Source organism: Kitasatospora sp. NPDC092948, assembly GCF_044754805.1.
Taxonomy (GTDB): Bacteria; Actinomycetota; Actinomycetes; order Streptomycetales; family Streptomycetaceae; genus Kitasatospora.
In genome coordinates, this window is record NZ_JBIVPU010000008.1 from 104,744 (window position 1) to 303,006 (window position 198,263).

At 73.3% G+C, this 198,263-nt stretch carries 162 protein-coding genes, 2 pseudogenes and 3 riboswitches (1 of these 167 cut by a window edge); of the genes and pseudogenes, 97 read left to right on the forward strand and 67 right to left on the reverse strand.

Going from position 1 to position 198,263, the window contains the following annotated elements:
• The 4 genes from ACIQF6_RS23420 to ACIQF6_RS23435 all read right to left on the reverse strand — a co-directional run.
• Positions 1–2,157, reverse strand: partial view of an MMPL family transporter gene (locus tag ACIQF6_RS23420; RefSeq protein ID WP_400898028.1) — the 5' portion only. It extends 45 nt beyond the left edge of the window; 2,157 of the gene's 2,202 nt are visible here — the first part of the coding sequence; the start codon lies at positions 2,155–2,157; the stop codon falls past the left edge of the window.
• 197 nt (positions 2,158–2,354) lie between these two features.
• Entirely contained in the window at positions 2,355–3,545 is a 1,191-nt protein-coding gene (locus ACIQF6_RS23425; protein ID WP_400898030.1) for an alpha/beta hydrolase family protein, read from the reverse strand.
• 32 nt (positions 3,546–3,577) lie between these two features.
• Positions 3,578–4,399 carry an ABC transporter permease subunit gene (locus ACIQF6_RS23430; RefSeq protein WP_400898032.1) on the reverse strand — a complete coding sequence of 274 codons (822 nt, stop codon included), beginning with the start codon at positions 4,397–4,399 and terminating at the stop codon, positions 3,578–3,580.
• Entirely contained in the window at positions 4,396–5,307 is a 912-nt protein-coding gene (locus ACIQF6_RS23435; RefSeq protein WP_400898034.1) for an ABC transporter ATP-binding protein, read from the reverse strand. Before ACIQF6_RS23435 ends, ACIQF6_RS23430 begins: the two co-directional genes overlap by 4 nt.
• A 135-nt stretch (positions 5,308–5,442) precedes the next feature.
• Here ACIQF6_RS23435 and ACIQF6_RS23440 point away from each other — a divergent pair, with 135 nt between their 5' ends.
• The 11 genes from ACIQF6_RS23440 to ACIQF6_RS23490 all read left to right on the forward strand — a co-directional run bounded on the left by ACIQF6_RS23440 (position 5,443) and on the right by ACIQF6_RS23490 (position 24,083).
• Positions 5,443–6,648: a sensor histidine kinase gene (locus ACIQF6_RS23440; protein ID WP_400898036.1), complete on the forward strand. Its 1,206-nt coding sequence runs from the start codon at positions 5,443–5,445 to the stop codon at positions 6,646–6,648.
• The gene (locus ACIQF6_RS23445) at positions 6,645–7,292 is read left to right on the forward strand and encodes a response regulator (protein WP_400898038.1); all 648 of its coding nucleotides are present in this window, start codon (positions 6,645–6,647) and stop codon (positions 7,290–7,292) included. The genes ACIQF6_RS23440 and ACIQF6_RS23445 overlap by 4 nt, the downstream gene beginning before the upstream one ends.
• A gap of 472 nt (positions 7,293–7,764) precedes the next feature.
• Positions 7,765–8,448: a DUF4232 domain-containing protein gene (locus tag ACIQF6_RS23450; RefSeq protein ID WP_400898040.1), complete on the forward strand. Its 684-nt coding sequence runs from the start codon at positions 7,765–7,767 to the stop codon at positions 8,446–8,448.
• A 209-nt stretch (positions 8,449–8,657) separates the two neighbouring features.
• Entirely contained in the window at positions 8,658–10,145 is a 1,488-nt protein-coding gene (locus tag ACIQF6_RS23455) for an alpha/beta hydrolase (protein ID WP_400898042.1), read from the forward strand.
• A gap of 158 nt (positions 10,146–10,303) precedes the next feature.
• Entirely contained in the window at positions 10,304–10,984 is a 681-nt protein-coding gene (locus tag ACIQF6_RS23460) for a DUF4232 domain-containing protein (RefSeq protein WP_400898044.1), read from the forward strand.
• A gap of 180 nt (positions 10,985–11,164) precedes the next feature.
• The gene (locus tag ACIQF6_RS23465) at positions 11,165–12,019 is read left to right on the forward strand and encodes a DUF4132 domain-containing protein (RefSeq protein ID WP_400898046.1); all 855 of its coding nucleotides are present in this window, start codon (positions 11,165–11,167) and stop codon (positions 12,017–12,019) included.
• Positions 12,016–17,052: a hypothetical protein gene (locus tag ACIQF6_RS23470; protein WP_400898048.1), complete on the forward strand. Its 5,037-nt coding sequence runs from the start codon at positions 12,016–12,018 to the stop codon at positions 17,050–17,052. Before ACIQF6_RS23465 ends, ACIQF6_RS23470 begins: the two co-directional genes overlap by 4 nt.
• Positions 17,049–18,221, forward strand: a complete 1,173-nt coding sequence (locus ACIQF6_RS23475; RefSeq protein WP_400898050.1) for an AAA family ATPase — start codon at positions 17,049–17,051, stop codon at positions 18,219–18,221. Before ACIQF6_RS23470 ends, ACIQF6_RS23475 begins: the two co-directional genes overlap by 4 nt.
• Before the next feature lie 191 nt (positions 18,222–18,412).
• A complete protein-coding gene (locus ACIQF6_RS23480) occupies positions 18,413–21,973 on the forward strand; it encodes a DUF5682 family protein (protein ID WP_400898052.1) in 3,561 nt (1,186 codons plus the stop codon).
• Positions 21,970–22,299: a hypothetical protein gene (locus ACIQF6_RS23485; protein WP_400898054.1), complete on the forward strand. Its 330-nt coding sequence runs from the start codon at positions 21,970–21,972 to the stop codon at positions 22,297–22,299. Before ACIQF6_RS23480 ends, ACIQF6_RS23485 begins: the two co-directional genes overlap by 4 nt.
• On the forward strand, positions 22,296–24,083 hold the full coding sequence (locus ACIQF6_RS23490; RefSeq protein WP_400898056.1) for a hypothetical protein: 1,788 nt from the start codon (positions 22,296–22,298) through the stop codon (positions 24,081–24,083). The genes ACIQF6_RS23485 and ACIQF6_RS23490 overlap by 4 nt, the downstream gene beginning before the upstream one ends.
• A gap of 209 nt (positions 24,084–24,292) precedes the next feature.
• Here ACIQF6_RS23490 and ACIQF6_RS23495 read toward each other — a convergent pair whose 3' ends face one another.
• The 6 genes from ACIQF6_RS23495 to ACIQF6_RS23520 all read right to left on the reverse strand — a co-directional run bounded on the left by ACIQF6_RS23495 (position 24,293) and on the right by ACIQF6_RS23520 (position 31,666).
• Positions 24,293–25,144, reverse strand: a complete 852-nt coding sequence (locus ACIQF6_RS23495) for a PaaX family transcriptional regulator C-terminal domain-containing protein (protein ID WP_400898058.1) — start codon at positions 25,142–25,144, stop codon at positions 24,293–24,295.
• A gap of 142 nt (positions 25,145–25,286) precedes the next feature.
• Positions 25,287–27,650: a bifunctional salicylyl-CoA 5-hydroxylase/oxidoreductase gene (locus ACIQF6_RS23500; RefSeq protein ID WP_400898060.1), complete on the reverse strand. Its 2,364-nt coding sequence runs from the start codon at positions 27,648–27,650 to the stop codon at positions 25,287–25,289.
• The gene (locus ACIQF6_RS23505) at positions 27,647–29,257 is read right to left on the reverse strand and encodes an AMP-binding protein (protein WP_400898062.1); all 1,611 of its coding nucleotides are present in this window, start codon (positions 29,255–29,257) and stop codon (positions 27,647–27,649) included. Before ACIQF6_RS23505 ends, ACIQF6_RS23500 begins: the two co-directional genes overlap by 4 nt.
• Positions 29,254–30,174, reverse strand: coding sequence for an acyl-CoA thioesterase (locus tag ACIQF6_RS23510; RefSeq protein ID WP_400898064.1), 921 nt, complete (start codon positions 30,172–30,174; stop codon positions 29,254–29,256). Before ACIQF6_RS23510 ends, ACIQF6_RS23505 begins: the two co-directional genes overlap by 4 nt.
• On the reverse strand, positions 30,174–30,677 hold the full coding sequence (locus ACIQF6_RS23515; RefSeq protein ID WP_400898066.1) for a cupin domain-containing protein: 504 nt from the start codon (positions 30,675–30,677) through the stop codon (positions 30,174–30,176). Before ACIQF6_RS23515 ends, ACIQF6_RS23510 begins: the two co-directional genes overlap by 1 nt.
• 143 nt (positions 30,678–30,820) lie before the next feature.
• Positions 30,821–31,666, reverse strand: a complete 846-nt coding sequence (locus ACIQF6_RS23520) for a fumarylacetoacetate hydrolase family protein (protein ID WP_400898068.1) — start codon at positions 31,664–31,666, stop codon at positions 30,821–30,823.
• Positions 31,667–31,816: 150 nt separating this feature from the next.
• Between ACIQF6_RS23520 and ACIQF6_RS23525 the strand changes: the two genes are divergently transcribed.
• Positions 31,817–32,245, forward strand: coding sequence for a RidA family protein (locus ACIQF6_RS23525; protein ID WP_400898070.1), 429 nt, complete (start codon positions 31,817–31,819; stop codon positions 32,243–32,245).
• Positions 32,246–32,368: 123 nt separating this feature from the next.
• Here the strand turns inward: ACIQF6_RS23525 and ACIQF6_RS23530 are convergent, their stop codons facing one another.
• On the reverse strand, positions 32,369–33,607 hold the full coding sequence (locus tag ACIQF6_RS23530; protein ID WP_400898072.1) for a peptidase S8: 1,239 nt from the start codon (positions 33,605–33,607) through the stop codon (positions 32,369–32,371).
• Between the two features lie 450 nt (positions 33,608–34,057).
• On the opposite strand from ACIQF6_RS23530, the gene ACIQF6_RS23535 reads away from it, so the two are divergent.
• On the forward strand, positions 34,058–38,017 hold the full coding sequence (locus tag ACIQF6_RS23535; protein WP_400898074.1) for a hypothetical protein: 3,960 nt from the start codon (positions 34,058–34,060) through the stop codon (positions 38,015–38,017).
• Positions 38,018–38,122: 105 nt separating this feature from the next.
• Here ACIQF6_RS23535 and ACIQF6_RS23540 read toward each other — a convergent pair whose 3' ends face one another.
• The 5 genes from ACIQF6_RS23540 to ACIQF6_RS23560 form a co-directional block, all read right to left on the reverse strand.
• Entirely contained in the window at positions 38,123–38,404 is a 282-nt protein-coding gene (locus ACIQF6_RS23540) for a hypothetical protein (RefSeq protein ID WP_400898076.1), read from the reverse strand.
• 68 nt (positions 38,405–38,472) lie between these two features.
• The gene (locus ACIQF6_RS23545; protein ID WP_400898078.1) at positions 38,473–39,438 is read right to left on the reverse strand and encodes a serine hydrolase domain-containing protein; all 966 of its coding nucleotides are present in this window, start codon (positions 39,436–39,438) and stop codon (positions 38,473–38,475) included.
• Complete coding sequence (locus ACIQF6_RS23550) at positions 39,435–40,346, reverse strand: DUF6895 family protein (protein WP_400898080.1); 912 nt, start codon at positions 40,344–40,346, stop codon at positions 39,435–39,437. The genes ACIQF6_RS23545 and ACIQF6_RS23550 overlap by 4 nt, the downstream gene beginning before the upstream one ends.
• Positions 40,343–41,017, reverse strand: a complete 675-nt coding sequence (locus ACIQF6_RS23555; RefSeq protein ID WP_400898082.1) for a hypothetical protein — start codon at positions 41,015–41,017, stop codon at positions 40,343–40,345. The genes ACIQF6_RS23550 and ACIQF6_RS23555 overlap by 4 nt, the downstream gene beginning before the upstream one ends.
• Positions 41,018–41,065: 48 nt before the next feature.
• On the reverse strand, positions 41,066–41,248 hold the full coding sequence (locus ACIQF6_RS23560) for a hypothetical protein (RefSeq protein WP_400898084.1): 183 nt from the start codon (positions 41,246–41,248) through the stop codon (positions 41,066–41,068).
• 545 nt (positions 41,249–41,793) lie between these two features.
• On the opposite strand from ACIQF6_RS23560, the gene ACIQF6_RS23565 reads away from it, so the two are divergent.
• A complete protein-coding gene (locus tag ACIQF6_RS23565; RefSeq protein ID WP_400898086.1) occupies positions 41,794–43,293 on the forward strand; it encodes an MFS transporter in 1,500 nt (499 codons plus the stop codon).
• A gap of 182 nt (positions 43,294–43,475) precedes the next feature.
• Here ACIQF6_RS23565 and ACIQF6_RS23570 read toward each other — a convergent pair whose 3' ends face one another.
• Positions 43,476–44,498: a zinc-binding alcohol dehydrogenase family protein gene (locus tag ACIQF6_RS23570; RefSeq protein WP_400898088.1), complete on the reverse strand. Its 1,023-nt coding sequence runs from the start codon at positions 44,496–44,498 to the stop codon at positions 43,476–43,478.
• 239 nt (positions 44,499–44,737) lie between these two features.
• Here ACIQF6_RS23570 and ACIQF6_RS23575 point away from each other — a divergent pair, with 239 nt between their 5' ends.
• From ACIQF6_RS23575 to ACIQF6_RS23585, 3 genes and pseudogenes are all read left to right on the forward strand, one after another.
• Positions 44,738–45,238, forward strand: coding sequence for a hypothetical protein (locus ACIQF6_RS23575; protein WP_400898090.1), 501 nt, complete (start codon positions 44,738–44,740; stop codon positions 45,236–45,238).
• Between the two features lie 193 nt (positions 45,239–45,431).
• Positions 45,432–45,497: pseudogene (locus ACIQF6_RS23580) on the forward strand (hypothetical protein); the annotation flags it as partial.
• Between the two features lie 197 nt (positions 45,498–45,694).
• Positions 45,695–46,495, forward strand: a complete 801-nt coding sequence (locus tag ACIQF6_RS23585; RefSeq protein ID WP_400898093.1) for an MBL fold metallo-hydrolase RNA specificity domain-containing protein — start codon at positions 45,695–45,697, stop codon at positions 46,493–46,495.
• A 3-nt stretch (positions 46,496–46,498) separates the two neighbouring features.
• Here ACIQF6_RS23585 and ACIQF6_RS23590 read toward each other — a convergent pair whose 3' ends face one another.
• A complete protein-coding gene (locus tag ACIQF6_RS23590) occupies positions 46,499–47,176 on the reverse strand; it encodes a helix-turn-helix domain-containing protein (protein WP_400898095.1) in 678 nt (225 codons plus the stop codon).
• 20 nt (positions 47,177–47,196) lie between these two features.
• Complete coding sequence (locus ACIQF6_RS23595; protein WP_400898097.1) at positions 47,197–48,240, reverse strand: zinc-dependent alcohol dehydrogenase family protein; 1,044 nt, start codon at positions 48,238–48,240, stop codon at positions 47,197–47,199.
• A 253-nt stretch (positions 48,241–48,493) separates the two neighbouring features.
• Here ACIQF6_RS23595 and ACIQF6_RS23600 point away from each other — a divergent pair, with 253 nt between their 5' ends.
• The 9 genes from ACIQF6_RS23600 to ACIQF6_RS23640 all read left to right on the forward strand — a co-directional run bounded on the left by ACIQF6_RS23600 (position 48,494) and on the right by ACIQF6_RS23640 (position 59,106).
• Positions 48,494–50,980, forward strand: a complete 2,487-nt coding sequence (locus tag ACIQF6_RS23600; protein ID WP_400898099.1) for a glycoside hydrolase family 65 protein — start codon at positions 48,494–48,496, stop codon at positions 50,978–50,980.
• Between the two features lie 178 nt (positions 50,981–51,158).
• Positions 51,159–52,427: a cytochrome P450 gene (locus tag ACIQF6_RS23605; RefSeq protein ID WP_400898101.1), complete on the forward strand. Its 1,269-nt coding sequence runs from the start codon at positions 51,159–51,161 to the stop codon at positions 52,425–52,427.
• A gap of 48 nt (positions 52,428–52,475) precedes the next feature.
• Positions 52,476–53,606 (forward strand): acyl-CoA dehydrogenase, encoded by a 1,131-nt coding sequence (locus tag ACIQF6_RS23610; protein WP_400898103.1) that lies wholly within the window; start codon positions 52,476–52,478, stop codon positions 53,604–53,606.
• A gap of 4 nt (positions 53,607–53,610) precedes the next feature.
• Positions 53,611–54,789, forward strand: coding sequence for a GNAT family N-acetyltransferase (locus ACIQF6_RS23615; RefSeq protein ID WP_400898105.1), 1,179 nt, complete (start codon positions 53,611–53,613; stop codon positions 54,787–54,789).
• Positions 54,776–55,231 (forward strand): type II toxin-antitoxin system RatA family toxin, encoded by a 456-nt coding sequence (locus tag ACIQF6_RS23620; RefSeq protein WP_400898107.1) that lies wholly within the window; start codon positions 54,776–54,778, stop codon positions 55,229–55,231. Before ACIQF6_RS23615 ends, ACIQF6_RS23620 begins: the two co-directional genes overlap by 14 nt.
• The gene (locus ACIQF6_RS23625) at positions 55,228–56,487 is read left to right on the forward strand and encodes an aspartate aminotransferase family protein (RefSeq protein WP_400898109.1); all 1,260 of its coding nucleotides are present in this window, start codon (positions 55,228–55,230) and stop codon (positions 56,485–56,487) included. The genes ACIQF6_RS23620 and ACIQF6_RS23625 overlap by 4 nt, the downstream gene beginning before the upstream one ends.
• Positions 56,488–56,535: 48 nt before the next feature.
• Positions 56,536–56,790 (forward strand): acyl carrier protein, encoded by a 255-nt coding sequence (locus ACIQF6_RS23630; RefSeq protein ID WP_400898111.1) that lies wholly within the window; start codon positions 56,536–56,538, stop codon positions 56,788–56,790.
• Positions 56,787–58,034: a beta-ketoacyl-[acyl-carrier-protein] synthase family protein gene (locus tag ACIQF6_RS23635; RefSeq protein WP_400898114.1), complete on the forward strand. Its 1,248-nt coding sequence runs from the start codon at positions 56,787–56,789 to the stop codon at positions 58,032–58,034. The genes ACIQF6_RS23630 and ACIQF6_RS23635 overlap by 4 nt, the downstream gene beginning before the upstream one ends.
• Positions 58,035–58,065: 31 nt before the next feature.
• Positions 58,066–59,106: an SDR family oxidoreductase gene (locus ACIQF6_RS23640; protein WP_400898116.1), complete on the forward strand. Its 1,041-nt coding sequence runs from the start codon at positions 58,066–58,068 to the stop codon at positions 59,104–59,106.
• A 7-nt stretch (positions 59,107–59,113) separates the two neighbouring features.
• Here the strand turns inward: ACIQF6_RS23640 and ACIQF6_RS23645 are convergent, their stop codons facing one another.
• Both ACIQF6_RS23645 and ACIQF6_RS23650 read right to left on the reverse strand, forming a co-directional pair.
• Complete coding sequence (locus tag ACIQF6_RS23645) at positions 59,114–60,046, reverse strand: NAD(P)H-binding protein (RefSeq protein ID WP_400898118.1); 933 nt, start codon at positions 60,044–60,046, stop codon at positions 59,114–59,116.
• A gap of 185 nt (positions 60,047–60,231) precedes the next feature.
• Positions 60,232–61,401: an epoxide hydrolase family protein gene (locus tag ACIQF6_RS23650; RefSeq protein ID WP_400898120.1), complete on the reverse strand. Its 1,170-nt coding sequence runs from the start codon at positions 61,399–61,401 to the stop codon at positions 60,232–60,234.
• Between the two features lie 209 nt (positions 61,402–61,610).
• Between ACIQF6_RS23650 and ACIQF6_RS23655 the strand changes: the two genes are divergently transcribed.
• Complete coding sequence (locus ACIQF6_RS23655; RefSeq protein WP_400898122.1) at positions 61,611–62,909, forward strand: FAD-dependent oxidoreductase; 1,299 nt, start codon at positions 61,611–61,613, stop codon at positions 62,907–62,909.
• 547 nt (positions 62,910–63,456) lie between these two features.
• On the opposite strand, the gene ACIQF6_RS23660 is transcribed toward ACIQF6_RS23655, so the two are convergent.
• Positions 63,457–64,101 (reverse strand): TetR/AcrR family transcriptional regulator, encoded by a 645-nt coding sequence (locus tag ACIQF6_RS23660; RefSeq protein WP_400898124.1) that lies wholly within the window; start codon positions 64,099–64,101, stop codon positions 63,457–63,459.
• A gap of 268 nt (positions 64,102–64,369) precedes the next feature.
• On the opposite strand from ACIQF6_RS23660, the gene ACIQF6_RS23665 reads away from it, so the two are divergent.
• Entirely contained in the window at positions 64,370–69,631 is a 5,262-nt protein-coding gene (locus tag ACIQF6_RS23665; RefSeq protein ID WP_400898126.1) for an acyltransferase domain-containing protein, read from the forward strand.
• Between the two features lie 142 nt (positions 69,632–69,773).
• Here ACIQF6_RS23665 and ACIQF6_RS23670 read toward each other — a convergent pair whose 3' ends face one another.
• Both ACIQF6_RS23670 and ACIQF6_RS23675 read right to left on the reverse strand, forming a co-directional pair.
• On the reverse strand, positions 69,774–70,175 hold the full coding sequence (locus ACIQF6_RS23670) for an SgcJ/EcaC family oxidoreductase (protein ID WP_400898128.1): 402 nt from the start codon (positions 70,173–70,175) through the stop codon (positions 69,774–69,776).
• 85 nt (positions 70,176–70,260) lie between these two features.
• On the reverse strand, positions 70,261–71,283 hold the full coding sequence (locus ACIQF6_RS23675) for a methyltransferase (RefSeq protein ID WP_400898130.1): 1,023 nt from the start codon (positions 71,281–71,283) through the stop codon (positions 70,261–70,263).
• 355 nt (positions 71,284–71,638) lie between these two features.
• Here ACIQF6_RS23675 and ACIQF6_RS23680 point away from each other — a divergent pair, with 355 nt between their 5' ends.
• A complete protein-coding gene (locus ACIQF6_RS23680) occupies positions 71,639–73,573 on the forward strand; it encodes a CRTAC1 family protein (RefSeq protein ID WP_400898356.1) in 1,935 nt (644 codons plus the stop codon).
• Positions 73,570–74,601, forward strand: a complete 1,032-nt coding sequence (locus ACIQF6_RS23685; RefSeq protein WP_400898132.1) for an enediyne biosynthesis protein — start codon at positions 73,570–73,572, stop codon at positions 74,599–74,601. Before ACIQF6_RS23680 ends, ACIQF6_RS23685 begins: the two co-directional genes overlap by 4 nt.
• A gap of 61 nt (positions 74,602–74,662) precedes the next feature.
• On the opposite strand, the gene ACIQF6_RS23690 is transcribed toward ACIQF6_RS23685, so the two are convergent.
• Complete coding sequence (locus ACIQF6_RS23690; RefSeq protein ID WP_400898134.1) at positions 74,663–75,385, reverse strand: maleylpyruvate isomerase family mycothiol-dependent enzyme; 723 nt, start codon at positions 75,383–75,385, stop codon at positions 74,663–74,665.
• A 228-nt stretch (positions 75,386–75,613) separates the two neighbouring features.
• Here ACIQF6_RS23690 and ACIQF6_RS23695 point away from each other — a divergent pair, with 228 nt between their 5' ends.
• From ACIQF6_RS23695 to ACIQF6_RS23705, 3 genes are read left to right on the forward strand one after another with little or no spacing between them, the layout of a single operon-like run.
• Positions 75,614–76,585 carry a DUF1702 family protein gene (locus tag ACIQF6_RS23695; RefSeq protein WP_400898136.1) on the forward strand — a complete coding sequence of 324 codons (972 nt, stop codon included), beginning with the start codon at positions 75,614–75,616 and terminating at the stop codon, positions 76,583–76,585.
• Positions 76,586–76,614: 29 nt separating this feature from the next.
• Complete coding sequence (locus ACIQF6_RS23700) at positions 76,615–77,592, forward strand: DUF1702 family protein (protein WP_400898138.1); 978 nt, start codon at positions 76,615–76,617, stop codon at positions 77,590–77,592.
• Positions 77,593–77,594: 2 nt separating this feature from the next.
• Positions 77,595–78,956 carry a cytochrome P450 gene (locus tag ACIQF6_RS23705; protein WP_400898140.1) on the forward strand — a complete coding sequence of 454 codons (1,362 nt, stop codon included), beginning with the start codon at positions 77,595–77,597 and terminating at the stop codon, positions 78,954–78,956.
• 250 nt (positions 78,957–79,206) lie between these two features.
• Here the strand turns inward: ACIQF6_RS23705 and ACIQF6_RS23710 are convergent, their stop codons facing one another.
• Entirely contained in the window at positions 79,207–79,998 is a 792-nt protein-coding gene (locus ACIQF6_RS23710; RefSeq protein ID WP_400898142.1) for a helix-turn-helix domain-containing protein, read from the reverse strand.
• A 434-nt stretch (positions 79,999–80,432) separates the two neighbouring features.
• Between ACIQF6_RS23710 and ACIQF6_RS23715 the strand changes: the two genes are divergently transcribed.
• The 8 genes from ACIQF6_RS23715 (at position 80,433) to ACIQF6_RS23750 (ending at position 94,814) form a co-directional block, all read left to right on the forward strand.
• Positions 80,433–80,963 (forward strand): DUF5987 family protein, encoded by a 531-nt coding sequence (locus ACIQF6_RS23715; RefSeq protein ID WP_400898358.1) that lies wholly within the window; start codon positions 80,433–80,435, stop codon positions 80,961–80,963.
• Complete coding sequence (locus ACIQF6_RS23720) at positions 80,960–82,615, forward strand: FAD-dependent oxidoreductase (RefSeq protein ID WP_400898144.1); 1,656 nt, start codon at positions 80,960–80,962, stop codon at positions 82,613–82,615. The genes ACIQF6_RS23715 and ACIQF6_RS23720 overlap by 4 nt, the downstream gene beginning before the upstream one ends.
• Positions 82,616–82,993: 378 nt before the next feature.
• On the forward strand, positions 82,994–84,004 hold the full coding sequence (locus tag ACIQF6_RS23725) for a carboxymuconolactone decarboxylase family protein (RefSeq protein ID WP_400898146.1): 1,011 nt from the start codon (positions 82,994–82,996) through the stop codon (positions 84,002–84,004).
• A gap of 1,195 nt (positions 84,005–85,199) precedes the next feature.
• Positions 85,200–90,980 carry a type I polyketide synthase gene (locus ACIQF6_RS23730; protein WP_400898148.1) on the forward strand — a complete coding sequence of 1,927 codons (5,781 nt, stop codon included), beginning with the start codon at positions 85,200–85,202 and terminating at the stop codon, positions 90,978–90,980.
• On the forward strand, positions 90,980–91,462 hold the full coding sequence (locus ACIQF6_RS23735) for an acyl-CoA thioesterase (RefSeq protein WP_400898150.1): 483 nt from the start codon (positions 90,980–90,982) through the stop codon (positions 91,460–91,462). The genes ACIQF6_RS23730 and ACIQF6_RS23735 overlap by 1 nt, the downstream gene beginning before the upstream one ends.
• Positions 91,462–92,028 (forward strand): flavin reductase family protein, encoded by a 567-nt coding sequence (locus ACIQF6_RS23740; RefSeq protein ID WP_400898152.1) that lies wholly within the window; start codon positions 91,462–91,464, stop codon positions 92,026–92,028. Before ACIQF6_RS23735 ends, ACIQF6_RS23740 begins: the two co-directional genes overlap by 1 nt.
• Before the next feature lie 93 nt (positions 92,029–92,121).
• Positions 92,122–93,153, forward strand: a complete 1,032-nt coding sequence (locus ACIQF6_RS23745; protein ID WP_400898154.1) for an NAD-dependent epimerase/dehydratase family protein — start codon at positions 92,122–92,124, stop codon at positions 93,151–93,153.
• 119 nt (positions 93,154–93,272) lie between these two features.
• Positions 93,273–94,814 (forward strand): acyl-CoA carboxylase subunit beta, encoded by a 1,542-nt coding sequence (locus ACIQF6_RS23750; RefSeq protein ID WP_400898360.1) that lies wholly within the window; start codon positions 93,273–93,275, stop codon positions 94,812–94,814.
• A 19-nt stretch (positions 94,815–94,833) separates the two neighbouring features.
• On the opposite strand, the gene ACIQF6_RS23755 is transcribed toward ACIQF6_RS23750, so the two are convergent.
• Positions 94,834–95,496 carry a TetR/AcrR family transcriptional regulator gene (locus ACIQF6_RS23755; RefSeq protein ID WP_400898156.1) on the reverse strand — a complete coding sequence of 221 codons (663 nt, stop codon included), beginning with the start codon at positions 95,494–95,496 and terminating at the stop codon, positions 94,834–94,836.
• A 193-nt stretch (positions 95,497–95,689) separates the two neighbouring features.
• On the opposite strand from ACIQF6_RS23755, the gene ACIQF6_RS23760 reads away from it, so the two are divergent.
• Positions 95,690–97,216 carry an MFS transporter gene (locus tag ACIQF6_RS23760; protein WP_400898158.1) on the forward strand — a complete coding sequence of 509 codons (1,527 nt, stop codon included), beginning with the start codon at positions 95,690–95,692 and terminating at the stop codon, positions 97,214–97,216.
• A gap of 118 nt (positions 97,217–97,334) precedes the next feature.
• Here ACIQF6_RS23760 and ACIQF6_RS23765 read toward each other — a convergent pair whose 3' ends face one another.
• The gene (locus ACIQF6_RS23765) at positions 97,335–98,129 is read right to left on the reverse strand and encodes a TIGR03084 family metal-binding protein (protein WP_400898160.1); all 795 of its coding nucleotides are present in this window, start codon (positions 98,127–98,129) and stop codon (positions 97,335–97,337) included.
• Between the two features lie 245 nt (positions 98,130–98,374).
• Here ACIQF6_RS23765 and ACIQF6_RS23770 point away from each other — a divergent pair, with 245 nt between their 5' ends.
• A complete protein-coding gene (locus ACIQF6_RS23770) occupies positions 98,375–100,051 on the forward strand; it encodes a (2,3-dihydroxybenzoyl)adenylate synthase (protein ID WP_400898162.1) in 1,677 nt (558 codons plus the stop codon).
• A gap of 43 nt (positions 100,052–100,094) precedes the next feature.
• Here the strand turns inward: ACIQF6_RS23770 and ACIQF6_RS23775 are convergent, their stop codons facing one another.
• Positions 100,095–101,288 carry an FAD-dependent oxidoreductase gene (locus tag ACIQF6_RS23775; RefSeq protein ID WP_400898164.1) on the reverse strand — a complete coding sequence of 398 codons (1,194 nt, stop codon included), beginning with the start codon at positions 101,286–101,288 and terminating at the stop codon, positions 100,095–100,097.
• A 19-nt stretch (positions 101,289–101,307) separates the two neighbouring features.
• A complete protein-coding gene (locus tag ACIQF6_RS23780; protein WP_400898166.1) occupies positions 101,308–101,757 on the reverse strand; it encodes a hypothetical protein in 450 nt (149 codons plus the stop codon).
• Between the two features lie 104 nt (positions 101,758–101,861).
• Between ACIQF6_RS23780 and ACIQF6_RS23785 the strand changes: the two genes are divergently transcribed.
• Positions 101,862–102,482: a PadR family transcriptional regulator gene (locus ACIQF6_RS23785; RefSeq protein ID WP_400898168.1), complete on the forward strand. Its 621-nt coding sequence runs from the start codon at positions 101,862–101,864 to the stop codon at positions 102,480–102,482.
• Positions 102,483–102,602: 120 nt separating this feature from the next.
• On the opposite strand, the gene ACIQF6_RS23790 is transcribed toward ACIQF6_RS23785, so the two are convergent.
• On the reverse strand, positions 102,603–103,304 hold the full coding sequence (locus ACIQF6_RS23790; protein WP_400898170.1) for a class I SAM-dependent methyltransferase: 702 nt from the start codon (positions 103,302–103,304) through the stop codon (positions 102,603–102,605).
• 557 nt (positions 103,305–103,861) lie between these two features.
• Here ACIQF6_RS23790 and ACIQF6_RS23795 point away from each other — a divergent pair.
• The 11 genes from ACIQF6_RS23795 to ACIQF6_RS23845 all read left to right on the forward strand — a co-directional run bounded on the left by ACIQF6_RS23795 (position 103,862) and on the right by ACIQF6_RS23845 (position 114,434).
• Positions 103,862–105,100, forward strand: a complete 1,239-nt coding sequence (locus ACIQF6_RS23795) for a cytochrome P450 (RefSeq protein ID WP_400898172.1) — start codon at positions 103,862–103,864, stop codon at positions 105,098–105,100.
• Positions 105,101–105,190: 90 nt separating this feature from the next.
• A complete protein-coding gene (locus tag ACIQF6_RS23800) occupies positions 105,191–106,054 on the forward strand; it encodes an alpha/beta fold hydrolase (RefSeq protein WP_400898174.1) in 864 nt (287 codons plus the stop codon).
• 103 nt (positions 106,055–106,157) lie between these two features.
• A complete protein-coding gene (locus ACIQF6_RS23805; protein ID WP_400898176.1) occupies positions 106,158–107,420 on the forward strand; it encodes a cytochrome P450 in 1,263 nt (420 codons plus the stop codon).
• 107 nt (positions 107,421–107,527) lie between these two features.
• Positions 107,528–108,685: an epoxide hydrolase family protein gene (locus tag ACIQF6_RS23810; RefSeq protein WP_400898178.1), complete on the forward strand. Its 1,158-nt coding sequence runs from the start codon at positions 107,528–107,530 to the stop codon at positions 108,683–108,685.
• A gap of 121 nt (positions 108,686–108,806) precedes the next feature.
• A complete protein-coding gene (locus ACIQF6_RS23815; RefSeq protein ID WP_400898180.1) occupies positions 108,807–109,190 on the forward strand; it encodes a VOC family protein in 384 nt (127 codons plus the stop codon).
• A gap of 350 nt (positions 109,191–109,540) precedes the next feature.
• Positions 109,541–111,052, forward strand: a complete 1,512-nt coding sequence (locus ACIQF6_RS23820; protein ID WP_400898182.1) for an MFS transporter — start codon at positions 109,541–109,543, stop codon at positions 111,050–111,052.
• 46 nt (positions 111,053–111,098) lie between these two features.
• Positions 111,099–111,389, forward strand: a complete 291-nt coding sequence (locus tag ACIQF6_RS23825; protein WP_400898184.1) for a DUF1905 domain-containing protein — start codon at positions 111,099–111,101, stop codon at positions 111,387–111,389.
• A gap of 197 nt (positions 111,390–111,586) precedes the next feature.
• Positions 111,587–111,889 (forward strand): hypothetical protein, encoded by a 303-nt coding sequence (locus ACIQF6_RS23830; RefSeq protein ID WP_400898186.1) that lies wholly within the window; start codon positions 111,587–111,589, stop codon positions 111,887–111,889.
• The gene (locus ACIQF6_RS23835; RefSeq protein WP_400898188.1) at positions 111,886–113,196 is read left to right on the forward strand and encodes an FAD-binding protein; all 1,311 of its coding nucleotides are present in this window, start codon (positions 111,886–111,888) and stop codon (positions 113,194–113,196) included. The genes ACIQF6_RS23830 and ACIQF6_RS23835 overlap by 4 nt, the downstream gene beginning before the upstream one ends.
• A 127-nt stretch (positions 113,197–113,323) precedes the next feature.
• Complete coding sequence (locus tag ACIQF6_RS23840; RefSeq protein ID WP_400898190.1) at positions 113,324–113,833, forward strand: hypothetical protein; 510 nt, start codon at positions 113,324–113,326, stop codon at positions 113,831–113,833.
• Positions 113,834–113,936: 103 nt separating this feature from the next.
• A complete protein-coding gene (locus ACIQF6_RS23845; protein WP_400898192.1) occupies positions 113,937–114,434 on the forward strand; it encodes a hypothetical protein in 498 nt (165 codons plus the stop codon).
• Positions 114,435–114,571: 137 nt separating this feature from the next.
• Here the strand turns inward: ACIQF6_RS23845 and ACIQF6_RS23850 are convergent, their stop codons facing one another.
• The gene (locus tag ACIQF6_RS23850; protein WP_400898194.1) at positions 114,572–114,904 is read right to left on the reverse strand and encodes a hypothetical protein; all 333 of its coding nucleotides are present in this window, start codon (positions 114,902–114,904) and stop codon (positions 114,572–114,574) included.
• A 305-nt stretch (positions 114,905–115,209) separates the two neighbouring features.
• Here ACIQF6_RS23850 and ACIQF6_RS23855 point away from each other — a divergent pair, with 305 nt between their 5' ends.
• Positions 115,210–116,718 (forward strand): M1 family metallopeptidase, encoded by a 1,509-nt coding sequence (locus tag ACIQF6_RS23855; protein ID WP_400898196.1) that lies wholly within the window; start codon positions 115,210–115,212, stop codon positions 116,716–116,718.
• 67 nt (positions 116,719–116,785) lie between these two features.
• Here ACIQF6_RS23855 and ACIQF6_RS23860 read toward each other — a convergent pair whose 3' ends face one another.
• Together ACIQF6_RS23860 and ACIQF6_RS23865 are read right to left on the reverse strand one after the other, a co-directional pair.
• On the reverse strand, positions 116,786–117,604 hold the full coding sequence (locus tag ACIQF6_RS23860; RefSeq protein WP_400898198.1) for a methyltransferase domain-containing protein: 819 nt from the start codon (positions 117,602–117,604) through the stop codon (positions 116,786–116,788).
• 119 nt (positions 117,605–117,723) lie between these two features.
• Positions 117,724–118,764, reverse strand: coding sequence for an NAD(P)-dependent alcohol dehydrogenase (locus ACIQF6_RS23865; protein WP_400898200.1), 1,041 nt, complete (start codon positions 118,762–118,764; stop codon positions 117,724–117,726).
• Between the two features lie 215 nt (positions 118,765–118,979).
• Positions 118,980–119,171, forward strand: a riboswitch (cobalamin riboswitch).
• 213 nt (positions 119,172–119,384) lie between these two features.
• Here ACIQF6_RS23865 and ACIQF6_RS23870 point away from each other — a divergent pair.
• The 7 genes from ACIQF6_RS23870 to ACIQF6_RS23900 all read left to right on the forward strand — a co-directional run bounded on the left by ACIQF6_RS23870 (position 119,385) and on the right by ACIQF6_RS23900 (position 127,888).
• Positions 119,385–120,884: a CoA-acylating methylmalonate-semialdehyde dehydrogenase gene (locus tag ACIQF6_RS23870; protein ID WP_400898202.1), complete on the forward strand. Its 1,500-nt coding sequence runs from the start codon at positions 119,385–119,387 to the stop codon at positions 120,882–120,884.
• On the forward strand, positions 120,881–122,029 hold the full coding sequence (locus tag ACIQF6_RS23875) for an acyl-CoA dehydrogenase family protein (protein ID WP_400898204.1): 1,149 nt from the start codon (positions 120,881–120,883) through the stop codon (positions 122,027–122,029). Before ACIQF6_RS23870 ends, ACIQF6_RS23875 begins: the two co-directional genes overlap by 4 nt.
• Positions 122,029–123,102 (forward strand): enoyl-CoA hydratase/isomerase family protein, encoded by a 1,074-nt coding sequence (locus ACIQF6_RS23880; RefSeq protein ID WP_400898206.1) that lies wholly within the window; start codon positions 122,029–122,031, stop codon positions 123,100–123,102. Before ACIQF6_RS23875 ends, ACIQF6_RS23880 begins: the two co-directional genes overlap by 1 nt.
• Entirely contained in the window at positions 123,099–123,986 is an 888-nt protein-coding gene (gene mmsB, locus ACIQF6_RS23885) for a 3-hydroxyisobutyrate dehydrogenase (protein ID WP_400898208.1), read from the forward strand. The genes ACIQF6_RS23880 and mmsB overlap by 4 nt, the downstream gene beginning before the upstream one ends.
• Positions 123,983–124,756 (forward strand): enoyl-CoA hydratase, encoded by a 774-nt coding sequence (locus tag ACIQF6_RS23890; RefSeq protein WP_400898210.1) that lies wholly within the window; start codon positions 123,983–123,985, stop codon positions 124,754–124,756. The genes mmsB and ACIQF6_RS23890 overlap by 4 nt, the downstream gene beginning before the upstream one ends.
• 124 nt (positions 124,757–124,880) lie before the next feature.
• A riboswitch (cobalamin riboswitch) is annotated at positions 124,881–125,104 on the forward strand.
• Between the two features lie 147 nt (positions 125,105–125,251).
• Positions 125,252–127,558 (forward strand): 5-methyltetrahydropteroyltriglutamate--homocysteine S-methyltransferase, encoded by a 2,307-nt coding sequence (metE, locus tag ACIQF6_RS23895; protein WP_400898212.1) that lies wholly within the window; start codon positions 125,252–125,254, stop codon positions 127,556–127,558.
• A 117-nt stretch (positions 127,559–127,675) separates the two neighbouring features.
• Positions 127,676–127,888 (forward strand): hypothetical protein, encoded by a 213-nt coding sequence (locus tag ACIQF6_RS23900; protein ID WP_400898214.1) that lies wholly within the window; start codon positions 127,676–127,678, stop codon positions 127,886–127,888.
• A 43-nt stretch (positions 127,889–127,931) separates the two neighbouring features.
• Here the strand turns inward: ACIQF6_RS23900 and metF are convergent, their stop codons facing one another.
• Positions 127,932–128,849: a methylenetetrahydrofolate reductase [NAD(P)H] gene (gene metF, locus ACIQF6_RS23905; RefSeq protein WP_400898216.1), complete on the reverse strand. Its 918-nt coding sequence runs from the start codon at positions 128,847–128,849 to the stop codon at positions 127,932–127,934.
• A gap of 169 nt (positions 128,850–129,018) precedes the next feature.
• On the opposite strand from metF, the gene folP reads away from it, so the two are divergent.
• Complete coding sequence (folP, locus tag ACIQF6_RS23910) at positions 129,019–129,888, forward strand: dihydropteroate synthase (RefSeq protein WP_400898218.1); 870 nt, start codon at positions 129,019–129,021, stop codon at positions 129,886–129,888.
• Between the two features lie 12 nt (positions 129,889–129,900).
• On the forward strand, positions 129,901–131,358 hold the full coding sequence (locus ACIQF6_RS23915; RefSeq protein WP_400898220.1) for a short-chain fatty acyl-CoA regulator family protein: 1,458 nt from the start codon (positions 129,901–129,903) through the stop codon (positions 131,356–131,358).
• 6 nt (positions 131,359–131,364) lie between these two features.
• Here ACIQF6_RS23915 and ACIQF6_RS23920 read toward each other — a convergent pair whose 3' ends face one another.
• From ACIQF6_RS23920 to ACIQF6_RS23930, 3 genes are read right to left on the reverse strand one after another with little or no spacing between them, the layout of a single operon-like run.
• The gene (locus ACIQF6_RS23920; protein WP_400898222.1) at positions 131,365–132,501 is read right to left on the reverse strand and encodes a bifunctional 2-methylcitrate synthase/citrate synthase; all 1,137 of its coding nucleotides are present in this window, start codon (positions 132,499–132,501) and stop codon (positions 131,365–131,367) included.
• A gap of 18 nt (positions 132,502–132,519) precedes the next feature.
• A complete protein-coding gene (gene prpB / locus ACIQF6_RS23925) occupies positions 132,520–133,425 on the reverse strand; it encodes a methylisocitrate lyase (protein WP_400898224.1) in 906 nt (301 codons plus the stop codon).
• Positions 133,425–134,933 (reverse strand): MmgE/PrpD family protein, encoded by a 1,509-nt coding sequence (locus ACIQF6_RS23930; protein ID WP_400898226.1) that lies wholly within the window; start codon positions 134,931–134,933, stop codon positions 133,425–133,427. The genes prpB and ACIQF6_RS23930 overlap by 1 nt, the downstream gene beginning before the upstream one ends.
• A 253-nt stretch (positions 134,934–135,186) precedes the next feature.
• Positions 135,187–135,328, forward strand: a riboswitch (cobalamin riboswitch).
• A gap of 97 nt (positions 135,329–135,425) precedes the next feature.
• Between ACIQF6_RS23930 and ACIQF6_RS23935 the strand changes: the two genes are divergently transcribed.
• From ACIQF6_RS23935 to ACIQF6_RS23965, 7 genes are all read left to right on the forward strand, one after another.
• A complete protein-coding gene (locus ACIQF6_RS23935; protein ID WP_400898228.1) occupies positions 135,426–136,508 on the forward strand; it encodes a prenyltransferase/squalene oxidase repeat-containing protein in 1,083 nt (360 codons plus the stop codon).
• 22 nt (positions 136,509–136,530) lie between these two features.
• Positions 136,531–137,010: a flagellar hook-length control protein FliK gene (locus tag ACIQF6_RS23940; RefSeq protein ID WP_400898230.1), complete on the forward strand. Its 480-nt coding sequence runs from the start codon at positions 136,531–136,533 to the stop codon at positions 137,008–137,010.
• A 256-nt stretch (positions 137,011–137,266) separates the two neighbouring features.
• Entirely contained in the window at positions 137,267–138,997 is a 1,731-nt protein-coding gene (locus tag ACIQF6_RS23945; protein WP_400898232.1) for a trypsin-like peptidase domain-containing protein, read from the forward strand.
• Positions 138,994–141,291, forward strand: coding sequence for a tetratricopeptide repeat protein (locus ACIQF6_RS23950; RefSeq protein ID WP_400898234.1), 2,298 nt, complete (start codon positions 138,994–138,996; stop codon positions 141,289–141,291). Before ACIQF6_RS23945 ends, ACIQF6_RS23950 begins: the two co-directional genes overlap by 4 nt.
• Before the next feature lie 54 nt (positions 141,292–141,345).
• Complete coding sequence (locus tag ACIQF6_RS23955) at positions 141,346–142,839, forward strand: VWA domain-containing protein (protein ID WP_400898236.1); 1,494 nt, start codon at positions 141,346–141,348, stop codon at positions 142,837–142,839.
• Positions 142,836–143,978, forward strand: coding sequence for a hypothetical protein (locus ACIQF6_RS23960; RefSeq protein ID WP_400898238.1), 1,143 nt, complete (start codon positions 142,836–142,838; stop codon positions 143,976–143,978). The genes ACIQF6_RS23955 and ACIQF6_RS23960 overlap by 4 nt, the downstream gene beginning before the upstream one ends.
• The gene (locus ACIQF6_RS23965) at positions 143,978–145,411 is read left to right on the forward strand and encodes an ABC transporter substrate-binding protein (RefSeq protein WP_400898240.1); all 1,434 of its coding nucleotides are present in this window, start codon (positions 143,978–143,980) and stop codon (positions 145,409–145,411) included. The genes ACIQF6_RS23960 and ACIQF6_RS23965 overlap by 1 nt, the downstream gene beginning before the upstream one ends.
• Before the next feature lie 123 nt (positions 145,412–145,534).
• Here ACIQF6_RS23965 and ACIQF6_RS23970 read toward each other — a convergent pair whose 3' ends face one another.
• On the reverse strand, positions 145,535–146,935 hold the full coding sequence (locus ACIQF6_RS23970; RefSeq protein WP_400898242.1) for an APC family permease: 1,401 nt from the start codon (positions 146,933–146,935) through the stop codon (positions 145,535–145,537).
• A 19-nt stretch (positions 146,936–146,954) separates the two neighbouring features.
• Positions 146,955–147,818, reverse strand: coding sequence for a proline iminopeptidase-family hydrolase (locus tag ACIQF6_RS23975; protein WP_400898362.1), 864 nt, complete (start codon positions 147,816–147,818; stop codon positions 146,955–146,957).
• A gap of 111 nt (positions 147,819–147,929) precedes the next feature.
• Between ACIQF6_RS23975 and ACIQF6_RS23980 the strand changes: the two genes are divergently transcribed.
• Complete coding sequence (locus tag ACIQF6_RS23980) at positions 147,930–148,709, forward strand: FadR/GntR family transcriptional regulator (protein ID WP_400898244.1); 780 nt, start codon at positions 147,930–147,932, stop codon at positions 148,707–148,709.
• A gap of 61 nt (positions 148,710–148,770) precedes the next feature.
• On the opposite strand, the gene ACIQF6_RS23985 is transcribed toward ACIQF6_RS23980, so the two are convergent.
• The 13 genes from ACIQF6_RS23985 to ACIQF6_RS24045 form a co-directional block, all read right to left on the reverse strand.
• Positions 148,771–149,505 carry a hypothetical protein gene (locus ACIQF6_RS23985; RefSeq protein WP_400898246.1) on the reverse strand — a complete coding sequence of 245 codons (735 nt, stop codon included), beginning with the start codon at positions 149,503–149,505 and terminating at the stop codon, positions 148,771–148,773.
• A gap of 220 nt (positions 149,506–149,725) precedes the next feature.
• Positions 149,726–150,976, reverse strand: coding sequence for an MFS transporter (locus ACIQF6_RS23990; protein WP_400898248.1), 1,251 nt, complete (start codon positions 150,974–150,976; stop codon positions 149,726–149,728).
• A gap of 135 nt (positions 150,977–151,111) precedes the next feature.
• Entirely contained in the window at positions 151,112–152,305 is a 1,194-nt protein-coding gene (locus ACIQF6_RS23995; protein WP_400898251.1) for an Nramp family divalent metal transporter, read from the reverse strand.
• A gap of 117 nt (positions 152,306–152,422) precedes the next feature.
• Positions 152,423–153,667, reverse strand: a complete 1,245-nt coding sequence (gene lhgO / locus ACIQF6_RS24000; protein ID WP_400898252.1) for an L-2-hydroxyglutarate oxidase — start codon at positions 153,665–153,667, stop codon at positions 152,423–152,425.
• Positions 153,668–153,826: 159 nt separating this feature from the next.
• Positions 153,827–154,222 (reverse strand): VOC family protein, encoded by a 396-nt coding sequence (locus tag ACIQF6_RS24005; RefSeq protein WP_400898254.1) that lies wholly within the window; start codon positions 154,220–154,222, stop codon positions 153,827–153,829.
• 41 nt (positions 154,223–154,263) lie between these two features.
• Positions 154,264–155,376 (reverse strand): Ldh family oxidoreductase, encoded by a 1,113-nt coding sequence (locus ACIQF6_RS24010; RefSeq protein WP_400898256.1) that lies wholly within the window; start codon positions 155,374–155,376, stop codon positions 154,264–154,266.
• Positions 155,377–155,436: 60 nt separating this feature from the next.
• Positions 155,437–156,780, reverse strand: coding sequence for an acetyl-CoA carboxylase biotin carboxylase subunit family protein (locus ACIQF6_RS24015; protein WP_400898258.1), 1,344 nt, complete (start codon positions 156,778–156,780; stop codon positions 155,437–155,439).
• A 50-nt stretch (positions 156,781–156,830) separates the two neighbouring features.
• Positions 156,831–158,183, reverse strand: a complete 1,353-nt coding sequence (locus ACIQF6_RS24020) for an aminotransferase class III-fold pyridoxal phosphate-dependent enzyme (protein ID WP_400898260.1) — start codon at positions 158,181–158,183, stop codon at positions 156,831–156,833.
• Position 158,184: 1 nt separating this feature from the next.
• A complete protein-coding gene (locus tag ACIQF6_RS24025) occupies positions 158,185–158,616 on the reverse strand; it encodes a cupin domain-containing protein (protein WP_400898262.1) in 432 nt (143 codons plus the stop codon).
• 89 nt (positions 158,617–158,705) lie between these two features.
• Entirely contained in the window at positions 158,706–159,161 is a 456-nt protein-coding gene (locus ACIQF6_RS24030) for a hypothetical protein (protein WP_400898264.1), read from the reverse strand.
• Positions 159,162–159,193: 32 nt separating this feature from the next.
• On the reverse strand, positions 159,194–159,892 hold the full coding sequence (locus tag ACIQF6_RS24035; protein ID WP_400898266.1) for an HAD family hydrolase: 699 nt from the start codon (positions 159,890–159,892) through the stop codon (positions 159,194–159,196).
• Between the two features lie 62 nt (positions 159,893–159,954).
• Entirely contained in the window at positions 159,955–161,184 is a 1,230-nt protein-coding gene (locus ACIQF6_RS24040; protein WP_400898268.1) for a hypothetical protein, read from the reverse strand.
• Positions 161,185–161,370: 186 nt separating this feature from the next.
• A complete protein-coding gene (locus ACIQF6_RS24045) occupies positions 161,371–161,637 on the reverse strand; it encodes a hypothetical protein (protein WP_400898270.1) in 267 nt (88 codons plus the stop codon).
• Positions 161,638–162,169: 532 nt separating this feature from the next.
• On the opposite strand from ACIQF6_RS24045, the gene ACIQF6_RS24050 reads away from it, so the two are divergent.
• The 12 genes from ACIQF6_RS24050 to ACIQF6_RS24105 all read left to right on the forward strand — a co-directional run bounded on the left by ACIQF6_RS24050 (position 162,170) and on the right by ACIQF6_RS24105 (position 173,609).
• Positions 162,170–163,201 carry a helix-turn-helix transcriptional regulator gene (locus ACIQF6_RS24050; protein WP_400898272.1) on the forward strand — a complete coding sequence of 344 codons (1,032 nt, stop codon included), beginning with the start codon at positions 162,170–162,172 and terminating at the stop codon, positions 163,199–163,201.
• Between the two features lie 582 nt (positions 163,202–163,783).
• Positions 163,784–164,917 (forward strand): zinc-binding dehydrogenase, encoded by a 1,134-nt coding sequence (locus ACIQF6_RS24055; protein WP_400898274.1) that lies wholly within the window; start codon positions 163,784–163,786, stop codon positions 164,915–164,917.
• Complete coding sequence (locus ACIQF6_RS24060; RefSeq protein WP_400898276.1) at positions 164,914–165,831, forward strand: ROK family protein; 918 nt, start codon at positions 164,914–164,916, stop codon at positions 165,829–165,831. Before ACIQF6_RS24055 ends, ACIQF6_RS24060 begins: the two co-directional genes overlap by 4 nt.
• A gap of 130 nt (positions 165,832–165,961) precedes the next feature.
• Positions 165,962–166,981 (forward strand): phosphotransferase family protein, encoded by a 1,020-nt coding sequence (locus ACIQF6_RS24065; RefSeq protein ID WP_400898278.1) that lies wholly within the window; start codon positions 165,962–165,964, stop codon positions 166,979–166,981.
• 172 nt (positions 166,982–167,153) lie between these two features.
• Positions 167,154–167,678, forward strand: coding sequence for a hypothetical protein (locus ACIQF6_RS24070; RefSeq protein ID WP_400898280.1), 525 nt, complete (start codon positions 167,154–167,156; stop codon positions 167,676–167,678).
• 83 nt (positions 167,679–167,761) lie between these two features.
• Positions 167,762–169,030: an aspartate aminotransferase family protein gene (locus ACIQF6_RS24075; RefSeq protein ID WP_400898282.1), complete on the forward strand. Its 1,269-nt coding sequence runs from the start codon at positions 167,762–167,764 to the stop codon at positions 169,028–169,030.
• Positions 169,030–169,968, forward strand: a complete 939-nt coding sequence (locus ACIQF6_RS24080; RefSeq protein WP_400898284.1) for an inositol monophosphatase family protein — start codon at positions 169,030–169,032, stop codon at positions 169,966–169,968. Before ACIQF6_RS24075 ends, ACIQF6_RS24080 begins: the two co-directional genes overlap by 1 nt.
• Complete coding sequence (locus ACIQF6_RS24085) at positions 169,965–170,828, forward strand: diiron oxygenase (protein ID WP_400898286.1); 864 nt, start codon at positions 169,965–169,967, stop codon at positions 170,826–170,828. The genes ACIQF6_RS24080 and ACIQF6_RS24085 overlap by 4 nt, the downstream gene beginning before the upstream one ends.
• 56 nt (positions 170,829–170,884) lie before the next feature.
• Entirely contained in the window at positions 170,885–171,763 is an 879-nt protein-coding gene (locus ACIQF6_RS24090; RefSeq protein WP_400898288.1) for a hypothetical protein, read from the forward strand.
• Entirely contained in the window at positions 171,760–172,830 is a 1,071-nt protein-coding gene (locus ACIQF6_RS24095) for an NAD(P)H-dependent flavin oxidoreductase (protein ID WP_400898290.1), read from the forward strand. The genes ACIQF6_RS24090 and ACIQF6_RS24095 overlap by 4 nt, the downstream gene beginning before the upstream one ends.
• On the forward strand, positions 172,827–173,072 hold the full coding sequence (locus tag ACIQF6_RS24100; RefSeq protein WP_400898292.1) for an acyl carrier protein: 246 nt from the start codon (positions 172,827–172,829) through the stop codon (positions 173,070–173,072). Before ACIQF6_RS24095 ends, ACIQF6_RS24100 begins: the two co-directional genes overlap by 4 nt.
• Positions 173,073–173,609, forward strand: coding sequence for an MOSC domain-containing protein (locus ACIQF6_RS24105; RefSeq protein ID WP_400898294.1), 537 nt, complete (start codon positions 173,073–173,075; stop codon positions 173,607–173,609).
• Between the two features lie 254 nt (positions 173,610–173,863).
• Here ACIQF6_RS24105 and ACIQF6_RS24110 read toward each other — a convergent pair whose 3' ends face one another.
• The gene (locus tag ACIQF6_RS24110; protein WP_400898296.1) at positions 173,864–175,402 is read right to left on the reverse strand and encodes an NAD(P)-binding domain-containing protein; all 1,539 of its coding nucleotides are present in this window, start codon (positions 175,400–175,402) and stop codon (positions 173,864–173,866) included.
• 170 nt (positions 175,403–175,572) lie between these two features.
• On the opposite strand from ACIQF6_RS24110, the gene ACIQF6_RS24115 reads away from it, so the two are divergent.
• Both ACIQF6_RS24115 and ACIQF6_RS24120 read left to right on the forward strand, forming a co-directional pair.
• Positions 175,573–175,932 (forward strand): ArsR/SmtB family transcription factor, encoded by a 360-nt coding sequence (locus tag ACIQF6_RS24115; RefSeq protein ID WP_400898298.1) that lies wholly within the window; start codon positions 175,573–175,575, stop codon positions 175,930–175,932.
• Between the two features lie 22 nt (positions 175,933–175,954).
• The gene (locus ACIQF6_RS24120; protein WP_400898300.1) at positions 175,955–176,461 is read left to right on the forward strand and encodes a GNAT family N-acetyltransferase; all 507 of its coding nucleotides are present in this window, start codon (positions 175,955–175,957) and stop codon (positions 176,459–176,461) included.
• 321 nt (positions 176,462–176,782) lie between these two features.
• On the opposite strand, the gene ACIQF6_RS24125 is transcribed toward ACIQF6_RS24120, so the two are convergent.
• The 3 genes from ACIQF6_RS24125 to ACIQF6_RS24135 all read right to left on the reverse strand — a co-directional run bounded on the left by ACIQF6_RS24125 (position 176,783) and on the right by ACIQF6_RS24135 (position 179,395).
• Positions 176,783–177,841: an ArsO family NAD(P)H-dependent flavin-containing monooxygenase gene (locus tag ACIQF6_RS24125; protein WP_400898302.1), complete on the reverse strand. Its 1,059-nt coding sequence runs from the start codon at positions 177,839–177,841 to the stop codon at positions 176,783–176,785.
• Between the two features lie 121 nt (positions 177,842–177,962).
• Positions 177,963–179,072 (reverse strand): ACR3 family arsenite efflux transporter, encoded by a 1,110-nt coding sequence (gene arsB, locus ACIQF6_RS24130; RefSeq protein WP_400898364.1) that lies wholly within the window; start codon positions 179,070–179,072, stop codon positions 177,963–177,965.
• Positions 179,063–179,395 carry an ArsR/SmtB family transcription factor gene (locus tag ACIQF6_RS24135; protein WP_400898304.1) on the reverse strand — a complete coding sequence of 111 codons (333 nt, stop codon included), beginning with the start codon at positions 179,393–179,395 and terminating at the stop codon, positions 179,063–179,065. Before ACIQF6_RS24135 ends, arsB begins: the two co-directional genes overlap by 10 nt.
• A 312-nt stretch (positions 179,396–179,707) precedes the next feature.
• On the opposite strand from ACIQF6_RS24135, the gene ACIQF6_RS24140 reads away from it, so the two are divergent.
• Positions 179,708–180,130: an arsenate reductase ArsC gene (locus ACIQF6_RS24140; protein WP_400898306.1), complete on the forward strand. Its 423-nt coding sequence runs from the start codon at positions 179,708–179,710 to the stop codon at positions 180,128–180,130.
• A gap of 10 nt (positions 180,131–180,140) precedes the next feature.
• Positions 180,141–180,298: pseudogene (locus tag ACIQF6_RS24145) on the forward strand (thioredoxin-disulfide reductase); the annotation flags it as partial.
• A 68-nt stretch (positions 180,299–180,366) separates the two neighbouring features.
• Here ACIQF6_RS24145 and ACIQF6_RS24150 read toward each other — a convergent pair.
• Complete coding sequence (locus tag ACIQF6_RS24150; RefSeq protein ID WP_400898308.1) at positions 180,367–181,551, reverse strand: agmatine/peptidylarginine deiminase; 1,185 nt, start codon at positions 181,549–181,551, stop codon at positions 180,367–180,369.
• Positions 181,552–181,691: 140 nt separating this feature from the next.
• Between ACIQF6_RS24150 and ACIQF6_RS24155 the strand changes: the two genes are divergently transcribed.
• On the forward strand, positions 181,692–182,315 hold the full coding sequence (locus ACIQF6_RS24155) for a TetR/AcrR family transcriptional regulator (protein ID WP_400898310.1): 624 nt from the start codon (positions 181,692–181,694) through the stop codon (positions 182,313–182,315).
• A gap of 230 nt (positions 182,316–182,545) precedes the next feature.
• Here ACIQF6_RS24155 and ACIQF6_RS24160 read toward each other — a convergent pair whose 3' ends face one another.
• The 7 genes from ACIQF6_RS24160 to ACIQF6_RS24190 all read right to left on the reverse strand — a co-directional run bounded on the left by ACIQF6_RS24160 (position 182,546) and on the right by ACIQF6_RS24190 (position 190,523).
• Positions 182,546–183,700 (reverse strand): agmatine deiminase family protein, encoded by a 1,155-nt coding sequence (locus tag ACIQF6_RS24160; protein ID WP_400898312.1) that lies wholly within the window; start codon positions 183,698–183,700, stop codon positions 182,546–182,548.
• Positions 183,701–183,834: 134 nt separating this feature from the next.
• Positions 183,835–184,647 (reverse strand): ABC transporter ATP-binding protein, encoded by an 813-nt coding sequence (locus ACIQF6_RS24165; protein ID WP_400898314.1) that lies wholly within the window; start codon positions 184,645–184,647, stop codon positions 183,835–183,837.
• A gap of 230 nt (positions 184,648–184,877) precedes the next feature.
• A complete protein-coding gene (locus tag ACIQF6_RS24170) occupies positions 184,878–185,858 on the reverse strand; it encodes an ABC transporter ATP-binding protein (protein WP_400898316.1) in 981 nt (326 codons plus the stop codon).
• Positions 185,855–186,709, reverse strand: coding sequence for an ABC transporter permease (locus tag ACIQF6_RS24175; RefSeq protein WP_400898318.1), 855 nt, complete (start codon positions 186,707–186,709; stop codon positions 185,855–185,857). The genes ACIQF6_RS24170 and ACIQF6_RS24175 overlap by 4 nt, the downstream gene beginning before the upstream one ends.
• Positions 186,706–187,665, reverse strand: a complete 960-nt coding sequence (locus ACIQF6_RS24180; RefSeq protein WP_400898366.1) for an ABC transporter permease — start codon at positions 187,663–187,665, stop codon at positions 186,706–186,708. The genes ACIQF6_RS24175 and ACIQF6_RS24180 overlap by 4 nt, the downstream gene beginning before the upstream one ends.
• Positions 187,666–187,715: 50 nt before the next feature.
• Positions 187,716–189,431, reverse strand: coding sequence for an ABC transporter substrate-binding protein (locus ACIQF6_RS24185; RefSeq protein ID WP_400898320.1), 1,716 nt, complete (start codon positions 189,429–189,431; stop codon positions 187,716–187,718).
• A 39-nt stretch (positions 189,432–189,470) separates the two neighbouring features.
• Entirely contained in the window at positions 189,471–190,523 is a 1,053-nt protein-coding gene (locus ACIQF6_RS24190; RefSeq protein WP_400898322.1) for an agmatine/peptidylarginine deiminase, read from the reverse strand.
• A 194-nt stretch (positions 190,524–190,717) separates the two neighbouring features.
• On the opposite strand from ACIQF6_RS24190, the gene ACIQF6_RS24195 reads away from it, so the two are divergent.
• Complete coding sequence (locus ACIQF6_RS24195; protein ID WP_400898324.1) at positions 190,718–191,305, forward strand: TetR/AcrR family transcriptional regulator; 588 nt, start codon at positions 190,718–190,720, stop codon at positions 191,303–191,305.
• Positions 191,306–191,518: 213 nt separating this feature from the next.
• Here ACIQF6_RS24195 and ACIQF6_RS24200 read toward each other — a convergent pair whose 3' ends face one another.
• On the reverse strand, positions 191,519–192,097 hold the full coding sequence (locus ACIQF6_RS24200; protein ID WP_400898326.1) for a TetR/AcrR family transcriptional regulator: 579 nt from the start codon (positions 192,095–192,097) through the stop codon (positions 191,519–191,521).
• A 974-nt stretch (positions 192,098–193,071) separates the two neighbouring features.
• On the opposite strand from ACIQF6_RS24200, the gene ACIQF6_RS24205 reads away from it, so the two are divergent.
• Entirely contained in the window at positions 193,072–193,320 is a 249-nt protein-coding gene (locus ACIQF6_RS24205) for a hypothetical protein (RefSeq protein ID WP_400898328.1), read from the forward strand.
• A gap of 84 nt (positions 193,321–193,404) precedes the next feature.
• Here the strand turns inward: ACIQF6_RS24205 and ACIQF6_RS24210 are convergent, their stop codons facing one another.
• The gene (locus tag ACIQF6_RS24210; protein WP_400898330.1) at positions 193,405–193,890 is read right to left on the reverse strand and encodes a MarR family winged helix-turn-helix transcriptional regulator; all 486 of its coding nucleotides are present in this window, start codon (positions 193,888–193,890) and stop codon (positions 193,405–193,407) included.
• A gap of 255 nt (positions 193,891–194,145) precedes the next feature.
• Here ACIQF6_RS24210 and ACIQF6_RS24215 point away from each other — a divergent pair, with 255 nt between their 5' ends.
• From ACIQF6_RS24215 to ACIQF6_RS24235, 5 genes are all read left to right on the forward strand, one after another.
• Positions 194,146–195,339 carry an MFS transporter gene (locus ACIQF6_RS24215; RefSeq protein WP_400898332.1) on the forward strand — a complete coding sequence of 398 codons (1,194 nt, stop codon included), beginning with the start codon at positions 194,146–194,148 and terminating at the stop codon, positions 195,337–195,339.
• A gap of 38 nt (positions 195,340–195,377) precedes the next feature.
• On the forward strand, positions 195,378–195,797 hold the full coding sequence (locus tag ACIQF6_RS24220; RefSeq protein WP_400898334.1) for a heme-binding protein: 420 nt from the start codon (positions 195,378–195,380) through the stop codon (positions 195,795–195,797).
• Positions 195,794–196,153 (forward strand): nuclear transport factor 2 family protein, encoded by a 360-nt coding sequence (locus tag ACIQF6_RS24225; RefSeq protein WP_400898336.1) that lies wholly within the window; start codon positions 195,794–195,796, stop codon positions 196,151–196,153. The genes ACIQF6_RS24220 and ACIQF6_RS24225 overlap by 4 nt, the downstream gene beginning before the upstream one ends.
• Positions 196,154–196,158: 5 nt before the next feature.
• Positions 196,159–196,986 (forward strand): aldo/keto reductase, encoded by an 828-nt coding sequence (locus ACIQF6_RS24230; protein ID WP_400898338.1) that lies wholly within the window; start codon positions 196,159–196,161, stop codon positions 196,984–196,986.
• A 93-nt stretch (positions 196,987–197,079) separates the two neighbouring features.
• Positions 197,080–198,066 carry a TIGR03571 family LLM class oxidoreductase gene (locus ACIQF6_RS24235; RefSeq protein WP_400898340.1) on the forward strand — a complete coding sequence of 329 codons (987 nt, stop codon included), beginning with the start codon at positions 197,080–197,082 and terminating at the stop codon, positions 198,064–198,066.
• Positions 198,067–198,263: the final 197 nt, after the last annotated feature.

Consider the following 198,263-nt stretch of genomic DNA (forward strand, 5'->3'; position numbering starts at 1 on the left):
GGCGTGCAGCTTGGCGCCCTCGACGTCGACGTCCGGCAGGATCCGGTCGAGGCCGCGCGGCAGCCACCAGGCGCGGCGGCCGAGCAGCGCGAGGACGGCCGGGACCAGCGCCATCCGGACCACGAAGGCGTCGAACGCGACGGCCGCGGCCAGGCCCAGGCCCATCATCTTGATCATCGACTCGTTCATGCCGATGAAGCCTGCGAACACCGAGATCATGATCAGGGCGGCGGCGGTGACCACCCGGGCGTTGTGCCGGAAGCCGGTGACGATCGCCTCGGAGGGGCTCTCGCCGTGCACGAAGCCCTCGCGGATCCGGGTGACCAGGAACACCTCGTAGTCCATCGCCAGGCCGAACACCACGCCGACCATGAAGATCGGCATCATGCTCATCACCGGACCGGTCTGGTCGACGCCGATCAGGCTCGCCAGCCAGCCCCACTGGAAGACCGCGACGACCGCGCCGAGCGCGGCGGCCACCGAGAACAGGAAGCCGACCGCGGCCTTCACCGGCACCAGCACCGAGCGGAACACCAGCAACAGCAGGACGATCGCCAGGCCGACCACCACCGCGAGGTACGGCACCAGCGCGTCGGACATCTTCTGCGACACGTCGATGTTCATCGCCGTGCTGCCGGTGACCAGCACGGTCGCGCCGGTGTCGGCCTTCAGGCCGGCCGCGTCGTCGCGGATCGCCTGCACCAGGTCCTTGGTCTGCACCTCGGCCGGGCCGGTCGCGGGGATCGCGTTGACCAGGGCGGTGTTCCCGTCCGGGTTGAAGATCGGCGGGGCGACGGCGACCACACCGGGCAGGCCGGAGACGGTTTTGGCGACCTTGTCGACGGCGGCCTTCGGGTCGGGCGTGCCCTTGGCGTCCACCACGACGGTCAGCGGGCCGTTGAAGCCCGGGCCGAAGCCCTGGGACAGCAGGTCGTAGGCGCGGCGCTCGGTGGTCGAGGTCGACTTCGCCTCGTCGCCGGGCAGGCCCAGCCGCAGGTCCATGGCCGGGGCGGCGATCACGCCGAGGCCGACCACACCGCCGATCAGCACCAGCAGCGGACGGCGCAGCACGAACTTGGCCCAGCGGGCGCCGCCGTTGTCGCCGGCCGCCTTCCGGTCGCCGCCCGCGGCGGCCTTGCGCTCCTTGCGGGGCAGCACCTTGCGGCCGATGAAGCCGAGCAGCGCGGGCACCAGGGTCAGCGCCACCAGCACGGCGATGACGACCGTTCCGGCGGCGGCCAGACCCATCTTCGACAGGATCGGGATGCCGACCACCGACAGGCCGGCCAGCGCGATCACCACGGTCAGACCGGCGAACACGACGGCCGAACCGGCCGTGCCGACGGCCCGCCCGGCGGCCTCGCGCGGGGCGCGGCCCTCGGCGAGTTCCGCGCGGTAGCGGGAGACGATGAACACCGCGTAGTCGATGCCGACCGCGAGGCCCAGCATCATCGCCAGCGTGCCGGTGGTGGAGGACAGGCCGAGGGTGCTGCCCAGCGCGGTGATCAGCGCCATGCCGAGGCCGACGCCCACCACGGCCGTCAGCAGCGGCAGGCCCGCCGCGACCAGCGACCCGAAGGTGATCACCAGTACGACGGCGGACAGCGCCATGCCGATCGCCTCGCTGCTGCCGCCCGCCTCGCCGTGGCTGGCCAGCGCGGTGCCGCCCATCTCGACCTTCAGCCCGGCGTCCCGGCCGTGCTGCGCGGCCTGCTCCAGGGCGGCGGTCGCCTCCTTGGACAGCTCGCCGGCCTTGGCCGAGAAGGTGACGGTGGCGTACGCGGTGGTGCCGTTCTGGGAGACGGCGTGGGCCTGGAACGGGTCGACCGCGCCGGTGACCTCGGGTGCGTGCGCCAGCTCGCCGACCGTCTTCTCGACGATCTGCTGGTTCGACTCCGCGGTGATCTTCTGACCGTCCGGGGCGACGAACACGATCCGGGCCTGCGCGCCGTCCGCGTGGCCGCCGGGGAAGCGCTGGTTCATCAGGTCGAAGGCCTTCTGCGCCTCCGTCCCGGGTATCGAGAAGGCGTCGGCGGGCGGCGAGGGCGCCTTGGCCGCGAGCACTCCGCCGACGGCGAGCACGGCGACCCACAGCAGGGTCACCAGCTTGCGCCGGTCGAAGGCCCAGCGGCCCAGGCGGTACAGGAACGTGGCCACGGGGGAGCGGCCTCCTTCGGATTCGGTGCACGGTCGCAGAACACACCGCAGGTGGCACCGCGCTCTCTCCCGGCGCGGACCACCCGCAGCGTGTTCCATCCTTCGTCACCGCCCCCACCTGCGGCGTCGTCCCTGCGCAGGCTTCTGCGTACTGCGTCCGCAGTAGCGTTCACCCGATCGGCGTCGTTCGCCGGGCATCAGGGCAGGTAGGCGACCTCCGGGAAGCGCGGCGACGGCCCGTCGAGCAGCGGCGCGGCGCGGTGGCGCAGGTGCTGGTCGAAGAACGCGAGCGGGTAGGCCTGCTGGATCAGCAGGGCGCGGGCCGGGTCGATGGTGCCGACCATCTGCCGGATCTGCTCCTCCGACAGGCCGAGCAGCCGGCCGGCCTGCGGGATCAGCGTGACGTTGTCGCCGTACGACACGTGGACGGCGCCCGCCGCGCGGACCTCCAGGCGCGGGCCGCGCAGGTGCGACCAGAACGCGGCGACGTTCGGGTCCGTCGCGCGCGGGAACGCGGCGGTCATCAGCAGGAACGGCCGGTCCAGGTCGGCGGTGACGGTGGGCTGCCCCGGCCCGGGCTGCATCGGGCCGTCCACGGCCAGCCCCGCCCGCACCCGGCGGTCGGCCAGCATGGTGCAGGCGGTGGCGGTGCCGCCCTTCGACCAGCCGAACATGCCGATCCGCGAGGTGTCGAGGGCCGCGCCCAGCCCGTCCGGCAGCGGGCGGCCCTCGGCGTCCGGGTTGTGCCCGGCGGCGAGCTGCTCGACGCAGTCCAGGACGAAGCGCGCGTCGGCGGCGTAGTCCAGCGCGTACATCGGGCCGGCGGCGTCGGCGGGCGTCAGGACGCGGCCGTCCGGCAGTTCGCTGAAGCAGTTGCCGAGATGGTCGATCGCCACCACCACGTAGCCGTGGCTGGCGAGCTCCTGGACCATCACGGTGTGGTCGCCGCGGTGGCTGCCCGAGCCGTGCGAGTGGACGACGACGGGCAGCCGGCGGCCGGTCCGGTGGACCGGCGCGCCGAGGCGGGCGGAGGTCAGCGGGGCCAGCGCAGGGTCGAGCGGGAAGCCGACGTCCGCCAGGAACGCCCGCATCGCGCCGTCGGACAGCCAGGGCGCGAGCGGCAGGTCGGCGGTCGCCGGGGCAGCCGGGTACCAGACGCCCGCCATCAGTTCGCGGTGCGGGCCGAGGCCGGGCACGGGGCTCGGGCGGGAGGTGTCGATCAGGTGCAGGGGCGTCGTGCCGACCGGGAACGGGCCGGTCGGGGCGGGCAGGGCGAGCCTCGGCGCGGTGCTCGCGGAGGCCCGGGCGGGCAGGGCGGTGGCCAGCGGGGCGGCGGCGCCGAGGGCGAGGGCGGCGCCCAGCAGACGGCGGCGGGTCAGTGCGGTCATCGGATCTCCTGAAGGCAGGTGACGGGCGGGGTTCACTGGTCGCGGTTCGGCACGGCGGTCATCACCAGCAGCACGGCGACCGCCGCCCACACCGGGTAGACCGTCCACGCCCCGCCGAGCGAGGACGGGAAGCGCACGCCGGTGATCTCGCCGACCAGCCCCAGCCGGGCCCAGGCCTCGAACGGCTGCGTGTGGGCGACGACCGCGCCGAGGTGGGTGTCGTCGTGGACGAACATCGGGATCAGGAAGAGCACCGCGAACATCGCGACCATCGCCGTGACGCTGTGCCGGATCACCGCGCCCAGCGCCAGCCCGACCAGCGCGCCCAGCGGCGCGAGCAGCGCGGAGGCGGCCAGCAGCCGCAGCGCGCCCGGATCGCCGATCGACACGCCGCCGTACCGGCCCGCCAGGATCGCCTCGTCCAGCCAGAACGACACCGACGCCGTCAGCACGCCGAACCCGCCGCTCACCGCGGCGACCACCACCACCTTCGCGGCCAGCAGCTCCCGGCGGGCCGGGACGGCGGCGAGGCTGGTCCGCAGCAGTCCGGTGGTCTGCTCGCTGAGGATGGCGATCGCGCCCAGCGCGCCCATCATCAGCAGCACCAGCGTGGCGCACGGCCGGGTGAACGCGTCGTGCAGCGCCCCGAACTTCGCGTAGTACGCCTGCTGTTGGAGCGTCCAGGAGCCGAACTCGGCGCGCGAGGTGCGCGCGCCGTTGGCGTTCATGCCGACGATCGTCAGCGTGGCGGCCAGCAGGAACCAGGGGATCGACCGCAGGGAGCGCAGCTTGATCCACTCGGCGGCCAGCAGGTCGGTGAACCGGGCCCCGGGCCCGGCCGTTGCGGTGCTCATGCGTGTGCTCCTGTCGCGTACTCGACGCTGCTGCCGGTCAGTTCCATGAAGGCCTGCTCCAACGAGCCCGTCCGGGTGGTCAGTTCGTGGATCAGCAGCCGGCGGTCGAGGGCGGTCCGGGCGATCGCCGCCGCGTCCAGGCCGGTCACCGTCAGCAGGCCGTCCGGCGCCTGCGCGACCCGGGCGCCCTCGGCGGTCAGCGCGGCCAGCAGCTCCGCCGGGTCGGCCGTGCGGACCTGCACGGTGTGCTGCGAGCCGCGGGCCGCGAAGTCCGCCACCGTCTCGTCCGCGAGCAACTCGCCGCGCCCGACCACGATCAGCCGGTCCGCGGTGTGCTCCATCTCCGTCATCAGATGGCTGCTGACGAACACCGTGCGGCCCTCGGCGGCCAGCCGCCGGAACAGGCCCCGGACGAACAGCACGCCCTCCGGGTCCAGCCCGTTCAACGGCTCGTCGAAGATCAGCACCGGCGGGTCGCCCAGCAGCGCCCCCGCGATGCCCAGCCGCTGCCGCATGCCCAGCGAGAACCCGCCGATCCGCCGGTCCGCGGCCGCCGACAGGCCCACCTCGCCCAGCACTTCGTCCACCCGGCCGGCCGGGATCGCATTGCTTCGGGCGAGGAACCGCAACTGGTCGCGGGCCGTCCGGCCGCCGTGCACGTCGCCGGCGTCGAGCAGCGCCCCCACCTGCCGCAGCGCCCGCCGCAGCCCGCGGCAGTCGCGGCCGGACACCGTCGCCGAACCGGAGGTCGGCGCGTGCAGCCCGAGGATCATCCGCAAGGTGGTGCTCTTGCCCGCACCGTTCGGGCCGAGAAATCCGGTGACGTGGCCCGAACGGACCGTGAAGGAAAGGTCGTTGACGGCGGTGACGCGGCCGTAGCGCTTGGTGAGACGGGTAACTTCGATCACGGGACCAGACTCTGCCCGGCGCCGCCGCCCGGGCGCAGTCGGCGGCGGACGACAATCGCGGTGACGGACGATCAACTCCGGGATGTCATCCGTGGACGACTGCGCCGCCGCGATCATGATCGCTACCCTCGGGGCATGAATCTCACCCGGGTGCCGCCCAAGGTCCTCTCCCGCGTGGCGCCCGGCACCTGGATGGTGCTGCTCTGGTTCGCCGTCACCGCGTACACCGTCTTCGAGCAGATGCACACCCGGGACGGCATCTCCCCGCTCAACCTGCACCTCGGCACCGAATCGGTCGCCGCGCTGGCCGTGCTCGCCGCAGGCCGCCGCCGACTCCGCCCGCTCACCGCGCTCTGCCTGCTGCTGTTCGGCACCATCGCGTCGGTGATGGCGATGGCCGTCGCCGACATCCCCCTGCTCCAGTACCTCGTCGTCGACGTGGCGATCTGCTACCTCGCGGCCACCCGGCCCACCCGCACCTCCGTCATCGCCGGTGCGCTCGCGCTCGGCACCCTACTCGGCTACTCCGGCCTGCGGGCCCTGGCCGGGATGGACGACTACGGCAGCACCACCGTCACCGGCGCGCTCGCCACCGCCATCGCCTGGCTGATCGGACACGCCGTCCACCAGAGCCACACCCACGCCGAGACGCTGCGCGCACAGGCCACCGAACAGGCCATCGCCTCCGAACGGCTGCGCATCGCCCGCGAGTTGCACGACATGGTGGCGCACAACATCGGCATCGTCGCGATGCAGGCCGGCGCCGCCCGCCGGGTCTTCGACACCCAGCCCGAACGGGCCCGCGCCGCACTCGGCGAGGTCGAGAACGCCGGCCGCGAAACCCTGGCAGGGCTGCGCCGCCTGCTCGGCGCCCTGCGCGACGCCGAACCCGAATCCGCCGACGAACAGTCCTCCCCCGCACCGGGGTTGGACGACCTGCCCCGGCTGGCCGCCGCCACCACGGCGGCCGGCGTCCGGGTCGACCTGCGCTGGTCCGGCGAACGGCGCCCGCTGCCGCCCGAGATCGAACTCTCCGCCTACCGGATCGTCCAGGAAGCCGTGACCAACGTGGTCCGGCACGCCAGGGCGCGCGCCTGCGAGGTCACGATCGGCCTCCACCCGGCCGAACTCGCCGTCAGCATCGTCAACTCCGGCCCCGGGCCCCGCCATTCGGACGGCACCGGGTACGGCCTGGTGGGCATGCGGGAGCGCGCCGCCCTGCTGCACGGCGAGTTCACCGCCGGTCCGCAGCCGGACGGCGGCTTCCGGGTGGCCGCGACACTGCCCCTCCCGATCCCCGCCCGCACCGACCTCCTCGCACCCCTGGAGCCCGCCCGATGATCCGCGTCCTGCTCGTCGACGACCAGCCGCTGGTCCGCGCCTCCCTCGACATGATCATCACCGACGCGCCGGATCTGACGGTGGTCGGCGAGGCCGGCACCGGCGCCGAAGCCGTCCGGCTCGCCGCCGAACTCCGGCCCGACATCGTCGTGATGGACATCCGGATGCCCGGCATGGACGGCATCGAAGCCACCCGGCACATCACCGGCCGCGCGGACGCTCCGCAGGTGCTCGTGCTCACCACCTTCGACCAGGACGAACACGTCTACGGCGCGCTCCAGGCCGGCGCCTCCGGCTTCCTCGTCAAGGACATGGAACTCGACGACATCCTCGCCGCCGTCCGCGTCGTCGCCGCCGGCAACGCCCTGATCGCCCCGACCGTCACCCGCCGCCTGATCGCCCACTTCGCCCGCCGGCCGGCCCCAGCCGCCCCGGCCACCCTCGACGGCCTCACCACCCGCGAACGCGAGATCCTCACCCTGGTCGGCCTCGGCCGCTCCAACACCGAGATCGCCACCGAACTCCACCTCACCACCGCCACCGCCAAGACCTACATCTCCCGGCTGCTCACCAAGCTCGACGCGAGGGACCGGGTCCAACTCGTCATCACGGCCTACGAGTCGGGGCTGGTCGGCCGGTCGTGAACAGCCGGCCCGCCGGCCTGCGGGCGCGCTCGGCGAGTTCGGGCGGGCGACGGAAGAGGTCAGGGACCGGGAGGGGCGCCGAGGACGGTGGCGACGCCGCCGCCCGAGCACCCGTCGCCGGCCGGAGGCGCACCCGGGGCCGGACCTCGGCTGGGAAGCCGGTGGGGGCGGTCCCGCCGCCGGCCGGAGGCGATCCGCACCGCACCTGCCGACGCCGTCGGTGCAGGAGGTCCGGCTCGCCTGCGGGTACGACCGGGATCCCCGGCGGGGGTTTGTCCGCTGCCCGGGGCGGGAAGACCGCACACCGTTCGCCGAACTCCGCGCCCGGCTGACGGGCCGTCGGCGCCGGCGCCGGGCGTGTTCATCGAACGTCCATCGGCGTCGATCACGATGCGGCGCGGCCGGGGGGCACCCGGTCGCACGAACCGCCCCGGTCCCGTTCGCGGGCCGTAGAACGTGAGCGAGAACGATCATGCGTACCCGTCAACTGTCTGCCGCTGTCGGTCTGGTGGCCGCGCTGGGTCTCACCGTGACCGCGTGCGGCAGCGATGCCGCCGACAGCGGCGCGGCCAAGACGTCCGCCGCGCCGGCCGCCTCCGCGTCGACCGGCCAGCCGGCCACCCCGGCCGACGCGACGCCGGCGGCCGGCGCGGCGAGCACCCCGGCGAGCACCCCGGCGAACGCCACGCCGGCCGCCAAGGAGACCGTCCAGGCGGGTGCCGCGGCCGGGTCCGGCCCCCGCAAGTGCACGGCCGCCGACCTGAACGCCGAGCCCGCCAACATGAACGGCGCGCAGGTGCCCGACTCGCAGGGCGAGGAGGCCATCGAGCTGACCAACAAGTCCGGCGCGACCTGCACCATGAAGGGCTACCCGGGCGTGGACCTGGTCGGACCGCGGGGCACCTGGAGTCTGGTGCGCGCCCAGGGCAGCCCCCAACTGGTCACCCTCCAGCCCGGCGGCAAGGCGTACGTGAGCATCACCTACCTGCCCTACGGGGGCGACGGCGAGGTCGAGTTCAAGGTCGACCGGATCGTCATCACCCCGCCGGACGACACCCACCAGCTGACCGTCCAGTGGCTCGACGTCATGCCGCAGGACCAGACCGGCGCCACCCACCCCGTCACCTACATCAACCCGATCATCGCCCACCGCTGACGCGCCCCTCGCCGGCGGGCGACTGTCGAGCGCGCCGTGCTGCTCCCCCGTTCGAGGGAGAGCCACTTCCCTCCTTCTCGCGATGTGTGACCGGACCCCCGGGAGCCATGATCGTGTCCGGCCCGAAGCGGGCGGAGACGGTCACGGTGACCGCGGTGCCGGGCGTCACCGGCCCGGTCGCCTCCACAACTCGAAGGAACAGTACGGCGATGCGAAACACACACATACCCTCTCTCGCGGCCGTCGGCGCCGCGGTGGTCCTGGCCGCGACGCTGACACCGGCGACGGCCTTCGCCGCGTCCGGCGCCGCCGCCAAGGACCCGATGCGGCCGTACACGCAGCAGACGCTCCGCTGGGGTCCTTGCGACGAGCAGACGCCCGCCGCTTACCAGTGCGCGACTGTCAAGGTGCCCCTGGACTACGGCAACCCCGGCGGCGAGCAACTCGACGTCGTGGTGAACCGGTTGCGGGCGAGCAGTGCGCAACAGCGCCGCGGCGTACTGCTGTTCAACCCCGGCGGCCCCGGCGCGCCGGGCCTCGGGCTGCCGGCGGCCATGGAGTCGGTCCTCCCGCAGGAGGTGAAGGACCGGTACGACCTGGTCGGCTTCGACCCGAGGGGCATCGGGCAGAGCTCGCCCATCAGCTGCGGCCTGACCCCCGACGAGCTGAACATCGACCGCCCCTACCACGCCGAGACGTTCGCGAAGGACGTGCAGTGGGCGCGAACGGTCGCCGACAAGTGCGCCGCCGCGGAGGGGGACAGGCTGCGGCACATCACCACGCGCAACACCGCCCGCGACATGGACCTCATCCGCACCGCCATGGGAGAGAAGAAGATCTCCTACTACGGGGGCTCGTACGGCACCTACCTCGGCGCCGTCTACCTGCAGATGTTCCCCCAGCGGGCCGACCGGTTCGTGCTGGACAGCGCGGTCGACCCCACCCAGTACGGGCGGGGCACCTTCCAGCAGATGGCGCAGGCGACCGAGCCCGCCTTCACGCGGTGGAGCGAGTGGACCGCGGGGCAGGACGCCACCTACCACCTGGGCCGGACGCCGGCCGAAGTCCGCAGCACCTTCTGGGACATCGTCGCCCACGCGGACCGCACGCCCGTCGACACCGGCGACGGCCCCCTCACCGGCGACGACATCCGCGCCGTGCGCGACATCTTCTTCACGGAGAAGAAGGCCGCCGACTGGGTCGCCGAACTGAAGAAGGCCGCCCAGGACGACAAGCCCGCCGCGCCGGCGGCCGACCCCGAACTCCCCCCGGAGAACCAGCTCGCGGCCCTCTGGACCGTCATGTGCGGCGACACCGCCGCATCCTGGCCCCGCGACCCCGAGCAGTACCGGCGCGACGTCATCCGCGACAAGGCCCGGTACCCGCTGTACGGCGACTTCGCCTCCGGCATCAAGCCGTGCGCCTTCTGGCAGCCCGGCGACGAGGCCCCGACCACGGTGGACAACAACGCCCCGGCGCTGATCCTGCAGAACGAGTGGGACTCCCAGACGCCGCTGGCCGCCGCCCGGAGCATGCACCGGTCCCTGCACGGCTCCCGGATGGTCACCGTCCTGGGCGGAGAGGGGCACGGTGTCTACGGCAACGGGTCCTGCGCGGACACCGCCGCCACGCGCTACCTGACCACGGGCCAACTCCCGGTCGGCGACCTCTCCTGCCCCGCACCGAGCACCCGGTGAACGACCGGCACTGACGCTCACCGGTGAACACCGGCGCCCGGACGTGTGCATCGAACGTCCATCGGCGTCGGTCAGGATGCGGTGCGGCCGGGGCGACCCGGCCGCACGAACCGCACCGGCCCCGTCCACGGGCCGCAGAACCATGAGCGAGAACCATCATGCGTACCCGTCAACTCTCCGCTGCCGCCGGCCTGGTGGCCGCGCTGGGTCTCACCCTGACCGCGTGCGGCAGCGATGCCGCCGACGGCGGCGCGGCCAAGTCGTCGGCCGCCCCGGCGGCCTCCGCGTCGACCGGTCAGTCGGCCTCCGCGCCCGCAGGCCAGCCGGCCGCCCCGGCGAGCGCGACGCCGGACGCCACCGCGGGGAGCGCCCCGGCCGCCAAGGCGACGAACACCCAGGCCGGGGGCGCCGCCGGCGGCAGCCGCAAGTGCACCGCCGCGGACCTGAAGGCCGCGCCCGCGGACGGCACCGGCGCGCAGACGCCGGACGACCAGGGCGCGGAGGAGATCGAGCTGACCAACACCTCGGGCGCGACCTGCACCATGAAGGGCTACCCGGGCGTGGACCTGGTCGGACCCCGGGGCACCTGGAACCTGGTGCGCGCCCAGGGCGCCATCCAGACGGTCACCCTCCAGCCCGGCGGCAGGGCGTACATCATCATCAACTACCTGCCGTTCGCGGGCGGGGGCGGGGCCGAGTTCAAGGTGCAGAAGGTCGTCCTGACCCCGCCGGACGACACCTCGCAGCTGACGGTCCAGTGGAGCGGCGTCAACCCGGCGGACCAGAGCGGCGCCACCCACCCGGTCACCTACGTCCGGCCGGTCAGCGCCACCCGCTGACACCGGATCGGCCGGCCCTTCGGCCGGCCCCTCAGTCGGCCCCGATCTCCCCGAGTGCGGCGGGAGACCGGGGCCGACGCCGTTCCCGGACCGGTGACCGCGAGGGCCGGACGATCACTTGTCGGTGTGGCCGGATACGTTTCCTCCCAGCTCAGGAACGGCGGCCGGGAGGGCTCTGACGTGGCATGGCTGACAGCGGGTGACTATCAGGTCACCCTGGAGGCGGACGGGAAGGTCGCGTGCCGGAACGCGGCCGGCCGGCGGTTGAAGACGGTGCCGGCGAAGCTCAAGGACGACCCGGCGGTCGTCCAGCTGCGCCGCCTCGCCGAGTGGCTCGACGCGCACCAGCGGCAGTGCCTGGCGACGGCGGAGCGGTGGATGGTCCGCTCGCTCCCGGTGCCCGCCGCCGTGATCGGCGCCGTCTGGGCCGACGAGACCTGGCGGTCGGTGCTGCGCGACCTGGTCGTCACCGGCGCCGACGGCTCGGTGGCCGGCTTCCTGCGCGACGCCGACCCGCAGCGCGGCCTCGGCGTGGTCGACCTGGACGGCGACACCGTCCGTCTGACCGACGCCGAGATCCGGATCCCGCACCCCGTCCTGCTCGAAGACCTCGACGAGCTGCGCGAGTTCGCCCTCGAACTGGACGTCGCCCAGCAGCTCCAGCAGCTGCACCGCGAGGTCTGGCAGCGGCCCGCCGACCTCGACCCGACGGCCACCCAGGTCGACACCTACGCCGGCGGCCGCTACCGGGAGCTGCGCGAACTGGTCGGCCGCTGCACCCGGCTCGGCCACCGCGTCCGCGGCGGGTACGCGATCGTCCCGCTGGTCGACGCCGGCCGCGCCCTGGAGGCCCGCCTGTGGGTGGGCGACTACTACGAGTACGACGAGTGCGAGACCGGCGCGCTGCACTGGACGGGCGCCGACGGCCGGCCCGTGCCGCTCGCCGAAGTGGGCCCGGTGGCCTGGTCCGAAGGCATGCGCATGGCCGCCGCGCTGTACGCCGGCCGTACCGTCGAAGGGGAGGAGTCGGCATGACGGACCACACCCGCACCGACGCGCAGTACCAGCAGGACCTGCTCGACGCGGGCGCCGTTCTGACGCCCGGCCAGGTCGCCGCCGCCGCTGACGCCGACAGCACGGTCGACACGCTCACCGCCCGCAGCTACCGGCACCCCGGGCTGGACGGGCGCACCGTGGTCCGCCTGGTGCCCGGCGCCCTCGGCCCCGCCGAGGACCTCGCCGTCGAATTCCTCGGCCTGGAGCCCGCCGCCGAACCCGTCGAGGTCGGCCAGGTCCGGCAGGAAGCACTCGGCTTCCCCGCCTGGGCGCTGGTCCACGACCCCGCCAACGGCCACCACGCGCTGGCCGTCGTCAAGGAGATGGAACGCCTCGCCCGCCAGGTCAAGTCCAAGCCCGGCAACGCCAAGGAAGGCTTCGACGAACTCGCCGTCCGCCTCGGCCGCGCCGTCCCGCACTTCCTGCCCACCTACTGCGAACAGGTCGGCCGGATCTTCCTCGACCAGGGCAACCAGAACTACGCCGCGACGTACTTCGGCAAGGCCCGCGAAGCCGAACGCACCCACAGCCTGGCCATCGACGAGGAACGGCTGCGCGCCGTCTTCCTGGAGTTCGCCCTCGGCGGCGCACTGACCGTCAAGGCGCTGCGCCAGTACGTCAAGGACCTCGCCGGGCGACTCGACGCGCCCACCGCCTGGCAGCGCTTCCGCCAGCTGTGCGCGGAACGCTCCGCCGCCGGCATGGCCCCGTACGCGGGCATCGCCGAGGACGCCCGGCAGCTGATCCGGGCCGCCGGGCTCGACCGGCGGGAACAGGAACAGCTGCTGATCGGCGAACTGCTGACGTCCTCCGCCATCGGCCGGGCGCCCGCCGCCGTGTGGAAGTCCTGGCGCGGCGCCCTGGTCGAACTGGCCGGGCGCGACGACACGGTACCGGCCCGGCTGCTGGAGATCCTGCCCACCCCGAGCGGCTCCAGGGACGACGCCGCGACCGACGCCGACTGGCTGACGCTGCTCCGGGAGACCGGCGCCGAAGACCTCCTGACGGACCCGAAGGCCACCGGCGCCGAACCCGCCGCCCGCTGGCTCCAGCGCTGGACCGCCCACCTCGACCGCGGCTGGCGCTCCCGCCCCGCCTGCGGAGCCACCGTCGAACTCGCCGGGCGGATGGCCGAACGGCTGCGCACCGAAGCCGTCCCCGTCGAGCTGCTCCCCAAGCACCCGACCGCGCTCAACCTCCTCGACCTGCTGCTCGCCGAACAGGTCCCGGTCGCCGACCCGGCCGACACCCCGACCGTCCACCTCGGCCCCTGGCTGGAGGACAGCGGCGACGGCCGCCGCGACCTGGCGGCCGTCGCCGCCGACCCGCGCTTCCGCACCGCCCTGAAGAACGCCGTCCCGGCGGTCTGGGAGCGGCACGGCGGCGGCCGGCTCGGCCCGATCGCCGTCCAGTACCCGGTGCTGCGCGCCCTGTTCGTCGAATGGGCCGACGAGCGGGCCGACGAACTCTGCTCCGCGACCGGCCTGTCCGGGGCGCTGAGCCTGCTGACCGCACTCGGCCGCGTCCGCAACTGCGTCATCGAGGTCAACCCGGCCGCCGCCGCCCGGATCGCCGGACTCGACGTCGCCGCGCTGCTCGGCCACACCCTGCGGGCCGGCATCCTCGACGAACTCGGCTGGCCCGCCCTGGAAGAGGCGCTGCGGCGCATCGGCCACGACGACGACCAGGCCGGCCGCGTCCCCGGCCGGATCAACCGCAACGGCCTGCAGATCGAGGACGCCTGGCCGGCCCTGATCCTGGCGCGCAAGGGCAAGGCCGTCGTGGTCGGCCCCGACGGCATCCTGCTCGAACACGACCTGCGCTGCCCCGCCGACCTGCCCCGCTGGCACAGCCCCCGGCTGCGCTACGTCGACGGCGAACTGCTGGTCGCCTGGCGCGAGTCGGACGGCCCGCGCGCCTACTGGTCCGGCCGGCCCGACCAGGTCTTCACGCCGACCGGCGAACCCCTGGACATCGGCTACTACGGCCCCCACAACATCGGCCGGACCTCGATACCGCTGCCCGGCGGCGGCCGCGCCACCGGCGGCCGGGTCCTGCACGCCGGCGACACCGCGCTGCCCGCCGAACGCCTCGTGCTGAGCGACGGCGTCGGCCACTGGACGCACCGCCGCGGCACCCTGGTCGAGTACGACCCCGGCACCGGCGCCCACGGCCGGGCCTCCGCGCCGCCGCTGTTCGCCACCGACGGCGACCCGGCCGGCACCCTCCGGCCGCTCCAGTCCCGGCTGCTGCCGCTCCAACCCGGACTGGAGCACACCCCGCTCGGCACCGACGGCGCCCTGCTCGGCGGCTGGCTGCGCACCGGCCCCGACCGGGCGACCTTCCACGGCGTCGACGGCCGCGCCGTCACCCTGCCGACGTCCGGCCACTGGCCGGTCGGCCGACTCCAACTGCCCGGCGGCGCCGCCCTCGCGCTGGCCGCCACCGACCGCAGCGTCGTGCTCGGCCCCGTCGACGGCACCGGCCGCGCCACCGAGCAGCTCGCCGACCTCACCACCTCCCACCCCGGCCACCTGCACGCCGCCGGAACGGCCCTGGTGCCGCCGCTCGACCACTGGCACGCGCTGCGCCCCCGCGACGAGGCCGGCTCGCAGCTGCTGCGCACCGTCACCGACCAGCAGGCCGCCGAACTCCTCGACGCCGCCTGGCCGGTGGACGCCGCGGACGCCGAACCGCCGCTGCGCGCCGAACTGCTGCTGATCCGCGGGACCGTCCGGCAGGTCGCGGGCGCCTGGGCCGTCCAGGCCGTCCCCGTCGCGGCCGTCACCGAACTGCTGCCGGGCCTCACCGACCCGCTGCTGGCCGCGGGCGTCGCCGGCCTCGCCCGGACCGCCACCGACACCGCGACCCGCGCCGCCCGGTTCGCACCCCTGCCGCAGCCCGAGGCCGAGACCCCGGCCGCCCCGGCCGCGCCCGCCGGGTACCAGCCGGAACACGGCGACGACGGGGCGCTGGCGGAGGCGCTGGAGGGCGTCTTCGGCCGCCTGGACGGCTTCGGGCAGAGCTGGAACCGCGGGTCGAAGCAGTGGCACGTGCTCGGCAACCTGCGCACCGTCACCGACCTGCTGGCCGCGCCGCCGCAGGACCGGCCCGCCGAGTGGACCGCCGACCCGCGCCGCCTCCCCCTGCGGGGCGGCTGCCACGGCTGGACCCAACTGCTCGGCCGCACCGCCCCCATCGCGCTGGCCGCCGCCGGCCCCGCCACCGAGCAGCCCGCCCGGTCCGCGCTGGCCCTGCTGCTGGCCGAGCTGACCCGCGGCCCGCTCGCCGACGGCGGTCCGACGCTCCGTCAGGTGACGCTCAGCGAGCAGAAGGACACCGGCGGAGGGACGAACACCGCCACGTCCGGGACGTACCCGACCCGGCTGGGTCAGGTGCTGCGCCACGGCAGGCGCACCGTGGTCGTGCTGGAGAGCCACAGCCACCGGGACGCCCTGCACTGGGACGCGATCGAACACGACCCGTCCGGCGAGTTCGGGCCCGTCGCCGACTTCACCATCACCGACGAACGGCGGGTCCGCGACGAGCTGACCGCCGACTGGACCGCCCGCTTCACCTCCCTGCTCGCCCAGCACGGCCCGGCCGCCTGGAAGCCCGAGCAGGCCGAGCAGTTCGACGCCGCCACCGGCATCGGCCGGACCCGCTCGACCCTGCTGCTCGCCATGCCCCCCGGGCTGTTCTACTGGTCCAGCGACTTCCCCACGGCCGAACACCTCGCCCGGTTCGAGCTGAAGGCCACTCAGGTGAAGGCCGCCAAGGAGTGGCTGAACACCGTCGACCGCCCCGACCTGGACGCCGTCCTGGCCGCCCTGCTCCCCGCCGACCCGGCCCTGCTCTGGTCCGACGGCCGGGCCTCCGATGCCGCCGCAGCGCGCTGGATCGAACGCCGCGGACGCCTGCGGACCCTCCCCGAGGAGGACCAGGCCGCCGTCAGCGGGACGAGCATCTCCGCGCTCGAACAGGTCCTCAACCCGGAGACCACCGGCTGGATCGCCCGCACCACCACCCAGCGCATCCGCCCCACCGAGAACGGCGTCGACCTGCTCCCCGACGACCCCGGCGCGATCCCCGGCACCTGGACCCTCGCCCGGGCGCTCGACGCACTCCGCTGGCTGGCCCACCGCCTGCCGTACGGCTCCGACCTGCGCCCGGCACTGCCCCGGGCGCTGGCCGCGATCCGCACCCGGCTCGCCGACCCGGGCCTGCTGCTGGACCTCGGCCGGTACTCCACCGTCCGCGACCGGCCGCTCGCGGCCGTGCTGCGCGGCCACTTCGGCCTGCCGGAGAAGGACGGCACCACCGGCGAGGAACCGGTGGCCTGCGGCGAGGCGATCGTGCTGGCCCCCAGCCCCTACGGCGAAACCGCCCACCTGCGGCCGGCCGCCCTCGCCGGCCCGGACGACCCGCTGCTCGTCCTGCTCGCCGACCTGACCGGCGCCCGCCGCGCCCGGGACGGGCTGGGCGCCCTGCGGGAGCTGCTCGGCGACGACCTGACCCGGCTGACCGCACACGGCTCCGCCGCCGACGAACCGGTCGGCTGGCCGCAGGACCCGCAGCGCAGCGCCCCCGCCCTGGTCGCCGAGACCGCCCGGGCCCTCGGCCTCGGCGAGGACGCCGCCGCCCTCTACCTGCAACTGCTCGCCCTCCCCGACCCGACCGACCGCAACACCGCCCGGTGGACCGGCTGGAAGCCCGCCCGGCTCAAGCGCGCCCGCGCCGAACTCGCCGCCACCGACCTGGTGTTGGAGGCCAAGCGGTCCCGGGCCGGCCGCAGCCTGTTCCTGCCCGGCGGCTGGCAGGAGGCCAAGTCGCCCAGCCTGCCCGTCGAGGTCTGGAAGGCCGGCCTGTACGACATCCCGTCCGACGTGGCGATCCTGCCGCACCTCCCCGCGCCCGAACTGTTCGCCCTCGCCCGGCAGCGGATCGCCGACGGCGACCGGCCCGGCTACGAGCAGCTCACCACCAACACCCGTCGGCGAGGCCGCCGATGAGCCCGCAGGCCCACCTCAGTGAGGACACCACCGTGAGCACCGCGCCCGACCGGCAGACCGTCCAGATCGTCCTGCCGGAGGACAAGTACGCCGCCGAACTGGAGTTCCTCGCCGCCCACGACACCGGCCCGCGCCCGCCCGGCTGGCGGCTCACCCCGCGCGCCGTGGTCACCTTCGTCCTCGGCAGCGGCGGCGAGAAGCTCAAGCACGGGCGCCGGAGCACGGTCGTCGAACCGAAGTTCGTCGGCGACCGCGCCCTGGTCGAACGCTGCGTCGTCACGCTGGCCGGCGAACGCGGCCTGCTGCTGGTCGGCGAGCCCGGCACCGCCAAGTCGATGCTCTCCGAACTGCTCGCCGCCGCCGTCTGCGGCACCAGCGCGCTCACCGTCCAGGGCACCGCCGGCACCACCGAGGACCAGCTCAAGTACGGCTGGAACTACGCCCTGCTGCTCGCCAAGGGCCCCAGCCGGGAAGCCCTGGTCCCCTCGCCGGTGCTCACCGCGATGACCACCGGCGCGGTCGCCCGGGTCGAAGAGGTCACCCGCTGCCTGCCCGAGGTGCAGGACGCCCTGGTCTCACTGCTCTCCGAACGCCGCATCGCCGTCCCCGAGTTGGCGGGCAGCGCGGACGCCCAACTGCACGCCGCGCCCGGCTTCACGCTGATCGCCACCGCCAACCTGCGCGACAAGGGCGTCTCCGAGATGTCCGCCGCGCTGAAGCGCCGCTTCAACTTCGAGACGGTCGGCCCGATCGGCGACCTCGCCGCCGAGATCGACCTGGTCCGCCGTCAGTCCACCGCCGCCGTCGCCCGGGCCGGCGCGCCCTACGCCGTCGACGACGCCGTGCTGGAAGCCCTGGTCACCGCCTTCCGCGACCTGCGCACCGGCCGCTCCGTCGAAGGCTGGGACGTCGAACGCCCCTCCACCGTCATGAGCACCGCCGAAGCCGTCTCGGTCGCCACCGCGCTCGGCGTCACCGCCGCCTACCTCGACGGCGCCGACACCCTCGCCCGCCTCCCCGGCCAACTCGTCGGCGTCGTCCGCAAGGACGACCCCGCCGACACGGCCCGCCTGCTCGGCTACTGGGACGGCCCGGTCCGCCGCCGCGCCGAACAGGGCTCCACCACCTGGCGCACCCTGTGGGACCTGCGCCCCACCCTGGGGGACTGACCACCGTGACCGCTCACGCGACGACGACGCCTGCCGGTTCGGGCGTGGACGACACCGGGCCGGCACCGTCCGGGGCCCGCCACGAGGCGGCTTCGGCCGGGACCGGGGCTGCGGTCGCGGCTGCTGGTGTGCACGCGTCCGCGGTTGCTCCTCCGCCGGGGCCCGCTCGATCCGGGCCGTCGGCGGAGGCCGTGGTCCGGCTCGCGGGTTCGGGTGCGGGCGGCGGTGTCGAGGACTCCCCGGCGGAGGCCGTGGCCCGGCTCGCCGGTTCGGGTGCGGACCGGCCCGGGCCGTACCTGATCGGCGTCCGGCATCACGCCCCGTCGATCGCCGCCGTGCTCCCCGCGCTGCTCGACGCGGCGCGCCCGGACGTGCTGCTCGTCGAACTGCCCGAGGAGTTCCAGCCCTGGCTCGGCCTCCTCGCCGACGAACGCACCGAGGCGCCCGTCGCCCTGGCCGCCGCCACCGCCGGGGACGGCCCCGGACCGGCGTTCTACCCGTTCGCGGACTTCTCCCCGGAACTCGCCGCCCTCCGCTGGGCGGCCCGCCACGGCATCCCCGTCCTGACCTGCGACCTGCCACTGGCCCACCGCACCGCCGGGGCCCGCGACACCGACCCCGTCCCGCAGGGCCTCGCCGACGCCCTCCGCCAACGTCTGACCGGCCGCCCCGACGAAGACCTCTGGGACCGCCTCGTCGAAGCCCCCGCCCCCGGCTCCACCCCGGAACAGATCCGCCGCGCCGCCCTCCTGGTCGGCTGGGCCCTCCGCAAGGACGCCGGGGCAGTGGACCCGCTCGACCTCCACCGCGAGTCGTGGATGCGCCGACGCATCCACGCAGCGGGGGCGGACGGTCGCCGGGTCGCTGCGGTCATCGGGGCCTTCCACGCACCGGCGCTGCTCGACGGTCTCCCGAGGGACGGCGACCCGACGGACGGCGAATTGGCGCAGGTGCCCGAAGCCGGCTCCACGTCGCCCGGCGCGGCGCCCGCCGCACCCGAGGCGTACGTCGTCTCCCTCGTCCCCTACACCTACCCCCTGCTCGACGCCCGCTCCGGCTACCCGGCCGGGATCCGCGACCCCGAGTGGCAGCACACCGTGCTCACTGCCGCCGGGGACGCGGATCGGCTCGCGGCGGAACTCGTCCGGGTCGCCGTGCGGATCTGCGAGGCGCTGCGCGGGCACGGGCACCCCGCCGGGCCCGCGGATGCGCGGGAGATCGTGCGGGTGGCGGGGGACCTGGGCCGACTTCGGGGGCTCCCGGCGGCCGGGCGCGGGGAGTTGATCGAGGCGGTGCAGAGCGTGCTGGCGCAGGGCGAGCCGCTCGGGCGGGGGCGGGCCGTGGCACGGGCACTCGAAGAGGTACTGGTCGGGCGGCGGACCGGAAGGCCCACGCCGGCCGCGCCCCGGAGCGGGCTCGGGCCCGCCGTCGAAGCGCTGCTCGCCGAACTCGGCCTGCCCGTCACGGCCGAACCGTCGCCGCGCGACCTCCGGCTCGACCCGCACCGCTCGCCCCTCGACGCCCGGCGCGAACTGCTGCTGCGCCGCCTGGAGGTGTGCGGCGTCCCCTACGGCGAGCCGGTCGCCGTCAGCGGCGCCGGCGGCGCCGATGCCGTCGGGTCGCGCTGGCGGGTGCAGTGGACGCCCGCCGTCGCCGCGATGCTCACCGTCGCGGGGATGCGCGGAGTGACGCCCGCCCAGGCCGCCGACGGGACGTTGCGCGAACGGCTGCGCCGCGAGCGCGAGGAGGGCGGGTCGACCGCCCGGCAGGCCATCGACGGCCTGGCCGCCGCCGCGGCGTGCGCCCTGCCCGGCCCGACCGCCGTCCGACTGGGCCAACTCGCCGACGAGGTACCGGCGGTGGCGTCCCTGTCGGAACTCCTCGACGGCCTCGCCCTGCTCGACCGGTTCGCCGCCGGACACCTGGCCGGCCGCGAGGCCGCCGCACCGCTGCTCGGACCGGCCGCCGAAGCCGCCGGACTGCTCGGCGCCGCGGCCGTCCGCGGGATCGAGGGCCTGCTGGGCTCCGACGACGTCGACGACGCCCGCGCCCTGGTCGAGTTCGCCCGCCGGGCCGACGCCGACGGCGGCCTCCGGCTCGGCCACACGCTGCGTCAACTCGCCGACTACGGCTCGCCGTTGATCCGAGGCGCGGCCGGGGCGACCCGGGTGCTGCTCGGCCACCAGGAGGGCGCCGAGTTCGGCGGCCGGGTCGCCTCCTGGGTGGACGCCGCATCCGCGCCCGACGGCCGGGCCGCACTGCGCCGCTCCCTCAGCGGCCTGCTCACAGCCGCCGAAGGGCTGCTCGACTCCGCCCCGCACGCGCTCGAACCCCTGCTGGCACGCGTCGCCGAACTCCCCGACGAGGCGTTCCTCGACCGACTGCCCGCGCTGCGCGGCGGATTCGACACGCTCAGCCCGGCCGCCCGCGACCGGCTGCTCGCCGTCGTCGAGGAACGCCTCGGCGTCCAGGTCGACCCCCTGCCCGCCGAACTCGACCCGGCCACCCTCGCCACCTGGGCCCGAGCCGACCTGACGGCGCGTCAAATACTCGAAGTCATCGGCCTGTTGCCCGCCGGGACGGACATCCGGCCGCCCGCCCCCCGTACCGAAGAGCCCGAGCCGCCCGTCCCCGGCTCCACCGCCCTCCCGCCCGCCGACCGCTGGCGGCTGGTGCTCGGACGCCCGGGCAGCGGCCGGGGCCCTGGCGGCCGGTCCGCACGGCTCGCCGCCGCACTCGACGAGCTCTACGGCACCGGTCGCGGCGAGGGCTCCGCACCCGGCCCGACCGGCGACCCGCGCGGCGGCCGCGAGGCGCCGTACCCGGGCGTGCGGGAGTGGTCGGAGGAACTGGTCGCCCTGTTCGGGCCGGGCATCCGCGAAGAGGTCCTCGCCGCCGCAGCGGCCCACGGCCGCACCGACGTCCTGGAAACACTGGCCCCGGAGGCCGTCCGCCCCTCGATCGACCTGCTGCGCACGGTACTTCAGCACGCCGGCGGCCTGCCCGAGTCGCGCCTCGCCGCGCTGCGCCCGCTCGTCCGGCGGCTGGTCGACGAACTGTCGCGCGAACTCGCCACCACGCTGCGCCCGGCCCTGACCGGCCTCACCCTGCCCCGGCCCAGCCGCAGGCGCGGTGGCCCGCTCGACCTCGACCGCACGATCCGCGCCAACCTCGCCACCGCCCGGCCCGGCGCGGACGGCACCACCGTGATCGTCCCCGAACGGCCGGTCTTCCGGACCAGAGCCGCCCAGGCCAACGACTGGCGCCTGATCCTGGTGGTCGACGTCTCCGGATCCATGGAGGCCTCCACCGTCTGGGCCGCCCTCACCGCGTCGATCCTGGCCGGAGTCCCGTCCCTGACCGCACACTTCGTCGCCTTCTCCACCGACGTCGTCGACCTCAGCGGACACGTGAACGACCCGCTCGGCCTGCTCCTGGAAGTCCAGGTCGGCGGCGGCACCCACATCGCGGCCGGCCTGCGGTACGCCCGTGGCCTGGTCACCGTCCCGTCCCGCACCCTGATCGCCGTAGTCAGCGACTTCGAGGAGGGCCACCCCCTCGGCGGCCTGCTCACCGAGACCCGAACCCTGGTGGACATGGGCTGCCACCTGCTCGGCTGCGCCGCCCTCGACGACACCGGAAAACCCCGCTACTCCGTCGCAGTCGCCGAACAACTCGTCGCCGCAGGCATGCCGGTGGCAGCGCTCAGCCCCCTGGAGCTGGCCCGCTGGGTGGGGGAGAAGACCCGATGACCGACACGTTGCGGTGGCCCGCCGTCGCCCCGGAGCCGGTGTCACCGCGTCGGCAACTGCGGCTCGATGGTGCGGCGACGAGGCCCGCGGACCGCCCGGTTTCGCGGGCTGGCGATGACACCGGGGAGCTTTGGTACTCGGCATCTGTCGCCGGACAGATCGTCGCTGCGGGCATGTCGTTGTCGGCACCGTCGTTGTGGCTCGACGGTGCTGGCAAGCCCCGGTGCGTGGCTCCCGTCGCTGAACAACTCGTTGCCGTGGGCGCGCCGGTGGCGGCGCTCAGCCCGTTCGAACTGGCCTGCTGGGTGGGGGAGAAGATCCGATGACCGACATGCCATGGCCCGCCGTCGCCCCCGAGGTCGTCGCCGAGGTGGTCTCGGCCCTGTCCCCGCGCCTGCAGAAGCGACTCGACGGCGCGGCCGCCAAGCTCGCCGACCGCCCGATCGAGCGGACGGGCGACGACTGGTGTCTGCGGATCGACGACGAGACGGTGCTGGTCCTGCACGCCCCGGGCGGCACCGTCCGTACGGCCGACGATGTCCGCTGCGGCTGCCTGCTCGCACCCGGGTGTCTGCATCGCGCCGCCGCCGTCACCGCTGCCCCGCTGGCCGCGCCCGTCGCCGACGAGCCGCCAACATCCGCCACCACGACCGAAGTTGACGAAGCGCCGGCAGAGGAGGAGGCCCCCCTCGCCCCCGCCGAGGCCGAGGCCGTCGCCCGCCTGCGCCGCGTCGCCGCCGACACCCTGGCGGCCGGCATCAGTGGCGCGGGCAGCGTCCAGCAGGCCGAACTGCTGCGCACCGCCCACCAGGCCCGGCTGCTCGGGCTGCACCGGCCGGCCGCGCTGGCCGCCACCGTGGTCACCCGGCTGCGGGCCGCCCGGGCCGCCGAGCCCGACCACCGGCTCGCCGACCTGGCCGCCGCCCATCGCGAACTGCTGGGCGCCACCACGGTGTTCACCCCCGGCGAGGTGCGGGCGGCGGCCCGGCAGACCTACCGGGAGGCCGGATCGCTGCGCCTGTACGGGCTGTTCGCCGAGCCGGTGGTCTCGGCCACCCATGCCGGCGTCACGGTCTGGGTGGTGGACGGCGACGGGCGGCTCGCCACCGTCTCCGACGTCACCCCGCACGCCGATCCGACCGAGGCCGCGCAACTCGCGGGCGCGGCGGCCGGCCGGCCGGTCCGGCTCGGCGACGCCAGCCTGTCGCACCGCGATCTCGCCCGGGCCGGACTGGCCGTGCAGAACGCCACCCGCAGCGAGTCGGGGCGGCTCGGCGCGGGCGCAAAGGTCCGGGCCGTGCGCGCCGCCGGGGCCGACTGGTTCGAGGAGCCCGTCGCCGGGCTCTGGGCGCAGCCGGTGCCCGCCCAGATCGAACGCGCCCTGGCGGCTCGGCGCATCCCCCAGGAACATCGCCCTGCCGGTTCGGACCTGCTGTTCCTCGACGTCACCGTGCTCGGGCCGGGTGCCGTCCCCGGTTCGCCCGTCCCCCAACTGCTCGCCGCCTGCGCGGGGTTGACGGTGGCGCTGCTCCCCGCCCAGGACCATCCGAGGCTCGCGTTCGCTGCCAATGTCGCGGCGCTCGCGTCCGTCCCGGGCCTGCCGCTGCGGGTGATCGGCCGCCTGGAACGGGCCGGCCACCCACGGCTGCGCCTCCTGGCCGCCGCGCCTGCACCGGGACGGCCGGGCCTGTCGCTTCCGCCCGAGTACCGCAACCGCGTCAGCCTGGGCCTGGAACGCCTCCAGCGGGCCGACCTGCCGGCCGGGAGCCCCGGGACACCGCCACCGGCCGCCGCGTTCACCCCACAGCCGCCCCTCCACCTGCTGACCCGCCCCCTCGAACAGGCCGTCACCGGCGGCCGCCGCGCCCTGACCGGCCGACCTCCCGCCGAAGGCCACCACCTGCGCGCGGCCGGCCTCGGCACCGCCCACCACCTGCTCACCGCCCTCCGCACGGCCGCAGCAGACCGGCAACGCGACGTCTTCGGCCGCCTCCGCACCACCGACCACCTGGCCTTCGCCACAGCCTGGCTCGCCGCCGCCCGCTACCAGGAGGAACTGTCCACCGCCCTCTGCACGGCCGGCTGGGCACCCTGGCAGCCCGATCAGTAGCAGTGGCGCCGGACTCGTTCCGCGACGATGCGGGAAGGGGCCCGCGCGTCGACCTCGATCAACTTCAGCAGCTCGGCGTGCGCGTGTGCGACATGACGGCGACTCAGCCGGGACGACCGGCTCCCGAGCGAGAATGCCCGGGCGGTCGTGCTTCGCCGGCGCGCCACGGGCTACGCCGGCCGGCAGCGACGCCCGGTACGGCGGGCGGCCTACCGGCCTCTGGCCGACCAGTAGGGCGCGGCGTGGGCGAGGGCGCGGCCCTCCAGCGTGGTGACGAGGCGTTCGAAGAGGTGGACCGCGGCGGGGCCGGACCAGTCCGGGGGGAGGACCTGTGGGGGGAGGCCCGGGTCGCGGAAGGGGAGTTTGCGCCAGTCGTCGACGACCGAGAGGTAGCCGACGAAGGCGTCCCGGCCGTCGATGAACGCGGCGGCGGCGAGGTGGTCGGCCTCGGTGGTGCGGGAGGCGAGGAACTCCCGGTAGCGGCGGTCGAGTTCGGCGAGGTCCCAGCCCTTGCGGACCATCGCGGCGAGGTCCTGCCCGCCGACGTGGTCGCCGGTGAAGATCGCGCACTGGTCGGTCAGGTCGAGTTCGGCGATCGCCCGGACGGCGGCGGGCAGCATCCGGGCGGGCGCGATCCACACCGCCGCGCCGATGTTGCCGAAGCCGAGGGCGGCCAGATGCGCCGTCAGCTGGTGGCGCTTGGCCCGGGCGGACTCCGGCACCGAGAAGTTGACGAGGCACCAGCCGTCCGCCAGGTCGGCGGGCTGCCGGGCGTGCCAGATCACCTCGTCGCCGGTGGCCAGCGCCTCCAGCGCGGCGGGCGTCAGCGCGTAGCCGCGCACCCCGGAGCGGGTCTGCGCCTCCAGCCAGCCGCGCTGCTTGAGCCGGAAGACGGCGGTGCGGACGCTGGAGGCGTCCAGCCCGGCCTGGGTGAGCAGGTCGACGGTGCCGGCGATCGGCATCCAGTTGCCCAGCTTGCGGACGACGGCGCCGAGGAAGGTCACCAGCACGGTCCGGGAACGGCGCGCCGCGGCGGGCCGGGCCTCCATCGTCTCGCTCATCCCACCGAGTATGGCGGACGCCGAGCACATGATCGGACCGCACCCCTGCTGCTCGGACGGGCAACACGGCTGCCCGGGCAGGCGGCACCGCTGCCCGGACGGGCAACACCGGCACCGGCACCGGCGTCCCGCCCCCCGTCGCTCACGCGGTCACCCCGATCCGGCGGTCCGGCGTCCAGCGCACGTGCACCGTGCCGGGAACGCCGTCGCGCAGCAGCGCCAGCCGCGGCGGGACGCGGTCGGTGCGCGAGGTGGGCGGCCGGCGGCGGCCGGCCCGCCACTGGAGCGGCCACTCGGCGCCCTCGCCCCGGTAGTCCTGTTCGGCGGCGGCGTGCAGCGTCCACTGCGGGTCGTACAGGTGGGGGCGGCCCAGTGCGCACAGGTCGGCGCGGCCGGCCAGCAGGATCGAGTTGACGTCGTCCCAGGAGGAGATCGCGCCCACGGCGATCACCGGCACCCCGGCGGGGGCGGCCACCCGGTGGCGGACCCGGTCGGCGAACGGCGTCTGGTAGGAGCGCCCGTAGGCCGGGCGTTCGTCCGCCGCGACCTGGCCGGTGGAGACGTCGATGGCCGCCGCGCCGTGCTCGACGAAGGCCCGGGCGATGCCCTCCGCGTCCTGCTCGGTGGTGCCGTCCGGCAGCCAGTCGGTCGCCGAGACGCGCACCGTCACCGGAATCCGTGAGGGCACCGCCCGCCGGACCGCGTCGAACACCTCCAGCGGGAAGCGCAGCCGCCGCTCCAGGGTGCCGCCGTACGCGTCGGTGCGGCGGTTGGCGACGGGGGAGAGGAACGAGGAGAGCAGGTAGCCGTGCGCGGCGTGCACCTCGATCAGGTCGAAGCCCGCGTCCACCCCGCGCCGCGCCGCCGCCTCGAAGTCGGCGACCACCCGGTCCAGATCGGCCCGGGTCGCCTCGCGCGGCAGGTGGCAGCCCGGCCCGTAGGGCAGCGCGGACGGGCCGATCACCTCCCAGTTGCCGTCCGGCAGCGGCCGGTCGATGCCGTCCCACATCAGCCGGGTCGAGCCCTTGCGGCCGGAGTGCCCGAGCTGGAGGCCGATCTTCGCCGAACTGCGCTCGTGGACGAAGGAGGTGACGCGCCGCCAGGCCTCGCGCTGTCCGTCGGTCCACAGGCCCGCGCAGCCGGGCGTGATCCGGCCCTCGGGGGAGACGCAGACCATCTCGGTCATCACCAGGCCCGCGCCGCCGAGCGCCTTGGAGCCCAGGTGCACCAGGTGGAAGTCGCCCGGCAGGCCGTCCGTCGCGGAGTACATGTCCATCGGCGAGACGATGATCCGATTGTTCAGCTCCAGCGGGCCGATCCGCACCGGCTGGAACATCGCCGGGCCGGGCCGGGCGCCGAACTCGCCCTCCACCAGGGCCGCGAACTCCGCGTCCCGCTCCTTCAGGTTCTCGAAGGTGATCCGGCGCGAGCGGGTCAGCAGGTTGAAGACGAACCGGGTCGGCTCCTGGCCGGCGTACATGCCGATGTTCTCGAACCACTCCAACGAGGCCTGCGCGGCCCGCTGCGTCGACTCCACCACCGGCCTGCGCTCGTCCTCGTACGCCGCCAACGCGGCGTCCAGGGACGGCTGTTCGTGCAGACAGGCGGCCAGCGCGAGGGCGTCCTCCATGGCGAGCTTGGTGCCGGAGCCGATCGAGAAGTGCGCGGTGTGCGCCGCGTCGCCGAGCAGCACCACGTTGCCGTCGAACCAGCGCTCGTTGCGGACGGTGGTGAAGTTCAGCCAGCGCGAGCGGTTGGTGCGGATCCGATGGCCCTTCAGCTCCTCGGCGAAGATCTCGGCGATCCGGGCGACCGCGTACGCGTCCGACTCGCCCGGCCCGAACTCCCGCCCGTCGGCGCGGTCGAAACCGGCCCGCCGCCACACCTCCTCGTGCATCTCCACGATGAACGTCGAGCCCGTCTCCGAGTACGGGTAGCCGTGGATCTGCATGGTGCCCCACTGCGTCTGCTTGACGAAGAACTGGAACGCCTCGAAGACCAGGTCGGTGCCGAGCCAGATGTACTTGTTGTGCCGCCGGTCCAGCGACGGCCGGAAGGCCTCCGCCAGCTCGGCCCGGACGGCGGAGTGCACGCCGTCCGCCGCCAGCACCAGGTCGTGCCCCGCCCGCAGCTCGGCGACGCCCGGCGCGGGCGTGCGGTAGTGGACGCGCACGCCCAGCTCGGCGGCGCGCCGCTGGAGGATCCGCAGCAGTTCCTGACGGCCCATCGCGGCGAAACCCTGCCCGCCGACGGTGAACCGGTGGCCGTGGAAGTCGACGTCGATGTCGGTCCACCGGGCGAAGCCGCGCTCCATCTCGGCGAGCACCGCCCGGTCCGCGCCCGCGATGCCCGTCAGCGTCTCGTCGGAGAACACCACGCCGAAACCGAAGGTGTCCTCGGGGGCGTTGCGCTCCCACACCGTCACCTCGTGCGCCGGGTCCAACTGCTTCATCAGCGAGGCGAAGTACAGCCCTCCCGGCCCGCCGCCGACCACCGCGATCCTCATGCCGTCTCCTCTGCCACGATCCGGCGGAGCCGGAAATGCTGGAGCTTGCCGCTCGGATTGCGCGGCAGCGCCGCCACGAACCGCACCTCGCGCGGGTACTTGTACGGTGCGAGCTGCTGCTTCACGTGGTCCTGGATGCTGCGGGCCGTCGCCGCGTCCGCCGCCGCGCCCGGCCGCAGCACCACGAACGCGCAGACCACCGAACCGCGTTCGGCGTCCGGTGCGGCCACCACCGCCGACTCCACCACGTCCGGGTGGGTGTCCACGGCGGCCTCCACCTCCGGGCCCGCGATGTTGTAGCCGGACGAGACGATCATGTTGTCGCTGCGCGCCCGGTACCAGAAGTAGCCGTCCTCGTCGCGGACGAAGGTGTCACCGGTGACGTTCCAGCCGTTGACGACATAGTCCGCCTGCCGCTCGTCGTCCAGGTAGCGGCAGCCGACCGGGCCGATCACCGCCAGCCGTCCCGCCACCCCCGGACCGAGCTCCTCGCCGTCCGGCCCGAGCACCGTCGCCCGGAAACCCGGCACCGGCCGGCCCGTCGCGCCCGGGCGGATCTCGTCACCCGCCGCCGAGATGAAGATGTGCAGCATCTCGGTCGCCCCGATGCCGTCCACCACCCGCAGCCCGGTCAACGCCCGCAGCCGCTCCCACACCTCCAGCGGAATGTGCTCGCCCGCGCTCACCGCGCACCGCAGCCCCGAAAGCCGCTGCGCCAGACCGGACTTGACGATCTGCCGGTACGCGGTCGGCGCCGTCGCCAGCACCGTCACCCCGTGCTCCGCGACCAGCGAGGCCAGCTCCGCCGGCGTCGCCGACTCGGTCAGGAACGCGCACGCCCCCGCCCGCAGCGGGAACACCACCAGCATGCCCAGCCCGAAGGTGAACGCCAGCGGCGCCGTACACGCCACCAGGTCGTCCGGGCGCAGCCGCAGCGTGCACCGGCCGAAGGTGTCGTCGATCGACAGCAGGTCCCGGTGGAAGTGCACGGTGACCTTCGGGACGCCGGTGGTGCCCGAGGTCGGCCCGAACAGCGCGACGTCGTCCGCCGCCGTGTCCACCGCCGCGAACCGCCCCGACTTCGCCTCGGCCCGCCGCACCAGGTCGTCGTCCGCCCCGCCGCCGACCGCCACCACCGCGAGGCCGGCCGGCACCTCGTCCACACAGCGGTGGTCGACCAGCGCCACCGCCGGCCGGGTCTTCGCCACGATCGGCCCCAACTCCCGGGCTCGCAGCGCCGCCATGGTCGCCACCGCGATCCCGCCGGCCCGCAGCACCCCCAGCCAGGCCGCCACCGCCCACGGAGTGTTCGGCGACCGCAGCAGCACCCGGTTGCCCGGCACCAGCCCCAGATCCTCCGCCAGCACCTGCGCGACCTGCGCCGACCGCAGCTGCAATTCCCCGTACGTCCACACCTCCCCGCCGGGCGTGCGCAGCGCCGGCCGGTCCGGGCCCAGCGCGGCGACCTGACGGTCCAGCAACTCCACTGCGGCGTTCAGCCGTTCGGGATGGCGCAGCGCCTCGGTGGTGAACTCCAGCACCGGCCACTGCCCGACCGGCGGCAGGTGGTCGCGCGCGAACGTGTCACGGAAACCGGACTCCGTCATCGGCCGTCCCCCGCCCGGATCATGCCCTCCTGGAGCACCGTCGCCAGATGCACCCCGTCCGGGGTGAAGAACCGCCCCTCGCCGAGCCCCCGGCCCGACTCCGCCGCCACCGCCCGCTGCGCGTACAGCAGCCAGCCGTCCAACACGCCCGGCCGCGGCGGGCGGTGGAACCACATCGCATGGTCCAGGCTCGCCGTCACCAGCCCCGGCTGCGCCCACGCCAGGCCCAGCGCCCGCAGCACCGGTTCGAGAATCGTGTAGTCGCAGACGTACGCCAGCGCCGCCGCGTCCCGCTGCGCGTCGCTCAGCCCCTCCACCGGCCGCAGCGCGTCGAACGGCCGCACCCAGACCGCCTGGTGCGGCGCCCGCCCGCCCTCCACGGACAGGTACACCGGGCCCGGCACGTGCCGCAGGTCGAAGCTGCGGCCCGTCGACCAGTACTCCTTCGACTCCGCCGTCATCGTCCCGCCCGCACGGTCCGCCAAGTACGTCGCAGAGCTGGGCAGTTCCTCCGGCCCGGGCAGGTCGTCCGGCTGCGGCGGCGCGGCGGCGAAGCTGCCGCCGGGCTCGCCCGCCGCGAAGTTGGCCAGGCACACGTACAGCGCCTTGCCCCGCTGGTAGGCCCGCACCTGCCGGGTCGCGTAGCCGCGGCCGTCGCGCAGCAACTCGACCTCGTGGCGCACCGGTTCGCCGATCTCGGCGGGCCGCATGAAGTACGAGTGCACCGAGTGCAGCACCTTGCCGTCGTCGACCGACCGCATGGCCGCGGCCGCCGCCTGCGCGACCAGGTCGCCGCCGTACGCCTTCGGCCACGGGCAGGGCTGGGTGACGGCCGTGAACGCGAGGTCGAAGTGCTCGGGGGCGACGGGCTCCAGGGCGACGGCGGCGGCGAAGAACTCCGAGGTGGTGTCGGCCATCAGGGCCGTTCCAACCAGTCGGGCAGCTCCGCGTCCGGCACCTCGGGCAGGTTGACCACGATGTTCTCCGGGGTGCGGGTGGTCATCCAGGTCAGCGGGCGGTTGCGGTCGAGGTTGCACTCCACGTGCGGCATGAACGGCGGGACGAACACCCAGTCGCCCTCCGACAGGTCGACGTAGTCCGCGAACTTCGCGCCGAAGTAGATCCGGCCCCGGCCGGACAGCACGTAGCCGCCGGTCTCCGCCTCGCCGTGGTGGTGCGGCACCGACCGGTAGCCCGGCTCGTTGCCGACCTTCCCGAACCACAGCCGGGTGGCCGGGGTGTGCTGGATGCTGACGCCGGAGATCCGGGTGGCGCCGGCCGACTGCCCGGTGTCGGCGGGTTCGCTGCCCGCCCTGGTCACCACCGGGACCACCAGGCCGCTTGCGGTGGCGTACGCCGAGTTGTCGCCTTCGAGCAGGTACGAGCGGTAGTCGGGGGAGTTGCCGGGGGTGGGGTCCATGGGAAGCTCCTCGTCCTGGCTGGGGGTGGGTTCGAGAGGATGCGCTCGTGATGGATCGTCGGCCCTGTCGCGCCCGGCGGCGGTGCGGCTCGCCGGTGGCGGCAGGTCAAGCGGCTGGTCGGGCGGAAGGTCGGGGCGGCAGGTCAGGGGGTGAAGCGGACCGTGTTGCGCAGCGTGCCGATGCCTTCGATCGACGTCTCCAGCACGTCGCCGTCGGCCAGGAAGCGCTGCGGGTCGCGGGCCGCGCCGACGCCGCCGGGCGTGCCGGTGAGCACCAGGTCGCCCGGGCGCAGCAGGGTGAAGGTGGAGACGTAGGCCAGCAGGTCGGCGGCGTCGAAGACCAGCGTCCTGGTGCTGGCGCGCTGCACCTCCTCGCCGTTGACGCGGCAGACCACCTCGAGGCCGGCCGCCGGGTCGACCTCGTCCGGGGTGACCAGCTCCGGGCCGACCGGGCAGGACCTGTCCCAGGCCTTGCCCTGGAGCCACTGCGTCGTCCGGTTCTGCCAGTCCCGCACCGACACGTCGTTCGCCACCGTGTACCCGGCGATCCCGGCCAGCGCCGTCGCCCGGTCGGCGCGGCGCAGCGGCGCGCCGACCACCACCGCGAGCTCCGCCTCCCAGTCGACCTGGAGCCCGCGGGGCAGCACCAGGTCGTCCCGCGGGCCGGCCAGGGTGTCCGCGAACTTGGCGAACAGCGTGGGGTGGGACGGGAGTTCGCGTCCCATCTCGTGGATGTGCTCGGCGTAGTTCAGCCCGCAGCAGAGCACCTTGGCGGGCGCGGGCAGCGGCAGGACCGGGACGGCGCCGACGATCTCCTCCCCGGCCCGGGTCTGCGCCTGTGCCTGTGTCCGGGCCTGCGCCAGGGCGTCGGCGCCGCCGGTGCGCAGGAGGGCCGACAGGTCGGGGGCCGGGAGGGCGTGCCAGGCGTCGCCGCGCTTCACGGCGGCGCCGGTGCCGCCGCCGGGGCGGGAGACCGTTGCGAGACGCATGGGAGAGACCTCCACTTCGGCACCGCTGTCCGCCACCCGGTGCCGGGAGCGTTGTCCCAATGTTTCTGCGACCGTCACAATACTGTCAATACCTGCTACGGTGACGCACCGACGGCCCCCGACGGCACATCAGACCCGCAGGAGTCCTCCATGGCGAGCTACTCGGCCCCCGTTCCGGTCAACCCCGCGTCGCTTCCCGCGCCCCGCGGCTACTCGCACGGCACGCTCTGCGGCAACACCCTGCACCTCGGCGGCCAGACCGCCCTCGACCGGGACATGCGGATCGTGCCCGGCGGCATCGTCGAGCAGTTCCGGCAGGCCTTCGGCAACGTCCTCGCCACTCTCGCCGAGGCGGGCGGCCGGCCGCAGGACCTGGTCAGCATCACCCTCTACCTCACCGACATCCCCGACTACCAGGCGCACGGGAAGGAGATCGGCGAGGTCTGGCGCGAGCTCGCGGGCCCGGTCTACCCGGCGATGGCCGGCATCGGCACCACCGCGCTGTGGCAGCCCGAGGCGATGATCGAGATCCTCGGCGTGGCGGTCGTCCCGGACGAGCGGCTGATCCGCCCCGCCTGACCCGTGCTCGTCTCGTCGCGATCACTGACGGCCGTCCGGCGAAACGGAACGAGGGAGGTGGCGCGCAGGGGAGGGGGTCCCTGCGCGTCACCTCCCTCGGGGGTGGCGCGGGTGCGGCGTTCGTCAGCCGGCGAAGGCCGCCGTGCCGTTCGGGGTGCCGAGGCCGGTCGGGCCGTCGTAGCCGGTGCCGGCGGTGCACAGGTAGCTCGGCGAGCAGCTGCCGTTGGAGCCGGTGGTCACGTCGTTCAGGCTGCCGGTGTGGGCGTACGGGAACGAGGACGGGTAGGAGCCGGTGGACGGCGTCCCGGCCAGCGCGTACACGCTGGCGATGATCGGCGAGGAGGCGCTGGTGCCGCCGTACACCGCCCAGCCGCTGCCGCCGTAGGTCTGGTAGACCGCGACACCGGTGGCCGGGTCGGCGACCGCCGAGACGTCGGCTATGGTGCGCTTGCTGCAGCCGGTGTCCGTCTGCCAGGTCGGCTTGGCGTCGTAGGCGGAGCAGCCGGAGCCGGTGCCCTCGGTGGAGTTGGTGTACCAGACCGACTCGCCCCAGCCGCGGCTGCTGGAGTTGCGGGTCAGTGCGGTGCCGCCGACCGCGGTGACGTACTTCGAGGCGGCCGGGTACTGGGCGCCGTACGCGCTGTCGCCGGAGGAGACCGTGATGGCCACGCCCGGGTGGTTGAAGTACGAGGTGTCGTAGCTGGTGTCGGACGAGGACTCGCTGCCGCCGTAGCTGTTGGACACGTACTTCGCGCCCAGGGTGACGGCCTCGTTGACCGACTTGCCGAGGTTGGCCATGGTCGCGCTGGTGGCCTCGACCAGGATGATCTTCGCGTTCGGGGCGATCGCCGAGACCATGTCCAGGTCGAGCGAAATCTCGCCCGCCCAGCCGGAGTTGGCGCTCGGCAGGGTGGAGGTGCCGGTCTGGCCGACCTTCTTGAAGCAGCCGTTGGCGGTGGTGCAGGCCGGCAGGCCGTACTGCGTGCGGTAGACCGCCATGTCGGCCTCGGCGTTCGGGTCGTCGTACGCGTCGACGATCGCGATGGTGGCGCCCGCGCCGCCGTTGGCCGGGAGGTTGTACGCGCTCTGCAGGTCCGACGGGCCGTAGCCGGACGGGGTCGCGTTCGGCGTGATGCCGAGCGCGTGGACGTGCTGGGTCGCGTTGGTGACCTTCAGCGCGTCACAGCTCATGGTGTCGCCCTTGGCGAGCGTGTCGCACGCCCGCACCCAGGTCACGCCGCCCTTGCTGTAGGTGGTGGGCGTGGACTGGGCGTCGGCCGGCGCGGCGGCGGCCAGGCCGGTGAACGCGGTGAGGGCGAGTGCGGCGGCACTGATGAGGGTGGGCGCGGTGGGGGTACGCAAGGAACTGCCTCCTGGGGTCGGAGCACAACGGGGGAGCCGCCTGTGGCGGACGGGCCGAACACGCGGCGGGGCAGGCAGGGGCAGCGGCATGACTGGGGAGGCCGCGGCCCCTGCACCGGGGGAAATCGCACGGTTGAGCCGTCACCGACGCTAGTGATGGTGTCCCGTCAACTGCAATGAGCGGTAGGGAGATTGGACCGGGCCTTTACCGGTGGGGGACCGCAGGTGACGGTTCCTCCATACACAGAACTGCGGAGGTAAAGGACGCCTGTGTTTCTCAGCCAAGTCACAGCCGAATACGGGCAAACCGGTGGTGATCGGACCGAACGTCGTCGAACGACCGGGCCGAAAATCGCATAGCGGTGGTGTGGGTGCCCCTCGCTAGACTCCGCCTGCCCGAACGCCGGTGATCAGCACCGGTGTCGGGTGGACGAACCTTGGGGGGTTCCGATGAGATCGCTGCCGTCCTCCGGCAGACCGAAACACTTCGTCGGCGTGTTCGCGGCGGGGGCGCTCCTGCTCACCTCGCTGCTCGCCCAGTCCGGCACCGCCTTCGCGGCGGCCGCCGGGCCGTCGGCCGGCCCGGCCCAGCCGACGGCCGGCGCGTCGCAGACGCCCGACGCCTCCGCCCCGCGGGCGGCGAAGGCCGTCCCGCAAGCCGCCCCGCAGGCCGAGCCGAAGGCCGACCCGCAGGCCGAGCACCAGGCCGCCGCGAAGGCGCTTCAGCAGTCCGACCCGACGGGGGACTGCCCGGCGGTGCTCGACCCGCAGGCGCCCGTCACCTGCACCATGGACGGCTCGGGCACCGTCAGTTCGACGCTGAACCTGACGCAGGATCACGACCTGGTCGTGTTCCAGGTGCTGGCGACCCAGCAGTACAACCTGACCAGGGCGCTCACCGCGCCCGACGGCTCGAACGTCGCCTGCGAGAACGTGATCTCCTACGCCCCCGGCGCGTTCCGCTGCGCGACCGGGCAGGCCGGCACGTACACCCTGAAGCTGACCAACTCCTACGGCGCCAACTCGCTCTCCGTCGCCTACCTGCCGCTGCTGTCCACCGGCGCGTGCAAGGCGGTGGCCGGCGACGACGGCAAGCTGGGCACCGCCAAGCTGTTCAGCGGCTCGCTGAGCACCGGCGCGGTCGGCGACTGCTACCGCACCGACCTTGCCGCGGGCGACGTCCTGCGGACCTACGGGCCGAACTACGAAGCCACCTGGACCGTCTACGACGGCACCGGAACGCGGGTCTGCGACTCCTACACCAAGAACGCGGACAGCAGCGGCATGGACTGCGCGCTGACCGGCACCGCGCCCTACCGGGTGACGGTCCAGCAGGCCTCCGGCCGGGCGCTGGCCTACTCCTTCGCCGCGGCCCGACTGTCCCGGCCCGAGGGCTGCGCGACGGTGCAGCCGCAGGCCTACGGGGAGGCCCCCGACCTGACCTCGACCGCCCGTTGCCGCACCCTGCGGGTGCCCGCCGACGGTCGATACCTCTACGGCAAGGTGAACAGCTCCGGGGCGTACCTGCCCGGCCGGCTGTTCCGGACCGACGGCACCTTGGAGACCTGCCAGATCGGCGACTGCACGCTGACCGCCGGCGACCACACCTGGGCACTGGACGGCAACTCCGGTGACGCGGGCGCCTTCGGGATGTCGCTGCGCTCGGCGACCGAGACCCGCGGCTGCACCGCCGGCGCCGACGACGGCTTCGCCTCCGGCGACGTCACCGGCACCTTCGACACGGTCGGGCAGGCCCGCTGCCTGACCCTGCCGACCGCCTCCGGCAAGGGCCTGTACCTGGTCAACCGGCCGCCCACCAGCGACGGCACGGCCGGCGTCGAGATCGACGACGTCAACGGCGTCAAGCAGTGCGACAACGGCAGCTACACGTACCAGTCCTGCTCGCTGACCGGCACCGCCCCGTTCCGGGCCGTGCTCACCGCCAACCCCGGCCAGCCGTACGCGGTGGTGGTCCAGCGGACCGACAGCGACGCGGGCTGCACCGCCTGGCCGCAGTCCGGCTACGGCGGCTCCTGGGGCGTCGAGGTCTCGCTGAGCCCGGCCGACCCGGTGCGCTGCCTGAGCATCCCGGCCGGCCAGCACGCGCCCGCCGAAATGCTGGACTACGCGAACAACCTGAACCAGGTGAACGCGGCCGTCTACCTCGCCGACGGCGCCGGCGCCGGCGTCTGCTCGACCGTCGGCAGTTCCACCACCACCTGCCGGCTGACCCCGGGCACGGCGTACACCGCGATGCTGGTCGGCGGTCGGACGGACACCTACAAGCTGGTGCGGCGCGACATCTCGCCGAGCGCGCCCTGCACCACCCGCACCTCCACCGCGGTCGGCAGCCCGTCCACCCAGTTCGACTTCACCTCGGAACTGGACGCCCGCTGCGTGCGGGTCACCGGCGAGGCCGGCGACAAGTTCTGGCTGAGCAGCCGCACCACCGGCAACCGCTACGAAGCGGGCACCCTGCTGATGGCGGTGGACGCCGACGGCAGAACCCGGTGCACGCAGTTGGGCCTGTCCTGCAAGCTGACCGGCTCGACCTCGTACGTGGCCGTCGTGGTCGCGTCCGGCTACCAGGGCAAGGCGGTTCACGCCAACGTCGACGCCTGGAAGGTCGGCGGGGCGGACGGCTGGGCCCCCGAGTGCAACGGCAACGTGCTGTCGGCGAACGGCTTCCCGCAGCACAGCGGCGTGCTCACCGAGTCCGAGACGGCGTACTGCGCCGTGGTCGACATGAACCCGAACCAGCGCTTCACCATCGGCGGAACCACCAGCGCCGTCGGCCCCGAGACGCCGTGGATCGCGATCTCCGGCCCGGAGTGGACCGACTACAGCCCGTCGTACCAGTGCATGCTGAGCTACGGTCAGTTCGGCGGCAGCTGCGCCAACTTCGGCTCCACCGCCGGCCGGGCGCTGCTGATGATCACGGCGAACAAGACCCTCACCCCCGTCGAGTACACCTGGCAGGGCCTGCCCGGGGGCACGTACCCCGACTACGGCACGCCGCAGTCGGTCGCCCCGGCGACCGGCCGGGCCGGCACCCTGCTGCCGGCCGTGATCCGGGGCACCGGCCTGACGGTGGGCAGCAGGATCAAGCTGGCGCAGAGCTCCACGAACAGCGCGCAGTTGGTCTTCCCGCAGTCGGTGAACGCCGACGGCACCGCACTGAACGTGCTCGTCGACACCAGGGTCCTGGCGCCCGGCCACTACGACCTGGTGTGCGACGGCATCGGCTACACCCCGGGCCAGGCAACGCCGGGCTACGTCCCGAACGCCTTCGAGGTCACCGCGGCCGACAACCCCGGCCACTCCCGGTACGTGCCGCTCACCCCGTCCCGGCTCCTGGACACCCGCGACGGCACCGGCGCTCCCAAGGCCCGGGTCGGCGCGGGCGGCACGGTCGGCCTCCAGGTCACGGGCGTCCCCGCCACCGGCGTCACCTCGGTCGTGCTGAACGTCACCGCCGTCGACCCGAGCGAGGACGGCCACCTGACGGCGGGTCGGTCCGACCTGCCCGGGCTGACCTTCGCCGCGCACCGCACCACCGCCAACCAGCTGACGGTGCCGGTCGTGGACGGCAAGGTCGACCTGCGCAACGACACCGGAACGGTCGACCTGGTCGCCGACCTCGCCGGCTACTACACCGACGCCGCCGACCAGGGCTCGGCCCTCACCCCGATCACCCCCGCCCGCTTCCTGGACACCCGCGACGGCACCGGCGCCCCCAAGGCCCGGGTCGGCGCAGGCGGCACCGTCGCCCTCCAGGTGGCAGGCGTCAAGGGCATCCCCGCCGACGGCGTCACCGCCGTGGTGATGAACGTGACGGCCGCGTCCCCGACCGCCACCGGCTGGGTCACCGCCTACCCCGACGGGCAGCCCCTGCCCGCCACGTCGAACCTCAACTTCACCGCGGGCCGGACCGTCGCCAACCTGGTGACCGTCCCCGTGGTGAACGGCAAGGTCGACCTCCGCAACAGCACCGGCACCGTCGACCTGATCGCCGACGTCGCCGGCTACTACTCGGCGACCGGCACCAGCACCTTCAGCCCCGCCGCCCCGCTGCGCCTGCTCGACACCCGCGACGGCACCGGCGCCCGCCAGGGCGCCCTCGGCGCGGGCGGCATCGTCAGCACCCAGGTCGCCGGAGTCGGCGGCGTCCCGGACGGCGCCACCGCCGTCCTGCTGAACGTGACGGCCACCGACCCCACCGACACCGGCTGGCTGACCGCCTACCCGCACGGCACCGACCGACCCGGCACCTCCAGCCTCAACTGGACGGCCGGCCAGGCGGTTTCGCACCAGGTCCTGGTCCCGGTCGTCGACGGCCGCGTGACGTTCTACAACTCCACCGGGAGCGTGAACGTCACCGCCGACCTGACCGGCTGGTTCAGCTCCTGACGCAGTGACAGCACAACGACGGGCCGCCGACGCGCACTTCGCGTCGGCGGCCCGTCCTGTCGGTGCCGCCCTGCCGGGGCTCCGGTGAGCGCGTCGGCCCGGCGATCACAGGCCGTCGTAGTCGCCGAGCACGACGGCGACGGCGACCAGGCCCGCCAGGGCGGCCAGCGAGCACAGCAGGAAGCCCAGCCGGGCCGTCCACCGACTGCTGCCGGTGCGTCGGGCGTTCACCAGGCCGGCGACGGAGAGCGGCAGCCCCAGGACGGCGAGCGGCAGGGTCGGCAGCCGGAGCCACGCCCGGGCGAATCCGGCGAGGAGCAGCCCCGCGCCAAGTGCCGCCGCCGGCAAGGCCCATGGGTTCGGCTCGTGAAGGCCGTCGTCGTCCATGCGCACATTCAACCGGCCAGATGGTGCGTACCGCAACCATTTTCGGGTCGTCCGGCGGCGGTGCGAGGTCAGAGCGCGCGGAAGATCCGGTACCCGGTCTGGATGAAGCGGCCGTCCAGCCGGGGGCCCGCGTTGGTCAACGCGGCCAGGGCGGTGCCGCGTTGCGGGCAGAAGGCGACGAACGCGGTGCAGCCGCGGGTGCCGCCGGAGTGGAAGAGGACGTCGCCGTCGGACGTCGGCCGCAGGTTCCAGACCAGGCAGATGCGGTCCGTGGAGCGGGGTTTGACCAGGCGCGGCCGCTGCACGTCGCGCAGGGCGGCGGTCAGGGCGGGGCCCGGGGCGGTGGTCGGGTCGAGCAGGGCGGTGAGGTAGCGCAGCAGGTCGCGGGCGGTGGAGCGGACGGCGCCGGCGCCCGGGAGGGCGGGGATCCGCCAGGGCGGCAGCGGCCGGCCGTGGAAGTGCCCGACGGCGGAGCCGGGTTCGCAGTCGGTGCCGGTGAGGCCGAGCGGCGCACTGATCCGGGAGGCGAGCAGCGCCGGGTAGGAGCTGCCGGTCCGCTCGGCGAGTGTGCGGCCGAGCAGGCCCACGCCGTAGTTGGAGTAGTGCACCCGGTCACCGGGCGGATTCCGCAGGCGAGTTCGGTCCATGGCGCGGTCCAGGTCGGCGACCGAGTAGGCCGCGTACGGGTTGGTGAACCAGGCGGGCAGGGCCGAGCGTCGCAGGCCCGGTGGGAGGCGGGGGAGGCCCGAGGTGTGGGTGGCCAGGTGGAGGAAGGTGAGCGGAACGTCCGCGACGGTGACGGTGTCCTGGTGGCGGACCTCGCCCCGGGCGGCCAGCTCGGCGAGCAGCAGGGCGGTGAACGTCTTGCTCACCGAGCCGAGCTCGAAACCGGTGTCCGGGGTGACGGGCTCGCCGGAGCGGTCGTCGGTCCGGCCGTGGCAGTGCAGTTGACCGCCGTCGGGGGTGGCGAGGGCGAGCGCGACGGCCGCACCGCGCGGCGCGGTGCGGGTCAGGGCCGCGAGGTGCGGGTTCACCGGAGTGCGCGGGCGAGGGTGAGGGTGCCGGCCAGCACGCCGACCACGGCGGTGTGCTCGTGGTCCTTGAACGCCCGCGCCGGGTCCTCGTCGACCGGGTCCAGGTCGCGCGGCAGCAGGCCGTCCTCGCGCTGGACGGCGGCCAGTTGCTCCCAGCTCTGCGGGTCGCAGACCGGCTCGGGCAGACACGCGTCCACGATCAGCAGTTCGCCGAGCAGGTCCCACTGTCCGGTCTCCTGCCAGATGTCGGCCCACACCGGCAGCCAGGCGGCCAGGTACGCGCGCAGCGGCGCGGGCAGGCGCTCGGGCAGCGCGCCCCAGTCGGTGAGGTGGAAGACGGTGTGCGTGACGCTGTAGCCGGTCATCCAGTCGATCGCCCACGGCTCGGGGCGGGCGCCCAGCCAGGTCGCCGCGGCGAGGGTGTCCCAGTCGGGCCGGCTCTCCAGGCCGATGACGTGCCGGGCGTTGGCGATGGCCAGACGGCGGTTCGGCATCACCTCCATCGCGTGCGTCGAGCGCAGGCCGTCCAGGCCGCGCAGCAGCTCGTCCAGTGCCGGATGCCGGTAGCCGGCGCGGTGGAAGTGCAGGTACGTCTCCAGCGGGTCGCTGAGCAGCATGTGCCGGAACTGCCGCTCGTACAGCAGCTCGCCCTGGCGCAGCTGCTGCCAGCCGAAGTCCAGCAGCACCCGGGCGCGTTCCCGCTCGGTCGGGCCGGAGACGGTCTCGCGCAGCACCAGGGAAGCGGCCAGCGCGCACTCGCCGATCGGCTTGTACGCGTTGTCGGGGTCGGAGAGGTCGGCCCCCTCGTCGGGCGGCAGGACGCCGAAGCCCTGCTCGTGGGCGGCGTGCAGCCACTCCAACGAGCGGGTGGCCAGTCGGTGGGCGTGGCCGAGCACGGTCGGGTTCATTCGGCGGCCAGGTGTTCGGCGACGGCGAGATCCAGGGCGCTGCGTGCGGAGCCGTCGCCGGTGAGCGCCAACTGTCGCAGCAGCGGCGGGAGTTCCAGCTCGGCCGGGCTGCCGGTGTGGTGCAGCCAGGCCAGCCAGCGGACCAGGCGGACCGAGGTGCGGTGGTCGCGTCGCAGCGTGGCGCGGGCGGCGCCCCGGGCGAGTGCGAGCGGGTGGTCGCGGGCCACCCGGTGCACCGGGCCGTCCAGGTGCGGCAGGGCCAGGCAGGACAGCTGGGCCATCTGCACCGACCAGCGCTGCCAGCCGTCCTTGCCGGGGTCCGGCGGCGGGGGTGCAGACGGGACCGGTGCGGGGTAGCCGGCCAGAGCGAGGAGTTCGGCGGTGGCGCGGTCGCGCCAGGCGTGGATCCCGGACTCGTCGGAGGGGAACACGCGGTACGCCTCGGCGACGATCTCGACGGTCTCGGGCGGGGTCGGAGCCCCGGTGAGCAGGGCCGGGACGAAGACGTCGGGCCCCAGCACGCGGACGCCGGCCAGCAGGGCCTGCGGCTCCGGAGCGGCAGGGGCAGGGAGAGCCGCACCCTCGGCGCCGGTGAGGGCGTCGAGGGTGCGGCCTGCCGCCCACTCGGTCGCGGCAGCGAACTCCCGCTGGGGCGATTCGGCGAACGGCATAGGTGTACTACTTTCTTCCGATTGTTCCGATCTGATGCCGGGGCGGTGCTACTTCTTCTCCTTGGGGCCCTTCGGGGAGAGCAGCAGGGCGAGCAGCAGCAAGCCGACGGCCTCGGGGCGGTACAGCGGCGCGTCGCTGACCGGCGACTCGTCCTCGCTCAGCAGCGCCTTCACGGCGCCGAGCTCGGGTGTCGTCACCGTGTGGGGAGTAAGCACGGTCTGGGCAAGCATCGGATACGCCTCCTTGGGGAAGGACGGACGTCATCGTCGGATCGACGATGTCCTCTATCCACGCTAGGTGGGGCCCCGGATCGATGCATGTGGAGTGCCGGGCGGGCCGCCTTGACTGACAGGTTCATGATGTCAAGTCATGGTTGCCTCGGCCGGCGGGGGCCGTCGGGGGCTCGCGCGGCCGGGGGTGCCGCTGCCCGTGCCGCCCGGACGCCGCGACGGCTTCCGCCGGGCCGATCGGCGCCTGCGTGAGGATCAATTTGCCGGAATCCAGCAGCACTTGAAGGGGCCGGCCGTGCCCGACCCTTGTCGCCCGCCGCCTGTCGTATCCCGCACCGCCGGGCCGGCGCGCGGGCCGAGCGGGAGCTTCCTCGCGCACCCCTCGTCGTTCGCGGGCCTCGGCGGGGGCCCTCGGCCCGGTGGTCGGAGCCGCCTGCGCCGCCCCGACGTCCCCGCCGGGAATCTTCGGCCGTGGCGATGTCGAGAAACCGCCCGGCCGCTCCGACCGGACGACGGGACAACCGAGCGAGAAGGAGCAAGCGGAGATGCGAATCGACCGGCCGAGGTGGGGGCTGGCCCTGCTCATGCTGCCGACACTGATCGTCGCGATGGACGTGACGGCGCTGCTGCTCGCGCTCCCGCAGCTCAGCGCCGACCTGGGGGCGGACAACGTCGAGCAACTGTGGATCAGCGACAGCTACGGACTCGTGGTGGCCGCACTGGTCATCACGATGGGCACCCTCGGCGACCGGATCGGCCGTCGACGGCTGCTGCTCACCGGCGCCGCCGCCTTCGCGGTGCTCTCGGTGGTGGCCGCGTTCGCCGTCGACCCGCTGATGCTGATCGTCGTCCGGGCCCTGCTGGGCGTCGCCGGCGCGACCCTGGCGCCGTCCACCCTCTCGCTGATCACCACCATGTTCCGCGAGGAACGCGAACGCGGCCGGGCCGTCGCGGTCTGGGCGACCGGCCAGTTCGCCGGCGGGGCGCTCGGGCCGGTGCTGGCCGGCGTGCTGCTCCAGCACTTCTGGTGGGGCTCGGTGTTCCTGATCGCCGTACCGCCGATGGCGCTGCTGCTGCTCGCCGGACCGGCGCTGCTCCCCGAGTTCCGCAGCGAACGCGCGGGCCGGCTGGACCCGGTCGGCGTCGGGCTGTCGCTGGGGGCGATGCTGCTGGTGGTGTACGGCGTCAAGCAGCTGGCCGTGGACGGCATCGCGGGCGGGTCGGCGGTCGGACCGGCGGTCGCGCTGGTCGTCGGCGCGGTGCTCGGACTGCTCTTCGTCCGGCGTCAACTACGGGTCGACGAACCGCTGTTGGACCTGCGACTGCTGCGCAGCCGGCCGTTCGCGGCGGTGCTGGTCGGGCTGGTGCTGGCCGGCGTCGCGATGGCCGGCACCGGGCTGCTGGTCACCCAGTACCTGCAGAACGTGCTCGGCCACTCGCCGGCCGTCTCGGCCGTCCTGTTCGCCCCGATGGGCCTCGGCGTCGCCGTCGGCACCATGGCCTCGCCCGCGCTGGCCCGCCGGACGGGCACGCACGCGGCGATCGCCGGCGGCCTGGTCTGCTCCGCGCTCGGCGGCCTGCTGCTCGCGGCCGTCGACGGCTCCCTGGTGCTGGTGATGACCGGCATCACCGTGCTGGCCGTCGGCACCGGCCCGCTGTTCGCCCTCGGCACCGTACTCGTGCTCGGCTCCGTCCCCCCGCAGCGGGCCGGTTCGGCGGCCTCGATGTCGGAGACCGGCAACTACCTCGGCGGCTCGCTGGGCTTCGCCCTGCTCGGCGTGCTGGCCGCCGTCGTCTACCGGCGCCGCATGGGCGGCGCCTCCGACTCGCTGGCCGGCGCGGTGGCGGCGGTCCGTCAACTCCCCGCCGAGCAGGCCGCGGTGTTCCTGCAACGCGCCCGCGAGGCCTTCACCGGCGCGCTGCACGTCACGGGCCTCGCTGCCGCCGCCATCTTCGCGGTGCTGGCGGTGCTGATGCTGACGATGCGTCAATCATCATTGGAGGCAGGGGCGGTGGAGGACGTGCCGGAGGTGAGCCGCGCCTAGCCGGCCGGGGCGGAGGGCGGTGGTCCAACTCCCGGCGGTGGGCCCGGGTCCGGCGTGGGCGTGGACCGCCAGGGGGCAAGGGGCTGTGCCGCATCGCGGCGGTCGGTGGAGCTCGACCAGGGTCCGCGACCGACCGCGGGGTTCGCGAGTCGGAGACCAGAACCCCTTCCCGGCAAGGGTGTTCAGTCCGCCAGCAGGACCGCGACGCCCGTGACCCGGTCCGCGGCCAGGTCGGCGAGGGCGGTGTCGGCGCGGTGCATGGGGTAGCGGTTGACGCGGATCGTCGGGCGGACGCGGGCGGCCTCGGCCAGGAACGCGCGGCCGTCGGCGCGGGTGTTGGCGGTGACGCTGCGCAGGGTGCGTTCCTGGAACAGGTGGCGCTGGTAGTTCAGGGCGGGGATGTCGGTCAGGTGGATGCCGGCGACCGAGAGCGTGCCGCCGCGGTCCAGGGCCGCCAGGGCGACCGGGACCAGCTCGCCGACCGGGGCGAACAGGATCGCCGCGTCCAGCGGCTCGGGCGGCGGGTCGTAGGAGTCGCCGGCGAAGCCCGCGCCGAGCTCCCGGGCCAGGTCGCGGGCCGCCGCGCCGCGGGTGAACACCGCGAGCCGGGCGCCCCGGGCCAGTGCCATCTGGGCCGTCAGATGGGCGGACGCGCCGAAACCGTAGAGGCCGAGCAGACCGCCCGGCGGCAACTCGGCGCGGGCCAGGGCGCGGTGGCCGATGATGCCCGCGCACAGCAGCGGCGCGAGCTCCTCCGCGGGCGGGCCGTCGGGCAGCGGATAGGCGAAGCGGGCGTCGGTCGTGACGAAACCGGCGTAGCCGCCGTGCCGGTCCCAGCCGGTGTAGGTCGACTCCGGGCAGAGGTTCTCCCGCCCGCCGCGGCAGTACCGGCAGCGCCCGCACACCCCCGCCAGCCACGCCACCCCGGCCCGGTCGCCGACCGCGAACTCCGTCACGTCCGGGCCGGTCGCCGTCACCCGGCCCACCACCTCGTGGCCGGGCGTGCACCGCGGCACCCGCGGCGGCAGGTCGCCCTCGGCGAGGTGCAGATCCGTCCGGCACACCCCGCACGCCTCCACCTCGACCAGGATCTCGCCCGCACCGGGGACGGGCGGCGGCCGCCGCTCCCACTCCAGCGGCCCGACCTCGGCGTCCACCGGCCCCGGCCGGGCCACCACCCAGGCTCCGTCCCGCACCGTACGCATACGACCTCCCTGGTTCTCGGCCTCCCCTTCAGCGTGCTCGCGGCGCGGCGGAGGGACGAGTCGGCCCGGCGACCCGGGCCGGTTGTCGGCCGGAATAGGGCCGTACGGACCATGCCGGGCCGCCGCCGTCCCCGAAAAACTGGGGGTCGAACAAGGCCAGGTCGTGCGGCAAGGAGGCGGGCGGCGTGCATGCGCATCCGCAGCAACGGAAGAACCCCCTGAGGCGGAGCAGCGACCGCGTGCAGTGGTGGGCGGGGCGGCTGCTGGCGGCGGTGGCGATCGGTGCGATCCCGGCCGCGCTCGCCGTCGGCCTGGCGGTCCACCAGGACCAGGCCCGGGTGGTCCGGGAGGAGGCCACCGACCGGCACTCGGTGACGGCACAGCTCGTCGCCGACGTCCCGGCCGGCGTCGGCATCACCACCACCCGCGCCGCCGTCGCCTGGAACTCCGACGGCACCGACCACCTGGCGAGTGCCGTCGTCCCGTCCGGCCAGCGGGCCGGCACCCCCGTGCAGATCTGGGTGGACGACCGCAGCAGGGTCGTCACCCAACCGGCCGGCGCCGGCGAGGCGGTGGCGGTCGCCCTGACCGCCGCACTGCTCACCGTCACCGCCCTCCCCCTCCTCTGCACCCTCGCCTGGAAGGGCACCCTCCGCCTCCTGGACCGCCGCCGCTACGCGGGCTGGGACGAGGAGTGGCAGCAGATCGAACCGCAGTGGACACGCCGCCAACCGAGCTGACCGCCCGGCGGGACGGCGGCCCTCCCGATGGGTGTCCGGCCGGAGTGGGCGGATGCGGGGAGGCGGAGGACGGGAGGTCGTCATGGGGAGAGAGCCCGCTCCGACGCCGCGGCCGGGGTTGCTGACGTTTCTGGGCGGGGTCGGGACCGTCACCGGGAGCAAGGTCATGGTGGAGACCGACCACGCCCGGGTGATGATCGACTGCGGGCTGTTCCAGGGGCTGGCCGAGTTGCGGCGGCGCAACCGGCGGCCGCTGCCGCTCGATCCGGCGGACGTGCACTGCGTGGTGCTGACGCATGCGCACCTGGACCACTGCGGGTATCTGCCGAGGCCGGTCGCGGACGGGTTCCGGGGGCCGGTGTTCACCACCCCGTACACCGCGCGGATCGCCGAGCCGATCCTGCGGGACAGCGCCCACCTGCTGCGGGAGGACGCCGACCACGCCAACCGGCACGGGTGGTCCAAGCACCGGCCCGCGCTGCCGCTGTACCGGAGTCCACGTACGGCAACCGCCGGCACGAGGAGACCGCCGCCCGGGAGCAGTTCGCGAACGCCCTCGACCGGACGCTGGCCCGCGGCGGCACCGTCGTCGTCCCGTCGTTCGCCGTCGACCGCACCGAGGTGGTGCTGCACCAGCTCGCCGAGCTGCGCCGGGCCGGGCGGCTGCCGAGCAGTGTCCCCGTCCACGTGGACAGCCCGATGGCGCTCGCCACGCTGCGGATCCACCAGGACGCGTTCGCCGAGCGGGCGCCCGAGCTGCGGCCCGAGGTGCTCGCCCGCGGCGAGGCCGCGATCAGCCCCGAGCCGTTCCGGCCGGTCCGCTCGCTGGCGGAGTCGATGCGGCTGGAGGAATCCCGGCTGCCGTCGATCCTGGTGTCCGCGTCCGGGATGGCCACCGGCGGGCGGGTCGTGCACCACCTGCACCGGCTGCTGCCCGACCCGCGCAACACCGTGGTCGTGGTCGGGTACGCCGCCGCGGGCACCCGCGCCCGGGACCTGGTCGACGGGGCCCGGGTGCTGAAGATGTACGGCGGGTACGTGCCCGTCCGGGCGGAGATCGTCAACGTCCCGGCGTTCTCGGCGCACGCGGACGCCGCCGAGATCGTCGACTGGCTGCGCCCGGCGCCCGCGCCGTCCGCGACCTACCTGGTGCACGGCGAACCCGAGGGCTCGCAGGCGCTGCGCGACCGGATCGACCGGGAACTCGGCTGGACGGCCGTGGTGCCGCGCTCCGGCGAACGGGTGCTGGTGCGCTGAGCGTCAGCTCGCGGCGGGCACGGTGCAGATCCGCCGCCCGGACACCGCGCCCGGCCGGACCCGGATCCAGCAGGGGCGGGTGCCGCCCGCCCAGGGCTGGACGGCCGGGTCGTGCGCCAGCTGTTCGAGGGTCGGCGGGTCGTCGATCCGCTCGGCGGTGCCGGTGACCAGCACGCTCCAGCCGTTGGCGCGGAGCTCGTCGATCCGGTCGACCTCGAAGGAGACGCCGGTGCCGGGCGGCGCGTCGGCCGCGCCGTGGTCGCGGGTGCGGTAGACGACGGTGTGCCGGTCCACGGCGTAGTTCACCGGGAACACCGCCGGGCCGCGCTCGCCGGGCAGGGCGATCCGGCCGACGCCCCGCTCGCCCAGGTCGTCCCAGCACTCCGTCTCGGTCAGCCGGACCAGCACCGGCCGCGGCGCGGGCGGCGCCTGGCCGGGCGGGCGGTCGGGGCGGCCGGCCAGCAGCTCCTGGTAGGTCAGGCCGAGCGCGGCGGCGATCCGCAGGAAGCCGTTCGGGTCGAAGGACGGGCCGGCGGACGCCAGGAACTCCAGGTACGGGAGGGACATGCCCGCCGCCTCGGCCAGCGCGTCCGGCTCCAGGCCGAGCTGCGCGCTGCGCTCGGCGATCCGGTGCGCGACCGCGTCGGCGGCCAACCGGTCCTCCCGGGGGTTCAGGGGCATCGGGACTCACCCGCTCCGGGTCAGGTCCGGAACAGGGCGACCTTGAGCGCCCCGCTGCCGGCCGCGTCGGCGAACACGTCGTAGGCCTCCGGCATCTCGTCCAGCCCGAAGCGGTGGGTGACCAGCCCGCGCGCCTCCAGCCGGCCGGCCGCGAGCAGGTCGAGCAGCAGCGGCGTGGTGGCGGTGTCGACCAGGCCGGTGGTGACGGTGATGTTCTTGATCCACAGCTCCTCCAGGTGCAGCACGGCGGGCCTGCCGTGCACCCCGACGTTGGCCACCCGGCCGCCCGGACGCACCAGCCGGGTGCACAGCTCGAAGGTGTCGGGGACGCCGACCGCCTCGATCGCCACGTCGACGCCCAGCCCGTCGGGGGACAGTGCGCGCACCGCCTCCTCGACGCCGTCGCCGCTGCGCAGCACCTCGTCCGCGCCGAACCGCTCCGCCGCGGCCAGCCGGCTCGCCGCGAGATCGACGGCGACGATCCGGCGCGGCGTGTACAGCCGGGCGGTGGCGATCGCGGCCAGCCCGATCGGGCCCGCGCCGACGATCGCGACGGTGTCGCCGGGGCCCACCCGGCCGCTGCGCACCCCGACCTCGTACGCCGTCGGCAGGATGTCGGCGAACATCAGCGCCGTCTCGTCGTCGACGCCCTCCGGCAGCCGGTGCAGCGAATTGTCGGCGAACGGGGTGCGCACCAGCTCGGCCTGGGTGCCGTCGACCAGGTGCCCGAGGATCCACCCGCCGCCGCCCGTGCACTGGCTGTACATGGCGCGCCGGCAGTACCCGCAGCGCCCGCAGGCGGAGATGCACGAGACCAGCACCCGGTCGCCGACCGCGACGGTGCGCACCGCGCTGCCGGTCTCGACGACCGTGCCGACCGCCTCGTGGCCGAGCACCCGGCCCTCGGCGACCTCCGGGACGTCGCCCTTGAGGATGTGCAGGTCGGTGCCGCAGATGGTGACGGCGTCCACCCGGACGATCGCGTCCTCGGGATCGCGGACCGCCGGGTCGGGGACCTCGCCCCAGGTGCGGCGGCCGGGCCCGTGGTAGGTCAGCGCCTTCATCGCTCTCACTCCCTGTCCGGAACGGCTGCGGGACGGCTGCGGGACGGCTGCGGGGACGGCCGTCGATCGGCTGCGGATCGGCCGCAGATCGGCCGGCGATCTCTGCCGAACGGCCGCGGACCGGCCCCCGCGCGGATCGGCCCCGTCCACCAGCCTCCCCGCTGCCCGGTCGTTCCGCCGCCCGGCGCGGCAGCGGCAGTCGGTCGGTGGGCACACTGGAGAACGGGCCCCGGCGTCCGAACGGAGGTGAGCCGTGGAACCCGACCCTCCCCACCGGCCGTCCGGCCCTGCCCACGGCGGTCCGAACCCGTCCGGCGCCGCCCATGACAGCCCGAACCCGTCCGGCGGTGCCCGCGGCAACCTGATGCCCGACCCGTGGCGGCTGCGCTACACCGGGTACGCGCCCGCCGAGGAGGGGCTGCGGGAGGCGCTGTGCGCCGTCGGCAACGGCTACCTGGTCACCCGCGGCGCGGCGCCCGAGGCGGCGGCGGGCGGCGAGCACTACCCCGGCACCTACCTGGCGGGCTGCTACGACCGGGCCGACTCCGTCCTCGGCGGACGGGTGTTCACCCACGAGGACCTGGTGAACTGCCCGAACTGGCTGCCCGTCACGTTCCGCTGCGCCGGCGCCGAGTGGTTCACCGGCCCGCCCGTCGAGCAGGAACTCGAACTGGACCTGAAACGCGGGGTGTTGACCCGCCGGGCGGTGTGCGTGGACGGCGTCGGGCGGCGCACCCGGTTGGTCCAGCGGCGGATCGCCAGCCAGGCCCGGCCGCACCTCGTCGCACTGGAGACGCAGCTCACCGCCGAGAACTGGTCCGGCCGGCTCGAAGTGCGCTCCGCGCTCGACGGCACCGTCACCAACGCGGGCGTGCCCCGGTACGCCGGACTGGCCAGCCGTCACCTCACCCCGTTGCGTCAGGAGGCGGGCCCGGAAGGGGAGTTGTGGCTGGAGGTGCTGACCGGGCCGGGCCGGCGCATCGCCCTCGCCGCCCGGCACCGGGTGCGCGCCGCCGGGCGGCCGGTGCAGGCCGAGTTCCGCGGCGAGGCCCGGCCGGGGCGGGTGGCGCAGACGCTGGCGCTGGACGTCGCCCCGGGCCTGACCGTCACCGTCGACAAGGCCGTCGCCGTCCACACCTCGCACGACCCGGCGACCGGCGACCCGCTCGAGTCGGCCCGTCAACTCGCCGCCGAGGCAGGCGACTTCGACCAGCTGCTGACCGAGCACGCGCAGCGCTGGGAGCAGCTGTGGCGGCGCTGCCGGATCGACGCCGACTTCCACGGTCTCGGGCCGCTGCACCTGAACCTGTTCCACCTGCTGCAGTCGTACTCCGAGCACTCCGCGGACCTCGACGTCGGCATCCCCGCCCGCGGGCTGCACGGCGAGGCGTACCGCGGCCACATCTTCTGGGACGAACTGTTCGTGCTGCGGGTGCTGGACCTGTGCTTCCCCGAACTCGCCCGGGCGGCGCTGCGCTACCGCCACCGCCGGCTCGACGCCGCCCGGCGCGCCGCCCGCGCCGAGGGCCGCCGCGGCGCGAGCTACCCGTGGCAGAGCGGCAGCGACGGGCAGGAGCAGTCGTCCCGGGTGCACCTCAACCCGCGCTCCGGCCGCTGGCTGCCCGACCACACCCACCTGCAACGGCACGTCGGCTCCGCGGTCGCCTACAACATCTGGGAGTACTACCGGGCCACCGGAGACGTCGACTTCCTCGCCGAGACCGGCGCCGAACCGCTGCTGGAGATCGCCCGCTACTGGGCCTCGGCCGCCGTCTACGACCCGGGCCGCGGGCGCTGGTCGATCCGCGGCGTCCTCGGGCCGGACGAGTACCACGACGCCTACCCGTGGGCGGACGGGCCCGGGCTGGACGACAACGCGTACACCAACGTGCTCGCCTCCTGGGTGCTGGCCCGCGCCCAGGACGCGCTGCGCGCCCTCCCGGAGCGGCGGCGCGACGAACTGACCGAGCGCCTCGCCCTGGACGCCGCGGAGACCGACCGCTGGCAGGAGGTCGGCCGCCGGCTGTACGTGCCCTTCCACAGCCGGGTGATCAGCCAGTTCGACGGCTACGAGCGGCTCGCCGAACTCGACTGGGAGACCTACCGCCGGCGCTACCCGGACCTGCGCCGCCTCGACCGGATCCTGGAGGCCGAGGGCGACACCGTCAACCGCTACCGGGCGTCCAAGCAGGCCGACGTGCTGATGCTCTGGTACCTGTTCACCGGCCGCGAGGTGCGCGACCTGCTGCGCCGCCTGGGGCACCCCGCCGGGTGCGACCTGATGCAGCGCACCGTCTCCTACTACCTCGACCGCACCGTGCACGGCTCCACGCTCAGCTCCGTGGTGCACGCCTGGGTGCTGACCCGCTGCGACCGCCGGGCCTCCTGGCGGCACTTCCGGGACGCGCTCACCGCGGACCTGGTGGACACCCAGGGCGGCACCACCCGGGAGGGCGTCCACCTCGGGGCGATGGCCGGCGCCGCCGACCTGCTGCAACGCTGCTACACCGGGCTGGAGTTGCGCGACGACGCGCTCTGGCTGGACCCGCAGCTGCCATCTGCGCTCGGCAGCCTCGACCTGGACCTGCGCTACCGGGGCCACCGCGACGTGCGGATCACCGTCGACCGGCGGTCCGTCAGCGCGGCGCTGGACGCCGGCGCCGAGCGGCCCGTCCGGATCGGGGTGCGCGGCACCGTCGCCGTGCTGCGGCCGGGGGAGAGCCACAAATTCGCGCTGTGAACCGAACTCCCGGTGAATGATCTGACGGGTAGTAATTCCTATCGCAGGATGGCCACTTCAATTCGGAAACGGTTTTGCACGACTTCCTTTCCGGTACTCTCTACCCGAACCGCATGGATTCCATGAATCGATTCGACAGGCCTGCGCGCGTACCGGCGGGCGAAGGTGGGCGAGCGCAGTGAACGCTTCCGCGGCTGACCAGGCGCAGGCGGGCGACCGGACCGAGGCGGACCGGATCCTCCTGTCGGTCTTCGCGCCCGAGGCCCGGGAGAACCCGTACGCCCCGCTCGCCGAACTGCGCCGGATCGCGCCCGTGCACCACCACGAGGAGCTGGACACCCGCTTCCTGACCGGGTTCGCCGAGTGCCAGGCCGCGCTGTCGGGCCCGGCCTTCGTGGTGCCCGACCGGGACTGGCTGGAGCGGGAGCGCCCCGACTGGTCGGCCCACCCGGCCGCGGACTTCTTCTACACCTCGCTGCTCGGCACCAACGGCGCCGCCCACCAGCGGCTGCGCGGCCCCCTGGTGCGCGCCTTCGGGCCCCGGCGGATGCCCGGGCTGACGGAGACCGTGGAAAAGACCGCCGACGAGCTGCTCGACCGCTTCGCCGACGCCACCTCGGACGGCAGCCCGGCCGACTTCCAGGACATCGTCGGATACCCGCTGCCGGTCGCGGTGGTAGGCGAACTGATCGGCGTGCCACCCGCCGACCAGGAGCACTTCCACCGGCTCGGACGCGACGCCGCGCGCCTGCTGGAACCGGTGCGCTCCGCCGAGGACTGGCGGCTGGCCGACGCGGCGGTCACCGCACTGCGCGCGTACTTCGCCGGCCTGCTCGCCGAGCGGCGGGCCCGGCCGACCGAGGACCTCACCTCCGCGCTGCTCGCCCGCGCCGCCGTCGAGAACGTCGAACAGCCGCTCACCGACCAGGAGGTGACGGACCTTCTGATGCTGGTCTTCGTCGCCGGGTTCGAGACCACCGCCGGGCTGCTCGGCCTCTCCGTGCACGCCCTGCTCACCCACCCCGACCAGGCCGCGCTGCTCCGGGACGACCCGGGCCTGCTGCCCGCCGCGGTCGAGGAGTCGCTGCGCTGGGACGGGCCGGTGCTGATGACCGAACGGCTCGCCACCCGGCCCGCCGAGATCGGCGGCGTCACCGTCCCCGCCGGAGGCAGCGTCACCGCCGTGCTCGGCGCCGCCGGCCGGGACCCTCGGCGCTACCGGGACCCGGACGCGTTCCTGGTCGGCCGACCGGACGGGCACGTGCTGAGCTTCAGCGCCGGGCCGCACTACTGCTTCGGCGCGGGCCTGGCCCGGCTCGAAGGGGCCGCGCTGCTCGGCCGGCTGCTCACCCGCTTCCCCCGGCTCGCCCAGGCCGGGCCGCCGGTGCGGCGCGCCTCGGCCTGCCTGCGCTCCTTCGACGCCCTGCCACTGGCGGCCGCCGGCTGACGCCGCGCGCCGACCCCGTCGTCCCGACCCTCCCCGAAGGACCTGCCCGTGAACTTCCTGCACCGCGAACGCGCCGAACTCGAGGCGCTCATGCCCGGGTTGGACGAGGCGCTCGCCCGCCATCCGCTGGCCGCGCTGGAGAAGACGCCCAGCCCGGCGATCGAGGCGTTCAAGAACGCCGGCGGCCCCGGCCTGCTGGTGCCCGCCGCCAACTCCGGCGCGGGCGCCAGCGCCCTGCAGGCCGTCCGGGTGCAGCGCGCCGTCGGCGCCCGCTGCCCCTCGCTCGCGGTCGCCACCACCATGCACCACTTCTCCATCGCGGGCCTGGTCGAGGCCGCCAAGTACGGCAACGGCCTGGAAGGGCTGCTGCTGGAGGCCATCGCCAAGGAGCGGATGCTGGTCGCCTCCGGCTTCGCCGAGGGCCGCCCCGGCCAGAACATCCTCACCCCGCACATCACCGCCGAACGGCGCGGCGACCGGATCGTGCTGAACGGCAGCAAGATGCCGTGCAGCCTGTCCCGCTCGATGGACCTGCTGACCGCCTCCGTCGGGCTTACCGGCGTCGACGGCGTCGAACGGCTGGCCGTCGCGCTGATCCCCGCCAGCGCCCCGGGCGTCAGCGTCCGCCCGTTCTGGGGCACGCCCATCCTGGCCGGCGCGGAGAGCGACGAAGTCCGGCTCACCGACGTCGAGTTGGACCCGAGCATGGTGGTGGCCACCGACGTCACCGCCGACGCCGTGCCGGACGCGCTCAACGTGGCCGGCTTCCTCTGGTTCGAACTGCTGCTGACCGCCGGCTACCTCGGCATGGCCAGCGCCCTGGTCGAACGCACCCTGCACCGCAGGGGCGGCGGCGACGACGACCCGACGCCCTACCTCGTCCCCGTCGAGGCCGCGATGCTCGCCGTCGAGGCCGTCGCCCGCGCCATGGCCGACGAGGACTGGAACGAGGCCCTGCTGGTCCAGGCGCTCACCGCCCGGTACGCCGCCCAGGACGCCATCGCCCGCACCACCCGGGCCTGCCTCGCCGCCCTCGGCGGCATGGCCTTCATCGGCTCGCCCGACGGCTCCTACCTCGCCTCCGCCGCCGTCGGCCTGACCTTCCACCCCCCGGCCCGCAACAGGATGGCCCGCCCGCTGCGGGAGTTCCTCGACGGCCGCGCGCTGCGGATCGGCTGAGCCGGTGGAGGCGGGCTACCAGGTCGAAGTGCTGCGCAGCATCGAGGAGTTGCCGCCCGGCGACTGGGAACGGCTGGCCCCCGCGGACGACCCGATGTGGTCCCGCGGCGTGTTCACCGCGCTCGAAAGCAGCCGGGTCGGGCCGGCCGGCTACGCCTACCTGACGATCCGCCGGGCGGGCGAGGTGACGGCCGTCCTCCCGCTGTGCCTGTTCCGCGACCTGATGCTCGACCGGATCGTCGGCCCGGACGAACGCCGCCTGCTCACCCCGCTGCGCCGCCTCGCGCCCCGGCTGCTGCGGGTGCCGATGCTGTTCTGCGGCAACCTGCTCGGCCAGGGCCACCTGCTGACGGACCGGCCGCTCGACGCCCCGGCCGGGCGGCAACTCGTCACGGCGGTCCTCGACTTCGCACGCCGCGAACACCTGGGCACGGTGGTCTTCAAGGACTTCGCCGCCCCCGACCTCGGCCCGCTGCGGGCGCCGCTCACCGCCGCCGGCTTCTTTCTCGCCCCCGGCCTGCCCGACACCGAACTCGCCCTGACCGCCGCCACCTTCGACGACTACGTGGCCGCCCTCCCGGCCAAGCCGCGGCGCAACGCCCGGGCCAAGATCCGCCGGTTCCGGGCCCACCCCGAGCTGCGCATCGAGGTGCTCGCCGAGTACACCCACCTGCTGCCCCAACTGCTCGCCCTCTACCGGCAGGTGATGGACCGCGCCGACCAGACCCTCGACGTCCTCGACCACGCCTTCCTGGCCGCCCTGGCCGGCGCGGACGACCCGAGCAGCCGCCTGGTGGTCTGCCTCGACGGCGAACGGGCGGTCGGCTTCCTGCTCTGCCTGTTCGCCGGCAACGGCGCGACCGGCGCCCGGATCGGCCTCGACTACCGCGTCAACCACGACGCCGCGATCTACCACAACCTGCACTACGCGGCCGTCCGGCTGGCCATGGACAGCGGCTGCCGACACATCCGCTTCGCCCAGACCGCCTACGAACCCAAGGTCGAGATGGGCTGCGCGCTGGTCGAGCAGTGGCACGCCATGACCCACCTCCGCCCGCTGCCCCGCGCCGTGCTCCGCCGCCTCCTCCCGGCGGCCCTCGGCGCCGCCCGCGCCGACGCGCTCGGCCCGCACCGACCCGAACCCACCCCCAGTCAAGAGAGGCCGTCACATGCCGCGCGTTGAAGTGGAGTTGCCGATCGCCGTGGCGCCCGAGCACGCCTGGCCGGTGGTCGTCGACGTGCTCGGCTACCCCGCCTGCATGGACAGCGTCGACTCGGTCGAGATCGTCGACCAGCCCGACGACCGGCACCGCACCACCGCCTGGTCGGTGCGGCTCAAGGGCTCCGTGCTGCGCTGGACCGAGGCCGAGGTCATCGACCACGCCGCCCGCCGCTTCGACTTCGAGCAACTCGACGGCGACCTCGGCGCGTTCGTCGGCCACTGGGCGGTGACGGCCGCACCCGGCGGCGGCAGCACCGTCGCCCTGCACGTCGACTTCGACATCGGCATCCCGCTGCTCGCCGACATGCTCAACCCCGTCGCGGCGGACGCCCTGCGCGACAGCGCCGCCCAGATGCTCGCCGCCCTCGAACAGCGACTGCTGCTCCAGGGAGCCGCACAGTGACGACCACCGCACCCGCCGGCGCCGACGTCTTCGACCGGCTGCGCCGCCACTTCTCCCCGAAACTCGCCCTGTCCGGCGGCTTCGCGGGGCGCGGCGCCGTCGAGACCGCCGCCGAAGGCTGCCGGGTGACCCTCTCCGACGGCCGCACCGCGCTCGACTTCGGCTCCTACGCCGTCACCCTGCTCGGCCACCGCCACCCCGCCGTGACCGCCGCCGTCCGCGCCCAGCTCGACGCCATGCCGACCGCCACCCGAAGCCTCGCCAACCCCGTCGCCGCCGAAGCCGCCGCCGCCCTCAGCGGCTACCTCGACGACGCCCTCCCGAAGGTCTACTTCGGACTGAACGGCGCGGACGTGGTCGAAGTCGCCGTCAAACTGGCCCGGTTGGCCACCCGCAGGACCAGGGTGCTCGCCGTCCGCGGCGGCTTCCACGGCAAGTCGCTCGGCGCCCTCGCCCTCACCCACAGCCCGCTGTACCGCACCGGCCTGCTCGGCTGCGCGGTCGACGTCGTCCACGTCGACCCCGACGACCCGCACGCCGTCGCCCGCGAGGTCGCCGGCCGCGAGGTCGCCGCGCTCGTCCTCGAACCCGTGCAGGGCGAGAACGGCGCACTGCCGCTGCCCACCGACGTCCTGCGGCAGTGGTGCGCGGACGCCGCCCGGCACGGCACCCTGGTCGTCGCCGACGAGATCCAGTGCGGGCTGCGCCGCTGCGGCGCCCGCTCGGTCGCGCTCGCCGACCGGCTGCCCGTCGACGCCGTCCTGCTCGGCAAACCGCTCGGCGGCGGCGTCGTCCCGCTCTCCGCGCTGCTGTGCACCGAACGGATGTACGCGCCGCTGGCCGCCGACCCGTTCCTGCACTCGGCGACCTTCGGCGGCCACCCGCTGAGCTGCGCCGCCGTCCCCGCCGCGCTCGCCGCGATCGAACAACTCGCCGACCACGGACAGGAGTTGTCCGCACAACTGGACGGCATGCTGGACGACCTGCGCACCCGGCACCCCGACGTGGTGCGGGCCGTGCGCGGCCGCGGGCTGTTGCGCGGCATCGACTGCGCCTCGCCGCACGCCGCCGGCGCCGTTCTGGTCGAACTGGCCGGCACCGGACTGCTGGTGTCCCCGTGCCTCAGCCGCCCCACCACCGTCCGGCTGCTGCCGCCACTGGTCAGCACCGCCGCCGACCTCGCCGAGGCCGCCGGCCTCCTCGACGCCGCGCTCGCCGCCACCGGACGGACCCTGCGCACCGCAGCCGCCGGCTGACCGGGCCGGCACCGACGCCGCACCCGCGGCGGAAGGAGTGAAGAGCAGTTGCCCACCCGCGAAGAACTGGCCGTCACGGTCAGGACGGTCATCTCCGACGTCCTCGGCACCGACCCGGCCGAACTGCAGGACCGCACCAGCCTGTTGGAGGACTACGGCATCGACAGCCTGGAACTCATGGAGATCGGCGCCCGACTGGAACGCGCCCTCCAACTGCGCATCGACCCCGACGACCTGCTCGCCGCCCGCGACGTCGGCCACGCCATCGACCTGCTGCGCACCCGGATGGACAGCCCCGTATGAGCACCCGCCACCCCTCCGGCGGACACCGGGTCGCCGTCACCGGAATCGGCGTCAAGTCCCCCGCCGGCAACACCGTCGAGGACGTGTACGCCGCGCTGCTGGCCGGCCGCAGTGCCGCCGTCCGGCTGGACCGCCTGATCGAGGCCGACCTGCCCGTCCACTTCGCCTGCCCCGTACCGGAGTTCGACGTCTCGCCGTACCTCAGCCCGCGCGAGGCCCGGCAGATCGACCGCCCCGCGCAACTGCTGCTGTGCGCCGCCGCCGACGCGCTCGGCGAGGCCAAGCTGCCCGAGGACCTCCCGTCCGACCGGATCGGCGTGCAGATCGGCACCGGCATCGGCGGCCTCACCAGCATGGAGGACGCCACCACCGGCTGGGCCCACCGGCCCCGCGACCTGCCCGTGCACACCGTCCCCCGGACCATGAGCAACTCGCCCGCCTGCCGGGTCGCGCTGCGCCACGGCTTCCAGGGCGTCTGCACCACCTACTCCAGCGCCTGCGCCAGCGGCAGCACCGCGCTCGCCGAGGCCGCCCGCCGGATCCGGCACGGCGAACTGGACGTCGCGGTGGCCGGCGGCGTCGACGCCGCGATCAGCACCGTCGTGATGGGCGCCTTCGCCAGGATGCGGGCGCTGTCCACCCGCAACGACGCCCCCGCGCTGGCCAGCCGCCCGTTCGACGCCGACCGGGACGGCTTCGTGATGGGGGAGGGCGCCGCCGTCCTGGTGCTCGAACGCCTGGAGTCGGCCCTCGCCCGCGGCGCCGTCATCCACGGCGAGATCGCCGGCTGGGCCGAGACCTGCGACGCCTTCCACATCGCCGCCCCGCACGAGGACGGCTGGATGGCCGGCCGGTGCATGCGGCAGGCCGTCGCCGACGCCGGACTGTCCGTCGCCGACATCGGCCACATCAGCGCCCACGGGACGTCGACGGTGCCCGGCGACCGCGCCGAGGCCCGGGCGATCGACCGCTGCTTCGACGGCCAGCCACCCCCCGTCACCGCCGTCAAGGGCGTCACCGGACACCTGATCGGCGCGGCCGGCGCACTCGAGGCCGCACTCGCGCTGATCTGCGCGGCCCGCGGCACGGTGCCGCCGGTCGCCAACCTGCGCAGCAGCCCCGAGGCGCACTGGGTCGACCTGGTCGCCGGCGCGCCGCGCACCGTCCCGACCGCCCCCGTGCTCTCCAACTCCTTCGGGTTCGGCGGCCAGAACGCCTGCCTGGTGCTCGCACCACCGCCCTGACCCCCCATCGGACCGAACAGCGGAGCCAAACATGCGAGTCCTTCTCACCGGGGCGACCGGAGTGGTCGGCACCGAGTTCGCCCAGCAGCTGCGCGCCGCCGCCGACGCGCACGGCCGGCCCCTCGACCTGGTCCCGGTGGCACGGCGCGACGAGACGGCGGTGCGCTGGCGGATGGGCAGCGAACCGCCGCCCGCCCAGCTCGCCGGACACTGGGACGTCATCGTGCACGCGGCGGCCAGCACCCGCTGGACCCTCCGGCGGGACGAGGCCGTCGCCGCCAACCTCGACCCGCTGCGCGCCGTCCTCGCGCTCGCCGACCGCGACACCCACCTCGTCCAGGTCTCCACCGCGTACGTCGGCGGCGTCCGCAACCCCGAGGACCTGCGCGGCACCGAGTTCGAGGGCTACCGCAACGGCTACGAATGGTCCAAGGCCACCTGCGAGGCGATCGCCCGGCAGGCCCACCCCGGCCCGCTGACCCTGATCCGCCCGCCGCTGGTGGTCGGCCGCCGCGGCACCGGCGAGATCGCCCGCTTCTCCGGCCCCTACACCCTGCTGCAGGCGCTGGTCTCCGGCACCGCCGCCGTGGTCGTCGGCGACCCGGCCGGCCACGCCGAGATCAGCCCCGTCGACGAGGTCGCGGCCGCGATGGTCGCCGCCGTCCTCGCCCCACCGCCCGACCGCCCCCGCACCGAGGTGATCGCCGCCGGCCCCGACAGCCTCGACCTCGACCGGCTCCTCGACATCGTCTGCGGAACGCTCAACCGCTTCCGGACCGCGCACGGCGTCGCCCCGATCGAACGGCCGCCGATGGTCTCCGTCGACAGCTGGAACCGGTTCTTCCTGCCGCTCGCCGACCAGTGGCTCTCGCCCATCCAGAGCCAGGCCGTCAAACTGCTCGCGATGTTCCAGAGCTACACCAGCATGCGCCGCCCCTTCGACCCCACCTGGAAGGTCGCCGACCCGGGCGACGCCATGGCCGCCTCCGTCCTCCACTGGGCCGAACGCCGCCCCCGGCTGGCCCTGGCCCGCCCCGAACCCTGGACGCTGCTCCGCCCCGGGGCGAGCTGACGAGCCGTCAACCCCGGTCGCGCCGCCCGGGGCCGGTCCCGGACAGGAGGGCGGCGTTCCGGCGGACGTACTCGCCGATGCCGGTGGCGGGACGGCCGGTGACCTGCCGGACGCCGTCGGCCAGACGGTCGTAGCGGTTCTCGGCGTGCAGGCGCGACATGGTGGCGATGTGCTCGAAGGTGTGCTCCGGCAGGCCCAGCGGCTTCAGGTCGCGCTCGATCCACTCGTCCACCGGCACGTCGGTGAAGCCCACCGGCCGGCCGAGCGCGGCGGAGACCTCCGCGGCGATGGCCGGGCCGTCCAGCGCGCGCGGGCCGGTCAGCTCATAGCTGCGGCCGAGGTGCGGGCGCGGCTCCGCCAGGACCTCCGCGACGACCGCGGCGACGTCGGCCGCCGCCACCGGGGAGGTCCGGGCGCCGTCGAGCGGCAGCCGGACGGTGCCGTCCACGGCGACCGAGGACAGGCCGGCCCGGAACAGCGGGTTCTCCAGGAACACCGTCGGCCTGATCTCCACCACCGGCAGGCCCGACCAGGCGAGCACCTGCTCCACCAGCCACTGCTGCCGGTGCTGGTGCGACTCGCCCGCACCGGCCGGGCCCAACTCGGCGACGGTCAGCTGAGACATGTTCACCAGCACCTCGACCTCCCCGACCTGCCGGGCCACCGTCGCCGTCGTCAGCGCCGCCTCCAGGTACTGGGCCGAGACGCCCATGCCGAAGTACACCCGGGCGCAGCCCGCCAGCGCCCCCGCCACGTCGTCGACGTCGGTCAGATCACCGACCACGACCTCGGCCCCGGTCGCCCGCAGCGCCTCGGCCCGCTCGTCGTCCCGCCGCACCAGCGCACGCACCGGGAGCCCGCGCCCGCGCAGATCCTCCACCACGGACCGGCCGACCGCGCCCACCCGGCCCGCGGCGCCCGTCACCAGAATCGGTTCCACCGTCTCCTCCAGACGCGCGGCGGCACGCCTCGCCGTCCCGCAACTGTGAACGATTCAGGCACGGACGGCGTCGCTCCGCAGCTCGGACGCCGGGCGCTGCGCGGTGCTCGCCCCCGGCCACGGGCGCTGCCCGGCGTCCGCCCCGGGTGCGGGGGAGCGCCGGGCAGGGCCGGTGTGCCGGTGTGTCAGCCGGCGTTGCGCAGGGCGCGGCGGAAGGCCTGGAGGTCGGCGACGAAGAGGTCGGGCTCCTCCATGGCGGGGAAGTGGCCGCCGCGGTCGTACTCGGCCCAGTGGACGATGTTCGGGAAGCCGCGGTCGGCGAACGCGCGGATGGGCAGCGCCGGGTCGGCCGGGTAGACGGCGACGCCGAAGGGGACGTCCAGTGGCGGCGGGGCGGTCGGCGGAACAGGCGCGGTGGGCAGGATGTCGGCGATCTCGGCGTAGAAGGTGTTGCTGGACGACGCGGTGTTGGTCAGCCAGTAGAGCATCACGTCGGTGAGCAGCGCATCGCGGTCGACGGCGTCCTCGGGCGCCTTCTCGGTGTCCGCCCACTCCATGAACTTCTCGACGATCCAGGCGAGTTGGCCGACCGGGGAGTCCGCGAGGGCGTACGAGAGAGTCTGCGGGCGGGTGGACTGGATCTTCATGTAGCCGGACAGCTCGGTGGCGAAGCGGCCGAGCAGGCCGAGGCGGGCGAAGTCCGCCTCGGTGAGGCCGGCCATCGCCGCCGGGTCGTCGGCCGGCGGCGGCGTGATCAGGAAGTTGACGTGCGCGCCGGCCACGTGCGGGCGGTCGATCGCGGCCAGCACCAGGCTGGTCCAGGCGCCGAGGTCACTGCCCTGGATCACGTACCGGTCGTAGCCGAGCCGGGCCATCAGCTGCGCCCAGGCGCCGGCCACCCGGGGCAGGTTCCAACCGGTCTCCGGGAACGGGCCGGAGAAGCCGAAGCCCGGCAGCGTCGGGATGACCAGGTGGTAGGCGTCGGCCGGGTCGCCGCCGTGCGCACGGGGGTCGGTCAGCGGGCCGATCACGTCCAGGTACTCCACGAACGAGCCCGGCCAGCCGTGGGTGACGATCATCGGGGTGGCGTCCGGCTCGGGGGAGCGGACGTGCAGGAAGTGCACCCGGGTGCCGTCGATCTCGTCGGTGAACTGCGGGAAGGAGTTCAGCCGGGTCTCCTGCGCGCGCCAGTCGTACTCGTCGCGCCAGTACGCCACCAGCTCCTTGAGATAGGACAGCGGGACACCCCGGCTCCAGCCCTGGCCCGGCAGCTCGCCCGGCCAGCGGACCGCGTCCAGGCGCCGGTGCAGGTCGTCCAGCTCGGCCTGCGGGATGTCGATGCGGAACGGCTCCACGGAAAGCTCCTTACAAATGTCGGCACGCCTCCGGAAAAGGCGTTTCCACGGTATGGACCGGCCTGACGGAGTGACAAGAGCGGGCCGTCAACTGCGCATTCTGGAAGAATTGCGCCCGCCTCGCGGCCGGTACCTTGTGAGTCCGCAAGGAGCGTTTCGAGGCGAATGGGGAGGGCCGAGCAGTGGGCAATTTTGTTGGCGATCACGCAGTGGTTCTGGGAGGAAGCATCGGGGGGTCGCTGGCGGCCCGGATGCTCGCCGACGCCTACCGCCGGGTCACGGTGGTGGACCGCGACGAGCTGTTCGGGCCGACCGCCCCGCGCCGTGCGATCCCGCAGGGCCACCACATCCACGCGCTGCTCGCCCGGGGGAAGCAGATACTCGACGAGGTCTTCCCCGGGTTCACCGAGGAGCTGGTCTCGCTCGGCGTCCCGATCGGCGACTTCGGCACCAGCCTGAGCTGGTACTTCAACGGGCGGATGATGAAGAAGGCGGAGACCGGGCTGGTCTGCGTGGCGGCCGGCCGGCCGCTGCTGGAGGCCCGGATCCGCGGCCGGGTGAACGCCCTCGACCACGTGACCTACCTTCAGCACACCGACGTGCTGGGCCTGATCGCCACCCCGGACGGCGGCCGGGTCACCGGCGTGCGCATCCAGGCCCGCGAACAGGGCTCCACCGAGCAGCGGCTGGACGCCGACCTGGTGGTCGACTGCACCGGGCGCGGCACCCGCACCCCGCGCTGGCTGACCGAACTCGGCTACCCGCAGGTGCAGGAGGAGCAGGTCAAGATGGACCTGACCTACACCACGATGTGGTTCAAGGGTCCGCTGCCCTACGACCCGATCGGCGACGACATCGCCCTCATTCCGGTCGCCACCCCGGCGATCCGGCGCGGCGCGATCTTCGCCCGGATGCCCGACGGCTACGCGGTCTCGCTGACCGGCATCCTCGGCGACAAGCCGCCCACCGACCACGCGGGCTTTATGGCGTACGTGGAGTCGCTGCCCGTCCCCGAGATCCACAAGGCGGTGCGGGACGCGGAGCCGCTCGGCGAGGCGATGACGTTCCACTTCCCGGCCAGCATCCGCCGCCGCTACGAGCGCCAACCCCGGCACCCCGAAGGCCTGTTGGTGATGGGCGACGCGGCCGCCGTGTTCAACCCGGTGTACGGGCAGGGCATGACGGTCGCCTCGATCGAGTCGCTGGTGCTGCGCAAGCACCTGGCGGCGGGCGTGCCCCGGCCGGCCGCGTTCTTCGCGGACCTCGCCAAGGTGATCAACGGACCGTGGGACATGGCCACCGGCGCCGACCTCGGCTTCGACGGCGTCCAGGGCCGCCGCACCCTCAAGGTCCGCCTCGGCAACCTGTACATCCCGCGCCTCCAGGCCGCCGCAGTCGGCGACGGCTCCCTCTCCACAGCGTTCCTGCGAGCCGCCGGCCTGGTCGACCCGCCGCAGGCCCTGATGAAGCCCCAGGTGATGTCCCGGGTACTGCGCCCCAACCGCTGACGCCTCCCCGGCGAGGGGTTGCTGCCAGTGCGGCCGCCCCCCGGGCCGGCGGTCAGAGGCAGTTGCGGTCGGCCGGGCGGTTGGTGCGGAGTGGGTGCCTTCGGTCGGCGGGTCGTCGGGCGGGTGTTCGTCGTGCCCGGCGGGCTGTCCGGCCGGCTGTCGGTCTGCCCGACGTGTCCGAGGGGCCGCAGGCCGGACGGTGCGGTGTTCGATGGCTCGTCAGTCGGGGAGCGCCGCGTTCGAGGGGCCGCCGGCCGACCCGCTGCCGGTCTGTGGTCGTCGCGGCCGGGGTGTCGGCTCGTTGGCTTGCTTGAGCGGCGTTCGACAGTCCGTCGGCCGGACGCCGGCGCGCCCGACGGCCGGCAGGTCTGGCTGTCGTTCCCGCCATGCTGCCGACCGGCAGGCTGTTGCCGTTCGGTTGTCGGGCTGTCTGTGGTTCCTGTTCGGTTTCCGGCCGGCGGCCTGCTCCCGGCCGGCGGCCGGCCGCCGTTGTTGTGTGCGGCGGGCCGGTGGCCGGGGCGGGTGGTGGGGGTGCGTCGGGGGTTCGTCAGGTTGCCGCAGGCGCGTGGCGGATGCCGTCGATGATGGTTTCCACGGTGTGGGTGGCCAGGGCGTCGATGGTGGCGCGGTCCTGGTGGCGCAGGGGGCCGCGGGTGGCGAGGTCGGCGAAGCCGTGGACGGCGGACCAGCAGGCCCATTCGGCGTGGTCGCGGCGTTCGGGGGTGAGCACGCCGGCGGCGACCGTCTCGTCCAGGGCGTCCAGGAGGAGTTGGAACGGCGGGGGGACGTGCTCGCCGACCGCGGACGGGTCTTCGTCGCCGGGCACCTCCTGGGTGAGGATGGCGAGCGAGAACCAGCCGGGTTCGGACAGCGCGAAGGCGATGTAGCCGAGGCCGACTCCGCGCAGGTGGCGCAGGGCCTGTTCGGCCGGGTCGGCGGATCGCGGGTCGGCGTTCATCCGTTCCAACATGGCCCTGGCCAGGCGCTCGTGGGCCTCTGCGGCGACCGCCAGTACCAGCGAGCGCCGGTCTGCGAAGTGCCGGTAGGCGGCGTTCGGGGTGACCCCGACGGAGCGGGTGACCTCGCGCAGGCCGAGGGCGGCCTCGCCGCCCTGCCGGGCCAGGCGCAGGCCGGCCTCCACCAGAGCAGCGCGCAGATTGCCGTGATGGTACGAGCGCGTATCGCCGGGCATGGTCGCTTGGCCCCTCCCTCTCGGTTTACAGTGTAAACATCATTGATGTGGACAGTGCATACTTTACGCCTGGCAGCCACCAGTATGCTCCCACCCCCCGCCCGGTCCGACCCCCCGCCCCGCACCCCGTCCGGCCCGCACGCCGGAAGTTGTCAGCGCGGGCACGCCGGGCAGAACCTGTCAATCAGCGGGGGGCCGAGCGCCGAACGGCGATCCCCGATTCAGATTCGCGTCGTTTCCGTTCGGTGAGCTGAAGAGGAGCGAGGACTTGGCGGAGAAAGCAGAATTCGAGGAAGCGATCGCCATCATCGGCATGAGTTGCAGGTATGCGCCGGACCTCGACTCGCCGGAGAAGTTCTGGGAATTTCTCGTCGACGGCCGCAGTACGGTCGGCGAGATGCCGGACAAGCGCTGGAAGCCGTACGCCGCCGGCAGCCCGCAGGCGACCGCGATCATCCGGGAGACCGTCAAGCGGGGCTCGTTCCTCGACGACATCGAAGGCTTCGACGCGGACTTCTTCGGGATCTCCCCCCGGGAGGCCGACTTCCTGGACCCGCAGCAGCGGTTCATGCTGGAGCTGGCCTGGGAGGCGCTCGCCGACGGCGGCGTGGCCCCGCACTCGCTGCGCGGCACCGAGGCCGGCGTGTACGTTGCCGCGAACACCAACGACTACGGCCGCCGGCTGCTGGAGGACATCCCGCTCACCGGGGCCTACGCCGTCAACGGCACCACCTTCTACGGCATCGCCAACCGGGTCTCGTACTTCCTCGACCTGCGCGGCCCCAGCATGGCCGTGGACACCGCCTGCGCCGGCTCGTTGACCGCGCTGCACATCGCCGCGCAGAGCCTGATGTCCGGCGAGACCCCGATCTCCATCGTCGGCGGCCTCAACATCATGGCCACCCCCGCGCTGAACGTCGCCCTCTACGCGGCCGGCGCGATGTCGCCCGACGGCCGCAGCAAGGCCTTCGACGCCGACGCCGACGGTTACGGCCGCGGCGAGGGCGCCGGCGTGGTGGTGCTGAAGCGGCTGTCCGACGCGCTGCGCGACGGCAACCCCGTCAAGGCGGTCATCCGCGGCAGCGGCGTGTTCCAGGACGGCCGCTCCGACGGCATGATGGCGCCCAACGGCAGCGCCCAGGAGCACATGCTGCGGCAGATCTACTCCCGGGCCGGCGTCGACCCGGCCACCGTCGACTACATCGAGGCGCACGGCACCGGCACGCCCACCGGCGACCGCGAGGAACTCGTCGCGCTGGCCGCCGTGTTCGGCGCCGACCGGGCCGCCGAGGACCCGTGCCTGATCGGCTCGGTCAAGCCCAACGTCGGCCATGTCGAAGGCGCGTCCGGGATCACCGGCGTGATCAAGACCGTGCTGGCCATGCAGCACGAGCAGCTGCCGCCAAGCCTGCACAACACGCCCCGCCCGGACGTCGACTGGCAGGGCGTCGGACTGCGGCTGGTCGACGGCCTGCTGCCCTGGCAGGGCGGTGGGCGGACCCGGCGCGCCGGCGTCTCCAGCTACGGCGTCGGCGGCTCGATCGCCCACCTGGTGCTGGAGGAGAGCCCGGCCGCCGAGCCCGAGCGCCCCGCCGACGCCGCGCGCACCCCCGCCGTGTACCCGCTGTCCGCCGCCTCCGAGGCCGGCCTGCGCGACCTCGCGGGCGCGCTCGCCGACTGGCTGACGGACCATCAGGACATCGAACTGCCGTCCGTCGGACACACGTTGGCGGTCCGCCGCTCGCACCTCGCGCAGCGGGCCGCGATCACCGCCGCCGACGCCGGGCAGCTCACCGAGCGGCTGCGCACTCTCGCCGCCGGCCAGACCGGCCCGGGCATCGCCACCGCCCGGATCGTCGGCGCCGCCGCCGGGAAGAGCGTCTGGGTGTTCTCCGGGCACGGCGCGCAGTGGTCCGGCATGGGCCGTCAACTGCTCGCCGACGAACCGGTGTTCGCCTCCGCGATCGACGCGCTCGGGACGGTCTTCGAGGAGGAGCTCGGCTGGACGCCGCGCAGCGCCCTGGAGACCGGCGGCCCGTGGACCGCCGCGCACATCCAGGCCCTCACCTTCGCCGTGCAGATCGGCCTGGCCGAGGTGTGGCGCTCGCGCGGCGCCCGCCCCGCCGCCGTGATCGGCCACTCGGTCGGCGAGATCGCCGCCGCCGTCACCGCCGGAGCGCTCGACCTGGCCGACGCGGCCCGGTTCGCCTGTCGCCGCGCCGCCGCCCTGCAACGCCTGGACGGGCGCGGCGGGATGGCCATGGTCGGCCTGCCCTTCGCGGACGCCGCCGAGCGCCTCGCCGACGTCGCGGACGTCGAAGCGGCGATCGCCGCGTCCCCCGCCTCCACCGTGGTCTCCGGCGGGCGCGCCGCCGTCCGGCAGCTGATCGCCGACTGGGCCGGGGACGGGATCTGGGTGCGCCCCGTCGACTCCGACATCGCCTTCCACAGCAGCCAGGTGGACGAGGTGCTGGACGAAGTCGAGTCCGCCGCACGGCAGTTGACGCCACGCCGGCCGGAGATCACGCTGTACTCCACCGCGCTCGACGACCCGCGCGCCGACGACCTCCGCGACGGCGCCTACTGGGCCGCCAACCTGCGCCGCCCGGTCCGCTTCGCCGAGGCCGTGCGGGCCGCCGCCGAGGACGGCCACCGGCTGTTCGCCGAGATCTCCTCGCACCCCGTGGTCTCGCACTCCGTCACCGAGACCCTGCAGCACCACGGCATCGACGACGCCGCCGTGGTCGGCACCCTGCGCCGCGGCGCCGACGAGGTCGACACGCTGCTCGGCAACCTCGCCCGACTGCACTGCCACGGCGCGGACCTCGACTGGACCGCCGACCACGGAAGCGGCCGCCCGCTGGAACTGCCCGCCGCCGTCTGGCAGCACCGCCCGTACTGGATCTTCCCCGAGGAGACCGCCTCCGCCGGGCTCGGCGCCGGCCACGACCCGCTCACCCACAGCCTGCTCGGCGGCCGGATGACCGTCAGCGGCGCACCGGCCCGGCAGGTCTGGCAGACCCGCCTCGACATGGACACCCGGCCCTACCCGCAGAGCCACGGCCTGGTCGGCGTGGAGGTCACCCCCGCCGCGTCCATCCTCAACACCTTCGCCGAGGCCGCCCAGCAGGACGACGCCCCGGCCCTCACCGACATCGTGCTGCGCACCCCGCTCGCCGTGCAGCCGCCCCGGGTGGTCCAGGTGGTCCGCGAGGGCCGCTCGCTGTCGCTGGCCACCCGCCTCGCCGACGCCGCCGACGCCGACGGCGACGAGTGGATCACCCACACCACCGCCACCCTCGACCTGACCGCGGCGCAGCCCGCCGGCCGGATCGACTTCGCGGACATCCGCAGCCGGCTGCCGCACGGCACCCTCACCAAGGCCGACGAGATGTTCGCCCGGATGGGCGTCGAGGGCTACGCCTTCCCCTGGGACTTCCAGGAGTTGCGCTACGACGAGCGCGAGCAGTTCTCGGTGCTCACCATCGAGCCCGCGCCCGCCACCCGCGCCACCAGCTGGGCGCACGTCATCGACGGCGCGCTCACCATCAGCGCCATGGTGGTCTCGCCCGGCGACGCCACCACGCTGTGGATGTCCCGCTCGATCGAGAAGGTGGTCTGGCGGGGCGAGCCGCCGGCCACCGTCACCGTCCACTCGATCCGCTCCGAGCGGTCCCCGGTCGACACCGTCGACGTGTACGTCGGCGACGAGAACGGCGAGATCGTGCTGGAGGTGCTCGGCCTCAAGTTCGCCGCCGTCGAACACCTCGGCACCGCCGTGCTGCCGCGCGACCTGGTGCACGAGGTGGTCTGGCACCGGCTCGCCGAGGCCCGGCCGGCCGACGCCGTCGCCGTCGAGCAGGCCGTGCTGATCGGCGACCCCGACGTCACCGCGCAGCTCGCCAAGCAGCTGGAGATCGCCGGCGTGCCCAGCGTCGAACTCGGCCCCGACGCCGAAGTCGAGCTGCGGGCCGAGCAGTTCGCCCGGCCCGGCGCGATCCTGGTCGCCCCCTCCCTCGCGGAGGACGGCGAGAGCCTGGAGCAGGCCACCGAGCGCTCCACCTGGACGCTGATCCGCACCGTCCAGCGCCTGGCCGGCCTGCACGCGGACGCCCCGCTCGCCGCCCAGCGGGTCTGGGCGGTCACCAACGGCGTGCGCGACGCCCGGGTCGAGGCCGCCGTCGCCCACGGCCCGCTCTGGGGCGTCGGCCGGATCGTGGCCGGCGAGCACCCCGAATTCTGGGGCGGCACCGTCGACCTGACCGACCTCGGCGAGGACACCGGCGCCCAGCTGCTCACCGTGCTGCGGACCGCCGCCGGCCGCGAGGACGTGGTCTCGCTCACCGCCGACGGCATCGACGTCGCCCGGCTCGGCCGGATCGAGCGCAGCGCGGACGGCACCCCGCTGCAGTGCGACCCGGCCGGCACCGTCATGATCACCGGCGGTCTGGGAGCCCTCGGCCTGGAGGTCGCCCGCTGGCTGGTCGAACGCGGCGCCCGCCGCCTGCTGCTGGTCGGCCGGCGGGGACTGCCGCCGCGCGCCGACTGGCCGACCGTCACCGACCCGGAGGTGCGCCGCCAGATCGACGCCGTGCTCGCCCTGGAGGCGCTCGGCGTCACCGTCCGGGCCCTGGGCCTGGACATCACCGACGCGGACGCCGTCGCCGCGGCGCTCGCCCCCGGCGCGCTCGGCCTGCCGCCGGTGCGCGGCATCGTGCACGCGGCCGGCGTCGTCAACAACGCGCTGGTCGACAAGGCCGACCTGGCCGGCCTGCGCGACATCCTCGCCCCCAAGGTCGACGGCACGCTGGTGCTGCACCGGATGTTCCCGGCCGGGTCGCTCGACTTCTTCGTGCTGTTCTCGTCCTGCGGCCAGTTCGCGCACCTCGCCGGACAGGCCGGCTACGCCGCCGCCAACTCCTTCCTCGACGCCCTGGCCGCCCACCGCAACGCCGACGGGCACACCGACACGATCAGCCTCGGCTGGACGGCCTGGCGGGGCGTCGGCCTCTCCGCCGACATCGCCACCACCATGCTGGAGGCCAACTCCCGCGGCCTGGACGCGGTGTCGACGTCCGAGGCGCTGCGGGCCTGGGCCTTCGGCGACCGCTTCCAGGCCGCCTACCAGGCGGTGCTGCGGGTCGTCCCGACCCCGCCGCACGCCACCCGGCTGCCGATGTTCCGCGAGCTGACGGTCTCCGACGAGGCCGCCGACGCGGTCGGCAGCCAGCTGTTCAGCGTCGAGGGCCTGAGCGAGGAGGAGGCGCTCGAACAGGCCACCTCCGAGGTGCGGCAGCAGGTCGCCGCCGAGCTCAACCTCGACCCCGCGGACGTCGAACTCAAGCGCCCGCTGGTCGAACTGGGCGTCGACTCGGTCATGACGGTCGCCCTCCGGGTCCGCCTCCAGCGCCGCTTCGGCCTCGACCTCCCGCCGACCATCCTGTGGGCCAAGCCCACCGTCTCCGCCCTGTCCACCCACGTCCTGGAAACCCTCCGCCCGCAGCCCACCGAGGAGGCGCTCACCGTCTGACCCGAACCGCGCCGGCCGGTCCTCCCCTCCGGGGGAGGGCCGGCCTTCGTCGTGCATCGGGCGGGCGCGGGCACGGCAGAGATCCGCCCCGGGACGAGGCGCCGTCCCGGGGCGGATCCGTGCCGTGCGGGGTGACCGCGGGTCAGGAGGCCCGCACCGGGCTGTTGTGGTAGGCGGTGATGAGCCACTCCTCGGACTGCTTGGCCAGCACCCAGGTGGCGCGGATCTCGCGCTCCGGGGCGACCTCGGTCTCACCGGGGGCGATGACGCCGCCCTGGGTGATCAGGATGGCGGTGTCGGGGGTGGGGAAGCGGACGTCGAGCGGGGCGCCGAAGACGGTGGTGCCCTTGTACGGGCCGGCGTAGGCGGCGGTCATGAACTGCTCGATCCGGCCGCGGCCCTTCTGGAAGATGTCACCGGGCAGGATCATCGTGCCGTCGTCGGCGAAGAGCGCGGCGAAGGCGGCGGCGTCGTTCCCGGCCCAGGCGGCGATCATGCGCTGCGGCACCGCGCCCACGGCCTGCTGGTCCTTGACGTTCGTCATGCGGAGGGCCTCCAAAACGGGTGTGTGACAGGGCACTTGCATCGTGGTCCGGCACGGGGCGGCCGGTCATCTCCCGCGTTGCGCTTCAGGGTCCGTCCGGCCGTCGGGCGGCGACGAACTCGACCACCGACATGTAGCCGTACGGGTGCACGGCGCGCAGCGCCAGCCCGGCCCGGGCGGCCACCGCGCACAGTTCGTCGAGGCCGCGCTCGCGGCCGCCGCAGTAGGCGAGCATCCGCAGGTCCATCGCGGTGCTCGGGGACTCCCCGTCCGTGCCGACCGCCTCGATCAGCAGCACGGAGCCCTTCTCGCCGGCGGCCTCGGCGCAGCGGCGCAGGATCGCGACGGCGGGCTCGTCGGCCCAGTCGTGGACGATCGCGGACAGCACGTAGCCGCCCGCGCCGGGCGGCAGCGGCTCGAAGAAGCTGCCCTCGACGGCCTCGGCGCGGCCGGACAGGCCGAGCGCGGCGAAGCGCGAGCGGGCGGCGGCGACCGGGCCGGCCAGGTCGACCAGGGTGCCGCGCAGCGCGGGATGGGCGGCGAGCAGGGCGGCCAGCAGGGCGCCGCTGCCGCCGCCGACATCGACCACGTGGCCGAGCGTCGACCAGTCGAACACCCGGGTCAACGCGCCGTTGTCCAGCTCCTGGTGATGGCCCATCAGGTGGTCGAACGACGCGGACAGCGCCGGGTCGGCCGCCAGGTCGTCCCAGAAGCCGAGGCCGTAGCGGACCGGGTACGCGGGCTCCCCGGTGCGGACGGTGTGCAGCAGGTCGACGAAGCTCAGGTCGCCCTTGCCGACCGCGCCGTCGATGTCGAGCCACTTGCGTCGGCCCGCGGGGTGGTCCTCCCGCAACTGCTGGCCGGAGTCGGTCAGTTCGTAGCGGCCGGCGGTGTCCCGGGTCATCAGCTCGATGCCGACCAGGTGCCGCAGCAGCCGGTCCAGGGCGTCCCGGTCGGCGTCGATCGCGGCGGCGAGCTCCGCGGCGGTGCGCGGACCCTCCGTCAGGTGGTCGGCGACCCGGACGGTGGCGGCCACCCGGACCGCCATCGGGGTCGCCAGGTCGGCCAGTGCCCGCAGTCCGGGCCGGGGCGTTGCGTGCTGCGCCATGATGCGCGCCCTCCCTTCGTCTGTGGCGAGCCTAGGCGCGCGAGGGGGTCGCGGATTTATTCCCGCATGCTGAAGATCCGTCGGAGTGCGCTGCTGGGCGTCCGGTGAGCAATTCGGGAGAAGCCGCCGGGACGGGCCGCAGGCATCCTCAACCGTGAGCCTGGCGAGCGGAGTCGAGGTTCTCCATCGTCACGGTCATTGCATCTGCGGATTCCCGGCGCACGGCGTTTTCGACGGCCGGAGAGATGCACCGCGCCTGTGCGCCCGGCGCGAGCCATGGACCACGTTGACCAGTGGAGAGGGGAACTCGGTGGCCAGTCGTGAGCGATTCCGAAAACTGATTCCGGGCCTGGCGGTGATTCTGATCGCCGCCGCATTGTTTTTCACCGTCCGTACCTCGGTCGCGGCCGCCGACGGCGAGCAGGTCGCCAAGAAGTACAGTTTCCAGGAAATGCCCATCGCAATGCCGCCGGGGTACGAGAACCGGCCGATGGCGACCGTCCGAGAGGTCAATCCGGCCTACCAGAAGATCCGTTCGTGGATCTCGTCGGTCGGCGCCGGCATCGCGATCAACGACATCACGGGGCACGGCCTGGCCGACGGCATGTGCATCGTCGACACCCGCACCAACTCCGTGGTGGTGACGTACACCCCGACGGCCCGCGAGGCCGACCGGTTCACGCCGTTCGTGCTGGACGCCTCGCCGCTGCCGATCGACACCACCATGGCGCCGACCGGCTGCACGCCCGGCGACTTCAACGGCGACGGCCGCACCGACCTGCTGGTCACCTACTGGGGCCGCACCCCGATCCTGTTCCTGGCGAAGGCCGACGCCACCACGCCGAGCCCGAGCGCCTACCAGCCGCGCGAACTGGTGCCCAGCGAGTCGCTGGACGGCAAGTACCACGGCCCGCGCTGGAACACCGACGCCGCGTACGTCGGCGACCTGGACGGCACCGGGCACCCGGCGATCGTGATCGGCAACTACTTCCCCGACTCGGACGTCCTCGACCCGCACGGGCTGAACAACGTGGTGATGAACACCTCGCTGTCCAGCGCCAAGAACGCCGGCGGCGACCACGTGCTGCGCTGGTTCGACGCGACCACGGGCAACGCGCCCACCGCCTCGTACATCGAGGAGAAGGACGCCATCCCGTACGACGCCTCCACCGGCTGGACGCTGGCCATCTCCGGCGCCGACCTGACGGGCGAGGGCTTGCCGGAGCTGTACATCGCCAACGACTTCGGCCACGGCCACCTGCTGTACAACCGCTCCACGCCCGGGAAGATCCGGTTCACCGAGGCCAAGGGCGAACGCAGCCCGAACACCCCGAAGTCCTTCGTGCTCGGCAACGGCTCGTTCAAGGGCATGGGCGTCGACTTCGCCGACATCGGCCACAACGGCAACTTCGACATGATGGTCAGCAACATCACCGTCGCCTGGGGCCTGGAGGAGTCCAACTTCCTCTGGATCAACAAGGCGAAGGACGAGCAGGACATGAAGCGGCAACTGGAGCGCGGCGTCGCCCCGTTCAAGCAGGAGGCACAGGAACACGGAGTGGCCTGGACCGGCTGGGGCTGGGACGTCAAGATGGCCGACTTCAACAACAGCGGCGACCTGTCGATCGTGCAGACCGACGGCTTCGTCAAGGGCAACATCGACCGCTGGCCGTGGCTGCAGGAGATGGCCATGATGAACGACGACCTGCTGTCCAACCCGGCGACCTGGCCCAACGTGCAGCCCGGTGACGACATCGCCGGCGACGAGTCGCTGGCCTTCTACGCCAAGACCGACAGCGGCAAGTACGCCAACATCGGCGAGCAGCTCGGCCTGGGCGTGAAGATCCCCACCCGCGCCCTCGCCACCGGCGACACCACCGGCCGGGGCGTGCTGGACTTCGCCGTCGCCCGCCAGTGGGGACCGCCCGCCTTCTACGCCAACAAGTCGCCGAACATGGGCAGTTACCTCGACCTGAAGCTGTACCGGCCGGCCGACGGCAGCGCCGCCGCGGGCCAGGGCCTGACCGGCGTCGGGGTTCCCGCGTACGGCGCCACCGTGAAGATCACCACCCCCACCGGCACCCAGATCTCCCAGCTGGACGGCGGCGGCGGCCACTCCGGCTTCCGCAGCTTCGGGGTGCACTTCGGCCTCGCCGACTACCGCGGCCCGGTCTCCGCCCAGGTGTGCTGGCGCGACGCCGCCGGCATGCACGAGAAGACCCTGCAGCTCGACCCCGGCACGCACACCCTGATGCTCACCGGCGACGCCCAGGAGGTTACGAGCCGATGACCGCGACCGCCCAACCCGCCACCGCCGCACCGGCGCAGGCCCTGCCGGCCCCCGGCAAACCCGACCCGCGCTACCTGGCGCTGCGCAACTTCGCCATCTCCATCAGCGTGTTCAACATCTTCGGCTACACCCTGCTCGGCTTCGAGCAGCCCTGGCTGTGGCCCTTCGTCGCGGTGATCACCGCCTACAGCGCCGAACTGGTCTTCGAGATGATCAGCGCCTGGGCCTACCGGCGCGCCCCGCGCTTCACCGGACGCGGCGTCCGCGGCCTGTACGAGTTCCTGCTGCCGGCCCACATCACCGCACTGGCCGTCAACATGCTCACCTACGGCAACAACCAGCTGCTGCCGATCATCTTCGGCGTGATCATCGGCGTCGGCGGCAAGCACGCCCTCCAGGCGCCGGTCAACGGCCGGATGCGGCACTTCATGAACCCGTCCAACTTCGGCATCACCGTGCTGCTGCTCTGCTTCGGCTCCTGGTTCTCCATCGCCCCGCCGTACCAGTTCACCGAGAACGCCAACACCTTCTTCCGCGTGATGATCCCGCTGATCATCGCCACCGCCGGCACCGTGATCAACGCGCTGCTCACCAAGCGCACCCCGCTGATCGTCGGCTGGCTCGGCGCGTTCGCCATCCAGGCGTTCCTGCGGCACTGGATCTGGGACGTCTCGCTGTTCTCCGCACTCGGCCCGATGACCGGCGTCGCCTTCGTGCTGTTCACCAACTACATGATCAGCGACCCGGGCACCACGCCCAGCAAGGGCTGGCCGCAGTTCATGTTCGGCTCCTCGGTGGCCTTCGTCTACGCCATCCTGATGGTCTTCAACGTGGTCTACACGCTGTTCTTCGCCACCAGCCTGGTCTGCCTGCTGCGCGGCCTCGGCTGGTGGGCCGCCCACCTGATCGCCAAGCGCCGCACCGCCGGCGCCTGGGCCCCGGCCGAACAGGCCCCCCGGCCGGCGGCCGTGCCCGGCGCCGTCCCCGGCACCAGCACCGGCAGCCCGACCGGCAGCATCGCGGCCTGACCCCCCGTCGGCAGCCGGCGCCGGCCGCCACCGCAGCCCGCGGTGGCGGCCCGCGCCGCGTTCAGCCGCCGACCGGCCGCTCGGTGGCCGTGCGCGGCACCGTGAACGGCCCCCAGCCGAACACCGGCAGCCAGCGCCCCGGCGGCGCGCTCCACTCCAGCGCGGCGATCTGCTCCGCGGTCCGCCGCCCCGTCAGCGAACGCAGCAGATCGTGCCGGTGCGCGGACACCGTGACCGCCGGCTCGCCGTCCCCGGCCACCCACTCGGCGCCCGGCGCGACCAGCCGCAGCGCCGGAACCCCGTGCGCGCGCACCGAGTTGGCCAGCCCCCGGACCACCAGGTCGATCGAACCCGGATAGCTCGGATGGTCCTCCGGCACCGGCTCGCCCAGCGCGACCCGCACATCCAGCTCATGGGTGAACACGTCCATGGTGAGCATCGCGTGCCGCAGCTCGAACGGGCCGCCCAGCACCCCCGCGATCGGGCCCTCCAACTGCGCCCACTCCGCCAGCGGCCCGGCCAGGCCCTCCGCTCTTCGGTGCGGCACCAGCCACAGATCGACGCCCTCCCGGTCGGCGAACGAGCGGCCCACCTCCACCAGGTGCCCCACCACGTCCGCCACCGTCCAGCCCGGACAGGCCGGCACCGGCAGCCCGGCCGCCTCCGGATGCGCCAGCAGCAGGGCGGTCAGGTTCTCCCGTGCCCTGCGGTACGCGGCCGCCCCCGGCGCCCGCTCCCAGTGCCCCGCGGCCGACGCATCGGCCACCTCCTCGTCCGTCGTCATCCCTGTCCGTCCTCCGGTCTCCCGCCGCAGCACTGACCGAACGTCAGAAACGGTCCGCGGCCCAGTCATTGGACCGTGCACCGGCCCGCCGCACAATGCGGCCCGGACCGCCCGGCAACCGGAGAGACGCGACCGCCCGTGCGGCGCAACCGCGGAGATGCGCGCCCCACGGCCGCACCGGAACCATGGAGGCGCCGCCACTCCGGGCGGACGGGCAGGGAGGGCAATGTGCCGACCACCATCGGATCGCTGCGCCGGCTGCTGCTGGCGCCGTCACTCGCCTCGGTGACGTTCGCCGGGCGCGGCTTCCCCGTAACGGCGTCACCGGCCACCGAACGGCTGGAAGCGGTGCCGCAGGCCGTGGTCTGCGGCTTCGAATGGGGCATCGACGCGCGCGACCAGTGGGAGGTCGAACGCCGCCTCGACCTGATCGACCCCGAGCAGCGCGGCTTCGCCTACGAGGGCGCCACCATGGCCTTCACCATCCTGGACGCGGCCGGCCCCGGCCGCGGGCGGCGCACCCGCGACCTGCTGGACGGACCGGGCAAGGCGCACATCTTCCTCGCGTACATCGGCATCGGCTTCGCCATGGCCCGACTGCCCAGGCCGCTGTGGAAGAAGGTCCTGCCGGACCTCACCGGCACCCCCTACCACCCGGTGATGAGCTGGCTCGCCGTCGACGGCTACGGCTTCGACCTCGCCTACTTCCACCCCCGGCGCTGGGTCGACGAGCAGCGCCGCCCCGCGCCCTACCCGTGGCAGGGCGCGCCCGGCTACTTCCAGCGGGCCGCCGACCAGGGCATCGGCCGGGCCCTGTGGTTCATCCACGGCGGAAACCCCGGCCAAGTCGGCTCCGCCGTGCGGAAGTTCGGCCTCGACCGGCAGGCCGACCTGTGGAGCGGCGTCGGCCTTGCCGCCACCTTCGCCGGCGGCTGCCGGGCCGCCGGGCTCACCGAACTGCGCGCCGAGGCCGGGCTGCACCGCGCCGAGCTCGCCCAGGGCTCGGTGTTCGCCGCCAAGGCCCGGTGGCACGCCGGCCACGTCCCCGAGCACAGCGCGCTCGCCACCGAGGCGCTCACCGGCCTCGACGTGCCCGCCGCCGCCGACCTCGCCGACGCCTGCGCCGTCCAGCACGGCGAGGACGGCCTTCCCGCGTACGAGCTGTGGCGCAGCGCGCTGCGCGCCCGGCTGGCGAACTGACACCCGATCAGACGACAACCCGAGGGGAGATGGCTGTGGCCAGTGCACTGCGGACCCTGCGCCGCCGCGTCCTGACGCCGAGCACCACCGAGACGCTGATCGCCAAGCGGGGCTTCCACGAGAAGAACCGCGAGGCCAAGGACCTGCTCGAAACCGTCGGACGGCGATTCCTCCAGGGCTACGGCTACGCGATGGAGTCCCGCGACAGCGCCGAGGCCGAGGCGAGCCTGGAACGGATCCCGACCCGGTTCCGCGGCTTCGCCTACGAGGGCGCCGGCATGGGCTTCGCCATGCTCGACGGCCTGCCCACCCAGGGCCGCGGCCACGTCGACCGCTTCCTGGCCGGCCGCGGCGCCGACCACATCTACATGGTGTACGTCGGCATCGGCTGGGCGATGGCCCGGCTGCCGCGGTTCTGCTGGCCCGACATCGACGCCCTCGACCCGCTGCTGCGCTGGCTGGTGCTGGACGGCTACGGCTTCCACCAGGCGTACTTCCGCACCCCCCGGTACGTCCACGAGCAGTACCGGGAGAGCGAGTTCCCGTGGCCCGCGCACGACACCCCCGGCTACACCGGCAACGCCATCGACCAGGGCGTCGGCCGGGCCCTGTGGTTCGTCGGCGGCACCGACCCCGACCTGGTCGCCACCATGATCGAGAAGTACCCCGCCGCCCGGCACGCCGACCTGTGGGCCGGCGCCGGACTCGCCGCCACCTACGCCGGCGGCGTCGACGAACGCGAACTGCACGCCTTCAAGGACCGCGCCGGCGAACACCGCGCCATGGTCGCCCAGGGCAGCGCCTTCGCCGCCGAGGCCCGGATCAAGGGCGGCACCCTGATGCCGCACACCGAACTCGCCACCCGGGTGCTGTGCGGCATGGACGCCGCCGACGCCGCCCGGGTCACCCAGGAGACCATCACCCTGGACACCGCCCCCGGCCTGCCCGCCTACGAGGTCTGGCGGCGCGCCATCGCCACCGCCATCGCCGACCGCGGGGGGTGCTAGCCGTGGCCGCCACCGCCGCGCACCGCGTCCCGCCCGGGCCGCCGCGCCGGGCCGCGCCCGGCCTGCTGCGCAAACTCGCCGGCGACCGGCTGGCCCTGATGCGCTCCGCCGCCGTCGAGTACGGCGACGCGGTGCGGATCGCCATCGGCCCCAAGACGCTGTACTTCTTCAACCACCCCGACCACGCCAAGCACGTGCTCGCCGACAACGCCGCCAACTACCACAAGGGCATCGGCCTGATCCAGGCCCGCCGCGCCCTCGGCAACGGCCTGCTCACCAGCGAGGGCGAACTGTGGCGCAAACAGCGCCGGCTCATCCAGCCCGCCTTCCAGCACAAGCGGATCGTCCAGCAGGCCGGGGTGGTCGCCGAGGAGGCCGGCAAACTGGTGGCCCGGCTGCGCACCCACGAGGGCGGCGAACCCGTCGACCTGACGACCGAGTTGACCGGCCTCACGCTCGGCGTGCTGGGCCGCACCCTGCTGGACGTCGACCTCGACGCGTTCGGCTCGATCGGCCACGACTTCGAGGCCGTCCAGGACCAGGCGATGTTCGACATGGTCACCATGGGCATGGTCCCGGAGTGGGTGCCGCTGGCCAAGCAGCGCCGCTTCCAGCAGGCCCGGCGCAGCCTCCAGCAGGTGGTCGACCGGCTGGTCGCCGACCGCACCGCGCGCCACGGCGCCGACCTGGGCGACGACGCGCTGAGCCGGCTGATCGTCTCCACCCGCGAGGAGGCCGACCCCGCCGTCGGCCGGCAGCGGATGCGCGACGAACTGGTCACCCTGCTGCTGGCCGGCCACGAGACCACCGCCTCCACCCTCGGCTGGACGCTGTACCTGATCGACCGTCACCCCGAGGTCGCGCAGCGGCTGCACGAGGAGGCCGTCGAGGTGCTCGGCGACCGGCCGCCCGAGTTCGAGGACCTGACCCGGCTGACGTACACCGGCATGGTGCTCAGCGAAGTGATGCGGCTCTACCCGCCGGTGTGGATCCTGCCCCGGCAGGCGCAGGCCGAGGACGAGGTCGGCGGCTACCGGGTGCCGGCCGGCGCGGACGTGCTGATCTGTCCGTACACCCTGCACCGGCACCCCGAATTCTGGGACGCCCCCGATCAGTTCGAACCGGAGCGGTTCGACCCGGCGCGCTCGAACGACCGGCCGCGCTACGCCTACATCCCGTTCGGGGCCGGCCCGCGGTTCTGCGTGGGCAACCACCTCGGGCTGATGGAGGCCACCTTCACGCTCGCCATGATCGCCCGCGAACTGCGGCTCGCCAAGGTCCCCGGACACCGGGTGGTCGCCGAGCCGATGCTCTCGCTCCGGGTGCAGGGCGGGCTCCCGATGAGGGTGCAGGCCGCCCGCTGATCCTCAAGTGACGAGCCCCCGGCGGCAGCGGGTAAGCGGTGAGCCCCCTGCGGCAGCCGGTGAGTGGCGAGCCCCCTGCGGCAGCCGGTGAGTGGCGAGCCCCTGTGGCAGCCGGTAAGTGGTGAGCCCCCTGCGGCAGTCGATGCCGTAGGGGGCCTTCGCGCGAAACGCTTCGACAACAGTGGTCGGGGGAGTGTCGGAAAAGTGTCCGACGGTGCGGCGGAGGGGGCCGCCGTCCGTCGACGCAAGGTCAGCCGGCGTCGGCGACCGGGCGCTCGTCGAAGGCGTCGTCCTGCTCGAACGCCGCGGAGCGAATGTCCAGCAGGGCCAGCAGCACCGGCGGGTCGAGGGCGCCGATCGGGCGCAGCCGCAGCTCGATGGGCAGCAGCGGGACCTTCGGGCGGGCCTCGATCGGGCCGACCGAGCCGACGAAGACCTCACGGTCGGCGGTCAGCGACTCCTCGCAGGACGCGGGCACGGAGTGCGCGAGCAGGTACCAGGTGCCCGGTGGCACCCGGTCGAGCGTGAAGGCTCCGGGGCGGGGCAGGACGGTACACGCGGCCGGCCTCCCCTGCGGTATTCGGCTGGGGAACAGCCCCACGAAGACCTGGCCGAGCTCCTCGGTGGCCTCGCTGCGGATCTCGCCGCGGACGGTGGAGTGCCCGGAGGCGGCCGAGCGGCGGCGGGAGTCGACCACGATCTCCTCGGTGTAGCCGCCGAGCTGACGGTACATCGTCGGGGAGACCCCGACGCTGGCGGCGAACCGCGAGCTGAAGGTGCCCACGCTGTTGTAGCCGACCCGATGGCTGATCTCGGTGACGGTGGCGGTGGTCTCCAGCAGCAGCCGCTTCGCCGCCTCTATCCGAATGGCCGACAGGAAACGCCGGGGCGACACTCCGGTAACGCGCTGGAATTCTCTGGAGAAGTGGAATTTGCTGTACATCGCGGCCTGCGCCATATCGTCTATGGTGAGCAGTTCTCCGAGGTTCTCGTGCATGGTGTCTATGGCTCGGATCACGGCTTGCTCGATGGCAATCTTCATGTTCGCCTCCAAGATCTCCACTGCACCAACAGGTTTGTTGACGTGCGACTCCGGCGCCGGGTGAGGTCACGGCGCAGCCAGGCATTACGGCCATTTTCGGAGATGCCAGAGTGGGCGACTGAAAGTCCTCTCTGGTGAAAGGGGTGCCCAACATATCACGGCGATAACGATTGTTGACCGTAGCAGGGCCCCCGTCCGAAGTGCAACGCTCAATGGCATATTCTCCGGACTTGCTCCAAAACCGGTCATCCCCACCCTGCTGTGTTTGAACCCCCTCAGCAATGACGAAGGTGCCCGCGCTCCGGCGGGATGAGCATGATGCTCGAGTCGCGCATGCGAACGGGGCCGCTGTGGAGCCGCGACCCGCTTTCCCGACGATCGCTGAGGAGGCGCCCGTGCGCTCGGGTACCCCAGATGACCAAGTTGACCGGATCATGACGCTGGAGGCGTTCGCGGACACCATCGTGCCCGGCGAGAAACGATTCCCCGAGGACCGCGCCGTGGCCGGCGCCGCCCCCGGCGGCGGCGCGGTGGCAGCGGGCGCGATCGAGCTCCTGCAGACCCCGGCCACCGGAGTGTCGGACGCCCTCGACAACTACGCACAGGCGCTCAACGGCCACGCCGCCGGATACGCCGCCGAGCACGGCCTGACGCTCGACCAGCAGCTGCCGCCGTTCGTCGCACTGGACTTCGCCCAGCGCACCGAACTGGTCCGGTCGCTGGTCGGGCCGGGCCACCCGGAGAAGGAACTCTGGGTCCTGCTGGCCCTGTTCAGCAACATGGCCTTCGACACCGCAGCCCACGTGCACACCACCGAGGCACTCGAGGCCGGGCACCCCGGCCTGCTCGGGATGGGCTTCACCAAGCCGGACGCCGACGGCCTGTGGCGCTTCCCCGCCTTCTCCTACGGGCGGCAACTGGCAGAACTCCACCCGGACACCACACCCACAGGGAGCCCCGCATGACCCGAGGAGACAGCACCGACGTCCTCATCGTGGGCAGCGGCTTCGGCGGCGCCATCGCGGCGTACCACCTGGCCGCCGGCGGCGCCAAGGTCACCGTGCTGGAACGCGGCCCCTGGCTGGAGGCCGACGACTTCGAGCACGACTTCCTGCTCGGCTCGTCCTACACCCGGATCTTCGACTTCGTGGTCGGCGACGGGATGAGCCTGCTCGGCGGCAACTGCGTCGGCGGCGGCAGCGTGGTCTACTTCGCCGCCATGCCCCGCGCCCCGCGCTTCGTGTTCGACCGCACCGGCAGCATCGGCCGCCGGATGTGGCCCGGCGCGATCGACCGGGACTCCCTCGACCCCTGGTACGAGCGGGTGGAGGAGGCGCTGCCGATCACCCAGCAGAACTGGGACGACGTCACCTACGCCGGCGGCCTGTTCGCCGCGGCCTGCGCCCACGCCGGCCACAGCGCCAACCCCGTCCCGGCCGCCGTCGACCGCGCCCGGTGCACCAACTGCAACTGGATGATGGCCGGCTGCAAGTTCGACGCCAAGCGCTCGCTGCTGCTCAACTACCTGCCCGCGGCGCTCGCCAACGGCGCGGAGATCCGGCCGCTGCACGAGGTCCAGCACCTGAGCCGGACCGACGACGGCGGCTACCGGGTGCACTACAACGTGGTCGACGACTCCGACTACCGGGTGCACGTCGGCAGCGGAACCATCGACGCCAAGATCGTCGTGCTGGCGGCCGGCGCCGGCGCCACCCCCGTCATCCTGCAACGCTCCGAGCAGACCCTCGGCACCATGCCGCACGCCGTGGGCCGCTACTTCTCCGGCAACGGCGAGCGGCTCAACACCGCCGTCGTCGACGAGGACAAGGCCCGCGACCTGCTCGGACTCGACCGCGGCGACGGCCGGGCGTACCAGGCCAACCAGATCGGCAAGGGCCCGGTCGTCGCCAGCTGGGCCCACCTCGACGGCTCGAAGCCCGAGCACTCCCGCTTCTCGCTGGAGCAGCTGTACTTCCCGCCCGGCTTCGGCACCATCCTGGCGCAGGTGCCGGACGCCTCCGGACCCAGCTGGTTCGGCGTGGAGAAGAAGGAACTCGTCAAGCAGTGGCAGTCCTGGCTGACCGTCTTCACCATGGTCGAGGACGACAACGAGGGCGTGTTCGGACCGCCGCCGCCCACCGGGAACGCGGTGCGGATCTCCCAGCAGATGCTGGGGCGCGGGACGATCTCCTACACGCCCACCGAGAACACCCTGCGCGGGTGGGCGGAGTCGGACGCCGTGGTCAAGGACATCCTGGAACGCGACGGCCTCGCCAGGGTGATGCCCTGGACCAACGACGTGGTCGGCGCCTACACCGTCCACCCGCTGGCCTCCTGCCGGATCGGCGACGACCCCGCCACCTCCGCCCTCGACGACCGCCACGAACTCCGCGGCCACCCCGGCATCTTCGTCACCGACGGCTCCGCCGTCCCCGGCGCCCTCACCGTCAACCCCGCCCTCACCATCTCGGCCCTCGCCGAACGGGCCGTCCCGGCCATCGTCAAGGCCGCCCAGGAACGCGGCGTCAAGGTCACCTACGGCGCCCCGTCCCCCGACGGCTCGACCTCCGGCCGACGCGGCATCAAGTCCCAACTCCCGCTGCTGATGCGGGACTAGAGAGAAACCCCGGCGGTGCCGGCCTCCCCCGCTGCCGATGGGGGAGACCGGCACCGCGGCACATCCGCAAGGTGCTCCGCACACGGCGCCGCGCCGGCAGCGGGCGGAGGGGGCGCAGCCGGCCGGCCGGGCGAGGAGCGTGGGCGTCTTTGGTGCTTCGGCACCCTTCCGCCGTGACGCGGTGCTTCGCTGCGCGGGGAGCGCGGTCGTCGCAGGTAGTGCGTGCGTGGGCTCGGCGGGTTCGGTGTGCTTTCGCCCTGCGCGGTGTTCCGCCGGGCGGGGCGCGTTCGGGCGCGGGCTGCCGGGCATGGCGCGTGCGAGGGGTGCGGCACGTTCAGTCGTTCGCCGGCGCGGCCGGCACTCGTTGGAGGAGGCGTCATGTCATCACCGTTGCTGCGGCCCGTGCTGCGCGGGGCGTTGCGGCAGGTCCGACAGGTGGATCCGGTGCGGCCACGGCGGGCCCCGGGCGAGGTGCGGGCCGTGTACACGGAGGTGGAGCGGGAGTTCGGGATGCTGGCGCCGCCGATCGCGCTGCATGCGGCCGCGCCGGCGGTGATGGCCGCGGCGTGGGTGATGCTGCGCGAGACGCTGATCGCCGGCGGGCTGGTGGAGCGGGCGGCGAAGGAAGCGGTGGCGGCGGCGGTCTCGGCGGAGAACTCCTGCCCGTACTGCGTGGACGTGCACGGGGCGGCACTGGACGCCCTGCTGCCCGGGGCGGACGCCACGAAGGCGCTCGACGGGCCGTCGGAGTGGCTGCGGCGCGATGGCGGGGCCCCGCCGTTCCCGGCCGCGCACGCGCCCGAACTGGTCGGCACCGCCGTGGTGTTCCACTACCTGAACCGGATGGTCAACCTGTTCCTGGCCGACGGGCCGGTCCCCGAGAACGCGCCGCCGGCCGTGCGGCGGATGGTCCACGCCATGCTCGGCCGGCTGATGCGGGCCGGAGCGCGACAGGCCCCGGTCGCGGGCGGCTCGCTCGACCTGCTGCCCTCCGCACCACTGCCCGCCGACCTCCGGTGGGCGGCCGGCACCCCGTCCGTCGCGGGGGCGTTCGCCCGGGCCGCCGCGGTCGCCGAAGACTCCGCCGCCCGCGTCGCCCCCGCGACCGTGCGGGCGCTGCTGGACGCCCGGCTGGCCACCTGGGACGGCCGCCCACCGGGCCTCGGCCGCGGCTGGGTCGACCCCGCAGTGGCCGAACTGCCCCCCGAGGACCGCCCGGCGGGCCGACTCGCCCTGCTCACCGCGATGGCCTCCTACCAGGTGGACGAGGCCCTGGTCGCCGAGTTCCGCCACCGGCACCCGGGCGACGCGCCGCTGATCGAACTGACCTCCTGGGCAGCCTTCACAGCCGCCCGCCGACTCGGCACCCGCCTGGCGGACGCTGATTGACGGTCCGTCAATGAACGTGGAACGGAGCCTCCGCAGACCTGGCGGGGGCTCCGCTGCTAACGCGGCGGGCAGGCGGGCGCTGTTGGCGGTTCAGTTGCATCTCCGGCGGCCGACCGAGACGGCTCCCTACCGGATGGACGAGGGCCTGGCGGCCGAGTTCCGCCGTCGGCGCGCACGTTCACTGGCGAACCATCAACCAGGCGCGCGGGCTTGAAGGACGCCCAGGAAGCCAGCTCGACCAGCGGCGCGCCCCCTGGTCCGCAAACCGCAGGTGGGGCTGTCGGCGGCCTTGCGCAGCGGCCGGGACGGAGAGGCCCGGCGGCGGTTCGGCCGCACATCCGCAGTGGCCGACCTGCCGCCCGGTGGGCCGGCTCGCGTTGCTGGCCGCGTTGGCCTCCTGCCGGGTGGACGGGGCCCGGTTCGCCGAGTTCCGCCGTCGGCGCCCGGGTGGCGCGTCGCTGATCGAGCCGGCTTTCTGGGCGGCCTTCACGGCCCCGCCGGCCCGGCGCCGCGCCTGGTTGATGGTTCGGCAGTGAACGTGGAGCGAGGCCTCCGTGGGCCGGGCGGGGGCTTCGTTGCTTCCGGGGTGGGCAGGTGGGCGTTGTCGGCGGCTCTGGGCAGCGGGCGGGACGGAGGGGCCTCGCCGGGGGTTCGGCCGCGCATCCGCGGTGGCCGACCTGCCGCCCGGGGGGCCGGCTCGCGTTGCTGGCCGCGTTGGCTTCTTTCCGGATGGACGGGGTCCTGGTCGCCGAGGTCCGCCGTCGATCGAGGTGCGGCCTCCGCCGTCGCCCGGCTGGTCGCCGCCCCGCTGGCCCGCTGTCACCTCCTGCTGTCCCGAGCCCCCGTGGTTCCTTGCGCGGGGGCTCCGGGGTGTGTCGGGGACTGTTCGTGAATGACGGCGTTATGGAATTCGGGAACTGCGCGAAGGCACTTATGAGACACGCTGTCAGTACTGTCGTGGCGTTCTGCAAGTGCCCGACGGGCAAATCACGGTGTTATGGAATCGCGGTTGTCGAATCACGGCGTTATGGAATCCGGGCAGTTGAATCACGGCGTTATGGAATGCCGTCCCGCGCCTGCCGAGGGGGAAAGCAAACCGGAAGATGGCAACCGGAGCGTGCGGGGCGCACGCTTGATCGGTATAAGGGGAGAACTGAGACCCGCCAGTAATTCAACTCCAGGGGGCGGTGAATATATGAGCAGTCAGCGGATAGCTATCGTCGGAATGGGCCTCCGCTACCCGGATGCGAATTCTCCGGGAGAACTGTGGGAGAACGTACTGAGCGGCCGAAGGGCTTTCCGGAGGCTCCCGGACGAACGGATGAACCACGCGGAATACTGGTCGCCGGACCGCAGTGCGCCCGACCGCTTCTACGCATCGAAGGCGGCAGTGCTCCGGGATTACGAATTCGACCGGATCAAATACAGCGTCGCCGGAAGTACGTACCGCTCGACCGACCTGACGCACTGGCTGGCGCTGGACGTGGCCGCCCAGGCGCTCGCCGACGCCGGATTCCCGGACGGTGAGGGGCTGCCCCGGCAGGCCACCGGCGTGGTGGTCGGCAACAGTCTCACGGGTGAGTTCTCCCGGGCCAACATCATGCGGCTGCGCTGGCCGTACGTGCGGCGCACGGTCGCGGCGGCGCTCGGCGGCAAGGGCTGGAGCGACGCGGACACCGCGGCGTTCCTGAAGGACCTGGAGGTGCAGTACAAGTCGCCGTTCCCGCCGATCGACGAGGACTCGCTGGCGGGCGGCCTGGCCAACACCATCGCCGGGCGGATCTGCAACCACTTCGACCTGCGCGGCGGCGGCTACACCGTCGACGGCGCCTGCTCCTCCTCGCTGCTGTCGGTGGTCACCGCCGCGAAGGCGCTGGACGACGGCGACCTGGACGTGGCCGTGGCCGGCGGCGTCGACCTGTCCATCGACCCGTTCGAGGTGATCGGCTTCGCCAAGACCGGCGCTCTCGCCACCGGGGAGATGAAGGTCTATGACCGGGACTCCAACGGCTTCTGGCCCGGCGAGGGCTCCGGCATGCTGGTGCTGATGCGCGAACAGGACGCGCTCGACCAGGGCAAGCGGATCTACGCGACCATCGCCGGCTGGGGAGTCTCCTCCGACGGCAAGGGCGGCATCACCCGGCCCGAGGCCGGCGGCCACCGCCTGGCCATCTCCCGCGCCTACGGCCGGGCCGGCTACGGCGTGGAGACGGTCTCCTACTTCGAGGGCCACGGCACCGGCACCGCACTCGGCGACGCCACCGAGATCGAGGCGCTGTCCTCGGCGCGCCGCGCCGCCGACCCCACCGCCCGCCCGGCCGCCCTCGGCACCGTCAAGGGCAACTTCGGGCACACCAAGGCCGCGGCCGGCGTGGCCGGCCTGATCAAGGCCGCCCTCGCCGTGCACCACCAGGTGATCCCGCCGGCCACCGGGCACTTCGACGCCCACCCGAAGCTGCGCGGCGACGACGCCGCCATGTACGTGCCGCGCCGGGCCGAACTGTGGCCCGCCGACCGGCCGGTGCGGGCCGGCGTGTCCGCGATGGGCTTCGGCGGCATCAACACCCACATCGCCGTCACCCAGGCCCCCGGCGCCGAACGCCGCGCGCAGCTCGACACCGGCACCGAACAGCTGGTGGCCGGCCGGCAGGACGCCGAACTGCTGCTGCTGGACGCCGACGACCCGGCCGCGCTGCGCGCCGAGGCGGAGCGCCTGCTGGCCGTGGTGCCCAAGCTCGCCATGGCCGAACTCGCCGACCTCGCCGCCCAGTTGACGGAGAAGCAGAAGGGCGCCCCGGTGCGCGCCGCGCTGGTGGCGACCTCCCCGGACGACGCCGTCCGCGCCCTGGAGCGGCTGCTCACCCTGCTGGACTCCGGCGCCCGCGAGGCGTTCTCCGCCGGCGAGGGCGTGTTCCTCGGCCGGGCCCGCCGCGCCCCCAGGATCGCCTACCTGTTCCCCGGCCAGGGCTCCGGCCGCGGCACCACCGGCGCGCTGCGCGCCCGCTTCGCCGCCGCCGACGAACTGTTCGCCGCACTGCCCGCCGGGACGGACCAGGTCGCCACCGAGGTCGCCCAGCCGCGCATCGTCACCGGCTCGCTCGCCGCGCTGCGAGTGCTCGACCGGCTCGGCATCCACGCCGACACCGCCGTCGGCCACAGCCTCGGCGAACTCACCGCCCTGCACTGGGCCGGCGCGCTCACCGAACAGCAGGTGCTCGAACTCGCCGCCGTCCGCGGCCGGTTGATGGCGAGCGCCAGCCGCGGCGGCGGCGCGATGGCCGGGCTCGCGGCCACCCCCGAACAGGCCGCGCGCCTCGCCGAGGGCCAGGACGTCGTGCTGGCCGGCTACAACGGGCCCCGACAGACCGTGGTCTCCGGCCCCGCCGAGGCCGTCGACGAGGTGTGCCGCCGGGCCACCGCCGAAGGCACCACCGCGACCAGGCTGAACGTCTCGCACGCCTTCCACTCCCCGCTGGTCGAACAGGCCGCGACCGCGATGGGCGAACACCTCGCCCAGGTCGACCTGCGCACCCCCGAGCGCCCGGTCGCCTCCACCGTCACCGGCACCCGGCTGGCCGCCGACGCCGACCTGCGCACCCTGCTGCGCGACCAGGTGCTGCTGCCGGTCCGCTTCCACGAGGCCGCCGCCGAAGCCGTCGCCGACGCCGACCTGGCCGTCGAGGTCGGCCCCGGCCGGGTGCTGACCGGCCTGCTCGCCGAGATCGCCCCGAGCTGCCCGGTGCTCGCCGTCGACACCGACAGCACCTCGCTCGGCGCGCTGCTCCGGGTGGCCGGCGCCGCCTGGGTGCTCGGCGCACCCGTCGAGGCGGACGCGCTGTTCGCCGACCGGCTGACCAGGCCGCTGCCCGACGACGGCACGATGACCTTCCTCGCCAGCCCCTGCGAGACCGCCCCGGCCCTCACCCTCGACCTCGCCGCCTTCGACGACGCCGAACCGGCCGCCGCACAGACCGAACAGGACCGGGCGGGCGGCGAATCCACCCTGGAACTGCTGCGCCGGCTCACCGCCGAGCGGGTCGAACTGCCGCTGGAGTCCGTCACCGCCGACACCCACCCGATGGACGACCTGCACCTGTCCTCGATCACCGTCGGCCAGCTGGTCAACGACATCACCCGCGCACTCGGCCGGCCCGTGCTCGCCTCCACGCCCAACTTCGCCACCGTCCGCCTCGGCGAACTCGCCGACCTGATCGACACCCTGGCCGACACCGAACAGGACGGCGCGACCCCCGAGGCGGAAGTCCCCGGCGTCGCCCCGTGGGTGCGCCCGTTCGCCCTCGAGTACACCGAGGCCGAACTCGCCGCCGTCCGTATCGAGGCCGCGCCGCCCGCCGACTGGACGGCCCTCGCCCCCGACGGCCACGCCCTGGCCGAGCCGCTGCGCGCCGCGCTCGCCACCGCAGGACTCGGCGACGGCGTCCTGCTCTGCCTCCCCGCCGAAGGCGGCAGCGCACACGTCGAACTGTTCGTCGAGGCCGGCCGGGCCGTACTGGCCGCCCGCAGCCGACTGGTGGTGGTGCAGGGCCGGCTCGGCGCCTCCGGATTCGCCAAGACCCTGCACCTGGAACACCCCGACATCCCCGTCACCCTGGTCGGACTCGACGACCCGACGGCCGACGGGACGACGATCGAGAAGGTCGTCGCCGAGACCGCCGCCACCGACGGCTTCGCCGAAGTCCGCTACGACGCGCACGGCCGTCGCACCGTCCCGGTGCTGCGCCCCGTCACCCCCCGCCCCGCAGCCGAGGGCACCGCCCCGCTCGGCGCCGAGGACGTGCTGCTGGTCACCGGCGGCGGCAAGGGCATCACCGCGGAGTGCGCACTGGCGATCGCCCAGGACACCGGCGCCGCACTCGCCCTGCTCGGTCGCGCCGACCCCGCCGCCGACACCGAACTCGCCGCCAACCTGGCCCGGATGGAGGCCTCCGGACTGCGCTTCCGCTACGACCGCGCCGACGTCACCGACCCCGCGCAGATGGCCGCCGCGATCGGCCGGCTGACCGCCGCACTCGGCCCCGTCACCGCCGTCCTGCACGGCGCCGGCCGCAACGAGCCCGCCGCGCTCGGCAGCCTCACCGCCGACGACTTCCACCGCACCCTCGCCCCGAAGATCGACGGGCTGCGGGCCGTGCTCGCCGCCGTCGACCCCGAGCGGATCAGACTGCTCATCACCTTCGGCTCGATCATCGGCCGGGCCGGCCTGCGCGGCGAGGCGCACTACGCCACCGCCAACGACTGGATGAGCGAACTCACCGCCGACTTCGGGCAGCAGTACCCCAACGCCCGGGCACTCGCCCTGGAATGGTCGGTGTGGTCCGGCGCCGGCATGGGCGAGCGGCTCGGCGTGGTCGAGGCGCTGGTCCGCGAAGGCATCACCCCGATCTCCACCGAGAACGGCATCCAGGTGCTGCGCGACATCCTCGCCGACCCCGCCGCCGGCCCCGTCCTGGTGGTCTCCGGCCGCGCCGCCGGCCTGCCCACCCTCGCCCTGGAACGCCGCGAACTGCCGCTGTCCCGCTTCGTCGAACGGGTCGTCGCGCACTACCCGGGCATCGAACTGATCACCGAGGCGGAGCTCACCGAAGGCAGCGACCCGTACCTGAGCGACCATCAGCTCCAGGGCGACCTGCTCTTCCCCGCGGTGCTCGGCATGGAGGCGATGGCCCAGGTCGCCGCCGCCGTCGGCGGACAGCCGGGGTCGCCGCTGCTGGAGGACGTCGAGTTCCAGCGGCCCGTGGTGGTCCGCCCCGGCGGCTCCACCACCCTGCGGATCGCCGCCCTGGTCCAGGCGCCCGGCGTCGTCGACGTGGTGCTGCGCACCTCCGACACCGGCTACGCCGCCGACCACTTCCGGGCCCGGCTGCGCTACCCGAGGCCCGAACTCGCCGACACCCCCGTGCCGGAGGAGTTCGCACTGCCGCCCGTCCCCGTCGACCCGGTCACCGAGCTGTACGGCAGCGTGCTGTTCCAGGGCAAGCGCTTCCAACGGGTGCTGGCCTACCGCCGGGCCGCCGCCCGGCACGCCCTCGCGGAGATCTCCACCGCCGCGCCCGCCCCCTGGTTCGGCGCCTTCCTGCCCCAGCACCTGCGGCTCGCCGACCCCGGCACCCGGGACGCCATGATGCACGCCATCCAGTGCTGCGTCCCCGACGCCACCCTGCTGCCGCAGCGCATCGAACGGCTCTGGCTGGCCGAACGCGCCGCCCAGGACACCGAGTACGTGCTGCTGGACGCCCGCGAACGCTCCCAGGACGGCGACTCCTACGTCTACGACCTGGACGTGCGCACCCCCGACGGCACCGTGGTGGAACGCTGGCAGGGCCTCACCCTGGTCGCCGTCGGCAAGCGCGACGGCGCCGGGCCCTGGGTGCCCTCGATGCTCGGCTCGTACCTGGAACGCGCCCTGGAACGCGTGCTCGGCGGCAGCCGCGCCGTCGTCCTGGAACCGCGCACCGCCCCCGTCGGCACCGTCGAGGACCGCCGGGCCGGCACCCGCACCGCCGTCGGCCGGGCCCTCGGCCGGCCCGCCGAGCTGCGCCACCGCCCCGACGGCCGGCCCGAGACCGACGGCTGCACGGTCTCCGCCTCGCACGCCCAGGAACTCACCCTCGCGGTGGTCGGCCAGGGTCGGCTGTCCTGCGACGTCGAAGCGGTGCTGCCGCGCACCGCCGAGGACTGGACCGGGCTGCTCGGCGCCGCCCAACTCCCGGTCCGCGACCTGCTGGCCGCCGAGACCGGCGAGGACCCGGCGATCTCCGCCACCCGGGTGTGGAGCGCCCTGGAGTGCCTGCGCAAGGCCGGCGCCACCAGCCAGGCCCTCACCGTCGACCGCGTCCACCCGGACGGCTGGGCACTGCTGTCCGCCGGGGACGCGCACATCGCCACCTGGGCGACCACCGTCAACGACCGCGGCGAGCCGACGGTCTTCGCGGTGCTCGCCGGAAGGGACGCCTGATGACCGGCTACTACGAGATCCGACACACCGTCGGCTTCGAGGAGACCAACCTCGTCGGCAACGTCTACTACGTCAACTACCTCCGCTGGCAGGGCCGTTGCCGGGAGATGTTCCTCAAGGAACAGGCCCCTGCGGTGCTCGCCGACCTCCAGGACGACCTGAAGCTGTTCACCCTCAAGGTCGAGTGCGACTTCTTCGCCGAGATCACCGCCTTCGACGAACTGTCGATCCGGATGCGGCTGGAGGAACTGACCCAGACCCAGATCCAGTTCAGCTTCGAGTACCTGCGCCTCGCGGACGACCACGAGAACCTGGTCGCCCGCGGCCGGCAGCGGATCGCCTGCATGCGCGGGCCGAACACCGCCACCGTCCCCGCCCGGGTCCCCGAGGACCTGCGCCGCGCCCTGGTGCCCTACGCGGAGAACGCCGCCGCGGCCCGGGCCCTGGCCGCGGCCGCCGCCCCCGCCCCGGGGCGGATCTGATGAGCGCCCCCCACGTGCGGGGCGGCGCCACCCTGCCGCCGCCCCGGGCGCCGCGCCCGCCCGCCGCCGGGCCGGCCCTGCGGGAGACCATGGCCCGCTTCGCCACCGGCATCACCGTGCTCACAACCGGCGGCGAACAGGTGCACGGGATGACCGCCAACGCGTTCAGCTCGGTCTCGCTGGACCCGCCGCTGGTGCTGTGCTGCGTGGCCCGCACCGCCACCATGCACCGGGCGATCACCGTCACCGGCAGCTTCGCGGTCTCCGTGCTCGGCGCCGAACAGGAACAGCTGGCCCGGTACTTCGCCGACCGCGACCGCCCGCGCGGCGCCGAACAGTTCGACCGCGTCGACTGGCAGCCCGGCCCGCTCACCGGCGCCCCGCTGCTCGGCGGCGCGCTGGCCCGGCTGGAGTGCCGGCTCGCCGAGGTGTACGAGGGCGGCGACCACTCGATCTTCCTCGGCGAGGTGCTCGCCACCGAGTGGGCGGCCGGCGACGGCGCCCTGCTGTTCTACCGCGGCGGCTACCACCGGGTCGGCTGCGAACCGGCCGACCGGACCGCCTGACGACAGGCGCCACCCGGCGACGAGAGCGACAGGAACGACGAGAGCGACAAGAGCGAAGAGAACGACGAGAACGACAAGGAGGAGAACACCCCGATGTTGGTGAGCGTCACCGGCGGCACCGGATTCCTCGGCATCCACTCGGTCGCGGCGATCGTCGCCCACGGCCACCGCGTCCGCCTGCTGGCCCGCGACCCGGACGCCGCCGGGCGCACCCTGGCCCGGCTGGACGTCGACCCCGGCGCGGTCGACCTGGCCGCCGGCGACGTCACCGACCCGCCGTCCGTGGAACGCGCGCTGCGCGGCGCCGACGCCGTACTGCACGCCGCGTCCGTCTACTCCTTCGACAGCCGCCGGCACCCGGAGATGCGGCGCACCAACGAACGCGGCACCGAAGTCGTGCTGGCCGCCGCCCGCCGGATCGGCGCCGACCCGGTCGTGCACGTCTCCAGCGTGGTCGCGCTGCTGCCCGCCGGCGGGCGGACGATCGGGGCGCACACCCCGGTCGGCCGCCCCCGGGAGACCTACGCGGCCTCCAAGGCCGCCGCCGACCGGATCGCCCGCCGCCACCAACGGGACGGCGCACCCGTGCTGATCAGCTATCCGCCCGCCCTGCTCGGCCCCGAGGACCCGAAGATCGGCGACCAGACCGGCCGGCTGCGCGACACCCTGCGCGGCCTGATGCCGATCTGGCCCACCGGTGGCTTCCCGGTCGGCGACGTCCGCGACACCGCGGGGCTCCACGCCCGACTGCTGACCGCGCCGCGCGACGGCGCCGACCGGCACTTCGGGCCGGGCCGGCACCTGAGCACCCGGCAGTACCTGCACACCCTGCGCGAGGTCACCGGCCGCGCGCTGCCCGCGCTGCACCTGCCCGCCCGCGCCATGCTGCCGGTCGGCGCGGCCGCCGACCTGCTGCAGCGCGCCTGGCCCTGGCACCTGCCCGCGGAGTACGGCGCGGTGTGGACCTGCGCCCACGCCGTGCCGGTCGAGGCGGGCGCGAGCACCGGCGGGCTGCGGCCGCGGCCCGCCGCCGAGACCATGGCCGACACCGTGCGCTGGCTGCACGGCCGGGGACTGCTGACCGACCGTCAGGCCGGCGCGATCGCAGGGGAGAAGAACCGATGACCACCGCCGAACAGCAGGCCGCCCCGATCGTCCTGCCGGGGCTCCGTCCCCGCACCGCCCCCGAGCCGGCCGGCGGCCGCAAGCTGCGCACCGTCCCGCCGCCGAAGCCCGAACGCACCATGGGCAGCGCCCGCGAACAGCGCGAGCAGCTGCGGAGGCGGATCGTGGAGGGCGAGCCCGACGCCGTCCGCCGGCAGCACAAGAACGGCAAGCGCACCGCCCGCGAGCGCCTCGAACTGCTGCTGGACGAGGGCTCGTTCACCGAGATCGAGATGTATCGGCGGCACCAGGCGGACGGCCCCAAGCTGTCCGAGAACCGCCCGCACACGGACGGCGTGGTGGCCGGCTCCGGCACCGTCGACGGCCGCCGGGTGTTCGTCTACGCGCAGGACTTCACCGTCTTCGGCGGCTCGCTCGGCCAGGCCCACGCCGCGAAGATCCACAAGGTGATGGACCTGGCGATCGCCACCGGCGCCCCGCTGATCGGCCTCAACGACAGCGGCGGCGCCCGGATCCAGGAGGGCGTCACCGCGCTGGACGGCTACGGCGGCATCTTCCGCCGCAACGTCGAGGCGTCCGGGGTGATCCCGCAGATCAGCGTGGTGCTCGGCCCGTGCGCGGGCGGCGCGGCCTACTCGCCGGCGCTCGCCGACTTCACCTTCATGGTCCGCGACACTGCGCAGATGTACCTGACCGGCCCGGACGTGGTCGCCACCGTCACCGGCGAGCAGGTGACGCACGACGAGCTCGGCGGCGCCGACGTGCACGGCCGCCGCTCCGGCGTCGCCTCCTTCGTCCACGACGACGAGGAGTCCTGCCTGGCGGACGTCCGCTTCCTGCTGTCCATGCTGCCCGCCAACAACCTGGAGACCCCGCCGAACGACCCGCCGGGCGGGGCCCGCGACGAGGAGCGGCCCCGGCTCGCCGAGATCGTCCCCGTCGAACCCAACAAGCCCTACGACATGCGCGAGGTGGTCGCCGAGATCGTCGACGACGGCGAGTACATGGAGGTCCACCAGGACTGGGCGGGCAACGTGCTGTGCGCCTTCGCCCGGATCGACGGCCAGGTGGTCGGCCTGGTCGGCAACCAGCCGCTGGTGCTGGCCGGCGTGCTGGACATCCCCGCCTCCGAGAAGGCCGCCCGGTTCGTCCGGTTCTGCGACGCCTTCGGCATCCCGCTGGTCACCCTGGTCGACGTCCCCGGCTTCCTGCCCGGCACCGACCAGGAGTACGGCGGCATCATCCGGCACGGCGCCAAACTGCTGTACGCCTACTGCGAGGCCACCGTGCCGCGGATCCAGGTGATCCTGCGCAAGGCGTACGGCGGGGCGTACATCGTGATGGACTCCCGCTCCATCGGCACCGACGTCTCGCTCGCCTGGCCGACCAACGAGATCGCCGTGATGGGCGCCGACGGCGCCGTCAACGTGCTGTTCCGCCGCGAACTCGCCGCCGCGGCCGACCCGGAGCTGCTGCGCGCCGAGCTGGTCGCCGACTACACCGACCGCCTGGTGCACCCGTACCACACCGCCGAGCGCGGCCTGGTGGACGATGTCATCGACCCGGCGCACACCCGCGCCGCGATCGCCCGCTCGCTCGCCATGCTGAGCGGCAAGCGCGCCCCGATGCCCCAGCGCAAGCACGGCAACATCCCGCTCTGACAAGCTTTTCGACGATTCGTCAATCGGGTGCCACCACCTCCGGCCCGAGCCGGCGGGCCGAGGCCGCCACCGACGCGGTGGCGGCCTCCCGGCTGTCCCCGACGCCCACCATCAGCGAGATCAGCTGGGAGTCCAGCAGCCGGTCCGCCGGGTACGGCTCGATCAGGTAGCCGCCGAGCTCCAGCGTCACCATGCCGTGCACCGCCGACCACATCTGATGCGCCACCAGATGCGCGTCGCCGCCGGCCCGGAACCGCCCCGAGTCGATGCACCGGCCGGCGCACTCCACCACGTCGCCCAGCGTGTAGCGGCCGTGCAGCCGGTCCTCGCCGTCGATCGAGAAGCCCGCCAGCGACGACCCGCCGAACATCACCGTGTACAGGTGCGGATTGGCCAGCGCGTTGCACCGGTACGCCCGTCCCAGCAGCGCCAGGTCCGCCACCGGGTCCTCGCTGGGCTGCACCCGGGTGAAGTACTGCTGGAGCCGCGCGAAGCCCTCGTGCACCATGGTCCGCACCAGCCCGCCCATCCCGTTGAAGTGGGTGTACAGCGCCATCGTCGAACTGCCCACCTCGGAGGCGATCCGGCGGGCGGACAGCGCCTGCGGGCCCTCCTCGGACAGCAGTCGGGCGGCGACGTCCACCAGGGCGGGGCGGGCTTTGGGATCCGGGCGTCGACTCATAACTCCAGTGTGACAAAACGCTGTTATATCCGGACAGGGCCACGGAGCAGAAGGGGTCCGTTACCGCACGTTGCGAGAAGCGGGCGATCCCGCGCGCCGCGTAGCTTCACAAGTTGCGCGAAGCACCACGATCCGTCAACTTCCGCCCTGCGCAAGACGACTGACGAGAGGTCCCGCCTTGCCCACCAGACCCATGAGTCGAGCGACCGGCACCACCCTGGTGCTGGCCCTCGGCACCGCGACCGTCCTGATCTCCGCCGCCGTCGCCTTCACCCACTCCTTCACCATGGACCCGTCGATGCCGATGGACTCCATGCACACGATGACCTCGACGGCCAAGCACTCCACCGCCAGCCGGCCACTCCAGGGCATGCCGCTCTCCGAGATGCCGGAGATGTTCACGGCCGCCCTCGGACTGCTGCTGGTAGTGATCGGCGCCGCCCTGCGCGGCCGGCCCGAGACCGCCGCCGACGCGCCGTCACCCGGCCGCGGCCGGGGCCGCGTCCTGATCGGGGTGATCGGCACCGCCGCGCTCACCATCGACATCAGCAAGACCTCGACCCTCGGGTTCGTCATCCCCGGCATGCGCACCGAGTACGGGCTCACCCCCCAGGAAGCCTCCCTGCTGGCCGTCGCCGGACTCACCGGGACCGCGATCGGCGCCGTGCTGTTCGGCGCGCTCTCCGACCGGATCGGGCGGCGCGGCTCCTACCTGATCGCCACCCTCGGCTTCACCGCCACCAGCATGTGCGGCTCGATGCCCGACTTCCAGGGCAACCTGGTGATGTGCGGGCTGATGGGCATCGCGGTCGGCGGCCTCGCCCCGCTGCTGATCACCCTGCTCACCGAGACCGTCGGCGGCACCGTCCGCGGCTCCGTGGTGGTCGCCCTGTCGGTGGTCGCCACCGCCGTCGGCTACCTGGTCGCGGCCGGCTCCGCGCTGTGGCTGGAGCCGATCTTCGGCTGGCGGGTGCTCTGGCTGATCGGCGCGCCCACCGGCGCCGTGCTGGTCGCCCTCGCCCCGTTCGTCCCGCACTTCGCCGCCGCGCCGGCCGCCGCCCGGGTCCAGCAGGAGCCCCGACAGCCGCGCTCCGCACGGGCGTTCGGCGTCGGCCTGCAACGCGCCTTCGCCACCCTGATCGGCCTGCTCACCTTCGGCCTCACCACCTGGGTCCCCAGCCTCGCCCGGGTCGGCGGGGTGCCGGTGCGCACCGCCAACCTGATGCTCACCGTCGCCGCGGTCGCCATGGTGCCCTGCGCCGTCCTGCTGATGCTCGGCTACCGCCGCTTCGGCCCGACCTTCATGGCGTCGGGGCTGGCCACCGTCACCGCCGTCCTGCTGCTCGCGCTGACCGCCAGCGGCGCCGTCGCCACCGTCAGCTGGGTCGCCGCCGGCGCTCTGGTGGCCGCGCTGTTCTCGGTCAACTCGATGTCCGCGATCTTCCTGCCGATCGCCGCCGACCTCGCCGACCCCGGCCGCCGCGGGCGCACCACCGGCACCGTCTCGCTGTTCAACCGCCTCGGCGGCCTGTGCGGCCCGCTCCTGCTGGCCGGCCTGGTCTCCTCCACCTCCGACGTCCTGACGGCCGTCTCCGCACTCGCCCTGCTCTGCGCGGGCGCCGCCTGGTACCTCGGCCGCCGGCACCGGCAGCACACCCTGGCGGAGGCCCGGGCCGCGGCGAACGGCTCCCTGACGGAGGCTCGGGCCGCCAACAGCTGACACCGGCCCGCCAACGGCTGACACCGGCCCGCCCTCCGTCCCCGGCCGTGCACGGGGGCGGAGGGCGAGCCGGCGCGCCGGGCCGGGTGCCAGGCGAGGTGCGCGAACTGGCCGGGCGTCAGGCGAGGTGCGCGAACTGGCCGGGCCGGCGGCCCGGGCCGGCGGGGCCGCGGTAGGCCTGGGCGATGTCGAGCCAGTGGTCGGCGTCCGCGCCGGTCGCGGTGACGGCGAGGTCGTCGCGGTGGCGGCGGCGGGTGACCAGCAGGCAGAAGTCGACGGCGGGGCCGGTGATGCGCTGCTCCGCGTCCTCGGGGCCGAAGTCCCACCGCACGCCGGACGGGCCGGTCAGCTCGAAGCGGAACTCCACGTCCGGGGTGGCCTCCTTGCGGGCCTGGTAGCCGAAGTCCCAGGTGCGGACGGCGAACCAGGCCAGGTGGCCGACCCGGTCGGTGTACTCGCGCCGGACGCCGAGCGCGTCCGCGACGTCCTGGCCGTGGCCGAACAGCTCCATCAGCCCGGCCGCCGCCAGCACCGGCGCGGGCAGCGGACGGACCAGCCACGGCACCACCTGGCCGGCCGGGACGACGGCGAGCGCCTGCTCGGCGGCGGCCCGCTCCTCGCGCCAGGCGGTCAGCAGCTTCTCGGTGCCCAGCGCCAGGTACGGCTGGAGGATCTGCTGCACCGAGCCGTTGAAGTCGCCCGCCAGCGGCGTCACGTACTCCACGAAGCCCTGCGGGTCGGAGGCGGACAGCGCGGCCATCTTGAAGATCGTGGTCAGGTGGGCGATCTGGTGGGCGACCGTCCAGCCCTCCGCGGGAGTGGGCAGCGCCCAGCCCGACTCGTCCAGATCGGCCACCAGACGGTCGATGTCCTGGCCTTCGGCGATCAGGTCGGAGAAGACGTCCTGGGGCACGGGGAAGTCCTTTCGCAGGGAGGGAAGTCGGCGGCACCGCCCAGCCTCCGGCCCGGCGGCCGGACGCGACAACTCCCGTCGTGCGGCGTGCCGTTGGGGGCGCAGCGGCCGTGTCCCACGGGTCAGCAACCACCGAGACGACGCGGACGGGCCCGGGTCCCTAGGCTGCCGGACGGGCACCGTCGGCCGGTCGCCGCGACCGCGGGCACGGGTGTCGAAGCCGTCCGACGAGTTGAGGAGCCGTGATGTCCGAAACCGCTGTCCGGTCGAGCCGTTCGGGGACCGCGGCCTGGCCCGCCGAATTCGCCGCGCGCTACACCGCCAAGGGCTACTGGGCCGGCCGGTCGCTGGGATCGCTGATCGCCGACGCCGCGCGCAAGACCCCCGACGCCGTCTGCCTGGTCGACGGCGAGCTGCGGATGACCTTCCGCGAGCTGCTCGCCCGGGCCGACGGCGCGGCGCAGCGGATGGCCGCGCTCGGGCTGCGGGCCGACGACCGGGTGGTCGTGCAACTGCCCAACAGCTGGGAGCACGTGGTGCTCAGCGTCGCCTGCCTGCGGCTCGGCGCACTGCCGGTGTGGACGCTGCCGCAGCACCGCCGGCACGAGATGACCGGGGTGACCGCGCACACCGAGGCCCGGATGCTGGTGGTGCCCGGCGCCGCCAAGGACTTCGACCACCAGGAGATGGCGCGCCGGATCGCCGCCGCGGTGCCCGGCGTCGCGCACGTCTTCGCGGCGGGCGGCGAACTCCGGCCCGGCATCGAGGACCTGCACGCGCTGCTGGCCCCCGCCGAGGACCCGGCCGGGGCCGCCGCCGAACTCGACGCCGACGCGCCGGGCGGCGACGACGTGGCGATGTTCCTGCTGTCCGGCGGCACCACCGGCCTGCCGAAGGTCATCCCGCGGACCAACAACGACCTGGCGTACATGATCCGGCGGGCCGCCGAGATCTGCGCCTACGGGCCGGACACCGTCTACCTGACGACGCTTCCGCTCGGCCACGGCTTCCCCAACACCGGCCCCGGCGTGCTCGGCGCCCTGCTGAGCGGCGGCCGGGTGGTGATCGCCGCCACGCCCGCCCCGGAGGTCGCCTTCGCCGCGATCGCCCGCGAGCGGGTCACCGCGACCTCCGCCGTCCCGGCGATCGTCCACCGCTGGCTCCAGTACCGCGAGGAACACCCGGAGGCGGACCTCTCCTCGCTGCGGCTGCTCCAGGTCGGCGCGGCCCGGCTGGCCCCCGCGGTGGCCCGGCGGATCACCCCCGAGCTGGGCTGCACCCTGCAGCAGGTGTTCGGCATGGGCGAGGGCCTGCTGTGCCTGACCCGCCTCGACGACCCCGAGGAGGTGCTGCACCACACCCAGGGCCGCCCGATCAGCCCCGACGACGAACTGCTGATCGTCGACGAGAACGGCGCGCCGGTGCCCCCCGGCGAACCCGGGCTGCTGCTCACCCGCGGCCCCTACACGCTGCGCGGCTACTACGACTCGCCCGAGCTGAACGCCCGGGCCTTCGTCGGCGACGGCTGGTACTCCACCGGTGACGTGGTGCGCCGCACCCCCGACGGCAACCTGATTGTCGCCGACCGGGAGAAGGACGTGATCAACCGCGGCGGAGAGAAGATCAACGCCGAGGAGATCGAGGACTTCGCCCACCAGCTGGACGCCGTCCACCAGGCCGCCTCGGTCGCCATGCCGGACCCCGAACTCGGCGAAGCGGTCTGCCTGTTCGTCGTCCCCAAGCCCGGTCGGACGGTCGAACTCGCCGACGTGCGGGCCGTCCTGACGGAGGCCGGGGTGGCCCGCTTCAAACTCCCCGAGCGGGTCGAGCTGGTGACCGCGCTGCCCACCACCCCGGTCGGCAAGGTCGACAAGCGGGCCCTGCGGGCCGAGATCGCCCGCCGGCTGGCGGCGGAAGGCTAGGGCAGACAGGCCCTGGGCCCGGCGAACCGCTGCCGGCGGCCCGTCAGGCGGCCGGCTCGGCCCAGTCGATCCGGTGGCGGAGCGGCCGGGAGAGCTTCTCCTGGTTCATCAGCTTCATGGCGACCGGCATCAGCGCGTCGCGCAGCACCCGCCCGACCGGGCCGGCCGCCTTGTTGCTGTTGGTGCGCTCGGTCTGCCGGATGATCTGCTCGACCCGCGGGCGGCGCAGCTCCTCGTACCGGTCGAGGGCCCGGGGGAGGGGCAGGTCCCGCAGGCAGCGGGCAAGTTCCACCGAGCTCTCGATGGCCAGGGAGGCGCCCTGGCCGGAGCTGGAGGACGGCGCGTGGGCCGCGTCCCCGGTCAGCACCAGCCGGCCGCGGCTCCAGTGCGGCACCCGGGGCATGGTCTCCATCGGACCGGTCATCAGCAGCCGGCCGGGATCGGTGCGGCGGATCAGGTCGAGCGCCGGGGTGCGGTCGTCGGCGCAGGCCTCGGCCAGCACCTTCAGCCACTGCTCGGCTCCGCGGGAGGCCGCCCCGGCCGCTGTCAGCGGCTCCGGGTGCGGCAGGTTGACGAACCAGACGGCGTTGCCGCCGATCACCTGGAGCCCGAAGAAGGCCCGTTTGCCGAAGGTCATGAACATCTTCCCGCCGGTGTCCGGGACCAGGCCGGCCTCGGCGCTGACGGCGCCGAAGCCCAGCAGCCCGGCGTAGCGCGGCTGCGGGGCGGCCGGGTCGATCAGCGTGCGCACGGTGGAGCGGATCCCGTCGGCGCCGACCAGCAGTTCGCCGGTGGCGGTGGTGCCGTCGGCGAACTGCGCGGTGACGGCGTCCGCGCCCTCCTCGACCCCGGTCAGCCGCTTGCCGTGCTCGATCCGGATGCCCCGGCGGCGGGCCTCGTCGTAGAGCGCCCGGTAGAGGTCGCTGCGCATGACCAGCCGGGTGGGCTCCAGGGCGCCGGGGCTGCCGATCTCGGCGAGCCGCCGGCCGTTCCAGCTCTGCAGCACGATCGCCCGCATCGGGTCGCCGAGTTGCCGGACCCGGTCGCCGAGGCCGATCGCGTCCAGCGCGGCGAGCCCGTTGGGCGCCAGGCCGAGCGCGGCGCCGACGCCCTCGGCGGTGCCCTGGTGGGCCTCGTACACGGTGGCCTCGATGCCCGCCTGCCGAAGGGCCATCGCGGTGACCGGGCCGGCCACGCCGCCGCCGACGACCAGGGCGGTGGTGATCTTCGTCGTCATGTCCTGATGCTCCTTCGGGTCAGACCCGGGCCGGGTCGTCGACGGTGGGTGCGGCGCCGGTGCGGTGGGCCCGGCGGACGTCCTCCAGGTACGCGCGGGAGCACATCGCGGACAGGACCGCGATGCCGCCGCGGTGGACGCGCACCTCGCTGCTGTCGGCGGTGCCGACCAGCCGGATCCGCGGCCCGGCGAGCCCGCCGGCGGGCCCCTGGGCGTCCTTCACCCGGCCGCGGGCGGGCCAGGCGACGTCCCACTGGTCGATCACGGCGCCCTCGGGCACCAGCAGCTTGACCAGGGCGCGCCGCAGGTCGATGCGGATCTCCAGGTCGGCGGGCAGCGCGGGGGAGCGCAGGTCCAGGACGACCGATCCGCTGCGGGCCTTGACCTCGAAGCGGCCGGCGGTGGTCCAGCGGCCCAGGCGTTTGGCGGTGGCGTGGTCGACGTGGACGCGCTCGGTGGCGGTGCTCATGGCAAAGCTCCCCTTCGTCGGGGCCGACTCCCTGTCGGCCCCTTCATAGTTGCACTGCAACTAGTGCTGCTGCAACTAGTTCCGTCGGGAGTAGTATCCGGATCATGAGTACCGCCCCCAAGAGCACGCCGGTCCAGCTCACCGTGCTGTCGCTGCTGCACTTCAAGCCGCTGCACCCGTACGGGATGCAGCGGCTGCTCAAGGAGTGGGGCAAGGACCAGGTGGTCAACGTCGGCCAGCGCACCAGCCTCTACCGCGCGATCGACCGGCTGCTCGGGGCCGGGCTGATCGCCGTCCGCGAGACCGGGCGCGACCAGCAGTACCCGGAACGCACCGTCTACGAGATCACCGACGCCGGCCGGGCGGCCACCCGCACCTGGCTGCTGGACATGCTGCGCGAACCCAGGCTCGAATTCCCCGAGTTCCCGGTCGCCCTCGCCAACCTGATGCTGCTCGCCCCGGACGAGATCGAGCAGGCCCTCACCGCCCGCCTCGCCGCGGTGCGCGCCGGCCAGGCCGCCCAGGAGCGCTCGCTCGCCGAGACGGCGGCGTTCGGCGTCCCCAGGGTCGCGATGCTGGAGAACGAGTACGCCCGCGCCCTCGCCGCCGCCGAGGGCGACTGGCTGGAGTCCGTCCTCGCCGACCTCCGCTCGGGCCGACTCACCTGGAGCGCCGAGGAACTGATCGCGTTCGCCCGGGCCGACGAGGACCGGACGCCGCAGTAGCCGGGCCGGAGGCGGCCGGGCCGGAGCCGGCCGCACCGGCACACCGGGCGGCGCGGGCGGGCCCGGGAACGCCGAAGGCCCGCCCCCGCGCTGTGCGGGGGCGGGCCTTCGGCGGGCGCGTCACGCGGGGCGGTGCGCCCGGACGATCAGCGACACGCCGTTCATCGACTTCACCGGCAGGAAGCGCTCGGCCGCCACGATCCCGTTGAGGGCGGCGTTGATCAGCGCCGGCGGCGGCTCTTCGATGTCGCTCTCGGTGGACTTCTTGCGGTGCATCGCCACCACCGGACGCAGCAGGACGTTCCAGCTCCACATCTTGTCGATGACCAGGCCGGCGCCCTCCAGCACCTTGGTGAGCCCGTCCCGGTCGTAGCGGCGCACGTGGTCGCACTTCTCGTCGTGCGCCGACCACAGCCGCATGTCCTGGGGCACGGTGATCAGGGCGTTGCCGCCGGGGCGCAGCACGCGGAAGATCTGCGCCGAGGCGACGTCGTCCTCCTCGATGTGCTCCAGGATCTCGAACGCGGTGACCAGGTCGAACGACCCGTCCTCCCACGGCAGATCGCGGGCGTCGGCGACGTGCGCGTCCAGGCCGCGCTCGACGGCGATGCCCACGGCGGTCTCGGACAGGTCGCCGATCACGGTCTTCCAGCCGTGCTCCAGCAGCACCCGGCTGTTGCCGCCGCCGGCGGCGCCGATGTCCAGTGCGCGGCCGGGCGTGCCGATCCGGCGAAGCTCACGGGCCAGCAGCTGGCGCTTCTGCTGGAACCACCAGTGCCGGTCCTCGATCTCGGTCATCCGGCGGATCTCAGTGGCTTGCATCGCTTCTGCCTCTCTGCTCGGTGGAACTGACGGTGCATCGGTCGGGCAGGGAGCCCTGGTGCTCCGGGGCGTGGCGGGCCGGGGCCGGAGCGGTGGCCGTCGGCGGTTTTGCGCATGCTTTGCCGGACGATTCAGCAGTGTGGCCTAAAAGCGCACGATGTACGAACCGTGCCGGGCCGGGGCAGGGGGCCGGCCGGAACGGAACGGGAGGATCCCGGCAAAGGGGAGCCGGGGCGGGTCGGCGGCGCCGCCGGGCCGGGAGCGGCGGGCGGCAGGCCGGTGACGGCCCCGGGAAGGAGCCGTCAACAGTCGGCGGAACGCGGCGCGTTCGGGCCGGCCCGGGTCTCCGGCGCGGCGCGGTCCGGCCGGTCGGAAGTCACTCGCACGGGCGAACCGCCGAGCGCCCCTCGCACCCCTCCCGGCCCGGATTCCCCACCGGCCGCGCGATCCGCAACCTTGAAGATGTTCCGCCCCGGGGCAGCGGCCTAGCGTGAGCAGCGGCGGCCGGTCCGCTGACACCCCATCATCTCGATGACCCCTGGTGGAGGTCGCGTCCCATGTCCAACGAAGTGTGCCCCTACCGTCTCGACCCCGAAGGCGCCGACACCCACGGGGAGACCAAGGCGCTGCGCGAGCAGGGCCCGATCGCGCTGGTCGAGCTCGCCGACGGCGTGAAGGCCTGGTCCGTGCACGACTACGCGCTCGGCAAGCAGATCATGGGCGACGAGCGGTTCTCCAAGAACCCGCGCAAGAACTGGCCCGCCTACATCAACGGCGAGATCTCCAACGGCTGGCCGCTGATCACCTGGGTGGCCATGGACACCATGGCCACCCAGGACGGCGAGGACCACGGCCGGCTCCGCCGACTGCTGCTCAAGGCGTTCACCGAGCGCCGGGTGGAAGCCATGAAGCCGCACATCGAGAAGACCGTCAACGACCTGCTGGACGCCATGGCGGCCTACGACGGCGAGATCATCGACCTGAAGGGCTGGTTCCACGCGGAGCTGCCCACCCGGCTGATGTGCGACCTGTTCGGCGTGCCCGAGGAGACCCGCGACGAGGTGCTCGCCGGCGGGCACAAGAACATCGACACCCGGATCTCCGCCGAGGACGCCGAGGCCAACCTGTACCAGTGGCAGGAGGCGATCTCCAACCTGGTCGACTTCAAGCGCGCCAACCCGGGCGACGACCTGACCAGCGCGCTGATCGCGGCCCGCGACAACGACTCCAAGCTCAGCCACTCCGAACTGCTCGGCACCCTGCACCTGCTGCTCGGCGCCGGCTCCGAGACCCTGGTCAACGCCCTCGCGCACTCCTCGGTCGAACTGCTCGCCAACCCCGAGCTGCGCGAGAAGGTGACGACCGGCCAGGTCCGCTGGGAGAACATCTGGGAGGAGACCCTGCGGGTCGAGTCCCCGGTCGCCCACCTGCCGTTCCGCTACGCCACCGAGGACTTCGAGATCGGCGGCGTGAGCATCGCCAAGGGCGACCCGATCCTGGTGGACTTCGCCGGCATCGGCCGCGACCCGGCGATGCACGGCGACACCGCCGACGACTTCGACCCGCTGCGCGAGGACAAGACCAACCTGTCCTTCGGCTTCGGCGTGCACTACTGCCTGGGCGCCCGCCTGGCCAAGCACGCCTGGATGATCGGCATCCCGGAGCTGTTCCGCCGCTTCCCGGAGATGCAGCTCGTCGGCACCCGCGACGAACTGGTCGGCCAGGGCAGCTTCGTGGTCAACGGCCACGCACAGATCCCGGTCCGCCTGCGGGCCGCCGTCCCGAGCGCCGTCTAGGACCTGCCGGCGGGTCCGGGCGCCTCCCGGTCGGGGGCACCCGGGCCCGCGCAGCCACGCCTCGAAGCCACCCAGGAAAGGAGACCGACCATGGCAGTTGACGAAACGCCGGACGGCGCCGCACCGGAGGGCCTGCCCCTCGACGACGACTACATGGGCCCGCGCGACCTGAAGCTGGAGACCCTGGTCTCCGCCGACGGCACCCGCATCGCCTACGAGGTGTCCGGCAGCGGCCCGGCCGTCGTGGTGATCGGCGGCGGCCTGAACGACCGCGCCATGTTCACCCCGTTCGCCACCCTGCTGTCCAGCCGGTTCACGGTCTACAACTACGACCGGCGCGGCCGCGGCGACAGCGAGTACGGCGACCCGGCCGAGTACACCATCCAGAAGGAGATCGACGACCTCGCCGCCGTCATCGCCGCCACCGGCGAGCCCACCGCGGTGTTCGCCAACTGCACCGGCGGCATGATCGCCGTCCGGGCCGCCGCCCAGGGCGTGCCGATGAGCAAGCTCGGCCTGTACGAGCCGCCCTACGACTCCCCGAAGCCCACCGCCGAGCAGCTCACCCTGCTCCAGCAGTACATCGCGGAGGACCGCCGCGAGGAGGCGGTGACCATCTTCGCCCGGGACATCGTCGGCTTCATCACCGAGGAGACCCTCGACCACTTCAAGCAGCACCCCGCCTGGGCCGCCTTCGAGTCGATGGCGGCGTCCGCCTACTACGACGCGCTGCTCAGCCTCGACCACAACGCCGTCCCGCACGAGGTGCTGCCGCAGGTCGACGTCCCCACCCTGATCCTCACCGGCACCGAGTCCACCGCCGCGATCCGCAACGCCTGCACGGTGCTCTCCGAGGGCATCGCCGGCGCGCAGCTGATCGTGATGGAGGGCGAGGGACACCTGTTCAACCAGAAGACCGGGGCGCCGGTGTACGCGGAGTTCTTCGCAGCCTGAGCGGAGCCGGGAGCAGGCGCCGGGCCGCCCGTACGCGGCCCGGCACCCGCGCATTCCCGGCACCGCCACCCGCACGGCACGAGCGAGGGGTGGGACGCACACCATGGACGGCACGACACAGCTCCGGCACTCCGACGACGCACCGCCGCCGACCGGCCGCTGCCCGATGGCGCTGCCCGCCACCCGGCGCGGACTCGACCTCGACGCGGAGGTCGGCAAGCTCCGCGACAGCGGCGAACTCGGCCCCGTCGTCGACGCGTTCGGCCAGGAAGCCACCCTGATCACCCGCTACGACGAGGTGCGGGCCCAGCTGTCCGACACCGACGGCTTCCACGTCGGCGCCGTTCCGCTCCCGCCGGTCCTGCTGGAGCGCGGCTTCGACCTCGACGAGGTCAACCGCCGCCGCAAGGTCGGCAACCTGATCATGCTGGACCCGCCCGAGCACACCCGGCTGCGCAAGATGGTCACCGCCTGGTTCACCACCCGCCGGGTCGAGCGGATCCGCCCCCGGGTGGTCGAGATCATCGACGCCGCACTCGACGCCATCGAGCAGGCCGGGCCGCCCGTCGACCTGGTGGCGATGTTCTCCAAGATCGTCCCGGTGATGGTGATCTGCGAACTGCTCGGCGTCCCCGAGGCCGAACGCCAACGCTTCTGGAACACCGACGCCGCCCCCGACGGGCCGTCCAGCCCGCTCAACGAACTGCGCCGCCTCGGCGAGGCCGGCTGGGTCGACCACGACCTGATCACCCACCACCGAGCCCACCTCAGCGACGACGTGATCGGCATGCTGCTGCGCGAGTACGGCCCCGGCACCGGCGGCAACGAACTCACCGACGACGAACTGGTCGGCCTCGCCAACGCCCTGCTGATCGCCGGCCACGAGACCACCACCCAGATGCTCTCGCTCGGCACCCTCGCCCTGCTGCGCCACCCCGAGCAGCTCGCGCTGGTCCGCGACGACCCGGAGGCCGTCCCCGGCGCCGTCGAGGAACTGCTGCGCTACATCGGCGTGATGCACGGCGGCTTCGTCCGGATCGCCACCCGGGACACCGTGATCGGCGACCACGAGATCCGGGCCGGCGAACTCGTCCTCCCCGCGCTCGCCACCGCCAACCGCGACCCGCAGCTGCTCCCCGACGGCGACCGGTTCGACGTCACCCGCCCGCCCACCAGCCACCTGGCCTTCGGCCACGGCGTGCACTTCTGCATCGGCGCGCCGCTGGCCCGGCTCGAACTGCGGGAGGCCTTCCCGGCCCTGCTGAGACGCTTCCCCGGCCTTCGACTGGCCGTCCCGGAGGAGGAGTTGGAGTTCTCCGACGACACCGTGGTGTACGCGCTGCGGAGCCTCCCGGTGACCTGGTGACGCGTCGGCGCCCGCCGGTGCCGCGCCCCGCCCGTCCCCCCGACCCCTGCCGCGGCCGTCCCGGCGTGACAGGCCGTTCATCCGCCCCTCAGGAAGGAGCATCCGCCATGCGGCCGTTCCAGGTACAGGTTCCGCAAGCCGACATCGACGACCTCAAGCGCCGCTTGAGCCAGACCCGTTGGCCCGAGCTGGTCGACGTCGGCTGGTCCCGCGGCGCCCCGCTGTCCTACATCAAGGAACTGGCCGAGTACTGGCGGGACACCTTCGACTGGCGGGCCGCCGAGGCCCGGATCAACCAGTACCCGCAGTTCACCACCGAGATCGACGGCGCCACCATCCACTTCCTGCACGTCCGTTCGCCCGAGCCGGACGCCACGCCGATGGTGATCACGCACGGCTGGCCGGGCACCCCGGTGGAGTTCCTGGACATCATCGGGCCGCTCACCGACCCGCGGGCGCACGGCGGCGACCCGGCCGACGCCTTCCACCTGGTCATCCCCTCGCTGCCGGGCTTCGGCCTGTCCGGCCCGCTGAAGACCACCGGGTGGGACCTGGGGCGGATCGCGACGGCCTGGTCCAAGCTGATGGCCGGCCTCGGCTACGACCGCTACATCGCCCAGGGCGGCGACATCGGAGCCTTCACCTCGCTGCTGCTCGGCGTGATCGACCCCGGCCACCTGGCCGGCATCCACGTCAACCTGCTGCAGACCAACCTCAGCGGCGAGCCGGGCGAGCTGGAGTCGCTGACCGAGGACGACAAGGCCCGCCTCGCCCGGTCCGAGCGCTTCCTGGACGAGCTGGCCGGCCCGATGAAGATGCAGGCCACCCGCCCGCACACCATCGGGTACATGGTGAACGACTCGCCGGTCGCCCAACTCGCCTACCTGCTGGAGATGTTCAGGCACTGGGCGCAGGTGGAGAAGGTCCCCGAGGACGCCGTCGACCGGGACTTGATGCTCACCCACATCTCGTTGTACTGGTTCACCGCCACCGGCGGCTCCGCGGCCCAGGCGCACCGCGAGCTGAAGCCGTTCCTGCCGATCACCTCGCTGATCGGCCGGTCCCCGACGATCGAGGTGCCGATGGGCGTCGCGGTCTACCCCGGGGCGCTGTTCCTCCCCGTCCGCAGCCTGGCCGAGCGCGACTTCAAGCAGATCGTGCACTGGAGCGAGCTGGAGCGCGGCGGCCACTTCTCGGCGATGGAGGAGCCGGACCTCTTCGTGGACGACCTGCGGGCCTACCTGCGGACGTTGAAGAAGCTCTGACGGCCGGTTGACCGGCGGGCCGGGGAATCCCCAACTCGGGGAGGTACCCGGCCCGTTGGCGCGCCACGCCGGGATCGGGGTTCCGGTATACAGTGTGAACATTGGCACGTAGAATGGTGCCATGGCTGATGGAAACAGCGTCGACGCCACGTCGACCGGAAATGCCCCTGTCCCCGTGTGGTTCGACCTGTCGACCCCCGACGCGGCGCAGGCTCGGAAGTTCTACCAGGACCTGTTCGGCTGGCAGATCAACGTTCTGGACGAGACGTACTCCCTGGTGAGCGGCACCAACGCCCCGCCCACCGGCGGGATCGGCCAGTCCGGCCCCGGCGCCCCGTACACCGGCATGTGCGTCTACTTCCCGGTGGACGACGTGGAGGCGGCGCTGGCGCAGGCCGAGAAGCTCGGCGCCACTCGCCTCATGGAGCCCAACGCGACCCCGCTCGGCACGATCGCCGCGTTCCGCGACCTCGACGGCAACGTCATCGGTCTGAAGAGCGCCTGACCCGACGACGGAAGGCCCGGTACCCCACGGGGGGTGCCGGGCCTTTCGGCGTTCCCCGGCGGACGGCCGCGGCCCGGTTCGCCCCCGGCGTGCAATTCGACGGGATCCGATCGGTCGGCGGCGCTTTCCGACGTCTTCCGGGTTGCCGATTCGAGCGGCCGGCCCGGGCATTGCCGGACCGTGCTGCGCCCAACTCGGCTGCGCTTCCCGGGAACTGGCGGCTGAGCTGTGTCGTTGCGCCGTTCCGCACCCGCGTATACGGTGTGAACATGCCTAATGTGGACAGCGTATACACCGCCTGACCATGCGGGGCTGACGGCTCGTCACATCGACACCCAAGGGAGACAAAAGTGTCCACGGTAGACTCCAGCTCGGCCGCGGAAGGGGCCGAGGTCACGGCGGCGAACGCCGCGGAGACCACCGGAGATCCCCGCCGGTGGAAGGCTCTCGGCCTGCTCGCCGGGCTCCAGTTCATGATCCTGCTGGACATGACCATCGTGAACGTGGCGCTGCCGAAGATCCAGCAGTCGCTGGGCTTCTCGCAGTCCGGTCTGGCCTGGGTGGTCAACGGCTACCTGCTGATGGCGGGCGGCCTGCTGCTGCTCGGCGGCCGGCTCGCCGACTTCTACGGGCGCCGCAAGCTGCTGCTCACCGGCGTGGCGATCTTCACCCTCGCCTCCGCGGTCTGCGGCGCGTCCACCAACCAGGGCATGATGATCGCCGGCCGGTTCGGCCAGGGACTCGCCGAGGCGATCGCCGCCCCGGCCTCGCTCGGCCTGCTGGCGCTGCTGTTCACCGACCCCAAGGAGCGCGCCAAGGCGCTCGGCATCTGGGGCGGCCTGGCCGCGCTGGCCGGCACCCTCGGCTACGTGCTCTCCGGCGTGCTGACCGACCTCGGCGGCTGGCGCTGGATCTTCTACATCAACCTGCCGGTCGCCCTGGTCGTCCTGCTGCTGCTGCCGCGGATGATCGAGGAGAGCCGGATGGTGCGCGACGCCTCCACCGGGCTCGACGCGGGCGGCGCGGTCACCTCCACGCTCGGCCTGTTCGGCGTGGTCTTCGGTCTGCTGCAGGCCGCCGACCACCCGTGGGGATCGGCCCGCGTGGTCGTGCCGCTGGTCCTGGGCGTCGTCCTGCTGCTGGCCATGCTGGTCATCGAACGGCGGGTGCGGGACCCGCTGATCCCGCTGCAGTTCTTCGCCAACCGCACCCGGTCGGTGATCAACCTGACCTCGCTGTTCTACATGTCCTCGTTCATCTCGTACACCTTCATGCTCACCCTGTTCGAACAGGAGGTGCTGAAGTACTCGCCGCTCCAGGGCGGTCTGGCCTGGCTGCCGATGAGCGTCGGCATCGGCGTCGGCATCGGCGCGGGCACCGCGCTCTCGCAGAAGGTCGGCATCAAGGCGGTGGTCGGCGTCGGCTTCATCGGCGCGGGCGTCGGCCTGTTCCTGACCAGCAACCTGGACGTGCACTCCTCGTACGCCGGCGGGATCCTGCCCGGCATGCTGGTGTTCGGCCTGTTCGCCGGCGCGACCATGCCCGCGGCCACCAACGCCGCGCTGCACGGCGTCACCACGCAGGACTCCGGCCTCGCCTCCGGCGTGCAGGCGACCATGCAGCAGGTCGGCTCCGCGCTCGGCCTGGCCACGCTCGTCACGCTGGCCTTCCGGCACGCCAAGAGCGCCCTGCTGGACGGCACCGCGCCGGACGTCGCGTTCACCTCCGGCTACACGCTGGCCTTCCGGATCGGCTCCGTGCTGATGCTGATCGGCGGCCTGCTGGTGCTCGCCCTGTTCGAAAAGGTCGACCCGACCCCGCGCAACCCGATGGCGGAGATGGTCGCGGACAAGACCGCCTGACCGGGCCGTCCCGCACCGTCGAACACCCTCTGGAGGGAGAAACCGCATGGCTGCCACCGAGAAGCCCGCACAGGCGCTCGACGCCACCTTCACCGCACCGATCGAGGTCGGCGGCACCTACCCGACCTACCTGACCCTGCCCGCCGCGGCCGACCTGCTCGGCACCCGCCGCGCGGTCAAGGTCTCCGGCACCATCGACGGCGTCCCCTTCGCCGCCACCCTGATGCCCTCCGGGCAGGGGCCGCACTGGCTGCCCATCCGGGCCGCCCTGCGGAAGCAGATCGGCAAGGAGGCGGGCGTCGAGGTCACCGTCCACCTCCAGGCGCGCCACTCCTGACCGCCCGTCGCGAAGGCTGACCGTCGCGACGGTCGACCGCAGTGAAGGCGGCCCGGCGGGGCCGCCTTCACTGCCCAGCAAGCCGGGATATTCCGGCCCGTTCGGCGGGACGCCAGGATGGGACCGGAAATCTCCGTGCAGCACCGCATGCATGACACGCCATTACTCAGTACCACTCAGCGACAATGGGAGTTACCGTGGGCAAGGCATTCGTCATCCGCTATGAAATGCGCCCGGAGACCGCCGACGAGAACCAGAAGCTGGTCGAGAACGTATTCGCCGAACTCTCCGCGAACAACCCCGAGGGCGTGCGGTACGCCTCCTTCCGGCTGGACGACGGGGTGACGTTCGTCCACGTCGGCATGGTCGACGAGGGCGTCAACGCACTGGCCGAGACCGCGGCGTTCCAGGAGTTCCAGAAGACCTTCGGCGAGCGCGCCGCGGGGAAGCCGGACGTCACCGGCGGGACGCTGCTCGGCGCGTACGGGTTCGACAAGTGATCGTCGGATTCGACACGGCCGCCCGGGCCTGGTCCGAGCGACCGGGCCCGGGCGTCGTCGAACTGCCGCCCCTGCGCGGGCGGCTGTCTTTCGGCGAGGCCGAACTCGCCGCCGCCGCCCGTGACTTCGGCAACCGGGTGCACCGCCGGCCGGGCGCCGTGCTGCGGCCGGGGGAGTCCGCCGACGTGGCGGCGATCGTCCGGTTCGGACGGCAGACCGGGCTGCCCGTGGTGCCCCGCGGCGCCGGGCACGCCGCGGACGGGCAGGCGCAGACCCGGGGCGGCATCGTCGTCGACCTGACCGCGCTGACCGCCGTGCACGCGCTCGGCGCCGACCGGCTGACGGTCGACGCCGGCGCCCGCTGGTCCACCGTGGTGAACGCCGCCCTGCGGATCGGCCTGGTGCCGCCGGTGCTGCCGGACTACCTGGAGCTGACCGTCGGCGGCCTGCTGTCGGCCGGCGGCCTGGGCGGCGCCAGCCACCGCCACGGAGCCGCCGCCGACCAGGTCATGGAACTAGAAGTCGTCACTCCCGAGGGCGAGTTGACCACCTGCTCGGCAGACCTCCGGAGCGGGCTCTTCGACGCGGTGCGCGGCACCCAGGGCGAGCACGGCATCATCACCCGCGCCACCCTGACCCTCGTCCCCGCCCCGCACTCCGGCCGCCGCTACCTGCTCACCCACCGCGAACTCGGCCCCTTCCTCGCCGACCAGCTGCGGCTGATGGCCGACCGCCGCTTCGACCACGCGATCGGCCAGGCCCGCCACACCGACGCCGACGGCTGGACCTACACCATCGACGCGCTCGCCGCCTACGACCCGCCCGGCGCCCCCGACGACACCGCCCTGCTGGCCGGCCTCGGCCACGTCGAGGTCCAGGCCCAGGACCTGACCTACCGCGAATTCCTCTACCGGGTCGCCCCGTTCGAGGCCCACCTGCGCGACCTGGGCTCCTGGCAGGACCACCCCCACCCGCGCTGCAACGTCCTGCTCCCCGGCCGCCACGCCGAGGCGATCATCGCCGACACCCTGGCCGACATCACCGCCGACGACCTCGGCCTCGGCGGCAGCGTCCTCCTCTACCCCGCCCCCACCCGCCTGCTGCGCGCCCCCGCCATGCCGGCCACCGCCGACCCGGTGACCTGGCTCTTCGGCCTCCAGCGCACCGCCCCGCCGAAGGACCCGGAGGCGGTCGACCGCATGGTCCGGGCCAACGACGTCCTGCGCGCCACCGTCCGCCGGCTCGGGGGAGCGGACTACACGTATCCGACGGCGTACCACCGCTCGCTGCACCGAGCCGCCGGGTAGCGCCCGGTACGGCATCAAGTAGCTGTCCCCGTAAGGGGATTGAACGATCAAGCCGAAGAGGTGGACGTCCGGCGGAGGTTCCGGGAAAGGCCCCGCGGCCGGCGCCGGCCGCGCCATCATGGTGCCCATGACCGCCGCCCAGGATGCACTCTGGAACGAGAACGTCGGCGCCGCGGACTACGCCGCGGGCAACGAGAAGTACCGGGAGGCGATCCTCGCCCAGTACCAGATCTGCGTGGAGATGGCCGACCGGGTCAGCGCCCGCCGCAACCTGACCAACACCTTCTTCCTGTCGCTCAACACCGCCGTGGTGGCCGTCCTCGGCGGGACCGCCCCCGACGGGCTGGACAAGGTCTCCGTGTGGGTGCTGGCCTCCGGGCTGGTGATCGTGCTGACCCAGTGCCTGACCTGGTTCGTCACCGTCCGCTCGTACCGGCAGCTCAACCGGGCCAAGTACGAGGTGATCGGCGTACTCGAGGAACGCCTGCCCGCCTACGCGTACTCGAAGGCCGAATGGGGCGCCCTCGGCGAGGGCCGCGACTGGCGGCAGTACATCCCGCTGACGTACGTCGAGCAGTGGGTGCCGTTGATCTTCGGCGCCGCCTACCTCCTCGGCTTCGCCGCGCTGGCGTTCTGACGATCCGTCAGCCGTTCTGCGGATGCGGACGGCGATCCCCGCGGATACGATCAGCCGGGTCCGCGAGTCCGCGGGGGGTGCGGTGCGGCGGGAGGATCGGGCGATGACGGCAGTGGCGGTGACCGGGCACATGGACCTGACCGAGCGGACCGTGCACCTGGTGCGTGACGCCCTCGCCGAGCTGCTCCGCGACCTCCCGGACGGTCCACCGGTCGGGATCTCCTGCCTCGCACCCGGCGCCGACACCGTCTTCGCGGACGCCGTCCTGGCGTGCGGCGGCACACTGGTGGCCGTCATCCCGTCCCGCGACTACCGGGCCGCCGAAGTCCGGCCGGACCACGCCGCCGACTTCGACCGACTGCTCACCGCGGCCGACCGGACCGTCGTCATGCCCTTCGACACCGCCGGCACTCCCGCCTACGACGCGGCCAACGCCGAACTCGTCGAACGCGCCGAGCTGCTGGTGGCGGTCTGGGACAGCTCGCTGCCGACCGGCAAGGGCGGCGGAACGGCCGACACCGTGGACGCCGCCCGCCGGGCCGGCGTTCCGGTCCGGGTGGTCTGGCCGGCCGGCTCGGCCCGCAGCAGCGACACCCGCTGACCGCGTCCGTCGTCCCCGCCGGCCTTCGGATCCGCGCCCGCCCCTCGACCGGATGCGCCCGCCCGTCGATCGGTTGCGCTCGCACCCGGACCGAGGCGGTCGGCCCGCTCCGCGCCGGTCAGCCTGCTCCGTGTCGGTCAGCCTGCGTCGTGCCGGTCGTCGAGGTGCTGGAGCTGGGCGCGGGCGCGCTCCTGGTCCTCGCCGGGCAGGGCCTCCCAGAACGGGTGCGCCCACACGGCCTGGGCGGCCCGCTGCTCGGCCGCCAGCAGGCGGCGGTTCTCGGCCTTCTGCTCCTCGCTCCAGCCCTCCCCGCCCGGTACCGCCTCGTCCTTCAGGACCATCTCCGGCTGGGGTTCCGTCCACTCGGGGACGGAGGCGAGAAACGCGGACCGCGCGGCGCGGGCGGCAGCCAGGGTGCGCTGGGCCGCGGCGAGGTCGTCGGGAAAGTCGAAGGTCTTCTTCGTGCTCACAGGTTCGCATCGTAGGCCCGGCCGCCGGTGATCCGGCCGCGGCCCGCCGCCCGCGGCGCCACGGGGTTGTGCGCGACAGGCCGGTCGGCCGGCCGGAGCCAGGTCAAGGGAGGGGCTGCGGGACGTCAATTCTCCGTATGGTGACCATAGTTGACGGTGCGTCGAATACCTACGCATGGTGGCTCCTTTGCACCGTTGCGCCGACGTGTTTCCTTGTGAAGTTCTCGCGATCGGGGAGTGGGCGGGGGTTCGCCGGGACAAGGATCGAGCCGACCCCATCGTTCCGGTGATCCCTGGAGGACCACGTGCGCAAGAGGTTGATCGCTTCCGCTGCCAGTGCCCTGATCCTGTTCCTGACCGTCCCCGCCTCGGCCTCCGGCTTCCATCCGGGTGCGGACGGCCTGGGGGACCCGTACTACGCCACCCTCGGCAACGGCGGGTACCGCGTCTCGCACTACGACATCCGGTTGAAGTACCAGCCCGCCACCGACGAGCTGGAGGGCACCACGACCGTCCTGGCCACGACCACCGAGAACCTCTCCCGGTTCAACCTCGACTTCGCGCTGAACGTCACCGAGGTCCAGGTCAACGGGCGGCCCGCGACCTTCGCCACCAGCGGGGACCAGGAACTGGAGATCACCCCGGCCCGGCCGCTGCCGAAGGGGACCGACGTCACCGTGGTGGTGCGCTACCGGGACGTGCCGTCGACCGTGGAGAAGTACGGCGGCTACACCGCCTGGCGCCGCACCCCGGACGGCGCGGTGGTGGCCGGCGAGCCCGTCGCGGCCGGCTGGTGGTTCCCGAGCAACGACCACCCGAGCAACAAGGCGACCTTCGACGTCTCGGTCCTGGTGCCGGACGGCACCCAGGTGATCAGCAACGGGGTGCTGAGCGGCACCAACTCGCAGGCGGGCTGGACGCGTTACAACTGGCGCGAGAACAAGCCGCAGGCCACCTACCTGGCGACCCTGGCCATCGGAAAGTTCGACATCACCCGGGACACCACGGCCGGCGGACTGCCGATCTACAACGCCTACAGCAAGGACCTCGGGGACAACGCGGGCGCGGCCCGGGCGAGCGTGGAGCGCACCGGCGAGGTGGTCGACTGGCTGAGCGGCTACTTCGGCCCGTACCCGTTCAGCTCGGTCGGCGGCTTCGTGCCCAACGTCCCGACCAGCGGCGCCCTGGAGACCCAGACCCGGGTCTTCTACGGACCCGAACGGTTCGCCTGGGGAGCCAACACGTCGATCGTCGTGCACGAGCTGGCCCACCAGTGGTACGGCGACAGCGTCTCGCTCTCCCGCTGGAGCGACATCTGGTTGAACGAAGGCTTCGCCCAGTACGCGCAGTTCCTCTGGTCCGAGCACGAGAACGAGGGCACCGCGCAGGAGCTGGCCGACTACATCTACGCCCGCTACCCGGCCGACGACCCGTTCTGGACGGTCAAGCCGGGCGACCCGGGAGACGAGAACCAGTTCTCCGCCGCGGTCTACCAGCGCGGCGCGGTCGCCCTCCAGGCGCTGCGCAACACCGTCGGGGACCAGACGTTCTTCCGCATCCTGAAGGGCTGGCCCACCGAGCGCCGCTACGGCAACGCCACCGTCCAGGACTTCCAGGCGTACGCGGAGAAGATCTCCGGCCGCAAGCTCGGCGACCTGCTGAACACCTGGCTGTTCACCCCCGCCAAGCCCGCCGTCGGACCGGTGCCGAACGGCGCCGCGGCCGCCGCCCGGGGCGACGGGCGGACGCCGGTGGAGCCGAAGTCCTGGAAGAAGATCCAGGAGTCCGACTCCCTGCACACGGACTGGAAGTGACGTTCCGTCAGTGACGGCCGGGCGGCCCCCGCGCGTACGGCGGGGGCCGCCCGGCCTGTGCGGGCGCTCAGCCCGGGCGGTGGGCGACGGCCGCGAACATCGTCACCGAGAGGTGGAACGCGCCCCGGTCGGCGGCGGCCGTGAGGTCGGCGTACAGCCGGTCGCGCTGCTCCTCGGAGATCAGGCCCCGGGTCAGGGCCGTGCCGGCCAGGCCGTGCACGATCGGCCGGCTGACGGCGCGGGGGTCTTGCAGGAGGACGTCGGCGCCGGTCCGGTCGACGCTCAGGCCCGCGTCGGCGAGCCACTGGGTGAGGCGGCGTCCGGCGTCCGGGGTGGCGGCGGTGCCCCGGGCGACGGTGGCCAGCGCGGGCAGGACCGCAGGGTCCACGGGGTGCAGCAGGAAGGTGGTCCAGTCGGTGTCGAGCAGCGCGACCCGGCCGCCCGGCCGCAGCACCCGGGCGATCTCGGCGACGGCCCGCGCCGGTTCGGACAGGTGCTGGAGGACGCGTTCGCACCGGACGACGTCCAGGCCCGCGTCGGGAAAGGGCAGGGCGAGCGCGTCACCGTCCACGAAGCGGGCCCGGCTACCGGCCTCCGCGGCCCGCCGCTCCGCGTCGGCCCGCAGGCCGGGATGGGGATCCACGCCGGTCGCGGAGCCGTCCGGGCCGACGTCCTCGGCGAGCACCTGGGTCTCCGAGCCGGTGCCGGACCCGACGTCCAGCGCCCGCTCGCCGGACGCCGCGGCGAGACCCGCGCGGGCCCACGCGCGCAGCCGGCGCACGCCGGTGTTGGCGGCCTGGGCGTCCAGCGCGGCGATCAGCCGGCCGGTGACCGCCGGGTCGGTGTTGGCGGCGTGGAAGGCCGACGTGGGATGCCGATCGGTCATGGCTCCACTGTAGGCAGCGCTGCGGCCGCTCCCGCCGAGGCGGCACCGTGCGGCGGGGTGACGGGGCGTCGGGCTTCGGGGTGCGGCGGGGTGGCAGCGTGGCGCGATCTGACGGTGGGTCAGAGCGTCTCGGCGTCGATGACGAAGCGGTAGCGCACATCGCCCGCCAGCACCCGCGCGTACGCGTCGTTGACCTGTTCGGCGGGGATCGTCTCGATCTCGGCGACCACGCCGTGCTCGGCGCAGAAGTCCAGCATCTCCTGGGTCTCGGCGATGCCGCCGATGCTCGAACTGCTCAGGCTGCGCCGATCGCCGACCAGGGCGCGGAGGTCGACGGGCAGCGCCTCCTCGGGGAGGCCCAGGTTGACCAGGGTTCCGTCGGTGCGCAGCAGGGAGAAGAAGGCGGGGTGGTCGAGCGGGGCGGAGACGGTGTTGAGGATCAGGTCGAAGCTTCCTGCGAGCTGCTCGAAGGTGGCCGGGTCGGCGGTGGCGCGGTAGTGGTCGGCGCCCAGCCGCAGGCCGTCGTCCTTCTTGCGCAGCGACTGCGACAGCACGGTCACCTCGGCGCCGAGTGCGTGTGCGAGCTTCACGGCGAGGTGGCCGAGTCCGCCGAGTCCGACGACGGCGACCTTCTTGCCCGGGCCGATGTTCCAGTGCCGCAGCGGCGAGTAGGTGGTGATGCCCGCGCACAGCAGGGGGGCGGCGGCGTCGAGCGGGAGGGCGTCCGGGATGCGCACGACGTAGTTCCGGTCGACGACGATCTTCTGTGCCAAGCCGCCGTAGGTGATCCGGCCGTCCCGGCCGACGGCGTTGTACGTCCACACCGGGCCGTCGGCGCAGTACTGCTCCAGCCCGGCCCGGCAGTTCTCGCACACCCGGCAGGAGTCGACCATGCAGCCGACGCCGACCCGGTCGCCGACCGCGAACCCGCTCACCCCGGGGCCGACTTCGGCGACGACCCCGGTGATCTCGTGCCCCGGGACCATCGGGAAGGAGGCCGCGCCCCAGCCCTCGCGGACCTGGTGGATGTCGGTGTGGCAGATGCCGACGAAGGCGATGTCGATCAGCACGTCGTGCTCGCCGACCGGGCGGCGCTCGACGAGCGTGCGCTCCAGCGGGGCCTTGGCAGCGGGTGCGGCGTAGGCGGTGACGGTGATCATGGGGGTTCGTTCCCTTCGATTCGGATCGCTTCGGTGGGCCTGCGACGCTCGGGGACGATCCGGGCGGTCCCTGCGGGCGGACACGGCGGCTCCCCGGAGAAGACATCCGGTACACCTGTACGACACCGCGGCTGCGGGCCGTCCGCAACGTGGCGCGGTGGAGGGCGGCTCCCGGGCGGTCGGATCCGGCCCGCGCACGGATGCCCTGGACTTACTAGGACGTCCAACTATATGGTCGACGACAGGTCCGCGGTGTCAGGGAAGCCGGTGTGAGTCCGGCACGGTCCCGCCACTGTGACCGGGGAGTCCGTCTTCGCAGATGAAGGCCACTGGCAGCCAGCCGGGAAGGCCGGGAGGCGGGCGTCGATCCGGGAGTCAGGATACCGGCCGCGGGTGTTCCGTGTTTTCCACGAGGATGGAGACGACACGCCATGACCCCGGGCTGCTCCCGTACCGCCACCACCCCGAGCCGTCCCCCGTCGAAGTCCGTTGGGGCCACAGCGCACTGACGGCGTGTCAGGCCGCCGCGTCCGTGCGGCGACCCCGCCGCCGTGCGCCCACCCGGCGCCGGCGGTCTCCACTCCTCCTCTCCGCACCACCCCGGATGAGAGAAGGAACCAATGGTCCGAGAACTGACCCACTACATCGCCGGCAAGCGGGTCGCCGGCGCCTCCGGCCGCTTCGGCGACGTCTACGACCCGAACACCGGCCGCGTGCAGGCGCGGGTGCCGCTGGCGAGCCGGGCCGAGGTCGAGGCCGTGATCGCCGACGCGGCCCAGGCGCAGCCCGAGTGGGCCGCCTGGAACCCGCAGCGGCGGGCCCGGGTCATGCTGCGCTTCCTGCAGCTCGTCGAGCAGGAGAAGGACGACCTCGCCCGGTTGCTGTCCGGCGAGCACGGCAAGACCGTCGCCGACGCCCACGGCGATCTCCAACGCGGCCTGGAGGTCGTCGAGTTCGCCGCCGGCATCCCGCACCTGCTGAAGGGCGAGTTCACCGACAACGCCGGCACCGGCATCGACGTGTACTCGATGCGCCAGCCGCTCGGCGTGGTCGCCGGCATCACCCCGTTCAACTTCCCCGCGATGATCCCGCTGTGGAAGGCCGCGCCCGCCCTGGCCTGCGGCAACGCCTTCGTCCTCAAGCCGTCCGAGCGCGACCCCTCGGTGCCGCTGCGCCTGGCGGAGCTGTTCCTGGAGGCGGGCCTGCCGCCGGGCGTGCTGAACGTGGTCAACGGCGACAAGGAGGCCGTCGACACGCTGCTGGAGGACCCGCGGGTGCAGGCGGTCGGCTTTGTCGGCTCCACCCCGATCGCCCAGTACGTCTATGCCACCGCCGCCGCCCACGGCAAGCGGGCGCAGTGCTTCGGCGGGGCGAAGAACCACCTGGTCGTGATGCCGGACGCCGACCTCGACCAGGCCGCGGACGCGCTGATCGGGGCCGGCTACGGCTCGGCCGGGGAGCGCTGCATGGCGATCTCGGTCGCCGTCCCGGTGGGGGAGGAGACCGCGGACGCCCTGGTGGCCAAGCTGGTCGAGCGGATCGCCGCGCTGAAGGTCGGCCGGTCGGACGACCCGGCGGCGGACTTCGGCCCGCTGGTCGGCCGCGACGCGGTGGAGCGGGTCCGCGGGCACCTGGCCGGCGGAGTCGCCGAGGGCGCCGAACTCGTGGTCGACGGAAGGGACTTCAGTCTGGACGGGCACGAGGACGGGTTCTTCCTCGGGGCCTCCCTCTTCGACCGGGTCACCTCGGACATGCGGATCCACCGCGAGGAGATCTTCGGCCCCGTCCTGCTCGTGGTCCGGGCCGCCGACTACGAGGAGGCGCTGCGCCTGCCGAGCGAGCACGAGTTCGGCAATGGCGTGGCGATCTTCACCCGGGACGGCGACACCGCCCGCGACTTCGCCCGCCGGGTGAACACCGGCATGGTCGGGGTGAACGTCCCCATCCCGGTCCCGGTCGCCTACCACACCTTCGGCGGCTGGAAGCGCTCCGCGTTCGGCGACCTCAACCAGCACGGCCCGGACGCGATCCGCTTCTACACCCGTACCCGGACCGTCACCTCGCGCTGGCCCTCCGGGGTCAAGGAGGGCGCGAGCTTCACCCTCCCGACGATGGGATGAGCGCCGTGTACGACCTCACCGAGGAGCAGCGGGCGATCGCCGACACGGTGGGCGCCTTCGCGGACGAGCACCTCGCCCCGCACGCCGTGGACTGGGACCGCGACAAGCACTTCCCGGTCGACGTCCTGCGCAAGGCCGCCGGCCTCGGCCTCGGCGGCGTCTACGTGCGCGAGGACGTCGGTGGCTCCGGACTCGCGCGGCTGGACGGCGTGGTGGCCTTCGAGGCGCTGGCCACCGGCTGCCCGTCGATCGCCGCCTACCTGTCCATCCACAACATGGTGGCCTGGACGGTCGACCGGCACGGGGACGAGGACCAGCGCTCCCGCTGGCTGCCCCGGCTCTGCACCGCCGAGCACCTCGCCAGCTACTGCCTGACCGAACCGGGCGCCGGCTCCGACGCCGCGGCGATCACCACCAGGGCCGTCCGCGACGGCGGCCACTGGGTGCTCGACGGCGTCAAACAGTTCATCTCGGGCGCGGGCGCCGCCCAGGTCTACCTGGTGATGGCACGGACCGGCGGGCCCGGCCCCAGGGGCGTCTCGGCGTTCCTGGTGGACCGGGACGACGCGGGCCTGTCCTTCGGCGCCGACGAGCGGAAGATGGGCTGGAATGCCCAGCCCACCCGGCAGGTCCGGCTGGACGGCGTCCGGCTGCCCGCCGACCGCCTGCTGGGCGCCGAGGGCGGCGGGTTCCGGATCGCCATGGCCGGGCTCGACGGCGGCCGACTCGGCATCGCCGCCTGCTCCCTCGGCGGCGCGCGGACCGCACTCGAACGGGCCCTCGCCCACCTCGGCGACCGCGAGGCGTTCGGGGCCCGCCTGCTGCACGCCCAGGCGCTCCAGTTCCGCCTCGCCGACATGGCCACCGAACTGGAGGCCGCCCGCGCTCTGCTGCACCGGGCCGCCGCCGCCGTGGACCGGGCCGACCCGCGCGCCCCCGAACTGTGCGCCATGGCCAAGCGGCTCGCCACCGACAGCGGGTTCGAGATCGCCAACCAGGCCCTCCAACTGCACGGCGGCTACGGCTACCTCGCCGACTACGGCATCGAGAAGATCGTCCGCGACCTGAGGGTGCACCAGATCCTGGAAGGGACCAACGAGATCATGCGCGTCATCGTCGCCCGCGGCCTGACCGGAGCCGCCTGATGACCGGCACCGGCACCGAGGAGGTGCTCCTGCAGCGCGAAGGCCGGGCCGGGCTGATCGTCCTCAACCGCCCCAAGGCCCTCAACGCCCTCACCCACGCCATGGTGCGCAGGATCGCCGACGCCCTGGACGCGTGGGAGCAGGACGACCGGATCGCCACCGTCGTGGTCTCCGGCGCCGGCGGCCGGGCCTTCTGCGCGGGCGGCGACATCGTCGCGATCCACCGGGCCGCGACCGGCGGCGACCCCGGCGCGGTCGAGGACTTCTGGCGCGACGAGTACCGGCTGAACGCCCGGATCGCCCGCTACTCCAAGCCCTACGTCGCCGTCATGAGCGGCATCGTGATGGGCGGCGGCGTCGGCGTATCCGCCCACGGCAGCGCCCGGATCGTCACCGAGACCACCCGCATCGCCATGCCGGAGACGGGGATCGGCTTCGTCCCGGACGTGGGCGGCACCTACCTGCTGGCCCACGCCCCCGGCGAACTCGGCACCCACCTGGCCCTCACCGCGGGCTCGGCCGGGGCCGGAGACGCCCGACTGTGCGGCCTGGCCGACCACTTCGTGCCCACCGAACGGCTGCCCGCACTGCTCGACGACCTCGCCGGGCTGCCCGTGCGCGACGCCCTCGCCCGGCACGTCGCGCCCGCGCCGCCCGCCGACCTGGAACGGCAGCGGGAGTGGATCGACCACTGCTACGCCGCGGGCACCGCGGAGGAGATCCTCCGCCGGCTGCGGGCCTGCGGCGAACCCGCCGCCCGGCAGGCCGCCGACCGCATCGCGGCCAACTCGCCGACCGCCGTGAAGGCAACCCTGGCGGCCCTGCGCCGGGCCCGCGCCCTCGGCCCGCTGGAGGCGGTCCTCGACCAGGAGTACCGCACCTCCTGCGCGGCTCTGACCGCACCGGACCTGGCCGAGGGCATCCGGGCCCAGGTCATCGACAAGGACCGCTCCCCGCAGTGGAATCCGGCCACCCTGGAGGCCGTCACCCCGAGCGCGGTGGCCCGCTACTTCACTCCGCTCGGCGAGCGTGAACTCGGCCTCGCCGCCCGTACCCCCCTGGAGCGCCGGTGACCCACGAGATCGCCTTCGTCGGACTGGGCAACATGGGCGGCCCGATGGCCGCCAACCTGGCTGCGGCCGGGCACCGGGTGACCGGCTACGACCTCGCCGGAACGGCCCGTACCCGGGCCGCGGAGCGCGGGGTGGCGACCGCCGGCTCGGCGGCCGAGGCGGTCGCCGGGGCCGACCTGGTGGTCACCATGCTGCCGGCCGGGCAGCATGTCCTGGACGCCTACCGGGAGTTGACCTCCGCCGCAGCCCCCGGCGCGCTGTTCGTCGACTGCTCCACCATCGCGGTCGGGGATGCCCGGTCCGCCGCCGAGCTGGCCCGGGCCGCCGGGCACCGCGCCGTCGACGCGCCGGTCTCCGGCGGCGTGGCCGGCGCCGAGGCGGCGGGCCTGACCTTCATGGTGGGCGCGGAGGACGCCGACTTCGCCGCCGTGCAGCCGGTGCTGGCGGCGATGGGCCGCCGGATCGTCCACTGCGGGGGCTCCGGCGCCGGGCAGGCCGCCAAGATCTGCAACAACATGATCCTCGGCGTCTCCATGATCGCGGTCGGCGAGGCGTTCGTCCTCGGGGAGAGCCTCGGCCTCGGTCACCAGGCCCTGTTCGACGTCGCGTCCGCGGCGTCCGGGCAGTGCTGGGCGCTCACCAGCAACTGCCCGGTGCCCGGCCCTGTTCCCGCCAGCCCCGCCAATCGGGACTACGCCGCAGGCTTCGCCGCCGCGCTGATGGCCAAGGACCTCGGGCTCGCCGCCGACGCCGCCACCGCCTCCGCCGTCCCGGCCGAACTGGGCCGCCGGGCCGCCGAGTTGTTCGCCGACTTCGCCCGGGGCGAGGCCGCCGGGCTGGACTTCTCCGCCATCATTCGCACACTTCGAAAGGACCCCGCGTGAGGTACGAGACGATCCGGAGCGAGCGCAGGGGCCGGGTGGGGTTGATCACGCTCGACCGACCGAAGGCCCTGAACGCCCTCAACACCCTGCTGATGACCGAAGTCGTCGCTGCGGCGACGGCCTTCGACCGCGACCCGGAGATCGGCTGTCTGGTCGTCACCGGATCGGAGCGGGCCTTCGCGGCCGGAGCCGACATCAAGGAGATGCGGTCGCTCACCTTTGTCGATGCCTACCTCGACGACTGGTTCGCTGCCTGGGACCGGTTCGGGGCGCTGCGGAAACCGGTCGTCGCCGCGGTCGCGGGGTACGCGCTGGGCGGCGGGTGCGAGTTGGCGATGCTGTGCGACGTCCTGCTGGCGGCGGACAGCGCGAAGTTCGGCCAGCCGGAGATCACGCTTGGCGTCATTCCCGGCATCGGCGGGTCGCAGCGGCTCACCCGGGCGGTCGGCAAGGCCAAGGCGATGGAACTGTGCCTCACCGGCCGAACGATGGACGCCGAGGAGGCCGAGCGGGCCGGCCTGGTCTCCCGGATCGTCCCCGCCGATGATCTGTTGACCGAGGCCCTCACCACTGCCGAGACGATCGCGGCGATGTCCGCCCCGGCGGCGATCATGCTGAAGGAGAGTGTCGGCCGCGCCTTCGAAACCACCCTGGCCGAGGGCGTGCGATTCGAACGACGGCTCTTCCACGCGGCCTTCGCCACCGCCGACCAGAAGGAGGGCATGGCGGCGTTCGCCGAGAAGCGGGCGCCGTCCTTCACCCATCGCTGACCTGCGGACAGGGCTCCGCGCCCGCACCACGGAAGGCTCCCCCGGTGGGGGCGCGGAAGCCCGGCACATCTCAGGATGCGGACAGTTTGGCGATTCGCTGCCCGGAGGCCGAGGAGTTGGCCGTAGTCTGACCGGTGCAGCTGGTTCGCCCTGTCCGCCAGGCAGGCGCGTCGCAAGAGGGAACCCGGTGGGAATCCGGGACTGCCCCGCAGCGGTGAGTGGGAACGACCGCCGTCATACGCACTGGACCCGGAGGGTCTGGGAAGCGACGGCCAGTAGGTGCCCGGGAGTCGAACTCCCCGGGCGAGCCCGCGAGTCCGAAGACCTGCCCGCTGTCCGTCCGCGACCGTTCGTGGGCGGCTTTCCGGTGACCTCGTGGGCGGGTCGGCGTGCATACCGGGCGGAGCCGTGTCGGCGTCCGTCCGGTTCGGCATCCCTTCGCGCTCTCGTCCAGTCCCGGGCATCCGAGGAGACAGACTCGCGAAGGAGAGTCCCTTGACCACGAAGTCCGTAGCCGCGGCAACCGCCCACGGATATCCCCGCCAGGGCGGCAACCGGCAGCTGAAGAAGGCCGTCGAGGGCTACTGGAAGGGCGCGGTGAGCGCCGAAGCCCTGCTGGCCGCCGCCGCCGACCTGCGCCGCGCCAACTGGACGCAGCTCGTCGAGGCGGGCGTCCAGGAGCTGCCCACCGGCGACTTCTCGCTGTACGACCACGTGCTCGACACCACGGTCGCCGTCGGCGCGATCCCGCCCCGGCACCGGGCCGCGGTGGACGCCGACCCGCTGGCCGGGTACTTCGCCATGGCGCGCGGCACCCAGGACCTCGCACCGCTCGAAATGACCAAGTGGTTCGACACCAACTACCACTACCTGGTACCCGAGTTGGGGCCGGACACGGTGTTCGCCGCCAATCCCGCCAAGGCCGTCGGCGAGCTGAGGGAGGCCCTCGCGCTCGGTCACCGGGCCCGCCCGGTGCTGGTCGGCCCGATCACCTACCTGCTGCTCGCCAAGCCCGCACCCGGCGTGTCCGCCGACTTCGAGCCGCTCACCCTGCTGGACCGCCTGTTGCCGGTGTACGCGCAACTGCTGGCCGACCTGCGGGCGGCCGGCGCGGCGTGGGTACAGCTCGACGAGCCCGCGCTCGTCCAGGACCGCACCCCGGCCGAGCTGAACTCCGCCGCCCGCGCCTACCGCGAGCTCGGCGCGCTGACGGACCGTCCGAAGCTGCTGGTCGCCTCCTACTTCGACCGGCTCGGCGCGGCCCTGCCGGTGCTCGCCAAGGCCCCCGTCGAGGGCCTGGCGCTGGACTTCACCGGCCCCGCGGCCGCCAACCTGGACGACCTCGCAGCGGTCGGCGGCCTGCCCGGCAAGCGCCTGGTCGCCGGGGTCGTCGACGGTCGCAACATCTGGATCAACGACCTGGAGAAGTCGCTCGCCACCCTGGGCACCCTGCTCGGCTTCGCCGACACCGTCGACGTCGCCCCCTCCTGCTCACTGCTGCACGTCCCACTGGACGCCGACGCCGAGCGGGACGTCGACCCGCAGATCCACCGCTGGCTGGCCTTCGCCAAGCAGAAAGCGGCCGAGGTGGCGCTGCTTGCCCGCGGCCTGCGCGAGGGCGCCTCCGCCATCGCCGCCGACCTGGCCGCGAACCGGGCCGATCTCGCCTCGCGCGCCACCTCGCCCATCACCCGTGACCCGGCCGTCCGGGCCCGGGTCGCCGGTGTCACCGAGGCCGACGCCCGCCGGGCCGAGGCGTACCCGCAGCGTGCCCGAGCACAGCGCATCCGGCTCGGCCTTCCGCTGTTGCCCACCACCACCATCGGCTCCTTTCCGCAGACCACCGAACTGCGGGTGGCCCGGGCCGATCTGACGGCCGGCCGGATCGACGCCGCCGCCTACCGCGAGCGGATGCAGGACGAGGTCCGCGAGGTGATCGCGTACCAGGAGAAGGCCGGGTTGGACGTGCTGGTGCACGGCGAGCCCGAACGCAACGACATGGTGCAGTACTTCGCCGAGCAGCTCACCGGCTACCTGGCCACCCGGCACGGCTGGGTGCAGTCGTACGGCACCCGGTACGTGCGGCCGCCGGTGCTGGCCGGCGACCTCTCCCGGCCGCACCCGATGACCGTCGAGTGGTACGCGTACGCGCAGAGCCTGACGGACCGTCCGGTCAAGGGCATGCTGACCGGGCCGGTGACCATGCTGGCCTGGTCGTTCGTCCGCGACGACCAGCCGCTCGCCGACACCGCACGGCAGGTGGCGCTGGCGCTGCGGGACGAGGTCACGGACCTGGAGGCGGCGGGCGCGGCGGTCATCCAGGTCGACGAACCCGCCCTGCGCGAGACCCTGCCGCTGCGTGCCGCCGACCGTCCGGCCTACCTGGACTGGGCCACCGAGGCCTTCCGGGTCGCCACGTCCGGTGTCCGCGCCGACACCCAGATCCACACCCACATGTGCTACGCCGAGTTCGGAGCCGTCATGGCGGCGATCGACGACCTCGACGCCGACGTGATCTCGCTGGAGGCCACTCGCTCGCACATGGAGGTGGCCGGAGAACTCGCCGAGGCCGGGTACCCGCGTGAGGTCGGCCCCGGCGTGTGGGACATCCACTCACCGCGCGTGCCGTCCACCGAGGAAGCCCTCGAGCTGCTGCGAGCCGGACTGGAGGCGATCCCGGCCGAACGCCTGTGGGTCAACCCGGACTGCGGTCTGAAGACCCGGGGCTGGAGCGAGACCCGCGCGTCGCTCGACAGCCTTGTCGGAGCTGCCCGCCGACTGCGGGAGGAACTCGCCGGCTGAACCGCCGGCGGTGGGAAGGGCGGGTGCGGCCGGTGGGCCGCGCCCGCTCCGGCGGCCCGCCCTCCTCCGGGCTCCGGTCGGGGGCGCGCTCGCCGCGGCGATGGATGGGGGACGCGCATGGGCAGGAGGCCGCTGCCGCACCGGATTCGGGTCGACGGGGAGGTCCTGGTCGTCATATCGGAGAAGGAGTACGAGAGCCTGTTGGCCACCCGCCGGCAGGTCGGCGCCGGAGGAGCGCGGATACGGGTCCTCCAGCAGGCGCTCGCAGACGCGCTGGCCCGACTGGCATTGGCGGAAGGCGGCACGGCGACCGAGGGGGAGGTGCCCTGACCGCGCGGGGTGCGGGCCACCCGGGAGCGGCCCGCACCGGTGCTCAGCAGTGCCGGGGCAGGCCGAGGTTCTGGTAGATCTCGGTGGTGACGGTGGAGAAGTTCATCGTCATGAAATGCAGGCCGGGAACTCCCTCGGAAATCAGCCTTCGGCACATCTCGGTGGCGTGATCGATCCCGATGGAACGAACTGCCGCCGGGTCTTCGCCGTGCTTCTCCATTCGACTGGAAAGGCTCGTCGGGATGGCAGCGGTGCTGAGCGTCGGAATTCGCCGGAGCGAACGAATGCTGGTCACCGGCATGATTTCCGGAATCACTGGGATATCGCATCCGGCGCGCTGGAGACGGTCGCAGAAACGGAGGTAGCTGTCCACGTCGAAGAACATCTGTGTGATCGCATAGTCCGCACCCGAACGCCACTTCCCGATGAAGTGGCGGATTTCGTCGTCCCAGTCGGCCGAGCGAGGGTGCAGCTCCGGGAAGGCGGCCACGCCGACGCAGAAGTCGCCGGACTCCTTGATCAGGGACACCAGGTCGGCGGCGTACTCCACGCCGTCCGGGTGTCGGACCCAGGGGCCCAGCGGGTCCCCCGGCGGGTCGCCGCGCAGCGCCAGAATGTTGCGTACTCCCTGGTCGGCGTAGTGCCCGAGGATGTTGCGCAGCTCGGCGACGCTGTGGCCGACCGCGGTCAGGTGGGCGGCCGGAGTGAGCGTCGTCTCCTGCGCGATACGGCCGGTGACACCCACCGTCCGCTCCCGGGTGGAGCCGCCGGCCCCGTAGGTCACCGAGACGAAGGTGGGTGCCAGCGCTTCCAGGCGGCGGATCGCGTTCCACAGCCCGACCTCCGCCTCGGCGTTCCGCGGAGGCATGAATTCGAACGAATAGGAACGTTTTCCGGTGGCCAGGAGTTCGCGAACGGAGACCGCCCGGTCGGTGCGGGTGGAGGAGGTTCCCAGTGTCATGAAATCAGGCTATCCGGTACGCGTAGTGGTGTCTTCGGGAGTCCACTCCGTGATACGCGGGAGTTCGCCGGAGGAGACTGGAGGGGCTGCCCCGGAGGGAATTCCCGTCCGGCGGGTTTCGGTGGAAGAGTCGGGAGGAGCCGGTGCTGAGATGCCCCACAATGGGGTCATGGAAAGACCTTTGTTCGAGCTTCCAGGCATCCCCGTCCGGGACCGCTGCGCGGTGATGGGGATTCTCAACGTCACGCCGGACTCCTTCTCCGACGGTGGTCGCTGGCGGGACCCGGGCCGCGCTGTCGAGCACGGGCTCCAACTGGCGGCCATGGGCGCCGACGTCGTGGACGTGGGCGGAGAGTCCACCCGGCCCGGAGCGTGCCGGATCCCGGCCGAGGACGAACTGGCCCGGGTGCTGCCCGTGGTCCGCGCGCTGGCCCGACAGGGCGTCCCGGTGAGCATCGACACGATGCGGGCCCGGGTCGCGCAGGCAGCGGTCGACGCGGGGGCCCGTATCGTCAACGACGTCAGCGGCGGCCTGGCGGACCGGGCGATGGCCAGGACCGTTGCCCGCTCGGGCGTCCCCTTCGTGGTCATGCACTGGCGGGGACAGTCCCGGGCGATGGACGAGCTGGCCGACTACGACGACGTCGTCACCGAAGTGGTCGGCGAGGTGCGGTGCCGGATGGACGCCCTGGTATCGGCCGGCATGGATCCGCAACAGATCGTGGTGGATCCCGGGCTCGGCTTCGCCAAGGGACGCCGGGACGACTGGACGCTGCTCGCCTCCCTGGACGCCTGGGCCGCTCTCGGCCGTCCGCTGCTGGTGGGACCCTCCCGCAAGCGCTTCCTCGGCGAACTGCTCTCCGACCCGGCGACCGGAGAGTTCCGTCCGGCCCGCGAGCGGGACGCCGCCACCGCCGCGACAGCCGCCCTGGCCGCCGCCCAGGGAGCCTGGGCGGTGCGGGTGCACGAGGTCGGCGCCGTCGCGGACGCGGTCCGCGTCGAAGCCGCCCTGCGCGCCCACCGCCGAACCTCGATCTAGGAGCGCCGCACCATGGCCCGTCCCGCCGGCCGAAAGATCTTCGCGCACGCGAAGCTGCGGCGCCTGCGCCGAGAGCGCGGCATGAACCAGGTCGAACTGGCCCGCGAACTCGGCATCTCCACCAGCTACCTCAACCAGATCGAGCACAGTCAGCGCCCCCTCACCGCTGCGGTACTGCTGCGGATCTCCGAAGTCTTCGGCGTGGAAACGGAGTTCTTCTCCGAAGCCCACGATCAACGGCTCGCCACCGACGTGCGGGTCGCCCTCGCCGACGCGGCGGGAGGCTCCGCCGTCGCAGCGGAGGAGATCGCGGAGGTGAGCCGGGACCACCCCGACACCGCCCGGGCGCTCGTCGCGCTGCACCGCCGATACCGGGAAGCCGTCGCCCGGGTCGCCGAACTCGGCGACCCGGGCGGCACCGCCGCGGCCCTGGGCCCCGTCGAACCCCACGACCAGGTGAGGGACTTCTTCTACGCGCACCACAACCACATCGCCGCTCTCGACGAGGAGGCCGAACGCATCGCGGTCGCCCTCGGCGCGGACACCGCGGGTCGCACCGCCGCCGCGCTGGCGGCCAGGCTCGGCGAACGCCACGGGGTGCGGGTGCTGGACGCCGACCCGGGGAACCGGGCCGAGCTGCGCCGGTTCGACCCGGCGAGCGGCACGCTGCGGCTGTCGCCCTGGCTGGCCGACGGCCGGCGGGCCTTCCAACTCGCCACCCAGCTCGCACTGCTGGAGCACCGCCCGCTGCTCGACGCGCTGGTGGCGGCGGCCGAACCGGACCTCACCTCCGCGCAGGCCGCCGACCTGGCCAGGATCGGCCTCGCCAACTACTTCGCCGGCGCGCTGCTGATGCCGTACTCCGCCTTCCACGCCGCCGCGGAGGACCTGCGCTACGACGTCGAACTGCTCCAGGCCCGCTTCGGCGTCGGCTTCGAGACGGTCTGCCACCGGCTGTCCACCCTCCAGCGCACCGGCCGACGCGGCGTGCCGTTCTCCTTCCTGCGCGCGGACCGGGCCGGCAACATCTCCAAGCGGCAGTCGGCGACCGACTTCCATTTCTCCCGCCTCGGCGGCACCTGCCCGCTCTGGACCGTCTACGAGGCGTTCTCCGCACCCGGGCGGATCCTCACCCAGGTCGCCGAAATGCCCGACGGCAAGCGCTACTTCTGGATCGCCCGGACCGTGACCCACGGCGGCCACGGCCACCGCGCCCCCCGCAGCGAGTTCGCCGTCGCGCTCGGCTGCGAACTGCGCCACGCCCACCGCCTGGTCTACTCCGAGGGAATCGCCCTCGACGGGGGGCGGGCCGCCACCCCGATCGGCCTGGGCTGCCGGATCTGCGAACGGACGGACTGCGCCCAGCGGGCCCGGCCGCCGGCCGCCGGCCGGCTCGCGGTGGACCCGGACCGGCGCACCCGGGTGCCCTACCCGGTGGCCGTCGAGGGACGGCCACCGGGCACAGCGTGAACCCGGCTACGCGGAGGCCGGCACCGCCCGCTGGCCCGGGCCGTCGTAGGAGGCCAGCGGGCGGATCAGCGCGTTGTGGGCGAGCTGCTCGGTGATGTGGGCGGTCCAGCCGGTGATCCGGCTCATCACGAAGATCGGCGTGAAGACCGGGGTGTCGAAGCCCATCAGGTGGTAGGCGAGGCCGGCCGGGTAGTCCAGGTTGGGATGGATGCCCTTGCGCTCCAGCATCGCCCCGCGCAGCGCGGCATGAAGGGTGGCCAGGCGGGTGACTCCGGGGTCCGCCGAGTTCGCGACCAGCCGGTCGAGGGCGGCCTGCATGATCGGCACCCGCGAGTCGCCGTGCTTGTAGACCCGGTGACCGAAACCCATGATCTTGCGCTCGGCGGCGAGTGCCTCGTCGAGCCAGTCCGCGGCGCGGTCGGGGTCGCCGATCTCCTCCAGCATGTGCATCACCGCCTCGTTGGCCCCGCCGTGCAGCGGGCCCTTGAGGGCGCCGATCGCGGCGGTGACGGCGCTGTAGAGGTCGGAGAGGGTGGAGGTGACCACCCGGGCGGTGAAGGTGGAGGCGTTGAAGCTGTGCTCGGCGTACAGCACCAGGGAGATCTCGAAGCAGCGCACCGTCTCGGGGGAGGGCACCGCGCCGAAGCACATGTGGAAGAAGTTCTCGGCGTAACCGAGCGCCGGGTCGGGTGCGACGGGCGGCAGGCCGCGGCGGCGGCGCAGGTCGGCGGCGACCACGGTCGGCAGTTTCGCCAGCAGGTTCAGGGACTTGGCGAGGGCGGGGGCCGGACGCCCGTCGTCCTCGGTCGGGTCCTCGGCGCCGAAGAAGCTGACCGCGGTGCGCAGCACGTCCATCGGGTGGCAGGTCTCGGGCAGCTTGGCCAGCAGCTCCGCGGTGGTGCGGTCGAGCGGGCGCAGCGCGCTCTCCCGGGCCCGGAACTCGCGCAGTTGCGCCTCGTCCGGGAGCTCGCCGTGCCACAGCAGGTAGGCGGTCTCCTCGAAGGAGCGGTGTTCGGCGAGGTCCTGGACGGGGTAGCCGCGGTAGGTCAGGGAGTTGGTCTCCTGGATGACGGTGGAGATCTCGGTGGTGTCGACGACGACACCGGCGAGGCCGCGGTGGATCTCGGTCGTGGTGCTGGGCATGTCGGTGCCTCCGGTGCGTCAGGAGCCGGGCGGGAGGGTGAAGTCGAAGACGGCCGAGTCGAAGGCCGAGTACTCCTGGTAGTCGAGGAGTTCGTACAGGCGGGAGCGGGGCTGCATGCGGGGCAGCAGGGACTGCTGGGTGCCTTCGGCGGCGATGGTGCGCAGTCCGTCCTCGACGGCGCCCATGGCGAGGCGCAGCAGGGTGACCGGGTAGAGGGCGATGTCGTAGCCGAGGTCCTGCAGGGTGCGGGTGTCCAGCAGCGGGGTCTTGCCGAACTCGGTGAGGTTGGCCAGCAGCGGCACGTCGACCGCCTTGCGGAACGCCTCGTACTCGGAGAGGTCGGTGAGGGACTCGGGGAAGATCGCGTCGGCGCCGGCGTCGACGTACGCCTTGGCCCGGTCGATCGCCGCGTCCAGTCCTTCGACGGTGCGGGCGTCGGTGCGGGCCATCAGCAGGAAGTCCGGGTCGCGGCGGGCGTCGACGGCGGCGCGCAGCCGCCGGGTCATCTCGTCGCGGGGGACGACGCCCTTGCCGTCGAGGTGGCCGCAGCGCTTGGGGTTGATCTGGTCCTCCAGGTGCAGACCGGCCAGGCCCGCGTCCTCCAGCAACTGGACGGTCCGGGCCGCGTTCATCGGCTCGCCGAAGCCGGTGTCGGCGTCGATCAGCACCGGCAGGTCGGTGACCCGGGTGGTCTGCTGGGCGCGGGCGGCGATCTCGGTGACGGTGGTGAGGCCGATGTCGGGCAGGCCGAGGTCGGCGGCGAGGACCGCGCCGGACAGGTAGGCCGCCTCGAAACCGGTGTCCTGGATCAGGCGGGCGGAGAGCGGGTTGATCGCCCCCGGCATGGCCAACAGCCTTCCGGTGGCCAGGCGTTCGCGCAGGGCTCGGCGGCGCTGGGCGGGTGTGGTGCGGGTGTGCAGCATCAGAACAGGCCCTTCGGGAGGGTGGCGTCGAAGGCGCGCACCGCTTCGGTGTCGACGGCCGGGAACAGTTCGCCGAGGTCGCCGGCCCCGAGCTCGGGGAGGCCGGCCGCGGCGGCGAGGAAGCGGTCCTGGTCGGCCGGGGCGACGACGCCCTCGGCGAGGGTGCGGAACTTGCCCTCGTACGCGGGCCGGTCGAAGGGCCGGGCGCCGGCCGGATGGGCGTCGGCCACGCCCAGCTCGTCCTCGACCACGGAGCCGTCGTCCAGCGTGATCACGACGCGGCCGCCGAAGGCCCGGCGCTCCGGGTCGGGGTCGTGGTAGCGACGGGTCCACTCGGGATCCTCGACCGTGGTGATCTTCCGCCACAGCGCGACGGTCTCCGGACGGGCGGCCCGTTCGGGGGCGTAGGAGCGCTCGTGGTGCCAGCCGCCGTCCTCCAGGGCGACGGCCAGGATGTACGGGATGGAGTGGTCGAGCGTCTCGCGGCTCGCGGCGGGGTCGTACTTCTGCGGGTCGTTCGCGCCGGAGCCGATCACGTGGTGGGTGTGGTGGCTGGTGTGCAGGACGACCGAGCGCACCTTCTCCAGCGGGCCGGTCTTCTCGCGCAGGCGCCGGGCCAGATCAATGATCGCCTGGGCCTGGTACTCGGCGGAGTACTCCTTGGTGTAGGTGTCCAGGATCGCGCGGCGCGGCTCGCCCGGCTCCGGCAGCAGCACGCCGTAGTCGGCGGACGGGCCGTCGAGCAGCCAGGCCAGGAAACCGTCCTCGCCCTCGTAGATCGGCGACGGCGAGCTCTCGCCGCGCATCGCCCGGTCCACCGCTTCGATCGCGGCCTTCCCCGCGAAGGCGGGGGCGAACGCCTTCCAACTGGAGATCTCGCCCTTCCGGGACTGCCGGGTGGCGGTGGTGGTGTGCACCGCCTGCTGGACGGCCTGGTAGGTGACCTCCGTCGGCAGCCGCAGCAGCGCCCCGAGGCCGCAGGCGGTGGCCGCGCTCAGGTGGGCGACGTGGTCGATGCGGTGCGCGTGCAGGCAGATTCCCTTGACCAGGGCGACGTGCACCTCGTACGCGGTGACGACGGCCCGCAGCAGGTCCGCGCCGCTGCGGCCGGTGTGCTGGGCGACGGCCAGCAGCGGCGGGATGTTGTCGCCGGGGTGCGAGTAGTCGGCGGCCAGGTAGGTGTCGTGGAAGTCGAGCTCGCGCACGGCGGTGCCGTTGGCCCAGGCCGCCCACTCGGGGGAGACCCGGGCGCCGCTGCCGAACACCGAGGCGCCCGGGAGCACGGCCCGGTGGGCGGTGGCCTGGGCGCGGGCGACGGCGACGGGGCGGCGCAGCAGCGAGGCGACGGCCACCGACGCGTTGTCGATCACCCGGTTGACGGCCATGCTCACGCAGGCGGCCTCCAGTTCCTCGGTGGCGGTGGCCACCGAGGCGAGCTTCCAGGCGAGTTGGTCCTCGCGGGGGAGGCGGTCGGCGCTGGGGTGGACACGGACGCGGTGCTCGATCACGGGACTCCTCGTGGGCGTCGGCGGCTGGGGTTCGCATGATCGAGACTGCCGGTCGTCCCGGCCGTGGTCCAGCAGGCCAATCTGCGGAATCCGTACACGTCGGGGCTGCGAACCTGCGAATCCGGCGAAGAACCGGACGGGTCCCGGCGAGGACCGGTCGGGGAAGGAGGGCGCCCACCCCGGCGGTGCGGCGCACTCGCGTGGGTCGAGAACCGGTGGAAGCCCAAGTCGAGGCCTTGACCCGGTGTTTCAGGCCTCGCCATGATGGGCCGTCATATTTTCTGACTCCGCTGTTGGGGGAAGACCGGTCCGAATCCGGCGCTGACCCGCAACGGTAGGCCGTCGGCGACTGCCGACGGCGAGCCCGAACACCCGGCGGCGGAGGTGTGTGTCCACTCCTCCCGTCGTGGTCTGCGGGCCGGAGCTCCGAGGGCTGCGCGGCTGCGCGTCAGCTCCCTCCGGGCCCCGCGCGCCGGCCCGGAAAGGCTCACCGTGCCCGTGCTCCGCCGCTCCCTGGGTCTGCTCGCGACACCGGCGCTCGCGCTCGCGGCAACGCTCCCCGCAGCCGCCCCCGCCCAGGCGGCCCCCGCCGCCACCGCCACCGCTGCCACCACCGCCACCGTCCGTCCGGACGCGGCCGCCGCGGGCTGGCTGGCCCGCCAACTCGTCGACGGCGACCACTTCGAGACCGTCTTCGACGGCACCGCCTACCCCGACCAGGGGCTGACCGTCGACGCCGTGCTGGCGTTCGCCGCGTCCCACGGCTCCGACCGGGCCGCCGCGCGCGCCACCGCCTGGCTCGCCCGCCCGGAGAACACCGCCGGCTACCTGGGCGACGGCACCACCGAGGCCTACGCCGGGGCCACCGCCAAGCTGCTGCTCGCTGCCGAGGTCCGCGGCGAGAACCCGGCCGCGTTCGGCGGCGTCGACCTCCCGGCGCGCCTGCGTTCCCTGCAGACGCCGAGCGGCCGCTTCTCCGACCGCTCCCAGTGGGGCGACTACAGCAACTCCTTCGGCCAGTCCCTGGCCGTCATCGCCCTCGTCCGCACGCCCGCCGGAGCTCCGGCCGCCGCCGTCGACTTCCTGGCCGGCAGCCAGTGCGCGGACGGCGGGTTCCCGGTCTCCTTCGACCAGGGCGCCTGCACCGCCGACCCGGACGCCACCGCGTTCGCCGTCCAGGCACTCAAGGCGACCGGCCGCGACGCGAAGGCCGCGGCGGGCCTGAACTGGCTGACGGCCCACCAGAACGCCGACGGCGGGTTCGCTGCGGCCGGGGCGGCCTCCTCCAATGCCAACAGCACCGGACTGGCCACCGAGAGCCTGCTGGCCGCCGGCCGCCTCGGGGCCGGACTCAAGGGCTGGAGCGCCCTGGTCAAGCTCCAGCAGGGCTGCGCCGCGGACCCGGCCGTCCGGGGCGCGGTCGCCTACGACGCCACGGGTTTCGACCCGGGCAACGCCGCCCGAGCCACCGCCCAGGCCGTCCTCGGCCTGAGCGGCACTCCACTGGTCTCGCTCTCCGCCCACGGGGCCCGTTCCTCGGCGCCGGTCCTCGCGTGCCCCGCCGCCGCCCACTGACGCCCCGACAAGGAGCCCCCGCATGAGCGACACCCTCGCCCCCGCCCGCCAGGCCCGCCGCGTCCTCGGCTCGATCGCCGCCGCGACGGCGCTGACCGCCGCCCTGCTCGGCGTCTCCGCCGCCCGGGCCCCGCAGGCGCAGGCGGCAGCCTGCTCCGGCACCACCGGCGTCACCGTCGTGGTCGACTTCACCGCCCTCGGCGGCGGCATCCAGACCGGCTGCGCCCTCGGCGACCCCGCCAGCGGCCTCGCCGCCCTCACCGGCGCCGGGTTCTCGTACGCGTTCCACCCGCGCTACCCCGGGTTCGTCTGCACGATCAACAGCCTGCCGACGACCTGCACCAACCCCACCGGCACCGCGTACTGGTCGTACTGGCACGCCCAGCACGGCGGCGCCTGGACCTACAGCAGCCTCGGCGCCGGAAGCTACGACCCGGCTCCCGGCTCGGTCGAGGGCTGGTCCTTCGGCGCCGGTGCGCAGCCGGGCGTCACCGCGCCCTGACCCGCGGCACGACGGCGCCCCGCCGGTGACCGGCCCTCCGCGACGGAGGCCGTCGGCGCCGGCGGGGCGGTCCGGGGAGTCCGTGGGTGGCGGCGGGGCGGTCCGTCAGGTGCTGCGGTGGGGGTTCGGTTCCCGGGGCGGCGCCGTCGCGGTCGGTGCGTTCCGGGCCGCCGGCTGCCACTCGGTGTGTTCACGGATGATCCGATCATGTGAAGTGATTGTCCGTCATATTGCTTCAGGGGTAACGTCTTTTGCCATGGGGTGGGAGGATCCTTGGCTGGCGCGCATCGAGGACACCCAGGGGCGCGTACACGGTGCCGGGACGATGCTCGACGGCAGGTATGTGCTGACGTGTGCGCATGTGGTCCAGGACGCCGGCGGCGGGGACGAGGCCGGTCGCGAGGTCCGGGTCCGGATCGCCGGACGTCCCGATGTCGTCCATTCGGCGACCGTCGTCAAGAGCTGCTGGGTGCCTCCGCTGCTGGACGAACGCGGGGACGTGGCGGTCCTCGCCCTGGAGTCCGAGGTGCCGGGCGTGCCCCGGGCGAGGATCCGGCGGACCTGGCAGCGCGACGAGATCGTGCGGATCTTCGGCTTTCCGGCGGGCACCAACAACGGCCAGCTGGCCACCGCGAAGCTCGTCTCGTACGACTTCGCGAAGGAACGGATACAGCTCGACGCGGTGCTGGAGCAGCGCGTCGAGCGCGGGTTCAGCGGTGCGGCGGCACTCGCCGCGAGTGGTGAGATCCTCGGCGTGGTCGTGGTTGTCCGGGCGCCGCTCGCCGAGAGCAGCTGGATGGTCTCGGCCCCGACGCTGTACAAGTACGCGAGCGCGGTGCTCGAAGGGCACCTGGCGAGCCGGCCCCCGCAGGTGGCGCCGAGCGACTGGCCGTCGCCGCAGGCTCCGGTGGTCCTGGACGACCCGGTGCAGCTGGCGCTGACCCGGCACCTGGTCGGCTGGCTGGCGTCCGCCGGGCCGGGCGGGGTCTGCGCGATCGGCGGCGGCGGCGCGGTCGCGCTGACGTCCCGCCTGGTCGGCCTCACCATGCCGGGCTACCGCCGGGCCGCCTCCGACGAGACCGTCACCGGCGCCCCGCCCGGCACCGTCCCCCCGCTGGGCGAGGTGGACGCCGCCGTCGACGCGACCGGGCGGACGACGGAGCAGGTCGCCGAGCAGCTCGCGGAGAGCCTGAGCCTGCTGACCGACCGCGTCACCGACGACCTCTTCCACCAGCTGGAGGCGTTGGGCTCGCCGATCGTCGTCGTGGTGAACGCGGTCGACCTGGCCGCCGACCCCGCCGAGCTGTACTACCGGCTGCTCGAACCGATCGCCGCACGGGCGTCGAGCATCGGCGTGCGCCTGCTGCTCGCCTACCGGGGCGACCCGCCGCGGTACGTCCGCAGTGCGGTCGCGGCGAGCCTCGGGCAGCCTGCCGCGCCCGCCGCGCCCGCCACACCGGGCGGACGGCCCGGCGGAGCGGCGGAGTTCGCCCGCCGACTGGAACGGCTCGACCGGCTGGTCGAGGAAGTCGGGGCGGCCGAGCGCGACGCCCGGGTGCGCCGCGACCACGTCGCGCCGCGGATCCTCGGCACCCCGCCGCCGCAGGTCGCCGCCGCGGCCGCGCTCGCGGTCCGTCTGCGGGTGCTGCGGGACATCGGCGCGGCCGACGCCGGATCCACCCGCCAGGAATGGCTGTCGGCGGAACTCGACACCTGTGAGAAGACGGCCGCCCGGTCGCTGGCGCGGGCCCGACGCCTGCACGCCGAGTGCACGGCCCTGCTCGCCCGGCGCAACCGGGCCCGGGGACGACTGGACGCCTACCGCTCGGAAGCCGCCGCGCGCGGCCTGATCGAGGAACTGGGCGAGTCGTACGAGGCGGCCCGGCGGCTGCTCTACAGCGGCGGATGCGACCTGCCGATCGCCGAACTCCGGGTCGAGGAGTACCACCAGGCCGTTCGACGCGAGATCGACAGGAGGCGGGCATGAACCCGTGCAACCGTCCCGGCTGCGGCGGCGAACTCGACGTGACCGGCTACTGCCGGCGCTGCCTGCTCCCGCCACCGGCACCCGCACCGGCGAACCGCGAACGGCCGTCGGCCGCGGAGCCGGCCCCGGCCCGGCCGGCCCCGGTGCGCACCGGCCGCCGGCCGGCACCGCCCGTGCGCCCCGCCGAGCCCGTACAGCCGCCGCGTACGTCCGGCGACGACCCCTGGTGGGGACTCGGCCTCGTCACGCTGCCGACGATCGACGGACCGGAGCCGGGCCGCGCGGTCAGAGCCGCGCCGCAGATCCCCGAGGAGCGCAGGCTCTGCCCCAACCCCACCTGCCGCCGCCCCGTGGGCACCGGTCTCAACGGCCAGCCGAACCTGCTGGAAGGGCGCTGCCCGTACGACGGAACGGCCTACTCGTTCGTGCCGAGACTCGGCCCGGGCGAACTGCTGGCGGACCGCTACCGGGTCGAGGGCTGCATCGGGCACGGCGGCTTCGGCTGGGTGTACCTCGCCCACGACGAGCGCCTGAACAACCGCCCGGTGGCACTCAAAGGCCTGATCGACGCGGCGGACCCTGCCCGGATCGAGGAGGCCGCCGAGGAGAAGCGCTTCCTGATCGAACTCCGGCACGAGGACATCGTCGACATCTACGACTTCGTGACCCACGAGCCGGCGGGCGGCTCCCGGCACGGCTACCACGGCTACCTGGTGATGGAGTACGTGCCCGGCTACTCCCTGGAGCGCCCGGAACTGTTCGGCCGACTGGAGACCGAGCAGGTCATCGGCTACGTGCTGCGCGTGCTCCGGGCGTTCCAGTACCTCCACGACAGCCAGTACCTGTTCTGCGACCTGAAGCCGAGCAACCTGATGGTGTACGGCTCCCGGATCAAACTGATCGACCTCGGCGCGGTGCGCGAGGCCGGGCGGGCCGGCAGCGGGGCGTACTCGCAGGACTACATGGCCCCCGAACTGATGGTCACCGGGCCCACCGTCGCCACCGACCTCCACACAGTGGGCCGGACCCTGGAGTCGCTCGTCGGGTGGTACACCGACGACCCGGACAGCGCCCGCTTCGCCTCGCTGCGTCGGCTCATCGCGCGGGCTACCAACGCCGATCCGCAGCTGCGGTTCGGCTCGGCGGCCGAGATGGCCGGCCAACTGAGCGGCGTGCTGCGCGAGTTGGTCTCCCGCCGGGACGGCGTCCCGTACCCCGCGCCGTCGCTGCTCTTCGCCCGCTCCACCACGCTGCTCGACCCCGGGCTCGGGACGGTGCCGCCGCTCGACCGATGGACGAGCGCCGCGGCGCTGCGGGCGGCGGCCGAGGGCAGCTGCCGTCCGCTCGCCACCGCCCCGCCCGCGCCGGTGACGGCAGCCGCCGGGCTGCCCGAGCCGCTGGTCGACGCCCGCGACCCGGCCGCCGGGTTCCTCAGGGCGTCGGTCAGCGCCGATCCGGCCGTCGCCCTCTCCCAGCTCGCCTCCTACGCCGACGCGGTCCCGGCCCCCGCCCGCGCCTCCTCGCCCGAGGTCGAACTGCTGCGCTGCCGGCTCCACCTGCGCCTCGACGACCTCGAAGCGGCGCGCGCCGCACTGGACCGGGCGAGGATCCTGCTGCGGCCCGGGTGGCGGCTCAACTGGCACGAGGGACTGACCGCCCTGGCCGAGCAGCAGTTCGGCGGCGCCGAGAGGATGTTCACCGCCTGCCTCCGAATGCTGCCGGGCGAGCTCGCCCCGCAGCTCGCGCTGGCCCTGTGCGCCGAGTACCGGGCGACGACCGGCGAGGAGCTCGACGCCGCGGCGGCCGCCTACCTGGCGGTGTGGCGGACCGACAGCTGGCACGAGAGCGCCGCCTTCGGCCACGCCCGGACGAGGCTCCGCCGCGGCGACCGGGCCGGTGCCCTCGCGGCGCTGCGGCAGATCCCCGACACCTCGCCGCACCATCGCGCGGCACGGATCGCCGCACTGCGGATCCACACCGGGCGGCTCGCCGCCGGCCCCGCGGGCCTGCCCGACCGCGCGGACCTCACCGAAGCCGAACAGGTGCTGGCCGCACTGCCGTTGGACGAACCGGAGCGGCGCCGACTGGCCGCCCTGATCATGGAGGCCAGGCTCGACCGCCGGCTCAACCCGCGACCGGACCGGACCGCGCCCGACGACGAAGCCACCGAGCACGAGATCCGGTCCGGCCTGGAGAAGGAGTACCGGGCGTTCGCCCAGTGGGCGCCGGACGGGAACCGCCACACCGTGCTCGTCGACCTGGCCAACGCCGTGAGACCCATCACCACGCAGTGAACCGGAACGCTCCGACGGTTCGTCAATCTTTCATCGCGAACGGGGAATCGACACATGAGCGAAGCGCCGAGAGTCACCCTCGAGGCCAACTACGACAGGTACCACTCCCTGGACGAACGCGAGGTGCACGCCTACCTCACCGTGACCGCCGGCACCGCGGCCGGCCCCCGGGCCAGCCCGCCCGGGGACGCGCAGTTCGCCGAAGTCGTCCTGCTGGACCAGTCCGGCTCGATGAGCGCTCCGCGCACCAAGCTCCAACGGGCCAAGGAAGCGAGCTGCGCCGCCATCGACACCCTCCGCGAGGGAACCCGCTTCGCGGTCGTCGCCGGCACCCACGAGGCCACCATGGTCTACCCCCGGGACTCCTTCCTCGCCCCGGCCAACGCCGTCACCCGCGCGGAAGCCAAGCAGGCGGTCAACCGGATCGCTCCCGGCGCCCAGGGCACCGTCATCGGCGCCTGGCTCGACAAGGCCCGGGAACTGCTCGAACCGCACCGCGACCTGATCTGCCACGCGCTCCTGCTCACCGACGGACGCAACGAACACCAGGGCCGGTCGGCACGGTCGATGGAGACCGTGCTCGCCGACTGCCGTTCCGTGTTCACCTGCGACGCCCGCGGCATCGGCGCCGACTGGGAGCCCGCCGAGTTGAGACGGATCGCCGAGGAACTCCAGGGCACGGCCGACGCGGTGCCCGACCTGGCCGACCTGGCACCCGACTTCCGCGCACTGGTCCGCACCGCCATGGGCCGCACACTGTCCGACCTGGCCCTGCGGGTGCGCTGCGCACCGGGAGTGTCGGTGTCGGTCCTCGAACAGTCCCACCCGGCGGTGGCCGACCTGCTGGGCCACGGCCGACCACTGGCCGCAGCAGCCGTGACCGACTACCCGACCGGCCCCTGGAGCAGCGAAGCACGCCGGTTCGTCGCGACCTTCACCGTGACCGGCGACCGGACCGTCAACGCCGACCCGGAGACGCTGGCCTCCGTCGAAGTGGTCGTCGGCGCGATCGGCACCGAACTGGCCACGCCCGTCAGCCCCGTGGAGGTGATCACCGCGCGCTGGCTCGACCACCCGGCCCCGGAGACCGCCATCGGGGCCGATCGGCGCCGCCACGAGCAGGAGAAGGAGCTGTCCGCGCTCCGCTGGCGGGGCGGGGCGCTCTACCGCCAGGGCGACCGTGACGGGGCGTGCGAGGTCTGGGGCCGGGCCGTCGCGCTGGCCACCCAGCTGCGCAACGAGGACGCCCTGCGGCGACTGGGCAAGGTCGTCCGCGTCGAGGACGCCGTACAGGGCCGGGTCAGCCTGCTGCCGGACATGGATCCGGACTACGTCCTGCAGTCCATGATGGGCACGGTCACCAGCAGCAGCTCGTACGGCCTCTCGCACCACCCGACGCCACGCGCCGACCCGGCGGCCGGACGCCCGTCGGGCCCCGGCCCCACCTGCCCGAAGTGCGGCCGGATCGCCGTGCCCGGCGCACGGTACTGCCAGGCCCCCTCGTGCGACCACGTATTCACCGACGACGCACCGGCGGTGGGCGGATGACGGCCACCGGCACGGTCGCGCCCGAGCCGGTCGCGGACGAACCGGCGACGCCCTCCACGACCGCGCGCACCCTGCGCCGACTCCGCGGGGCACTGGTGGCGGGCAGCCTGCTGACCGGGGCCCTGTGCCTGGTGGTGTCCAGCCAGGCCCACGCCGGAACCGACGCCGCCGGCGGGCGGGCCGCCCCCGCGCTGCTCCGGGCCGAGGCCGCCTACAGCGCGCTCGCGGACGCCCAACGCGTGGCCGTGCACGGCTTCCTGCAGGGCACCGTGGTCCTCGGCGGACTCGGCGACCAGTACCAGAACGACATCGCCGCGATCAACCAGAACCTCTCCGAGCTGGCCAGGTACAACGTGGCGGGCCCCGAAGCCACCAGCGACCTGCAACTCGTCGAAGGGCTGGTCGTCGCCTACAACGCCGAGATCGAGCAGGCCGCCGCCGACTACCAGCAGACCGGCGAACTCGCCCGCGCCCTGCCGGCCCTCTGGTACGCCACCCTCCAGTACCACGAGATCTCGGACACCCTGGACCGGCTGCGGACGGAGGGCCGCGCGGCACTGACCGACCGGCGCGACTCGGCCTGGCTGACCGGCACCACGGACCTGCTGTTCCTGGTGCCGTTCGCCCTGGTGCTGGCGCTGTTCGCACGGGCCCAGTACGTGCTGCGCCGCCGGTTCCACCGCCGCTTCAGCAGCTGGCTGACGGCCGCGGCGCTCGCCCTCACCGCGACGGCCCTGTGGTGCGGTCTCTCGCTCCGCACCTCGGACGGACACCTGCACTCGGCCCTGGGCGGTCCGTTCGCCCAAGCGGTCACCCTGGCGCAGCAGCAGTCGGGCCGGTCCGCCGGCCAGGCCGGCGAGGACCTGTTCGCCATCGTCGCGCAGGCCTGCCCGACCACAACCCGGTACTGCGGAACCGGCCTGACACCGCCGACACCCGGACCGACGACCGGCGGGACGGCCGAGGACGGCCACCAACTGGGCCAGGCCGAGGCCGAGTTCACGAAAGGGGTGACCGCGGCGGACGCCTCCTCCACCGAACGCCTGACCGTTGTCGTGCTGCTGACCCTGGCGGCCGCCGCAGCGGCCGCCCGCGCGCTGAACCCGCGCATCGACGAGTACCGGTTCGGAGGCCGATGATGCGGCACAGACGCCGGACGGCGCTCCGGCTCCTCCTGGTCCTCACCCTGCTGACGGCGTCCGCCTCCTGCCTCGGCGGCGCCCCGTCCGACCGGCGTGTCCTGACCATCCTGACCCCCTGGACCGCCGGCGCCGAGAAGGACTCCTTCCAAGCGCTGATCGACGCCTTCGAGGCCGACAACCACGACATCACCGTCCACGCCTCGCCCACCCGGGCGCTCGACCAGGTCCTGCGGGCCGGCGTGCAGAAGGGCGAGGAACCGGACCTGGCGGTCGTGGCGAACCCCGGGGCGCTGCGCTCCTACGCGCAGCAGCACGCCCTGGTCCCGCTGGACGGCTTCCGGAACAAGGCGCTCGGCAGCGAACTCGTCGAGCGGCTGAAGTCCGACTACGACCCCCAGTGGTACCGCCTCGGGGAGGCCGGGACGGGTCGTCCGTACGCCGTCGTCGTCAAAGCCTCCGTCAAGAGCCTGATCTGGTACAACAGTCGACAGCTCGGCACCCCGCAGCTCACCGGCTGGGACGACCTGGTCGACGTCGGCCGCTCGATCGCCCAGCGGGGCGGGACGCCCTGGTGCCTGGCCGTGGCCGACCCGCCCAACTCGGGGTGGCCCGGCACCGACTGGATCGAGGACATCCTGCTGCACCAGTCGGGCGCCGAGGCCTACACGGCCTGGGTCGACGGCCGGCTCAAATGGACCTCCCCGCAGGTCGACGCGGCCTGGCAGGCGTGGGGGCAGACCGTCACCGCCCAGGGCGCGCTCCGCGGCGGCCCGCTGACCGCGCTCCTGACCAGCTACGGCGAAGGGGCCTACCCGCTGTTCACCTCACCGCCCGGCTGCTACCTCGGGCACGGCGCCCTCGTCACCCCGGACCCCGCCGCCCGGACCAAGCCCGTCCCGGGACAGGACTACGACTTCGTCGCGTTCCCGGACTTCCCGCCGACATCCACGTCCACGTCCACGTCCGCCTCCGGGCCGACGTCCGGGCCGACGTCCACGCCGACGTACGAGGTGTCGGGCGACCTCGTCGCGATGTTCCGCGACTCGCCCGAGGGGGAGAGGTTCATGGACTTCCTGGCGAGCCGGAAGGCCCAGCAGATCTGGCCGGAACACCAGCCGGAGGCGGCCTTCTCCGCCAACCGGGCCGTCACGCAGGCGCTGGCCCAAAGCGCGCCCGACGGCATCGCCCGCCGGATCAACGGCCTGCTGGCCTCGCCCGCCACCCTGTGCTTCGACGCCTCGGACACCATGCCCAGCACCATGGCGGCCGCGTTCCACCGTGCGGTGCTGGAGTACCTGAACGACCCGACCCGGCTGCCGGAGATCCTCGCCGGCCTGGACAAGGTCCAGGCCGACGCCTATCCGCAGCCGACCCGGAGCTCGGTCTGCCCGTCCACGTCCGCGGCATCCCCGGGCCAGGAGGGCGGGTGACAACCCGCACCGAATCCGCCCTCGCGGCCGGCGGCACGCCGGTGTCCGACAGCGAGGGCGCCGGCACCGCAGCGGCCGGGGAAGCGGGGACGCGGACCGGCCGCGGCGGAACCGGGACGGCGCTCAGCGCCCGCCCCGGGCCGGGGCCGCCGCCCCGGTGTCCGCACGGCGCTTGCGGAGTGCCCAGTAGCTCGCGATGCCGATGCCGATGAGGAGCCAGCCGAGGCCGAGGAGTTGGGCGTGCGGATTGGCGTTCCACAGGGCGTAGCCGAGCACCGCGGTGCCGAGCAGCGGCGAGACCCAGTGCAGGAACCAGTTCCGGCTGCGCCCCCGGATCCCGAAATGGACGATGACGGCGACATTGAGCAGGATGTAGGCGGTCAGCGCGCCGAAGGTGACGAGCGTGGTGAGCAGTTCCTGCTCGGTGGTGCCGGCGATGCCGATGACCAGGGACAGCCCGGCGATCAGGAACATCGCGTTCCGCGGAACCTGGTTCCTGCCGACTTCGGCGAAGACCGCCGGCAGTTGACGGTCCCGGGCCATGCTGAAGACCAGACGGCTGGAAGTGGCCTGGGAGGCGATCGAGTTCGCGAAGATCGCGACGAGGGCGGACGTCAGGGTGATGACCACCTGGAACCAGTGCCCGACGACCTGGCCGGCGATCTCGTAGAACGCGTTGTTGACGGGATCGCCGTCCGCGAAGACGGTGTCGGACGGCACGAAGATCGCGGCAAGGTACACCTGGGCGACGAACAGCAGGGTGACCACGACGAGGACGATCATGGTCGCCTTCGACACGGTCCTTCCACCGCCCTTCGCCTCCTCGTTCAGGGTCGAGATCGCGTCGAAGCCGATGTAGCTGAGGGCGGCGATGGGGATGGCGCCGAACACGATCTGCCAGGAGAACTCGTCGGCCTGGAAGATCGGATCGAAGGTGAAGGTTCCGCGCCCCTGGGCAACCGCGACGACGGCGCCGATCACGAAAACGGCGAGGACGAGACACTGGATGGCCAGGAACACCAGGTTCATGCCGGCGGTGAGCGTGATTCCACGCAGGTTGATCGCCGCCGCGAGAACCACGAAGAGGATCACCCAGACGAACTCCGGAATGCTCGGAACGATGCTCTTCATCGCGGCCGCGGCGAACACCGAGAGCAGAGCCGGGAGCAGCAGGTAGTCCAGCAGGATCGCCCAGCCCGAGACGAACCCGAAGAACCGGTTGATGCCGAGGCGGACGTACGAGTAGACGGAACCCGCGACCGGGAAGCGCTTCGCCATCTCCTTGTAGCTCATCGCGCTGAACACCATCGCGACACCGGCGACGATGTAGACGAGCGCGGGCATGCCGTGGGAGAAGTTGTAGATGATGCCGAAGACCGCGAGCGGCGCCATCGGAACCATGTAGATGAGCCCGTACACGACGACATCGCCGAGCGACATCGTCCGCTTGAGCTGCTGGGTGTATCCGAGTTCTTCGAGAATGTCGTCGGGTCTTGAAATTTCCTGGTGCTGCGGACCGGCCAAGGCGCCTTTCCTTTCGGGTTCAGTGCTCATCGAGGAAGCCGCGGAGCGCGGCGAGATATGCGGCGGACTGTTCGAGATGAACGTTGTGGGTGCCCGGCAGGACGGCGAACTCACTGCGCGGGTTGGCTCCGGCGAACTCGCGGAGCGTGTCGGGGCGCGCCTCGTCGTCCGAGCCGGTGATCCAGAGCGTGGGGACGTCCACGGCGGCGGCCGTCCCGGAGAGATCGGCTCCGCCGAGGGTTCCGGTCTGGCTGAACTCGTTCGGCCCCCACATGCTCTCGTACACGTCGGTGGCCAGTCGGTCCATCGACTCCCGCAGTGGACCCGGCCACGGCTCCAGGGCGCAGAAGTGCCGGCGATAGAACTCCTGCTCCGCGTCGGCGTAGTACGGCTCGCTGGGCCCGACGGCGATCGCGTGCGGAAACGGCGCCGGTAGTTCGTCGATCAGCCGCCGGGCGTCCTCGCACCACCGGTCGACGCTGACCAGGGGGCTCGCGAGGACCAGGGACGCGACCCGTTCGGGGTGGGCGGAATAGCAGGACAGGGCGAGCAGCCCGCCCCAGGAGTGCCCGAAGAGATGGACCCGGTCGTGGCCGAGGTGCTCGCGGACAAGGTCCACGTGTGCGGTGAAGACCTCGAGGGTGAGATCGGCCGGATCGGCCGGCCGGTCGGATTCTCCGCAGCCGAGCTGGTCGAAGAGGATCACGGGGCGTTCGTCGGCGAGTTCGAACAGCAGGGACAGATACTCGCCGGGCATTCCCGGCCCTCCGTGCAGCACCAGCAACGGGAGTCCGGCAGCGCCGTCCGGGACATGCGCGCGGTAGGAGAGACGCCCTTGCGGGGTCGGGACGAAACCCGTCCGAACGTCCACCTCACGCCGCATATGTGGAGATGTCGACACCTCGCCTCCTTTGACTGTGGTGGCTCACCATCTCATAAAAGGTTCCATGGCGGAACCTTTAGTTGGGCAAGATCCTTGCCGGATGATGGAGGGGTGTCGGAACCTGAAGAGACCCATACCGAACCGTTCCCGCGGGGTGCCCGGACGCAGACGCTGAGTGATCGGATCGGGGACCGCCTGATCGTCGCGATCGCGATCGGCGAGTACCTGCCTGGGGTGCAGCTCTCACCGGAACGGGAGCTCGCCGCAGCGCTGGGGGTGGGGCGGGTGACAGTGCGCGCCGCCATCGCCCGACTCGTGGATCTCGGGCTCCTGCAGAAGCGCCGCGGACGCAACGGCGGCACCTTCGTCATCGGGTCGGACGCCGTCCGTGCGGAGCCCGAGATCGCCCAGGTCCTGGAGGCCGCCCGCGCACAGCTCCTCGACCAGTACGAGGCGGAGAGCTGGATGCACGGCGCCGTCGCGGCGGCGGCGGCGCAGCGCCACACCGGATCCGATCGGCAGGCGCTCCTGCTCCGCCTCGAAGAATTCCGGGCGGCGGGCTCGGGGCCCGAAGCCCAGGCCGCGGACGAACTCCTGCACGAGACGATCGCGCGCGCGGCTCGGAGCCCGGCGCTGCGCGACTCCCTGCTGGCGCTGGAACGGCGCATCCACGTCCGCGCCCCGCTGCACCCCTGGGGCACGGAGGCGACCTGGCAGGACATGGAGCGCCGCGCCCTCCGCGACCACGAACGCCTCGTCGAAGCCATCCTCGCGCGGGACGTCGCCGCGGCCCACGAGATCGGACGCCTGCACGCGCGCATCAACATCGAGCACATCGAAGCAGTCCACGTCCAGATCCGAACCGATGCGGACCGGGCCCGTACGGCGTAGCGGAAGGAAGTCCGTCCGCCCGCCGGGGTGCTGACGGTCAGTCAGATGTCGGCCCGTCGGGTCACGGCACGGCGGTCGGCGGCGGCAGGCAGTTCTGGCCGGTCCAGGTGGCGCTGGGGCTCGGCACCAGCGCGGCCGGGGCGGGCGAGGCCGGGGCCGCCGGGGTGGAGGCGGGGGCCGGGCCGTCGGTGGAGCGGGTCGGCACCGGCGGGCTGGAGCGCGGCGGGCTGGGCGGCGCGCCGGTCATGTCCGGGCAGGCGGGGACGCCGGTGGTGCTGCCGAACAGCGAGATCTGCTGGACCTGGTAGGGGCCCTGCCCGTACCAGCCGTGGAAGTACACGGTGAGGATCTGGGTCTTGGCGCCGATCTTTACGGTGGCGTGGAGCCGGGTCCGGTCGGGGCCGTCGGCCCAGCGGTAGACGGCCTCGGTGTCCTCGCCGCCGGATACGCCGACGAAGGCGAACGAGCCGGAGACGGTCGCGGTCAACTCGTACGTGCCGTACGGGCGGACCGAGACCAGCTGGGTGCAGCCGGCGAAGTCGTGGCTGCCGGGGCGGCCCTCGACGCCGCCCCCGGCGAGCCCGGCGACCTGGCCGTCGCAGGTCCAGCTGTCGGCCAGCGGGCCGCGGAAGGCGCCGTCCTGGACGACCTCGTAGCCGGTCGCCCCGGCAGTGCCGGAGCCGATCAGGCCGAACGCCGCAGTGGCGGCGAGCACGATGGCGCCGGCCGGGCCGGTGAGCGGGGCGCGGTCGCGGCGGCGACCGGCGGAGCGGGTGGAACGGGTGGGTGCACGCATGCCGTGGCTCCGGTGTGGGGAGTGCGGGAGGGCGGCGGTGCGAGGGAGTGGACCACACCCTGATGGATGCCGCAGGTCCCCGTCAAGAGGAGGCAAAGGTCGATTCCGGACCGCCGCCCGGAATTGACCGAACCTCTGCTGACGAAGCGTCAGAACAACTGCGGGCGCGCCCGGGTGGAACGGCTGGCGGCGTCCGGTCGGTCTGCCGGCGTGTTCGAGGTCAGGTGGGGCTGGGCGTGCCGGCGGGGGCGGGGGTGTCGGCGAGGTGCGGCCGGGCGGTGTGCGGACGGTGGCGTTCGGCCCAGCGGACGGCGAGGGGCGCGGTCAGGCCGGTGAGGGCGAAGAGCGCGCCGACGACGTACCAGCCGGGGCGTCCCCAGGTGATGCAGAGGGAGATGAGCAGGGTGGGGCCGACGGCTTCGGAGAGCCCGGCGCCGAGGCCGAAGACGCCGAGGTACTGGCCGGTGGCGTGGGTGGGGGCGAGGGCGAAGGAGATCTCGAAGCCTGCGGCGGAGTGCCACAGTTCGCCGATGGTGTGGACGGCGACGGCGGTGAGGACGAGTGCGGCGGCGGCCCAGGTCGGCACGCCGGCGGACAGCGGGACGAGGGCGCAGGCGAGGAGGAAGGCGGCGCCGGCGCGGCGGTAGGCGGTGGCGCCGGCGGTGGGGGTGTCGATGCTGCGGCCGGCCCGGATCTGGCAGAGGACGACGAGGGTGGTGTTGAGGAGCATCGTGCCGGAGATGAGCCAGTGGGGGGCGGTGGTCCTGGAGACCAGCCACAGCGGCACGGCGACGGTGAGCACTCTGAACTGGATGGCCATGATGCCGTCGAGCGCGGTGAGCAGGAGGTAGGGGCGGTCCCGGAGGGCGATCCAGCGGGGGCCGTCGGTGTGCGGTTCGGGCTCGATCGGCCGCAGGGCGAGCATGACGGCGGCGGATGCGGCGAACGCCACCGCGTTGCCCGTGACCATGAGCCGGTACGCGTCCGCGGTGCCGACCTGGACGGTCCAGCCCGCGAGGACTGCTCCGAGGGAGATGCCGATGTTGGTCACGGCGCGCAGGTAGGCGCGGAACTCCTGCGGCCGTTCGCCGCCGTGGTGGCGGATGAGCGGGCTGCGGGCGGCCAGACCGGCGCCTTTCGCGCCGATGGCCGCGCAGACCGTGGCGACGAACGGCCAGAAGCTGTGGGTGAACAGGAATCCGGTCGTGGCGAGGGCCTGGACGACGAGCGTCGTGACGTACACGCCGCGTGCCCCGAGCCGGTCGGCGAGGTGGCCCACCGCGATGCCGGCGGCGAGGGCGGCGGCTCCGGCGATGCCGAGTCCGAGGCCGACCTGGGCCGCCGGGAGGTGGACGGCTTCGGTGAAGTAGAGCACGCCCGCGGTGAGGTAGAGGCCGCTGCCGACGGTGTAGACGAAGTTCGAAGCGGCGATGACTCGTTGTGGTCCGGTGGCGGGTAGCAGGTGGGGCATGGCGTGCTCCGCGTCCTGGGCAGGGTGTAGGGGGTCTGGGTGTAGGGGGCATTGAGGCTTGCTGCACATTACAAGCAGGTGCGAGCAGGTTGCAGGGAAATGGCGGAAACGGGCGGGAAGCCGTGCGTCCGCGGCTCAGCCGAACAGCGTCCAGCCGATGAGCCAGGCGTTCAGGCCGATCACCAGCACCGTGACGACGAGGGCCGCCGCCGTGGTCGACGGCCGGTTCGCCAGCGGGCCCATGACCCTCCGGTCGCGGGTCAGCACGACCAGCGGCACGAGGGCGAACGGGATGCCGAAGGAGAGCACGGCCTGCGACCACACCAGGGCCGCGGTGGCGTCCAGGCCGGCGAACAGGACCACCAGGCTCGGCAGCAGCGTGATCGCACGGCGTGCGGCGAGCGGCACGGAGCGGCCGAGGAAGCCCGACATGATCACCTGGCCGGCGTAGGTGCCGACGGAGGAGGACGCGAGACCGGAGGCGAGCAGTGCGATGGCGAAGGCGAGCGCCGCACCCGGGCCGAGCATGTCGGCCAGGCCGGCGTGCACGTCCTCGATGCTCTGCACCGGACGGTTCGACGAGTGGAAGAGCCGGGCCGCGACGACGAGCATCGCGGCATTGGCGACACCGGCCAGGCCCAGGCCCACGAGCACGTCGCGCCGCATCGCCCGCAGCAGCCGCAGGCGTCCGGGCACCGGCAGGCCCTCGCCCGGGGCGCCGGTGCGCGCGCCGGTCAGACTGGAGTGCAGGTAGATGACGTGCGGCATCACGGTCGCGCCGAGGATCCCTGCGGCCAGCAGCCCGCTCTGCGAGCCGGAGAACGCGGGCACGGCGCCGCCGGCGATCCCCTTCAGGTCGACACCGGCCAGTGCGGCGTCCACCAGGAATCCCGCGATGATCACGGCGAGCAGACCGGCCGTCACGATCTCGAACCGGTTGTGGCCGCGCGACTCGAGACCCAGCAGCGCGAAGGCGACGACGCCGGTGACCAGCCCGCCGATCGGCAGGGGCAGCCCGAACAGCAGATTGAGGGCGATCGCGCCGCCCACCACCTCGGCGAGGTCGGTGGCGACGGCGACCGCTTCGGCCTGGAGCCACAGCAGGAGCACCACCGGCCGGGAGAATCGGCGGCGGCACAGGCGGGGAAGGTCGAGCCCGGTGGCCAGGCCGAGTTTGGCGGACAGCATCTGCACGGGGATGGCCATCAGGTTGGCCGCGACGACGACCCACAGCAGCAGGTAGCCGAACCGGGAGCCCGCCGCGGAGTTGGTGGCGAAGTTCCCCGGATCCACGTAGGCGATGGCCGCCACGAACGCCGGCCCGTACATCCGCGTCCGTCGAAGGGCCGGCCGACGGGGAGGGGCGATGGTCGCCGTCACAGGTGGTTCACCTCGGTAGAAGTGGTGGAAGCCGGGGGAGCGGTGCCGCCGCCGGCCTCCGCGTCGTCAGTTTTCGAGCGCCTCGCCGGCGATCTGCCGGGCGATCTCCAGCGCGGCGGTGGCGCCCGGTGAGGGAGCGTTGAGCACGTGCACCTGGCCGCGGGCCCGGACGTACAGGAAGTCGTCGACGAGGGTGCCGTCCGGGCGCAGGGCCTGTGCGCGCACTCCCGAGCCCGCGGGCACGATGTCCTCGGCTCCCAGCGCGGGCACCAGGCGCGCCAGGCCGGCTGCGAACCGCCGCCTGGACAGCGACCGGGCGACCTCGTCCACCGCGGTGCGCGGGTAGCGCCGGGCCAGCCGCCAGAGCCCCGGGTACAGGGCGATGTCGGCCACGTCCCGGATCCGGACGTCCCGCCGCCGGTAGCCCTCGCGGGCCAGCGCCAGAACGGCGTTGGGGCCCGCGTGGACGGTGCCGTCGAGCATGCGGGTCAGGTGCACGCCGAGGAACGGCAGGGTCGGATCCGGCACCGGGTAGACCAGTGACCGCACCAAGTGCCTGGCCTGGGGCCGCAGTTCGTAGTACTCCCCGCGGAACGGGACGATCCGCGCCGGGGGCCGCAGCCCGGCCAGGCGGGCGATCCGGTCCGCGTGCAGGCCGGCGCAGTTCACCAGCCGGTCGGCGCGGATCACCCCGGCGGGCGTCGCGACCTCGACGGCGTCGCCGTGCCGGCGGATGTCCAGCACCGGGGAGCCCAGGCGCAGATCGGCTCCGGCCGCGGCGAGTTCGCGCACGAGGTGCTCGCAGATCCCGGGGAAGTCGACCGACGCCGTGGAGCCGATGTGCAGCGCCCGCAGGCAGGCCACGTGCGGTTCGTGCTCGCGGGCCTCCGCCGGGCCCATCAAGCGGGCCGGGACACCGTTCGTGCGGGCCCGCTCGGCGAGTTCGAGCAGACCCGGCAGCTGCTCGGGCGCCGTGGCCACGACGAGTTTGCCGCAGACGTCGACGGCGACACCGTGGTCCCGGGCGTAGGCCACGATGGACCGGTTGCCGGCGACGGCCAGCCGCGCCTTCGCCGACCCGGGGCGGTAGTAGACGCCGGCGTGCGCGACCTGGGAGTTGCGGCCGGTCTGATGGGCGGCCCAGCGGTCCTCCTTCTCGCAGAGGGTGACGCGGGATCCGCGGGCGAGCAGTTCGCGTGCGACGGCCAGGCCGATGATTCCGCCTCCGACGACCACCGTGTGCGTTCGCGCACGGTGCAGGCCGGGTGCGGGGGCACGGGTCTCGGCGGTGACGGGCGTGGATGAGTCCATGGTCGGGTTCCGGCTCTGTCTCGGGCTTGGGGGCGGGGATGTCGTCCGTGCTCGTCGCGGGCGTGCCGGGCCGCCGGACGCCGAGGTGCTCCCGTCGGCCTCCCGCGCGGTGGTGGCCGTCCCGCGGCGGGACGGCCACCACCGCTGCCCGACGGCGGGTCAGCGCTCCACGTGGTTGGAGAGCTCCAGCAGGTTGCCGTCCGGGTCGCGGACGTAGACGCTGTTGAGCGGCCCCAGCACGCCCACCCGCTCCACGGGGCCGGACTCGATCACCGCGCCCCGGGCCTCCAGGTGCGCGACGACCTCCTCGATGGGGTCCGACACGATGAAGCACAGGTGCTCGGTGCCCGGTCCGGGATTGGCGGCGTGCGGGGCGATCTCCTTGCCGACCTCATGCAGGTTGATCTTGGTGTCGCCGAACCGCAGGGCTTTGCGGTCGTTGACGAGCATGCTGAAGGTGATGACCTCCATGCCGAGGACACGGCTGTAGAAGTCGACTGTGGCGTCGATGTCGTTGACGGTCAGGACGGTGTGGTCGAGCCGCTCGTACTTCACGCGAAAGCCTCCTGTGGGCGAATGGTCGTGCTGTGGTGAGGTCACATGTCCGCGCGCCGGGCGCGGACGGGCGTGACACCGACGAACCGGGCGATGTCGCCGAGGTCGGCGAGGACGGACTCCAGGACCGGGACGCCCCGGGCGCGGCGGGTCGCGGTGAGCAGGCCGCGCCGGTCGCCGGGGACGCGGACCGGTGTGCCGGCGTCGACCGGGTCGGCGCCCCGGACTTCGTGGGCCAGCTGTTCGACCCCGGCGCGGATGGACCCGGGGTCGCCGAGGGCCTCCAGGTCGAGGCAGAACACGAAGTGGCCGAGCCCGCCCTCGCCGTTCCGGTAGGTGTGCCGGCTCCACTGGGCGCCGGCCAGCGGCCCGCACAGCAGCTCGATGAACAGGGACAGCGCCGAGCCCTTGTGCCCGCCGTGGTCCTTGTCGCCGCCGCCGAGCGGCAGCAGCGCGAAGCCCTTCCGGTGGATCAGGCCCTCCACGGTGGCGGGGATGTCGGTGGTGGCCGAGCCGTCCGGGCCCAGCGCCCAGCCGGGCAGCATCGGCTCACCGAGGCGGTCCAACTGCTCCAGCTTGCCGCGGGAGACCGTGCTGGTGGCGCCGTCGAAGCACAGGACGCCCTCGCCCGCGGGCACGGCGTAGCAGAACGGGTTGGTGCCGAACATGGGCTCGTTGGTGCCCATCGGCGCCACCTGGGGAACCGCGTTGGTGGAAACCATGGCGAACATCCCCGCGCGGGCCGCCCGTTCGGCGAACCAGCCGGCGATGCCCATGTGGTTGGAGCGCCGGACCATCACCGCCGAGCTGCCGAACCGGCGCGCACGGGTGACGGCCAGGTCGACGGCGGTGCGCAGGGCCGGCTGCCCCAGGCCGTTCCGCGCGTCCAGGACGGCCACGCTGCCCCGGTCGGACACGATCTCCGGCAGCCCGTGCGGGTTGATGGCACCGCTGCGCAGCCCCTCGACGTAGCGGCGCAGGCGGGCCAGCCCGTGGCTCTCGACGCCGCCCAGGTCGGCGGCGACGAGCACCTCCGCGGTCACGGTCGCCTCGTCGAGCGAGGCGCCCGCCGCCCGCAGCGCGTCGACGGTGAACCTCGTCAGCTCGGCGGCGTCGACGAGCCGCCACCCCTGGTCGCCGTCGGCGCCCGTCACGGTGCACCTCCTGTCCGGCCCGGCGGAATCCGGCCGCCGGGCCGCGGCGCGGCGAACACCTCAGCCGTCCACAGGTTCGGACTCGACGGTGACGGCCCGGCGGACCCGCGCCTCCTCGGCGTCGATGTCGCCGTCGATCGGTACGTCGAAGATGGCCGTGACCGCCCGGTTCGAGGACTCGGTGAGCCGTTCCAGCACGAAACCGCGCGGCTTGATCACGAACAGCTCGTGCACCGTGGCCGGGGCGTCCGCGTCGACGGCGGCCAGCTCCGGCCAGATTCCCGTGGTGTCGGCCAGCCACCGGGGGGTGATCCCGTCGAGGCCCTCCGCCCTGACGTCGCGCAGGACCCCGGGCGTGTGCTCGAAGTAGACCTGCCGGCCGCGGCGCCGGAACACGGCCGGGTACTCGGCCGGCCGGCCCAGGGCGATGTCGATGAGCACCGGCTCGATGGGCCTGCCGGTCGACAGGTGGTACAGGTGCAGGCACCCGTCGCCCGGGGCCCGCGCCGCGATCTCCATCAGGACCACGCGCCCGTCGTCGGTGATGCGGTACTCCGCGTGCGCGTAGCCGTTCTCGAACCCGAGGCGCTCCACCACGCCCAGCTGGGCCGCGGTGATCAGCGCGGTCTCGTGCTCGTCCAGGTTGGCGGGCGGCGTCGTGTGCACCAGCTCGACGAAGAACTCGGTCGAGTCCTCGTTGGTGCCCTTCTGCGTGAGCAGAGTGACGATCGGCTTCCCGTCGCCGACCAGCGTGTCGACGTTGAACTCGCGTCCCTGGACGCGTTCTTCGACCAGCAGGCGGCTACCGGGCTGCTGGCCGGCGACGGCGTCGGCCAGCGCCGGGGCGTCCTCGACGACCCGCACCCCGATGCTGGACTCGCGGTCGAGCGGTTTGATCGCCGCCGGGAACGGACCCGGGTACTCCGCGGCCAGTTTCTCCGCCTGCGACCGCCCCTCCACACCGTCCGCGGGGACGGTGACCAGCACCGAGACGGGGCTCCACCGGCGCAGGTAGCGGCGCTGAAGGAGCTTGTTGCGGCACACCGTCGAGGCCCGCCAGCCGGGGTTCGGCAGGCCGAGCATGTCGGCGACCACCTGCCCGGCGTCCACGTAGACCTCGGCGTTGACGAGAACGCCCTGCACGTCGTACTGCTGGGCCCAACGTGACGCCTGGTCGGCGATGCCGCTGATGTCGGTGGCGTCACGCAGACTGACCTCGGCGAGATCGGCGAACGGGTGACCGGGTGTGCCGAGGAGCTCGATGCCCTTCTGCACCATGACCGAACCCTGCTTCTGGGAGACGGCCAGGACCGCCAGACCGCGCCTGCGCAGTTCGATCAGCGAAGGGCCGATCTTGGACAGGTCGCTGAAGATGATGAACGCCGGTTGTGCGACTGCACCCACGGAAAATACACGTACCTCTCGTTGTGTGATCGCTGACAGGTGATGCGGCGTCAGCCGAGCTGGACGGCGTCGGCCGCCGCGTTGAACAGCGCCAGCGCCTCGGCGAGTTCGTCCTCCGAGGTGGTGACCGGCGGCATGATCTTGAGCATGGCGCCGCCGAGCGTGGACGGGACGCACACGAGCAGGCCGCGCTCGATGCACGCGGCGGCCAGCCGCTTGGACGTCGCGGGATCGAGCGTCCCGTCCTCGGCGGTGCAGGCGACACCGGCGACCAGGCCCATCGCCCCGACGACCCGGCGCCGACTGGGCAGCCGGGCCGCCCAGTCGGCCAACCCGTCGGCGAGCTGCCGGCCGCGCCGGGCGGCCTCGGTCACGATCCGCCCGTCCGCGTAGAGGGCCAGGTTGGCCTCGGCGGCCGCGAGCGAGACCGGATTGCCGCTGTGCGTGCTGGTCAGCTCTCCCGGGCGCACGTCCGCGGCGAAGCGCTCGTCGCCGATGAGCACCGCCGAGATCGGCAGCGAGCCGGACAGCCCCTTGGCCACCAGCAGGAGATCGGGACGGACACCGACGTGCTCATGGGCGAAGAGCGCCCCCGTACGGCCGAAACCCGACTGGATCTCGTCGAAGATCAGGAGGGCGTCGTACCGGGTGCACCATGCGCGAAGCGCCCGGGCGGCCTCCGGAGCGATCTGGAGCAGGGTGGATCCCTGGTAGATCTCGCCCATCACGCAGATCACGTCCTCGGGCTGCGCCCCGACCTTGCGCACCGCGGCCTCGATCACCTCCGTGCTCCACGTCTCGCCGCGGGCCGGGAAGGGGACGTGCACGAACGCCTCGTCCAGCTCCGGCGCCCAGTCGCGCTGCGCCGGCAGCCCCCCGGACAGCTGGGCCCCCAGGGTCCGGCCGTGGAAGGAGCCGTCGAAGGTGACGACGACGGACCGGCGGCCGCCCCGCGCCCGTTCGGCGCGGCGCGCCATCGCGTAGCGGCTGGCGATCTTCAGCGCGCCTTCGACCGCCTCGGCGCCGGTGGTGTACAGCACCGACTGCGGGAATCCGGAGAGCTCCGACAGCGCGCGGACCGTCCGGGCCCGTACCCGGGTCGGGAACATGTACGCGTGGAGCAGGCCCCGCCCGACCTGCTCGGTGATCGCGTCGACGACCTCGGGGCGCGCGTGCCCGGCGTTCGCCGTGAGGATCCCACTGGTCCAGTCGAGCCACGAGCGGCCCTCCTGGTTGAAGACGCGGCTGCCGCTGGCGCGTTCCCACACCACCGGGTGCTGGGTGTGCATGGTCGCCGGCTCGTGACGCCGAAGCGTGTCGATCACCCAGGCGTCGTCCTCCAGCGGGGGGAGGGCGTCGTCGGCGCGAACGGTGAGGGTCGGACCTTCGTCGATGCGCGTCATGTCAGCGGACCGTCCAGGCGGTGCCGCTGGTGTCCGAGGCGGTCACCGCGACGGCCACCAGCTGCTCCTCGCCGGTGTTGACCAGCCCGTAGAACAGGCCGGCCGGCGCCATGCACACCATGCCCGCCTCGACCGGCGAGCGGCTCGGCTCGGGCAGCGGCCGCTTCGGCGGCGCGTCCAGCGGGTAGTGCGCGGACGGCACGTAGGCGCCCGCCGCCTCGGGCTCCTGCCCGTCGAAGACCTGGAACTCCCCGCGGCCCTGGACGATCAGGAACATGCCGTCGGCCTGGGGGTGCATGCGCGCGGAGATGTCCTGACCGGGGCTCAGCCGCCAGGCGGACGCCTGCAGGTGTGCGCTCGCCCACAGGCCCAGCTTGCGCGGCACCGCGTCGAATACGGGCTCCGTCGGTACGGCAACAGCACGAAGAACCATTGACTTCCCTTTCTCGCAGTGGGACTTCCCGATGTGGTTGCGGTGCGGGAGGAGCTCTTCCGAGGGGGGATTCGGAAGAGCTCCTCCGGTCATGCCTCGAGGAACTGCATCTGCATGATCTGGGTGAAGTACTTGCCGCTGGGGCGGATGGCGACGCCGCCGGTCACCACCCGGATGCGCCGGGTCGCCACCGGTTCGAGGTCGGCCTCGAACCACTCGCCGGCCTCGACGTCGATGTTCTCCGCGACGAGGACCGTCTTCTCGCCGCCCTCCTCGGGGTGGGCGACGACCCGGATCGAGACCGGGAAGCCGGTCTTGATCACCGGGACGGGGCGGCGCTGGAGGCGGATCCGCAGCGGCGCGTGCACGCCTCCGAGGTCGATGTCGAGGTGCTCGGGCTGGGAGGCGTTGCGGCTCTGCGAGCCCCAGCCGGTGTGCGAGCTCCCGTCGAAGAGGAACTGCTCGTTCCAGAAGTCGTACCGGTGGCAGCCGGACGAGTCGGTGACGCGGCAGCCTGTGATGAGGCGGAGCTGGTTCTCGGTCATGACGATCCTTCTCTCTCCAGTCGGGTCCGGAACTACAGGCGTGAACCACTCAGTGCGTCGAGGGCGTTCGGCACGCCGGCCAGGTCGTCGAGGACGATGTCCGCCTCGGTCCGGGCCTGCTCGGTGTGCCTCAGGCGCCGGTCGAGGAGGACGGTCGCCATGCCGACGCCGCGGGCCCCCGCCAGCTCGTGGTGCTGGCCGTCGCCGACGAAGGCGCAGTCCTGGCCCGAGACCCCGAGCTGATCGGTGGCGTGCCGGTAGATCTCCGGCTGCGGCTTGAGGACCTTGACCTGGTGGGAGAAGACGACGACGTCGAAGTGCTCCCGCAGGCCCAGCCGGTCGAAGATCCATTCGGCGTGGTCGGAGGCGTTCGACACCAGCGCCAGGGCCACGCCCTGCCCGCGCAGGTGTTTCAGCAGCGGCACGGCCTGCGGATCGGTCTCGAAGCTCGCCGCCATGCCGGGGAAGTGCCGGGTGACGGCGGCGCGGGTCGCCTCCTGGGAGCACTGCACGCCGGTGGCCTTGGCGGCCAGCGAGATGCGCTCCACGATGCCGGGGACGATTCCCGCCATGGTCTCGTCGTGCAGATCGTCGTAGGCCTTCTTCCAGGCTTCGAGATCCAGGCCGAGATCGTTGGCGACGTTGCGGAAGAACGGATTTCCCGGCTTCCGGTGGACCAGCGTCGAGAACAGGTCGAAGCAGACCCCTTGGAACGCGTGAATTGTCCTCATCCCTTCTGCTGAGGCCGGACCGTGGCAGCGGCCCGACCGACGGTCGTGCGGCCGGTGGAACGTCATACGTGCTGGAGGACGGCGCCGAGGTCCGAGGACTCCTCGGGCCGGCCGAGCGGGCGCCGGCGCTGCTCGAAGAACAGGCTCCGCCTGACCCAGTTGAGGCCCATGCGTTCGAAGATCACTTCGTGGTCGGTCTCGACCCGCGCGCCGTTGGCGTGGATCTCGCGGATGACGATCTCGGCGAGCTCGCAGTTGTCGGCCAGGCGGAGGTGGCCGCGGCCGCCCTCGTCCACGGTGACCGCGTACGGCGTGTCCTCCATGCCGAACCGGATCACGTCCACGCCGCTGTCGGGCTGGGCCGCGTAGGCGGCCAGCCGCTCCAGGGCGGAGACGGCCCGGCCCCGCCGCGTTCCCACGTCCAGCGGCGCGACGTGCCCGGCGGCGTGCTCGGGCAGCACCGCGGCGCCCACCGAGACGGTCACGTGACGCCGCTTCACCTTCGGGTCGGCGAGGTCGTACTCCAGCCTCCGCGCGGCATCCACCACCTGCTTGAACTCCGCGTAGCTCCGCGGGAAGGGCAGGCGCGGCGAGAACCCGAACAGCAGGGTGATGTTCAACTGGCCGCTGCCGCCGAGCCGGATCTGCGGGTGCTCGACCGCGTACCGGGTCATCGCGTAGCTGCGCGGGAACTGGACCCACTCCACCTCGTGGAAGAGACCGAGCCGCTGCCGGGCCTGCACGGCGCTGCGGTAGACCTCGAACTGGATGAGCGGGGAGGTCCTCCCGTAGTCCGCCCCGTTGGTCGTCGAGTACGTCTCCAGGCTGGTCCTGGTGAGGCGGTCGGACGGCCGGTAGTCCTCGACGATCTCGAGGAACCGCTCACTGTCGACGAGGTCCGGGCCCATCTCGCCGAACCGGCGCTCCGCCTCGCACATCAGCTGCAGTTCGACGGCGGCCTGGACGGTGACGAAGTGCGCTCCGCCCAGGTGCAGCGGAAGGCTGCTCTGGCTGATGCGCTCCCACTCGCCGAAGCGCTGGATGCTCTCCCGCACCTCGGGGCCGTTCCGGCTGGCCCCGAAACTGATGAGCATCTCCTTGCAGCGGTGCTGGAGGGAGCGGCTGATCTCCTGATAGATGTCATTGCTGGTGGACTGCTCGTGCGTCCGCGGGTTCCTGGCGTGGTAGTGGTAGTAGCGGCATCCCATGCCGCTGAGAGCCTCCGCCTCGGCGATCAGGGCCAGCGGCGAGTTCTTGATGGTCGCGCCCGTGCTGATCTGGTCGAGAAGCACATCGCCGGTCGCGCGATGGTTTCCCGGAGTGAATTTCGCACCGGTCGATGCGCAGCCGAGTACGAGGCTTTTTTCGCCTGTTGCGCCTTCCATTTTTCCCCAAACAGTGATGTTCGTCGGCCGGGAGGGTTCCCGTCGGCCACGGAGACCGGCCCGGCATCATCGGCATGCATGGAACCCGGCGGATCAGCCCTCGCCGTCGGGGCGGCGGACCACCGTTCCGTCGGCGGCCCAGCCCTGCAGTTCCGGGGCGGCCAGCGCGGTGTCCACCGACGCCGACACCTCCTCGGTCGAGGGCGTCCCGGGCACCTCGAACGCGAGCGTGGCCGATGTGGGGGTGCTCGACAGCAGGGTCGCGCCCCAGGCGGCGGGCAGGCGGGCGATCAGCCGCACTGCCGCAGTCTCGGGAGCGGCGCCGGCGGCTCCGGTGATCCGCAGCTGAAACGTGCGCATGATGGGTTCCTCGATTCAGGTCTCTGGCGGCGGCTCAGCCCCAGTCGTGGACACCAGGGTCGGCGGTTGCGGCCGGCGTGGTCTGAGCGACGTCAGGGGCGTCGGCGTTGGCCGGGGCGCTGCCGAGGCAGGCGAAGGCCGCGACCGACACGGCGGAAATGAAAGCAAAGAGGGCTGCTTTCGCCACGGGTTTCACACGAAATGCCGTCTGCATTGGATCCCCAATATCTGCAGGTTTTTTCCGCACTCGATTCCTGTTGCGTCAACAACTCTGCATCCGGAATGGTCTGCGGTCGATCGGCCGGGCTGCTCATCTTCCTGCAACCCCGCGGTGCCGCTTGCTGCACCCAAGTGGCCGATCTGATGATTTATGCGGGAATTTGCTGCCGGATGCCGTCGATTCGGGCGCAAGGTGCGCAAGGTGCCAGGGCGGCGAAAGCGCACTTTCGGGAAGGGCGGCGCTCGTAAAATGGTGCGCAGTGGTTCGAGATCAACGGGCATGGCAGTCGGCACGCGGCTACGAGGAGGATCAGTGACCCACGCGGACCTGCGGTTCCTGGGCGTCGACCCCGATGACGAGGAGATCTATCGACTCCTGCTGCGCAGAGGCGGCTTCAGCCAGTCGGAACTCGCACGCCAGCTGGCCCAGGACGCGCGGGGCGGAGAAACGGAACAGGACCCGCAGGCCGTGCACCACCGCCTGACCGGGCTGGGGCTGGTCACCGAGAGCCTCGACGGGATCCTGGTTCCCGTCTCGCCGGCCAAGGCCGTCGAAGGACTCGTGGAACACGCGGTGGGCCGGCTCCGGCACGAGCTCGAACAGGAGGTCGTCGGCAGCGGAATCGTGGACGCGCTGCTCGCCGAACAGGAGAAGTCGCTGGACGGCGGGACCCAGATCCTCGACCTCAACGCCACCACCCAGCACATCGAGGGCATGGTCTCCGTGCGCGCCGCCATCGACGAACTCACCTTCTTCGCCCGGACCGAGAGCCTCACCACCAGCCCGAGCGGAGTCCTCAGCCCGGAGAGCATCAGCCACGCGCGGGTCCTGGACAGCCGCATCCTCCGTCGCAACGTGCACATGCGGACCCTCATGGCCTCGTCCGCGCTCGAAGACCCGAGCACCATGAACTACCTGCGGGAACTCGTCTCGAAAGGCGCGCACATCCGGATCTCCTACCAGCCCCTGGAGCGTCTCATCATCTGCGACCGGTCGGCCGCGCTCACGCCGATCGACCCCACGAACACCTCCCGGGGTGCGATCCTCACCCGTGACCCGGGCCTGGTCGCCGCCCTCGTGGCACTCTTCGAACGCATGTGGCAGACGGCCCACGACCTGCCCCCGGCCGTGGACGGCGAGGCCGCGGACCCCGACCTCGCCAACGACTTCCAGCGGCGGCTCCTGCACTCCCTCAGCACCGCGCAGAAGGACGAGATAGGAGCGCGGGAACTCGGCATCGCCGTCCGCACCTATCGAAAACACGTGGCGTCGATCATGCGGGCCCTGGGCGCGTCCAACCGCTTCCAGGCCGCGCTGCTGGCCCGTGAACGAGGCTGGATCTAGAGCCTGTGTTCCAACCTGCGCCGTGGGGCGGGCGCCGATCTGCTCGCAGGCCGGGAGATCGGCCCGGCGGTCGCAGGGGTGCATTGTGCACGGGACTGCCGCCCTTCCCCTTCAGTGCGCTCGGATACCGCGGTGCACAATTCCACCGCCGACAGCAGCAGGCGCTGCGGAAATGGTTCCCGGATTCCGGTCGGGGCGATTCGGAGTGGATTTCTCGCCACCACTGTGCCCCGCCGGAATCCCAGCGGCCCCACCAGTGGCCGCCCGGCCCGCCCGGTGCCGGCCGTGCGGCGGAGCCGGCTCCGGTCCAGCGTGCGGGCGTGTCCGGCGCGGGGCGGCCGTGGAACGGGGTGCTGTGCTGCGCGGTCCCGGCTGCCCGGTCCGAGCGGGCCGATTTCCGTTCGACGCGCGATCCGGGAATCACGCCGGGCGTACGCCCCCTTTCGGGTCGGAGGTGTCCGACGATGACCGAAATACGGACGGTTCGGAGGAGGACGGTGCGGGCTACAGTGAACCCCTTGCAGACCAGGCCGGTGACAGTCGCCTGGTAGCGGTAGGCCCATCGGCCCTCGAGGAGACGCCGTGCGAGCTCTGGTTTATCTCGGTTCCGGTTCCCATTCCGATTCCGGTCCGCATCCCGTCGAGTTACGGGACCATCCGCGTCCGGAGGCGTCCGGACGCGACGACGTCCTGGTAAGGGTCGTGGGAACGGGGATCTGCGGTACCGACCGCAAGATCCTGCTGGGCCGCTTCCCGGCCCGGCCCGGCGTGGTCCTCGGGCACGAGTCGGTCGGGGTGGTGGAGACGGTCGGAGCGGACGTGACGTCCGTCCGCCCCGGCGACCGGGTCGTGGTCAACCCGACGCTGTACTGCGGCAGTTGCCCGCCCTGCCGGCGGGGCGCGACCAACCACTGCCGGAACAAGCGGGGCACCGAGGTCGGTGTCGACCGCGACGGCACGTACGCCGACCACGTGGTGCTGCCGGAACGATTCACCGAGCGGCTGCCGGGCGCCCTCGCGTTCCGGCGCGCCGTGCTGGTGGAACCGCTGGCCTGCGTCCTGAACAACGTGCTCGCCGCGGACGTGGGCTACGGCGAGACCGTCGCCGTGCTGGGCGCGGGACCGATCGGCCTGCTCACCGCCCTGGTCGCCGCGCGCCGGGCGCGCCGGGTGGTGCTCGCCGAGTCGGACCCGTACCGGCTGGCCGTCGCCGGATCGCTGGTCGACCGGACCGTCGACGCGGGCGGGCCGAACCCGCTCGAAGCGGTGGCCAAGGCCGGGGACGGACGCCGGCCCGACGTCGTGTTCGACACCACCGGGGTCGCCGTCGAGCACGCGCTGCAACTGGTGGCCGACGGCGGCCGGGTCGTCGCCATGGGATTCGACGACGGCTACCGGCCCCGGATCAGCCCGCTGTACCTGACCAACCACGGCGTCAGCCTGATCGGGGCCGGCGACTACCGGGCCGACACCTTCCCGATCGCGGTCGACCTGATCGGCGACCTGCCGTTGGAGACGCTGGTCACCCACGAGTTCCCGCTCGACCGCCACCGGGACGCCTTCGCGCTGCTCTCCGCCGGCGCGGACGGCCACGGCACCGGCCGGGGTACCGGCACCGGCACCGGCCACGGCACCGGCTACGGTGCGATGAAGGTCGTCATCCGCTCCGACTCCGGCCCGGTGGGCCCGGACGGCTGGCCGGAGGTCGCCGGATGAGCCCGCGTCACGCGCTGTACGGCTCGGTCGAGTCCGGCGGCACCAAAGTGGTCTGCCTGGTGGGCACTTCGCCCGACAACGTGGTGGCCCAGGCCAGGTTCCCCACCGGGGCGCCCGGTGAGACCCTGGCGCGCGTCGTCGACTTCTTCGGCCGGGCGACGCAGCAGTACGGACGGCTGGCCGCCATCGGCGTCGCCTCGTTCGGCCCGCTGGAGCTGCGCCCGAACCTCCCGAAGTACGGGTTCACCACCGACACGCCGAAACCGGGCTGGGTCGACGTCGACGTGATCGGCCCGCTGGCACGGGAGTTGGACGTGCCGATCGGCATCGACACGGACGTCAACGGCGCCGCCCTCGGCGAGGGGCAGTGGGGTGCCGCGCGCGGGCTCGACACCTACGTGTACCTCACCGTCGGGACGGGCATCGGCGGCGGCGCGATCGTCGGCGGACGGACCGTCAGGGGACTGGTCCACACCGAGATGGGGCACGTGGCCGTGGGCCGGCGGCCGGGCGACGACTTCCCGGGCAACTGCCCCTTCCACGGCGACTGCCTGGAAGGCATGGCCGGAGGAACCGCCGTCGCGGACCGGTGGGGGCGGCCCGCGGAGCAGCTGACCGGGGACGAGCTGCACCGGGCGGTCGAGCTCGAAGCCGGCTACCTGGCCGAGGGGCTGCGCAGCATCGTCTACTGCACCGCCCCCGAGCGGATCGTGATCGGCGGCGGCATGTCGGTGCTCCCCGGGCTGCTTCCCGCCGTGCGGGCGGAACTGCTCAAACAGCTCGGCGGATACCCGGGGCTGCCCGAACAGGCCGCCGACGACTTCGTCGTCCCGGCCGAGCTCGGCGCGATGGCCGGCCCGGCCGGCGGACTCGTCCTGGCGTTCCGGGCCGAGGCGCAGCACGACCTCCGCTGAGCGCGGCGCGCACGGCCCGGGCCCTCTCGTCCGGATCTTGTCGGATCGGCGTGCGGGGTCGGGCGCCCGGGCCCGGGAGGTCGCGGTGTGGCGCGCCCGGCCGCGGGCGGAGGACAGGAAGGATGAACGAGTGACGACGACCGGCCCCATCGAGCTCGACGCCGGCACGCGCGCCTGGCTGCACGACGAGGCCCTGCCCGGGGAACGCGTCCGACGCGCCGGCCGGCTCCTCGGCGGCTGCAACAACGAGCTGATCCTGCTGGTGACCGAGATGGACGGGCACTACGTCCTGCGCCGCTTCCGGCCCGGCGGGGAGAGCGGGGTCCGGCGCAACACCTGCGAGGTCGAGGCCGCGCTGCTGCGGCGCCTGCACGGGCGGCTCCCCTCGCCGGAGCTGGTGGCGGCCGACCCGGACGGCGCGGCCACGGGGTGTCCGTCGCTGGTCTACCGCTTCGTCCGGGGTGTTCCGCTGACCGAGGCGCTGACCGGCGTCCCGGGAGCAGCAGCCGCCGCCCTGGGCCGGGAGGTCGGCACGACCCTGGCCCGCATCTCCGCCTGGGACCTGCCCGGGCCCGGCCGGTTCGAGGGGGAGTCGCTCGCTCCCGGGGGACCGGACGGGGAGGACGACGTGCGCGGATTCGTGGAGCGCTGCCTGGCGGCCGAGGAGCGCCGGCCGCCACCCGCCGGCGGCGCGGCGCCCGCGCTCGGCGCCCCGGACATCCGGACGCTGCGACTGCTGGCCGAGCGCGCGGCCCCGTTCTGCGCCGCTGCCGCCACCGACCACCGGCTCGTCCACAACGACTTCAACCCCAAGAACCTGCTGGTCCGGCCGGGCCGGGACGGGCGCTGGGAGGTCGCCGCGGTGCTCGACTGGGAGCTGGCTTTCAGCGGCCCGCCGCTGATGGACGTCGGCAACATGCTGCGCTTCGAGGACGACTACCCGCCGGGCTACTCCCGGGCGTTCCTGGACGGGTACCGGGACGGCGGCGGGCAGTTGCCCGACGGCTGGCGCCGCACCAGCGAGGCCCTGGACCTGTTCGCCCTCGCCGACATCCTGACCGATCCGCCGGACCGGCGGGTGTTCGACCGGGTCCGCGCCGTCATGCTGCGGCGCGCGGAGAACTTCCTTCCCCGCGCGGTCCCGCGCTGATTCCCGGCCCGTCCGCATTATTGACACGGCCATCCCCGGGAGACAGTCTGAACGACAGGAAATTCGTGGTGCCGAATTTCGGCGGGCTTTCCGCCGGGCTGATTCGGTCGGTTTCTTCGGCCGGTTTCTTCTGCGGTCGGTGCAGAACCGGCCCGATGGAAGGCAGGAAACGGTGGCAGAGAATCCTGAGAACGATGTCCTGATCATCACTCCCGACGTCAAGTGCAACGGCATCCCGCCGACCCCGGAGCAGACCGAGGGCCCGTACTACAAGCCGGCCACACCGTTCAAGACGAGCTTCCGGTCCGACGTCCCGACCGGGACCCCGATGGTGCTGTCGGGCCGGGTCGTGGACCCGGACGGCAAGCCGATCGGGGGCGCCCTGCTGGACTTCTGGCAGGTCGGCGACGAGGGCGTGTACGACGAGGAGGGGTTCACCCTCCGCGGGCACCAGTTCGCCGACGAGGAGGGGAACTGGCGGCTGGAGACCGTCCTGCCGGCCGAGTACCCGGGCCGGACGCGGCACGTGCACGTGAAGGTCCAGCCGCCCGGCGGCGGCGTCCTGACCACCATGCTGTATTTCCCCGGCGAGCGCCGGAACCGGCTCGACAAGTATTTCCGCCCCGAATGCCTGATGGACGTCCGGGAAACGCCGGAGGGGTGGCAGGCGAGTTTCACGTTCATTCTGCCCTCCTGAGCGATTCCGGGGCGCTGTCGGTCGTCGAACGAGGGTCGGCGCATTCTTTTCGGGAAGCGCCGGCCCGGCCTCGGGGAGGAATTGTGGAAGGCGAACGGAAGATCGAGGACCTGATCTACTACCAGGTCAGCGAGTACAAGATGCGGCACGGGGAGGGGATCCACCTCTACGACGCCGACGGCAGGGCGTACATCGACTGCGCCTCGGGGACGTTCAACCTCAGCCTCGGCTACGGGCACCCCGAGATCGTCAAGGCCATGCGCGAACAGGCCGACCTCCTGATCCACGCCACCTCGACGTTCCAGACCGAGCCGGTGGACCGGCTGGTGCGCCGGCTGGTCGCGGTGTCGCCGCCGAACCTCAGCCGGGTCCACCTGAAGGTCTCGGGCGGTGCGACCGCCAACGAGGGCGCCGTGAAGATGGCCCAACTGCGCACCGGACGGCGGGACGTGATCACGCTGTTCCGCAGCCACCACGGCCAGACCGTGCTGACCACGGCGATGTCCGGGGAGGCCTTCCGCCGGGCGCCGTTCCCCACCCTGGTCGCCGGCATCACCCACGTCCCGGACCCGTACTGCCTGCGCTGCTTCTACCGGCAGAGCCCCGACAGCTGCGGCCTGCTGTGCGCGGAGCGGATCAACGACTTCATCGACCACTCCTCCTCGGGCAGCGTGGCCTGCATCGTCGTGGAGCCGGTGTCCGGCTCGGGCGGCAACATCGTGCCGCCGGACGGCTACCTCGCCGCGCTCCGCCGGATCTGCGACGAACGCGGCATCGTGCTGGTCTTCGACGAGGTGCAGACCGGGATCGGCCGCACCGGCCACATGTTCGCCGCCGACCACTTCGGCGTGCGGCCGGACATCATCACCACCGCCAAGGGCCTGGGCGGTTCGGGCGCGCAGGTCGCCGCGATCCTCACCACCGAGGAACTCGCGGGCCTGGACGGCGAGTACCACTCGTTCACCTACGGCGGCAACGTGCTGGCCGCCGCCGCCGCGGACAAGACCCTGGAACTCGTCTCCCGTCCGGAGTTCCTGGCACACGTCCGGGCCGTCGGCGCCCACCTGATGGAGCGGCTGCGCGACCTGGCGTCGCGCTACCCGCGGATCGGCGACGTCCGCGGGATCGGGCTGATGATCGGGCTGGAAATGGTCGACCGGGACGGCCGGCCGGACACCCCGCTGACGCTGCACCTCGCCCACCGCGGCATGGACCACGGCCTGATCCTGCGCACCTCCCGCTACGGGCGCGGAAACGTCCTGAAGATCCGGCCGCCGCTGATCATCACCACCGAGGAGGCCGACCTGCTCTGCGACCGGCTGGAGACCCTCTTCGCCGCGGAGGCGAGCTGATGGCGGACATGAAGGACTACCTGCTCGGGCTCGCCCGGCTCGTCCGCGACGAGATCACCGCCGGCTGGGCCCGGTCCGAGAACCGCGGCGTCCGCGGCCTCTCACCGGGCGGCGACGCCCAGTTCGGCATCGACGACGTCGCCGAACGGGCCGTCTGGAAGTACGTCGTCGACCACGACCTGCCGGTCGTCCTGTTCTCCGAGGACGGCGGTCTGCGCACCCACGGCCGCAACCCCGAACACCTCCTGGTGGTCGACCCCATCGACGGCACCCGGCCGGCCGTCGCCGGCCTGGAGTCCGCCACCGTGTCCATCGCCGTCGCCCGGCTCGGCGACCGCCCCCGGATCTCGGACGTCGAACACGCCCTGCTGATGGAGTGGAAGACCGGCGCCCACCTGTACGCCGAGCGGGGCACCCCCGGGGTGGCGGCCCACGGATACCACCACCCCGTGCCCGCGCCGACCCGGACCACCGACCTCTCCCGGATGTTCTGGTCCCTGGAGTTCAACGGCCACCCCGCCCACCTGATGACCGAGGCGTACGGGCACCTCATCGACCTCTCGGCCAACACCGGCGGCGTGTTCGTCTTCAACAGCGCCACCTACTCCATCTCACGCCTGATCACCGGCCAGCTCGACGCGTACGTCGACATCGGCAACCGGCTGGTCCGCGACGACCCCGCGCTGCTCGGCGAGTTCCAACGGGTGGGCAACGGACGGGTGCTGCACCTGTTCCCCTACGACATCGCCGCCGCGGTGCTGCTGGCCGAACAGGCCGGCCTCGTCATCACCGACGCCTACGGGCAGCCGCTCGGCGACACCGCGCTCACCGAACTGGACGTCACCAACCAGCGGTCCTGCATCGCGGCGTCCACCCCGGAACTCCACCGCAAACTGCTGGACGGCATCGCCTGGCGGACCCCGGGGGAGCGGGCATGACGGACGACACCGAGTTCCGGCAGCTGCTGGAGCGGCTGTCGGCCCGGGCCAGCAGCGACTACTACAACCCGTACACCACCTTCGACTGGCCGGCCGAACTCCCCGAGGACGAGCCCTGGTTCTCGCCCGAGCTGCTGTCCGTCCACGGCACGGAGTACGTCGAGCAGCTCACCCCCGAGCAGCTGCGGGCCCTCGGCCGGGGGGAGAGCGTCAACTTCTACAGCCTCAACGTCCACGGCATCAGGGAACTGCTCATCGAGGTGATGCGGCGGATCCACACCCCCGGCTTCGAAGTCCCGTCCGAGTTCTTCCACCACTTCATCGGTGAGGAGAACGAACACATGTGGTTCTTCGCGACGTTCTGCCTCAAGTACGGCGGACGGATCTACCCGGAGAAGCGGCTGAAGCTGGCCGTCCCCACCGACGACCCGGCACGCGAGAACTTCCTGGTCTTCGCCCGCATCCTGCTGTTCGAGCAGATCGTCGACCACTACAACGTGCGGCTGGCCGCGGACGAACGGCTGCACCCGACCATCCGGCAGCTGAACCGCATCCACCACCAGGACGAGAGCCGGCACATCGCCTTCGGCGCCCGCCTGGTCCAACTGCTCTGGGAGCGGCTGCTGGAGGCCGGACTGGGCGAGGACGACCGCCGGGCCATCGGCCAGTACCTCACCGGCTACCTGTCCGCGAGCATCGGCTCCCTCTACAACCCGGCCGTCTACCGGGACGCCGGGATTCCGGACGGACTCGCCTTCCGCAAACGCCTGCTGGACCACCCGGCACGCCGGGTCGAACACCAGCGGGTACTGCGCAAGTCCAAGGACTTCCTCCGGCGGATCGGCGTCCCGGAGGCGTGAACCGGCGTCGCGCCGACCCGACACCCCCACATTCGACCGCCGTCCGGAGGAGGACGATGTCCCACACCGACCGTGCCGCGGCCCCGCCCGGCACCCGCACCGCCTGGTCCGTCCAGGACGGCCTCGCGACGCTCCACGGCCCCGCCACCGGCCTGCTGCGCGCACTCGACGACGTCTTCACCGGCTGGGCGACCGCCCGCGGCGCCGAGCCGATGACGCTGCCGCCGCTGCTGCCCGCCGCCGAACTCCGCAAACTCGACTACTTCCAGAACTTCCCGCACCTCGGCAGCACCGTCAGCCGGATCCGGCCCGACCGGCTCGACCAGGACAGCGCCAAGGCCGGGGCCGACCCCGTCCCCGCCCACGACCTCGCCGACGCCACCCACCTGCTGCCCTCGGCCGCCTGCTACGGAGCGTTCCTGCACCTCTCCGACAGCTCGCTCGACCACGACGCCTCCCTCGTGACCACCGCCGCCCACTGCTACCGCAACGAGGACCACCACGACGGCCTGCGTCGGCTCTGGGGGTTCACCATGCGCGAAATCGTCTGCCTGGGCAGCCAGGACACCGTCCGCGCGCACCTCGACCACTACCGGACGGAGGTGGCGCACTTCGCCGACCGCCTCGGCGTCGACCTGCACCGCGCCCCGGCCGGCGACCCCTTCTTCCGGCGCGACAGCCCGCGCGCCGTGCTGCAGCTCCTCGCACCGGTCAAGGAGGAGTTCCTGGCCGCCGACGGCACCGCAGTGGCCTCCCTCAACAACCACCGCAACTTCTTCGGGGAACGCTGCGCGATCCGGCACGACGGCAGGCCCGCCTTCACCGGATGCGTCGCCTTCGGACTGGAACGCTGGCTGCACGTCCTGGACCTGCGCTTCGACGGGGACCTCGACGCCGCCCGGGACGCCGTCGCCGAAGCCGGAGCCCCCCGGTGACCGGACCGGCGCCACGCCCCACCCGGCTGGAGCAGCGCCTCGGGGTGACCCTGCCGCTGCTCCAGGCCGGCATGGGCGGCGTCGCCGGCCCCGAACTGTGCGCCGCCGTCTCCCGGGCGGGCGCCGGCGGCGTCCTCGGCCTGTACAAGGAACCCCCCGAACGGATCCGCCGCCTCGTCGCCGACACCGCCGCGCAGACGGACCGGCCGTTCGGGATCAACCTGGTGCCCGAGGTACTGGCCCCGGACCGCTGCCGGGCCCAACTCGACACGGCTGTCGGCGTCCTGCCGGAGCGGGCGTTCGTCACGTTCTACGGGCTGCCCGCACCGGACCTGCTGGCGGCGGCCGTCCGGGCGGGCCTGCCGGTGGTGGTCCAGGTCGGCACCGCGCCCGCCGCCGGCCGGGCCCTCGAACAGGGCGCCGACGTCGTCGTGCTCCAGGGCGTCGAGGCGGGCGGCCACCTCCTCGGCGCCCTGCCCGCCCTGCCCCTGCTGCGGGCCGTCCGCCGCGACCACCCCGACGCCGTCCTCGCCGTCGCCGGCGGAATCGCCACCGGCGCCGACCTCGCCCGCGCCGTCACCGAAGGCGCCGACGGAGCGATGGCCGGCACCCTCTTCGCCGCGGCCCGGGAATCCGAGGCCCACCCGGAATTCAAACGCCGGATCGTCGCGGCCACCGCCGCCGACACCGTGGTGACGACCGTCTTCGACATCGGCTGGCCGAACCGGCCACACCGGGTCCTGCGCAACGCGACGACCGCGCCCGGCCCCCGACAGCCCGCCCGGTTCATCGCCACCACCACCGCCCCCGACGGCCGCCGGCTGCCCGTCCCCCGGTACAGCGCCGCCGTACCGTCCATCCGCACCGAGGGCCGGATCGAGGACATGGCGATGTACTGCGGCGACTCCTGCGAACGGATCACCGCCACCGAACCCGGCGCCGCCCTGGTGGACCGCATCCGCGCCGAATACCGCCGCGCGCTGCGCCGCACCCGCCCCGAGCACCGCCGCACACCGCGCCACACCCGCCCCGACCCGGCCCGTCAAGAAGGAGAAGTGCCAGGGTGAATGACTCCCTCAAACCGGTGGTCGACTGGCTGCGCGCCCGCAACCCCGCGCTCGGCGACATCCCCGCCGACCTCGACCTGATCGAGAACCGGATCGTCGACTCCCTCGCCTTCATGGAGTTCATCCTGTTCCTCGAAGGCCTCGTCGGCCGCGAACTGGACGTCGCCGAGCTGAGCGCCGACCAGTTCCGCACCCTGCACGCCATCGAGGAGAACTTCCTCGCGGGAGAAGGGAGTCGCTGAATGTGGCAGGGCACAGCGGTCTCGCTCCATCTCGCGCCGACCCACGGCGCGCCCCTCGTCGAGGTGCCGGAAGCCGTCGCCGTCACCGGCCGCGGCCTGGAAGGCGACCGCTACTTCCAGGACCGCCCCGACGACACGCCACCTCGACGGGCTCCCGGCCGCGCGTCCCGCGTCTGCGAGATCTCCCTCCTCGACATCGACGCCCTGACCGCGCTGGAACGCGAGCACCGGATCCACCTCACCCACTCCGAGGCGCGCCGGAACGTGGTGTGCCGCGGCGTTCCGCTCACCGAACTCGTCGGCCTGGAGTTCACCGTCGGAGACCACGTGCGCCTGCTCGGCCTCGCCCTCAGCGAACCCTGCGCCCGGCTCGAACAGCTCACCCGACCCGGCGTCCTGCGCGGACTCCTCCACCGCGGCGGCCTGCGCGCCCGAATCGTCGAAGGCGGCATCCTCCGCACCGGCGACCCGATCCGCCCGGCAGGGCCGGGCCTCGACGGCCCCGAGCAGCAGTTCGCGCCCTTCGCCACCCGATGACGCCGGACCTCGACGACGCCGGACCTCGACGACGCCGGACCTCGACGACGCCGGACCTCGACGACGTCTGACCGGCCAGCGCCACGACCGGAGCGCCCGGCCTGCCGGTTCGCCGCCTTGGGCACGTCCGGACGACGGGGATGCGGGGGAGCAGGGCGGGAAGGCGCGGTGGAGGATGCCCCAGCCGGTGATCTGGGTGGCGCATAGGGCGGGCAGTGCGGCCCCGCTCAGCTGGGACGCTGCCGTCATCGCGGTCAGCAGCAACCACTGGTCGCGGCGGTGGCCTCGACCTCGGTGGGCGCGGAGCAGCAACCGCCGGTCTCCGCGGGCGCCTCGGTCGGCGCGGAGCAGCAACCGCTGCTTTCGGCAGGGGCCTCGGTCTCGGTGGGGGCCGAGCAGCAGCCGCTGTCGGCGGTGGCCTCCTCGGCACCCAGGGTGATGAGCTGCGGGGCGCTGCCGAGGGTGAGGACTGCGGGCTCGGCCGTGGGGGTGGAGCAGCAGCCGCCTGCGCCCTGGGTGGCGTCGGGGTCGTCGAAGAGGCCGGCGCCGCCGCACACGCCCGTTTCGGGGAGGGTCAACTCGACGCGGGCGGCGGCCTCGTGGTCGCCGGCGAGGAGGGCGGAGATGGAGCGGACCTGCTCGTAGCCGGTGCGGGAGAGGAACGTCGGCGCGCGGCCGTAGGACTTCATGCCGACCAGGTAGAGGTCCTGTTCGGGGTGCGTCAACTCGCGTGCGCCGTGCGGGTAGACGGTGCCGCAGGAGTGCTGGTTGGGGTCGATCAGCTCGGCGAGGAAGACCGGGGCCTGGAGGCGCTCGTCCAGGTTGAGGCGCAGTTCGTCGAGGAAGGAGAGGTCGGGGCGGAAGCCGGTCAGCACGATGATCTCGTCGACGGGCCGGCTGCGGCGGCCGTCCTCGGCGACCAGGACGAGCTGCTCGCCGTCGGCCTCGATCGCGGTGGTGCGGAAGCCGGTGAGCGCGCTGGCGTGCCCATCCTCGACGGCCTTCTTGGCGCGCAGGCCGAGTGAGCCGCGTTCGGGCAGCTGGTCGGCGGTGCCGCCGCCGTAGGTGGAGCCGGAGATGCCGCGGCGCAGGATCCACTCGGCGTGGGTGCCGGGGGCGTCCTTGGCGAGGTCGGCGAGCAGGGCGAGCGCGGTGAACGCGGACGCGCCCGCGCCGACGACGGCGGTGCGCCTGCCCGCGTAGCGCTGCCGGACGTCGGGGTCGGTGAGGTCGGGGACGTAGTAGGAGATCTTCGCGCTCGCGGCGCGCTCGCCGAGCGCGGGCAGGCCGTTGCCGCCGGCCGGTCCGGGGGTGGACCAGGTGCCGGAGGCGTCGATCACCGCGCGGGCGAGGACGCGCTCCTCGCTCCCGTCGGCGTGCTCAAGGTGCACGGTGAACGGCTGCTGCTCGCGGTCGGCGTCGACGATCCGGTCCCGTCCGGCGCGGGCGACGCCGGTGACGCGGGCGTCGTAGTGGACGCGGTCGCCGAGGACGTCGGCCAGCGGCTGGAGGTACTGCGCGACCCAGTCGCCGCCCATCGGGTAGGCGTCGGCGGCGGGGTGGACCCAGCCGGTCGGGGCGAGGAGCTTCTCGGCGGCGGGGTCGACGACCTCCGCCCACTGCGAGAACAGCCGCACGTGCGACCACGCGCGGACCGCCGTGGCGGCGCTCGGCCCGGCCTCCAGCACCACCGGCTCGATGCCGTACTCGATCAGGTGCGCGGCGGCGGCCAGACCGACCGGCCCGGCACCGATGACGACGACGGGCAGCTGCTCGGCGGCGGAGGCGTTCACGGCGGTACTCCCTCACTGTTTCGACACCTGTCGATGTCTCGGTCGCTGTCAGCGTGGCACTCGATTCGACGGGCGTCAACATAGACGCTCATCAATGTTGTGCGGGGGTCGCACCTCTGGGCTTCCCTCCTTGCTTCCCTCCTTGGTTCGGTAGATGTCAATATTGATGCATGTCGAACGTGAAGGTGCTGCCGCTGCTGGAGCCCGACGACGCCGTGCCCTGCTGTCCGCCGCTGACCGCCGTCGCCCTGTCGGAGGACGACTCCGTGCGAATGGCGGCCATGTTCAAGGCGCTCGGCGATCCGGTGCGGCTGCGGCTGTTCTCCCGCGTCGCCTCGCACGAGGGCGGGGAGGCGTGCGTCTGCGACATCCAGGACGTCGGGGTGTCGCAGCCCACCGTCTCCCACCACCTGAAGAAGCTCCGCGAGGCCGGTCTGCTGACCTCCGAGCGGCGCGGGACGTGGGTCTACTACCGTGTCGAGCCGTCCGTGCTGGCCATGATGGCCGACCTGCTGGGCGCCGCCCGCTGACCCGCCCCGGGGGACCATGCCGATGTCCACGCCCGCCGCCGTCACCGTCGAGCCGATGGCCGCCGGCCACGCCGAGCAGGTCCTGGCGATCTATCAGGCAGGCATCGACGGCGGCAACGCCACCTTCGAGACCGCTGCGCCGAGTTGGGAGCAGTTCGACCGGTCCAAGCTGACGGACCACCGCTTCGTCGCCCTCGACGGGGTCGGCCGGGTGCTGGGCTGGGTGGCGGCCGTCGGGGTCTCCGACCGGTGCGTCTACGCGGGGGTGGTCGAGCACTCCGTCTACGTTCACCCCGAGGCCCGGGGGCGCGGCGTCGCCGGGCTGCTGCTGGAGGCGCTGATCGCCTCGACGGAGGCGGCCGGGATCTGGACCATCCAGTCCGGCGTGTTCCCGGAGAACGCGGCCAGCCTCGCCGTCCACGCCAGGGCGGGCTTCCGGATCATCGGCACCCGCGAGCGCATCGCCCGCCACCACGGTACCTGGCGCGACACCGTACTGATCGAACGCCGCAGCCCGGCGATCGGCTGACCGCAGCACGCGCGTCGGCGTGGCGATCGGCGGTGGCGCGCCCGCGTGGGCGACCGGCCCTGCTGCACGGGCCTCGCGATCGGAGACCTTCACGGCTGCCGGCTCAGCACTCGTCGCCGCCGCACAGGGTCTCCACGTCGGTCACCTCCTTCCGGGCCCGGGGCGGGGCGGGTGCCGGGCTCGAAGGCCCCGGCCATGCGGCGGCGCAGCAGCCGCTCGGCGATCCGCAGCAGGTGCCCGTGCGCGGTGCTTCGGCTCAGGTTCTCGACGGTGGGCCTGGGAGTGGGCTCCCCGGGTCAAGTCCCGTTTGCTGTACGCGACTCAGCCGAGCAGCGTGCGGAGCTGCTCGGCGGCGGTGCGGCCGACGCCGATGAGGGTGGCGGAGGCGGGGCCGGTCCAGTTGCCGTAGCCGAGGAGGTGGATGCGGGGGTCTTCGAGGGTGCGGGTGCCGTCGGTGGGGATGCGGCCGTTGGTGCGGTGCAGGCCGAGGGGGCGGGTGGCGGCCAGGTCGGGGCGGAAGCCGGTGCACCAGATGATCGTGTCGCAGTCCCAGGTGGTGCCGTCCGGCCAGGCCGGTCCGGTGGCGGTGAGGCGGTCGAACATGGGGTGTGCGGTGAGCAGTCCGTGGTCGCGGGCGGCGCGGACGGGTGCGGTGACGACGATGTCGCCGAGCGAGGCGACGCCGGTGTGGGTCTCCCCGGCGGCGTGGGCGCGGACCTGGTGGGTGGCGAGTTCGAAGAGCGCGCGTCCGTCGACGGAGTCCGGCAGGAAGCGTGGCGGGCGGCGGGTGACCCAGCGGGTGTCGGCGACGGCGGTGAGGTCGGCGGCGATCTGCGCGCCGGAGTTGCCGCCGCCGACCACGGCGACGCGCTGCCCGGCGAAGTCGGCTGCCGTGCGGTAGCCGGTGGTGTGGAGTTGACGGCCGGTGAACTGTTCGCGTCCGGGGACGGCGGGGACGAAGGGGCGTCGCCACGATCCGGTGGCGAAGACCACGGCCTGTGCGTGCCAGGTGTCGGCGTCGGTGTCGGTGTGGACGGTGAGGTGGTCGGGGGTGCGTTCGACGCCGGTCACGTGGACGGGGCGGTGGACGGGCAGTTGGTAGCGGTCCTCGTAGGCGGCGAGGTAGGCGGCGACGTGCCGGGCGTCGGGGTATGTCGCGCCGCGCTGGTGGGGCATCGGCCGGCCGGGGAGGGAGGAGTACTCGGCGGGGGAGAACAGGCGCAGGCTGTCCCAGTAGTGCTGCCACGCGCCGCCGGGTGCGTGGTTGGCGTCGAGGATGGCGAAGTCGAGTCCGGCGCGGCGCAGGTAGTAGCCGGCGGCGAGTCCGGCCTGGCCGCCGCCGATCACGACGACCTGTCGGTGCTGCTCGGCGGCGGTCATCGCCCGCCCCCGGCGCGGTGGACTCGATCGGTGGGGCGGGTGACGGCCCGAGCCCGCTGCCGGCGGTTGCGGGCAGCGGGCTCGGGGCCGATCGTCGCAGGCGTCTGCGGGCAGCTCACTGCTACTGCTCCACCGGGTGGGCGGTGCGGGCGGTGAACTTCTTGCGCCAGGCGAGGGAGACGTACACCAGGGCGATCAGGACGGGCACCTCGATGAGCGGGCCGACGACGCCGGAGAGGGCCTGGCCGGAGGTGACGCCGAAGGTCGCGATGGCGACGGCGATGGCGAGTTCGAAGTTGTTGCCGGCTGCGGTGAAGGCGAGGGTGGCGGTGCGGTCGTAGGCGAGGCCGAGGGCCTTGCCGAGGGCGAAGGTGCCGAACCACATGATCGCGAAGTAGGCGAGCAGGGGCAGCGCGATCCGGGCGACGTCCAGGGGCTGGGAGGTGATGGTCTTCCCCTGGAGGGCGAAGAGGATGACGATCGTGAAGAGCAGGCCGTAGAGCGCCCAGGGACCGATCTTCGGCAGGAACTTCTGCTCGTACCTCTCGCGGCCGAGCTTCTTCTCGCCGAGGCGGCGGGTGAGGAACCCGGCGAGCAGCGGGATGCCGAGGAAGATCAGCACGTTGACGACGATCTTGGCGACGGAGAAGTGCAGGCCGTCCTGGTGCAGGCCGAGCCAGCCGGGCAGGACGTCGAGGTAGAACCAGCCGAGAACACCGAACATGACGACCTGGAAGACCGAGTTGAGGGCGACCAGGACGGCGGCGGCCTCGCGGTCGCCGCAGGCGAGGTCGTTCCAGATGATCACCATGGCGATGCAGCGGGCCAGGCCGACGATGATCAGGCCGGTGCGGTACTCGGGCAGGTCGGGGAGGAAGATCCAGGCGAGGGCGAACATCACGGCCGGGCCGAGCACCCAGTTGATCACCAGGGAGGAGGCCATCAGCTTCCGGTCGCCGGTGACGGTGTGCAGGCGGTCGTAGCGGACCTTCGCCAGCACCGGGTACATCATGACCAGCAGGCCGAGGCCGATCGGCAGCGAGACCCCGCCGACCTCGACCTTGGCGAGGGCGTCGTTCAGGCCGGGGACCAGGCGGCCGAGACCGAGTCCGAGGCCCATGGCGAGCAGGATCCACACCGCGAGGTAGCGGTCCAGGAAGGAGAGCTTGCCGACCAGCCCGGCCTCGCCTGTCTGCGAGGGGGCGGAGGTCTTGGTCGGGGTCACGGACAGGACCTCTTCGTGTCGGCGCACGCGGTGGCGCGGGCGGTGGCGGCGAGATCGCCGAGGAAGCCCGCGAGGGACTCCAGGGCGTCGGGGCGGAGCTTGTAGTAGGTGAAGCGGCCGCAGGGCTCGGTGTCGACCAGTCCGGCCTCCCGAAGGATCTTCAGGTGGTTGGACAGGTTGGTCTGCCGGGCGCCGGTCTCCTCGACCAGGTGGCTGGTGCACAGGGCCTCGCGGGCGAGCAGCGTGAGGATCTGCATCCTCAGCGGGTCGGCCACGGCCTTCAGCACGTTCACCGCGCCGGTCGCATCACTCTCTACTGACATCACCATGTGATGATACGTTAGCCGGTCTCGGCGGCGGTTCCAAGCCTGCGACCCGGGCGGGTGCAGCCGCGTTCGCTGTCTTGGAAGGGGCTGTCGGAAGTGTCGGGTGGGGCCTTCGCCGTCGGATTCGCATCACCATCGACTGACATCATCGTGTGGTGATACGTTTCGCGATGTCGGCCGGTGCTCCGAACGGGCCGTCGAGCCCGCAGTGCCGTCGGTCTGCGGGCACCGCAACTGCCGCAAGGCCGCTACCGCAGGCACTGCCGCCCCCGTCCGGGCGTGTCACGCTGCGCCCCGTCTCCGAGGAAGAGCGAGATGACTGCCTCCCCCGCAGCCTCCGTGCTGTTCGTCTGTGTCCACAACGCCGGCCGCTCCCAGATGGCCGCCGGTTTCCTCCAGCACCTCGCGGGCGACCGCGTCGAGGTCCGCTCCGCCGGCTCCATGCCCGGGGACCAGGTCAACCCGGCGGCCGTCGCGGCGATGGCCGAGGTCGGCGTCGACATCTCCGACCAGAAGCCGAAGATCCTCACCACCGAGGCCGTCCAGGCGTCCGACTACGTCATCACCATGGGCTGCGGCGACGCCTGCCCGTACTTCCCCGGCAAGAAGTACCTGGACTGGAAGCTGGAGGACCCGGCCGGTCAGGGCGTCGAAGCCGTCCGCCCGATCCGCGACGAGATCCGCACCCTGATCGAGAACCTGATCGCCGAGATCGACGCCAAGCAGCTGGAGGGCTGACCGCGCCCTGGCCGCCGCCGGCGACGTCGTCGACCGCGACTACCGCCAGGCCGTCGCCGTCGCGGGCACTGACTGCTCCGCGTACTCCGTGCACTCGACGCCGATCGCCACTTCGCGAGCCTCGCCGATGTCGGCTCCGGCGAGGGCGAGTTGGAGCCCGTGGCGTGATCCGACGTGGTCGCGTCGCGTGGCTGCCCGGTGGGCCCCGGTGCGTGTCGGGCCCACCGGGCGGGCCGTCAGGCGGCGGGCTGCTGCTGGGTGACGCAGTGGATGCCGCCGCCGCCGGCGCCCAGTGAGTCGATGTTCAGCTGTTCGATCACCCGGCCGGGGAAGAGCCGGGCCAGGGTGGCCTTGGCGGCGGCGTCGGCGGTGCTGTCGCCGAACTGGGCGGCGATCACCGCGCCGTTGCACACGTAGTAATTGGCGTAGGAGCCGACGAAGTTGGGGTCGGTCGAGCGGATCTTGTTGTAGTCGGGGCCCTGGAGCTTGGTGACCGCGATCGCCTTGCCGCCGGCGGTGGTCGCGGTGGACAGCAGCTGGTACTGCGCGCGGGCGTCCTGCGCCCACACGTCGGTGTCGGACGCCAGTGGCATCTGGACCAGGCCGGAACCGGCGGCGAGGAAGCGCGACGTGGCGTCCACGTGGTCGTCGGTGATGTCCTGGCCCTTGATGCCGGTGAACCAGATCACCTTGGAGGCCCCGTAGGCCGCGCACATCGCGGACTCGATCTGGGCCTGCGTCAGGTTCGGGTTCCGGTTGGTGTTGATGACGCTGCTGCGGGTGGCCATCAGGGTGCCGGCGCCGTCCTGCTCGATCGCCCCGCCCTCGGCGACCAGGCCGGCCGCGGTGTACGGCACCCCGACGTAGGCGGCGATCCGCTGGGCGACCAGGGCGTCCTTGGCGTGGGTCTGCCGGTTGCCCCAGCCGTTGAAGTTGAGGCCGATCGCGTCCAGCCCGCCCGCGCCGTTGGTGCGGAACACCGCGCTGCTGTCGCGCATCCAGCAGTCGTCCACCGGGATCGTGTCGATGACGGTCACAGTCGTACCGCACATCGACCGGGCCGTGGCCGCGCTCGCCGGGTTGGCGCACATCACGACCGGTTCGTACTTGGCGATGGTCTTGGCGATCAGCGCGATGTTCGCCTGGACGCCGCTGAGCTTGGTGCGCCAGATCGTGCTGCTGTCGGGCCAGGCCATCCACGTCCTGGTGTGCCGGACGTCCTCCGCGGGGACGGCGAACGCACCGGCGGCGAGGGCGAGGTCGGCGGGGTCGGCGGCCTCGGCGCCGGCGGAGGGGCGGTTCGCGGCGAAGGCGGACGGGCCCGCGACGGCCGCCGCGGCCGCGCCTGCGGCGGTCAGGCCCGCCGCGGTGAGGAACCGCCGCCGGTCCAGCGAGGGCGACATGGGGGAGTGCTCGCGCATCCGGGTCTCCAGTTCAACTGCCCGCTGAGGGTGCGGGGTTGGTGGGGGTTGGTCGGAACAGTAAAACTGACCAAGCGCTCGGTCAATGCTCTGTGCAGCTTTCGTCCGCCGGGCGTGGGCGGGTCGCTAGAGTGGCGGCCATGGCGACGCGGGCGAACGAGCAGGACGAGGCGACCGGTCGGCCGCAAACGGCGGCCACCAAGGGCGAACGGACCCGGGCCCGGCTGATCGCCGCGGCCCGCACCTTGCTGGCCGGCGAGAGCGCCGGGCGGTTCACCACACGCAATGTCGCGGCGCTGTGCGAGGTCTCGCACGGGATGTGCCACTACCACTTCCGGGACCGCACCGACCTGATCGTCGCCGTGGTCGAGGACCTCCGCCCGGAGTGGATCACCCCGCTGGAACGGGCCGTCGACGAACCCGGAGACTTCGCCGAACGCGCCGAACGGGTCGTCACCCTGCTCGCCCGGCCGGAGAGCCCGGATCTCGCCCACCTGCACTCCGCGCTGCACTGGCTGGCGCTCAACGACGACCGGGTCCGCACCGCGCTGGACCAGGAGTACCGCCGGTGGCGGTCCTGCTTCACCCGGCTGTTCCACGTGCTGGCCGACGAACGCGACGACGGCCCGGACGCGATCGCACTCGGCGACGCGTTCGCCGCCGCCGTCGACGGGCTGGCCGCCCTCCAGTCCCTCGACCCGCAGGTGGACGCCGACGTGGTGCTACGGACCCTGATGGCCGCGCTGACCGCGAGGCCCGCGTGACCGCGAGGCCCGCGTGACCGCGAGGCCCGCGTGACCGCGAGGCCCGCGTGACCGCGAAGTCCGCGTGACCGCGAGGCCCGCGTGACCGCGAAGTCCGCGTGACCGCGAGGCCCGCGTGACCGCGAAGTCCGCGTGACCGCGAAGTCCGCGTGACCGCGAAGTCCGCGTGACCGTCTGCCCGTCCGCTTGTCTGTCCGCTCGGCTGACCGCCGCGCCTGTTCGGCGGATCGTCAGACGGCCGGCTGCTGCTGGGTGGCGCAGTGGATGCCGCCGCCGCCCGCCGCCACCTGGTCGATGGACACCTGGACCACCTTCCGGCCGGGGTGCAGCTCGCCGATGATGTCGGCGGCCCGGTCGTCGGCGGCCCGATCGCCGAACTTCGGGACGATCACGCCGCCGTTGACGACGTAGTAGTTGAGGTAGGTGGCCAGGAAGTCCGCGTTGTGCGCCGGAATCAACTCTGCGTCGGGCTCGACCAGTTCGACCACCCGCAGCGGCTTGCCCCGGGCGTCGGTGGCCGAGCGCAGTACCTCCAGGGCCTGGTCCGAGGCGGTGGTCCAGACGTCCGGCGGGGTGTCGGCGGCGGGACGGTGCACCACCACCGTCCCCGGTTCGGCGAACCGGGCGAGGGCGTCGATGTGGCAGTCGGTGATGTCCTGGCCCGCCACCCCCTTGATCCACAGCACCTTGTGGACGCCCAGGCGCTGCTTCAGCTCCGCCTCGATCTCGTCGCGGGACTTGCCGGGATTGCGGTTGGCGTTCACCCAGGAGCTCTCGGTCGCCATCAGGGTGCCCGCGCCGTCGACCTCGATCGCGCCGCCCTCGCCGGTGACGGACGCCCGGATGCGCGGAACGCCGTAGCGGTCCAGCAGCCGCCGGGCGACCTGTGCGTCCTCGGCGTGGGTCTGCTTGCCGCCCCACCCGTTGAACCCGAAGTCCACCCCGGCAAGACCCTGCGGGCCGGTGACGAACGTCGGGCCGGTGTCCCGTGCCCACAGGTCGTCCACCGGCAGCTCGATCACCTCCACCGACGCCCCGCACTGCTTGCGCGCCTGCGCCGCCTGCTCGGGCCGGGCCATCAGCACCACCGGCTCGAAGGCGGCGACGGCCCGCGCGATCGACGCGATGTCCTGGCGCACGCCCGGCAGTTGGTCGCCCCACACCTCCTCCAGCGCGGGCCAGGCCATGAAGGTGCGGGTGTGCGGCGCCGACTCCGCGGGCATCGACCAGCCGGCCGCGGACGGCTGCGGGCCGGTCGGCTCGGCGGGTTGCGCGTCCCCGCTGCCGCTTGAACAGCCGTCCAGCAGCGCCAGCGCCGCCAGGGCGGCAGTGGAGCGAAGCAGGGCGCGGCGCGACGGCGGGGCGAACGAAAGATCGGGGAGCACATCCGGACAATAGCGACACCTCGGGCGAAGGTGCGAACGACGCACGGCAGCCGAGACCGGGGGCCCGGCGGCGCACCGACACCCCGTCCCGCCGCGCCCGCTCACAGCGCCCGCCGCGCCCGCCGCGCGCCCGCTCACAGCGCCCGCCGCGCGGCAGCGATCCGCTCCGGGGCCCAGCCGCGGTGCGGGACGGACTCCAGCAGCAGCCGGGTGTAGGCGTGCCGGGGCTCCGCCAGGACCGTCGCGGTCGGGCCCGATTCGACGATCCGGCCCGCGCGCATCACCACCACCTCGTCGGTGACGCAGCGGACCACGCCCAGGTCGTGGGTGATGAACAGGTAGCCGATGCCGGTCTCGGCGCGAATGCCGGCGAGCAGGTTCAGTACCTGCGCCTGCACCGACACGTCGAGCGCCGCGACCGCCTCGTCCAGCACCAGCACGGTCGGCTCGACGGCCAACGCCCGTGCAATGGCGACGCGTTGACGCTGTCCGCCGGACAGCTGCCGGGGCAGCGCGTCGGCCGCCCGGGTGCCCAGGCCGACCTGGTCGAGGAGTTCCGCGACCCGGCCCCGGTGGTCCCGGCGGGGGAAGTGCAGCCGCAGCGTCTCGCGCAGCGCCGCGCCGACCCCGATCCGCGGATCGAGCGACAGGTACGGGTCCTGGAAGACCATCTGGACCTCGCGGGCACGGGCCAGCCGGGCGGACCGACCCCGCACGGCCGCGGCGCGCTCCCGACCGCACACCGTCACCGTCCCGGCGTCGGCACGCTCCAGGCCCACCACGATCCGGGCCGTGGTGGTCTTCCCCGAACCGGACTCGCCGACGATGCCGAGCGAGCCTCCGGCGGGGAGCGAGAAGCCGACCTGGTCGACGGCGGTGACGGCGCCGAAGCTGCGGCACAACCCGGAGACCTCCAACACGGCTGTCCCGGTGGGGGTTTCAGGCATCGACGGTGCTCCTTCCGGGCCGTTGGGTGCGGTGGCGGGCGGTCAGACGGTCGGCCGTCGTGCCGGGGACGGGTCGGGGCTGCGGCGTCCCGGTGCGCAGGTGGCCTGTCAACTCGGCGCGTAGATAAGGTGGTTGGCCTTCGATGGCGGGGAGGGTGAAGCCGAGCTGGTCGTCGGCGGTGGCGGCACCGAAGCTGCGGCGCTCCAACGCGGCTGTCCCGATTGGGGATTCAGACATCCGAGGCGCTCCCTTCGAGTCGTTCGGCGTGGTGGCAGGCGGTCAGGTGGTCGGCCGCCGAACCGGGGGCGGTCCGGGCCTGCGGGGTCTCGGCGCGGCAGCGGTCGTCGGCGAGCGGGCACCGGGCGGCGAACGGGCAGCCAGCCAACTCGGCGCGCAGGTCCGGTGGTTGGCCGTCGATGGCGGCGAGTCGGCCGGCCGGTGCGTCGATCCCGGGGGTGGCTGCCAGCAGCGCGGCCGTGTACGGGTGCCGGGGCCGGTCGAACAGGGTGGCGGCGGGCGCGGTCTCGGCGATCCGTCCGGCGTACATCACGTACACCCGGTCGCTGATGGCGGCGGCCAGGCCCAGGTCGTGGGTGACGAACAGCAGGCCGGTGCCGAACCGGCGGCGCAACCCGTCGAGCAGGGCGACCACTTCGGCCTGGGTGGTGACGTCCAGGGCAGTGGTGGGCTCGTCGGCGAGCAGCAGCGCCGGGTCGCCCATCAGGGCGGCGGCGATCACCACACGTTGCAGCATGCCGCCGGAGACCTGACCGGGGTAGCGGCCGAGGACGGACGCGTCCAGGCCGACCGCGTCGAGGAGTTCGGCGGCCCGGCGGTCGGCCGAGGGCCGGTCCAGCGCACCGGTGAGCAGCACGCTCTCGGTGAGGAAGTCGCCGATCCGGCGCAGCGGGTTGGTGGCGGCGCGCGGGTCCTGGTAGATCATCGCGGCGGTGCGCGAACGGAGCCGGCGCAGGGCGGCGGCGCCCGCGCCGAGGACTTCGGCGCCGGCGACCCGGATGCTCCCGGCCGCGTCGGCGCCGGGCGGCAGCAGGCCGAGGGCGCTGCGCGAGGTGAGGGTCTTGCCGGAGCCGGACTCGCCGACCAGCGCGACGGTCTCGCCCGCGCCGACGGTCAGGTCGACGCCGTCGAGCACCGGGCGGGCGGTGGCGGGCAGTCGGAGCGTCAGCCCCCGGATGTCGAGCGCGTTCAACGGTTCCTCCCGGAGACGTGGTCGGCCCAGCGCTCGCCCACCACGTTGAAGGCGACGACGGTCAGCACGACGGCGACGCACGGCAGCACCGCCGACAGCGGGTAGCCGTGCTGGACGGCGCTCTGCCCGTCGAACACCATCCGCCCCCAGTCCGGGGTGAGCGCCGGCACGCCGAGCCCGAGGAAGGACAGGCCGGCCAAGTCCATCAGCGCGTAGCCGAAGTTGACGGCGGACTGGGCGAGCACCACGGGGGCGATGTTCGGCAGCACGTGCCGCAGCAGGATCTGTGCCGAGGACTGGCCCTGCACCCGGTGCGCGGCGACGTACGGGCGTTCGCGCTCGGTGAGCACCAGCGCCCGGGTGAGGCGGCTGACGTACGGCAGGTAGGCGACGGCCAGCGCGACCACGGGCGCCAGCAGGCCCTCGCCGGCCACGGCGACGACGAGTACGGCGAGCAGCAGGCCGGGGAACGCGAAGACCAGTTCGGTGCTGCGGGACAGCAGCGAGTCGAGCCAGCCGCCGCGCCAGGCCGCGGCCGCGCCGACGGCGATCCCGCCGACGGTGGAGAAGACGACCACGCCGAGCGGCCCGAGCAGCGAGGTGCGGGCGCCGATCAGCAAGCGGGCGAGGGTGTCGCGGCCGGCGGCGTCCACGCCCAGCGGGTGTCCGGCGCCCGGTCCGGCCAGCGCGTGGCCCAGGTCGACGGCGTTCGGGTCGGCGGGGGCGAGCCACGGCGCCAGCACGGCGGCCAGCACCACCAGGACGACCACCGCCAGGCAGAGCACCTGGAGCGGCGCCCGGCCGGCGCGCAGCCGGCCCAGGCCCGGGCGGCGGGTCAGGACGGCGCTCATGCGGCGGACCTCCGGGCGCCGAGGACGACCCGGGGATCGACCAGCGGATGGACCAGGTCGACCAGCAGGTTCACCGCCATGAACAGCCCGACGATGATCAGCGCGACGGCCTGGACGGTCGGGAAGTCCTTGGTGGTGGTGGCCAGTTCGAGCAGCTGGCCGAGCCCGCCGACGCTGAACGCCGACTCCACCAGGACGGTGCACACCAGCAGCGTCGAGACCACCAGCCCGCCCGTGGTCAGCACCGTCCCCAGGGCGTTGCGGAACACGTGCCGGACGATCACCCGGCGCTCCGGCACTCCCCGGGCCCGGGCCACCGCGACATGCTCGCTGCCCAGCTCGTCCAGCATCGCCGAGCGGGTGACCCGGGCCAGCAGGCCGACCAGGTACAGCGCCAGCGCGACGGCGGGCAGCGTCAGGTGCCACACCGTGTCGGCGAAGCCCTGGCCGGCGCCGCTGCTCGGGAACCAGCCCAGGCGCACCGAGAACAGGCCCTGGAGCAGCACCGCCGCGACGAACGACGGTGTCCCGACGGCGAGCATGGTCGACACCAGCACCGCGGAGTCGGCCGCGCCGCCGCGGACCGCGCCGATCCAGCCCAGCGCCAGGCCCAGCACCACCACGATCAGCAGCGCCATCGCCACCAGCGTCAGCGTGACGGGCAGTCGGTCGGCGAGCAGCCGGGACACGTCGGTGCGGTAGGTCAGCGAGCGGCCGAAGTCCCCGTGCAGCACCTGGCCGAGCCAGCGCAGGTAGCGCACCGGGAACGGGTCGTTCAGGTGGTACTGCTCGTTGATCGCCTGAAGGGCGGCGGGCGACGCCGACCGGCCGGAGAGCAGGAAGCCCGCCGGGCTGCCCGGTGCCAGGTACATCGCCCCGAACACCACGAACGAGGCGACGAACAGGGTGGCGGCCATCTCCAGCAGCCGCCGGACGGCGAATCGCAGGAAGTTCACCAGTCTCAGGGAGTTCACCGGTCCCAGGGAGTTCACCGGTCCCAGGGAGTTCACCGGGCCGCCCCCACATCGGCGGCCCACGGGTAGTACAGGTAGGAGATGGTGGTCGGCGCGCCGGTGATCCGCTTGTTCAGGAACACCGCGGTCGGCCACTCGGCCACCGGGATCCACAACACCTGGTCGGCCGCCCGGTGTTGGAGCTCCACCTCGACCGGCCCGCGCTGGGCGGGGTCGTACGCCGCGGTGGCCCGGTCGATCAGCTCGTCGTAGCCGGCGTCGCTCCAGCCGGCGAAGTTCTGGTACGCGCCGGTGCGGAAGTTGGCCAGCAGGTCGAGCGGGTCGGTGACGGAGTCGTAGTACGTCTCCGGGAACATGTCGATGCCCTTGCGGGCCTCCGGATCGGTGAACAGCGCGGTGAACGCGTTCGGCGCGATCGTCTTCAGCTGCACGTCCAGCCCGATCCGGGCCCCGGCGTCCTGCACGGCGGTGGCCAGCAGCGACACGTCCAGGCCGATGCTGCTGGTGGCGACGGTGACGGTCTTCCCGGTGGCGCCCGCCTCCGCGACCAGCGCCTTCGCCCTGGCGATGTCCGGCTCGGCGGGCGCGAGGCCGGCGAACGCGTCGGCGCGCACCTGCTCCGGGAAGCCCTCCCAGGCCGCCCTGGTGGTGAGCGCCCCGGTGGCCGTCCCCGCGCCGCCCAGCCCCGCCTTGACGAAACCGGAGCGGTCCAGCGCCATGGAGAGCGCCCGCCGCACCCGGACGTCGCCGAGCGGGCCCGCCATGCTGGTGATGTTGACGTTGACGGTGCTCAGACCTTCGCCGAAGTACAGCGTGCCGGCGCCGCTGCGGCTCAGCCGGTCGTAGCTCTCGGTCGGGATCAGGTAGCCGCCGTCGGCCTCCCCGCTGAGCATCGCATTGGTGCGCGCCGACGGGTCGGTGAGGAAGCTGAACACCACCTTGCCGGACTTCGCCCGGGTGCCCCAGTAGCCGTCGAAGCGCTCCAGCACCACGGACTGGCCCTTGTTCCACGCGCCCAGCCGGTACGGGCCGGTGCAGTCCAGATCGCCCGAGGTGCCGTAGTCCTTGCCGGCCGCCTCGACGCCCTTCCGGGACGCCACCGCACCGGCGGCGGTGGCCAGGTACTGGGTGAACTGCGAGTCGGGGCGCTTCAGTTCGACGGTGACCTGGAGCGGCCCGGTCGCGGCGATGCGGTCGACGTTCTGGAACACCTGCTGCCAGGCGGCGGCGTTCTCCGGATCCATCTGACGGCCGAGGCTGAACACCACGTCGTCGGCCGTCAGCACCGAGCCGTCGTGGAAGTGCACCCCGGCGCGCAGGTCGAACACCCACGTCGTCGGGTTCGGGTTGGACGCCTGCTCGGCCAGCCCCGGGGCGAGCGTCAGCTGCGGCGTCCAGCGCATCAGGCTCTCGCAGACGTTGGACAGGATGGTGTTCTGCGGGTAGTCGAACGCCATCGTCCAGTCCAGCGTGGGCGGTTCGGCGTACAGGGCCCAGCTGAACGAGTCGAGGTCGCCCGCGGCGGCCGGCGTGGACGCGGACAGCCGGAACCGCGAGCCGCCCGCGCCGTCGGAGGCGGGCGGGCCCGAACAGGCCGTCAGCAGCGAGCCGGCCAACAGCGCGGCGGCGGCCAGGGCGGCGGTGCGCCTCGACGGTGAGGCGGCGGTGCGTCGGGCGGGCGGGGCGGTGGTGCGCTGGACGGGCGGGGCGGCGGTGCGTCTTGCGGATGAGGCGGTGGTGGGGGGCACGGGAGCTCCTCGGTCGGTGACGCGGGGTCAGGCGCGGAGTCAGGCGCGGGCGGCGGGTACCTGCTGGGTGATGCAGTGGATGCCGCCGCCGCCGAACGCGATGGCCCGGGCCCGCACTCCGACGACCTTGCGGTCCGGGTGCGCGGCGGCGATCGTCGCGAGCGCGCCCGCGTCCTCGGGGTGGTCGGCGATCGGGACGACCACGCCGCCGTTCGCCAGGTAGTAGTTGAGGTAGCCGACCTCGACCGGCCGCCCGTCCACCTCGACGAACGCGGCCTGCTCGACCTCGACGATCTCGAAGCGACGCCCCTGCGCGTCGGTGCTGTGCTCCAGCACCGCCCGGTTGGCGCGCATCCGCACGTAGTCGGGGTGCTCCGGGTCGGCGGGCAGCTGGACCACGACCCTGCCGGGCGCGGCGAACGCGCACACCCCGTCGACGTGGCCGTCCGTCTCGGTGTCCAGCAGCCCGCCGTACGGCAGCCAGATCACCTTGGTGACGCCGAGCCGGTCCTTCAGCTCGGCCTCGATCTCCTCGCGGCTCATCCCCGGGTTGCGGTTGGGGTGCAGCAGGCACTGCTCGGTGGTGATCAGCGTGCCCTCGCCGTCGACGGTGATCGCGCCGCCCTCCAGCACCATCGAGGAACGGATCGCCGGTACGCCCAGGTGCTCCAGCAGCAGACCGGACACCCGGTCGTCGGCGTCCCACGGGCTGTGCTTGCGGCCCCAGGCGTTGAACCGGAAGTCGACGCCCGCCAGTCGGCCGCCCCCGCCCCCGCCGCCGCTCTCGTCCCCGTCTCCGTTCTCGTCCCCGTCCTCGTTCCGGACGAAGATCGGCGCGCTGTCGCGGAACCACGAGTCGTCCAGCGGCAGTTCGACGACCGTCACACCGTCGCCGCACAGCTCCCGGGCCTCCTCGCCGTGGCCGGGCGGCGCGACCATCGTGACCGGCTCGAACCCGGCGATGGTCCGGGCCACGTCGGCGTACTCCCGCTTCGCCTCGGCCAGCACCCGGCCCCACAGGTCGGGGCGGACGGGCCAGGCCATCAGACATCCCTGGTGCTCGGTCCATTCGGCGGGCATGCGGTGGGTCATGGTGCAGATCCGTTCTTGAGGGGTTGGGCCCAGATCCTGCACTGAACTGAAAATTCAGTCAAGATATTGAGCGAGGTTGGGGCTCCGACTGGGCTCGATGCGGGTGAAGTTTCCTGGTCCTTGAGGGAGATCGGGCGTGCTGCATGCTGAAGATTCAGTCAGTAGCGGCCCGGTTCGAGGTAGAGTGCGGGGCCATGACGGACCGTCGAACAGAGATACTCCTGGCCGCGACCCGGGTCGTCGCCCGCCGGGGCGTCCGCGGCCTGCGGGTGGAGGAGCTCGCCGCCGAGGCCGGCGTCTCCACCTCGCTGATCTACTACCACTTCGGCGGCCGGGCCGGGATCCTGCGCCGGACCCTGGAGTTCGTCAACGACCGCGCCGACCGGTACACCGCCGACCGCGGCCGGGACGGCGGGAGCGGCCCGGACGACGCCCGCCGGGAACTGGAACAGGTCCTGCTGCTCGAACTCCAGGACCGGCCCGAGGTGCGCGAGAACAGCACCGCCTGGGGGGAGTTGAGAGCCAGCGCGATCTTCGAACCGGACCTCCGGGACGACCTCGCCCGGGCCACCCACACCTGGGTGCACGAGATCGCGGACCTGCTGGCCCGGGCCGACCCGGCCGGCACCGCCCCCGCGCACGCCGCCGCCGCCGAACGCCTGACCGCCCTGCTCGAAGGGCTCAGCATGCGCTGGCTCAGCGGCGCCCTGCCGCTCGACCACGCCCGCACACTGCTGCTGGGCGCGATCGCGACAGAACTCGGGGCACCGGCCGATCGCTGACTGTCCGGTCAGCGCGTAGTGCTCGGCGATCGCGTCCCGGCCGAACGGCAGGGTCGGGTTGGTGGGGGAGCCGATCACGCTCTCCACCCACGTCGGCCGTCGACGGAAGAATCAGTCGAGATCTTGGAGTGCACGACGCCGCAGCCCGGGCGGGGTCGGTACGAGCCGACCGCCCGGACTGCGGCGTGAAAGGGGAACCCGGGTGCGGGAGGGTCAGCGGCCGAGCCGCTCCAGTTCCGTGGTGATCGCGTCGCCGAGCAGCGTGCGGGCATGGGCCAGCGGCAGGGTTCCGCTCAGCCACCGCATGCTCAGCCCCTCCAGCAGCGCGGTGAGCCGTTCCGCGGCTGCGGCCAGCTCCGGGGCCGGAGTCATCGGCCGTACCCGGCCCAGCAGTTCGGCGATCTCCTGGACCCACACCAGCGTCGCCCGGGCCAGGTCCTCCCGCAGCGAGTCGTCGAACACCGCACTCGCCCGCAGCTCGCCCCAGGCGGTGCTGTTCTCCCGCACCTCGTCCACGTCCTGGAGCTCCAGCAGCAGCGCCTGCTCCAGTTCCTCGCGCGGCCCCGGCGGCGGCGCCCCCGCCTCGCGCGCGGCCGTGTACCGTCCGGCGCGATCGCTGATGAACTCCAGGGTCTGCCGAAGAATCCCGGTACGGTCCTTGAAGTGGTAGTAGATCAGCGCGGTGGACACCCCGGCCTCGGCCGCAAGCTCCTCGACCCGCAGCCCACGCACCCCGCGCCGGGCGATCACCCGCGCGGATGCCTCCAGAATTGACGTTTTACGACTGGCCACGACCCACCACCCTACTGCCGCCCCGACAGCCCACGGCCACCACCTGGACTGACCGGAACATCAGCGCTCCCGCCCACCGCCCGCCCGGTCTCGGACGCGTCGACCGGCTGACGCATGCGGTGGCCGAACACCGAGGCGGCGCCGTTCAGTTCCGGCCCGCCGCTGGCGGCCTCGGGCTGGAGCGCGAAGCCCGCCGCAGCGTCCGCCCCCGAACACCGAGGCGGCGCCGTTCAGTTCCGGCCCGCCGCCGGCGGCCTCGGGCTGGAGCGCGAAGCCCGCGGACGCGACCAGGGGTTCGGGGGCGGACGCTGCTCGCGTTCCTGCTGTCGCGCTCCCGGAACCTGGTGTACACGGCGTCCGGGCCGCCCCACTTGAGGGCTGCGCGTCCCCCGTCGTCGACCGTGACCTTCCCCGGGCCGGTAGTTGCGGAAGCCGCGGAAGGTGACCTCGGACGGGAATGCCGCGATCGTCGAGGCCGTGGTCCGCTCCGTGCGGCTCTCGTAGGCGACCGAGGTCCGCTCGACTGCCTCGATGCCGGCGTTGCCGGGAGTCCGGTGGATCCCGACCCGGGATCGCGCCGACGTTCCCCGTTCGGGGCAGAGCCTTCGGACGCATCTCGTCGCTGGCGGAGGTTGGTCGGCCGTGTTCAGATCTCCACATCCAAGGCTTCTCGGCGGGCATCGCGCCCGCGTCCTGCTGCTGCCCGACGTGCGGGGCGAGACCGGAAGCCGAACCAACCCAGGGAGCATGGATTGAGACGGAGACGTACAGCCCTGCTGCGGAGCGCGGCCCTGCCCGTGATGGTCGGCGGGCTGCTGCTGGGGGCGATGTCGACGCAGGCCGCGGCCGGCGGCGGGGGCGGCCATGGCGGGGACGGCAACTGCCGGAACGCCTGCCTGCACGGAGAGCCCGGCCCTCCGGGGCCTCCCGGACCTGCTGGGCCCGCCGGGCCTCCCGGACCGACCCTGCCGACCGTGATCGTCCAGCAGACCTATCCACTGCTGCCCGGCCTCAACACGGGAACCGCGACCTGCCCGCCGGGAACCGTCATCACGGGCGGCGGAATGAAGACGCCGCTCGGCGGCAACAACCTGACGGTCCAGCCGTACGAGTCCTACCCGTCCGCCGGGGACACCTGGACCCTGTCGTTCAACAACTCGGCCGGCACCACGGGCTCCTACGAGGTCTACGCCGTCTGTCTGCCCGTGACCCCGGCGGACTGACCATCGGTCGCGCGCCTTCACCGGCGGGGTCAAAAGCCAGGCCCCGGGACCGTCTCGGCGGAGTCCCGGGGCCTGTCGTCGTGCTCAGCGCGTGGCAGTGAGCTCCGGGAGCCGACGCGACAGGTTCATCTCCTCGACGGTGGCGACCAGCGGGGCCAGCTCGGGGTTCTTGGCGGCCTCGTCCAGCGCCTCCCGGAGGGCGGCCTCGTTGGTCGGCCTGGCCGCTTCCAGGAGTTCCAGGCCGGGGCCGGTCACGTCGGTGTAGATGCCGCGGCGGTCGGTCGCGCAGAGGTAGCGCGAGAGCAGGCCGCGGTCCTCCAGCCGGGTGACGAGGCGGGTGGTGGCGCTCTGGCTGAGCACCACCGCGTCGGCGACCTGCTTCATCTGCAGGTGCCCGCCCTCGCCGTCGTGCTGGCGGCTGAGCACGTCGAGCAGCGAGTACTCGCGCACGCTCAGGTCGTGCTCGGTCTGGAGGGTGCGCTCGATGTGCGCCTCGATCCGGCCGGCGAGCAGGTAGAGGGCTGCCCAGCCGTTGGCGAGGGCGGTCAACGCGGGGTCCGTGGCGGTCATGGGCGTGGCTCTCCTTCCGGGTGCGTACTCCCAGGATAAGCCCCGGCACACAATATCGGCCAACGCGCGTATCCCGCTCATGCAAGCATTGGGAGTGTCCGAGTGTGGCGGCCCGGGCCGATTCGCATTCGCAGATCTGCCGCCATCGCCCACCATCCGCGATGGGCGAATGCCCGCATTTGCACTTAGCCCGCGCTTGCAACTATTGTCGGTGCTCGTAAGGCGCACCAACAATCGTATGGAGGGCAGCACACCATGCCTCTCGCGCTCCTAGCCCTGGCCATCGGGGCCTTCGGGATCGGTACGACCGAGTTCGTGGTCATGGGCCTGCTGCCCGAGATCGCCGGCGACTACGGGGTGTCCATCCCCTCCGCCGGGCTCCTGGTCACCGGTTACGCGATCGGCGTCGTCATCGGCGCCCCGCTGATGACGGTGCTCGGCACCCGGATCAGCCGCAAGACGATGCTCATGATCCTCATGGGCCTGTTCGTGGTGGGGAACCTGCTCTCCGCCGTGGCGCCCACCATGGGCGTGATGCTCGTCGGCCGCATCGTGGCCTCCCTCGCCCACGGCGCGTTCTTCGGCATCGGCTCGGTGGTCGCCGCCGAACTCGTCGCACCCGACAAGAAGGCCGGCGCCATCGCCACGATGTTCACCGGCCTCACCATCGCCAACATCGTCGGCGTTCCGCTGGGCACCTTCATCGGCCAGGCCGCCGGCTGGCGGGTCACCTTCGCCGTCGTCGCCGCCCTCGGCGTGGTCGGACTGCTCGGCATCGCCAAGCTCGTCCCCGCCCTGCCCCGGCCCGAGGGCGCCCACCTGCGCCGCGAGCTCAGGGCGTTCCGCAACCCCCAGGTCCTGCTCGCCATGGCGATGACCGTCCTCGGCTTCGGCGGCGTGTTCGCCGCGATCACCTACATCGCGCCGATGATGACGAACGTCGCCGGATACTCCGACGGCGCCGTCACCTGGCTGCTGGTCCTGTTCGGCGTCGGGATGTTCCTCGGCAACCTGCTCGGCGGCAAGTTCGCCGACCGCAGGCTGATGCCGATGCTCTACACCTCCCTCGGCGGACTCGCCGTCGTCCTGGCCCTGTTCACCCTCACCGCGCACAACAAGATCCTCGCCGCGGTCTCCATCCTGCTCGTCGGGGCGCTCGGCTTCGCCACCGTCCCGCCGCTCCAGAAGCGGGTCCTCGACCAGGCGCACGGCGCGCCGACGCTGGCCTCCGCCGTCAACATCGGAGCATTCAACCTGGGCAACGCGCTCGCCGCGTGGCTCGGCGGCCAGGTCATCGCGGCCGGCCTCGGCTACACCGCCCCGAACTGGGTCGGCGCGCTGCTCGCCGCGGCCGCCCTCCTGCTGGCCGTCTGGTCCGCCGTGCTGGAGCGCCGCGCCCCCGTACGGGAGGACGCCGCCGTCACCGCCGCTCCCGTCCCCGTCCACTGACCGTCCCGCTCCCCGTTCCTTCCAGGAGAAGCACCACCATGAGCACCACCCTCACCCCGCTGACCACCGCCGACGCCGAGACCCTCGTCGCCGCCGCCCGCCGCGCCGCCCACGCGGCCGGGGTCGCGGTCAGCGTCACCGTCCTGGACGCGGGCGGCCACCTGCTGGCCTTCCTCCGCGACGACAGCGCCGTGCTGATCTCCGGCGAGACCAGCACCCGCAAGGCGTACACCGCGCTCCAGCTGAACGCCCCCACCGCGGACCTGGTCGACCTGGTCAAGCCGGACGGCCCGTTCCACACCCTGGCCACCGCGCTCGACCGGCCGCTGCTGTTCATCGCCGGCGGCCTCCCGATACACCGCGACGGCAAGCTCGTCGGCGCCATCGGCGTCGGCGGCGGCGCCCCCGAGCAGGACCACTCCTTCGCCACCGCCGCCCTGACGGAACTCGCACGATGACCACCCGCACCCCGCAGGAGGTCTTCGCCGACCACGGGCAGCGCCTGGGCACCGGGGACCTCGACCACATCGCCGGGAACTACACCGAGGACACCGTCCTCATCACCCCCGACGGCACGTTCCGCGGCCACGACGGAGTCCGGCGGGTCATCGGCCGGCTGCTGGCCGATCTCGCGGACGCCGACTGGCAGCTCACCCCGCAGTTCGCGGGCGGGGTGCTGTTCCTCCAGTGGGCCGCCGCCACCTCCACCCACCAGGTCACCGACGGCACTGACACCTTCGTCTTCCGCGACGGACTCATCAGCGCCCAGACCGTCCGCTACACCCTCACCGACCGCACCACCCGAAAGGCCTGATTCCCATGTCCGTCCCCACCGTCACCCTCAACAACGGCGTCGAGATGCCGCAGCTCGGCTTCGGCGTCTTCCAGGTCCCGGACGAGGAGACCACCGCCGCGGTCGCCACCGCCCTGGAGTCCGGCTACCGCAGCATCGACACCGCCGCGATCTACGGCAACGAGCGCGGCGTCGGCAAGGCGCTGGCCGCGTCCGGGCTGCCGCGCGAGGAACTGTTCGTCACCACCAAGCTGTGGAACGCCGACCAGGGCTACGACGCGACGCTGCGGGCCTTCGACGCCAGCCTCGACAAGCTCGGCCTGGAGACCGTCGACCTGTACCTGATCCACTGGCCCACCCCGGCCCGCGACCTGTACCTGGACTCCTGGCGGGCGATCGAGCGCCTCGCCGCCGACGGCCGGATCCGCGCCGCGGGCGTCTCCAACTTCCAGCCCGCGCACCTGGCCCGGCTGATCGAGACCGGCGGCCTGGTGCCCGCCGTCAACCAGGTCGAGCTGCACCCCGGCCTCCAGCAGTCCGAGCTGCGGGCCTTCCACGCCAAGCACGGCATCGCCACCGAGGCCTGGAGCCCGCTCGCCCAGGGCGCCGTCCTGAACGACCCGGCGATCACCGCGATCGCCGAGCGCACCGGCAAGTCGCCCGCCCAGGTGGTGCTGCGCTGGCACCTCCAGCTCGGCAACCTGGTCATCCCCAAGTCCGTCACCCCGGCCCGGATCCGCCAGAACCTCGACGTCTTCGACTTCACCCTCACCGACGCCGAGATGAAGGCCATCGCCGCCACCGACCGCGGCCTGCGCACCGGCCCGAACCCGGACGAGTTCAACGCCGCCTGACCCGCCCCTCCGGAAGCCCGCTGCGGGCCGGCCCCGTCCCGGCCGCCCCGCAGCGGGCTTCGCCCATTCCCCGCACTGAGGACCGACCCACCCATGACACCCCGTCACCCCGCCCTCGCCCGCCTCGCCCCCGGCGAAGGCCGGCTCACCCTCGGCCTGGAACTCCCCCTCGACAACGACTGGGGCCCCTCCCGGCAGACCGCCGACCGCACGGCCGGCCGCCCCCACGGCGTCCCGGACCTCGCCGACCACGCGCGCCTCGCCCGGCTCGCCGACCGGCTCGGCTTCGCCGGCCTCTGGGTGCGCGACGTCCCGCTCTTCGACCCCGTCCGCTTCGGAGACGCCGGAACGGTCTTCGAGACCTTCACCCACCTCGGCCACCTCGCCGCCGTCACCGAGCACGCTGTCCTCGGCACTGCGGCCGTCGTCCTGCCGCTGCGCGAACCGCTGCTGGTCGCCAAGGCCGCCGCCACCGTCGACGCGCTCTCCGGCGGCCGGATGCTGCTCGGCCTCGCCAGCGGCGACCGTCCCGTCGAGTACCCGCTCTTCGGACGGGACTTCGAGGCCCGCGGCGCCGCCTTCCGCGAGGGAGTGCACACCCTGCGCGCCGCCTGGCGCCCGGGCCCGCTGGAACTGCCCGAGGCCGGGCTCGGCCCGGACTTCCAGCTGGAGGTACTGCCGAAGCCGGCCCAGGCGGCGGGCGTCCCGATCGCCGTCGCCGGCGGTGCCCAGCAGGCGCCCGAGTGGATCGCCGAGCACGCCGACGCCTCGCTCAACTACCCCCGCGACCTGGGCGCGCTGCGCCTGCGGACCCGGCAGTGGCGCGAACTCGCCGGGGAGAAGCCGTACCTGACGCCGATGGTGCTCACCCTCCAGGAGGACCCGCACGCCCCGGCCCGTCCGATCCGGCTCGGCCTCAGTACCGGCCGCAACGCCCTGATCGAGCACCTGGAGACCATGGCGCTGCTCGGGGTCTCGCACGTCTCCTTCAACCTGCGCCCCAACGACCGGCCGGTGGGGGAGCTGCTTCAGGAGCTGGCGGAGTACGTCCTGCCGCGCTTCCACACGCCCGCCGGGTAGGGATCCGCCGCAGCACGCCCTTGCATTAACCCGCGCGTGCAATTATTGTTAAGGCATGCAAGACGCGCTCGCATCTATTGAGTGGTACTTGCACCCCCACACCCTCCGTTCGAAAAGGCACCACCATGACCCTCAAGAACCTTCTCCCCGGCAAGCTCGGCTTCGGCACCGCCCCGCTCGGCAACATGTTCCGTGCG

Bases quoted from the DNA above. Each gene is read 5' to 3' on its own strand.
- ACIQF6_RS23875 (WP_400898204.1), top strand. From the start codon at position 120,881: ATGAGCGCCGTGTACGACCTCACCGAGGAGCAGCGGGCGATCGCCGAC.
- ACIQF6_RS24120 (WP_400898300.1), top strand. From the start codon at position 175,955: ATGTCCACGCCCGCCGCCGTCACCGTCGAGCCGATGGCCGCCGGCCAC.
- ACIQF6_RS23485 (WP_400898054.1), top strand. From the start codon at position 21,970: ATGACCGACACGTTGCGGTGGCCCGCCGTCGCCCCGGAGCCGGTGTCA.
- ACIQF6_RS23795 (WP_400898172.1), top strand. From the start codon at position 103,862: ATGTCCAACGAAGTGTGCCCCTACCGTCTCGACCCCGAAGGCGCCGAC.
- ACIQF6_RS23960 (WP_400898238.1), top strand. From the start codon at position 142,836: ATGACGGCCACCGGCACGGTCGCGCCCGAGCCGGTCGCGGACGAACCG.
- ACIQF6_RS23565 (WP_400898086.1), top strand. From the start codon at position 41,794: ATGCGAATCGACCGGCCGAGGTGGGGGCTGGCCCTGCTCATGCTGCCG.
- ACIQF6_RS23725 (WP_400898146.1), top strand. From the start codon at position 82,994: ATGTCATCACCGTTGCTGCGGCCCGTGCTGCGCGGGGCGTTGCGGCAG.
- ACIQF6_RS23990 (WP_400898248.1), bottom strand. From the start codon at position 150,976: ATGCCCCACCTGCTACCCGCCACCGGACCACAACGAGTCATCGCCGCT.
- ACIQF6_RS23900 (WP_400898214.1), top strand. From the start codon at position 127,676: ATGGGCAGGAGGCCGCTGCCGCACCGGATTCGGGTCGACGGGGAGGTC.
- ACIQF6_RS24020 (WP_400898260.1), bottom strand. From the start codon at position 158,183: ATGACGCGCATCGACGAAGGTCCGACCCTCACCGTTCGCGCCGACGAC.
- ACIQF6_RS23815 (WP_400898180.1), top strand. From the start codon at position 108,807: ATGGCTGATGGAAACAGCGTCGACGCCACGTCGACCGGAAATGCCCCT.
- ACIQF6_RS24230 (WP_400898338.1), top strand. From the start codon at position 196,159: ATGTCCGTCCCCACCGTCACCCTCAACAACGGCGTCGAGATGCCGCAG.
- ACIQF6_RS24090 (WP_400898288.1), top strand. From the start codon at position 170,885: ATGTCCCACACCGACCGTGCCGCGGCCCCGCCCGGCACCCGCACCGCC.
- ACIQF6_RS24190 (WP_400898322.1), bottom strand. From the start codon at position 190,523: ATGACCCACCGCATGCCCGCCGAATGGACCGAGCACCAGGGATGTCTG.
- ACIQF6_RS23860 (WP_400898198.1), bottom strand. From the start codon at position 117,604: ATGACCGATCGGCATCCCACGTCGGCCTTCCACGCCGCCAACACCGAC.
- ACIQF6_RS23560 (WP_400898084.1), bottom strand. From the start codon at position 41,248: ATGCTTGCCCAGACCGTGCTTACTCCCCACACGGTGACGACACCCGAG.
- ACIQF6_RS23730 (WP_400898148.1), top strand. From the start codon at position 85,200: ATGAGCAGTCAGCGGATAGCTATCGTCGGAATGGGCCTCCGCTACCCG.
- ACIQF6_RS23550 (WP_400898080.1), bottom strand. From the start codon at position 40,346: ATGAACCCGACCGTGCTCGGCCACGCCCACCGACTGGCCACCCGCTCG.
- ACIQF6_RS23590 (WP_400898095.1), bottom strand. From the start codon at position 47,176: ATGCCCCTGAACCCCCGGGAGGACCGGTTGGCCGCCGACGCGGTCGCG.
- ACIQF6_RS23785 (WP_400898168.1), top strand. From the start codon at position 101,862: ATGAGTACCGCCCCCAAGAGCACGCCGGTCCAGCTCACCGTGCTGTCG.
- ACIQF6_RS23675 (WP_400898130.1), bottom strand. From the start codon at position 71,283: ATGGCGCAGCACGCAACGCCCCGGCCCGGACTGCGGGCACTGGCCGAC.
- ACIQF6_RS24215 (WP_400898332.1), top strand. From the start codon at position 194,146: ATGCCTCTCGCGCTCCTAGCCCTGGCCATCGGGGCCTTCGGGATCGGT.
- lhgO (WP_400898252.1), bottom strand. From the start codon at position 153,667: ATGGACTCATCCACGCCCGTCACCGCCGAGACCCGTGCCCCCGCACCC.
- ACIQF6_RS24085 (WP_400898286.1), top strand. From the start codon at position 169,965: ATGACGGACGACACCGAGTTCCGGCAGCTGCTGGAGCGGCTGTCGGCC.
- ACIQF6_RS23985 (WP_400898246.1), bottom strand. From the start codon at position 149,505: ATGCGTGCACCCACCCGTTCCACCCGCTCCGCCGGTCGCCGCCGCGAC.
- ACIQF6_RS23945 (WP_400898232.1), top strand. From the start codon at position 137,267: ATGGGGTGGGAGGATCCTTGGCTGGCGCGCATCGAGGACACCCAGGGG.
- ACIQF6_RS24155 (WP_400898310.1), top strand. From the start codon at position 181,692: ATGGCGACGCGGGCGAACGAGCAGGACGAGGCGACCGGTCGGCCGCAA.
- ACIQF6_RS23715 (WP_400898358.1), top strand. From the start codon at position 80,433: ATGACGCTGGAGGCGTTCGCGGACACCATCGTGCCCGGCGAGAAACGA.
- ACIQF6_RS23760 (WP_400898158.1), top strand. From the start codon at position 95,690: ATGAGTCGAGCGACCGGCACCACCCTGGTGCTGGCCCTCGGCACCGCG.
- ACIQF6_RS23500 (WP_400898060.1), bottom strand. From the start codon at position 27,650: ATGAGGATCGCGGTGGTCGGCGGCGGGCCGGGAGGGCTGTACTTCGCC.
- ACIQF6_RS23460 (WP_400898044.1), top strand. From the start codon at position 10,304: ATGCGTACCCGTCAACTCTCCGCTGCCGCCGGCCTGGTGGCCGCGCTG.
- ACIQF6_RS23555 (WP_400898082.1), bottom strand. From the start codon at position 41,017: ATGCCGTTCGCCGAATCGCCCCAGCGGGAGTTCGCTGCCGCGACCGAG.
- ACIQF6_RS23840 (WP_400898190.1), top strand. From the start codon at position 113,324: ATGACCGCCGCCCAGGATGCACTCTGGAACGAGAACGTCGGCGCCGCG.
- ACIQF6_RS23800 (WP_400898174.1), top strand. From the start codon at position 105,191: ATGGCAGTTGACGAAACGCCGGACGGCGCCGCACCGGAGGGCCTGCCC.
- ACIQF6_RS23870 (WP_400898202.1), top strand. From the start codon at position 119,385: ATGGTCCGAGAACTGACCCACTACATCGCCGGCAAGCGGGTCGCCGGC.
- ACIQF6_RS23640 (WP_400898116.1), top strand. From the start codon at position 58,066: ATGCGAGTCCTTCTCACCGGGGCGACCGGAGTGGTCGGCACCGAGTTC.
- ACIQF6_RS23995 (WP_400898251.1), bottom strand. From the start codon at position 152,305: ATGTACGGGCCGGCGTTCGTGGCGGCCATCGCCTACGTGGATCCGGGG.
- ACIQF6_RS23690 (WP_400898134.1), bottom strand. From the start codon at position 75,385: ATGACGACGGACGAGGAGGTGGCCGATGCGTCGGCCGCGGGGCACTGG.
- ACIQF6_RS23490 (WP_400898056.1), top strand. From the start codon at position 22,296: ATGACCGACATGCCATGGCCCGCCGTCGCCCCCGAGGTCGTCGCCGAG.
- ACIQF6_RS23940 (WP_400898230.1), top strand. From the start codon at position 136,531: ATGAGCGACACCCTCGCCCCCGCCCGCCAGGCCCGCCGCGTCCTCGGC.
- ACIQF6_RS24115 (WP_400898298.1), top strand. From the start codon at position 175,573: ATGTCGAACGTGAAGGTGCTGCCGCTGCTGGAGCCCGACGACGCCGTG.
- ACIQF6_RS24025 (WP_400898262.1), bottom strand. From the start codon at position 158,616: ATGGTTCTTCGTGCTGTTGCCGTACCGACGGAGCCCGTATTCGACGCG.
- ACIQF6_RS23920 (WP_400898222.1), bottom strand. From the start codon at position 132,501: ATGCCCAGCACCACGACCGAGATCCACCGCGGCCTCGCCGGTGTCGTC.
- ACIQF6_RS23510 (WP_400898064.1), bottom strand. From the start codon at position 30,174: ATGGCCGACACCACCTCGGAGTTCTTCGCCGCCGCCGTCGCCCTGGAG.
- ACIQF6_RS23455 (WP_400898042.1), top strand. From the start codon at position 8,658: ATGCGAAACACACACATACCCTCTCTCGCGGCCGTCGGCGCCGCGGTG.
- ACIQF6_RS23620 (WP_400898107.1), top strand. From the start codon at position 54,776: ATGCCGCGCGTTGAAGTGGAGTTGCCGATCGCCGTGGCGCCCGAGCAC.
- ACIQF6_RS23810 (WP_400898178.1), top strand. From the start codon at position 107,528: ATGCGGCCGTTCCAGGTACAGGTTCCGCAAGCCGACATCGACGACCTC.
- ACIQF6_RS23450 (WP_400898040.1), top strand. From the start codon at position 7,765: ATGCGTACCCGTCAACTGTCTGCCGCTGTCGGTCTGGTGGCCGCGCTG.
- ACIQF6_RS23710 (WP_400898142.1), bottom strand. From the start codon at position 79,998: ATGAAGATTGCCATCGAGCAAGCCGTGATCCGAGCCATAGACACCATG.
- ACIQF6_RS23845 (WP_400898192.1), top strand. From the start codon at position 113,937: ATGACGGCAGTGGCGGTGACCGGGCACATGGACCTGACCGAGCGGACC.
- ACIQF6_RS23685 (WP_400898132.1), top strand. From the start codon at position 73,570: ATGACCGCGACCGCCCAACCCGCCACCGCCGCACCGGCGCAGGCCCTG.
- ACIQF6_RS23535 (WP_400898074.1), top strand. From the start codon at position 34,058: ATGAGATCGCTGCCGTCCTCCGGCAGACCGAAACACTTCGTCGGCGTG.
- ACIQF6_RS23745 (WP_400898154.1), top strand. From the start codon at position 92,122: ATGTTGGTGAGCGTCACCGGCGGCACCGGATTCCTCGGCATCCACTCG.
- ACIQF6_RS24235 (WP_400898340.1), top strand. From the start codon at position 197,080: ATGACACCCCGTCACCCCGCCCTCGCCCGCCTCGCCCCCGGCGAAGGC.
- ACIQF6_RS23425 (WP_400898030.1), bottom strand. From the start codon at position 3,545: ATGACCGCACTGACCCGCCGCCGTCTGCTGGGCGCCGCCCTCGCCCTC.
- ACIQF6_RS23790 (WP_400898170.1), bottom strand. From the start codon at position 103,304: ATGCAAGCCACTGAGATCCGCCGGATGACCGAGATCGAGGACCGGCAC.
- ACIQF6_RS23825 (WP_400898184.1), top strand. From the start codon at position 111,099: ATGGCTGCCACCGAGAAGCCCGCACAGGCGCTCGACGCCACCTTCACC.
- ACIQF6_RS23520 (WP_400898068.1), bottom strand. From the start codon at position 31,666: ATGCGTCTCGCAACGGTCTCCCGCCCCGGCGGCGGCACCGGCGCCGCC.
- ACIQF6_RS23495 (WP_400898058.1), bottom strand. From the start codon at position 25,144: ATGAGCGAGACGATGGAGGCCCGGCCCGCCGCGGCGCGCCGTTCCCGG.
- ACIQF6_RS23780 (WP_400898166.1), bottom strand. From the start codon at position 101,757: ATGAGCACCGCCACCGAGCGCGTCCACGTCGACCACGCCACCGCCAAA.
- ACIQF6_RS24105 (WP_400898294.1), top strand. From the start codon at position 173,073: ATGTGGCAGGGCACAGCGGTCTCGCTCCATCTCGCGCCGACCCACGGC.
- ACIQF6_RS24125 (WP_400898302.1), bottom strand. From the start codon at position 177,841: ATGACCGCCGCCGAGCAGCACCGACAGGTCGTCGTGATCGGCGGCGGC.
- ACIQF6_RS23540 (WP_400898076.1), bottom strand. From the start codon at position 38,404: ATGGACGACGACGGCCTTCACGAGCCGAACCCATGGGCCTTGCCGGCG.
- ACIQF6_RS24195 (WP_400898324.1), top strand. From the start codon at position 190,718: ATGACGGACCGTCGAACAGAGATACTCCTGGCCGCGACCCGGGTCGTC.
- ACIQF6_RS24150 (WP_400898308.1), bottom strand. From the start codon at position 181,551: ATGCGCGAGCACTCCCCCATGTCGCCCTCGCTGGACCGGCGGCGGTTC.
- folP (WP_400898218.1), top strand. From the start codon at position 129,019: ATGGAAAGACCTTTGTTCGAGCTTCCAGGCATCCCCGTCCGGGACCGC.
- ACIQF6_RS23775 (WP_400898164.1), bottom strand. From the start codon at position 101,288: ATGACGACGAAGATCACCACCGCCCTGGTCGTCGGCGGCGGCGTGGCC.
- ACIQF6_RS24175 (WP_400898318.1), bottom strand. From the start codon at position 186,709: ATGAGCGCCGTCCTGACCCGCCGCCCGGGCCTGGGCCGGCTGCGCGCC.
- ACIQF6_RS24220 (WP_400898334.1), top strand. From the start codon at position 195,378: ATGAGCACCACCCTCACCCCGCTGACCACCGCCGACGCCGAGACCCTC.
- ACIQF6_RS23735 (WP_400898150.1), top strand. From the start codon at position 90,980: ATGACCGGCTACTACGAGATCCGACACACCGTCGGCTTCGAGGAGACC.
- ACIQF6_RS23430 (WP_400898032.1), bottom strand. From the start codon at position 4,399: ATGAGCACCGCAACGGCCGGGCCCGGGGCCCGGTTCACCGACCTGCTG.
- ACIQF6_RS23750 (WP_400898360.1), top strand. From the start codon at position 93,273: ATGGGCAGCGCCCGCGAACAGCGCGAGCAGCTGCGGAGGCGGATCGTG.
- ACIQF6_RS23880 (WP_400898206.1), top strand. From the start codon at position 122,029: ATGACCGGCACCGGCACCGAGGAGGTGCTCCTGCAGCGCGAAGGCCGG.
- ACIQF6_RS24045 (WP_400898270.1), bottom strand. From the start codon at position 161,637: ATGCGCACGTTTCAGCTGCGGATCACCGGAGCCGCCGGCGCCGCTCCC.
- ACIQF6_RS23670 (WP_400898128.1), bottom strand. From the start codon at position 70,175: ATGACGAACGTCAAGGACCAGCAGGCCGTGGGCGCGGTGCCGCAGCGC.
- ACIQF6_RS23525 (WP_400898070.1), top strand. From the start codon at position 31,817: ATGGCGAGCTACTCGGCCCCCGTTCCGGTCAACCCCGCGTCGCTTCCC.
- ACIQF6_RS24035 (WP_400898266.1), bottom strand. From the start codon at position 159,892: ATGAGGACAATTCACGCGTTCCAAGGGGTCTGCTTCGACCTGTTCTCG.
- ACIQF6_RS23865 (WP_400898200.1), bottom strand. From the start codon at position 118,764: ATGATCACCGTCACCGCCTACGCCGCACCCGCTGCCAAGGCCCCGCTG.
- metF (WP_400898216.1), bottom strand. From the start codon at position 128,849: ATGACACTGGGAACCTCCTCCACCCGCACCGACCGGGCGGTCTCCGTT.
- ACIQF6_RS23720 (WP_400898144.1), top strand. From the start codon at position 80,960: ATGACCCGAGGAGACAGCACCGACGTCCTCATCGTGGGCAGCGGCTTC.
- ACIQF6_RS23445 (WP_400898038.1), top strand. From the start codon at position 6,645: ATGATCCGCGTCCTGCTCGTCGACGACCAGCCGCTGGTCCGCGCCTCC.
- ACIQF6_RS24135 (WP_400898304.1), bottom strand. From the start codon at position 179,395: ATGGTGATGTCAGTAGAGAGTGATGCGACCGGCGCGGTGAACGTGCTG.
- ACIQF6_RS23505 (WP_400898062.1), bottom strand. From the start codon at position 29,257: ATGACGGAGTCCGGTTTCCGTGACACGTTCGCGCGCGACCACCTGCCG.
- ACIQF6_RS23740 (WP_400898152.1), top strand. From the start codon at position 91,462: ATGAGCGCCCCCCACGTGCGGGGCGGCGCCACCCTGCCGCCGCCCCGG.
- ACIQF6_RS23805 (WP_400898176.1), top strand. From the start codon at position 106,158: ATGGACGGCACGACACAGCTCCGGCACTCCGACGACGCACCGCCGCCG.
- ACIQF6_RS23975 (WP_400898362.1), bottom strand. From the start codon at position 147,818: ATGCGGCGTGAGGTGGACGTTCGGACGGGTTTCGTCCCGACCCCGCAA.
- ACIQF6_RS23595 (WP_400898097.1), bottom strand. From the start codon at position 48,240: ATGAAGGCGCTGACCTACCACGGGCCCGGCCGCCGCACCTGGGGCGAG.
- ACIQF6_RS24060 (WP_400898276.1), top strand. From the start codon at position 164,914: ATGAGCCCGCGTCACGCGCTGTACGGCTCGGTCGAGTCCGGCGGCACC.
- ACIQF6_RS23965 (WP_400898240.1), top strand. From the start codon at position 143,978: ATGCGGCACAGACGCCGGACGGCGCTCCGGCTCCTCCTGGTCCTCACC.
- ACIQF6_RS23755 (WP_400898156.1), bottom strand. From the start codon at position 95,496: ATGAGTCGACGCCCGGATCCCAAAGCCCGCCCCGCCCTGGTGGACGTC.
- ACIQF6_RS23515 (WP_400898066.1), bottom strand. From the start codon at position 30,677: ATGGACCCCACCCCCGGCAACTCCCCCGACTACCGCTCGTACCTGCTC.
- prpB (WP_400898224.1), bottom strand. From the start codon at position 133,425: ATGCTGCACACCCGCACCACACCCGCCCAGCGCCGCCGAGCCCTGCGC.
- ACIQF6_RS24165 (WP_400898314.1), bottom strand. From the start codon at position 184,647: ATGCCTGAAACCCCCACCGGGACAGCCGTGTTGGAGGTCTCCGGGTTG.
- ACIQF6_RS23955 (WP_400898236.1), top strand. From the start codon at position 141,346: ATGAGCGAAGCGCCGAGAGTCACCCTCGAGGCCAACTACGACAGGTAC.
- ACIQF6_RS23660 (WP_400898124.1), bottom strand. From the start codon at position 64,101: ATGCCCGGCGATACGCGCTCGTACCATCACGGCAATCTGCGCGCTGCT.
- ACIQF6_RS24225 (WP_400898336.1), top strand. From the start codon at position 195,794: ATGACCACCCGCACCCCGCAGGAGGTCTTCGCCGACCACGGGCAGCGC.
- ACIQF6_RS24210 (WP_400898330.1), bottom strand. From the start codon at position 193,890: ATGACCGCCACGGACCCCGCGTTGACCGCCCTCGCCAACGGCTGGGCA.
- ACIQF6_RS23440 (WP_400898036.1), top strand. From the start codon at position 5,443: ATGAATCTCACCCGGGTGCCGCCCAAGGTCCTCTCCCGCGTGGCGCCC.
- ACIQF6_RS23950 (WP_400898234.1), top strand. From the start codon at position 138,994: ATGAACCCGTGCAACCGTCCCGGCTGCGGCGGCGAACTCGACGTGACC.
- ACIQF6_RS23915 (WP_400898220.1), top strand. From the start codon at position 129,901: ATGGCCCGTCCCGCCGGCCGAAAGATCTTCGCGCACGCGAAGCTGCGG.
- ACIQF6_RS23635 (WP_400898114.1), top strand. From the start codon at position 56,787: ATGAGCACCCGCCACCCCTCCGGCGGACACCGGGTCGCCGTCACCGGA.
- ACIQF6_RS23475 (WP_400898050.1), top strand. From the start codon at position 17,049: ATGAGCCCGCAGGCCCACCTCAGTGAGGACACCACCGTGAGCACCGCG.
- ACIQF6_RS24030 (WP_400898264.1), bottom strand. From the start codon at position 159,161: ATGACCGAGAACCAGCTCCGCCTCATCACAGGCTGCCGCGTCACCGAC.
- ACIQF6_RS23700 (WP_400898138.1), top strand. From the start codon at position 76,615: ATGGCTGTGGCCAGTGCACTGCGGACCCTGCGCCGCCGCGTCCTGACG.
- ACIQF6_RS24140 (WP_400898306.1), top strand. From the start codon at position 179,708: ATGACTGCCTCCCCCGCAGCCTCCGTGCTGTTCGTCTGTGTCCACAAC.
- ACIQF6_RS23470 (WP_400898048.1), top strand. From the start codon at position 12,016: ATGACGGACCACACCCGCACCGACGCGCAGTACCAGCAGGACCTGCTC.
- ACIQF6_RS23570 (WP_400898088.1), bottom strand. From the start codon at position 44,498: ATGCGTACGGTGCGGGACGGAGCCTGGGTGGTGGCCCGGCCGGGGCCG.
- ACIQF6_RS24080 (WP_400898284.1), top strand. From the start codon at position 169,030: ATGGCGGACATGAAGGACTACCTGCTCGGGCTCGCCCGGCTCGTCCGC.
- ACIQF6_RS23770 (WP_400898162.1), top strand. From the start codon at position 98,375: ATGTCCGAAACCGCTGTCCGGTCGAGCCGTTCGGGGACCGCGGCCTGG.